Genomic DNA, 230,686 nt, shown 5'->3' with positions numbered 1-230,686 from the left:
AGTTAAAGGTACTGGCCTTAGAGTTTTCCAGAATAGTGAATCCTTCTTATTGGCCTCGTTTTCAAAAGCCACAATTTCTCGCCCGAAATCTGCTTTAGTAAGTCCTGTATTAAATTCATAATCACTATAAACTGCCGTAAAACGCCCATCACCTTTTATACCCAAAAATTGGTATTTAAAATCGATGCTTTGCGAAATCACTGCCCACATATCAATAGCTTCAGAATACGAAAAACTTTGCTTCAGTGAAATAATGTCCACAACAGGAATACGAGCTTGTACACCAGTGATATCCAGTTCTAAAGCATAAATAGTCCATTGATCCTCAACTATATAGATTGTTCCGGAAAAGACTGGGTCGTTTTCACGTTTAGGAATCACATTTATTTTATTGATAAGATTACCACGCTCGTCATAGAACACACCTTCTAGCTTGTAGCGATAATACCCAAAGGCGTTATTGGCAATAGGAGAAACGATTTCATTGCCAAATTCAACTGTATTATTGTAAAAATTATAATTCACATCAATGGCAGTATTGAAACTAAAACCGTTATCATCTCCACTGACTTTAGAGGCTGTGATTTTTTCCTTGAGCTTGTCTGGTCTTAAGAATTGGATTTTGGATATGGTTTCAGAAAGATATATAATGCCGCTACGTGTAGAATCCAGCCCACCACCTAAATCTCCAACTTCCTGGCCTAATATTTTTTCGGGAGCGTCCTTGATTTTTATCAAACCTCTGGAATAGAAATTGGCTTCAAAAGATTGTATTTTTTCAAGATTTTCCTTTCGATTTGCTATAGCTTGACGCATAATGGCATTGGCAGGATTGTCTTCTGCATCTATAACCACTTCACCTAGGGAAACCGATTCCTCTTGTAGTGTGACATCAATGGTATAGGGAAATTTCTCGATGGTCACTTTTTCCCTCACGGTTTTGTAGCCTAAATACGTATATATAATAGTGTAAGTCTTTGGTTCTGTAATGTTGAGTTCGTAATAGCCATCATCATTGCTGGTAGTACCTTTGTAAGTGTTTTCGATAAGAATATTTACAAATGGTAAGGGCTCGCCTTTGGTGTTTGTAATGGTACCGACAACTTGTGCCGAAGCTATAAAACTGATGATAAGAAAGCCAATACTGAGTAATAGTCTGTTCATTGAGTTTGATTGATGGTTATATGAATATAGACGCAATTTTATAATGAAAGGTTGCCTATGTAGTTTCAAACATAGATTAAAAAAACACTGCTGAAAGTTATAACAATCTTAAAGTTATCGAAAACTTTTCTTAATGCGGTCTAAGTTACGCTTGTTATCGCGGTCTTTAATGGTTTCGCGCTTATCGTAGAGTTTCTTTCCTTTTGCTAATGCAATTTCCAATTTTGCCAAACCCTTATCGTTGATAAAAAGTCGTGTTGGTATAATAGCATTACCCTTAATGTTGACTTCTTTTTCTAGCTTTTTGAGCTCACGTTTATTCAAAAGAAGTTTACGCTCAGCCTTTGGTTTATGGTTGTAGTGGTTACCAAAAGCATACTCTTGAATGGTCATATTTATCACAAAGAGTTCACCTCTGCCGTTAAATTCACAAAACCCTTCAGCAATTGAAGCCTTGCCAGCTCTTATTGATTTAATCTCAGTGCCAGTAAGTACAATTCCAGCGGTATATTTATCCAATAGCTCGTACTGGAATTTCGCTTTTTTGTTGAGTATGTTGACCTTTTTTTGCATGGATGGCAAAGGTAGTAAAGTAAGTTTGAAGTTTGAAGTCTGAAGTTGGAAGTTTTCTCGGAGAGGCGCAGAGGAGCAATGTATTGAAGTGTGGAGTGTAAAGTATATAATGTAAAGTTGGATTTGATTTGAACGTTAAACATATTGTAAACTTATCTTTATTTTTGCGACTGAAAGCACTTAATACTTCTATATGAAACGATTTTCATTTTTATTTTTTGTCGTTTTGATTTTTGGCTGTAAGAATGAATCAAAAGTTGAGAACTTATCTGCTGATGATATAATCAATAAGTCTATTGAAGTAGCTGGTGGTGACAGTTTTAAAAAATCGGAAATAAACTTTGACTTTAGAGATAGGCATTACTATGCCAAAAGAAATCATGGAGACTTCTTATTGATGCGTGTTACTATTAATGCAAACAACGACTCAATTTATGACGTTTTGACTAATGCTGGTTATGAACGAAAATTGAATGATATGATTAATGTGGTCGTTCCAGATTCGATGATTACTAAATACTCAGCTTCTGTAAATTCAGTGCACTATTTTTCTGTGTTGCCTTATGGTTTAAATGATAAAGCCGTAAACAAAACCTTAATTGGAGAAGAAGAAATTAAAGCTAAAAACTATTACAAAATCCAAGTCACTTTTAATAAAAATGGTGGAGGAGAGGATTATGAAGATGTTTTTTTGTATTGGATTGATAAAGAAAGTTTTAAAGTCGATTATTTAGCCTATTCGTATAACGAAGCTGACGGAAAAGGAATGCGATTTAGGGCAGCCTATAACGAACGTTACGTCAATAGCTTACGCTTTGTAGATTATAACAATTATAAACCCAAAGATAAATCCATGAAACTTCAAAATTTGGGAAAAGCTTTTGAAAATAATCAGTTGGAACTACTCTCTAAAATTGAACTCGAAAATGTTAGGGTTGATTTAATTAATCTTTAATAGCTCAGAGGTTTTAGCATCTTCTGTCACTGTCACTTTATAGAGACTTGCGTTGTCATCTTCTTGCATCATTTCGTATTTCTTTTTTCCTAAAATAGCATTTGTAAACATTGGAGTAGTATTACTATGACCAACGATTAAAACGGTTTTCCCCTCGGTTTGCGCCATAAATTCCTTGGCATCCATATTACGTGGATCATAAAAGGTAAGCTCTAAGTTTTTTGACTTTGCTGTTGGAGTCGCTGTTTCTTTGGTTCTGTTGTAGTTAGTAGAATATACAGCGTCCAAGGCTATACCTTCAAAATGTTTGGCCCATTTATCAGCACGAGTTTTCCCTGCTTCCGATAAATGTGGATCTTTATCCTCCTTATCTGAGGTATCTTTTTCAGCATGTCTTATTAAATAATAGGTTGTGGTTTTTCCTAAATGTGTTTTCTCTAAAGGTCCTTCCCAAATGACTTGCTCTATCATCCATTTACCGCCTTCCTTGGATAGTAACATATAATCCACACCCCAAAAACCGATAACCTTTGCTGCTGCAATATGGTTGCTAATTTCTAAGACTTCTGCTTTTCTAATCACATCATCACCCTTTTGCTGATTGTTTTTCTTTATACGCTTAGCAAAATCAATAGCCTTGTCATAAGTCATCTGGTCATAATATTCGTATTCTCCAGACTCTTTGTTCTTCCAATAGCCAAACTTATACAATCTAGGCTTTAAGGCTGCTTTTAGTTTAAGCGTGTCCCCTTTGTAAAAGCCATCTAAATAATTGTTTAATGTGGTTTCAATTTGCGCTTTGTCTGATGTGTCTTGAGCAAAAACAGAAAATGAAAATAATAGCAAAAGTGTAGCGAGAAGTGATTTCATAATGAGAGCGATTGATTAATTCTCTCAAATATAAAGTAGAATCGCTATGTTTTTTTTAAATGTTTGTTAAATAAGTTTTATGAAGCCTTGAAAATATTGGCTTCATTTGACATGGCAACACCAGAGGATGTTCCTATTCTGTGCACACCAATTTCAATATACTTTAAAGCCGTTTCAGCATCTCTAATACCACCAGAAGCTTTTATCTTCAATTGGTCTTTAACACTCTTCTTCATGATTTTAACGGCAGTTAAAGTAGCACCACTTGTAGAGAAACCAGTTGAGGTTTTTACAAAGTCAGCTCTGGCATCAATACATATTTCGCAAGCTTTTACGATTTCATTTTTAGACAGTTCGCTGATTTCTAGAATAACTTTTAAGGTATTTAGTCCAATAGCACGTTTTACATCGCTTATATCTTTTAGAACGGCAACATGGTTTTTACTTTTAAGGCGTCCGATGTTTATAACCATATCAATCTCGGAGGCTCCGTCTTCAATAGCTTTTTTGGCTTCAAAAATTTTAGCTTCGGTGGACATGGCTCCTAAAGGAAACCCGACAACCGCACAAATTTTAACATTAGATCTTCCCAGGGCTTGTTTTGCAATAGGGACATAGCAACTATTTACACAAACAGAATAGAAGTTGTGTTTTAATGCTTCATCGCAAAGATTAAGGATATCGGCTTCGGTCGCTGTTGGACTCAACAATGTGTGGTCTATGTATCTATTTAATTCCATTTATTTATAAGTAGGGTTTTGACAAAAAAATAACTATAGTAATTCCCTTTCGGTTTGAGGGAATACCAGACAAGCTTAATCGTGTCTTAAGTAATGTTGGAATTAAATAGCTCGGTAAAATTAACGATTTATCCGTTAAAATGTATGTTAAAACTCATATTTTATTGTGCATTTCATCGAAAAGTTCAATCTGAAACCTTAATTGCCTGAGAGTGAATTATTAAAAATGAGTAAACTTTACTCAACTACTGCTGTCACTGTATAGCCAGCATTTCTAAGTAGATTAATCACACCGTTTTTACCCGCTAAATGCCCTGCGCCTACACCAAAAAAAGTTGGTTGTTCTATAGCATAATCAGTGATTTTTGATATCCAATTCTTGTTTCGCTCATCTAATAGAATATCTTGATGCTCCGAAACGGTAAGATTGTTTTCATCATTCATCAGTTCTAATAGCTCTGTAATGTTTTCTTTTTTATAGATGTCGAGCATTTTGGCAAAACTTGTTTTATCATATTGAAGATTGTCTTCTGCCATTCTAACTAAATCGGCATATTGGTCCTTTAACGGAATTTCGTCAAATACCTTGAGTTGGTCTTCGACGGTTTCCAATCCTTTAATGTCTTCGTTCTGTTCTTTGGCAACTTTCATAAACTCAAGCTCAAAAGATTGCATAGGACAATCTAGCATTTTTGGATATAAACTAGAACTCAAGAAAAAGGGCTTTACGTTTTCCATAAGTTTTAATGGCATGCCTAACTGGTTGGTGAGCAGCGAGTCAATCGCTTTATATTCATTATCAGAAACATAATCTTTTATGCTTTCACCTTCCGAAAGATAAATGCCAGACATTAATTTTGTTTGCATGGTTGGGTCGTCCATGTCTAATTCTAATACAATTTGAGATGTTTCATCGAGAGCTCTTTTAACGTCGTCTTCTAGTGTAGCATCACAGGTCAGATGAATTGTACCAAAAAGATAAGATGGGTTTTCGAGACCGTTGCCTTCAATTTTCCAAAGCGTGGAGTTTTCCAATTCTTGGGCATTTATAGAAAAAATGGATATGAGTGTTGCAACAAATGCAGATAAGATACGTTTCATTTTAAAGGTTTTGAATTGTCTATAGGTAGCTTAAAACTTGGTTTTGTTACAAAAGGAAAGCAACACGTCAAACTACCGATAGCGACTCGGCTTGAAATCAATGTTGCTTTAACCAACCAATCATAATAAAGACTGATTTTAGGCTCAATTGTTACACAATGGTTTAACTTGATGTCTTTTAAATTTCGGAAAGCGGATTGTACTTTGTAATAAGCGGTAAAACGTCTATGATTTACCTGCAGTCTGTTGGCTGCTTTCTTTTTCCAGAATACTTTGTACCCAAGTCATGGCCTCGGTTAGTGTGTCAAAAATCTCGTAAGGCTTGTCGAAAAAATTACGTTCGTATTCAGCATTTTTTCGCATCACATCCGTTTTGGGAATCATAGCAATGGCAACCAGATTAGGTATGGCTTCTGTTTCTGCATAAATTAAAGGGTTAACAGAGTAGGACTTCACCCGATTGGAAACATAAACCATATTTTTCCCACTAAAATGTTCCTTAATAATTTTGTTAAGATCCTCATTATGTTTTGGCTCAACAACAACACCTTCTTTTATTTGATTGATTAAGAAATCATCAAAAATAAAGCATTCTGTATCTTCAGTACTAAGATATTTAATGATTCCCATAAGTGATTTTTTGAGTATCCTCAAGATACAAAAATAAAACCTATAAAAAGAAAAGCAACGCTCATTTTCTAAAGAAAACTCGCGTTGCTTCTATCAACCAATCAATCAAAAAAATCGTTATTCGGTGTCCTCAATGACGAGGTCCCCTTGATTTCTAAATACTAACTTATCGTCAAACTCATCTAGTAGAATAATACTATCCGTTGTTACTCGTTCTGCTAAAATCTCTTTACTCAGTTCATTTAAAACTTCTTTCTGAATCACACGCTTTACAGGTCTCGCTCCATACTCAGGATTGTAACCTTTATCAGCCAAGTACGCTTTAGCTTCTGATGTCGCATCAAACGTAATACCTTGTTTTGCAATCATTTTTGAAACACCTTTTAATTGCAGATCAACAATATCTACAATGTTTTCCTTTGATAGAGGAGTAAACATTATGGTGTCATCAATACGGTTTAAGAACTCTGGTCTTACGGTCTGTTTTAACAATCCAAGTACATCAATTTTTGCAGCTTGCATGGCTGACTCAATATTTTTTGTAGCTTGAAAACGCTCTTGTATAATGTCACTTCCCATGTTGGAGGTCATTATGATAATAGTGTTCTTAAAATCTGCAATACGGCCTTTGTTATCCGTTAAGCGACCTTCATCCAACACCTGTAATAAAATATTGAATGTATCTGGATGCGCTTTTTCAATCTCATCCAATAGCACTACGGAATACGGCTTGCGTCTTACGGCTTCAGTAAGCTGACCACCTTCGTCATAACCTACGTATCCTGGAGGTGCACCAACCAATCTACTGACTGCGTGTCGTTCTTGATATTCACTCATGTCGATACGTGTCATGGCATTTTCATCATCAAATAGATATTCTGCCAATGCCTTTGCCAGTTCTGTTTTACCAACACCAGTTGTACCTAGGAACAAGAAGGTTCCTATTGGTTTTTGTGGGTTTTGTAAACCAGCTCTAGATCTACGTACAGCATCACTAACGGCTTCAATCGCTTCTTCTTGTCCTACTACACGTTTGTGCAATTCATCTTCAAGTTTTAGCAATTTTTCACGTTCGCTCTGTATCATCTTTGTTACAGGAATTCCTGTCCACTTCGCTACAACATCAGCAATGTCTTCATACGTCACTTCCTCTTTAATTAAGGCTGTTTCCTGTTGTTCTGCGAGTTGCTTTTGGTGTGTTTCAAGCTGTTCTGTGGCTTCCTTTATTTTTCCGTAACGGATTTCTGCCACTTTACCATAATTACCTTCACGTTCGGCACGTTCGGCTTCCAGCTTATAGTTTTCTATGTCTTGTTTTATGTTCTGAACGTTTTCAACCAATTCCTTTTCAGATTTCCACTTGGCATTCAATTCGTTACGCTCTTCCTTAAGATTTGCCAGTTCAGCCTTTAAGGACTTTAATTTGGATTCATCTTTTTCGCGTTTAATAGCCTCGTGTTCAATTTCGAGCTGCATAATCTTTCTATCCAAAACATCGAGTTCCTCTGGTTTAGAATTGATTTCCATACGCAGTTTAGAAGCCGCTTCGTCCATTAGGTCAATCGCCTTATCCGGAAGAAAACGATTGGTGATATATCTGTTGGATAGTTCCACAGCACCAATAATCGCTTCATCCTTAATACGCACCTTGTGATGTGTTTCGTATTTTTCCTTGATACCACGCAGGATTGAAATCGCACTTTCGGTATCTGGCTCATTGACCGTTACCTTCTGGAAACGACGTTCTAAGGCTTTATCTTGTTCAAAATACTTTTGATATTCGTCCAATGTTGTAGCACCAATAGCTCTGAGTTCTCCACGCGCTAAGGCAGGTTTTAGAATGTTAGCAGCATCCATGGCACCTTGTCCGCCACCTGCGCCAACAAGGGTGTGAATCTCATCTATAAAGAGTACGATGTCACCTTCACTGGTGGTCACTTCTTTGATGACCGCTTTTAGACGTTCCTCAAATTCACCTTTAAATTTTGCACCAGCAATCAATGCTCCCATATCCAAGGCAAAGATTTGCTTGTCCTTTAGATTTTCAGGTACGTCACCATCGATGATTCTGTGCGCCAAGCCTTCTGCAATGGCGGTTTTACCAGTACCAGGTTCACCGACCAAAATTGGATTGTTCTTGGTACGACGCGATAAAATCTGAAGTATTCTACGAATCTCTTCATCGCGACCAATAACAGGGTCCAATTTTCCATCTTGTGCCAATTGGTTAAGGTTTTTGGCGTATTTGCTCAAGGAATTGTAAGTTTCCTCTTGACTTTGAGACGTTACGCGATCTCCCTTACGCAATTCTTCAATCGCAGCGTTTAAACCTTTTTCCGTTACGCCTTGGTCTTTTAAAATCTGTGCGATTTTGCTTTTGGACTTAAAAATAGCCAAGACCAAATGCTCAATGGATACAAAGTCATCGTTCATCTTTTTAGCGATGATAGATGCTTCGTTAAGGGCTTTACTGGCTTCGCGGGAAAGCATAATCTCGCCACCAGAAACTTTAGCAAAGCTCTCTAGTTCCTTGTCTAAAATCTGTTGTAGTATAGACACATTAACATTCAGCTTCTTGAGCAAAAATGGTAATACGTTTTCATCAACATTAAAGAGCGCCTTAAAAATGTGCTCATTTTCTATCTGTTGATGACCAAAGCCTTGGGCAAGCTGCTGCGCCTGCTGTATGGCTTCTTGTGATTTAATTGTATAATTATTAAAATTCATCTTTTTATTATTGCTTTAATTGTCATTGTGAGCCTGCCTGTTGGCAGACAGGGACGCAGGACGCGGCAATCTCTCGATGAGATTCTTCGCTAGCGCTCTGAATGACAATACCATTGTCTTATTGTTATGTTTTCCTATCTTTATTCAACAATCTTACCAATACTAAAAGGTAAGAAAAAAACGACAAAATGTCTGATTTAATGTGATTTATAATGACGTTTTGTCAATCTGTAAGTTGTAATTAGTCTTGCGACTACTTTATAAAATAGAAACTATGTTTAAAAAAATATTCGGGTCGTCCGAACCCAAGAAAGAAGAAAAAATATTACCATGGATACCACTTACCAGTACTGAACAACTCAGTACCATAGAAGACCAATCCAAAACCAAAACCCAGTTGATATTTAAGCACTCTACACGTTGCGGTATCAGCAGAATGGTAATGAACCAGTTTGTGTCTGGTTATGATCTCGACTTAAATGCCGATTTATATTACCTCGATTTGCTCAGTTATAGAGACGTGTCTAACGAAACAGGTCATAAATTCCAAGTGCTACACGAATCGCCACAACTTTTAGTGATTAAGAATGGAGTGGTAGTGGCACATGCGTCTCATGGTGGGATTAATGAATTAAACCTAGAGCAGTTGGTGTAAAATACGTAGTGTTACGTATTGACTTGTAGTTTTTTTAATTTTAAATTCGCTTAACGTCTCACATAGACAATTTAAAAAGTCAATATTTAAGTATTGTAGAAAATACCAAAACAAATGATCATAGGATTATCAATTGCATTAGTATTAGTTGGAATAGCTTCCTTAATTATTATTTACAAATGCAAAAAATCCAAACAAGTTTTAACATCTGAAATTGAGAAGAAAAAAGACTCAATTAAGAAGAAAATCACCGAAATAAAGGAGCTGAATTCGAGTATTGAAAATCTGAATTCTGAACTAAACGAAAAGAATAAAATACTCGAAACGAAAAACAGCGAAATCACTTCTCTAAATTCAAGTTTAGACAGATATAGCGAAATAGTTTCTGTTGAATCTGAATTAAAAAACAAAAATCTCGATTTAGAAAAGCTCGAGTCCAAATTCAATGAATTGAATTTAAAATATATCGACTCAAAATTGATATACAGAAATTTAGAAAAAGATATTCAACTCTACAAAAATGACCTTGAATTTGTAGAACTTGGGATTTATGAACCAATATTTGATTACGATACTTCAGAAAAATACAAAGAGGAACTATTAAAAATTAGAACAGAGCAAAAACAATTAATTAAAAATGGTAATGCTTGTATCTGTAATACGAATTGGCACGTCGGAAATAGTAGAAAACAAGGGGAAATAATGACTCGTCGTTATATAAACCTAACTTTAAGAGCATTTAATGGAGAATGCGATACTTTAATCTCAAAAGTAAAATGGAATAACGTAAAACGCTTTGAGGAAAGAATAACAAAAGCTTTCAATGCAATTAATAAACTTGGAAAATCAAATGACGTTTATATAACAGATGAATACTTAAAGCTAAAATTAGATGAACTTCATTTGGCATATGAACTTGAGCATAAAAAGAGACAAGAAAAAGAAGAACAAAGAGCAATCAGAGAAGAGCAAAGAGAAGAAGAAAGAGCATTGCGTGAATTTGAAAAAGCTCGAAAGGAAGCTGAAGAAGAAGAAAAACGTTTCCAAAAGGCTTTGGAAAGAGCACAAAAAGAACTTGGGTTAGTGAGCGGTGAAGAACTTGAAAAACTGAATAATCAAATTTCTGAACTTCAGAAAAACCTTCGAGAAGCACACGAAGCTAAAGAAAGAGCAATTTCAAGAGCACAAGAAACAAAATCTGGTCACGTTTATATAATTTCAAATATAGGTTCATTCGGAGAGAATATTTATAAAATTGGAATGACAAGACGACTCGAGCCAATTGACAGAGTTAAAGAATTGGGAGATGCTTCAGTTCCTTTCAGATTTGACTTACACGCTCTCATTTTTACTGAAAATGCACCTGAATTAGAAGGTTTGCTGCAGAAAGAGTTTGATGATAGAAGAATTAACAAAGTGAATTATAGAAAAGAATACTTTAGAGTTACATTGGACGAAATTGAAGAAGTCATTAAAAACAAGTACGATAAAGAGGTAGAATTTATTCGTGTTCCAGAAGCACAAGAATATCGAGAAACAAAATCATTAATAAAGCAATTAGAGCAAGCTCAAAAAGAACAAACTGATTCTGAAATTGATAAATATCCAGATAGTCTATTTTAAATAAGTACTTGCTACAACAAAGTCCTCGCGGACTTTCTATCTTTCTTTATTTCCTAACAATTAAATCAATAAGAACCGATAAAATTATTTAGTTCTAAACCTTAACCAAAGTCACAGATTGCAAACCAAACCTACACCATAAGAAGGTCCAGTAAAAATGTTGCGTCCATCTAATAGGTGAGCATAAGTGATATAGATTCCAAAGTTTTTGAAAATGTTATAATATAGAGTTGCACCCACTTTATGATAACTCACGCCAAGTTCCCTAAAGTTTTGGGGAGCGGGAGTGCCTCTATAATCTATACCTCCTATGGCGTATTGAAAATCGTAATATACATCGTAATACCAGTTTTTTGTTGCTTTCCCAGCCTTAAAAACAAAGGGTATGCTGTTGGATACTTCTTCTAGTTTATAGCTAAAACCACTTTGCACTGTAACAAACCAGTTAGAGTTCCATTTGTAATGCGCCATGGCTCTGGTATCTATTACTGTGGCTTGTTGCCCTATATCATTTAATCCTCCAATTTTATAGTCATTGATCGGAGTAGAAAACCCTAAAGCTGCACTGAGCTGTAATTGTCCATTTTGAGTGGTTTTAGTGTAGAATCTATATTTGGAAAACAATGAAATGTCCTGTAAGCTTTTATTGGTGTCACTTTCTAAATAAGGTAAACTTACCTGAACATCTAAGTTGTCCAATACACCATGCGACGCAAAAACACTGATGTAGGTTAGTGTTCTGCTGAGTGACGAAGGTTCTCTGCCTATGAGATAGCTTTTGCTGTCTTCATAGCCATAGCCTAATACCAATGTGGTATTACCCTGTCCACGATAAAAGCCATCAATTCTACCTTGGCAATAACTGCTAACAGATAATAACATAAAACACAACAGGACAATAACTCTCATAAAACCGGTAAACTTTGATGTACAAGATATACGAAAATTTTGTTGTCTTAGTTTTTGGTTTATAAAACACGCACCAAATCAAAACCATAAAAAAACCTCCCGTTCCCGAGAGGTTTTCTATTTATTAACCATTCAATCTATAAGAACTGATAATGTTCTTTAGTTTTAATTTTAAATCTTCACCAGAGTCATAGACCATTTGGGCATCCGTTGGGAAACGTACTTGTCTTTGGTTTAAAAGGACTCTGTCGTCTCTATTTAAGGCTCTTCTGTCGCCTCTAAATCGTCCAAAAACGTTTTCAAAGGTGAAGCCACTATCTATGGTAAAGGCATCAATCACCTGGTTTTGTTTTAAATCCGTGTAAACTACATCTGCAATCACTTGAGCGGATTTGGTTTGCAGGACTTCAAAAAAACGTGCCCTTACATTAACGATCTTATCGACTTTAATGTCGTTACCTAAACTGTCTTTGGCTACGTTGCCGTTATCATCCAATAAATATTCCCATCCATCTACAATTTGCCTTTCTCTCAACAGTTGTCTTTCATTGATTCGCTCTGGCGAAATATTGATTCGCTTTAACTGTAATTCCATGGCATAATCATAATTGATATTATTATCTGCATTGGCGTGATAACTCGTCCAGAATTGATTAAGGCCATACGTATTAAAATCCAACAGCTCAGCTTCCAATTGTTGAGGTATGATTTGATGTGTTTCGTTTTTAATAGACACATGTACATAATCCATACCTGTAAGGTGCGCTTCTTGCATTAAGGATCTCACATCCTCAAAATTTGGGTTGATACTATTGACATAATCAAACAACCTATAAGCTTCTCTCGCATTTAATTTATCATTGGTGTCTAACAGATCCAATCCTTTATCCATAAGATAATCAGAGGTTTTATATCTGTAGTCAACCAAGGCATTACTGTAATCTTTAAACGTGAAGCTTATGGTTCTGTTACCAATCTTTAAAGGCATGATGCGTTTTATAGCGTTTTGCCTTGCTTCTAAATCGGCATAGCTTTCGTAAATGGTTTTGTATAACTCAGGATTGCCATCTTGCTTTAAGTGTGCAATACGTGCCAAATCCTCTGCCAAGACTTTATCATAAGCATCCTTAAGCATCACCACATAAGCTTGCTTACGCTTTTTGTCTTTGTTGTTTTCTAGTTTTCTCAACGCTTCAGAAATAGCTTGGTCATAATTACCATGACTGATGGCGCTTTCAATTTGTTTTTTGGCACTACAAGATACGAGTACCGAAACAAGTGCTGTTAAAAGTAAAATTCGTTTCATAATCTTGTGTTTTATAGGTTATACGTAGTATAAACCAATCATTGTGCCAGACTTTATTTTGATGCCAGAAGCAGGAAGTATGAAGCACGAAGAAAGCGCGTCATTACTAGAGAAATGTAATAAATGAAAAAGCTTGAAATCGAAAGTGTTTAACTCTCAACTTCAAGCTTTGTGCTCCGAGCGTAAGGCTCTGTTATTTCTTTTTCTTCGGATTAAAAACAGGCAATAATTGTGTTTTTACTTGACCAAATCCAATACGTACATCGTCATTTTCGCAATAGCCTCGCATAACTACAGTATCGTAATCATTAATGAATTTACGCTCTGTACCATCTTTTAGTTTAATGGGTTTAGTGCCTTTCCATGTGAGCTCTAACATAGAACCATAGGAATCTTCAGTTGGTCCAGAAATGGTTCCGCTACCCATCATATCACCAGAATTTACAGGGCAACCGTTAACCGTGTGATGTGCCAGTTGCTGTGCCATACTCCAGTACATATATTTAAAATTGCTTTTGCAAATTATAGTTTCTTTACCACCTTTAGGAATGATACCAGCTTCTAACTTAATGTCGAAGCTATGCTTTCCTTTGGTTTGTAAATAGGGTAGAGGCTTTGGATCTTGTTTTGGGCTCTCCACTCTAAAAGGTTCAAGTGCATCAAGAGTTACAATCCATGGTGAAATTGATGATGCAAAGTTTTTTCCTAAGAAAGGTCCTAAGGGTACATATTCCCATTTTTGAATATCTCTTGCCGACCAGTCGTTAAAAACGACAAGTCCAAAGATGTATTCTTCTGCTTCTTCAATAGGAATTGGCTCACCCAGCTCATTGGCATCAGTGGTGATAAACGCCATTTCCAATTCAAAATCCACTAATTTACTTGGTCCAAAAACAGGTTTGTCCGCTCCCTCTGGTAACGTTTGTCCTTGAGGTCTGTGAATAGGAATATGCGTTGTAATAATTGATGAACTACGACCATGATACCCAACAGGTAAGTGCAACCAGTTTGGCATTAAGGCGTTGTCCTTACCGCGAAACATAGTGCCTACATTTGTGGCGTGCTCTTTACTCGCATAAAAATCGGTATAGTCACCGACTTGCACTGGCATTTGCATTTCGATTTCATCCAGTCGAAAACAAATAATTTCTTTGTGCTTGGTGTTGTTTTTTAATTCGTCATTTTCGGCATCAAAAATTTCAGCAACACGATTACGAACCGCTCGCCAAGTTTTTCTACCATCAGCAATAAAATCGTTTAATGAATCCTGAAGAAAAATATCGTCTGTTAACGGGATTCCGTCAAAATAGCCCAATTGATGAAGCGCACCAAGGTCAATGGCTGTATCTCCGATTCGTGTACCTATGGTAATGATATCTTCTCTTGTGAGGAAAACTCCAAAAGGAATGTTCTGAATTGGGAAATCGGAATATTTATTTACGTATAACCAAGAGGCTCTATTTGGATTATTGGCTGATAATGGCATATATAATTGTTGATTAAATGTTATTAATTTCTATTCAAACCTACATAATTTTTGATATTAAAACTAATTGTATTCCTTATTTTTGTTGCTGATTTAATAAAGACTTTATTTATGCAACGCGACGAACAAATTTTTGAACTCATAGAAGCTGAAAGAGAACGCCAAACCGATGGTATAGAGCTAATTGCCTCAGAAAACTTTGTCAGTGACCAGGTCATGGAAGCTGCAGGTTCTGTATTAACCAACAAATATGCTGAAGGTTATCCTGGTAAGCGCTACTATGGTGGTTGCGAAGTGGTGGATGAAGTTGAGCAAATTGCTATTGATAGAGCTAAAGCTTTATTTGGCGCGGCTTATGCCAATGTGCAGCCACATTCTGGAAGCCAAGCCAATACAGCTGTTTTTGCAGCATGCTTAAAGCCTGGCGATACTATTCTTGGATTTGATTTATCTCATGGTGGTCATTTAACACATGGCTCTCCTGTGAATTTTTCAGGAAAACTTTATAATCCGACATTCTATGGTGTAAAGAAAGATACAGGTTATATTGACTATGATATGTTAGCAGATCAGGCGGAAAAAGTAAAGCCAAAAATGATTATTGCTGGTGCGTCTGCATACTCGCGAGATATTGACTTTGCCAAGTTTAGGGAAGTTGCTGATAATGTTGGCGCCGTGTTATTGGCTGATATATCGCATCCTGCTGGATTGATTGCCAAAGGCATTCTGAATGATCCGATGCCACATTGCCACGTGGTAACAACAACGACACATAAAACCTTAAGAGGGCCAAGAGGTGGAATGATTATGATGGGTGAAAACATTGACAATCCATTTGGAATCACTTTAAAAAGTGGGAAACTTAGAAAAATGTCAGGTCTTTTAGATTCTGCTGTATTCCCTGGAAATCAAGGTGGACCTTTGGAGCATATCATTGCAGCCAAGGCTATTGCTTTTGGTGAAGCGTTAACCGATGATTTCTTACATTATATGCTACAAGTGAAAAGCAATGCTGATGCTATGGCGAAAGCGTTTGTGGCTAAAGACTATAATTTAATTTCTGGTGGAACGGACAACCACATGATGTTGATTGATCTTAGAAATAAAAATATTACTGGTAAAGATGTTGAAAACGCATTGGTAAAAGCAGATATCACCGTGAATAAGAATATGGTACCATTTGATACCGAATCTCCTTTTGTGACTTCAGGTATTAGAGTAGGAACTGCAGCGATTACAACAAGAGGCTTAAAAGAAAACGATATGAGCTATGTAGTGGATTTGATTGATGAGGTCATTACCAATTACGAAAATGAAACGGTATTGGAAGGTGTTGCTAATAAAGTGAATGAATTAATGGGAGGGAGACCTTTGTTTACTGCTTAGAAAATATTTAGAGACAGACCTCACAGGTTTTCAAAACCTGTGAGGTCTAAAGATTGATAAAAAAGCCATTCAATTTAATTTGAAGAGGCTTGTTTAATGTTTTTACAATTTAGCAAATAAATCATCAAGCGATTTAAAATCTCGTCTCTTGTAATCTGTTCCATCTCTTTTATTTAAATAATTTATAAGATCCTTTTTTGAACCAGAAGACCAGAAGTTCCAAGTATCAGTTAAAACGTTATTTTCTTTAACAAGAACCCGTCCAACTAATGAATTATCTTTTAATTTATCGGAAGAGTCATAAACACTAATATTATTGCCTTTTTGAAAAACTAACCGATATAATCTTTCATCTTCATTTACGTTGAGGAATTTAATTTCTTTTGTTATTTTATTTTGAGTATATGATAGATTAACTTCTTTAATTGTTCCATTGTCGATAGGTTCATAGTCATCATCACTTTTAAAAATTGTAATCAATTTATTTTTAAAAGGTTGATTCACACTTATTTTTCCAATTAAAACAGTACTGTCTTTTAAGACAATTTCACCTTCATAAAAAGGTTTATTGATGTCTAGTGTGTTACAGCAATCACAGTCGGAGCTTTGGCTATTTATTAAAAGTAAATTTGCATTAATTAAGTCTAAGTCTTGAGCTTTTAGACTTGGTGAGTATATTACTATAAGAAAAAGTAATAAAAAGGCGGGTAAATTTTTAGAAATCATATTAATTGAGATTTAAGAATTTATTCTTTAAGTTCATCAATAATTATTCCAAAGCCATAATTTAATCTTCAAAAACCACACTCTCATAAGCACCAGCATCAGATGGATTGGCGCGAGCGACATTTAAAATATCAAAAGGTACTTGACTAGTAAATGTTGCATTGCCAATACCATCAGCACCAGAGTCTGCACCAATACGCATTAAGTTTTCAAAAGGATCTTCAAAATCTGGGTCTTGGTTAAAGACATTGCTTTCGTAGAACGTGGTGTTATTAAACTCGTAGTTGCCAGTTCCGCTGAGGTTATCATTATCAAAGCGCAAGAGGCAATTGGTGAACTTAAAGTTGAAAACTGCGCCTTCGTTTTCCAATAAAAATTCAGGATTATCATTACCGTAAATGATACAGTTATTAAAATTGGCTTCCGTTAAATCGTTAATGACTATAGCATCTTCTTCAATTAAAGTGAAATCATTGAGGAGTAGGGCAGGAAACTGTCTAAAACTACTGTTCCAATAATTAGCTATGGTGCAATGTGTAAAATTGTATTTTCCACCAAGCGTCCCAGCAAAAGAAGATTGTCCGGAGTTATTAATCACCACATTTTCTGCTGTAATAGAAGTTGCTCTCCCTAAAATCCCAAACCCACTGGAATTGTATACTTGTGAGTTTGTAATGGTCAATTTATCGTTTGGTGCATCTTGATCTCCTTCCGAAAGAATACCAATAGTTGCATTTTTTATGGTCGCACAATTGATGGTATTGTTTTCACTACCATTAAACAGCCAAATGGTTCCCCATTGACCAGGAACATCTTCAAAAAGAGGCTCTAAACGATTACCAGAAAGAATGACTTCATTTTCCAATACTTCTTGATCTGTGCTTAGTTCTCCATTGATGTTTAAACTTCCTCCATCAGTGACGATGATACCAGAATCAGCATGGAAATGTACGCGTGTACCTGCTTCCATGGTTAGTGTTTGTCCATCATCAACGCCAGCATAACCGTAAATCACATAAGGTTTTTCGTTAGTAAATGTGAGTTCGTCATTTTCTAAGAAGCGACCTTGTAAGGTGGTTTCGTCATCATCTCCATCACCATCAACATCAAAAGTCAAGGTTTCTATAATACCAGTGGTTTCATCCCTTGCAGGATATATAAAAACTGCATCTTTTACCAGAGTGACTAAATCTACATCTTGCTGATTATTACCAGAGTCAAACAAGATTCGATCTGTATATAAAAACTGAATATCGGACGCAGAAAGTGTTTCAATATCTATGGTGGTTTCAATAAAAATAAACAGGCTGTCATTTGCCAAAAGCTCTACATCCTCAAAGAATTTTCCTTCTTGTGCACCTTCAAGTCCTGTTGTGCCATCAACGTTCATTCTGTAAAAGGAATTCACGCCATTTTCCAATTGAATCGTTGGGATGACAATATCATCATCACTTCGGTTATATACTTTTAAATTGTACGTGCTAGAACCAATGTTGGTAAAAACAGTATCTAAATAAACAGTGTCTTTTGCGAACTCGAGACTTCCGGTGCTTGGAGAGAAATCAAAATCCTTACGGCAAGAACTCCAAAATAATAATACAACTAGGCAAATAAAGAATGATAGCAGTCGCTTCATAAACAAAATAATTATGGCTTAAAAATATAACTTTTGAAGTTAGTAATTATTATGAAGAGGGTTAATTAATGCAGATTGTGTCATTCAGAGGGAAGTATGACCGAAGAATCTGTTTATTTGTGTTAATGATTATTGAGATTCTTCACTCGTACCTCGTTCTGAATGACATAGGCTAATCCTTTACATTAGCTGCTTCACCATATTCCTCAATCAAAATGAGAAATAATTGGCTATTTAAAACCAATGCTTCTAAAAGCTCCATTTTCTTTTCATCTTTTAATAACTCAGAACTGATGCCTTTGGCAGAACAGAAATCGTAAAAGAGCTTGGTTTTATTTTCTGGAATATTAAGATTTTCAGTAACAAGCCTTTTATTGAAAAATGAACTCGTGCTGAAAAGTGAGTCCATCTGTTTATAGGTTATTGGTGTGTACTCAGGTAATTTTTCCTTTTTTCTTTTAAAAAGCTTAACGACCTGGCCTATTAGGTAAACAAAATCAACTCCATACGTGGCACCAGCTGGTTGATATAAACCTGGATTGTTCTTTATATCCTCTTTTATTAAATTATGAAGCTCTGTGTTGTAGGTTTCAACTTCAAAAACAGGTTGCTCGGGTTCTGCCTTCACTTCAACCTCGTCTAACGCGTTTGTTATTTTTTTAAGTTCAAAAACATTGGGTTCTTCAAAATGAGTTTGGGTTAAAACCACGGTTTTTTGATGGTAAAAGATGGACTCAAAAGCAATGGTATCGCTAACCTTGGCGACGATACTAAAGTTACCGTCTTTGTCTGTAACCGTAAGCCTGTTCTGGGTTTTGTTTACTACTTTAATGTCCTTAACCGTAGATTTTGAATCGTAAATTTTTCCTTCTAAGGTTTGCCCAAACAATAAAGTATTGAAGAGTAATAGGCTTAAGACTAAAAAGAATTGACGCATAGCGATGGATTGGTGCAATAAAGAAAAGCTTTTAAGGCAAAACACAAGGACGTATTAAAAAAACTTTAACCTAAATTACTGTTAATTGAAAAGCGCTGCGATTTCTGGTGTAATGCGTGTTGGCCTCTTGGTTTTGGCATCCATAAAACACCATTTGGTTTCAGACGTTGTAATTAGCTTACCGTTATTTTGATTAAAAATTTCAACATGACGAATGGAAGTGACACCTTCTGACTTTGATACATAGGTTTTAATATTGAGCTGGTCACCTAAAACGGCCTGACTTTTATACTCAATATGATGGCTCACTAAAACCCAAAAGTAGTTTTCTAGTATATCTTGTGAAGTGTTCTGTAGCCAATGTTTTTCAGCAATGTCTTGCACCCATTGCACGTAGCGCACATTGTTGACATGGTTGAGTTGATCTAAATCGTCTTTGGTAACGGTAATGGTTTTTTTGAAATATCTGCATCAAATAGTTATTGATGCTTAAAGATATTATTTCTTTGAGAAAAGACTTTTAATACCAAAGAAGAATTTGCCAAAAGCTGTACGTTCTTTTTCACCATTTTTAATAGCTTCTCGTTTTGCGATGCGTTCAGCCTTCCATTTGGTTCTTCTGGCCTTATTTCTCTCTTTCCATTTTTGATGATGTTCTCTAATAGCTCTGGATTTTTCTTGTTCAGCTTCAGAAGCCACTAATTCTGGTTCATCATAACTCATATTGCAATGGTTAGTGTATTGTTGAACAGCAGTAATACCACCAACGATAACTTCACCTAATAGCAAATCTTCATCTAGTTCAATTACTATGTTGTAAGTGTTGGAGTTTCCGATGGTAATTTCAGTTGTTTTCATACCTACATAAGAGATAATTAGTACATCACCTGTATTTACCTTTATGGAATACTTGCCATCAAAATCAGTTTGAGCACCTGTGTAAGTCCCTTTAATAATTACCGAAGCACCTGGCAGTGGCAAACCATCGTCTGCTGTTGTAACTATTCCAGAGACTGTTCTTTGATTTATAACTGATGTTGCGATTTTCCCTTTTACTTGGGGTGTATTTAAAGAATCAACTTTTACAGTTCTTGGTTCGCCTTGTGCATGTATGTCTTGATGACCTAAAGCCATAAACGCAAATAGACCAGACGCGGCTATGGACAAATAGTTGTTTTTGTCTTTTCTGGCTAAAAACATTTCCCTATTGAGTTGTTGTGTTTTAAATCTGCCACAAAGATTGTTTTCGTTTTCGAAAGTCTTTATGACTTGTTCATCTGTTTTGGATGTAAAATCGATAACGGTTTTGTTGCAGGCAGCACAGTGACGGCCTTTTTCTTTAGGTGTCATTTTATTCCAATCTTCATGGCAAGGCTCTGGAATACTAATGGAAATAGTTTTTTTCATGGTTGTTTGATTTATACATCAAAGAACCAAAAGCAAAGTATAATATAAAATGTAGAATGAGGGAACTGTCCTTTTTGGTGAGTGAAGTTTACTTTTCCTTTATTTTAACCTCAAAGAGTTTGTCCCAATTTTTACCGGTGACAAAGATCGTTCCGCGTTCAGGATGGTAGGCAATACCGTTAAGTACATCTAATTCGTCATGCTGCGTCACTAGTTTTTTAAGTGGTTCAAAATCAATGACACCTTCTACACCTCCTGTTTTAGGGTTAACGATAACCACACCGTTTCTATGATAGATATTGGCGAAAATTTTTCCGTCAATCCATTCTAACTCGTTAAGTTGAGGTATTTTCCCTTTTTCAGTATAGACCTGAATATGACTTTCTTCGGTCAGGGTTTTAGGGTTTATGTACCATATTTTTTCTGTACCATCGGATTTGTAGAGGGTTTCGCCATCATTACAAATTCCCCAACCTTCCTTGCTTTTTCCGTAGTTAAATGAACTTAGCTTTTCCAAAGTATTTACATCATACACAAAGCCTCTGTTTTCTTTCCATGTGAGCTGATATATTTTATCATCAAGAATAGTAAGTCCTTCACCAAAATAGGAATCGTCTAAATTGACGTTTTTTAAAACCTCACCAGTTTCATAGTTTACTTTTCTAAGCTTTGATTCTTTATACTGGCCAGTACTTTCATAGAGTTCTCCATTATGAAACTCAAGCCCTTGAGTGTAAGATGAAATATCGTGAGGATAGGTATTTACAACTTCATAAGTATATATGGTCGGAATGATATTGTTATAAATCTTAATAGGCATGGATACCGTTGCAGATTTATCATCATAAGTTACCGTTGCAGAAATTATCTTTTCTCCTAAAGTTATGTTGTTGAGTACAGCATCTTTAGTAATAGGTTCACCATCCAATTGATAATCAATGCTAGTGATATTAAGTTGTTTCGGATTATTAATGGATAAATTTAACGTATCTCCAAGTGTAAAAGCTTTGGCTTTAGAGTTTATAGATAAACCTGTTTGTTTAGAAGCATTAGTGTCTCCGCAATTAGTTAGTGCAAGGCTTAAACAAATGAGAACAAAGTATTTATATAACTGCATAGATTCAATGAATATTTTTGGCAAGTTATTAATAAAAATTCAGTTTAAAAATCATTGTTAAGTTCAAGCAGGGTATTAGAACTTCATAACGAGAATTACACCTACAATAAAATAGGGTTTTTTATAATTTTCAGCATGGCATCGCTAAGGTTAAACTTAAAAAAATAGTGTAATGTTCTGTTTTGCAGCAGGTTTAATTTACATTAGATTTTCTAATATTTTGTTTGGGTTATAGTATTAAAAGGTTGTATCTTTGCAGCCGGCAAGTCCTACACAACCAGCTCCTGCTGAATCCCCCAGGACGGGAACGTAGCAAGGGTACGCGGTCGTAGCGGTGTGATGTAGGTAGCTTGCCTTTTTTTGTTTATTCTTGCGAAGGCAGGAATCTCTTCATTTAGTTTACGAATCCATCAGTATTTCATATCATCATTCTAAATTTTTGCTATTGGAATTTTGTATTTTGCAATTTGAATTTTTATAAGTTATTATGTCTAAAGTTGTTTTAATCACAGGTGGTTCTTCGGGAATTGGAAAATCGGTTGGCGAATTTCTTAAAACCAAAGGTTTTGTAGTCTATGGAACAAGTCGTAATCCTGATAAATATCCTGATAGTAAATTTCCTATTATAGCTTTAGACGTTACCAAAACAGAAAGCATAAAAAGTTGTATTGCTGAAGTCCTAAAGCTCGAAAATAAAATAGATGTCTTAATTAATAATGCTGGTGCAGGCATTACTGGTCCTGTAGAGGAAATTCCTGATGAAGAAATTAAGCGCAATTTTGAAACCAACTTTTTTGGGCCTATCAACGTGATTAAGGCTGTTTTACCAAGTATGCGTGTGCAAAATTCTGGATTGATTATAAACATTACATCCATTGCTGGTTACATGGGATTGCCGTTTAGAGGTGTTTATAGTGCGAGCAAAGGTGCTTTGGAATTAATTACCGAAGCTTTTAGGATGGAGCTCAAGGATTTTAATATTGAAATGACCAACGTAGCACCAGGCGATTTTGCTACTAATATTGCGGCAGGTCGCTATCATGCGCCTGTATTGGAAGATTCACCATACAAAGAAAAATACGGACATTCTTTAAAAACAATGGATGCTCATGTTGATGAAGGTGGAGATCCTAATGAAATGGCAAAAGCGATTCATAAAATCATTCAGACGTCTCAACCAAGAATACATTATAAAGTTGGTGCCTTTATGCAAAAGTTTTCTGTGGTTTTAAAACGAATCCTTCCAGATAAAGTTTATGAAAAAATGCTGATGAAGCATTATGAGTTATAGTTGATATTTGGTACGCTATTTGAGGTATGTTCTTCAAATCTAGCTATTATGAAATCTCAGAAACTCTTCCCCATATTGCTTATTACTGTTTTGTTTTTTGGCTGTGACGATTTTTTAGACTGTGTTGCTGGTCGTAACCCAAGTTTGCCAGATAAGACATTTCCCATTGCTTCTACCAGTACTTATTATTATGTAGATATTTCAGCTGAGATAAAAAATGAGCCAAGGGATAATAATTACGATTATTTTTTTGAAATTAATGAAGCCGATTTACCAGAAGGTGTGGGTTACTTTATAAATAACAGAATTATTAGCTTTGAAGGACTGCCTGTGGAAACAGGAACTTTTGAAATTGAGGTTTACTTATATGTAGAAGGCCCAGTTAATGTAGAATACGATGATGATGGAGATGCCTACTATACGGATACTTTATGCAATCACAGTACACAGAAGACGTATACCTTAATTGTTCAATAACTTGTTAATATATTTTGACTATTTCTTTGAAGTCAACCTAACGAATAGTTGTAAATTTGCAGCAACTAAAAACACAACAATTTTCTATGAAATTTTTTATTGATACAGCAAACTTAGACCAAATTAAAGAGGCTCAAGATATGGGCATTTTAGATGGCGTAACAACAAACCCATCTTTAATGGCGAAGGAAGGCATTACTGGTACGGATAACATTATGAAACACTATGTTGATATTTGCAATATTGTAGATGGAGATGTTTCTGCTGAGGTTATATCTACCGATTTTGATGGCATGGTTAGAGAAGGTGAAGCTTTAGCTGAATTACACGATCAAATCGTTATTAAATTACCAATGATAAAGGATGGTGTAAAAGCTTGTAAATATTTTTCTGATAGAGGTATAAAAACTAATGTTACATTGGTGTTTTCTCCAGGACAAGCAATACTAGCCGCAAAAGCTGGTGCAACTTATGTATCTCCATTTATTGGTCGTTTGGATGATATTTCTACAGATGGTTTAAATCTTATTGCAGAAATTCGTCATATCTATGACAACTACGCTTTTGAAACACAAATATTAGCAGCCTCTATTCGTCACACTATGCACGTTATTGATTGTGCTAAATTGGGAGCAGATGTTATGACAGGTCCTTTAAGCTCAATCGTTGGCTTATTAAAGCATCCTTTAACGGATATTGGCTTAGAGAAATTCTTAGCAGATTACAAGAAAGGAAATTAGAAAAGAACTGATTTATACACTTATAAAGCATCTTAACGTTTAGCGATAAGGTGCTTTTTTTGTAGAAGTCCTTCAAGGGTTTCGTTAAACTCAGAGCTAAAGATATTGGCATTAGGATGCAATATCACAGCATTCTCATCAACAATAATAGCTTTATTTAGATAGTTTACGGCCAATGTCTTACGTGCTGCTTTAGAATCCTTGAACTTAAATTCATTAATTGTAGGAAAATCATAATTGTTGATAATGTTTTTCCAGAATTTATCGTCATTATCGTTAACGTTAATGGATATAAAATCTACCTGTGGAAACATCACTTTTAACTCCGCAACTATATAATGACTGTTTCTATACTGGCTTTTAGAGTTTGAAGACCAAAAATAGATGATGGTCGGTTTATTAATAATAGATCTTAGATAGTGCTCTGTATCATTATAGTTGACCACGGCTAAATTAGGTAGAGGATTTCCTTGTCTCAAAAGGCGTAATGAAGACACCAAATCTTTCATAGAGGCCTTATCCTCTTCATTGGTACTCTTTGCTAAATAATAATCAAGTAATTCGTTAGCTTCCGCTTCTGTGTGGTTGTAACTGACGTAATCTTTGGTCTTGTATTTAAGCAAATTGTTTTTTATGGCTTCATCAGAAACAATACTATCAACTAAATCTAATTTAGACTTGTTGTACGCTAGAGAATGTCTATCAAACTTACTGTGATATGGATTGTTTTTATAATAAGTTTTTATGGCCAGATTATCAATATTAGAAAATAAAAAACGATTGTAAGAAAAGAAATGACTCAAATGATTAGCATTATAGTCTATGTTATCCCTATGTGCATAAAAATCTTCTGGTAAATCTTTAATGTGAATAAGTTTGTTGTTCCCAAAGTAGGCAAAAGGATAAATTTCCTTGTCTGCATAACTATTGTAATTGATATTGGCTTCAATTATGGATTTAAAAAACTCGGATTCGTCGTTGTATTCTAAAAACTGATAAAATTCTTCCAATTGTCGCTTTCGTCTTTTTTCAACAAATTCATTGAAAGCCTCAGGTTCCATTTTAGAGTATTTCACTAATTTTTTGGCCTCAGACTCATTAGAAAGGTAAGTTTTAATAAGATAATTGTTCTTTTTTGCTCCTTTTCCAGTAAACACCAATGATTCGTCAAAATCATAAGTGTTAAGTCTAAACATTATACTATCAGAGGGTTCTAATAATACCGTTTGATATTCGCCACCATGCCTAATTAAATATAGGCCAGACTCTAGATTTTCTATTTTATGTATAAATCTGTTATTTGCGTCGAGATTAAGTGTATCAAAGACTTCTCCCTGAGTATTGTGAAGTATTACACTTTTATTTTTGGGATTTATGATTTCACCACCAATATAGGCATAGTCATTATTTTCTCCACTGCTAGATTTACATCCAAGGACAATGGTTAGCAAAAGTAATGATAAAGCTATGTGTCTAGTCAACATGGGGAATTTCATCAATTTAGTGTAACAAAAATATGTGTTGAAACCTTCATGCCTTGTTAATGCCACGTTAAATCTTGTTATAAGGTGCTTTTATTTCGCTTAATCGCTTAAATTTTCTACTTTTGCGCCAAATTTTAAAGCTATAAAATGTTATCAGTTTCTAATCTTTCAGTACAGTTCGGAAAACGCATCCTTTTTGATGATGTCAATACTACATTTAACAATGGAAATTGTTACGGTATCATTGGTGCCAATGGTGCAGGAAAGTCAACGTTTTTAAAGATTTTAGCAGGAAAAATGGATCCAACATCTGGAAACGTTCACCTTGAGCCTGGTAAGCGTATGTCTGTTTTAGAGCAGAATCACAACAAACACGATGAGGATACGGTTTTAGAAACCGTTTTAAAAGGTAACAAACCTTTATACAAATTAAAGACCGAAATCGATGCGCTATACGCTGATTATACAGACGAGAATGCTGAAAAGATAGGTGAGCTACAAGTTGAGTTTGAAGAAATGAACGGCTGGAATGCCGATTCTGATGCTGCGGCATTATTATCCAACTTAGGCATTAAGGAAGATTTTCATTATACCTTAATGGCAGATTTAGATGGTAAGCAAAAGGTACGTGTACTTTTGGCTCAGGCTTTATTCGGAAATCCGGATGTATTGATTATGGATGAGCCAACCAACGACTTAGATTATGAAACCATTTCTTGGTTAGAGAATTTCTTAGCAAACTATGATAACTGCGTTATTGTGGTATCTCACGATAGACACTTTTTAGATGCCGTTTGTACACATATCTCTGATATTGACTTCGGAAAGATTAACCACTATTCGGGTAACTATACGTTTTGGTACGAGTCGTCTCAATTAGCAGCAAAACAACGTGCTCAACAGAATAAAAAAGCTGAAGAGAAGAAGAAAGAATTGGAAGAGTTTATCCGTCGTTTTTCTGCTAACGTTGCAAAATCCAAGCAAGCAACCAGTAGAAAAAAGATGATTGATAAGCTGAATATTTCAGATATTAAACCAAGTAGCAGACGTTATCCTGCCATCATTTTTGAGCGCGAGCGCGAAGCTGGTGACCAAATTTTACATGTTGAAGGCTTATCGGCAAGTTTAGATGGTGAAGTATTGTTCAAGAATATTGATATCAACTTAGCTAAAGGTGATAAGGTTGTTGTGTATTCCAAGGATTCGAGAGCCACTACGGCTTTTTATGAAATCATTAATGGAAAGCAAAAAGCGGATTCTGGTAAATATAATTGGGGAGTAACAACAAATCAGTCTTATTTACCATTAGATAACAGTGAATTCTTCAACAACAAATTAAGTTTGGTGGATTGGTTACGTCAATGGGCAACCACCGAAGAAGAACGTGAAGAGGTATACATCAGAGGATTCCTTGGTAAAATGATTTTCAGTGGAGAGGAAGCCCTTAAAACTTCAGACGTATTATCTGGAGGTGAAAAAGTACGTTGTATGCTAAGTCGTATGATGATGATTAGAGCCAATGTGCTTATGGTTGACGAACCAACCAACCACTTGGACTTGGAAAGTATCACAGCTTTTAACAATGCCCTTAAAAATTTTAAAGGAACAGTAATGTTAACCACGCACGATCACGAGTTTGCACAAACTGTTGGTAATAGAATCATTGAGCTCACACCAAATGGAGTCATTGACCGTTACATGACTTTTGATGAATATATGAGTGATAAAAAGATTAAGGAGCAGCGCGAGAAGATGTATGCTGTGACGGCTTAGTATGTAAACTCAATAACAACTATTCTTTTGTGGAAATAATTGTTGAAGTCTGGTCTGAAATGCAGTATGCCATTAACGAAAATTTCGTTTTGCATTAATCCACCGATTTCTCTTCTTTTATAGTATTCCATCATTAAAGTGTCATGCTCTTTTATTTCATAAATAGCTCTCATATATTTACCTACACCGTTTGAGTAATAAGTTAATAAAGAGTCTTTTTTTTCTTCGACGAATTCTAATTCAATATTATAAACCTCTTTTTTTAAACCACTATTTTCAAATTCCGCACGTGTTTCATCGGATAGAAATCTAAACTTATCCCAATCGGTTTCTTTAGGGTCAATTAAATCTTTTAGATATTGCTCGTAAGCTTTCTGAAGAGATATATTTGGATATACTTTATCTAGATTATTTTCAAAATCAAAGACTAATAAATCTAGAGCTTTAGTTTTTCTTTCGCCCAGAATATTTTCAAACTTTTGAATATATTCATTGGTCTGATTTTTACAACCAAAAAGAAAGACGACAATAAACAAAGGGCGTATAATTCTCATTATTTAAGCTTCCATCTCACCCTTAACCCGTTCCACAATAGCAACCGCCTTTTCCAATTCATCATTATGAACAAAGACTTCCTGAAAGCCTTGGTTCATGGAGCCATAGCCAGCTAAACGTTGCGATTCGCCTTCGTCTTTAATAATTGGAATAATCCCAGTATTCTCTAATTCGCTTTTTAAACGTGTTACAATAACGAAGTTACCGCTGTAAACTTTTGTATATTCTGAAGTACTCATAACTATAGGTATTAAATGATAACATTAAGTTACAACTTTTTGGTAAGATTTCCTACGTCAAGAATCATTTAATATGCATTAATGTAATTCAAATAACCTATATCATAAGTTTTGACTATAAAAACATTAGATAAAAAGATATAGAGACTTTATTAGATGCTCATAATTTCATAAATTTATAGACAACGAAATTAAAACTGATAAAACCAAATACAAATGGATAATAAGAATACTGAAACCTTTGAGCTTAATGAAAGTACAGCTAGTAATTGCCCTTTTTTAAGTGGCAAACAAAATGCAGTTGGTGGAGGAGGAGTAAAAAATAGAGACTGGTGGCCAAATGAACTTAAACTGAATATCTTAAGACAGCATGCAGCAAAGTCAAATCCGCTAGGAGAAGATTTTAATTACGCTGAGGCTTTTAACAGCATAAACTATGACGAATTAAAACAGGACGTTTTAAACCTCATGACCGATTCTCAAGATTGGTGGCCAGCAGATTATGGTCACTATGGTGGTTTTATGATTCGTATGGCTTGGCATAGTGCTGGTACATATAGAGTTGGAGATGGTAGAGGTGGAGCAGGTACTGGTAATCAGAGATTTGCCCCAATTAATAGTTGGCCAGATAATGGCAATCTAGACAAAGCCAGATTGTTATTATGGCCAATAAAAAAGAAATATGGAAACAAAATTTCTTGGGCAGATTTAATGATTTTAGCTGGTAATTGTGCATTAGAATCTATGGGATTTCCAACGTTTGGTTTTGCAGGAGGACGAGAAGATATATGGGAGCCAGAACAAGATGTTTACTGGGGAAGTGAAACAGAATGGGGAGCAAATGAAGCACGTTACGGTAATAGTGATAATTATAAAGAGCGTGATTTAGAAGATCCTCTTGCAGCCGTAATGATGGGTTGGATATATGTAAACCCGGAAGGTCCTGATGGTAATCCAGATCCTATGGGCTCTGCTAAAGATGTAAGGGAAACATTTGGTCGTATGGCAATGAATGATGAAGAAACTGTAGCTTTGGTTGCAGGTGGTCATACGTTTGGTAAAGCGCATGGAGCTGCAGATCCTAACCAATTTGTAGGTGCAGAACCACATGGAGCACCTATTGAGCAAATGAGTATGGGTTGGAAAAATTCATACCAATCTGGTGTTTTAGAGGATGTCATTACTAGTGGAATTGAAGGCGCATGGACACCAAATCCGACTAAATGGGATGCCGACTATTTTGATGTATTATTAAATTACGACTGGGAATTAACTAAGAGTCCGGCAGGTGCTCATCAATGGAGACCAACGGCTGAGTCTAAAGCGAGAATGGCACCTAAAGCTGGTGACCCAAACGGAAGACAGGAATTAATGATGACAACGGCAGATATTGCCTTAAAAACCGATCCTGCGTATTTAGAAATCTCTAAGCGCTTTCATAAGGATCATAAAGCATTCGAAGATGCTTTCGCTAGAGCTTGGTATAAATTAACCCATAGAGATATGGGACCAATTGATCGATACTTAGGACCCGAAGTGCCAAAAGAAGAATTGATTTGGCAAGACCCTATCCCAAAAGTAGATTATACATTAACAGATTCTGATATTGAATCCTTAAAGAAAATGATTCTTGCATCTGGTTTATCGATTTCAGAAATGGTAAAAACAGCTTGGGCTTCGGCTTCAACCTATAGAAATTCAGACAAAAGAGGTGGTGCTAATGGTGCACGATTACGTCTAGAGCCACAACGCAGTTGGAAAGTGAACAACCCTGAAGAATTAAATAAGGTTCTTAATGTTTTAGAAGGAATTCAAAATGAATTCAACGGAACAGTTTCAATGGCTGATCTTATTGTATTGGCAGGTACAGTTGGTGTAGAAGAAGCAGCAAGACATGCAGGACACAATATTTCCGTGCCATTCTCTCAAGGAAGAGGTGATGCCACCCAGGAGCAAACAGATATTGAACAATTTAACTACTTAAAACCATTAGGTGATGGTTTTAGAAATTATCAGAATTCTAATGTAGATGTTGCTGCTGAAGATTTATTAATTGATAAAGCAAATTTAATGTCACTTTCTATTCCAGAAATGACTGTACTTGTCGGAGGTATGCGTGTATTGGGAGCTAATTTCGATGGTTCTAAACATGGAGTGTTTACCGAAAATGTAGGGCATCTTACTAATGATTTCTTTAAGAACTTAGTAGATATGACTTATACCTGGAGTGCAACTTCAGAAGATGAAAAATATTTTGAAGGAAGAGATCGTAGAACAGGAGAAGTAAAGTTTACTGGTACAAGAGCTGATTTAATCTTTGGATCTAATACCGAATTAAGAGCGGTAGCTGAAGTTTATGGTGCAAATGATGCTGAAGAAAAATTTGTAAAGGATTTTGTTGCTGCTTGGACCAAAGTAATGGATGCAGATCGATTCGATTTAAAATAAGACCGATTAACAGTTTATGAATAAAAAAGGAATGTAATTTTTTAAATACATTCCTTTTTTAATGTGTCATTTCTGCCTTTCTACTTACTAAGCTCAAGATAAACTACGGCAGGAATCTTATAACCTTTTAAGAAAATATAAAATTATGAACGAACAAGAATTATTCTTTAACACCATAAAATCTGGAAAAGAGGAGAATGTAAGGTTGCAACTTAAGAGAAATCCAGAGTTGGTTAACATAAAAGATTCAAGAGGATTTACGCCATTGATTTTTGCTGCCTACTTTAATCAAGAAGCTATTGTTAAAACACTTCTGGAGTATAACGCAGATGTCGATGCTAGTGATTCGGCTGGAAATACGGCTTTAATAGGTGTGTCTTTTAAAGGCCATACAGGTTTGGTAAATTTATTGCTTCGGAATAAAGCAGATGTCAATGTTCAAAACAATAATGGAGAGACAGCTCTGATTTTTGCAACCATGTACGACCAGCCACTTGTAGTAAAAATGCTCTTAAATAAAGGAGCGGATAAGTCTTTAAAAGATAATAATAACAAAACAGCACTGGATTATGCTGTTGAAAAGGGATTTAAGAATCTTGAAGAAATTTTGAAATAGAAAAAGATTATCAGAAATAGAATTGAAACTGTAATTCTAAAATAAAAAAGACCTTTCAGGTATAGAAAACTTGAAAGGTCTAAATATATATTGTAAGTTAATTTTTAATTAATTCACATGCTTTTCCAAAAACTCAGCAACACCTTCGTGAGTGGCTTGCATTCCTGTTTTACCTTTGTTCCAGTTGGCTGGGCAAACCTCACCATTTTCTTCAACAAATTGTAAAGCATCTACCATACGTAAAGCTTCATCAACATTTCTTCCTAATGGTAAATCGTTCACTATTTGATGACGAACGATACCTTCCTTATCAATTAAGAACAACCCTCTGTAAGCGATTAATTCGCCTTCAGCTTGTAACATATCATTTTCATCATAGTAATAATCACCAGCCAAGACATCGTAATTCTTAGAAATAGTCTTGTTAGTATCAGCAACTAAAGGATAGGTAATACCTTGGATGCCACCTTTGTTTTTTTCCAATTGTAACCAACCAAAGTGCGATTGCTCTGTATCTGTAGATACGGCAACAACTTCAGTGTTACGAGACTTAAATTCTTCCAGCTTTTCTTGAAATGCGTGTAATTCCGTTGGGCAAACAAATGTAAAATCCTTTGGATAAAAGAATAACACAACGTGCTTTTTTCCTATAAATTGATCTAAAGAGAAATTTTCTTCAAATTCGCGACCGTTAACAACCGCTTGTGCATTAAATTGAGGTGCTTTTTTTCCTACTAATACAGCCATTTTTTTAATTTATTTTTTATGTTAAAATTTAAATTCGGCTGCAAAGTTACGCATCAATATAGGATTGACAATGAAGATGTATTTTAAATATTTATTAAAAGATATAGCTAGTCTATTTGCTTCTTAATTGTTTGATTTTAATTTTGAAAGCTGCGAAAAGTAAAGTCATAAACGGACTAATTATGCTAAAGAAAGCATAAGGGATATATGCCGTGGCACCTGCGTAACCAAATAAAACCTTTGAATGGTAAGCTCCGCAGGTATTCCAAGGAATTAAAACCGAGGTTACAGTACCGGAATCCTCAAGTGTTCTACTTAAATTTTCTGGTGCCAATCCTCTGTCTTCATAAGCTTTTTTAAACATTTTACCAGGAACAACTAATGCTAAATATTGATCAGATGCTGTAAGATTTAATGCAAGGCAACTGGCAACTGTACTGGCAAATAATCCAAATACACTTGTAGCCATTTTTAGTAAAGAGTCCGTAATTCGAGATAAGGCACCTATGGCATCCATAATGCCACCAAATACCATTGCACAAATAATTAACCAAATGGTGCCTAGCATACCTTTCATGCCACCAGAAGTGAAAAGGTCATTAAGTTCTGCGCTCGAGGTTGTAACAGCCGTGTCAACCGTTAAAGCATTCATTACTCCTTTGTATGCTGATTGAAACGTTAGTGTCTCTGCACCAGCGATAGTGGTAATGATTTGAGGTTGCGCAATAATTGCAGTTATTCCGCCTAATAAAGCTCCAATTAACAAAGCAATAAGAGGAGGAGTTTTTTTAATTATCATTAGGATTACTATTACTGGAACAATAAAAAGCCAAGGACTAATATTAAAAGCACCATCTATGGCATTTAATTTATCATTTATTTGGGGTGTCCCAGAAGTGTTAATATTAAGACCGATAATAATAAAAATAATAAGTGTAATAACTATAGTAGGTATGGTAGTAAGAGCCATGTACTTAATGTGAGAAAATAACTCTCCGCCAGCCATTGCTGGTGCTAAGTTGGTGGTGTCACTTAATGGTGACATTTTATCTCCAAAATAGGCGCCAGACAGTACAGCTCCAGCTGTCATTCCTATATCTATTCCAAGTGTTTTTCCAATACCAATCAATGCTATGCCTATTGTTGCCGATGTGGTCCATGAGCTTCCTGTTGCTATTGAAATAATTGCACATATGACCACACTAGCAGCAAGAAAAATTGTAGGATTTAGAATTTGTAATCCATAATATATCATTGTAGGTATTATGCCACTGATTAACCATGTACCAGCAAGTGCTCCAACCATTAAAAGTATGAGTAATGCACCAGTTGTGGATTTTACATTTTCTGCAACCTCTTCGAGCATTCTTGTGTACTTGACCTTGTTAAAAAAGCCAACAATAGCCGCAACTGCGGCACCCATTAAAAGAATAAATTGATTACTTCCACTTAAGGCATCATCACCATAAACATATATATTGTAAGCCAACATACCTACTAATGCAAAAACAGGTATTAATGCTTCCCAGATATTAAGCTCTGTGTTATCAATAATATTTTGGTCTTCAGTGTCAATTTGAGATAAATCGTTGTCTTGCATTATAATTCAGTTTAGTTTTGTAATGTTACGACATTCTCTTTTTTATCACAAATAATATGTGCAATTCAAATGCTTATTCACTAATACATATAATATTTAAAAGATTTTAATATAGGGTAATTGAACTTTAGTTTGTCTTATTAGAACATGGGTTAAGTTATTAGTGTAAACTTTACATAATAAAATGATTTTAAATTATGTATTTGGCTTATCGATATGCAAGAAATGTTTAAAAAGATTATTCCTGTAGTTTATCGAAAAAATGTGACAAAAGAGTATACTATCTGTGTCACATTAATAATTAGACCATAAAACTGATAAGTTATGATCGCTTCTGTATATTTTGTGTTGTTTTTTGTAATAATACTAGCATTTTGTATATACTTAATTGCTATAGGTAGATCTACGGTATTATCCAATGATTATTCTTATCCTCAAAATAATATTCATTTTCTCAGTCGTAAAGTACAATCAGTTAGTTTTTCAAGATTAAAATTACACTTTGAGGGAAACCAGATTAAAGGTACTGAAGTATCAAGTTTTAAAAACGAAACTCATATAGAATTGCAAATAAAAAAGGAAAATCGTCAGCTTAAAAGAAACTTGAAGACCTTAAGTTATATAAATTTTTTAGAAGCAAATTCTGATGTTGTTCACAATTCTAAGCGAGATGAGGAAATAAAAAATTTAAAAACGAGTGTTCAGCGTCAGATTATAAAAAATACAGATTTATTGAATAGATACAGGTTAAACAATTAAAAATCCGATTAATTATTTATTTTCTAAATTGTATTTTTACGGGTCTGTATGGATTCATTAACTCAGATCGTTTTAGGTGCAGCTTGTGGAGAAGCTGTCCTTGGTAAAAAAATAGGAAACAAAGCGCTTTTGTTTGGCGCTATTGGTGGTACAATTCCAGATTTAGACGTCTTTGTTGGATCTTTATTGTACGGCAATGAGATTGACGCCATGTTGTTTCATAGAGAGTTTATGCATTCCGTATTATTTTCGGTTTTAGGAGCATTTTTGTTGGGCTGGTTGGTGCACAAATTGTACAATTCAGGAAAACGATTACATACCACAACACAAAAAGACTGGACCAAACTTTTCTTTTGGTCATTATTCACCCATCCGATTTTAGATTGCTTCACACCTTATGGTACGCAACTATTTGCACCGTTTTCAAATTATCGCGTGGCTTTCAATAATATTGCTGTTGCTGATCCTTTATATACGGCTCCGTTTTTAATTTGTTTGATTATTTTGATGTTTTTCAACAGAAAAAGTAACCAAAGACGTTTATGGCTAAAATTAGGAATCGGTATCAGTTCGTTTTATATGCTATTGACCATCTTCAACAAGATATATGTTGATAATGTTTTTGAAAATTCACTTTCTGATAAAGGCATAAGCTATTCAAGATATAGTACACAACCTGCCATTTTAAACAACGTGCTCTGGTATGGTATCGCAGAAACCGAGGAGGCTTACCAAGTTGGTTTTTATTCTTTGTTTGATGCCTCTAATCGTTTTTCTGATTGGCAAACCATTCCAAAAACAAGAGCGTTGACAAAAGCAGAATATAATGACATTAGAGACTTGGCATGGTTTAGCAATGACTATTTTAATGTAGAGTTAACAGCTGATGATAACTATTTATATAAAGATTTAAGATATCCACTGGTAGAAACTCGCAATGGCTACAAGGCGGTTTTTAATTTAAGATTGTTCAAAGATGGAGACCGATTGAACATGAAACCATTTGCGCCAGAAATGGAGGATTTTGAATATACTATGGATGCCCTTTGGCGAAGATTGAAAGGGAGGTGATTAAGACCCGACAGGTTATAAAAAAAACTGGCAGGTCTGGTCTTTAATTATACCTTTTCGGCTTCAAGAATATTCAACTCAATCATACAGGCTTTCATCATGTCATAGGTACGTTCAATATCAGCATCTAATCCAATAGAAAAACGTATCAGTCCATCACTTAATCCCATAGCTTCTTGTTCATCTTCTGGTATTTCGGAAGATGTAGAGCTTCCTGGAGCACTGAATAAGGTTTTATAAAATCCTAAACTCACAGCTAAATATCCTAAGTTACGTTCTTGCATCAATTCCATTAAGGCATTAGCTTTGTCTAATGTGCCAACATCGATGGTCAGCATTCCTCCAAATCCGTATTTTTCGTTCATCATGGATTTAAACAACTTATGTGATGGGTGAGAGGCTAATCCTGGGTAAACGGTTGTTAGACCATCGTTTTCAAATTTCTCAGCCAAATACGTTGCATTTTGGCTGTGTTGTTGCATTCTAATGTGAAGTGTTCTTAAGTTCTTCAATACTGAAGCAGAGCGCAAACTATCCATTGTAGAACCTAACAACATGGCTGCACCGTCATTTACATTTCTCAATTGGTCAATAAATTCTTGTGTTCCACAAACCACACCACCAACGGTATCAGAAGATCCGTTAATGAATTTTGTTAAACTATGAATAACCACATCTGCACCTAATTTTACAGGAGAAATCGATAATGGGGAAAAGGTATTATCTACCACTAATTGTAGGTTGTGTTTTTTGGCTAATTCAGCTAGACCTTCAATATCTGCAACTTCTAACAAAGGGTTGCTAACAGACTCACAATACAACACTTTGGTTTTTGGTGTAATGGCGGCTTCAACGGTTTCTAACTTTGTGATGTCCACAAATGAGGTGTTTATACCTAATCGAGGTGCGAAGTTCTTTAGGAAAGCGTAAGTTCCACCATAAATGGTTCTACTGCTTATAATGTGTTCGCCAGAAGCACAAAGTTGCAATAACACTGGTGTTATGGCTCCCATTCCAGAAGCTGTTACCGTCGCTGTTTCTGTGCCTTCCATAGCAGCAAGTGCTTCGCCTAAATATAAATTTGAAGGCGAGGAATGACGTGAATATAAGTAACATCCATCTGCATTGCCTTCAAAGGTATCGAACATCGTTTTTGCCGATAGGAATGTATAGGTTGATGAATCGGATATTGATGGGTTAACACCACCGAATTCTCCAAAATATTGTAAATCTTGTATGTTGTTTGCAGGTTTAAAATTCATAATTCTAGTATTATTGGTTTTAACAAAAGTCATTATATATAGACTAATAATCAATAGTTAAACTATTATTTAGAAAATAAAACTATATTTATTAAGTATTATAGTTATATATTCTTATTTTGTAATCATAAGAGCGTTGTAACAGAAAAAATATAATTATGATGTACGATGAAATTGATAAAAAACTATTAAAGCTATTGCAGCGAGATAGTAAGCAAACTAATAAGGCACTTGCGTATGCATTAGGTTTATCGGTTACAGCGGTTTACGAGCGAATTAAAAAGCTTGAAAACAATGGTACTATTAAGAAATATGTGGCATTAGTTGACCAAAAGAGTGTGGATAAAGATTTTGTGGTATTTTGTAGCATTAAATTAGTTCAGCATACTCAAGATTATGTTGTTAAGTTTGAAAGGGAAGTGGCAAAACTTAACGAGGTGTTGGAATGTTATCATATTAGTGGAGATTATGATTATCTTATCAAAGTTTTAGTTGAGGACATGGAGGCGTTTAGGGAGTTTATGGTAAAAAAATTAACCACAATAGATCATATTGGCAGTACTTATAGTATGTTTATGATCAACGAGGTAAAACACACCACAGCAATTTCAATATAGCTTATGCAAAGCATTCGGTATAGACTTATAGAGTTTTTTGTGATTTTTGTATTGGTTCCCACAAGCTTTGCTTTGGAGTTCAATATCTGGATTAAGATGGCCATAGGTTGTCTGGGCTTTGTATATGTGGTCTATATACTTCTTAAGGTGGAAAACAACAAATTCAAGATTAGGCAACACATCAACTGGAAACAATTTTGGATGCGTACCGCAATAAAGCTAATTTCTATCAGTATGTTGACAGCGATTTACATGTATATCTTCGATGTAGAAAACTTATTTGTTGTCATAAAGAATAAACCCATGTTCTGGGCTTTGATATTGTTTATTTATACCATTTTTTCAGTCTATCCTCAAGAACTGATTTATAGAACGTTTTTCTTTCAACGTTACGAATCTTTGTTTAGAAATGACGCCCTTTTTATTTTGGTGAATGCTGCACTATTTTCCTTAGCGCATCTTTTCTTTAAAAACACGCTGGTGATGGTGTTGACTTTTATTGGCGGAATTCTATTTGCACTTACCTTCAAAAAAACAAAATCCACGCTTTTGGTGTCTATTGAACATGCTATTTATGGCTGCTGGCTGTTTACGGTTGGTATGGGTGAAATGCTCGGATTTCCTTCTTAAATCGATTTTAACTCCAAGTTAATTCTTTGCTAATGATATAAATTGATTGGTATATTATCTATATCTTAATATGACTATTTAAATCAGTCTTATGAAACTATCACAATCAATATCGAGAAGAGCCGTTATAAAAAGTTCAATTTTTGGGGCACTTGCTGTCTCAATTCCTAGTATTTCATTCGCCAATCAAATTTTATCTTATCAAAATAATGATGAAAAACTGTTTCATCGTTACCCTTCAATAGATGATGAGATTGTTAGTGAGGTAGTCGGTAAGTCGCATTTTGACCTTGACCGTGTTAAGGAATTGGTCGATAAGCGTACTGAGTTGGCTCGTGCCACATGGGATTGGAGCTTTGGAGATTGGGAATCAGCCATTGAAGCAGCTTCGAATGTAGGTAGAAGGGATATTGTGGATTACTTGATGAGCAAAGGAGCTAGGCCAACCATGTTCACTTATGCGATGCTTGGAGGTTATAATATTGTAAAATCAATGATAGAAATGACACCAGGAATTCAGAAACTTCAAGGTCCACATGGTATAAGTTTATTGCAACATGCTGAGGTTGGATTAAGGATGAAGGACAAAATGACAAGTCAACAGATTTTAAATTCCGAAAAACTTATAGATTATTTGCAAATGTTGGGCGATGCTGGTGGTGAGACGTATGAAAAACTGGATGAAGATCAAATGCCAAAATATTTAGGTGATTATCGTTATGGTGATGGAGAAAATGAAGGGTTTTCGGTAAAAGTGAATATGCGCAAAATGTTATCTCTGGGTAAATTGGGCAAGTTCGGTGGAGGTCTGTATCCTGTAGGTAATAACAAGTTCTTGTATAATGGAATAAGTTCAGTATATATAACATTTCAGGTTGAAGATGGTATCGTTAAGTCTTTAACTATCAATGAGCCAGACCTTACTTTAGTGGCAAAAAAGGTCTAATAGTTTATAGTTATTTCTAGATTTTATTTCCATTGCCTTCCGACAAAACATTTGTACTTTTGCATCTCATTTTGCAATACAATGAGACTACTTTTTATTCTTCTACTTATAGCAGGAATTAATGGCAATGCCCAAGAACATCCAATGGGTATTAAAATGGGTGGAAACATATCCAATTTATCTGGCGATGGCACTGATAATTTATCTTCAATGGTGAATTTTCATGCAGGATTTTTTATGGAGATAGATGCCGCTAAGGATTTCGTTATTCAGCCAGAATTACTTTTTTCAGTATATGGATTTAAGCTCGATAGTGAGGGGAATACATCTAATGTTAGACTCAATTATATAATATTGCCTGTTATGGCCAAATATTTTGTTTCAGAAAAATTCAGTTTTGATGCTGGTCCACAGGTTGGTTTGTTAGTGACGGCTAAAAACGGAACAGGTTCTTTAGCAGATGTGAAATCAGATTTTTACGATAGGGATTTTGGTATCAATGCAGGAGCAAGTCTTGTAATTTCTGAAAAAGTTAGTGCTTCGGTGAGATATTATTTCGGATTAACCGATGTCACTGCAGCTGATTCCAAAAATTTTAATAGAGCATTTCAATTAGCATTTCAATTTAAAATAAATTAAAACATTATGAAATCATACGATGTAGCAATAATAGGTTCGGGTCCAGGTGGATATGTAGCGGCAATCCGTTGCGCGCAATTGGGCATGAAGACAGCTATTATTGAAAAATATTCAACACTTGGGGGAACTTGTTTAAACGTAGGCTGTATTCCTAGTAAGGCCTTATTGAGTTCTTCTCATCATTATGAAGAAGCTACAAAACATTTTGAAGACCATGGTATTGAGATTCCTGGTGAAATCAAAGTAAATCTCGAAAAAATGATAGCTCGTAAGCAAGCCGTAGTTGACCAAACCACAGGTGGTATTGATTTCTTAATGAAAAAGAACAATATCGATGTTTACGAAGGTTTAGGTTCTTTTAAGGATGCAACACACATTAAGATTGATGGCAAGGACGCTGGAGAAATTGAAGCAAAAAACACCATTATCGCTACAGGTTCAAAGCCATCTAATTTGCCTTTTATAAAATTGGATAAAGAGCGAATCATTACTTCGACGGAAGCTTTAAAACTAAAAGAAGTGCCTAAACATTTAATCATTATTGGAGGTGGAGTTATTGGCCTGGAGCTTGGCCAGGTTTATAGACGTTTAGGAGCGGAAGTCACAGTTGTGGAGTATATGGATAGAATACTGCCAACTATGGATGCTGGCTTATCTAAAGAACTGAACAAAGTCTTTAAGAAAGCAAAATGCAAGATGGAAGTGTCTCATAAAGTACAATCTGTTGAACGTAAAGGGGATGAAGTGATTGTAAAAGCCGAAAACAAGAAAGGTGAGGTTGTAGAATTTAAAGGTGATTATTGTTTAGTTTCTGTCGGTCGTCGTCCCTACACAGATGGATTAAACGCTGAAGCTGCCGGAGTAAAAATCAATGATAGAGGGCAGGTTGAAGTAAACGACCATTTACAGACTAGCACTAAAAACATATATGCTATTGGCGATGTGGTAAGAGGAGCTATGTTAGCACACAAAGCTGAGGAAGAAGGAGTATTTGTAGCTGAAACTTTAGCAGGACAAAAACCACATATCGATTATAACTTAATTCCAGGAGTGGTTTATACATGGCCAGAAGTTGCTGCTGTTGGTAAGACCGAAGAAGAACTTAAGGAAGATAAAGTTGAATATAAGGTTGGGCAATTTCCATTTAGAGCTTTAGGGAGAGCCAGAGCAAGTGGCGATATCGATGGATTTGTTAAAATCTTAGCCGATAAGACTACAGATGAAGTATTAGGTGTCCATATGATCGGAGCACGTTGTGCTGATTTAATTGCAGAAGCGGTTACAGCTATGGAATTTAGAGCATCTGCTGAGGATATTTCGAGATATTCGCATGCACACCCAACGTTTGCAGAAGCCATTAAGGAAGCGGCTTTAGCTGCTACTGATGATAGAGCTTTGCATGCTTAGCTTAAGTTAATTTAGGTTATCTAAAAAGCGAACTGGCCACTGAGCGAAGTCGAACTGGTCACTGAGCGAAGTCGAACTGGTCACTGAGCGAAGTCGAAGTGTGGTTCGCTTTTTCTATCTTCAATGCTTTATGATTATAGCTCTTTCATCAAATCCGCAATACGTAACCTTTTAGAATAATCTCCTTCATTAACGTCGCGCACAAAACAATAGGCGCTAATCTCTTCGTTTTTCACCTTTTCTGTAAGTTCTTCAACGGTATTTGGGCCAAACTCTTCGGATTTTGAGATGTAATAGAATTCGTGTTCGTAGATAATGTTGCTTACTTTCTTTTTGTACTTCTGCTTTAGGTAAGATTGAATATCTTCAACGGAATTGAGTTCATCTTCGTAATTCGTCGTATTTATATACATTGCAAATTCTTGCTTGTCCTGATGATTCAAAACTAAGATATCGTCATCCTTAAAATAGGCTTTAACTGTAATGATACCATCTTCTGTTTCTATGGTAAAGATATTTTGGATATCTATATCCCATGACGTTTTTATAGAAGCATCCTTTCGTTCAATTTCCAGGATGTTATCTTTTCTAAAGGTGTAAATAGCTTTCTTCTTAGAAATACCATTCACCAGAACCCACTGCTGATTTATAAAATGGGAATCGTGATGCCGATCAAAATCAAAAGGTTTTAGATTAGGAATGGTATTGTGTAGATAATCGTTCATTATAAGCGGTTAATAAATAATAGTAAGGGCTATTATAACGTTAGATTTGGTCTTTTATTCATTTAAAATTAAAATTTTTATAGAGGTTTCAAAATTTTTCACCTGGAACTTCGATTAATGGTTGTAGCTTTCCGACAAACTGTAACATGCTCATTAGTAAATAATTGAAAATAAAAAATGGTGAATTGTAAGATTAGTTTTGTAATTATTATAGCTAAAGCTTAATTTTATAAAATATTGCTTCCCATATGGTTAACTCATTAAGACCTAAACGAATATAATAAAGTAGGAATTTTATTAAAATTAATGTGACGTCATAATAAATCCCGTGTCTTAACCTTAATAACCAACGTTAACAGACTAACAAATCAATTGACAACTGAAGCTGTTCATAGCCTAACCGATGAAGCGCTTGTAGAAGCTATCGTAAAAACCAACGACACTATGTTGTTTGAGGTGCTGTACGATAGATATGCTACAATGGTTTATAATAAGTGCTATGGATTTGCCAATGGAGTTGACGAAGCCAAAGATCTTACACAAGATGTATTTTTAAGAGTCTTTATAAAGCTGGCAAGTTTCAAAGGGAAGTCAAAATTTTCTACTTGGCTGTATGCTTTTACATACAATCATTGTGTAAATTATGTGACCAGAAACACCGCCAAAAAGATTGAAAAAAAATCTGTAAGTTCAGAAAGTATTGACATTCAAAATATAGGTGAGGATATTGATTCTACACGTGAGTTCGAAAATATGCGACTAGAGCAGTTAAAGCTAGTGATGGAGTTGATTTCGCCTGATGAGAAAATGATATTATTGCTAAAGTATCAAGATAATTTATCCATTAAGGAATTATCTGAAGCTTTAGATATTGGTGAAAGCGCAGTTAAAATGCGCTTAAAAAGAGCAAAAGAAAAACTTGTACGTAAGTACGATAATTATACGAAAGATGGAAAATCCATTTAAGCAAATAAACAAGCCTTTAAAGGAAGTTCCGCCAGAACTTAAGGCAAAAGTCATGCACGATATTGCAATGGCCAAGCTGTTTATGGAATTGGCTGAGTTATTTTCGTATAACATAGGTCATATCATTGATAGTGTAACCAGCAAAAGAAAAAAGTAATACTTAATATACCCTAACATTAAAATTAATAAGTATGGACAAAGTGAGTGAATTTTCAGACGTAGCAATGAAGTCCCTAACCAATATATGGTTAGAGATCACTGAAATTTTTCCAAATATAATAGGTGCACTTATAGTACTTATCATAGGATGGATTGTTACTAAATTGGTTGTTAAACTAATAAAGAAAATTTTAAAAGTTGTCAAGGCCAATAAGCTAGATGACAAATTAAACGAAATCGAAATAATAGAAGGTAAAAAGCTAAATTTCGACACTATAAAAGTAGTTTCTAAGATTGTCAAATATCTGATGTATATCGTCATATTTGTGACTGCTTCAGAGATAATGGGATTAGCTATTATTACAGAACAGATTAGTGATCTGCTATCTTATCTACCACAATTATTGGCTGCTTTAGTCATATTTATTCTTGGTTTGTTGTTTGCAAACTTTGTAAAGAATGGTTTAAAATCATTATTTGAATCTATGGATTTATCTGGTGGTAAAATGATCAGCCAGGTGGTCTTTTTCTTAATACTGACCTTTATTTCAATCACGGCATTAAACCAAGCTGGGATTAATACTGAGATTATCACCAATAACATAAACATGATCATTGCTGCATTTCTATTGGCATTCGCCATTGCTTTTGGATTTGGAGCGAGAGAAGTTGTTGGGAAATTGCTCAGAACTTTTTACGCCAGAAAAACATTTGAGGTAGGTCAAAAAATAATTTTCAATGATCAGACCTACACCATTGATGAAGTGAAAAGTATCTCTGTAGTTCTAAGGAACGAAAATGGAAGACTAATAGTGCCAATAAATGACATTACGGAAAATCAAGTACAAATGCAGGACCAACTATAAGGTTAGGGTTATAGATTTTATTTTATAATAAAATGTGGTCCTGCCGTACTTGACATATAAAAGGCACTTTTCATTGATTTGATAAGTGCTTTTTTATTTTAAATATTTTTCACTAGACACTATTTCCGCTTTTTGTTTCTACGATTATAATTTTTATCACCACGGGTTTTAGGCTTTTTGTATTTCTTGGCTATTTCACGTCTGTAAGAACCACCTAAGTTCTCTTTTTTATTCTTTTCCTTTTTCTCATGGAATGCTGGCCCAACGTCATCATCAGATCTACGTTTTATAGGATTATTGTGCTCACGTATTTGCGGCCGTTCTTCCTCAATGAGTTCAGTAGAAATTTCAACGTCTTCAGGAATGTCAATCGTTTCAATTTTCATGTCCATCAAGGCTTCAATACGCTCTCTGGCTTCTTGTTCTTTTTCTGTTGAAAAAAGCAAAGCATTACCTTCTTTTTCTGCACGCCCAGTTCTACCGATACGGTGCATATAGTTTTCAGGATAATCTGGAGTGTCAAAATTGATAACATGCGATACATCGTCAATATCCAAACCTCTGGCCATAACATCCGTGGCAACTAATAATCGATGTTCTCCCTCACTAAACTGTTCAATACTTCGTAACCTATAGTTCTGGGTTTTGTTGGAATGAATAACACAGCTATCACCAGGAAACAACTCTTCAAGCTGATCAAAAAGACGATCCGCCATCTTTTTATAAGCCACAAAAATCAATACTCTTGAAAATTCATCCTTGTCTTGAAGCAGATGTTCCAGAAGATTGACCTTGGTGTAAAAATTAGGAACATCGTAACGTTGCTGTTTGATATTCTCTAAAGGAGTACCGGAAACAGCAATGGAAATCTTCGTCGGATTGATGAAAAAATCCGTTATCAATTCATCCACATCTTGGGTCATAGTGGCAGAGAACATAATGTTTTGTCTCCGTGGTGGTAGAATATCAAAAATATTCATCAGTTGATGTCTAAAACCTAGATCTAGCATCACATCTACTTCGTCAATCACTAATTTCTGTATCGATTTTAACTGCAATACACGACTAACAGCCAAGTCATACAATCGACCAGGTGTAGCGACAATAATATCCTGACCTTGCGCCACAGCTTGTTTTTGTGTATTGATGTTGGTACCACCATATACACCCAAAACACGATTGTTAATGTACTTCGACATTTTTTCAATCTCTTCCACAACCTGTACCACTAACTCTCGTGTTGGCACCAAAACTAAAACCCTTGGATTGTCTTGTCTCGAATACTTAAGATGTCGTAGAATCGGAAGCATATAGGCAAAGGTTTTACCAGTACCAGTCTGTGCAATACCAACGACATCCTTACCGGAAGCCACAACATTGAAAGCCTCTGCCTGTATTGGAGTTGGGCTTTCAAAGCCTAAGTCTTCAATAGCGTTGTATAAAGGGGTGTTTAAGTTTAAATCTTGAAATGTCACAGTTTATTTTTAAGCGACAAAGATACGTTTTAAGAATTAAAGGCCTCTTAGCATTCAAAATCCAAACTGGTTTTAAAATTTTTTACTCCAAGTTTAATTTTCGGTAAATTGCACTAATTATTTTTCTATTGAGAACAACACTTAAGCATTCACTAAAACATCCTGAAAATTTCAAGCAACAATTGCTGGTTTGGGCACAGCAATTCGATGATGTGGTTTGGATAGATTCTAACAATCATTCAGGCAAATACAGCAATTTTGATGCTGTTTTAGCGGTAGATGCCTTTACATCCATAAAAACAGATTATGTTGATGCTTTTGAGCGACTTAACGAATACCAACAATCAACTAAAGATTGGATTTTCGGTTACCTCACTTATGATCTTAAGAATACTACAGAAGCGTTAGTATCCAATAATTTTGATGGCTTAGCATTTCCGGATTTATATTTCTTTCAACCAAAAAAACTCTTTTTAGTAAAAGGAGATGAAGTCGAAATTCAATATTTAAAAATGGTGGACGATGAGATTGAAAGTGATTTAGTAAAGATCCAAAGATCTAACAATCTAACAGTCCAAAAATCTAATGATCTAATAAAAATCAAACTCAGAATCCATAAAGACGACTACTTCGAAAAAGTCAACAAAATGCTCGCTCACATCCAACGAGGAGACATCTACGAAGCCAACTTTTGTCAAGAGTTCTACGCTGAAGACAGTCAGATTAACCCATTAGAAACGTTTAACAAGCTTAATGCCATATCAAAACCGCCATTTGCTACCTTCCTAAAACTAGAGGATAAATATTTGTTATCAGCTTCACCAGAGCGCTACATCAAAAAAGAGGGTAATAAGGTCATTTCCCAACCTATAAAAGGAACTGCAAAGCGGTCAGAAGACAAGAATGAAGATAATAAGCTTAAGGAAGCTTTGTCTAAAGATGAAAAAGAACGTAGCGAGAATATTATGATTGTGGATCTAGTACGAAACGATCTATCACACACAGCAGAGAAGGGAAGTGTAAAAGTTGAAGAGCTGTGCAAAGTCTATACGTTTTTGCAGGTGCATCAAATGATTTCAACAATTTCTTCAAGAGTTTCAGAAAATATTAAGCCTATTGATATATTGAAAACCACTTTTCCAATGGGAAGCATGACGGGAGCACCAAAGATTTCAGCAATGAAAATTATTGAGGAATTGGAAGAAACTAAGCGTGGTTTATATTCTGGTTCAGTTGGCTATTTTACACCAAATGGTGATTTCGATTTTAATGTGATTATACGTAGTATTCTTTATAACGAGACAAAAAAATATGTGTCTTACTCCGTTGGTAGTGCCATTACAGCTAAAAGTGACCCTTTAAAAGAGTATGAAGAATGCTTGATTAAGGCCAAAGCTATGCGAGAGGTTTTGGAGAATTAGTTTTCGGTCACAGTATAAGGTGTAAAGCAAAAAGCAATCAGTATTATTAAGCTTTGCATATTTGCGCCTTCGCGAGAAACTTCACGATTCTAATGAAATCCCTATTCAATATGTGTTCTAAAACTTTTCTTAACCCTATCAAAAATCAATTTTACTCGAGAGTTGCTGATGTTCTTTATTTTGGCAATGTCTTCAAAATCAAGGTTTCCAAAAATATACAAATCCACTATGTTAGAAATGTTAATAGGCAGCCAATTATAAAATCGCCCAAATACTTCAGGAGATCTTTTGGTGGGTAAGTTAGAAACGTCAAAAGCTCTAAGTATTGAGGTCTCCTTGTCTTCGTATAAATAAAGCTCATTGTCTTTTTCTCGTTGGTACGAAATGTCGTTAAGCTCAGTATTTAATATTAAATCCATATCAGCATCTATGGTATAATCTTCACCGAGTTTTGCGATTTCTCTTTTACGCATTTCACTTGTGCTAATGGTATTTTTATGAAATACTTCTTTTTTAAAGAGCTCATTCATATAATCATCAACCAGCTTAAATAATTCTAGTTTTATAGCATGGCGTTCAGCATCGATATTAAACCCATTATTGTAGAGCTGTATAATGCATTCATCAATAATTCCGTTGGAAGAATACATATTTTTTGGAAGAATACCAGAGGTTTCAGCAATATAAATTCGGTGTTTTACATAAGGGTGCAAATAGCTTACTGCAGAAAGAACTTTTTTATCAAAGGTAATTTTTGCAGATTTTGAAGAGAGTTCTTGTAATGTGCTCATAACCTTTTGTTTTTGTGTTCTTTAAAGTTATCTATAAATAATCATATTTTCAATAATTTTTATCATTTTAACGTATGGAATTGCAGCACTAATTGTATATCGTATCTTTACGAAATGCTTGAGAATTTTAAAAGCCACTTACAACAAAAACTACCTTTTCTTTTGAAAAGTAAAGTAATCATTGCCATTTCTGGCGGAATAGACAGTGTGGTTTTGGCGCATTTGTATAAAAAACTGAATCTTAATTTTTCACTCGCCCATTGCAATTTTAATTTACGTGATGAAGAAAGCGATGCAGATGAAGCCTTTGCATTGGATTTAGCTGAAGATTTGGATGTTGAAGTCTTTGTCCAGAATTTTGATACTGAAGCTTATGCCAAGGATTTTAAACGTTCCATCCAAATGGCAGCTCGAGAACTGCGCTATAATTGGTTTGTTGAATTGGCAGAGCAATTGAAGTTCGATTATATTTTAACAGCACATCACGCAGACGATAATCTCGAAACCTTTCTCATCAACTTCACTCGTGGTACAGGGCTGAATGGCTTAACGGGAATCCCGATGAAGAATGAAAACATAGTTAGGCCAATGTTGCCATTTTCAAGACAGGAAATTGAAGCTTACGCAAAAGAAAACCAAATTAAATGGAGAGAAGATAGCAGTAACTCATCCCGAAAATACTTAAGAAACAAACTGCGACACGAAGTCGTTCCCATTTTAAGGGACATTAATCCTCAGTTGTTGGATAGCTTTCAAAATACATTAAACCATCTCAAAGACACTACAGATATTGTTGCAGAAAGTGTTGATGCCGTTGCAAACAAGGCAATCGTTTCTTTGGATGAAGATGATGTGTTTTTCAAGGTTTCAGAATTCAAAAATTTGAAGAATCCAAAAGCGTATTTATTCGAACTTCTAAATGAATTTGGATTTACCGAGTGGAACGATGTTGTAAATCTCTTGGATGCACAATCTGGAAAGCAAGTGTTTTCCAGCACACATCGTTTGGTAAAACATCGTGACTATTTGATTTTGTCTGAGAGGAATTCGAAAGCTAGCATAACTATCACAATTGGAGTAACCGAAGTGCAAAATGGTAAAGTGAAAACACCTTTAGGGATTATATTTTTTGATGAAGCAGACGCTATAAAAGAAAATACCAATACAACTATATATGTGGATAAGGACAAATTGCATTTTCCTTTGGGACTAAGAATTTGGAAGGAAGGAGATGTGTTTCAACCTTTGGGAATGAAAGGTAAAAAGAAAGTCAGCAAATATTTAAAAGATGAAAAATTGTCTTTAATCGAGAAAGAAAAAACATGGGTATTGACCTCAAATAATGACATAGTTTGGATAGTTGGAAAACGAGCAGATGAACGTTTTAAAGTGACTGATAAAACAGAACAAATTTTAAAAGTAGAATTGGCTAATCCGTGAGAATCTGTGTAACCTGCCTGCCGGCAGGCAGGTCCGTGTCAAAAACAATGAAACTAAAAGGAAACATAATAGTCATCCCAAACCGTAAAATCTTCAAAGGGGAAATCACCATTGAAAACGGTAAGATTAAATCCATCGAAGAAAAGGACTGTAAAGAAAACCATTACATCCTACCAGGTTTTGTAGATGCACACATCCATATAGAAAGTTCCATGCTCGTACCAAGCGAATTCGCTAAAATAGCTGTAAAGCATGGTACAGTCGCAACCGTTTCCGATCCTCACGAGATTGCTAATGTTCTTGGAGTAAAAGGTGTAGAGTTTATGATTGAGAACGGCAAACAAACACCGTTTAAGTTCAATTTTGGCGCTCCAAGTTGTGTGCCTGCTACAAGTTTTGAGTCGGCAGGAGCTGTTATCGATTCCGAAGCTATTAAAACCTTAATGGCAAACCCAGATATTAAGTATTTGGCCGAAATGATGAATTACCCAGGAGTCATTTACGATGACGCCGAAGTACTTAAAAAACTGGAATGGGCAAAACACTACAACAAGCCCATTGATGGTCATGCGCCAGGATTGCGAGGAGATGATTTAACCAAATATATTTCGGCAGGTATTTCTACAGACCACGAATGTTTCACCTATGAAGAAGGCTTAGAAAAACTTCAAAAAGGAATGAAAGTCATTATCCGAGAGGGTAGTGCCGCCAAAAATTTTAATGCACTAATTGGCTTACTCGATCAGCATTTTGAAAATATGATGTTTTGTAGTGACGACAAGCACCCAGATGATTTGCTGTTAGGACATATTAATCAACTTTGTGGAAGAGCAGTAGAAAAAGGCATAGATGTTTATAAAGTTCTTCAAGCCGCTTGTGTGAATCCTGTAAAGCACTATAATCTCAATGTCGGCTTGCTAAAGGTTGGAGATGATGCAGATATGATTGTGGTCGAGGATTTAAAAGACTTTAAAACGCTTCAAACGTATATCAACGGTGATTTGGTTTACGATAATGGAGTCTCAAAAATTAAGCATGTTGAATTTGAAAACTTAAACAATTTTAACACAGATAAAAAAGTGGTTTCAGATTTTAGGTTTGAATCGAATGCGAAACAAATTCGAGTTATAGAATGTTTAGATGGTGAGTTGGTAACCAATGAAATTATCGAAGATTCTAAAATTGAGGATGGCAATCTAGTTTCAAATATTGATAATGATGTCCTAAAAATGACCGTTGTCAATCGCTATCAGAACGATAAGCCAGCAATAGCATTTATTAAAAATTTCGGATTGAAAGAAGGTGCCATTGCAAGTTCTGTTGGTCACGATTCTCATAATATCATAGCGGTTGGAGTGTCTGATGAAGCCATTTGCGAAGCAGTTAATCTTTTAATTGAAAATGAAGGTGGAATTTGTGCCGTTTCAAACTCAGAAGACCTGTCTGCCGAACAGGCAGAAAAAGTGGTTCCACTTCCTGTTGCAGGCATCATGAGCGATCAAAATGCAGAAACTATTGGTAAACAGTATTCAGAATTGGATAAAATGGCAAAAGCATTAGGCAGTAAACTTCATGCTCCATACATGAGTTTGTCCTTTATGGCACTATTGGTTATTCCATCTTTAAAATTGAGTGATAAAGGATTATTCAATGGAGGCGATTTTAAATTTACTTCTGTTGAACTTTAAGCACTAAACTAAAAATCATTCAACATTACGCTCAATTTATTATTGACTTTTCAATAATAAGCTCGTATTAATATATATTTCATATATTTGGATAGAGTGCGGTTAGAAATAGTCAACCCTTTGGCAAATTTTCTACAGCATTCTTATTTTTTGTTCAAATATTAATAAAATTAATCTGATAAGCTGATGATGAATGTAAGCGAAACACTTTCCGAAGTAAAAAATTATATAGATGGTAAATTTGAAAGAAATGGCCAGAACTCTATGGATGTTTTAAGTCCATTAGATGGAAGTAAGATTTCTTCAATTCCTTTATCCACAACTCAAGATGTAGATTCAGCAGTACAAGCCGCGAAAAAAGCATTTCCATCATGGTCTGATATGACCTTTAAAGAACGTGTTCAAATCTTTTTCCGATATCGCACTTTACTTGAAAAAAATATGGAAGAACTAACGGAGTTAGTTCAACTAGAAAATGGTAAAACCTATGGCGAAGCTAAAGCTGAAGTTGAAAAAAGCATGGAGCTTTGTGAGTTTGCAGTTTCCATTCCACAAATAATCACAAACGAAGTACAGGAAGTAAGTAAAGGTGTTGAGTGCAGAATAGAACGCAAACCTCTTGGTGTTGTAGCGTCCATTACACCTTTTAATTTTCCGAATATGGTACCACATTGGACATTACCAAATGCTCTAGTACTTGGAAATACAATGGTGATGAAACCATCGGAATTGGTGCCACTAAGCACAGTTCGTATGGCAGAATTGCTTAAGGAAGCTGGACTTCCAGATGGTGTGTTTAATATTGTTAATGGCGGTAAGGAAGTGGTTGAGGCCATTTGTGATCATGAAGAAATTAAAGCAGTGTCGTTTGTAGGTTCTACTAAAGTAGCGAAAATTGTATATAAACGTGCAACTTCAAACTTAAAACGATGCGTGGCTTTAGGAGGCGCAAAAAATCATTTGTTGGTATTGCCTGATGCCAATCCAGAAATGACAGCTTCAAACGTTGTGGCTTCTATGTCTGGTTGTGCAGGTCAACGCTGTATGGCAGCTTCTGTAATGGTTGGTGTAGATAAAGTACAGCATATTATTGACAGAATGGTAGAGGAAGCCAAAACCATAATTCCAGGTGAAAATTTAGGCTCTGTTATTACAAAAGAAGCTAAAGAACGCATAGAAGGCTATATCGCTGAAGCGGAAAAAAATGGTGCTAAAATTTTGCTCGATGGTCGTAATGTAACTGTAAAAGGAAAAGAAGGCGGCTATTACGTTGGGCCAACCATTATTGATTATGTAACTACTGACATGTCTGTAGCTCGTGAAGAAATTTTCGGACCCGTAATTTCAATATTACGTGCTAAAGATTTAGACGAAGCTATAGAGATAGAAAACGGTTCCAATTATGGTAATGCAGCAGCTGTATTCACACAAAGTGGAGGATTGGCAAAACAAGTTATGGAACGCGCAAGTGCAGGAATGATTGGTGTTAACATTGGAGTCCCTGTGCCTAGAGAACCATTTTCTTTTGGAGGTTGGAACGAATCAAAATTCGGAGTTGGTGACATTACAGGTCGAAGTTCCATAGAGTTTTGGACTCAAAACAAAAAAACAACCATCAAATGGAATCCAGAGGCAAAAACTAATTGGATGAGTTAAGAGGACACAAGATTTTATATTGAATGAAACTGTATTGGTCACTTATTTCAATTATTATATCAAATGTCACCTTGAGCGCAGTCGAAAGGATTTTAATTTACATCAAACCAAACCAATTAAATGGATAACAATCAAATCATAAAAAACAACCTTGACTACACACTCTTTTCCTGGTCAAAACAAGGTGGACTCAATCCAATAAACGCATCACATGCCAAAGGCTCTTATGTCTATGATAGAGATGGTAAGAAATACTTAGACTTTTCTTCTCAATTGATGAATGTTAATATTGGTCATGGAAATCAACGCATTACAGATGCTGTGGTAAAACAAATGCAAGAAGTAAGTTATGTGTATCCAGGAATGGCAACTGATATTCGTGGTCAATTAGGTAAGAAAATTGCTGAAATTACACCAGGAAATCTTTCAAAAACATTCTTCACACTAGGTGGAGCAGAAGCCATAGAAAACGCTATTAAATTAGCGCGAATGTACACAAAACGACATAAAATTATTACACATTACCGAGCATATCATGGTGGCACTTATGGTGCTATGACAGCAGGAGGAGACCCAAGACGATTTCCTTCAGATAGTCAGGCCATGCCAAATGTGGTGCATGTTGAAAATCCTTATGCATATCGTTGTCCTTGGAATTCTAAATCTATTGAAGAATGTGGTGAACGTGCCATTGCACACTTAGAACGCGTTGTTCAGTTTGAAAATCCTGATAGTGTTGCAGCCATATTATTTGAAGGCGAATCTGGTTCATCAGGATGTATAAAATATCCACCGATGTATTTAAAGCGTGTTCGAGAGCTTTGTGATAAATATGGAATTATGATGATTGATGATGAAGTCATGAGTGGTTTTGGTCGTACAGGAAAAATGTTTGGTATCGACCATCACAATGTCACACCAGACATCATGTGTTTGGCAAAAGGATTAACTTCTGGGTATTTACCTCTTGGAGGTGTTGTGGTCACTGATAAAATTGCAGAATATTTCAATGATAATCCTATGGTAATTGGGTTGACCTATTCTGCGCATCCCACTTTATGTGCAGCTGCATTGGAGAATTTAAAAATTATTGAAGAAGACAATTTAGTAGAGCGAGCAGCCGAAATGGGACAATATATCGAAGCTGAAGTCGAAAAACTAAAAGCAAAACATCCATCAATAGGAGACTTTAGAAATACAGGATTGCTTGGTTGTATAGAATTGGTTAAAAACAGAAAAACTAAAGGACCTATAACGCCTTGGAATGCTAAACCAAGTGAGATGGAGGTTACTAATAAAATGGCTGCCAAGATTAGGGAATTGGGCATGTTTACCTTTGTACGCTGGAACTGGATTTTCATTGCGCCTCCTCTAAATGTAACAAAAGAAGAAGTCGATGAGGGTCTTAGTATTATTTCTCAAGCTATAGCTATTGCTGACGAATACTGTAATTAATTAAATGAGTAAAGACATTGTAGAATTACAAGAAGATGTATCTAGCTCTTCACTTTACAGTGAAGATTTAGCACCTGTACCTACCAACCAAAGAACTTGGAGCAAATGGCATTTGGCTGCTATTTGGATTGGTATGGCGGTTTGTATTCCAACATATCTTTTAGCTTCTTATATGATTAAGACAGGCTTAAATTGGTACGAAGCTCTTATCATTATAGGTCTTGCGAATTTAATAATCACTATCCCAATGGTGCTCAACGGCCATGCAGGCGTAAAATATGGTATTCCATTTCCTGTGGTTGGCCGAGCCGCATTCGGTACTAAAGGTGTTCACTTAGCTTCAGTCACTAGAGGAATCATTGCTTGTGGTTGGTTTGGTGTACAAACTTGGATAGGTGGATTGGCGATTTATGCGATTTTTAATGCGATTACAGGTTCGACAGGAGAGTTGGGTTTGTCTATTGGCAAATTCGTGAGCTTCGGTATTTTCTGGTTCATTAATATGTATTTCATCTGGAAGGGCACCGAAAGCATCAAATGGCTCGAAACCTATTCGGCACCCATCTTAATTATCATAGGTATTGTTCTGATTTATTGGAGTTATAATAAAGCTGAAGGGTTTTCAATTGTATTAGACCAAAGTGTTCAGCTTGAAAATACTGCCGCAACTATCACTCATGAAAATGACACTTATTTTCTAAATCTTAATGCATTGCATGATAAAGAAGGAAACCTGAAAGTTTCAGAGTATAATATCGTTTCCAATGAAAATACAACTTGGGAAACTTTTACAAATCAACCTATAGCAATTTCTAATCCTGAAAATGTTAAAGTACAATTTAGAAACACAGAAGGAGAATCACCAGTGTTGTCCAGTGTCGTTACAGCAAATATTGTCGACCCAAATTCTAAGGAAAGTAAATTGTGGCGTTATATTTTATGGCTTACTGCTATGGTTGGTTTCTGGGCTACTATGTCCATAAGTATAGCAGATATTACGCGTTATGCATCCACTCAGAAAGATCAAGTTGTGGGACAGTTTTTAGGGCTTCCGGCAACCATGATGCTCTATTCTTTTGTCGGGATCTTTGTGACTTGCGCAGCAATTATTAACTTTAAGGATATATTGATTGCAGATGATGCGCCTTGGGATCCGGTTTCGTTAATTGCAAAATTCAAAAATCCGGTCGTCGTTATTGTAGCCCAGGTGTTTATGATAATAGCTACGTTGAGTACCAATATAGCGGCCAATGTTATAGCACCATCCAATGCATTTTCAAATCTATGGCCTAAAAAGATTAGTTTTAAAACAGGCGGAACAATTACAGGAATAATTGGCATTTTAATCATGCCTTGGTGGTTATTGAACGAAATTTCAGGATTCTTGATTTTTGTAAGTGGTTTGTTGGGTCCAGTTCTTGGAATTCTGATTGCCGATTATTTTTTAGTCCGAAAGAAGACAATGGAACTGGCTGAACTCTATAAAGAAGAAGGAATCTATTCCTATAACAAAACAGGCTTTAATAGAGCCGGAATGATTTCATTAGGAATTGGTGTGTTTGCCGCACTGATTGGTTATTGGGTACCTGCATTGAGTTTCTTGTATTCACTATCTTGGTTTACAGGATTCATCATTTCGTTTGTCCTGTATTATTTATTAATGAAGAAAAAGTAAAATGTCTATACTGATTAAAAATGGTCGTGTTGTTACGGCTTCCGAAAGTTATATCGCTGATGTCTACACAGAAGGTGAAAAAATTGTTGCCATTGGTAAGGACTTAAATTATGAAGCTGATAATGTAATAGATGCTGCTGATCGCCTCGTATTTCCAGGAGGTATTGACCCTCATGTGCATTTAGATATGCCTTTTATGGGAACCTATTCTAGTGACGATTACGAAACAGGAACGCGTGCTGCTTTGCATGGAGGCACTACAATGGTTATCGACTTCATATTGCAAACACAAGGAGATACGCTTCATAACGCATTAAAAACTTGGCAAGGCAAATCTAAAGGAAAAGCCATTGGAGATTATTCATATCACATGGCAGTTACAGATTTCAATGATGATGTCGCAAAAGAAGTAGTTCAGATGATAGAAGAGGAAGGCATTTCCTCCTTTAAAACGTTTATGGCCTATAAAGGCGCTTTGATGATTGACGATGGACAAATGGTGCAACTCATGAAGGTGGTAAAAAAACATGGTGGTTTGGTGACTGTCCATGCTACAAATGGCGACATGATAGATTCGCTCATTGCAAAAAATAAAGCACAAGGAAATTTATCACCTTTATACCATTATTTATCACAACCAGAAGTTACCGAAGCGGAAGCTTCAGCACGTTTTGCAGATATGTTGCACTATACTGATTGTCCCGGTTATATTGTGCATATGACTTGCGAAGGAGCATTAAATGCGGTTAGAAAAGCCACACAACGTAATCAAAAAGTATTTGTGGAAACCTGTACACAGTATTTAGTTTTAGATGCTTCATTATATGAAAAAGATTTTGATGGTGCTAAATGGGTAATGAGTCCACCATTACGAGAAAAGAAAGACCAAACAGCCTTATGGTCAGGAATCAATCAAGGGTTGGTACAAGTAGTTGGTACAGATCATTGTCCATTTATGTGGGAACAAAAGAAAATGGGAAAAGATGACTTTTCAAAAATTCCAAATGGTCATCCAGCCATAGAGCATCGTATGGAAATTTTATTTTCTGAAGGCGTAAACAAAGGCAAAATATCACTACCAAAATATGTTGAAGTGGCTTCAACCAATGCGGCAAAAATATTCGGCATGTATCCTAGAAAGGGAACCATTGCCATAGGAAGTGATGCTGATTTAGTGGTGTTCGACCCAAAAAAGGAACACACAATTTCAGTGGATACACACCATATGAATGTAGATTATTCAGCCTATGAAGGAATGAAAATAACAGGAAAAACCGAAACCGTAATTTTAAGAGGACAGGTCGCGATTGAAGATGAAGAATGTAAATTGAAAGCAGGACACGGACAATTTATTCCTCGAGGAACAACAAGTAAGACAGTTATCTAAACGATTAAAAATATCAATAAACAAACAGTAATACAATGCCAAGAAAAGTAAAATCAGGATTGATACAAATGAGTCTTCCAATGACGGAAGGAGAAGGGACCATTCAAGAAATAATGGATGCTATGTACGACAAACACATTCCATACATTGAGGAAGCTGGAAAACAAGGTGTTCAGATATTATGTTTACAAGAAATATTCAATACACCATATTTCTGTCCTGGACAGGATAAAAAATGGTATACTTCTGCAGAATCCGTGCCTGGCCCAACCACTGAAAAAATGCAGGTCTTAGCTAAAAAACATAATATGGTGATTATCGTTCCAATTTATGAAAAGGAATCACCAGGGGTATTGTATAATACAGCAGCAGTCATAGATGCAGATGGAACTTACTTAGGAAAGTATAGAAAAAATCATATTCCACATACCACTGGATTCTGGGAGAAGTTCTTCTTTAAACCTGGTAATATGGGATATCCTGTGTTTCAAACTAAATATGCTAAGGTTGGTGTTTACATTTGCTATGACAGACATTTCCCTGATGGCGCAAGAGTTTTAGGTCTTAATGGAGCTGAGATTGTTTATAATCCTTCAGCAACTGTAGCGGGATTAAGCGAATACTTGTGGAAGTTAGAACAACCAGCACATGCAGCTGCTAATGGCTATTTTATGGGTTGCATAAATCGTGTTGGAGAAGAGAAACCATGGAATTTAGGTAAGTTTTACGGACAATCATATTTTGTTGACCCTCGCGGACAAATTTTTGCTGAGGCTTCTCGAGATGATGATGAGCTCTTAGTGGCAGAGTTTGATTTGGATTTAATAGAGGAAGTACGCTCTACTTGGCAATTTTTCAGAGATAGAAGACCGGAAACCTATGGCAGATTAACTGATTTATAAGATATGGCAGAATATAAAAGACCAACCACGAAGGAAGAATTCGATAAGAATTTCAAGCAGAAAAAACCGTTGATGAACGATACTGAAGCCTATTATGAAGCTTCACGATGCTTGTTTTGTTATGATGCACCATGTATTCAAGCGTGTCCTACGCATATTGACATTCCGTTGTTTATTAAACAGATTCATACAGATAATGTAACAGGAGCTTCAAAAACGATTTTCGATGCCAATTGGTTAGGAAATGCTTGTGGTGTTGTTTGCCCAACAGGTGTCTTGTGTGAAGGTGCTTGTGTGTACAATCATCAGGATGTGCCACCAATTCAAATAGGGAGACTTCAAAACTATGCAACAAATACAACCATTAGTGAAGACAAAGTCATTTTTAAAGCAGGGAAATCAAATGGTAAAAAAGTAGCGGTTATAGGTTCGGGTCCAGCAGGAATTGCATTTGCAAGTGAAGCAAGGACTATGGGTTATGAGGTAGATGTTTTTGAAGCAAAATCATTGCCATCAGGATTGAATGTTCATGGTGTTGCACCATATAAAATAACCAATGAAGAAGTTTTACAGGAAATTGAATACCTTCAGAAACATTTAGGATTCAATATTAAATACAATTCGGCAATAGATTCCAAAGAACAAATAAAAGAATTAGAGCATAATTACGATGCCATCTTTTTGGGAGTAGGATTAGGAAACACAAGAACTTTAGGATTAGAAGGAGAAGACAAAGCCAATGTTGTAGGAGCTGTAGAGTTTATTGAAGAGCTTCGTAAAAAACAGCACAAAATGAAAGTCCCTCAAAAGGTTGTTGTGTTAGGAGGTGGAAATACAGCAATGGATGCAGCTTCAGAATCGGCTAGGATGGGAGCCAAAAAGGTAGTTTTAGCGTATCGAAATTCCAAAGAGAAAATGGGAGCCTATGGTTTTGAGTATGATTTAGCTATAAGTGCTGGAGTAGATAGTTTGTTTCATGTTACGCCTTTAGAGATTGTAGGAAACGGAAAAGTTGAAGGTGTGAAATTTGCAAAAACAGAAATTGTTGAAGGCAAATTAAAAACCAATATAAAAAACACTTTTGTAGTGCGATGTGATTTGGTCATTAAAGCCACAGGACAAGCAAAACAAGGACATTTATATGAGCTTATTGACAATCTCAAAGTGGATCATAAAACAAGAATAGAAACCAATGCTGAATTTCAAACTTCCAACCCAAAATATTTTGCAGGAGGAGATGCTATAAACGGAGGTGCTGAAGTTGTAAATGCTGCTTATGATGGAAAAATGGCAGCACGTGGTATGCATAATTGTTTGAATAAAGAATAATACCAGATGTCATCCTGAACTTGATTCAGGATCTCATTGTAGTAGAGCAAGTAAAATAGATTTTGTATCAATTTCGGAATGAAAAAAACAAAAATATGATAGACTTATCCATAAACTTCGCAGGCATTAAATCACCGAATCCGTTTTGGCTCGCATCAGCACCTCCAACAAATTCAGGATATCAAATAATGAAAGCTTTTGATGCTGGTTGGGGAGGAGCCGTTTGGAAAACGCTTGGTGTTCCGGTAGTAAATGTATCGAGTCGTTATGGTTCCGTAAATTACAGAGGTACCAAAATGATGGGATTCAATAATATCGAATTGATTACGGATAGACCATTAGCTGATAACCTTCGTGAAATTGAAGAAGTTAAAAAATATTTTCCCGATCATGCAGTCATTGCGTCTTTAATGGTGGAAAGCAGAGCCGAATGGGAACAAATTATAAAAGATGTAGAAAATGCTGGTGCAGACGGTATTGAACTTAATTTTGGCTGTCCTCATGGAATGTGCGAACGTGGTATGGGTTCAGCTGTGGGTCAAGAACCAGAAGTATTGAAAACTATTGTTGGTTGGGTGAAGGAAGCATCAAATATTCCTGTAATCACAAAATTGTCACCAAATATTTCACACATTACAGACCCAGGATTGGCAGCCGTTCAAGGTGGAACAGATTCCATATCCCTAATCAACACTATTAAAAGTATTGTTGGCATCGATTTAGATTCTTATGCACCTTATCCAATCGTAGATGGAAAGGGAACTAATGGAGGGTATTGTGGTCCTGCTGTAAAACCCATTGCTATGCACATGCTCAAGGATTTAGCACAGCATCCAGAAATTGGTAAAGTACCATTATCTGGTATTGGAGGCATTGAAACATGGCGTGATGTGGTTGAATTTATTTTACTGGGAGCGACCTCAGTTCAGGTTTGTACAGCAGTAATGCATTATGGTTTCGGAATTGTACGTGAAATGGAAGCAGGTTTACGACAGTTTATGGAAGAGAAAAATTACCAAACAATTTATGATTTTGCCGGTAAAGCCTTGCCAAATGTAACGGAGTGGAAGCATTTAAATCTCAAACATAAAGTCGTTGCCGAAATAAATGAGGACAAATGTATCGGTTGTGATTTGTGTTACATCGCTTGTGATGATGGAGCGCACCAAGCCATTGCCTTGTCTGATGATCCAGCAATCAGAATTCCGAGTATTATTGAGGCCAATTGTGTTGGTTGTAATTTATGTTCTTTGGTTTGTCCTGTTGAGGATTGCATTACCATGGTAAAAAGAGATGATGGTAAAGAAAATGTTACATGGCACGAACGTACTGAAAATGATGACATTCCGGTAACTTTCGACGATGATAGAGCAGGAGGTAAAGGACATTATGTGCCAACACCTCAGGATGCTTTAAAACACAGGAAGTAAAATCCACTACACTTAATGTGAGATATAACCTTTTTTAGATGATTCTTTAAAAGGTTTTTTTAATGGCAATACTTATCTTTAGGCTTTTAAAAAATTATACCAAGATCATGATCAAAAAAGTTTTCAGCTTAATTTTAATCGCATTTTTACTTTATAGTTGCAAGGATGACAAGCATCAAGCTATAGATTCACCTGAAATAGCGGAAGGTGAAAACACCTACGCAAAGGACAACTACACCAAAAAAGAGGTGATGATTGCAATGCGCGATGGTATTAAATTGCATACCACTATTTATTCACCTAAGGACACTTCAAAAGAATATCCGATACTAATGATGCGAACGCCATACAGTTGCAGACCTTATGGTGAAGATGAGTTTAAGGCAAAATTAGGTCCTAACAAATACCTCATGGAAGAAGGTAATATTATGGTGTATCAAGATGTGAGAGGTCGCTGGAACAGTGAAGGAGTTTACGATAATATGCGTGCTTACATTCCTAATAAAACAGAAAATCAAACCGACGAAGCCAGTGATACTTATGATACTATTGAGTGGCTGATAAACAATGTTGAAAACAACAACGGAAACGTTGGTACTTATGGTATTTCCTATCCTGGATTTTACGCTACGTATTCTTTGTTAGATGCACACCCAGCGTTAAAAGCAGTGTCACCTCAAGCCTGTATTGGAGATTTCTTTTTTGATGATTTTATTCACAATGGCGCTTATTTACTGAGTTACTGGCGCGCCACTTCGGTGTTTGGCTATATGAAGGATAAACCAACTACTGAGGCTTGGTACGAATTTCCAAATATCGGTACTGAAGATCAATATCAATTTTTTGTGGACAATATACCGTTGAGTAAGCTTGATAAATTCTACAATTCCACCAATGTGTTTATGGAACAACTAAAAGAGCATGTTACTTATGATGAATTCTGGAAAAGCCGAGGCATCATTCAACATTTAAAAGACATTAAACCAGCAACAATGGTCGTTGGAGGGTTTTTTGATGCTGAGGATTTGTATGGTCCATTCAACACATATAAAAGTATTGAGAATAATAGCGACAACTACAATACTATAGTTTTTGGTCCTTGGAGTCATGGTGATTGGGCGAGAAGTAATCCAAGACAAGTGATTGGGAATATCCATTTTGGTGATAGCATTTCGGATTATTTTCAGAAGAATATTGAAACCAAATTCTTTAACCATTTCCTTAAAGGTGAAGCTAATGGTGAAACTGGATTGGCTGAAGCGCATATGTTCAATACTGGTACTAAAGCGTGGCAAACTTTTGAAGCATGGCCACCTAAGAATACCACAAAGGAAAGCTATTGGCTACAGCCAAATGAAAGGTTAACTCAACAACCAAATCGTATGATGGCAACGTCTGATTTTATCAGTGACCCGTTGAAACCAGTACCATATTCCGAAGACATTAAAGTGGTCTTTACACCACGAAAGTTTATGACCGATGACCAACGTTTTGCGGCAAGACGACCAGATGTATTGGTGTTTGAAACTGACATACTTGAAAAAGACATTACGTTAGCCGGAGATATTTTAACAAAGCTAAATGTGTCCACAACAGGGACAGCAGCCGATTGGATTGTAAAAGTCGTTGATGTGTATCCTTCTGATATGGAAACACCAGAAGACAATGAAGATGTACAAGATCATCTAAAACTTAGTAACTACCATCTATTGGTAAGAAGTGAAGTTATGAGAGGACGCTTTAGAAACAGCATGGAAAGGCCAGAACCTTTTGTACCAAATCAAAAAACAGCGGTAAATTTGAAGTTGCAAGATGTGTTCCATACGTTTAAAAAAGGACATAAAATTCAAGTACAGGTGCAGAGTACCTTTTTTCCTTACATAGACGCCAATCCGCAGACCTATGTGGATAATATCTTTGAAGCAAAGGAGTCGGATTTTAAAGCACAAACGCATAGGGTGTTTAATGATTCTTCAATAGAGTTTACAGTTTTGAAGGAATAAATATTTTGGGCTAATGAGTTTCACGCAAAGTCGCGAAGACGCAAAGATGTTATATCTTGATAGATTTTTAAAATCTTATACATCTATTTTAGATGTCAAAATTAATTCTTAAATATTTCCCCTTTGGGGAAATGTCCGTAAGACAAAGGGGATGCCAATAATCCAACCAACATACAAACCACCATTCTGGGCAAAGAAAAGCTTTACATCAACCGTATTTTCAGGTTTAGCAAGACGTGTAAAAGGTGTAGTACAAACACGAGAACGCATCACGTTACCAGATGGTGACTTTCTCGATTTAGATTGGAGTTACGCTGAGCAAAAGTCTAATAAGGTCATTGTTTTGCTTCATGGTTTAGAAGGCAACGCCCAGCGACCCTACATCACAGGAACAGCAAAATTATTCAACGAAAACGGCATTGATGCCTGTGCGGTCAATTTTAGAGGTTGTAGTGGTGAACCCAATCTTTTGTATCGCAGCTACCATTCTGGTGCAACGGAAGATTTGGAAGCCGTCATCAACAGTATATTGGAGAAAAACCAATACGACGAAATTTACATTAAAGGCATCAGCCTTGGCGCTAACATGGCTTTAAAATATGTAGGCGAACGTGATGACGTACCAAAAGAAATAAAAGCAGTTATCGCCATTTCTACACCTTGCGATTTAAAAGGCTCATGTGATGCATTGTTGAGCTTAAAGAATAAGCATTATGCGATTCGGTTTTTAAAACATTTAAAAGATAAATTGAAACCTAAATTATCACAATTTCCTGATAATATTAATATTAAAGATTTTAGTTCAATCAAAACTTTAATTGGATTCGATGAAGTTTATACCTCTAAAGCCCACGGTTTTAAGGATACTTCTGAGTATTATGAGAAAGCGAGTTGTCTGCAATTTTTGCCGAACATAAAAGTGCCAAGTTTAATAATCAATGCACTTAATGATTCGTTTTTATCTGCGGAATGTTATCCAGTTAAAGAAGCCAAGCACAATCCAAACCTTTTTTTAGAGATGCCAAAATACGGCGGACACGTAGGGTTTATTGACAAACGTAACATATATTATAATGAATGGCGTGCGTTGGATTTTATAAATGAACTTTAATTTGTAGATTTAAACAAACAAAAATCTATGCTCAAAAAAGTTTTCGCCAGTGCCGTTTTTGGTGTAGAGGCTTCAGCCGTAACCGTTGAGGTTAATGTAGATAAAGGTGTTGGTTACCATTTGGTCGGACTTCCGGATAACGCGATAAAAGAGAGCAATTACCGTATAGCAGCAGCACTTCAAAACAATGGCTATCGTATTCCAGGGAAAAAGATTACCATCAATATGGCGCCTGCCGACCTGCGAAAGGAGGGTTCAGCATACGATTTAACCTTAGCTGTTGGAATACTGGCTGCATCAGGCCAAATAAAAGCCGAAAACTTAGAAGATTACCTCATTATGGGCGAATTGTCCTTAGATGGAAGTTTGCAGCCTATTAAAGGGGCATTGCCAATAGCTGTGAAGGCTAGGGAAGAAGGTTTTAAAGGTTTTATTCTGCCAAGCCAAAATGCGAAGGAAGCTGCTATTGTCAACGATTTAAAAGTTTATGGAGTCGATAACATCACTCAGGTGATTGAGCATTTTGATAAAAATATTCACATTGAAGAAACCATTATAAATACACGAGAGGAGTTTTATAAAAACCTCGATTTTCCGGAATTTGATTTTGCGGATGTAAAGGGACAGGAAAGTATAAAACGCTGTATGGAAATTGCAGCAGCAGGTGGTCACAACATCATTCTTATTGGTCCGCCAGGTTCGGGTAAAACCATGTTGGCAAAACGCTTACCAAGCATTTTGCCACCAATGACGCTTCATGAAGCTTTGGAAACGACGAAAATTCATTCAGTTGTAGGTCGTGTAAAAGCCCATGCTGGCTTAATGGCGCAGCGACCGTTCCGAAGTCCGCATCATACAATATCGAATGTCGCACTCGTTGGAGGCGGAAGTTATCCACAACCAGGTGAAATTTCATTATCACATAACGGAGTATTATTTCTGGACGAATTACCAGAATTTAAACGCGAAGTTTTGGAAGTGATGCGGCAACCTCTGGAAGATCGAGAAGTAACCATCTCTAGAGCGAAATTTACGGTAACCTATCCATCATCTTTTATGTTGGTTGCGAGTATGAATCCAAGTCCTGGTGGTTATTTTAACGATCCTGATGCGCCTGTGACGTCTAGTCCAGCTGAAATGCAACGCTATCTCAGTAAAATTTCAGGACCTTTGTTAGATCGAATAGATATTCATATTGAAGTGACTCCAGTGCCTTTTGAAAAACTATCGGATGATAGAAAAGGCGAATCTTCAGTGGATATTAGAAAACGTGTGACTAAAGCGAGAGAGGTGCAAACCGAACGCTTTAAAGAATTGGAAAATGTGCATTATAATGCGCAGATGAACACCAAGCAAATTCGTAAATATTGCAAGTTAGACGAGGCGTCATTGAAGCTTTTAAAATCCGCCATGGAACGCTTAAATCTCTCTGCCAGAGCTTATGACAGAATTCTTAAAGTTTCACGAACCATTGCCGATTTGGAAGGTTCTGAAAATGTTTTGGGCGCTCATATAAGCGAAGCTATTCAGTACCGTAGTTTGGATAGAGAGGGTTGGTTAGGGTAACTGTTTTCTATTTGCATGTCACATTGAGCACAGTCGAAATGCTATGGAGCAATTTTGATAAAATTTATAAATAATTATTATGAAAAATATAGTCCTGTTGCTTTGCTTTTTTATTTTTTGTTGTAATACCAAAAAGGAAAAGAACACTGGCAACGTAACTACTAAAATTGAAAACGAAAAAATACCAACCCTCAACCTCGAACAAGCCAACCGTTTAGCAGAATTACCACTTGCTTGCGTTGGCACTGAATATCCTAATAAACTCGGTCAAACCTTAGGAAGCGATGACGATTTAAAATCACCAAAAACATTACATCCAACCTTTTACGGTTGTTTTGACTGGCATTCTGCTGTTCATGGCCATTGGAGCATGGTGAGTTTATTACGTCAGTTTCCAGATTTGGAAAAGAGAACCGAGATGCAGAATTGGTTGTTGCAAAGCATTTCAGAAGAAAATATTAAAAAAGAAGTCGCCTATTTTCACGGTAAGCACAATAAAACTTACGAGCGTACTTATGGTTGGGCATGGTTGCTCAAATTGGCTGAAGAACTGCAGAAATGGAATCACTCTACAGCAAGGGAACTGGAAAATAACCTCCAACCGTTAACAGATTTAATCGCCAATAAATATTTAGAGTTTCTACCAAAACTCAACTATCCTATTAGAGTGGGAGAGCACCCAAATACAGCCTTCGGGTTAAGTTTTGCCTACGATTATGCAGTAACAGTAGGGCATTCAGAGCTGAAAGCTGTCATTGAAAAACGAGCCGAGGATTTTTATATGGATGATCAGGATTGTCCGTTGGAATGGGAGCCAAGCGGATTTGATTTTTTATCTCCTTGTTTGGAAGAAGCGGCTTTAATGAAGCGTGTATTGTCTAAAGATGAGTTTATGGTTTGGGTAAACGATTTTATGCCAGAGCTCAACAACGAAGATTTTGATATCGAAGTCGGTAAAGTCTCAGACAGAACGGACGGAAAGCTCGTGCATTTAGATGGTGTCAATTTTTCAAGAGCATGGAGCCTCAACGAAATTGCCAAAGGCATTCCAGAATTTGAGCATCTTAAAAATATAGCCAATCAGCACATTAATTACTCTTTACCAAGCATTGTAGGAGATAGCTACGAAGGAGGACATTGGCTAGGTAGTTTCGCTATTTATGCCTTGAATTCCATAGATAATGATTAGGAAATTCTTCAAAAATATAGGACCTGGTCCATTGGTAGCGGCAGCATTTATAGGTCCAGGTACTGTAACACTGTGTACCTTGGCTGGTGTCAACTTTGGTTATGCACTACTTTGGGCATTAGTGTTATCGGTTTTGGCAACTATTGTATTACAAGAAATGGCAGCTAGATTGGGTATTGTGTCCCAAAAAGGCTTATCCGAAGTTATTAGAAAAGAAATAAAAAGTCCAGTAGCAAGAGGATTAGCCATTGGTTTAATGTTATCGGCTATTGTGGTTGGTAACGCTGCTTACGAAGCTGGAAACATTAGTGGAGGAGCTTTGGGAGTGCAAACGCTTTTCGGTAATCCTGAAATTGTCATTGGTAGCTCAAATTTCACAGTTATTCCCATGGTTATAGGTGCTGTAGCCTTTATTTTACTCTATATTGGAAATTATAAAGTGCTTGAACAAACCTTAGTAGTTTTGGTAATCCTGATGAGTTTAGCATTTTTAACCACAGCTATTATTACAAAACCCGATATTTTGGAAGTGGTAAAAGGTATGCTCATTCCTAAATTTCCCGATAAGAGTATTCTCACCATTATTGGCCTCATTGGTACAACTGTTGTACCTTATAATTTATTCTTGCATGCATCATTGGCAAAGACCAAATGGCAATCCAAGAGTGATTTAAGCTACGCAAGAAAAGACACTATAATTGCCGTCATTTTAGGAGGTTTGGTGTCGATGTGTATAATTATATCTGCTTCTGCTATTCCACACCAAGATATTTCAAATGCATCAGATCTGGCCAAAGGACTTGAGCCTTTGTTCGGTGTTAATGCCAAATACTTTTTGTCCATCGGTTTGTTTGCTGCTGGTATTACAAGTGCTATAACTGCACCTTTGGCAGCAGCTTTTGTAGCGAGTGGCTGTTTGGGATGGAAAGCAAATCTTAAGTCACCAAGATTTAGAGCGGTTTGGATGTTTATTCTTGTTTTAGGTGTCATATTCTCTTCAATTGGATTTAAATCCATTGAAATCATCAAATTTGCTCAAGTCGCTAATGGTTTGCTCTTGCCCATTATTGCAGGATTTTTACTCTGGGTTATGAACAAACGGATTGTCCTTGGGAACTATACAAACTCAAAACTTCAGAACGTTTTTGGAATTATAATTCTAATAATCACTATCTTTTTAGGTGTAAAAGGAATTTTGAGTGTTTTTAATCTTATCTAAATGTTTTATTGAATAATTATCCCCTTGAGGGGACTTTAGGGGGTGTTTTTATGAGTCTTTTAATAAAAATAGATATCAATGCTGACGTAGGAGAAGGTATGGGCAATGAGCCTGACTTAATGCCACATTTGTCATCGTGCAATATTGCCTGTGGTGGTCATGCGGGCAACACCTTTACAATGACTGAAGTCGTAAGGTTAGCTAAAGCGCACAATGTTAAAATTGGTGCACATCCATCGTTTCCTGATAAAACTAATTTTGGAAGGGAGATTATAGAAATGACAGCCGCAGACTTATATACTAGTTTAAAGCAGCAAATTAGAGTACTTCAAAATGTATTGCGTTCAGAAAATGCTATGTTACATCACATAAAACCACATGGTGCTTTGTATAATTTAGCCGCAAAGGATGAAAAAACAGCAAATGTGATTGTTGAAGTTATAAAAAGTATTGCTTTGCCTTTAAAACTTTATGCGCCTTACTTTTCTGTTATTACTAAAGTAGCGGAAGCAGAAGGTATTGAAGTGACTTATGAAGCTTTTGCAGATAGAAACTATAATACAGATCTTTCTTTGGTGTCTCGAGAAATGGATAATGCAATTTTAACGGAAAAGGATGAAATTCTTAAACATGTCTTAAGGATGATAACGCATCATAAAGTAAGTACAGTTGATGGGATAGAAGTACTTATAAAAGCATCAACTTTTTGTGTTCATGGAGACACTAAAAATGCTTCAGAAATTTTAAAGTTTTTGAATGAAAAACTGCCCGAATATAAAATTCAAATCAGTTAAAAATTTATGTCTTATAATTTGAAATTTTCTCGCTATGGAGAACGTGCTATTTTAATAGAATGGCCAGCGATAATTGATGAAAAAATTCTAAAAGACATCTTGAATTTTAAAAATAACATCAAAAAATATATAATTAAACAAAAAGTTGAGATAATTAACACATATAACTCAATATTAATAAATTATAATTTTACTATTGATAATATCAATGATGAAATTTCGAGTCTAAAAACTATATATAATGAACAAAATGAGGTTGAGTCCACTAATGCTTCTATTTGGGAAATACCTGTTTGTTATAATACCGATTTCGGTCAAGATTTAGAAGATTTTTCGAATCAAAAAAAGCTATCCAAAAGCGAAATAATTGAACTTCATTCTAACGAAATTTACACAGTATATTTCATAGGTTTTTTACCTGGATTTTTATACTTGGGAGGACTCCATCCTAAGCTCTATTTAGATAGAAAGTCAACACCCAATCTCAATATTAAAAAAGGTTCGGTTGCCATAGGGGGGCAGCAAACCGGAATCTATCCGCAAAACAGTCCTGGAGGGTGGCACATCATAGGTAGAACTCCGATAGAATTATTTGTGCCTTCTCAAAATCCACCTTGTTTTGTAAAAGCAGGTGATAAAGTAAAATTCAGGCCTATTGAGGAGAGTGAATACTTAGATATTGAAAACCGTATGTCTAAATCAGCATATCAATTAAAGCCCATAAAACAAAATGCTTAAAGTTTTAAAACCTGGATTTTATTCTACGATTCAAGATTTAGGGCGTTTTGGCTTTAGAAATTATGGAGTGCCAGTTTCTGGTTTTATGGATGCATATTCCGCTCAGTTCGCCAACCTGCTTTTAGGGAATGATATGGATTCAGCCTTAATTGAAATGACCATGATTGGTGGCGAATTTCAGTTTACAAAACCAACTACTATAGTCATTTCAGGAGCAGTAATGAATACAAAGTTGAATAATAGTTTGGTAAAACAAAACGAAGTCATAGGCGTGGAAAAAAATGACATTATAAGTTTTGGAAAGACTAAAACGGGATTTAGAACCTATTTAGCCATAAAAGACGGATTTAAAACCAATGAAGTTTTAGAAAGCCAAAGCCAGTACAGTCCCATTACAGAATCCAACACCATCAGTAAAGGTGATACTTTAGAATATGTGAGCTACGACAGTAGTTACAATGCATCCAAGGCATCAGTAAAATTTGATGATTCTGTAGTGTTAAGTGATATTCTCGAAGTGTATAAAGGACCAGAGTTCAATAAATTATCAACCGAGCTAAAAACGCAGCTTATTAATTCTGAACTTAAAGTTTCAAAATACAATAACCGCATGGCCTATCAATTAGAGCCACTTTTGAAAAATAATCTTGAGTCTATCCTAACCTCACCAGTTTTGCCGGGAACAGTTCAGCTTACACCAAAGGGCAATTTAATAGTTTTGATGCGAGATTGCCAGACCACTGGAGGTTATCCTAGAGTACTTCAATTAACAGAAAAATCCATTAATGTGTTGAGTCAAAAAACTACTGGAAACATCATAAATCTTAGACTAAAAGGCTGAAGTTGTAAGAAAACAATTAATAATAATTTTTTTTGTTAACTAATTTCAATAATTTAGGCTCAACTATTAATTAATTTGAAGACTTATTATGAAAAAATTAGGATTACTTATTCTTGGTGTATTACTGGGTGCCTTGGCGATGTATTATTATTGTTGTGGGTCTATCGAAATGGAGAACGAATCTCCAATCACAGAACCAAAAGGGTTGATTACGCCCAAAGAGGCAAAGACTTTAGATCAAGCGTACAACATTAAACATCGCATTATTAATGATTCTCTTTATAAGAATTCTGCTGACGGAGGTGATAATCGTTCTTCTTGGTGGAAACTTGAGGATATTCAGAACTACATTAATTATGCAGAAAACCAAGCTGGTGAATTAGGTTATACCATGGATGGGATCCGTGTTTATTTAGGAGCACATCCAAATTCTGGCAAAGAAACAGGATTAACAACGATGTTCTTTATACCAACTGGTTATATGAATAAGTCTCAAGGTAGCGTCTTTCCTATGTTTCAAGAGAGTGGAGATATACCAGGTGGTTCAGGGTTAAATCATGGAGGGAATGGAATGCCACCAGGAGCTAATTATCCACAGTAAAAAACTGACTAAGATGGAATGAATTTTAACGTATTCCTTTTCCATATATTAGAGTTAATTGCAGCCGTTGCTGGATCAATCTATTACATTAAAACTAGAGATTATAAAATAAAACCATTTGTATGGTATCTCTGGATAATGGTCATTGTTGAGACAATTGGTATGTACGGTTACATACTTCAGTATAATTTTGATAATGAGATATTTATTTGGATAAAAAATAGTGTTTTTTGCTACAATTCATGGCTTTATAATCTATTTAACCTAGCAACAATTCTTTTGTTTGGGGTGTTTTATAACAAGCTGATAAAGAGTAAAATAGATAAAAGTATTATCAAGCTAATTATAATTTTATATGTAATATTTTCGGTATTGTATTTTGTTTTTTCTGGCGGGTTTTTTATAAAATCAATACCCTATGATTTTCTTTTAAGTACATTTGTCGTTTTCGTTTTTGTGATGCTATATTATAAGCAATTGTTGAATAGCGAAAAGATATTGTTCTTTTATAAATCACCATATTTTTATATAAGTTCAGGGCTTTTATTATGGTTTTTATGTGTTACTCCATTATTTATCTTTGATGCATATTTCTATGAGATCAATCAAAGTTTCATTGAATTTAGAAGTTTGTATCTTCTAATTGCTAACATTTTTTTATACGTATGCTTTACATTTGGATTTCTTTATACAATTCAATACAAAAAACCATCAGCAACGAGGAGATTGCCTTAATTTCTTATGTGATTTTCTTTTTCCTGATTATAATTGTTGTCTTTGTTCTGTTTTTTATCATGTTTCAAAAACGTAAAAATCAATTATTGCTTGATAAAATAAAACAACAAAAAGAGTTTGAAGAAGAATTGGCTAAAACCCAACAAGAGATTCAAGAAGAAACTCTAAAGCACGTAGGCAGAGAATTGCATGATAACGTTGGGCAAATGCTTGTGCTGGCCACTATGCAAATGAAATCTGCAGTAAAAGTGGTTGGAGAAGAGGTTAAATCTAAAGTTGCTAATGCTTCTCAATACTTAAAAGAATCGTTAGACGAAGTAAGAGCTTTATCAAAATCCTTAAATAGTGATGTCATTTTCAATTTAGGGTTTGATGCCACAGTAAAGAATGAAATTGAACGCCTAAATAAGTCAGGTTTAATACAAGCAAATCTCACTATTAATGGAGATAATGTAGAATTTGAAAACCATAAAGACGAAATCATTCTCTTTAGGATTTTACAAGAGTTTACTTCAAACACTTTAAAATATGCTGAAGCAGAACATCTGAATGTTGAAATCGAATATCATAAAGAATTTTTGAACATTAAGGTAGAAGATGATGGTAATGGTTTCGAATTAGCTACTGCAGAGCAAGGGTCTGGAATGACCAATATGAAAAAACGTGCAGAGTTGATAAATGCAGATTTTCAATTAAACACACAACCTGAAAACGGTACGAAACTCAATTTAAAATACCCATACCGAACACTCTAACTTTCACAAGCTTGCCATAAAGTATCCTTTGGCAGAGGTGCGGTTATGATTATATTTTCTTTCTTTACAGGATGAACAAACTCCAGTCGTCTTGCATGAAGACTAATGCTCGCATCTTTATTACTACGATCAAAGCCATATTTTAAATCTCCCTTTATAGGGCAGCCAATTTTAGAAAGCTGACAACGGATTTGATGGTGTCTTCCGGTTTCTAAATCAACTTCCAGCAAATAAAAATTATCTAATGCTTTAATGATTTTATAATGAAGAATAGCTTTTTTACTGCCATCAACCTCTTTGCTATATGCTGTTGATTTATTTTTTTTCGGATTCTTTTTTAGCCAGTGGATTAATTGGTCTTCTGTATTCGGAGGTGGATTTTTTACCAAGGCCCAATACGTTTTATTGGCTTTTTTTTCTGCGAATAATTTATTTAGTCTTGGTAAGGCCTTACTGGTTTTAGAAAACAGCACAATACCTGTGGTAGGCCTATCTAAACGATGCACAACACCTAAATATACATTCCCAGGTTTGTCGTATTTATCTTTTATGTAATCCTTTACAACATCACTTAAAGGTTTGTCGCCAGTTTTATCACCTTGCACAATATCACCAGCACGTTTATTGACAACGATGATATGATTGTCTTCGTAGAGGACTTGAAGATTACTTTTATTTGAAAGGATTTTGTTTGACATTAGAAATTAGACACGAATTTCACGGATTAGCACGGATTTTTTTACACTAATTTACACAAATGGTTTTTTCTCCTCTGGGGAAATTAAAAGGGGCTTTTAGTACTGCTCCTTATCATTAGGAAAATCCTCAGACTTCACATCTTCTACATATTGAGAAATAGCGTTGGTCATGTCATCATAAAGGTTCATATAGCGACGTAAGAAACGAGGATTAAACTCATGCGTCATCCCAATCATATCATGAAGCACCAGTACTTGTCCATCCACGCCATCGCCAGCGCCAATACCTATAATTGGTATAGAAACGCTTTCTGCGACTTGCCTGGCCAAATCTGCTGGGATTTTTTCTAAGACAATGCCAAAACAACCCGCTTTTTCTAACATTATAGCATCTTCCTTAAGTTGTAAAGCTTCTTGTTCTTCTTTTGCTCTAACAGTATAGGTTCCAAATTTATAAATAGATTGTGGTGTGAGTCCTAAATGTCCCATAACCGGAATTCCAGCATTTAAAATACGCTTAATTGAATCCTTTATTTCTTTACCACCTTCAAGCTTTACGGCATGTCCACCAGATTCCTTCATAATACGTATGGCAGAACGTAAGGCTTCCTTTGGGTCACTTTGATAGGTTCCGAAAGGTAAATCAACAACGACTAATGCTCTATCAATAGCACGTACAACAGATGATGCGTGATAAATCATTTGGTCTAATGTAATAGGTAAAGTGGTTTCATGCCCAGCCATAACATTACTTGCAGAATCGCCTACCAAAATTACATCAACACCTGCGCCATCAACAATTTTTGCCATGGTGTAATCGTAAGCGGTAAGCATGGATATTTTTTCGCCTTTGGACTTCATATCCACAAGGGTTTTTACGGTGATTCTTTTGTATTCTTTCTTGGCTACAGACATAATGATTAAATTAGTGATGTAAAAATAAAGAGATTTGTTAAACTTTTGTTTATTCTACGATAGAAATACGGCATCAGTCGTATTTTGATTAAAATTTTATAAGATGAAAAAACTGTTACTGCTTTCAGCGTTCTGCTTCACATTGATTGTAAACGCACAAAAAACTGAAAAGGAAAATGTAAAAGCAACAATCGTTGAATTTTTCGAAGCTTTCCATAAACAAGATACCACAAAGCTTAAGGCTATGGCAAAAGGCGATATAAAAATGCAATCCATTTCGGAGGACAAAGAAGGCAAGACAGTTTTACAAGAAAGTGACTACAGCCAGTTTCTTGAGAATATCGCTAGTATGCCTAAGGACAGGACGTTTGAGGAAAAATTGTTGGATTTCAATATTCAAGTAGATGGAAATATGGCAAATGCTTGGACACCTTACGAATTTTGGTATAATGGCAATTTTAGCCACTGCGGAGTGAATTCCTTTCAGCTTATAAAGGTAAATGATGAGTGGAAAATTATTTATTTGGTCGATACAAGAAGGAGAGAAGGGTGTATTACAAATTCCAAAAACTAAAAAACAAATTCCAATTTACGTTTGAGTAAGAGTTCCTTCCCTCTGGGAAGGCTAGGATGGGCTTTTAACAATCCGACATATGAACACCAACAGCCAAACCACCTTCCGAGGTTTCTTTATACTTGGTATTCATATCTTTTGCAGTTTCCCACATGGTGTTGACGACTTTATCTAATGGAACTTTTACATTTTTCGGATCTGTATCTAATGCCAATTCAGCAGCATTAATAGCTTTAATGGCTCCCATAGAATTACGTTCTATACATGGAATCTGTACCAATCCACCAATTGGGTCGCAGGTTAAACCTAGGTGATGTTCCATCGCAATTTCGGCAGCAACTAAAACCTGTTCTGGTGTTCCACCCATCAATTCGCATAGCGCACCTGCTGCCATGGCTGAGGACACTCCAATTTCTGCTTGGCAACCTCCCATTGCTGCAGATATAGTCGCACCTTTTTTAAAGATACTTCCAATTTCGCTGGCCACTAATAAGAACTTTTTAATGTGCTCAAAGTCTGCTTCATGATTTTCAATAACCATATAATACATCAAAACTGCAGGAATTACTCCAGCACTACCATTTGTAGGTGCAGTAACCACACGACCAAGGGAAGCGTTAACTTCATTTACAGCTAAGGCAAAACAACTCACCCATTTTAATATTTGTCTGAATTTAACTTCAGTTTTTCTAATGGTTTGCAACCATGCTTCAGGGTTTTCATATGTATAATCACCTATTAAATTTTTGTGCATATCGTAAGCACGTCTCCTTACATTAAGTCCGCCTGGTAGGTTACCTTCTGTGTGACAGCCTGTGTACATAGACTCTAGCATTGTCGTCCATATACGTTGTAATTCGAAATCGATGTTGCCTTCATCTCGTATGGATTTTTCATTTTCCAATACAACTCCAGAAATTGGTAAATTTAACTGATGGCAATATTTTAGAAGTTCATCTCCTTTTTCAACAGGATAAGGAAATGTACAGTAGAAAATAATTTTATTGGCCTTAGAAATTTTACGCTCTTCCTGTACTACAAAGCCTCCACCAATGGAATAGTAAGTAGATTTATAATTTCGACCATTTATAAGAGCAGTAAAAGTAAGTCCATTGGCATGAAACGGTAAAAACTTACGATTGAATTTTATCTGTTCCTTTGGGTTAAAAGGAAGTGCTTTTTCACCATTAAAATTTAAGGTATTTGTAGTTTTTATATTAGCCACAGTTTTGTCAATATCCTCAACCGGAACGCGCTCAGGATCGGATCCACTAAGACCCAACATTACAGCATAATCCGTGGCATGTCCTTTTCCTGTTAGGGATAATGAACCATAAAGATCTACAGTTATGTTTTCAACCTTATCAAAGCGGTTTTTATCTTTAAGTTCTTGTATCCAGCGCTCAGCAGCACGCCAAGGCCCTAAGGTATGTGAGCTCGATGGTCCAATACCAATCTTAAGCATGTCAAAAACAGAGATACATTCCATTTGTGTTCTAAATTTCTATTGCAAATATACATTATGTTTATCTGGATTTTTTATAAAAAAAACAGCCTTGATTTTTAATCAAAGCTGCTAGCTAATTTATATGTAGGTTAAGTTAACGTTTTATAAATTCTTCGATTCCGTATGCGCTCATTACAGCATTTAAATCAGATAAATCTACACGGCCAACATTTTCAGCAGGTACCAAAACAACTCTGAATACTTGCGCATCTGTGTAAGAAGGGTCTAATGTCGAAAAGTCTATGGTTCCGTCTAAAAAGAATCGGACATCATTTTGTGTAAAATCAAAATTATAGACTAGAGTTCCATCTTCAAAATATTCCGTTTGAGGTAATGGTCGCCATATGTCCTGACCATTGTCTACTTCCCATGAAATATAAACTAGGGCAACAGCTGTAGGTCCAACCTCAAAACCATAAGGTTCTATAAGTTCATAGTTATCTTCAGGAGTGAAATCTAGAACAATTTCAAAAGCTGGAGGAACACCAACACCATCTTGGCCGTCCTGGCCATCAAATCCATCAAAACCCGGAGGACCTTGAGGGCCTTCGCAAGCGGTTAATAATAAAGCAAATACTGAAATAAAGGTTAAAATACGTTTCATGATATCTAAAGTTTTTCTTTATAGCATCAAAGGTTATTCCAAAGTGATGCTCAATAAGAAATACTTTCTCAAAAAGAAATCTGACATCATGTCACATTTTTTGTCATGGCATAGAACTTGACTTATACTAGTCGAGTTAAAAATTAAAAACACAACAAAATATAGATATTAATTATGAGTAAGATTATTGGAATTGATTTAGGTACAACCAACTCTTGCGTTTCTGTAATGGAAGGTAACGAGCCAGTTGTAATCCCAAACGCTGAAGGTAAGAGAACAACACCTTCGGTTATTGCCTTTGTAGAAGGTGGTGAAATTAAAGTTGGTGATCCAGCAAAAAGACAAGCAGTAACAAACCCAACAAAAACGGTTTATTCTATTAAGCGTTTTATGGGTAACAAATATTCTGAATCTAAAAAAGAAGCAGAACGTGTGCCGTATAAAGTGGTAAAAGGTGACAACGATACTCCACGTGTGGATATTGATGGTCGTTTATACACACCACAAGAATTGTCAGCTATGATTCTTCAAAAGATGAAGAAAACTGCTGAGGATTATTTAGGAGCTGATGTAAGTAAAGCAGTTATTACTGTGCCAGCATACTTTAATGACTCACAGCGTCAAGCAACAAAAGAAGCTGGTGAGATTGCAGGATTAAAAGTAGAGCGTATTATCAATGAGCCTACTGCTGCGGCCTTAGCTTACGGATTGGATAAAAAATCTAAAGACCAAAAAATCGTTGTATTCGATTTTGGTGGTGGTACACACGATGTTTCCATTCTTGAATTAGGAGACGGAGTGTTTGAAGTATTATCAACAGATGGTGACACACATTTAGGTGGTGACGATATTGATGAAAGAATCATCGATTGGTTAGCTGATGAGTTCATGAATGATGAAAATATGGACTTACGTAAAGATCCTATGGCTTTACAACGTCTTAAAGAAGCAGCTGAAAAAGCGAAGATTGAATTATCATCTTCTGCACAGACAGAAATCAACTTACCTTATGTAACCGCTACCGCTAGTGGACCTAAGCACTTGGTACGTACATTGACACGTTCTAAATTTGAGCAGTTAATCGATGATTTAATCAAACGTACTATTGAGCCATGTGAAACGGCATTGAAAGCAGCAGGATTATCTAAGTCTGATATTGACGAAGTAATCTTGGTAGGTGGTTCTACACGTATTCCTGCAGTACAGGAAGCTGTAGAGAAATTCTTCGGAAAAGCACCAAGTAAAGGTGTAAACCCTGACGAAGTTGTAGCATTGGGTGCTGGTATTCAAGGTGGTGTATTAACCGGTGACGTAAAAGACGTTCTTTTATTAGATGTTACTCCATTATCACTAGGTATTGAAACCATGGGTAATGTAATGACCAAGTTGATTGATGCCAATACAACGATTCCTACAAAGAAATCGCAAGTATTCTCAACAGCAGCAGACAATCAGCCATCGGTAGAGATTCACGTATTACAAGGTGAGCGTCCTATGGCAGCAGATAACAAAACGATTGGTCGTTTCCACTTGGATGGAATTCCACCAGCAAGACGAGGAACACCTCAGATTGAAGTAACGTTTGATATTGATGCCAACGGTATCATTAAAGTGTCTGCGGAAGATAAAGCCACTGGTAAGAAGCAAGATATCCGTATTGAAGCGTCATCTGGATTAACAGAAGAGGAAATCGCTAAAATGAAGCAAGAGGCTGAAGCTAATGCAGAAGCAGATGCAAAAGCTAAGGAAACTGCAGATAAGTTGAATCAGGCTGATGCAATGATCTTTCAAACTGAAAAGCAATTAGAAGAATTTGGTGATAAATTATCTGATGATAAGAAGAAGCCAATTGAAGAAGCTTTAGAGGAATTGAAGAAAGCTTATGAAACTAAAGATATCGCGGTAATAGATCCAGCTTTAGAGAAAATCAATGAAGCATGGAAAGTTGCTAGCGAAGAGATGTACAAAGCACAGGCCGAAGCACAAGGTGCACCAGAAGGTGGACCAACGGATGCGGGAGCAGGTGCAAAAGGACAAGCTCAAGATGCTAACGATAGTAGTGATGTAGAAGATGTAGACTTTGAGGAAGTGAAGTAAGTTAGATTTTTCATTGACTAGGTCGAATCTTTGATTTCTGAATTTATTTCAGAATCTAGAATATAAAAACGCAATCATTAATTTGATTGCGTTTTTTTGTTGCTACAAACTTAAAAAATGTTCAATTTATAGTCATAGACTCTCATTTAATCGGATTATTTGTGTTTTATTTAAGAAATAAGCTAGCTTTCGTCATCATTTAACCCAAATCGAATGAATAAGCTAATCATAAACTTCACTCCTACCGGAATGATACCCACTAAGGACATGACACCTCATGTACCTGTTACAGTCAATGAAATTGTAGAAGATGTTCACCGTGCGTACGAGCTAGGCATAACTATGACTCACATACATGCCAGGGATGAAAAGACTGGTGTACCTACTTACAAAAAAGAAGTTTACGCTCAATTGATAGAGGGTATAAGAAAATACGCGCCAGACTTAGTGATTTGTACATCGCTTAGTGGTCGTAATTTTAATACTTTGGATAAGAGAGCAGACGTATTATCTTTAGAGGGTGACTTAAAACCAGATATGGGCAGTTTAACCCTAAGTTCTTTAAATTTTAATAGGGTAGCGAGCATGAACGCTCCAAGTATGATTGAAGACTTGGCAAAAACAATGAAAGCTAAGGGAATTGTACCAGAATTGGAAGTATTTGATGTAGGTATGATTAACTTTGGAAAGTACTTGGTGAAGAAAGATTACATAAGGCCTCCATTATATTATAATCTACTTTTTGGAAATATTGCCTGCGCACAAACCAATTTATTACATACAGGTGTAATGCTTAATGATATTCCTGAAGATGCTTTGGTTAGTGTTGCTGGTATTGGTAATGGACAATTGATGATGAATTCTTTGGCTGTTGCTATTGGCAAAGGAGTAAGAGTTGGTTTAGAGGACAATATTTGGTTTGATGCAGAACGCACACGGTTAGCTACCAATACTTCGCTAATAGAGCGGATACATACAATAGCCAAAGCCAATAACAGAGAAATTATGACTCCGTCAGAGTTTAGAGCTCAAATGGATATGGAGCCTGGCAATGGTCGCTATGGTCGTATTTATAAATAACCATTAATTTATGGAAGGAGACAAAAAAGGCTTATCCTATAGAGTTAAATGGATGTCCAATATCATAAAACATGGATTATTTTGGCATGGTGTGCGTAACAATTTAGCCAAGATTGGATTGGATTTTATGCCATATTATTGGGTTAGGGAAGCTACTAGCCCTGTTACACCTCCAGAAATTAGGGGAGAAGATAAAGATTTTGAAATAACCACTTTTGGAGAAGCTGAAATTAATTACATAAAGAATACCATAATAGGTATTGAGCAGAAAGATTTACTAGCTGACCTTAAAAACGGTGAAATTTGTATCGGACTAAAGAACAGAGAGGAAATTGCGGCTTATATGTTTATAAAGTGTAAACCATTTACTTTTAGAAAACGTTCTTTTGATTTGCGACCTACGGAAAGCTATTTACATAGCATGTACACTTTTGAAGCCTATAGAGGCAAGAACCTCGCACCATATTTACGCTATCATAGTTACAAGCATTTAGAAAAAAAAGGCATAACAAACTTTTATAGTGTTAGTGAATATTTTAATAAATCTACGATTAGGTTTAAGAAAAAATTGAATTCAGAGCCAATGAAACTCTACTTGAGTTTAGTAATCTTTAAGAAGAAGACAATTAATTTTACATTAAAAAGTTATTAGAAATGGTTGCTTATCATTCACTTAAAAAGATTTTTACTGATCAGGTTATACGATATCAAAGGAGATTGGTAGTTTTTAATGCTACTATGAATGCTCGTAAAATGATAAAGGAAGTTATTAGAAATAGTAACATTCCAAAATTAGAACCTCACGAAATTGAGGAAGCTAAATCTTTCTATAAATCTAAAGGTTATAAATTAAAAAACACCTATTGGCATAGGTTTTATAAATTTGCAAGTGGTGAATTTCATAAGGACTATCTTCCTTTAGATATCTTCAGACCAATAATGGAACCTAACCTCAACAGAAGGTTGTATTGGCCGGCATTTGTAGATAAAAATTTAATGTCTAATATATTTAAGGAGTTTAACCAACCTAAAACAGTAGTGAGCAATATTAATGGTTTTTATTACGTAGATGAAACTATAGTAAACGAAACCACTGCCATCGAAGCATGTAATAATATTGACTCTGAATTTATAATTAAACCCACTGTGGATTCTGGCCAAGGAAAAATGGTCAAGAAATTTAAAGTATCAAATTATAAAACTTCAATTGATAATAAAAGTATTATTGATTTGTATAAGCTGTATGATAAAGATTTTATTGTACAGAAAGTAGTTGATCAGAGTGATAAACTTAGTGCGTTAAATGCATCAACACTTAACTCACTTAGGGTAGTCTCTTATTTAGATATTAAGGGGAAAGTGAATGTACTAGCTGCTTACTTACGAATTGGTAAGCCAGGAAGTGACACGGACAATATATCTATTGGCGGTATGGCTTTTGCTGTTGATAAAGAGGGGTGTTTATATGGTAAAGGATTTATTCATAGACAAAAGGGCGGAAAGTCAGATTTAAGTAAAGCACCTTCAGGCGTGCCGTTAGAAGGTTTTCAAATTCCAAATTATGATAAAGTTAAGGAAATGGTCAAAGCTATGCATCCATTGGTGCCCATGTTTAAAATCATTTCTTGGGACATCGGAATCGATAAAGACGACCTACCTATATTAATTGAATATAATACCTTTTATCAGAATATAGATTTGCAGATGTTTACTGGACCGTTTTTTGGTGAATTTACAGATGAGATATTTCGTTTAGGTCTAAAAACTAATTAGATAGTACAAGATTTCATTTTTTTTAACTTAACCCAACAAAGTATTATTAATGGAAAATAATAAAAAAGGTTTTATCAATAGGATAAAGTGGGTATATAAACTTTCCAAACATGGTTTGTTTATGCAAGGTCTGCGTAATAATCTTGCCAAGATTGGTATAGATATAATGCCATATTATTATTTCATTTCAACTAAAGATACTGCCGTTCCACAAAAAATAAGAGGTGAAAAAATAAATTCAAAGGTTACGGTTTTTGATGAGTCAGATTTAAAATTGATAAAAGCTTCAATTAGCGGCTTAGATCAAAAAGATTTTCTTGAAGATCTAAAAAATGGTGATATATGTATGGGCATAAAGCACAATAATGAAATTGTTGCCTATTCTATGATTAAAAACAAACCCTTTTATTTTAGAAAACGCTATTTCCATTTAACCGAGAAAGATATCTATATTCATAGTTTATATACATTTGACAAGTATAGAGGAAAGAATATTTCACCCTATATGAAATACGAGCGTTATGGATTGTTTGAAAAGCAAGGAGTAATTTACCACCATGCTATTACTGAATATTTTAATAAATCTGCTTTAAGAATACAATACAAATTAAAGGCTAAAACCGTAGCCCTATATCTTAGTGTTATATTATTCAAAAGTTGGACATTCAACTATACATTAAAGAAATATTAACTTCATGATATGTACCATTTCTTTAAAAAAATAACGTCAAAGTATTTCAGTAGTTTAAGAAAACGCGTTCTCGATTTCAATCATGAAATGAACTCTCGCAATAAAGTTAAAGCTTTAATGCGCAATATTGAGGTTTCTAACTTGAATGCAAATGAGATTAAAGAAGCAAAATCATTTTTTAAGTCAAGAGGTTTTAAGTTAAGTCATACGGATTGGCATGCGTTCTACAAATCCATGAATGGAGAATTTCATAAAGATTATATTCCATTAGGCTTATTTAAAACTAAAATTTCACCAAAGCTTAATGAAAAGATACAGTGGCCAGCTCTGTTGGATAAGAATATAATATATCGAATATTTAAAGGTTTTGAACTACCAAAACGGGTGGTTCAGAATATTAATGGCTTTTATTATATAAATGATAAACTTGCTAATTTAGTTGAAGCCATAAATGAAATAAGTAAAAACGGAAAGCAGTTTATCATCAAACCAAGTATAGATTCAGGTGGTGGTAAAAAGGTTGTAGCTTTTGAGGTTACAGGACATAAAACCTCACATAAAAATCTAAGTATTGAGGACCTTTTAAAACTATATAAAAAGGATTTTATTGTACAAGAGTTTTTAGAGCAAAGTGAAATAATGCGTAAACTCAACCCTTCAAGTTTAAATACCTTACGGGTAATAACATATCTAAACGGTAATGGAGTAAATATACTTTCTACTACTGCTAGAGTAGGAGGTTTAAATAGTCGCACGGATAATTACTCCTCTGGTGGCATATTGTGTGGTGTAGATGATTATGGAAGAATTAAAACCAAAGGTTATTCTAAAAAGGGCTTAGCTTTAGACAAAACATATTCTGGAGTAAAGCTTATCGGATACACTGTACCTAATTATAATCAAGTCGTGGACATGGTAAAATCCCTGCACGTAAGAATTCCATATTTTAAACTTGTCTCTTGGGATATCGCCATTAATAAAAATGATGAGCCTGTTTTAGTTGAGTATAATACCTATAATCAGGGTTTAGAAGTTCAAATAGTAACAGGACCGCTATTTGGTAAGTTTACGGATGAAATCTTAGCAAAGGCACTAAAATAGATTAATAAAAAGAGCACATTTATGTCTTTATATCAACGTTTTAAAAATTCATATATCAAGCGAATACCTACTATTCAGCAACGATTGACGCAGTTGCAATTAGAGATTAGTGCTAGACGGTATATGAAATCTTTAATGGCAAAAAGAAATTTGCCAAAACTAAGTGCTAAAGAAATAAAAGAAGCCAAATCTTATTACAAAGCAAGAGGTTATAAGTTGAAAAACACCTATTGGCACAGGTATTATAAAGGTATAAATGGTGAGTTTCATAAAAATTATGTCCCTTATGATATTTTTAACCCTAAGATTAATCCAAGGTTGAACCAAAGCAGGCAATGGCCAGCATTATTGGACAAAAACTTAACCTACAACTTATTTAGGGAGTTTAACCAACCTAAGCGTATTGTTCAGAATGTTAATGGCTTCTATTATATAAACGACGAAATTGTGGGTTTGCAAGACGCCATTAACGCTTGTGGATCTATTGAAGGCAAATTAATAATTAAGCCAACTATAGATTCTGGACGTGGAAAAATGGTTAATACATTTAGTGTCCTTAATTCCAAGACCACTTATAAAGATTACAGTATCGAAAAACTGTTCAGATTGTATGGTAAAGATTTTGTGATTCAAGAATGTTTAGAACAAAGTGCCGTGTTGAAATCTCTCAACCCTTCGAGCCTAAACACCCTTAGAATTGTGTCTTACTTAAATAATGAAGGAGTACATATATTATCTTCAGTTTTGCGAGTTGGAAAGTTAGGAAGCTCTACAGATAATTTCTCAACAGGAGGTCTTTTTTGTGGCATATTACATGATGGAACTTTAAAAGGAAAAGGTTATAATCCTAAAGGTGAAGTTGTAACTGAAACTTCAACAGGTATTAGTATAGCAGACTGTAAAATACCCAATTATGCTAAAGTGCAAGAAATGGTAAAGTCCATGCATCATGTGGTTCCATATTTTAGGATTATTGCCTGGGATATAGGAATAAACAAAGACGATTTACCATACCTAATAGAGTACAATACTTACAAACTAGGTATTGATTTACAAATAGCAGATGGACCGTTGCTTGGTGATTTTACAGATGAAATTTTAGCTTTAGCCTTACAAAATTCTTAAGCTTTTTTATAATTGTTGATTACTTTTCTTCTTTTTCCGGAAGATAACGGTGGAATTTCATCAACATACGTAATGACAACATTGGCATCGTGACCAAAGTCAGATTTTATACTGGTAATTAATTCATCTTCAAATTCAAAATTATCGCCTTGTAGATTTAGTTTTACTTCATATTCTTTTTCCCCTTGCTGTATAAACTGATACTGCTTTAGTAAATGGTAGTAGTTGTAAAACTTAGTATAAACCACAAACGAAGACACAATATTGCCTTTAGAATCGTGAATGACATCCATCTTACGACCCTCAATTTGTTCTAATACCTCTACGCCATCTTCATTTAAAGCAAGTTTTGCAATATCACCAGTATCATATCTAATTATTGGCATTGCATAGTTAAACAAATCAGTAACTACAATTCTTCCAAATTCACCTGGTTTAACAGGCTTGTCATTATCGAGATTCAAAATTTCTACATGGTAACTAGCATGATTAATTACAAAGTTGTTGGGTGATTGCAGCGTTTGCTGGGCAATCATACCCACTTCTTCGCTAGAATATCTTGAAAGTACTTGTGTGTCTAAATGCTTACCCAAAGTTTCTTTTGTATAAGGATTTAAATATTCTGAGTTTGCAATAGCAGCTATTATGCCTGTATCTTTTAAAAAGATATTGTTTCTTTCTAAGTATTGGGCGATCATTTCATAAGAAGACGCAAAGCCTAACATGGTTTTCTTAGACTGCCTATCTTTTTTTATAAGACTTAAAAAAGCTTCAATTCTTTCATCGGTCAATCTAGAGATATCAAACTGAACGGCATTCTGCAGCCAAGCTTTTAATTTACCCTTTTCATTGTGTCCTCGCCAAACTTCAAGTTCATATAATCTATTGCCAATTTCAAAACTGGCAGCATTAAAGAAGTAAATGATATCAGCATGATTTCTGTTGCGTTTACCTTTGTTTTGATATAAGAAAAAAGGAACTCCAGTAGAGCCACTCGTAGAGACTTTAAAATTATCTGCATCCTTAAATTTATAGGACTGAAACTGTTCAAAGTTATCCTGAATGGTCGTTTTTCTTATTACGGGAAAATCTGAAATGGTTTTAGCATCATTAAAATTACCATAGTACGGAGTCGTTTCAACCGCATGCTTAATAATGTTGTTGGTATGTTGATTCTTTAAGTCTTTAGCCTTATCAGAATTAGGATGCTTAACGCCAAGTTTAACTTCATTGAGTTGGTTTTTTATAAGCCCTCCTTTAAGGCCATCAAGTGTCCAAAAAAACTTATTTCTTACCGAGTTAAGAAGCATAAGGCACTTTTTTAACCAGAATTTTAGAACTCGCTTTTTTGTCCTTTATCGTATTTATAGGCACACCAAATGCTAACTTATGATCACCTATAGGCTTTAGAACTAATGCTCCTCCTCCTATGGTAGTATAATCACCTATGGTTGTATTTTGTGCAACTGATGCGCTTAGGCATATCGTAGAACAAAACCCTATTTTTACATTGCCGCCTATTGTGGCACCAGATGCTAAGCTCGAAAAATCAGACATTATAGAATCATGTCCTAGAGACGATTTTGTATTTAAAAGACAAAACTTCCCAACTTTAGCATTAGCGTTTACTATAGCTCCAGGCATAACTACGGTACCCTCAGGTATTATAATATCATTTGCAAGTATAGCGCTGGGATGTACTATAGGAATAAACTCGAGGTTAGGCGCAACGTCAATAATGTTCTTATATGCAAGTAACCGTGTATCATTATTGCCAATACCAATAACAATTCCGTCAATATCAAACTTTTTGATGAGGCTTGGCAGTAATTCTAAATTACCTAAAACCTTAAATCCATATACATCATCATTAATAGGCTTATAAGAATCTATAAAGCCCAAGAAATTGTGAGTATTATTCTTCTGTATAATATCCACAATCATCTTAGCGTGGCCAGATGCACCATAAATTAAAATATTTTTCATATAGTAAGTTATTATAGAACCCTCTTAAGTGATTACCATTAAAGTTTGTTCATAGATTTGGTTGCATGTCAAAGATATTAACAATTGTTAATAAATAGCATTTATAAGGCTAACAGTAAGTTTTTATCTATTAAAAGACATTTTATTGATGTATTTAAGGTTAATTTTACCTTCATTTTGTAAAATAGAAGTTTCTCTAATTTAGAATATTCGTGCCTTTCCATATATCATTTAAGGATAATGTTAGACCAAAAAATCTGGCTGTAAAACTGAGCTCTAAAGGTGAACAATCTGTAGTAAAAGGTCATCCTTGGGTCTTTTCAAATAGCATTGTAAAGATTAATGATGATGCAAAGACAGGAGATTTAGCAATCGTATTCAGCAAAAACAAAAATAAGGTTATAGGCTTTGGATTATACGACGATAAATCACCAATCCGTATTAAGATGATTCACAATGCAGAAACCAAGGCGGAAATTAATACAGATTTCTTTCACCAAAAAATAGAACTGGCTTATGACAAAAGGTTAGAGCTACTGCAAACTAATACCAATAGTTATAGACTGTTATTTGGTGAGAATGATGGTTTTCCTGGTTTAATAGCAGATGTTTATGATTCGGTTTTAGTTGTAAAATTATATTCCGAAATATGGCTTCCTTATTTAGAACCTATAGTAAAAAGTTTGCAACAAGTTTCTATGACAAAAACCATAGTGATGCGTTTGAGCAGGAATCTTCAAAACAGTAAAAATCATAATCTTGAAGATGGTAAGGTAATCTATGGTGATTTAGAAAATGAGGTTGTAGAGTTTATAGAACATGGAGTTAAATTTACTGCCAACGTGATAAAGGGCCATAAAACAGGCTACTTTTTAGACCACAGGCATAATAGAAAAAGAGTAGCAGAGTTAAGCTCGCACAAAACAGTTTTGGATGTATTTTCTTATGCAGGTGGATTTTCTGTACATGCATTAGCTAATGGAGCAACTGAAGTCACAAGCTTGGACATAAGCAAGCAAGCACTAGAAATCGCTATAGAAAATGGAAGCTTGAACGACTATTCAGGACTTCATAAAACCATTGCAGGTGATGCTTTTACCGAAATGAAAAAATTGATTAAGAGAGGCAAACGTTATGATGTCGTTGTAATCGACCCACCAAGTTTCGCCAAACAAAAGTCTGACGTGGAACTGGCAAAGAAAAAGTACGCACAGTTGGCATCACTAGGAGAGAAGCTCACAGCAAAGAAAGGATTGCTGGTATTGGCATCTTGTTCTTCAAGAGTTCTGGCTCAATCTTTTTTTGATTTAAATAATAGAGTGTTAAATGAACAATCCAGACTTTTCGAAACCGTTCTAAAAACCCAGCACGATGTTGATCATCCGATTTCATTTCCTGAAGGAGCCTATCTAAAATGTGGGTACTATAGATTTTTAGAGTAAAAAGTACTATGCATGCATAGCAATTATTAGTATATTTGCTCAAATCAATTTCAGGCATGAGTACTCAACTAACCCAACTCCTAAACATAAAATACCCAATCATACAAGCACCAATGTTCTTGGTGTCTAACGTGGCTATGGTTACTGAAGCGATGAAAGCTGGTATTGCAGGTTGTATTCCTGCGTTGAATTACAGAACACTTGAAGAGTTAAGAGATGCCATAAAAGAACTGAAAGCAAATAAGGTTGAAGGAGGTTCTTTTGGTTTCAACTTAATTGTGAATAAATCCAATATTAAATATAAAGGGCAATTAGAAGTCATTTGTGAAGAAGGCTGTGATTTTATTATTACCTCTTTGGGAAGCCCAGAGGAAACCATCAGACAAGCACATGCCGTTGGTATTAAGGTATTCTGCGATGTGACGGATTTAAAGTTCGCCAAAAAAGTGGAAAGCCTTGGAGCTGATGCAGCTATTGCTGTTAATAATGAAGCAGGTGGTCATAGAGGAAATTTATCTCCAGAAGATTTAACGAGTTTATTAAACAAGGAATTATCCATTCCCATAATTTCAGCTGGTGGAGTAGGTTGCAAAGAAGATATTGATAAAATGTTGAGTTACGGAGCAGCAGGCGTTTCTGTTGGAAGTCCATTTATTGCTTCAATTGAAGCTGGTGTCACAGACGAATATAAACAAGCTTGTGTAGATTATGGTGCTGATGATATTATAATGACCGAACGTATTTCTGGTACTCCATGTACGGTTATCAACACGCCTTATGTTCAGAAAATTGGCACTAAAGCCACTTGGATTGAAAATCTACTGAACAAAAATCGAAAACTAAAAAAATGGGTGAAGATGATTCGTTTTTCCATCGGAATGAAAGCCACAGAAAAAGCCGCTAAAAAAGCGACTTATAAAACAGTGTGGGTTGCAGGACCAAGTATTGAGCATACTAAGGAAATCCTTCCTGTAAAAGATATTGTTGCGAAACTTATAGATTAAGCAGCGCTAATTCTTCCTTTAGCTTTTTTTTCTTTTGTTTACCAGTAAAAATATTGAAGGTATAACTGGCAGTAAGACCACCTAACATTGTAGCCACAAACTCGCTGGTATCAAACTTGCCACTAATAATATTACCGTCATAGAATTCTTTAGAAAACCCAGCTAGAGAAGAAAGTCCGAAACTATACCAAAAGGCCTTACTTTTACTTTTTGTTTTAGAATACACTAGGGCATATGTTCCGCTAGATATGGCTGTACCCACTGCAAAATGTAAGCCATCATCTTCTAGAGTGACTTGCGATGAACTTAGATTAAAAAATACAAAAGCAAGTAACGTAATAATAATTTTCATGATTGGTTGGTTGATTGAGCGTAAAGTAATCTTTTATAGATTAATCTTTTAGTATAATCGTTAGAGCTTATATTTATACGATTAAATGGTAAGACTATATTTCCTTTTTCATTCAGAGATGATGACATTTTTATTTCTCTACGATGTAGTGGTAAACTACAAAACCGCTCATCATGAAAACCCTAAAATTTCTTTTCATTTGTTTTTGCATTAATTTATCATTCTGCCAAGTGGGTATTGGTACAACAGATCCAGACCCTTCCTCAATTTTAGAAATAGAAAGTACTACTTCAGGCATATTGATTCCAAGAATGACAGAGTCAGATAGGCTTGCCATAGCATCACCAGCCGAAGGACTTATGATATATCAAACCAATTTATCTTCTGGTTTTTGGTTTTATGATGGTTCTAGTTGGAATCAATTGACCTTCGGGGCTTCTGGTGAGTTTCAAAGTATCGGAGGAATTGTTCAAAATACTACCAATATTGGTAGCGATGATTTCGTATTTGGAAGTAATGTATTATCAGGTTCAGGCTCACGATTCTTTTTTGATAAGAGTAAAGGTGCCTTTAGAGCAGGGCAAGCTTTAGGAAGTGAATGGGATGATATTAATGTAGGAAATAATTCTACAGCTCTAGGTTCAGGAAATACAGCCTCAGGTGATGGAAGCTTTGCCTTTGGGCAGTTTGCGACAGCATCTGGCTCAGGTTCGGTGTCATTTTCTGGCAGCAACGCAGCAGGCAGCCAGAGTCTGGCAGGTATCAACAGTGCGACAACGGGAACTTTTGCAATAGCATTGCAAGGCGGTAATGCTACTGAAGAGTCCAGTATTTCAATAGGACCAAGTTCATTATCAGAAGCTCAAGAGGGCATTGCTATAGGAAGCTCAAGCACGGTATCAGCATCGGCAACCAATGGTTTGGCATTAGGTTCATCCAACTCGGTCACTGCTGCCAACGGAACGGCCATTGGTTACAATAATACAGCCTCAGGTGATGGAAGCTTTGCCTTTGGTCAGTTTGCGACAGCATCTGGCTCAGGTTCGGTGTCATTTTCTGGCAGCAACGCAGCAGGCAGCCAGAGTCTGGCAGGTATCAACAGTGCGACAACGGGAACTTTTGCAATAGCATTGCAAGGCGGTAATGCTACTGAAGAGTCCAGTATTTCAATAGGACCAAGTTCATTATCAGAAGCTCAAGAGGGCATTGCTATAGGGAGCTTAAGTACGGTATCGGCATCGGCAACCAATGGTTTGGCATTAGGTTCATCCAACTCGGTCACTGCTGCCAACGGAACGGCCATTGGTTACAATAATACAGCCTCAGGTGATGGAAGCTTTGCCTTTGGTCAGTTTGCGACAGCATCTGGCTCAGGTTCGGTGTCATTTTCTGGCAGCAACGCAGCAGGCAGCCAGAGTCTGGCAGGTATCAACAGTGCGACAACGGGAACTTTTGCAATAGCATTGCAAGGCGGTAATGCTACTGAAGAGTCCAGTATTTCAATAGGACCAAGTTCATTATCAGAAGCTCAAGAGGGCATTGCTATAGGGAGCTTAAGTACGGTATCGGCATCGGCAACCAATGGTTTGGCATTAGGTTCATCCAACTCGGTCACTGCTGCCAACGGAACGGCCATTGGTTACAATAATACAGCCTCAGGTGATGGAAGCTTCGCCTTTGGTCAGTTTACAACAGCATCTGGCTCAGGTTCGGTGTCATTTTCTGGCAGCAACGCAGCAGGCAGCCAGAGTCTGGCAGGTATCAACAGTGCGACAACGGGAACTTTTGCAATAGCATTGCAAGGCGGTAATGCTACTGAAGAGTCCAGTATTTCAATAGGACCAAGTTCATTATCAGAAGCTCAAGAGGGCATTGTTATAGGGAGCTTAAGTACGGTATCGGCATCGGCAACCAATGGTTTGGCATTAGGTTCATCCAACTCGGTCACTGCTGCCAACGGAACGGCCATTGGTTACAATAATACAGCCTCAGGTGATGGAAGCTTTGCCTTTGGTCAGTTTACAACAGCATCTGGCTCAGGTTCGGTGTCATTTTCTGGCAGCAACGCAGCAGGCAGCCAGAGTCTGGCAGGTATCAACAGTGCGACAACGGGAACTTTTGCAATAGCATTGCAAGGCGGTAATGCTACTGAAGAGTCCAGTATTTCAATAGGACCAAGTTCATCATCAGAATCTCAAGAGGGCATTGCTATAGGAAGCTCAAGTACGGTATCGTCATCAGCAACCAATGGTTTGGCATTAGGTTCATCCAACTCGGTCACTGCTGCCAACGGAACGGCCATTGGTTACAATAATACAGCCTCAGGTGATGGAAGCTTCGCCTTTGGTCAGTTTGCGACAGCATCTGGCTCAGGTTCAATGTCATTTTCTGGCAGCAACGCAGCAGGCAGCCAGAGCCTGGCAGGTATCAATAGTGCGACAACGGGAACTTTTGCAATAGCATTGCAAGGTGGCACAGCTTCTGCATCCTCAAGTGTTGCTATCGGAAATGGTTCTCAATCATCAGGAAATAATAGTGTAGCTATTGGTTTATCAACAATTGCTTCTGGTGATTGTAGTGTTGCCATAGGCAACGATGTAAGAGCCTATTCATTTTCCGAAACGGTTTTTGGATTTAATGAAGAGGTTTATACTCCTGCAAGTATTACAATTAGCGATGAAGATGACAGATTGTTTGTAGTTGCTAATGGAAATGCTACTCCTTCAATTCCAAATAACAATAATGCATTCACAATACTTAAAGATGGAAGAACAGGTATAATGCGTATCCCAACAACCAATATTTTAGAAGTCAACGGAAATGCTTCAAAAACTACAGCAGGTGATTGGTTGGCAAATAGTGATAGACGTTTAAAGAAAAACATCAATACGTTTAGAGAGATGGACGCATTGCAGAAATTATTGCAAATGCGAGGTGTCACTTATGAGTGGGACGATAACCAAACAGGAAATAACAGACCGGAAGGGCAACAATATGGATTTGTAGCTCAGGAATTGAAAGAGGTGTTTCCTGAAAATGTGAGTATGGATAACCAAGGGTTTTATCAAACGGCTTATGGTACTTATGATGCGCTATATGTGCAATCCATAAAAGCTCTAAACTCTAAGATTGAAAATTTAGAACAAGAGAATATGGAACTTAAAGCTAAGCTTGATGAGTTATACGAGATGGTGAAAGCACAGTATGAGCGTGAATAGAAGGGGTAACCCTAATAGTAACATAAATGTCACATTGAGCGAAGTCAAAATATCAAATCACTTATAACACGAGGTTTTTGACTGCGCTCAAACTGACACAGGCGGTTACTTTATCGGAATATAAAACTCAGTTTTTAATTTCTCTTCGGCTACACGTCTGGCATCACTGATATATTTTTCTCTGCAAGGAGCATCTCTTAACTCATAGTCCGTTTGGAGCAACCATTCATTAAACATATAGTCATAGACGTCTGCAAAGTGTTTGTAACTGCCTTGATAAAGAAAAGTGGCAAACTTTCCACCTTTTAGCGTTTTTACACCAACATCTCCATTGGGTTTAGCATCTTTATAAATAATTAAACACGCATCGTAACGGATTTTGTTAGGTTCCGTAATCTTTGGATCATCGTGAGGCAAGCCAATATGGCGAATACCTTTGGTAAACAATTGCTGTGCTTTTACCTCTGCCCAAAGTTTTTCCCATGCCAAACCATAGTCTAGATCTTGATAAGCGCCATACATAGTATAGTACAAACATTGTTGATCTTCTAGCTCTTGAATTTTTGGTTTTTTAATGTTGAGTTCTGTTTTCATGATGTTCTGTTTTTTGATACTTCGACTGCGCTCAGCACAAGTTATTTCTTTTTTGTTACGATGTTGGCTTGGCGTAATGCCAAAATGATTTTTAAACGCTTTAGATAGGGAAGACGGAGTTTCAAAACCTACACTATACGCAATGTCTTCAATGGAATTATCCGAATAGCGAATGAGTTTTGCTGCAGCCTCAACACGAGCTCGTGTAATATAAGCACCCAAAGGCTCACCCAACAAAGCACGAGTGATACGATGAAAATGATATTTTGAAAAATGGGACAACTCTGCCAAATGTGCAATATCAATTTTAGCATCTAAATGGTTATGTATATAATCCAATACACAGTTTAGGTTTTCCAGATAACGCTGTTTTGCTTTTGGTCGCTCTGCCATTGGTCTATCGTTTATGGATAACAAAACTAAAGGTATTGTTTGTGTTTTACTTTTCCAATCTTGCGCAATTGTCTATAAAATAAAAGCACTATAGGTGTGAATCATTAGAATAAACTCATTATCAAAAAGTTAGAGTTAATTATATAGTGTGGTTGTCGATTAATTAACCTACCTTTAAAGGAATCAATCAACTTCCTCATGCTAAAGTTCTTTCAATATCGAAACAGAATTTTGTTCATACAAAATCAGAGGTCTGGTAGACCTTTGATTGAGATGGCCGTTTGCGGACTTACTTAATAGTAAAATAAAAGCTATGATTAAGTTTTTTAGAACTATTAGAAAAGAACTACTTACCAAGAACAAAATAGGGAAGTACTTACTCTATGCCTTAGGTGAAATCATACTTGTAATTGTTGGTATTCTCATTGCCTTAAATCTTAACCAACGTAGCGAACAAAAAAAAGCAGAAGCTAAAATCGATGCCATTTTTGAAGACGTACTTAAAGATTTAGAAACAGATATAAGTAGAAGCACAGCGTATATTGACATCTATCAAAGAAAGGACTCTTTACTAAGCTTAGTGCTAAACACAGACTTAACTTATAAAGACTATGCTAAAGAAGATAGTGATCCTATATGGCGAGCAGCCTTAACAATGGGTTTTTACACCCCATCCGATAATGCTCATAAAGTTTTAATGAGTAACATTGATGCCATTCCAGAAAAATATAGTCAATCCGTTTCTTTTTTGAATGAGTTGCATGGTACCAGAAGGCAATCAGTAGAACGTTTTAATAAACGACTGAACGACCATGTTATTGAATCTAATGATATTCTTGCAGAAAAGCCTTGGTATACCGAACCAGATCATAAAAAAAGTACAGAGGCCATAATGTATAGACTTAATGATTATCGCTATAAAAATAGAGTTAAAAAATATCATGGTATAGTTATTAGAAATCATAGAAGAACAATTTTGTTTTATAGAGCACATGCAGTTAGGTGTTATGAGGAAATAGCATCTGTCTTAAACAAAATGACAGACTCACTTGATTTTATTACTGATGAGGAAGTGCTAAACCATTATGTTGGTAGCTATGTTAGAAGCACAAACCATGAATCTAAAGCAGAGATAACAATCAACAATGATGGCTTTTTAATAGTAAATAGAGAACATCCATTGCAAGAAGATGGATTAATTCATATTAGTTCTGAAAGTAAGTTTTCAAGTGCTAATCCTATTGGTGGTGTGTTTACCTTTAATAAAAGTAATTCAGGAGATAATATCACCATGACTATTCACGAAGGTCATATTCCGGTTACCTATACCAAACTAAATCCTTAGAGTTATGATAAAATTCTTTAGGAAAATCCGTCAAAACTTACTGAACAAAAATAAAATTGGCAAGTATTTACTATATGCTATTGGAGAGGTTTTATTAGTTGTTATTGGCATTTTAATAGCACTCCAATTAAACAACCAAAACGAATTAAGAAAGCAAAGAATTGTTGAAATCGATATTTTAGAAGGTATTAGAAAAGACATTTTAAGGGACACCATCGATTTAAATACCAATATTCGTGGAACTAGAAATGGGATAGAAACAGTTAGTTTTTTAATCGACCATATATTAAACAAAAAAGAATTAAATAAAAATTTTATAGCCGAACTACATTACATCACAGTTAGTAAATCGTTCATTATTTTACATGATTCTCATTTTCAAGAAGCTAAACAAAAAGGCCTATCCATTATCTCTAATGAGACCTTAAGAGATGACATTAATAATCTATATGAGTTTGATTATGAGTTCCTATCCTTATTAGTAAACAATACTGAAAATATTGATTATAGCAACATTTTAAGTCGTGAAATTGGACCCTATTTTGGATATGATGGAACAGATTTGACAATGACTAGCTTATCTTATAAAAAGTTTTTAGAGCATAGTGATAACATACTTTATCATATTAATAGTAGTAGAGGAGGTAAATATCAACTTTTATATATACATAGGAAAACATTAGAAGCTGCTTTAAAAGTTGCTGATAATATTAAAATTGAAATTGATGCACTAAAAACAAATTAATAAACGCACCTAACTAATGCTAAAATTCTTCCGAAAAATCCGTCAAAACTTACTCAACACAAACAAAGTTGGGAAGTACTTGCTCTACGCTGTTGGTGAAATCATTTTGGTTGTGATAGGTATATTAATAGCGCTTTCCATTAACAATAAGAATGAAGAACGTAAAGCTGCAGATTATACAAATCTATTATTTAGAAATACACTTAAGGAACTTAAATTTAATATAGAAAAGGCAAATGCTAAGGTCGCCTATTTTAGATTTCAGAACTATTGCTACTATAGAATAATTAATAAAAAAGCGACTAAAGATAATTACAAACTTGATGGTTATGCATATTTATTATTTAGTGGCAATGCAGTAGAACTTTCTGATGATACATTTCAAAAATTATTGAATTCCGACGAAAAATTAACCCAAGAGCAAGATGACTTGCTCTCTAAATTAAAGCTCGTCTACAGTAATTTTAAAGGAGAGGTAGACTTTTTGGATACTGAGATTTATGAATTCATCTTTGATTTGCATAAAAAATACAAAAACGAACAGCCATGGTACCCTAACTTTATTAGTTACCAGTCAATAAGTGACGATATGGTTGACTATTTCCTCACTGATCCTGAATATATAAATGATGCTACATACTTTTATACAATTGGTTCTGCTCAGCAAAATAATGGTGTAAAAAAATTCAGAGAAAGCGCCATAATAACCTACGCTCAATTAAGTCATCATTTAAACATACCTCCTGATACAGCGATAGTAAAAGATTTGACTGGCTATAGACATTATTTGGGAACATATACTAGTGATAATTCTACGTTGCACATTAAAGAGGAGGGTAATCATTTCATACAAACTGTAATTGACAATAACGATTCTACTAAGATTGAAAAACTTCCACTATATCTTGATTCTAAAACCCTTTTTACGAATAAGCAATACTATGGCAATTTAACCTATGATGATGATAACAAAGTCAAAGGAATGAATTTCTATAGAGGTGGTCGAAAGATAACTTGGAAAAAAAATTAAATAAAGTCTTATGATAAAATTCTTTAGACGAATTAGATACAAGCTCATGGAACAAAACAAAACATCCAAATACTTTAAATACGCCATAGGCGAAATTGTACTTGTAGTGATTGGGATTTTAATAGCACTTTCTATTAATAATTGGAACGAGAAGCAGAAAGAAAAGAATCAAATTAGAAATATATATGCACGTATTGTTAAAGACTTTGAAAATTCTTCTAAAGAAATTGAACGCGACGTTGCAGTCATGGAAGCCAGGTTTTTTTTAATGGATCGGATTATTAGAGAAGAGGTTAATCGAGACTCCCTATTAACAAACACTGATTATTTTCAAAAATATTTTTTTTCAACAACTGGTTTCCCAGACATTAAGATTATTGACACAGGAGTACGTGTGCTCGAATCTAAAATAGAGCTTAATTACGAGCTTAATAATGAGTTATCTGAAGCCTTGTCATTGTTATATAGTCAACTTCTATTTGAAATCGAAATAGATGAGAAATTTCTAACTAATAAGTTTAGTGAATTAACGAGTCATATCCAATATAAAGGAATACGAGTAGATTATAGGATAAACAATAATAGATCCACCTTTGTAGATATGATTTTTGAAGATGACTTATTTAAAAGTCATTTTTTTGCATATTCTAGATCGCACAGAGCCTATAGTAGATTGTTGAATAAATTTAAAACTCGAGGCACCATTTTAATGGATAAAATTAAAACAGAATACCATATAGAATAGCCAATATGCTGGCATAATTAAAGCAATGGATAATGATAAAGTTTTTTCGCCAAATTAGATACAATCTCATGGCACAAAGTAAAACATCAAAGTACTTTAAATACGCTGTAGGAGAAATTGTACTTGTGGTGATTGGTATTTTAATTGCGCTCTCAATTAATAATTGGAACGAGGATAGAAAAGCTGCCGAAAAATCCAAAACCTTATTGCAACAGATTCATAAAGAACTAGCTTTTAATATAGGAAAGGCAAATAATGTCATTGAGCAATATAGAAGTAAAGACAAACTAGTTTTTGATGTAGTTAATAGAAATGTTAATTATGAATACTACACAAATAAAAGCATGTCTGCATTTATTATATTGAGTCAAGAGGCTGTTGAAATAGCAGATGATGCCTTTAAAAATTTAATGGATAAACAAGATGATTTCACCAAAGAGCAAGATTCAATTATTTCTAAACTAAAAGAAATTTACGGTACCAACAAAAAACGAGTTGATCTTACGGATGACATTACAACAAATTTAGTTTTAGAGTATTTTAAGAACTATAAGAACGAAAAAAAATGGTATTACAATATGATTATGAACAATCAATTAAATGATGAAGCCATAAACTATTTACTCACAGATTCTACATATTTAAACCTGGTAGCAAATTTTCAAATTATAAATCTAAATAATTACAAAAGATATACTAATATATTTAGACGAAACGCCTTAGATACTTATGAAGAATTATCAAATTATCTCAAAATAGTAAAGGATACCACTATAATAAAAAACTCGAAAGCTTACGACCATTACTTAGGCACGTATACTAATGGTATTCGTACGCATGAGATTATAAGAGCGAATAACAAATTGCTAAGCATAAGTTATAGTAATAGTAACCCCGAAAATCAATTTGTGTTTAATTTTTATCCAGATTCAAAACACACATTTATGATGAGGACTCATCTTTTTGGTGAATTATCATATAACTCAAAAAACGAAGTTATTGGGTTTATTGTATCTAATGGTAGCCAAAGACGGGAATTTAAAAAAATCAAATAAGAGTTATGATAAAATTCTTCCGAAAAATAAGATACAACCTTATGGCGCAAAACAAAACAGGCAAATACTTAAAATATGCCATTGGTGAAATTGTTTTAGTAATGATTGGGATTCTGCTAGCATTACAAGTAAATACATGGAATGAAAACAAAAAATCGAAAATCAAATTCAATAAGTTATTAATAAATGTTTTTAATGACCTTGAAGTTGATCTTAAAGTAGCTCAGGGAGTTATTGACTTTTATAATAAAAAGGACACTCTTGGTTCTAATATTATAAATGGTAAATATTCGGTGTCAGATTATAAAAATAATGTAATTCCAGATATTTTATTTTTCGGTCATACAGGATTCTACGTCACAGATATGGGATACAACGCATTAATGGAAAACACTGATAATATACCTAGTGAATATGAACAACTTATAGCTGATTTAAATCGACAATATATCATAACTGCGGAGAGGATAGAAGCTAATTTGAAAGTATTTTCAAATATTGTTGAAAGTACAAGAACACGTTACGCACTCAATTTTCCTTGGTATAGTCAAATAGATTCTGTTAGCAATGAAAAAAGACGGCAATATTCAGTAAATAATCCAATTTACAAAAACGAAGTGCGGTTGTACAAAAGGTATGGGATTGAAAACTTTTCACGTTCTGTTAAACACTTTTATCAACAGGGTTTACCCTTATTCCTTACATTAAAAAAGGTAATAAATGACACGAGCCCATTACCTAGTTTTTTTCCGAAAAATGCCGATGGTTTTGATAGTGTTAAATCCGATTATTTAGGCAACTATTTATTTTCTAATGGCAATGAACTTATTGTAAAGGAAATCAATGGCTTTTTGTTTATATATATTAATGATAGCCCTTCAGCTATACTATCTTTCGTTTCAAAAGATATATTAAAAAACCATAATAATGGGCGGGTTTTAACTTTTAAAAGAGATAAATCAAACAAAGTTATAGGTTGGACTAATGGAACTGATAACATAACTAAAGTAATTGCTAATGATTAAATTCTTTAGGAGAATTAGATATAACCTTATGAATCAGGGAAAAACCACCAAGTACTTTAAATATGCTATTGGCGAAATCATTTTAGTGGTTATCGGTATTTTAATTGCCTTACAGATCAATACCCAGAATGAATATAGAAAAGATAGGGTCTATGAAATCCAGGCGCTTACAGAAATATATACTTCATTAAAACGAGATGCTCAAAATAATGACAACATAATGACCAACGTAAAAAGAAGAGATAACGCCATCAACTATATACTCTCTTTTTTAAACAGCGGAAAGATTGAAACGGACTCAGTTTTTATGTATAACTTAAATCAATCCTGTTTGGATAATAAAATAAATTATGACAAAGGAGCCTATGAGACTTTAAAATCAAAAGGTCTAGAATACATTAAGAATGATTCTTTACGAAGTTTAATTGTTAGAACCTATGAGCTTTCTTTCCCAAGAACCGAATTCTTTGGAGATGAAAAGAGAAGTGATTTAGTATTTGAAAAGAAAGGTATGTTATTGGAAAAACTATTGGATTTAGACATTGTAGCCCAAGATAAAACCTTTTTTATATCAGAATCAGTAACCTTAAATACAACTGAAAAGAGAACCGCCCTAAAACGTTTGATGTATCAGCAAATCCAATTATCAAGACGTTATAAAGAACTACTTAACAGACAATTAATTTATATTAATAGACTACTAACACCATTAGGCAAAGAGCTTCAAAAATCAGAAACTTAAAGGATTTCAATAATTTCATAATAGTTCAATATAATTAGAAGTCAATGATATTTAATTAATTATTAAACATTAAGAAAAACCAACCTCTAATGATAAAGTTCTTCCGAAATATTCGACAAAAATTACTGACTGAAAATAAAATCAGCAAGTATCTGCTTTATGCCATTGGTGAAATTGTTCTGGTAGTTATTGGAATATTGATAGCCTTAAGTATTAATAATTGGAATGAAACTGAAAAACAAAATGTCAAGAACAGAAATCTGATTGTTAGGTTGAAAAATCAAATTTCTCAAAATATTGACATTACCAAAGGGGAAGTAGAAAGTTCAAAATTGCAAACTAAAAGAATGGGCGCTCTAATCTCAATGCTTGGAGAAACGCTAGGAGATTCGAATAAAATTAAAGCAGACAGTTTGATTTTTTATTCAACAAAAGATTATTATATAATTCTTGATATGAATACAATTAACGAGGCGCTAGATAATGGAGAAATTTCTTTAATAGAAAATGACTCATTGAAATTGATGATTTATAAATTATTATCTTTTGTCGATTTGATTAAAGAACGTGAATCAATAGCTAATGAAGATAACAACAATTTTTTGGTGCCTTATATTTACAAAAATGTTAATAAAAGAAGCAATAAATCTAATCTTTTAGAAAATTACAGAAAACAAATAGGGCATTCTAAATTAGAAGAAAATAACTATCGCGATATAGCTATGGATTTAGAATTTGAAAATCTAATCGATTCAAGATTATTATATGCGATTGAATTATCATTATTATATCAAGAGTTGAATAGAATTTTAGAGAAAACAAAAGAAATACTAGATAAAGAGAAATAACGAAAGCATTGATAAGTCTTTGCAGCTATAGGAAAACTTAAAAAACTCAAAACATTATTATTATGAAAGTTTTTACAAAATGTCTCATAGGGTTTTTAATCCTCGCTGTTCTTGGATGTGACAAGGAAATAGAAGAAGGCGTAAAACAAAGTGACCTAACTAAAGATGTTGAGATGATAACCGACTTTGGTACAATTATTTTGCGTTTATCTGATGAAACACCAAAGCATCGCAATAACTTTATCAAGTTAGTGAATCAAAAATTTTATGATGGTATTGCTTTTCATCGGGTAATAAATGATTATGTCATTCAGGCTGGGAACCCAACGAGTAAAATGTCACAAACCTATAATCCTAAAGGTGATCCAGAATTATCATATACAATTGAAGCTGAGTTCAACAACAACCTTTTTCATAAGCGTGGTGCTTTGGGCGCGGCGAGAAATCGAGATATTATGAATCCAACTCGTTTATCCAGTGGTTTCCAGTTTTACATCATCCAAACAGGAAAACAAACGGATAGCACTATAGATAATCACACAGAAAAGATTAATTTTTTAACGGCTAAGAACAGTGTTTTTAATCAACCAGAATTTAAGCAAGAATTTTCTAAATATCAAAAACTAATCGCATTACCAGACGAGGAAGCAAGCGAAGATGATATTACCGAACTTCTTGTGCTACAAAAAAAAGTAGATTCTTTAACTACTGTAGAACTTGAGAAAATGCAAAAATACAGCGTACAAGAAGCTCATAGAGACGTTTATAAAACCATTGGAGGTGTACCACGTTTAGATCAAAACTACACCGTTTTTGGTGAAGTTGTCCATGGGATGAATGTTGTTGATAGCATTGCACAGGTTGAAACCAATAAACAGAAGTATCCCATAAATGATATTCGTATAATTTCAGCTAGGATGATTAAAAGAAAATTGTATGACTAAAACACGTTCTTCAGCTTTGTGTTTTGTTTATAGTGTAACTTGTCAACGTAACTAGTTTGTAACAAAACACCAACTTCCACGACACATAAGTAAAACAAGTTCAAAAGTTTAAAAAAAGAGAAATCATGATACAGTTTAAAGGAGCGCTCGTTTTAGGAGCACTAATCGGAGCAGCAGCAGGTGTACTTTTAGCACCAGAAAAAGGAAGTGTTACCAGAGACAAACTCAAAAAAGAAGGTAAGGAGATTAAAGACCAGTTGGTCGACGATTTTACAGAAGTTAAAGACGATCTGTCCAAAGCTGCTAAGTCTGGTAAGGATAAATTTAAGGAAGACCTAAAGGATTTTGCCTCTAAAGCAAGTTATAAAACCGAAGAAGCCATTACCTTTTTAGAAAAGCAATTGGCCATTCTTAAGGAAAAGAATAAAAACCTTCAGCAAACAAGCTAACACTATGTCACTACCTGCTTGTCTGCAGACAGGCGAGCGAGGACAATTGTTTCTACATACATGAATTCTTAAGAACTGTAAATTTTAGATAAACTCATATCAGTTCTAAAATCACGTATTTAGGTTAAAATTATAGTGTTATAAAACCTAACTTTATAACTTGAAAGCTAACACTATAATTTTACGTATCCATTGAAAATTAAACGCATTATCATCGTAACGCTTCTTATCATTGTTACGGTTTTTATATTTCTATTATATTGGTCGGTTGGTAGTACGGACAAGATATACACTAAGGCCATTATCCAAAACATTGAGGATTTAGAAACCACCAACTTTAGGGATTACGACTCCGTGGAATTGGTGCCAAGCGATTTGTATAAAGCCGATGATATTAAAAGATTATTTCAAGGAGAACAATACAGAGCGGCTTGGTCGGCCAAAGTAAAAGTGCCCATTGTGTTTTTAGATACCCTAAAAGGTGGCATGACCATCTTAAAAGAAGGTGGAGGCAAACAGACGCATTCCCTAAAACTAAAAGGTGCTGATAGTGCCACCTACACCTTACGTAGCGTTAATAAGGATGCAGAAAAATTAATCCCAGAATTTTTAAAAACATTAAACTTAGAAAATATTGTTGTAGATGGTATCTCTGCACAACATCCTTTTGCAGCAATCTTAGTAGCAGAGTTGGCTGAAAAAGCCAATGTGTTGCATACAAGTCCGCAAATGGTTTTTGTTCCAAAACAACCCAAATTAAAACAATTTAATGAGGATTATGGCAATCGTCTGTATTTATTGGAATATGAAACCGAAAGTGACATCAATTATACTAAGTACAATGATATTGTTGAGATTGTAGAGACTGATGATTTACAGGAAATGAAATTAGAACTCAAGGACAGCCTCCTTGTAGATATTCCAGCATTGGTAAGAAGCCGATTGTTTGACATGTTAATTGGCGATTGGGACAGACACACCAAACAATGGGGTTGGGCAGTTCAAAAAAAGGATTCCATCTATAAAGCGATACCGATTGCTGGTGATAGGGACAATGCCTTTTTTCATTTAGAAGGTATTATTCCATTGATATTATCACGAAAAGAAGTGGTAACAGAACTGCGTCCTTTTGATGAGGATATCGATTATATGGAAGGGTATGTATATCCGTTTGATCGTTATTTTCTGCTGAATACTCCAAAAGATTTCTTTATACAAGAAGCTAATGCATTACAAGAATTGCTTACTGATGCTGCCTTAGAGGAGTCTCTAAACGTTTGGCCTCAACATATCAGGGATTTGGATGCTGATGACATATTGGAAAAAATAAAGAGTCGCAGAAATGATCTAAAGGCATATGCAATTAAATTTCATAACATTATACAAGACCAAGGCAAGGTAACAGAACCTTTAAATGGATCTGATGATATTAGCTTACCCAAAGATTTATTGAGCTGCTTTGAATGTTACCAATAATTTAGATTAGGAGCTGTAGGTTTTCTTTAATGGTGTTCCATTCTTCTTTTAAAATGCCATAACAGCAAGTACTACGCCTAAAACCATCATTCATCACAGTATCCTTTCTTAAGATGCCTTCAAGTGTTGCACCCAATTTTTCCACAGCTATACGCGACTTTTTGTTGCGCTCATCAATCCTGAATTCCACTTTTTCGAATTCCAAAGTTTCAAAAGCATATTCTAGCATTAAAAGCTTCATATTAATATTAAGTCCTGTACCTTGAAAACGGTGTCCTATCCATGTCCAACCGATATGCAACACTTTGTTCTTCCAGTTGATGAGTCCAAAACGCGTAGAACCAGCATAAGCTTGCTTTTCTTTATCATAAACTAGAAACGGAATTGTGGTTTTATGATAATAGCCATCCACAGCCACTTGTACATAGTCCCTCAGTTTTTCTGGTGAAGAAATATCTGATGGAGAATAGAAAATGAGATCTTTTTCTTGGGCAATGGATTCTAAATGTTTGTAGTTGCTCAGGTCTAAGAGACTAAGTTTTACTCTACTGTTTTCTAGGGTTGGTATGTTCATAAATCAAAACTAAAATATTCTTATTGACTTGAAATTCCGACAACGTCGGAAGCAACGATTTTCAGAAATAATGAGCCCAAAAGACTATTAAAACTATATTCAAGGATTGAAAGGTAAAATATAAATTGAAAATAAACTCATGATATATTGGCGAATGGTGCTTTGCAATTTCCTAACAGATCGTTTTGATTTTTTGATTTTGCTGCGCAATATACTTTCATTTAAAACAGTGTATTAAACTCAGTAGTGTATCAAGACAAAATGAATGAAAGAAAAAGTTCTTAAATACAATACACTTCGACTGTTCTTACGCTAAAGCTTTAGAGAAACGCGTGTGCTCAGTGCGACATTCAAAAGCAACAGAAATTAATCAATACTTTAATTATACTTTTATCGTCATTGAAAGCGCAGCGCGGCAATCTGTTTAATGGTTGGTTTTTATTATGATGAGATTACCACGTCACTGCGTTCCTCGTAATGACAAACCTATTAATGACTTGCAACTCAAACCAAATTATTAATATACTCCACATTAACCACATGTTTCCCTTCAAAAGGAAGAATCGTAACACGATTTCCAAAAAGGTTAATAGCTCTAGCAGATTCTTCTTCAATACGTGCTATATCCAAATACTCATCATTAGTACCATAAATTAATTTTACTGTCATTCCTGCGAAGGCAGGAATCTCATCCAAGTACGCAAAATCTTCCGCTGTTAACTCTTTAGGAATACCACCAGAATGCAACACCAGTTGATGACATTGCAACTGTCGTCTAGCCATATAACGCATAGCAACGCTTACACCTTGAGAATAGCCAAAAACAATAAAGTTGATATCTTCAGGGATTTCCTCAGCTTCAAAAATGGCATCAAAATAATTCATAATGCTTTTGGTTCCGGCTTTGGTGTTGTCTCGCGTTAACCAATTAGCTCCAACATGCATTTTCGGCTGAATATAGTATTTGCTTGGAGCTTGCGGAGCGATGATGTAATTTTCTTCAGTATTTAATTCTTTAAAATATTTGAGAAAATAGCGACTTAAATAACCCATGCCATGACATACAAACCACACGTTTTTAGTATGTTCTGTAAGTTGGTTTAAAGTAGAGTAGGAGTTGCTGGTTTGGTAGGTGATTTCTTTTTCTTCGGAATTCATTATTCTTGGTAGTTTCAGTATTTTTGTAAACGACTTTAAAAATACTGCTTTCTATGCAAATATCTAAAGAAGACTTCTTGGCAAAAGTTAATGCTGCGAGTAAAAACACATTAATGGAAACCCTTGAAATTGAAATAGTGGATTATGGAGATGATTTCCTGGTGGCGAGAATGCCTGTAACACCAAAAGTGCACCAACCCGATGGTGTTTTGCATGGTGGCGCAACAGCAGCATTAGCCGAAAGTGTCGGTAGTTTTGCTTCCCATATTTTTACAGATAGAGAAAAATACTTTATCAGAGGGTTAGAAATTACGGCCAATCATCTTAAAAGCATTAGTGAAGGCTATGTCTTTGCCAGAGCGACTTTTTTACATAAGGGACGTACAACGCAACTTTTGGATATTAGAGTCACCGATGAAGCCGATAACTTAATATCCATTTGTCGTTTGTCAACCATTTCACTGCCAAAAAAGAAATAGTTGATGACGGTAGATTCATTTTTTGAAACTCTAGAAAATCAGTATAAAAATCAGTTACCATTTGCGGTTTATAGCAGACCAATCAATTCAGTTATAAAATGTTGGTTGCAACATGATGATAAGCTGCACAAGACGTCAAATTTTACAGAAAGTGGTTTTGTCTTTGCACCATTTGATTTAAATAATGACAGTATTCTTCTACCTCAGGAACATTGCCAACATTACACGCTAGAAGCTTCTCATCTCGACTTAGAAACAGAAATCAACATCACTTCTATTGATGCTCAAAGTAAAGACAAACACTTAGCATTAGTTTTAAAAGGTATAGAGACTATTAAAAAAGGTGATTTAGAAAAGGTGGTTTTATCTAGAAGAGTAAAAAAAGCCACGCAAACCAATAATCCTTTAGCCATTTTTAAACGACTGTTCAATACCTATAAAAATGCAATGGTCTATTGCTGGTATCATCCTAAAGTTGGTTTATGGCTTGGTGCCACGCCAGAATTATTGTTTAAGGTAGAAGGTAAGCAATTAACAACCATAGCATTGGCTGGTACGCAAGCAACGCAAACTGGAAAAGAAGTTTCTTGGAATGCTAAGGAAATAGAAGAACAGCAAATTGTAGTAGATTATATTAAGAAACAAATAGAACCATACTCTAGTAAAGTTAATGTAACAGAGGCGGAAACGGTTAAAGCAGGAAGTTTACTTCATCTAAAATCAAGAGTTACAAGTCGTATTAATGACACAACAGATTTAAAATCCATCATAGAAGCTTTGCACCCAACACCTGCTGTTTGTGGTTATCCAAAGGAAGCATCAAAAGAATTTATTCTTCATCATGAACATTATAATCGCGAATATTATACAGGATTTTTGGGTGAGCTGAATTTGAAACTTTCCAAAACCAGAAATACCAATAGACGGAATGTTGAGAATAATGCCTATTCGGTAGTTAAAACACAATCTAACTTCTATGTAAATTTACGTTGCATGCAGATAAAGCATGGTGATGCCTTAATTTATGTAGGCGGTGGAATTACCAAGGATTCCGATTCTGAAAATGAATGGGAAGAAACGGTAAACAAGACCAAAACGATCAATAAAGTACTGGAATAAAGCCATTGATATTTCTTACCTTTGCAATTAGATGAAGCATTCTAAAATTCCCTTGTCCCAGACGGTAGTCACCTTATGCAAAACGCATAATATAAAACACATTGTTATATCTCCAGGAAGTAGAAATGCACCTTTAACCATTGGGTTTACTCACGATGATTTTTTTGAATGCTATAGCTTAGTTGATGAGCGATGTGCCGCTTTTTTCGCATTGGGAATTGCTCAACAACTGCAAGAACCTGTTGCTGTGGTTTGCACTTCGGGAAGTGCTTTACTGAATTATTATCCTGCAGTTTCAGAAGCATATTACAGTCGTATACCGTTGGTGGTACTTTCTGCTGATAGACCAAAACACCTCATTGGTATTGGTGATGGGCAAACCATAAAGCAGAAAAATGTTTATGGTGAGCATAGTTTATACAATGCAAACCTAAAATTAGACTTACTAGAAAACAAGCGTAGAAATAAAGATGATGAGTTGCCGATTCTTAAAAGTATAGAAAACAAACTCGAGTACTTTTTAGGTCTACAGAAAGATATACAGACCTATAACGAATCCGAAATCCATGATGCTTTAACTGTAGCGAAATTGGAATCTGCTCCTGTACATATAAACATACCTTTTGACGAACCATTGTATGATACTGTTGAGGAGTTAACAATTAAGCCAAAGCCTTTTAATTTAAAAAGCAGAATAGAGAAGATTGATGATTTTGAAATTGATAGTTTATTGGATCTATGGCACAGTGCTAAACGTAAAATGATTTTGGTAGGTGTGCTTCAACCCAATTCTATTGAAGAACAATGGATTCAGCAGATAGCGGATGATGACAGCATTTTGGTTTTTACAGAAACGACTTCTAATCTAAGTCATCCAGATTTTTTCCCAAGTATAGATAAAATCATTGCACCATTAGAGGCCGAAGAATTTAAAGCATTACAACCAGATATTCTTTTAACTTTTGGAGGTTTGGTCGTTTCAAAAAAGATTAAGGCATTCTTGAGACAGTATAAGCCAGAACATCACTGGCATGTGGATATGTTAAGGGCTAATGATACTTTTTTTAGCTTGAGTAAACATGTTCAGTTGACTCCAAATACTTTTTTAGAAACATTTTTGTCTAAAGTAACACACCATACAAAAAGCACCTATAAATCGTCTTGGTTATCTGTACGAGAGAAGCGACGAAAACGCCATCAATCTTATTTAAAAACCATTTCCTTTTCAGACTTCAAGGCTTTTGATTCGATATTAAAAAGTATTCCTAAAGATAGTCAGTTACAGGTTGGTAATAGTTCAGCCATTCGATATACCCAGTTATTTCAATTACGAAAAGACATTAGTGTTTTCTGTAATAGAGGTACTAGTGGTATTGATGGTAGTACAAGTACAGCCATTGGGTCAGCAGTTGTGAGTAACCAACGTGTCACTTTTATAACGGGCGATTTGAGCTTCTTTTATGATAGTAATGCCTTGTGGAACAATTACACACCTAACAGTTTTAGAATTATAGTTATAAATAACGGAGGTGGTGGCATCTTTAGAATCTTACCAGGTCATAAAAACACGGAAAATTTTGATACTTATTTTGAAACCAAACATCCGTTAACAGCAAAGCAACTTTGTGAAATGTATGGTTTTGAATATCATAATGTGTCAAATGAAGCGGCATTAAATGAAAGCTTAGATTCTTTTTATTCAGTATCTAGTCAACCTAAATTGTTAGAAGTTTTTACTCCTTCAACTGTTAATGATGAAATTCTTCTAGATTACTTTAAATTTATTAAGTAAACTTAAAGTTAAATCTGCCTAAGATGTGACTTGTCTGTTTTTAATGTGTCTAAAAAATACTTACCTTTAGTGAGACAATTTATTTAAACTAAAACAATTATTACAATGAGTAAAAGAGACGAGTTAATTGCAAAATATGCAGCAGATTTAAAGGAAAAATGTGGTGTAAATCCAGATATGGATTTATTGACCAAAGTAACTGTAGGTTTAGGTCCTTCAATTTATAATGCTGATTCATCTACAGTATCAGGTTCTGATGAGAGTGAGTTGGCAACGGTTAAGAATAACTATTTAATTAAAAAATTAGGCTTAAAGGATAGCGCTGATTTAGATAAAGCTATTGCGTCTGTCATGGATACTTACGGTCAATCTAACAGAAACAAATATAGAGCTGTAGTATATTACTTATTATGCAAGCATTTTAATAAAGCGTCTGTTTACTAATAGATAAATTTTTAAATATAAGAGAAGCGTTATAATTTTAATTATAGCGCTTTTTCTTTGTACTAATATCAATACCTTTGCATCATGATACATTTAGGCGAATACAATACATTAGAAATACTTAGGGATACAGAACCGGGTTTGTTTTTGGGTGATGGTGAGGATGGTGAGGTACTCTTGCCTAATCGTTATGTGCCAGAAGAATTTGAAATAGGCGATAAGATTGAGGTATTTGTGTATTTGGATAATGAAGAGCGACCAGTAGCTACAACCGACACGCCTTATATAAAAAAAGGTGATTTTGCTTTATTGCGCTGTAACCAGGTAACTAATTTCGGAGCTTTTTTAGATTGGGGTTTGGTAAAGGAATTGTTCTGCCCATTTAAGGAGCAAGCCTTTAAAATGAAAGCAGGTGGCTGGTATTTGGTACATTGTTATTTAGATGAAGAAACGGAGCGTTTGGTAGCTTCGAGTAAAACCAATCATTTTTTAGACAACAAGGAATTAACGGTCTCCCAATTTGATGAGGTGGATTTAATAGTATCGCATCCTTCAGAAATAGGAATGAATGTCATCGTAAACAAAAAACATCTTGGCCTAGTATTCAACGACGATATTTATAAAGACATTAGTGTTGGTGATCGACTAAAAGGTATAGTGAAGAAAGTACGCCACGATAATAAGCTGGATATTTCCTTAAGCCAAATAGGCTATAGAAATATAGAGCCAAATGCAGAACATATATTAAATGAGTTGCAAGACAACAGTGGCTTTTTGCCATTACACGATAAATCGAGTCCAGAAGACATAAAGGAGCACTTACAAATGAGTAAAAAGAGCTTTAAAAAAGCCATAGGGTCGTTATACAAAGAGCGTCAGATTACTATTGAAGCAGATGGAATACGACTGGTTGATTAAACTAAGCACTTTTTCTTATAACTCTTTTGTGAATGGTGTCTAGACCTTCGTATAAGTTATTAAAGCAAATGTCTTTCCATTCACAAAAACTACTTTCAATTTCAGCATTCATTCTTGTGGCACTATTATAGCTAACGATACCATACGCAGTTAAGTTTGGTAGAGTAGCTCTAGCATCTTTTATATCTAGTAAAGAAATAGAATAAGAGTTGACTCTATTTGCTATAATTCCGAAGGGCTTAGAATACCCAAAATGATTCAGAACATCATCAAGTGTTTGTCTCACTGATTTTAGATCTATGTGCGTCCCTTCATTAAATTCTACAACAGCCAAATGGTCAAAAAAGTGCACAGTACCTACGTCTGATTGTGTTTGTTTAACAATTTGAGATGCAACGTTAGAGTTTGCAATTGTCATAACTATATGTCTTTAATTAACAACTAAATTTTCAGCACTTTAAATAAGCGCCTATTATGTGACACATTAACTTTAAAAAGGTCACTTAAAATATTGAAAATTGTAACACTATAAGAATTGTACTACACAATAATTTTAGTTGTTAAGACAGGATTTCCTCAACCCATGCAATAGCATCATTAATATTCTTGAACGCTTGTCGGTTTGAGGTGAAAAAATGATTTTCAATTTCAAATACTCTTTCAGTTAAAGTATTGTAAGTAACAATAGCATACGCTTTTAAGTTAGGAAAGGCTTTGTTGAAAATTGTAACATCATGTAGGTTTATGGAATAGGAATTATTTCTGTTGGCAATATAGCCAAACGGCTTATCCATAAAGTGATTCCTTATTTCGAGGCCAGCTTCATAGAAGTTAGCATAATTAAGATCTACACCTTCGTTGAAGTTAGTGATAACATAATTATCAAAGAGGTATAAATCACCTATTTCAGATTTGTAAACACGATATTTTTTGCTCTTCAGGTTAAGTTCATTAATCATTATTGATTAAGGTTAGGGTTAATAATAAGGGTATGTAAATATATTATTGCACCTTAAAAAATCAAATAAAAATTACCTTTAATTCATTATTATTAATTCCTTATTTTTGTTGTCAAAATATTGAAAAATATGAGTCATATAGATTGGAAAGTTGCCAAGTCTTATGAAGATATAACATATCATAAAAGTAATGGAGTAGCCAGAATTGCTTTTAATCGCCCAGACGTACGAAATGCCTTTCGCCCAAAGACAACTTCAGAACTTTACGACGCATTTTATGATGCCAATGAAGATGTAAATATTGGAGTCGTTTTGTTAAGTGCAGAAGGACCGTCATCAAAAGACGGCATCTGGAGTTTCTGCTCTGGTGGTGACCAAAAGGCAAGAGGGCACCAAGGTTATGTCGGTGAGGATGGTTACCATCGTTTAAATATATTAGAAGTTCAACGTCTTATCCGTTTTATGCCAAAGGCAGTTATAGCTGTTGTACCAGGTTGGGCCGTTGGTGGAGGTCACAGTTTACATGTGGTATGCGATCTAACCCTTGCCAGTAAAGAACACGCTATTTTTAAACAAACTGATGCAGACGTCACCAGTTTTGATGGTGGCTATGGTTCGGCATACTTAGCCAAAATGGTAGGTCAGAAAAAGGCACGTGAAATATTTTTCCTCGGAAGAAATTATTCAGCCCAAGAAGCTTATGAAATGGGAATGGTCAATGCGGTTATTCCACATGCTGATTTGGAAACGACTGCTTATGAATGGGCACAAGAAATATTAGCTAAATCGCCAACTTCAATTAAGATGTTAAAGTTTGCTATGAACCTTACGGACGACGGCATGGTTGGGCAACAGGTGTTTGCTGGTGAAGCTACAAGGTTAGCCTATATGACAGATGAGGCAAAAGAAGGAAGAGATGCCTTTTTAGAGAAAAGGAAACCCAACTTCGATAAGAAATGGATTCCATAATCTAACACATTTTGAATGAAAGAAATTAAACCATGGCTTTCTGCCATGCGACTAAGAACCTTACCGCTTTCTGTTTCAGGAATTATTGTAGGCACTTGTTTTGCTTGTTACAATGGTCGTTTTAACTGGTGGGTTTTAGTATTGGCTATTTTAACAACCATAAGCCTACAAATACTTTCTAATTTAGCCAATGACTACGGAGATAGTGTTAACGGAGCGGATAATGATGATCGTGTTGGGCCACGTCGCGCTGTACAAAGTGGTAAAATCACTCCAAATGAAATGCTCGATGCCATTAAGTTTAATATTGTAGTGGTCATTATTTTAACGCTGTCCCTAATTTTAGCTGCTTTTGGCCCCACTAATTTTTTGTTTTTATTATTATTTGTGTTTTTGGGTGGTATTTCAGTATATGCCGCATTAAATTACACCATGGGAGATTCACCTTATGGTTACAGGGCATTGGGGGATATTTTTGTATTTGTTTTCTTTGGACTTGTGAGTACTATGGGCAGTTACTTACTTTACATGCAAACCATAGACCATGTGGTTATACTACCTGCAATTGCCTTGGGTCTGTTGAGTGTTGGTGTTTTAAACCTCAATAATATGCGAGATCTTAATGCAGATGCCAATGTTGGTAAAATTACCTTAGCTGTTAAGTTGGGTATTCACCGTGCCAAGCAATACCATTTTCTTCTCATTATAGGTGCTATGGTGATTACGGTAATATTCTCAATTCTATATTACGTAGCGCCATACAATTTTTTGTATCTACTCGCTTTTATACCATTGATCTTTCACATTAAAAAGATAAAAGCCGCTAAGCAACCTAATGACTTTGACAGTCAATTAAAGGTCTTGGCATTATCCACATTTCTCTTTTCACTCTTGTTAGGTATTGGCTATATTTTGTATTAAATTTAAGGACGTATTATCCTTTAAAATTTAAAACAGATGAAAATTACATTTTACGGTCACGCCAGTTTGGGCATACAGATAAAAGATATTCATATTCTTGTTGATCCGTTTATTTCAGGCAACGAGAAAGCTTCAGAGATTGATATAGAAAGTCTTAAAGCAGATTATATTCTGGTGACACATGCGCATCAAGATCATATTTTAGATGTTGAAGCCATTGCCAAACGTACAGGAGCTGTTATTGTTTCTAATTACGAAATCGTAACGCATTATCAAAACCTAGATTTAGAAGGGCATCCTATGAACCATGGTGGCTCTTGGGATTTTGAATTCGGAAATGTAAAATACGTTAATGCCATACATACGTCGTCGTTTCCAGATGGTAGTTATGGCGGACAACCAGGTGGTTTTATTATAGAAGGAGAACATAAAAACATTTATATTGCTGGTGATACAGCTTTAACTATGGATATGAAGCTCATCCCAATGCAGACCAAACTCGATTTAGCCATTTTACCGATTGGAGATAATTTTACCATGGGAGTAGAGGACGCCATCATAGCCAGTGATTTTGTACAATGCGATAAAATTTTAGGCTACCATTTTGATACCTTTGGCTATATTGAAATAGACCACGAAGACGCCAAACGTAAATTCTTTGATAAGGATAAAGATTTAATGTTATTGGATATTGGTGAGAGTGTTGAGCTTTGATTTTTTTACATCTGATAGATATAAGGCACTTTTGCTGAGCACTTCGATAAACTCAGCATGATACTTGTAAGCATTAAGCGACTTCATACCTCTAAAGTTATATGCAAGCTAAAGAGACTGTCACACTTCACTTAAAAATTCGTCTTTACTCTAAATTCAATAAATGAAAAAAATACTTTATTTAATTACGCTTATAACAATTGGCTGTTCTTCACCAAAAGAAAATTCACAATATCAAAAGTTAACTGACTACCAAGGACATTATGAATATGTGGGAGAAACAACCTTAGACCTTGTAGCATCAGAATTTGACACTACGCTTTATGCTATATTGGACAATTCTAAATATCCGTTGAAGCATGTTGAAAAAGACAGTTTTGTTAACATAAGAAATAAACCAGTTGTTTTTGAAAGAGATGAAAAAGGTAAGGTTTTAGGTTATAAATCGGATGGTCAATATTTCAAGCTATTGAATAAGGAATTTAAAAAAGTTGAAATGTTCCCGCGAAGAGCACTATTCAATAATGCTGAGGACTATTCTTATAACAAACCTGAACAAAAAAATGATGGTTTGACCTCAGGAGATTTATTTAGGGAATTTGCGAATCCTGAACCAATAATAAATATGGTAAAGGAAACCATTAAGGGAAATTTTCCTGAAGTACACAGCATTCTAATTTTTAAAAATGACAAATTAGTACTTGAAGAATACTTTTATGGATATGATGCTAATACACCACATCAATTAAGATCCGCTAACAAACCCTTATTAGGTGGAATTCTTGGAATAGCAATTGACAAAGGGTTTATAAAAAGCGAAAAAGAAAAACTCTTACCATTTTTTGACACAAAGTATCAAAACATTCAAAATATTGACGACAGAAAAAAGGAAATCACCATAGAGGATTTCTTGACTTATCGCCACGGAATGGACTGTGAAAATAATAATCCGGATAGTAAAGGAAACGAAATGCGAATGATGCAAAGTGAAGATTGGGTAAAATATACGCTTGATTTACCTATGGTAGCAGAACCAGGAGAATACTCGTCATATTGTACAGGCTGTGCACTTACTCTAGGCAGTTTGGTTGAAATTGTAACAAATGAAAAAATAGAAGACTTCGCCAGAAGACATTTCTATGAGCCAATGGAAATCACCAATTATAAATGGATTTTTGAACCAAATCCAACCAGTAGAAATACATTCTGCCAAATGTATATTACACCGAGGGATTTAGTGCGATTGGCAAAAATGTACAAAGATGGTGGTACGTGGAATGGACATCAAGTAATTTCACAGGAGTGGATAGATAAAACCTTTGATATGGAAGAAGGCGATTATGGCTATTTGTGGGAGCATAAATATTTTATGATTGACGGTAAGCAATATAATTCTTATTTGGCTTCTGGAAATGGTGGACAGAAAATAAATATATGGCCAGAGCTTGATATGATTACAGTATTTACAGGGGGAAATTACAACTCATATGAACTTTATGGAAAAAGCACACCACCGAATGAAATGATTCCTAATTATATATTAAAAGCTGTAAAATAAAACTAGCACGTAAATAATTTTAAGTAGTTGGTTTCCTTCGGACAGGCTTATAGGTTTTGCTAATCAACTATTTAAAACTATTTTTTTTAACTGAGGACTGCACACTGCCAACTGACTTCATCCACTCATTCCGCAAATCATCAGAAACCTTCCCAGTACCATCATGTTTCCAACCTGGTGGCTTAATTAAGTATTGAAATCTGTTTTTTACAGATTTTCTACCTGTAAATGCATCCTTAAACAAATACCACCATTCAATAAATGCAATTCTAATTGGGTTATAGGTTTTTATATTCTTTACCAAGCCGTAGGTTACTTTTTCGTCTTCCAGCTCTGGTTGAAAAGTCCCAAAGAATTTATCCCAAATGATTAGAATACCTGCATGATTTCTATCTAAATAAATTGGGTTACTACCATGATGTACACGATGGTGCGATGGTGTATTAAAAATAGCTTCAAACCATCTCGGCATTTTATTGATGGCTTCGGTGTGGATCCAAAATTGATACAACAAACTAATGGACATTTGCAACAATATCATTGCAGGATGAAAGCCCAACAATGGCAACCATAACCAAAAAATAAAGGTATAAAAACCACCAGACCACGTTTGTCGTAATGCTGTACTTAGATTGTAGTGCTGCGAGGAATGATGCACAACATGCGATGCCCAAAACAAGCGACACTCATGCGAAATACGATGAAACCAATAATACGAGAAATCATCAGCAAAAAACAATAAGGCAAAAGACCACCAAGCTACAGGGATATCAAACAGTCTAAAATTGTCATAAATAAAAAAGAAAACCAATAAGACCAGAGCTTTACTGGCAAAACCAAGCATCACATTACCCAATCCCATAGCAATGGATGAAAACGCATCCTTAGTCTCGTAAGATTTAATATGCTGCTTAGCAGTAACATACAATTCTAGCAGCATGGCCAAAATAAAAAACGGAATGGCGTACAGGATTATGTTCGGAAAATCTGGCATTGATTTTTCTTTAAAAATAGAAAATTTTTAAAACAATCGCTCGTCTAAAAAAAGGGAGTTGCGTATTTTTAACCTTTGATTTTTTGAAATTATTATTTATGAAATTTAAACTATTAATTTTAGTATTCTTTTTAGCCTTAAACAGTACCTTTTCACAAGTTGACGAATCGCAAACCGGAGCATGGTACATGTACTTTTTCAGTCATCAGTTTAAAGATAGTCAATGGGGATTTCAAGGGGATTTTCAATATAGAGATTGGCAAGGTCTCGGTGATATGGAGCAGTTGCTGTTACGTTCTGGGATTACCTTTTCTCCTAAAGATGCTGGAGTAAAATTCACGTTGGGTTATGGTAACGTCACCACAGGTCAATTCGGAGAAAGCGATGAAACCTCTGGAGAGAGCAGAATCTACCAAGAAGCATTGATTCCTCAAAAGTTGGGCAATAGATTTTACTTAACGCATCGTTTTAGATACGAACAGCGATTTGTTGAAAATCAGGATTTTAGAACACGTTATCGTTATAACTTGTTTTTGAATGTGCCTTTAAATTCCAAGGAATTGAGTCCGAAAGCCGTTTATTTGGCATTATATAACGAACTGTTTATCAATGGTCAAATGGATATTGGAGACGGAAGGGAAGTGCAGCTATTTGATAGAAACAGAACCTATTTAGGTGTTGGCTATGTATTGAATCCAAAAATTCGTTTTCAGTTCGGTTGGATGAACCAAAAGACCAATGCTTGGGGAAAAGGGCAATTGCAATTTAGCATGCACCACAATATTTAAAATGATTAAAGCCACCTATCATAAATATATTCTAAACTTTAAAAGGCCAAGTGGCACCTCAAGAGGTGTTATGACTACAAAGGAAACTTGGTTTATTATTCTGGAGGAAAACGGAAAAAGAGGTATAGGTGAGTGCGGTATTTTAAGAGGCTTAAGTATTGACGACAGACCAGACTACCAAGAGCGACTAAAATGGGTTTGTGAAAACATCAATTTAGGTAAAGAAAACTTGGTCAGTGAGCTTGTTGAATTTCCAAGTATTCAATTTGGTTTAGAAACCGCTTTTAAATCTTTGGAAAGCGCAGATGAATTCACCTTATTTCCATCAGCTTTTACGAAAGAGTTTGATAGTATTCCCATTAATGGTTTAGTATGGATGGGCGACGAGAGTTTTATGCGCCAACAAATCAAGGACAAAATTGCATCTGGTTTTGATTGCATTAAACTGAAGATTGGTGCTATTGATTTTCAAACGGAATTAGATATCCTTAAATCCATTAGAAAAGAATTTTCGGTTTCTGATATCGAATTGCGAGTTGATGCCAATGGTGCTTTTTCAAAAGATGAGGCTTTAGAGAAACTGAAGCGTCTTTCTGAATATGTAATTCATTCAATAGAGCAACCCATAAAACCCAAGCAATTTGAAGCCATGGCAAAACTTTGTGAAGTCACGCCTTTACCTATCGCTTTGGACGAAGAGTTGATTGGTGTGTTCGCTAAAGAAGACAAAAATGATTTGCTTCAAACCATAAAACCGCAATATATCATCTTAAAACCGAGTTTGATTGGTGGTTTTGTCGGAAGCCAGCAATGGATTGACTTAGCTGAACAACTAAATATTAAATGGTGGATAACAAGCGCTCTTGAAAGTAATGTAGGGTTGAATGCCATTTCCCAATGGACCTATACGCTTAAAAATAGTTTGCCACAAGGTTTAGGCACTGGAAGTTTATTTACCAACAACTTTGATTCGCCATTAACCGTAAAAAATGGTACTTTGCAATACGATAATCAACAACCTTGGAATTTTAATTTATAGCTATGAATTATATACAACAAGCCTACAAAGGCCAGCTTTATTTATGGATGTTCTTTCTAACAACGGTTATTGTTGGAGGTGTTTTCTTTGTTAACTTCATCATCTACTTAACATATGATCAGGCAGATCTAGAGGCGGCTTACGATCTTTTTGCGAACATCCCTTCAAGCTTAAATTTGGCCATAAACTTAGCACCATTTGCTATATTATTAGGGCTATTGTTTCTATTAGTGAAATTTGTGCATCAACGTAGTATATTATCACTAACCACAGCAAGAAATAAAGTAGATTTCGGCAGGGTTTTCTTTTCGTTTATGATGATAGCTGTATTTACTTTAGTAAGTTTTTTCGTAGCCTATTCAATAGATTCCTCAGAAATTGTTTTTCAGTTTGATGCCAGCAAGTTTGCCATACTATTTTTGGTAAGTATTATTTTATTCCCTTTTCAAATCGGTTTAGAAGAGTACTTGTTTAGAGGCTACCTAATGCAACATCTTGGTGTGTTGGCTAGGAACAAATGGTTTCCATTGATATTTACCTCAATACTATTTGGTATTGCACATAGTGCCAACCCAGAAGTTGGAGCTATAGGATTCTGGAAAATGATGATTTTCTACATTGGTACAGGATTGTTACTGGGTATAATGACCTTGATGGATGATGGATTGGAACTCGCATTAGGATTTCATTTAGGTAACAATTTATTGGCATCGCTATTGGTAACTGCAGACTGGACAGCATTACAAACGGATGCCATTTTTAGAAGCACCGCAGAACCATCAATGAGTATTATTGGTGAAATATTAGTTCCTGTTTTGGTAGTATATCCAATAATGTTGTTGATTCTATCTAAACGCTACGGATGGAACAATTGGAAAGAGCGTTTATTCGGAAAAGTAGTTCCTCCACAAAAAGAAGATTATAAAATTATTAAATAATGACACCTACTTTCAATAAAGTTCATAACCGATTTAAGTTTAATGGAATTCATTTTAATCATGGAGATTTAAATGAAGTTGCCTATAGCGTTATAAAAGAAGGAGACCCTTACGAAAAAGAAATAGGTAATTTTTTAATCGATTGGTTAAACAATGATGATTACTTGGTCGTTAAGACTTCGGGTTCCACCGGCCAACCTAAAAAGATAAAACTACAGAAACAGGCTATGGTAAACTCTGCCATTGCTACTGGTGATTTTTTTGGATTGCAACCTGGCGATAAAGCATTGCATTGTTTGCCTAGCCATTATATAGCTGGTAAAATGATGTTAGTGAGAGCTATGGTATTGGGATTGGAAATAGACTTTGTAGAGCCAAGTTCAAAACCGATATTTAATTACGAAAAGCACTATGACTTTAGTGCTATGGTGCCGCTTCAGTTAAAGCATACTATAGATTATGTCAACAATATAAAAACCATAATTGTAGGTGGTTCTATGGTAACCAAGCCATTGCTGAAAAAAGTTAAAGAAGCACCTTCAAAGTTTTTCGAAACTTATGGTATGACTGAAACCGTGACGCATGTGGCTGTTAGACAACTGCAATCAAAAGCAGGTGACGGAGAACCATATTTTAAGGCGTTGCCTAATGTTGAATTTACCACAGATGATAGAAGCTGTTTGATTGTTCATGCACCTAACCTGGTTAAAGAGCCACTGGTGACCAATGATATTGTGGACTTACAATCTAAAACCAGTTTTAAATTACTGGGACGTTACGATAATGTTATTAATTCGGGCGGAGTAAAACTGTTTCCTGAGCAAATAGAGGAAAAATTGCAACCTATAATCAATGAGCGTTATATTATCGCTGGAGAAGATGACACTGATCTAGGTGAAAAGTTGGTTCTCATTGTTGAAAATTCAAAAGAATCCACAGACCATATTCTTAAGAATATTAAGGAATTAAAAACATTGGATAAGTTTGAAATCCCAAAGAAAATCTATGTCATTGATAAATTTTCTGAAACCACAACAGGAAAAATACAGCGTAAAAAAACCATAAAAGCGGTTTTGAGTAGTTAACTCATTCATACGCATACTTCACTCATTTCCAGTTTTATTTTCTAGGTAAGGTGCATAGTTTTATATCAACTATAAACACCTAACCAATAAAACGACTATTCACATTATTACTTGCTTTGATGATGACATCGGCAAGTTTTGCACAGGAAAAAAACATTGAAACAGAATCAGTTACACTTGATAATCTGATTACATTTATTGTAGAACATTATAGTGTTCAAACCGACTCGACCGAAACAAAGAACATCACATTCCTTATTGAGACTTACGCTGATGATTTTAATACAGAAGATAAGGTAATTCTAAAACAAGCTTTTAAATTGTTGACTAAGCGAGTTACTGAGGACGATCTCATTAGTATTGTTACGTATTCAAGTTTTAGTGGCATTGCACTTACTCAAGTTGAAGCTACTGACATAAAAAAACTACTATATGTTATTGAACATCCAAAGTCTAGCGTGAAAACTTTTGAAGAAGATGGCATTGAGCTCGCTTATGAGTTTGCGAAAGAAAACTTTATTGAAGATTCTGAAAATTCAGTAGTAATGATTCGTATTCCTAATAGAAAAGATGAAGTTGCAAAAACGGATTCTAAGGATTCAAATAAAACAACCAAAAAGAAAAGTAATGCTGTGGTCTTAACAGCTATTGCCTTATTACCAGAACTTATAGCTGTTATTAAAGATTAAAATAAACTAAAAAACCCAATGCCATCGCATTGAGTTTTCAATTGTATATCTAAAAGAAATTAGTTTTGTGCAGAAAGGTTTTTCATTTCTTCCTCAACCATTTCATAGAACTGATCGATTTTTGGCATCACAACGATTCTTGTACGTCTGTTTTTTGCTCTGTTTTCGGCAGTATCATTTTCAACTAAAGGTACGTGGTAACTACGACCAGCAGCAACCAATTGTTGTGGGTTCACTTCTAAATCCTCTAATACTCTTACCACAGAAGTAGCACGTTTTACACTCAGGTCCCAGTTATCCATTAAAGGTGGCTTGCTATAAGGTACGTTGTCAGTGTGTGCTTCAACCATAGCCTCAAAATTAGGTTTGCTGTTTACTACTTTGGCAACTTTTCCTAAAATTTCCTTAGCACGGTTGGTTACTGTATAGCTTCCACTTTGAAATAATAATTTATCTGCGATAGAAATAAACACAACACCCTTTTCAACATTAACTTCAATATCTGGATCGTTGATGCCTACTTCTTTCTTAAGACTTGTTACAATAGCAAGTGTCACGCTGTCCTTACGCGATAATGCATCTTGTAGACGTGTAATTTTAAGGTTACTCTCTCTTAGACTTTCTAATGACTTTTCAAGGTTTTCTGCACCTTTACTGGTAAGCTCAGTTAAATCTTGTGAGCTTTTTATCAAGGCTTCATTGCTCTTTCTCATGTCAGCCAACTGATCTTTCATCGTTTCGACTCTAGCATTAGCTGCAGCAGCATCAGATAGACATTTATTTAATTTAACAGTCGCAGAATTCAATAAATCTTGAGTTTCTTGATGTTTTGCTTCAAGCGCCGCGTACTCTTTCTTCGACACACAAGATGCTAACAACACCATTGAGCAAACACTTAATAACATTAATTTCTTCATAATTTGAATTATAGTTTTAGTTGTTAATTATAACATATCAAAATTATAGAAAAGAGTAGTTGTCTAAACAATGATTAACAAAAATTTTAACAGTTTTATAAACAATTAAAATTTTCGCTTTTTTTTGACAAAATAGGACCAAACAATAGAGTTGGTATTATAGTAGTTGGGTCGTTTTGGAAGTTGTTTGCGTTGCGCAAGGATTCGTCCCAATCCTTTGTAAAATGACGCATGAGCTCTCATTATAGCCCAAAAATACTTCGGTTTAAATTGGAATAAAAACCGAAATGCGGCAATACCATCGAGCTTTAATCTAACGACAGATCTGGTAAAAAGATTAGAATCTGTGTTTTTTACCAATGTAAATAGACTGTTTCTAAAGTTTAAGTAGGTTTTTCTGGGATTGGTATTGCTCAATGTGGCACCACCAACATGATAAACGGTTGAGGTTCCTACATACCTTGCTTTGTGGTTGGTGTTAAAAGCTCTCCAACATAAATCAATTTCTTCCATGTGGGCAAAATAGGATTGGTCAAATCCGTTTAGTTCCTTAAACACGGAATTTTTAATAAAAAGGCACGCTCCAGATGCCCAAAAGATGTCTATAGTATCATTGTATTGGCCGTTATCTTTTTCAATGGTATCAAAAATGCGACCTCTGCAAAAGGGATATCCGTATTTATCTATAAAGCCTCCAGCTGCACCAGCATATTCAAAATAGTCTTTGTTTTTATAGTCTAGGATTTTTGGCTGAATAATTGCAGTTTGAGTGTTCGCGTTAAACTCATCAACAATGGGCTTTAACCAATTTTCAGTGACTTGAATATCGCTGTTTAAAAGGCAGAGTAGAGGTTCTTCAATATATCTCAGGGAATCGTTATAACCTTTGGCATAACCACCGTTTTCTGCATTCTGAATGGTGGTCACTGTTGGGAAATGTTCAGAAACAAAAGAAACGGAACCATCCGTTGAAGCATTATCGGCTACATAGATTTTAGCATCATGAGAATAATTGACAACCGAAGGTAGAAACTGCTTGAGTAATGCTTTACCATTCCAGTTTAAAATTACTACTGCGATGTCTTTTGTTGTGTACATTTATACTGTGGTGTAATCTGGAATATCTTTTAAAAACACATAACGTTCTGCTTGCATATCCATTTCACAATAATAGTGATTAATTCCGTTGGTTACCATGAGATAAGTTGCATCTAGCTGTAAATTATAACGTGCTATTTGGTCAAAAGTGCTTTGGTCTATGGTTATATTGTATGATTTACATTCAACCATAAGGTGAATACTTCCATCAGGATTAAACACCACAATATCGTACCGTTTTTTCAATCCGTTGATGGTTAATTCCTTTTCAACGTTGATTAAAGATTTAGGAAATTTCTTCTCATTGATTAGAAAATGGACACAGTGCTGTCTTACCCATTCTTCGGGTTGAAGGATGATGAATTTTTTCCGAATGACATCAAAAATAGAAACTTTATTTTCTGTACTTTTGAGTCGGTATTCAAACTTAGGAAAGTTGAGGTCTTGCAATGCTTAAGTTGTAATATTTCAATCAAATTTAAGGACATAAAGGCAATATTCAATAGACAAACTCCAAATTCCAATAGTGTATGCTCATTTTTAGGAATTTAGAGTTTTTAATTTTGGAATTTTAGAAAACTTTGGACGAAGTAAAACAACTAGTTGGCGCGATTAAAAAAGGGGACATCAAGCCCATTTATTTTCTCATGGGAGAGGAAGCCTATTATATAGACAAGATTTCGGATTTTATTGAAGATAATGTGCTAGATGAAGCTGAAAAAGGTTTTAACCAAATGGTGCTTTATGGCCGTGATGTTTCTATTGATGATATTGTAAGTAACGCCAAGCGTTATCCAATGATGGCGGAAAAACAGGTGGTTATTGTCAAGGAGGCTCAAGACTTAAGTAGAACCATTGAACAATTGGCAAAATATGCCGAAAATCCCCAGCCAACCACGGTTTTAGTTATTAACTACAAGTACAAAAAAATAGATAAACGTAAAGCGTTATATAAGGCATTAAATAAACATGGAAGTGTTGTTTTTGAAAGTAAGAAACTATACGACAATCAAGTACCAGATTGGATAAGGCGTGTTCTTAAAGGCCAAGGTTACGATATTTCTCCAAAGGCTGCCCAAATGCTTGTTGAGTTTCTGGGAACTGATTTAAGTAAAGTGAATAATGAGCTCGATAAGTTAAAAATCGTTCTCCCAAAAGGCACTCAAATTACTCCAGAGCATATTGAAGAAAACATTGGGATAAGTAAAGATTTCAACAATTTTGAACTTCGAAAAGCGGTTGGAGAGCGTAATGTGGTAAAAGCACACCAAATAGCAAAATATTTTGCAGATAATCCTAAGGATAATCCTATGGTGGTTACAGTTTCATTATTGTTTAGTTTCTTTTCTCAGTTATTGCACCTTCATGGCATGCACGATAAGTCACCGCGAAGCGTAGCTTCAGCCTTAAGAGTCAATCCATATTTTGTAAATGAATATTTAACAGCTGCTCGTAATTATCCGATGAAAAAGGTGAGTGCTGTTATTTCGTTGCTTCGTGAGTTTGATGTAAAAGGTAAAGGTGTAGGTGCCAATGCGGTACCTCAAGGTGATTTGCTTAAAGAGTTATTGGTTAGGATTTTGGGTTGATGCTTGACGAATCGTAACCCTGTTTAGTTTGAAAGGTCAAAGCCTATTCAACAATCAATCGTTTTGTTACGCTATTACCACTAGAAGTTTCTTCGATTTTAATTAAATAGACACCAGAGTTCAAATCAGAAATGTCAATTTGTTTCTTGTTGGAAGTTTTTACCAATTGCCCAGTTATAGAATAAATCCTTGTTTCAAGATTATTTTGACTTAAAGTAATTAGCCTCTTAGCAGGATTTGGATAAAAAGAAATAGATTCAGTTTCTATATCAGAAGTACTTAAAGTTGAAGTATTAAAACTGTACAAACCAGCATTTAGTGAAGAATTTTCCTCAGCTGAAACATAGTACTCATCCGCATTCAGTTGAATGATACCTTCAATCTGTGGCGAATAATTTGCTGGCACGCTTACGGAAGTTTTCGTAACGGTCCCATTAGAAAACAATCCAGAATGAAAACCCTCTAGTTCAATTAAAAATGCTCCGTTTGCATCATAACCAATCAACATTACAGCATTACTAAGAATATTAAATGTTGCACCGGAAATTAGACCTTCTGCGGCTATTGTGTCCACCATAGAAACACTATGCGTGCCTGGTGTTTTGGGCAACTCATAGATATTTGTGTTGCCATCCATCCAATTTTTTGAAAACACGTACAGTGAATTGTTATAATGAATTAAGCCTTCAGCATCAAAGTTTGTTGCTAAAGGGCTAGGTGTAAAATCAGTTTGGTTACTGTAGCTGAAATTAATCTCGTCTGCTGTTACTGACGTACTAGCAAAATAATCTACAATCGCTATACGATAGACTTTTAAATTTGTTCGGTTACCTTGGTAGTTTCCAAAATCACCAATGTAAATATATGTGTCATCATGTGTGAGATCTTCCCAGTCTGTGTTTGTGGCATTTGTTATAGTTACGGTTCTAGTCACCATACCAGTTGAGGTGTCCACATCAAACAGTTGGTTGGTTGTTGCAGAATCGTTGTGGGTTATAAGCGTGTTGTTTAAATACAGTAATCCTGAAGTTTCACTAACTGAGGCACTTAAAGCGGTTTCTAGAGTGAATTGCTGTGCGCTCACACATAAAATGGAACAAAATAGAATGATATTAAAACATGCTTGCTTTACCATAGAACATTTTGAATAATGTCTAAATGTAGCAATTCTAAAGATTTGGGCATTAAAAACTACATAAGCCACAAGAATTTGGGGTAAAGTGTAAAAGTTAATGGACTTTAAAAATCTAAAACCCTATGATAGTGCAATAACTCATCATCACTGTTGGGCAAGTTTCCTAAACCTATTAAACTAAAGCCTAAACGTTCCAACAGTTTTCGTGAAGCAGCGTTCTCTTCTAGGGTATAACCGCTTAGTTCGGTTAAGCCATAATTTTGTTGCGCCACATGCATTAATTTATTGGCAGCCTCATAGGCGTAGCCTTTACCTTCATATTGAGGTAGAAAAGCAAAACCTATATCTGGATCTTCCCTGTCTTCTCTATGGTTTATGCCACAAGTGCCAAGTTTTACGTTATCATCTTTTCTTAAAATAACATTGTTGCTATAACTATGTTTATTAAACTGTACAAGTGCTTTTTCTATAATGTGGTTTTCTGCCTCTTTAATGGTTCTTGCTTTTCTGTCGTCAATAAACTGAATCCATTTTGGTGTATTCATTAACTCTAAAATAAAGGGAGCATCTTCTGTTGTTACTGGTCTAATATGGAGTCTTTGTGTATGAAATGAATTTTCTGAAGTCATTAAACATCGAGAAGTTTTTATTCGGTTGGCTGGGAATATGTTATTTTTACATAACAATTTAGCATTCAATATACAGAATTATTACATGAAAATATTATCAAAAGAGCAAATTTACGAAGGTGATAAACTCACTACCGAACGCCAAAACATCTCATCTACAGACTTAATGGAACGTGCAGGAACCCAAATATTTAATTGGATTCATATGCGAATGCAAGGCGCACAAGTGCCTATTCATGTGTTTTGTGGTATTGGTAATAATGGAGGTGATGGTTTGGTTTTGGCTCGTCATTTAATTACACATGGTTATAATGTGGTGACTTATATTGTTAATTGTAGCGATAAACGGTCTAAAGATTTTCTCATCAATTATGACCGTATAAAGGATGTCACCAAGGAATGGCCAATTATGTTGAGTTGTGGCGCAGATTTTTCGGAAATTGTTATCAAAGAAAGAGATATAATCGTTGATGCTGTTTTTGGTATTGGGTTGAATAGACCACCTAACGAATGGGTTCAGAAGTTATTTCAATGGTGGAGATCTTCTAAGGCGTATACATTAGCAATAGATATTCCTTCAGGATTATATACAGACAAAGCTGTTGAGGATGAAAATGCCGTAGTTCACGCTGGTTATACCTTAAGTTTTCAATCTCCAAAATTGGTATTCTTTTTACCAGAGACAGCTAAATATACAGTACAATGGGAAGTTTTGGATATTGGCATTGATAGAGATTATCTCATGCAAACTGAAACGGAAGCAGAGCTTATCGCAAAGTTAGAAGTTTTACCGCTTTATAAACCTAGGGATAAATTTTCGCACAAAGGTGATTTTGGTCATGTTATGATTCTCGGTGGAAGCTATGGAAAAATTGGAGCTGTAAATTTGGCCTGTAAAGCTGCACTCAGCTCTGGTGCAGGATTGGTAACGGCTTATGTACCAGAATGTGGTTACCAGAGTTTGCAGACATCGTTGCCAGAAGTTATGGTGATTACAGATGAAAAACCCAATTTTATTAGTAATATTAATTTCAATATTGATCCAACAGTGGTCGGAGTAGGTGTTGGACTCGGAACAGAGGATGAAACAATAAGTGCTTTAGAAATTTTTTTGAAAACAAATAAAGCCCCTTTGGTTATTGATGCTGATGGATTGAATATTCTTTCAAAGAAAAAAGCGCTATTGAAATTATTACCTGAGCAATCCATTTTAACACCACATCCTAAAGAGCTGGAACGTTTGATAGGGAAGTGGTCAGACGATTTTGAAAAACTTAAAAAGGTAAAAGCATTCTCTAAAAAATACAAGGTTATTGTACTGATTAAAGGTGCTCATAGTATCACCGTATTTGGTGATAAACTGTATGTAAATACTACAGGGAATCCAGGCATGGCAACTGGAGGAAGTGGAGATGTGCTAACCGGAATAATTTCTGGTTTGGTTGCTCAAGGTTATGAGCAGTTGGCTGCAACTATTTTTGGTGTTTATCTTCATGGGAAGTCAGCAGATATTGCTTTGGAGGATCATGGCTACCAAAGTTTAATTGCAAGTCACATTACAGATTATATGGGTAAAGCTTATATCGATTTATTTAAACAACCCGAAGAACCACAGGAAGAGGCACAAGAAGAACAGCAACAAAAAGCGAAAAAACAAAGAGGGAGACCTAAAAAACGATAGATACACTTGCTTATAGAACATAAAAAAAAGCCTTCATTTAGAAGGCTTTTTTTACTTATTCCACTAATTATATTTTTAATTCATTAAACATCTTCACCAATTTAGGATTGGATGGTCTTGGTGCATCCGCACTAACAATATTACCATCAGGATCAATTAAGATAAACCTTGGGATGCCTTCAATGGCATAGTCTTTTACAAATTGTGAGTTCCAGTCGTTATCAGCCATTAATTGCACACCTCCAAGTTCTTTTTCCTTCACCATTTCTACCCAAGTATTATGAGCGGAGGCTTTATCAATAGAAGTACTAACAAATGCAATGTTTTTACCATGAAATTGTTTTTCTACTTCTTTTAGTGAAGGTATTTCCCTAATACAAGGTCCACACCAAGTTGCCCAAACATCTACATAGACATACTTTCCTTTTAGGTCTTCTAAAGATGTTGTACCGCCCTTATGATTTTCGTACTCTACAAATTCTGGAGAAGGCATTCCTTTTGCCAGCTTCTTTACTTTGTCATACTTAGCTGTTAATCCTTCTTTGAATTTTTCATCAGAAGACATGGCCATTAAGCCATTGTAATAGGCTTCATTATGCTCGTTATTTGGCGAAATATCATAACGTAATCTATTGGAAAGATCAGCCTTTAGAGCTGAAAACGTGTTGTTATTGATATCTTCAAAAACTTCAGATGGATTTTTGCTGTCACTTATTTTAGAAGCGTAATGACCTTGTACCAGTCTTTTGTAACTGTCAAGCTTGGCATAATCTTCTTCGTTATTATAATCAACGGATTGCAATAACTTCATAAAATCCTCAGATGGTTTAAATTCTTCTTTTTTTGCATAGTAAGCATGGTAAGATTTATAGCTTTGAAGGTCTGCAAAATGTTCATAATCAATATTTTTATTTTCTAAAGCTTTGAGGTCATCACTTATGTTTTCTGCACTTTTAAGCAATTCAAGCTTAGTGCTTTTTACTTCATCCATAGTAGCAAGAAATTCTGCTTCTTCCATAGCAAACACCTTTGCAAAATCTAAGTTAGATTTTTCATCAGCTAAAACTTTTTTGGCTAAATAGTTATTATTTTCAGATCCTATACCAGTAAACTTTATGCTTTCATCAAACTCTTTTGTATCTACAGTAATATGAATATCGTCACCTTGTTCTAAGTATAGATAAGCTATTTCCCTTCCGTGATCGAAAGTGTAAGTGCCATTTTCAATTTTTAGAGTATCAGCAAAGGTTCCATCGTCATTTAGAGCTATTTCTTTTACTTTTTCTCTGCCGTTTAGAATAGTAACAACCTTATTAGCAGGATTTTCAATCTTACCTGAAAGTAATGCATAATCGATTTTTGGTTCTTCTTTGCATGCAAAGAGGGAAACTGCAATACAAATGACAAATAATCTTTTCATAATTAATGTTTTGTGAGTATCAAAAATATAAATTATAAGGAGATATTCAAGAGAATATGATTTATTAACAAATTGTTGTGAAACCAAAAAATATTCTCAATTTTGAAGGATATAACTTAGAATCTATGGATAACTATCATATCATTTCTTCTGAAACAATTGATATTGTTACGATATACAATATTTTTAAAGAAAACAAAAAATTAAAACTCTCTCAGAAGTCAATTGATAAAATAACAGCTTGTAAAGCTTATTTAAATGAAAAGCTAGCCAATAATAAAAAGCCAATTTATGGAATAAATACAGGCTTTGGCTCGCTTTATAATGTAAAGATTTCTAATGAAGACTTAACTAAATTACAAGAGAATTTGGTGATGTCTCACGCATGCGGCACTGGTGATCGTGTTCCAGAATCCATTGTTAAAGTGATGCTGCTTTTAAAGATTCAATCATTAAGTTATGGACATAGTGGTGTGCAGTTAAAAACCATTGAGCGGCTTATAGACTTTTTTAATAATGATATATTTCCTTTTGTATTTACACAAGGGTCATTGGGAGCATCAGGTGATTTGGCGCCCTTAGCACATTTAGCTTTACCGCTTTTAGGAAAGGGAAGTGTTGTGCATAAAGGTGAAAATTTTGAAGCTTCAGAACTTTTAACAAGATTTGGTTGGGAGCCCATTAAACTTGAAGCTAAAGAAGGTTTGGCGCTTTTAAATGGCACACAGTTTATGAGTGCTTATGGTGTTTATTTGTTATTGATGTCTCACAAAACATCATATATGGCAGATATCATAGCCTCTATTTCTTTAGATGCTTTTGATGGGAGATTAGATCCTTTTCACGATTTGGTCCATGATGTAAGACCACATCCAGGTCAGAGAAAAGTTGCAAGGAGATTTAGTGAACTTTTGGAAGGAAGTGAACTCATCAATAGAGAAAAAGAACATGTGCAAGATCCATACTCGTTCCGATGCATTCCTCAGGTACATGGAGCTACAAAGGATACTCTGGACTTTGTAGAGAAAGTGATTTTAACAGAAATCAATGCTGTTACGGATAACCCAAATATCTTTCCTGATGAGGATATGATAATTTCTGGTGGTAATTTTCATGGGCAGCCCTTAGCTTTGGCTTTAGACTATTTAAAAATTGCCATGGCTGAAATCGGTAATATTTCTGAACGCCGAATATTTCAATTAGTTTCAGGGTTACGAGGTTTGCCAGCGTTTCTCGTAGATAATCCTGGATTGAATTCTGGTTTCATGATACCACAATATACAGCAGCTAGTATTGTTAGTGCTAATAAACAATTGGCTTCACCTGCTAGTGTGGACAGTATCGTTTCTAGTAATGGACAAGAAGACCATGTAAGTATGGGAGCCAATGCTGCAACTCAAGCCCACACCTTAATTAAAAATGTAGAGCGCATCATTGCTATTGAGTTGATGAATGCTTCACAGGCCTTAGAATTTAGAAGACCATTAAAAACGTCTCCTTTACTTGAGTCTTTCTTGGAACACTATAGAAAAGAGGTTCCATTTATAAAAGAAGACCAGGTGTTACATAATGATATTGAAGCTTCAATACGGTTTATTAAAGAGGTTGATATAGAAGTAGAGGAGTTGTTTTTAAATAATTATGGTGTGGAAAAACATTGATGTTCACACTCTAGCTATTCTTTTCTATAAGTTCATTGGCCCAGCTAAAAGCGTCTTCTAATTCGGTAAATATTTCAAAAGGTTTGGTAAAAAACATTTGCTCAATTTGAGCATTAACTTTGGCTTTATAATTACTGGAGACCACGGCAAACCCTATTAGATTGTCAATTTTTGCAGTTTCATAGTAGATTTTTGGATCTACAGAATACGAATTGACTCTATGTGTTATGTAAACGAAAGGTTTGTCCGCATAGTAAGCGTCAGTTACCTCCACCAAAATGTTGTTATAATCTGGTGTAATATTTACTCCTTCTTTCATAACAACAACGACATAATGATCATAAATCGTCATATCACAAAAGTCGAAGGTTAGGGATTCTTTCATGATTTAAATAATTCAACGGTTCCCTTAATATATAAAAAAACTCCTCAATATTTGAGGAGTTTTTAGTGTTTATTTTCTAAGTGTTTAGGACTCAGTAGTCTTGCTTGAAGATTTAATTTTAATCTTCAATTTATCATTTTTAGAATCCAAATCCATGGTAATGGTATCACCTTCATGGATTTTAGAATTGATAATCTCCTCAGCAAGAGCATCTTCTACATATTTTTGTATAGCTCTGTTTAGTGGTCTTGCACCATATTGCTTATCAAATCCTTTTTCAGCAATATAGTCTTTCGCTTTAGCTGTTAATTTAAGTTCATAACCTAAATCTTTAATTCTGCTTATAAGCTTCACTAATTCAATATCAATAATCTTATTGATATCTTCTTTTTCTAGAGCGTTAAATACAATGACATCATCAATTCTGTTTAAGAATTCTGGCGCAAAGGCTTTTTTAAGTGCGTTTTCAATGACTGCTTTGGCATAATCACTTTCTTGGGCTTCTTTAGCAGAAGTACCAAAGCCTACACCAGTTCCGAAGTCTTTTAATTTGCGCGCACCAATATTAGAAGTCATAATAATTATGGTGTTTCTAAAATCAATTTTACGACCAAGGCTATCTGTTAAGTATCCATCATCAAGAACCTGTAATAACATGTTGAAGACATCTGGATGTGCTTTTTCAATTTCATCTAAAAGTACTACAGCGTATGGCTTACGTCTAATTTTTTCAGTAAGCTGACCACCTTCTTCATAACCAACGTATCCTGGAGGTGCTCCAATTAAACGAGATATCGCAAACTTCTCCATGTATTCACTCATGTCAATGCGTACTAAGGCGTCATCGCTATCAAATAACTCGCGAGCCAATACTTTTGCCAATTGAGTTTTACCAACTCCTGTTTGGCCTAAGAATATAAACGAACCTATTGGTTTATTAGGGTCTTTTAATCCAGCTCTGTTTCTCTGAATTGCTTTAACAACTTTTGCAACAGCAGTATCCTGACCGATTACTTTTCCTTTAATAAGGTCTGGTAATTGAGACAATTTATTAATTTCAGTCTGTGCAATTTTGTTTACAGGAATACCTGTCATCATAGATACGACATCAGCTACATTATCTTCGGTAACCACTTCTCGGTGCTGTTTGGTTTCTTCTTCCCATTTTTCTTGGGCTGAAGCAAGCTCCTTTTCTAGTCGTTTTTCATCATCCCTTAGCTTTGCAGCTTCCTCATACTTCTGTTTCTTTACAACACTGTTTTTGGTTTCCTTAACCTCTTCTAGCTTCTTCTCTAACTCTAGAATCTGCTTAGGCACGTCAATATTTGTTATATGAACTCGAGAACCTGCTTCGTCTAAGGCATCAATGGCCTTGTCTGGAAGGAATCGCTCAGTCATATAGCGATTAGTTAATTTTACACAAGCTTCAATTGCGTCATCTGTATAATCAACATTATGGTGTTCCTCGTATTTACCTTTAATATTATTTAGGATTTCAATTGTCTCTTCAACAGTTGTTGGTTCAACAATGACTTTCTGAAAACGACGTTCTAAGGCACCATCTTTTTCAATATACTGTCTGTATTCATCTAAAGTTGTGGCTCCGATACATTGAATCTCTCCTCTAGCAAGAGCAGGTTTAAACATGTTAGAAGCATCTAAACTACCAGTTGCTCCACCAGCACCAACGATTGTATGAATTTCATCAATGAAGAGAATAATGTCATCATTCTTTTCTAGCTCATTCATTACCGCTTTCATTCGCTCTTCGAACTGACCTCTATATTTTGTTCCAGCAACTAGACTAGCCAAGTCCAAAGTTACTACACGCTTATTAAATAAAGTACGCGATACTTTTCGCTTTACAATTCTAAGTGCCAATCCTTCGGCTATAGCAGACTTACCAACACCAGGTTCTCCTATTAAGAGAGGGTTATTTTTCTTACGTCTGCTCAATATCTGAGATACACGCTGTATTTCTTTTTCTCGACCCACAACAGGATCTAGTTTGCCTTCTTCAGCAAGAACGGTTAAGTCTCTTCCAAAGTTATCTAAAACAGGTGTTTTAGACTTCTTATTTGTTTTGCTAGATTGGCTTCCACCAAACGGGTTTTGTTTTGCATCCTCTTCTTCTTCATTTGCATCATCATCTGAGAATGATTCTGACTTTGGCTCATCTAGGTAATCATCTTCGCTTGTAATCATAGATTTAAATTCTTCTTTAACGTTGTCATAGTCAACTTTAAGTTTGTTCAACAATTTAGTAGTTGGATCATTTTCATTTCTTAAAATACACAATAATAAATGTGCAGTATTTATAGAGGTACTCTGAAACAGTTTTGCTTCTAAAAAAGTTGTTTTTAAAGCACGCTCAGCTTGCCTTGTTAAGTGCAAGTTTTTCTTTTCGTTAGATGTTGTTGTTATATTAGGATTAGCAGGGCTTAAAATTTCAACTTTTCGTCTCAAATGATTAAGGTCTACATCCAATGAACTTAATATATCTATTGCCTTTCCGTTTCCGTCACGAAGTAATCCCAACATTAAATGTTCGGTACCAATAAAATCGTGACCTAAACGCAGAGCTTCCTCTTTGCTATAAGCTATAACATCTTTAACTCTTGGGGAAAAATTATCATCCATAGTAAATTCCTTTCTGCTTTAAAAATAGTAAAAACATATTATCTAAAGAACAAAAACCATACCTTAAATATTATGTGTAAACGAATAGACTAAAAAAGCATTTTAAATCAAAGCAAATATCAAGATACTTATTAACGAAAAAGATATTAAAAATTGTTAATAAAAACTCCTAAAAACAAGCCTTAAATTCTCTTTAAACACTACCAAATTGGTTATATTAGCACGTTTTGAAAACCTACAAAAAATCTAATTAATTTTATATATGGCAGAAGGAGAAAAACTCATTCCAATTAACATTGAAGATGAAATGAAATCGGCTTACATTGACTACTCAATGTCAGTCATTGTGTCACGCGCGTTACCAGATGTAAGAGATGGTTTAAAGCCAGTACATAGACGTGTACTTTATGGTATGCACGAACTTGGTGTTAGATCAAATACAGCACATAAAAAATCGGCAAGAATTGTTGGTGAAGTTTTAGGTAAATATCACCCACATGGTGATACTTCAGTTTATGATACTATGGTACGTATGGCCCAAGAGTGGAGTTTGCGTTATATGTTAATTGATGGTCAAGGTAACTTTGGTTCGGTTGATGGCGATAGTCCAGCAGCAATGCGTTATACTGAGGCTAGAATGCGCAAGATTTCTGAAGACATGTTGGCAGATATTGACAAGGAAACAGTAGATCATAAATTAAATTTTGATGATACGCTTGAAGAACCAACGGTTTTGCCAACGCGTATTCCTGGTCTTTTGGTTAATGGAGCATCTGGTATTGCAGTTGGTATGGCTACAAACATGCCTCCGCATAACCTTACGGAAGTTGTTAATGGTACTATAGCTTATATAGACAATAACGACATTGAGATTGATGAGTTGATGCAACATATTAAGGCACCAGATTTTCCTACTGGAGGAACAATTTATGGATACGATGGTGTAAAGGAAGCTTTTCATACAGGTCGTGGCCGAATCGTTATGCGTGGTAAAGCCAATATTGAAGAAGTTAATGGACGTGAATGCATTATCGTAAACGAAATTCCTTACCAAGTCAATAAAGCAGATATGATTAAGAAAACTGCAGACTTGGTAAATGATAAAAAGCTTGAAGGTATTTCTACCATAAGAGATGAATCTGATAGAAACGGAATGCGAATCGTTTATGTTTTAAAGCGTGATGCGATTCCTAATATTGTACTTAATAAATTATACAAGTACACCGCATTACAATCGTCTTTTAGTGTTAATAATATTGCTTTAGTAAATGGACGACCGCAATTATTAAATTTAAAAGAACTAATTCACTACTTTGTTGAACATAGACATGAGGTTGTTGTTAGACGTACTACTTATGAATTACGTAAAGCTGAAGAACGTGCTCATATTTTAGAAGGCTTAATTATAGCTTCAGACAATATTGATGAGGTTATTAAAATTATTCGTGCATCTTCAAATGCAGATGAAGCTCGAAACAATTTAATTGAACGATTCAAACTTTCCGAAATACAAGCCAAGGCCATTGTTGAGATGCGTTTGCGTCAGTTAACTGGTTTGGAGCAAGACAAATTACGTTCTGAGTACGAAGAAATAATGAAAACCATAATAGATCTTAAAGATATCTTAGACAAGAAAGAGCGTCGAATGGATATCATAAAGGAGGAGCTTGAAGTGGTAAGAGATAAATATGGTGATGACCGTCGTTCGGTTATAGAATATGCAGGTGGTGATTTGAGTATTGAAGATATGATTCCAGACGAAAAAGTTGTCATTACTATTTCGCATGCAGGTTATATTAAGCGTACTTCACTTACGGAATATAAAACCCAAAATAGAGGTGGAGTAGGTCAAAAAGCATCGACTACTCGTAATGAGGATTTCTTAGAACACCTATTTGTAGGTACTAACCATCAATATATGCTGTTCTTCACACAAAAAGGAAAATGTTTCTGGATGCGTGTTTACGAAATTCCTGAAGGAGCTAAAACATCTAAAGGAAGGGCTATTCAGAATCTTATAAATATTGAGCAAGATGATAAAGTGATGGCTTTCATTTGTACACAAGACTTAAAAGACCAAGACTATATCAATAGTCATTATGTCATTATGGCGACAAAGAAAGGTCAGGTTAAGAAAACATCTTTAGAGCAATACTCTAGACCTCGTACTAATGGCATCAATGCGATTACCATTAGAGAAGATGATACGTTATTGGAAGCAAAGCTTACAACAGGTGAGAGTCAGGTAATGTTAGCACTTAAATCTGGTAAAGCCATTCGTTTTGAAGAAGCCAAGACCAGACCAATGGGAAGAAATGCTTCTGGTGTTAGGGGAATTAGATTACAAGATGAAAAAACAGACGAAGTAATAGGTATGATTGCAGTAGATGATATGGACAGCAATATCCTAGTTGTTTCTGAAAATGGTTATGGAAAACGTTCTAGTTTAGATGATTACAGAATTACCAATAGAGGCGGAAAAGGTGTAAAAACTATTTCTATTACAGAAAAAACAGGTAACTTAGTATCTATAAAGAATGTGACAGATGACGATGATTTAATGATTATCAATAAATCTGGTATTGCTATTCGTATGGAAGTCGCTGATTTAAGGGTAATGGGAAGAGCAACACAAGGTGTAAAACTCATTAACTTAAAAGGCAATGACTCTATTGCTGCAGTAGCAAAAGTCATGAAAGATGACGATGAAGATGTTGAAGAGTTAGATTCTGAGCTGTCTGACAATCAGGCACCTAATGAGGATGGCACGGCTATTGATAATAATGAAACTGAAAACTAAAAATTAACAACAAAATTATTTATTACAAGATGAAAAAATTTATGACATTAATGTTGCTTTTGGCTATTACATCTATGTCTTTTGCACAAAAGAGTGAAGTAAAAGCTATTGAAAAAGCAGTAAAAAATTCAAATTTTGCTGATGCTAAATCTGCTGTAGCAGCTGCAGAAGTATTAATTGGAAATATGGATGATAAGACCAAGGCAAAATTTTATTTCCTTAAAGCTCAAGCACTATACGCTAATGGTGCCGGTACCGATGCAAATGTTGACGAAGCAATTGCTACTTTAGACCAACTTAAGGAGTTAGAGTCTGGAATGGGCAAACTCAGGTATACTGAAGAGGCTAACGAAATGAAATCCCAGATGTTCAATTCTTTTATAACTAAAGCTAATAATGCTTTTAATAATAAGGATTACAAAACGGCCGCAAAGAGGTTTGAGAAGATTTACAGAGTTTCACCTCAGGACACCATGTACTTATTCAATGCTGCATATTCTGCGGTAGAAGATCAAGATTATGACACAGCCTTAGATTATTTTATTCAGTTAAAAGATTTAGGCTATACTGGTGTTAAAATGAACTACTATGCTACTAATAAAGAGACTGGTGAAGAAGAAATATTTGCTGATAAAGCAGGTAGAGATTTGTCTGTAAAGACACTAAAAACCCATGTTAAGCCTAGAGATGCCCAGTCAGAATCTAGGAGAGCGGACATAGTAAAAAATATAGCCATCATTTATGTTACTAAAGGTGAAAATGAAAAAGCCTTAAGTGCTATCCAAGATGCAAAAGAAGATAATCCTAATGATTATAATTTAATTCTTTCAGAGGGTAATGTTTATCTTCAATTGGGTAATACAGATAAAGCTGCTGAGTTATATAAGGAAGCTTTAAATATGGACCCAGAAAATCCTGAATTAAATTATAATGTAGGTGTATTGGCAATGGAAGCTGAGCAATACGATTATGCAATTGAAGCTTTTAATAAAACCTTAAAGTATAAGCCAAGTTATGCCGATGCAGCTTTAAATTTGTCTGCTATAGAAATCAATAGAGGTAATGCACTGAATGACGAAATGAATTCATTAGGTACATCATCAGCTGATAACAAACGCTATGAGGAATTGAGATCTCAAAAGAATGAGCACTTTCAAAAAGCTGCAGAACATCTAGAAAATTATGTAGAGAAAAACCCTAATACCAAAAATCTTGATATTCTTGGTCAATTGAAGAATATATACAGCGCATTAGGTGAAACTGAAAAGTTTAAGGAGATGAGAGCAAAAGTTGAAGAAATTGAAGCTGGTTCTGGTGGAAATTAATCTTTGAAACTATAAAATTAAAAAGCGACTATTACCAAAATAGTCGCTTTTTTTATACAATCTTTTTAATGACTCTTAGCCTATGTGTATGTGAGTTTTTGTCAACATTATAGATACCACTATGGTCTAAACGATCTATTCGCACTTTACCGTGTGCATGGATAATGTAATTGTTTTCCATAATAATACCTACGTGGATGATATCACCTTCGGCATTATCAAAAAACGCTAGATCGCCAGGCTCACTCTCTTCAATAAAACTTAAAGCCATACCTTGAGCTGCTTGTTGAGAAGCATCTCTCAATAATTTATACCCATTTAGCTTATAAACCATTTGTGTAAAACCAGAACAATCAATTCCGAAGGGTGTTTTTCCTCCCCATAAATACGGAGCATTCAAATACAAAAAAGATGTTTGGATTATGTTGGTCTTTTCATTTTTTGATGTCAACCTATTACCATCAAATTTGTGCTTAAGAAGCTCTAAGCTATTTAAATCTGACCCAAGTGGAATTGGGTAGAGATTATTTGATGCATCGGAAACAAATTCTACTAAATCTTTCGATAAATTTATATCTGCTTCTAATAATAATTTGTACTGAGATTCTTCAATCTCTAGATACTGTTTATTATCTATCCACCCTTCGTATTTGTCATAGGCAAAACGAATACGGCTCCATTTCTTTCGTTGCTCAAGCACTTTAAACTGATCACCATACAGAGCTTGCGTTACCATTTCACTAGTATCGCTAGGTTCTAATCGTATGGGTACAATTCCTAAATTGCAAATGCCGTATTGCATAGAAAAGTTTTAAGCGCGCTCTAAGACCATTGCAGATGCACCACCACCACCATTACAGATAGCAGCTGCACCAATTTTGGCATTATTTTGATGCAATACATTAATTAGGGTAACAAGGATTCTTGCACCAGAACATCCTAAAGGATGACCCAATGAAACTGCACCACCATTAACGTTTACGTTTTCGTCGGATAATCCTAAAATTTTCATGTTTGCTAAACCAACAACTGAGAAAGCTTCATTAAATTCAAAATAATCAACATCTTTTAACTCAATATTTGCTTTAGCTAACGCCTTTGGTAATGCCTTTGCAGGCGCAGTAGTAAACCATTTAGGTTCTTGTGCTGCATCCGCATAACTTTTTATAGTTGCAATTGGTTTTAATCCTAATTCATTAGCCTTTTCCCTGCTCATCAGTACCATTGCTGCCGCACCATCATTAATAGTGGATGCATTTGCAGCGGTAACCGTACCTTCTTTGGTAAAGGCAGGACGTAAAGTAGGAATCTTTTCCATCTTTACGTTGGTGTATTCTTCGTCTCGATTAACTATTATAGGCTCACCGCGACGCTGTGGCACTTCAACAGGAACGACTTCATCATCAAACTTACCAGCATCCCAAGCTGCTTTAGAGCGCTCATAAGATTGGATTGCGTATGCATCTTGATCTTCTCTACTAAACTTATATTCTGTGGCACAAGCATCCGCACAAACTCCCATGGCATGTTTTTCATAGGCATCTACCAATCCGTCTTTTTGCATACCATCTTCAAGTGTTGCAGGTCCAAATTTAGTAGCACTTCTTGCATGGTAGTAGTGTGGTATTGCACTCATGTTTTCCATTCCACCGGCTACAACAATTTCCGCATCTCCAAGTTGAATAGCTTGGGCAGCTTGAGTAATGGCTTTCATACCAGAAGCGCAAACTTTATTAATAGTAGTACAAGGCACTGTATCTGGAATACCTGCGTAAATGGCGGCTTGTCTTGCAGGTGCTTGTCCTGTACCTGCTTGTACAACATTTCCCATCAATACTTCATCAACCAATTCAGGTTTTAAACTAATTTTATCTAAAGCTCCTTTAATTGCAGTAGCGCCTAATCTTGGTGCCGGAACACTAGATAAGCTTCCTAAAAAACTTCCTATAGGTGTTCTTACAGCAGATACAATAACTACATCCTTGTTCATTATATTTATGTTTAATTTAGTTGCTGCGAAATTAATCAATTTTTGAGAGATTTTAGAATGTAATTAGGATTATAGCAGCCTAAAATTTTATTATTTCTTACTTTTGATTGTGTATGAAGGAACTTCTCAACAAATGGTACAAAAATCATGCATTAGTATATAAAATACTATTGTTTCTGTCCACTACATTATTCATAGTCTATCTGTTTCCTAAGACAGGGAAGTTTAGATTTTCTTTTGAAAAAGGAAAGCCTTGGCAGTCCGAAAACTTATATGCCCCTTTTAATTTTGCGATAAAAAAAGCACAGGAGGAGATTGAGAGCGAAAGATTGGAGGTAGAAAACAACGCTTCAGTATATTTTGATTTAAATACTGAGGTTAAGGATTTAGTGCTGTCAGAATATTTAAAAAAATTCAATCAAACATTTAAAGACACATTAGATTTAAACACCAATGAATCTAGTCTATATAAGAAAGGAAGATCTTTTGTTGATTTGCTGTATTCTAACGGCATTTTAGATACGGACTATAATTACCCCAACACTAAGCCAGTGGTTTTAGTATCTTCAAACACAATTGAAAAGCAACTACAGTATGAAGATTTAATTGAAATCGGACAATTGCGACAACGTCTTGATGATCATTTTTCAGAATCACCATCTGCAGATCGTAATAAAATTATCTCTCTCTTTTTTGATATTGTAAAACCGAATATTACACTAAACGAGAGTTTAACCCAAAACGCCTTAGAGGAAGAACTTTCTCAAATTTCCCAAACCCGAGGTAGTATAGATAAAGATCAGCTCATTATTTCAAAAGGTCAAGTCGTTGAGGATGAAGAGTATATAATATTAAATTCCTTAAAATCTGAGTATGAATCCCAAGTTTGGAATACCGCAAATTATAACTGGGTGCTTGTCGCATACACCTTATTGGTTGCATTAGCGCTTTTGATGTTATTATTATTCTTAAGAAAGTACCGTATGGAGGTGTTTTTGAACAACACAAAAGTCACCTTTATATTTTTCAATGTAGTTATAATGATTCTGTTAACTACGTTGGTAATTAGCTATAATTCTCAGTATATCTATGTTGTACCACTTTGTATTTTACCATTGGTGTTAAAGGCATTTTTTGATGCTAGGTTAGGGCTTTTTGCACATGTGCTTACCGTATTGCTTTTAGGATTTATAGTACCTAATAGTTATGAGTATATGTTCTTACAGATAATCGCGGGAATTGTAACTATACTTACCGTTTCAGAATTATATAAGCGCGCTAATTTATTTATTTCAGTAGGTCAAATAACACTTATTTATATAATAGCATATTTTGCATTTTTTGTAATTCAAGAAGGGCAGGTAACAAGCTTAAAATGGGAAACTTTCGGCCTGTTTATATTATGTGGTTTGGCAACATTATTTGTACAACCCTTAATATACATTTATGAAAAGGTATTTGGACTGGTTTCTGACGTATCCCTACTTGAACTTTCAGACACAAACACAAAATTATTAAAGGAGCTTTCTAATAAAGCACCTGGAACTTTTCATCATTCTTTAAACGTGGCCAATTTAGCTGAAGCTTCTGCAAATGAGATTGGAGCAAATGCTATGCTTGTAAGGGTAGGCGCTTTGTATCATGATATTGGTAAGATGAAAAATCCAACTTATTTTACTGAAAATCAGAGTACAGGCATAAATCCGCATGATGAATTATCGAATCGCGAAAGTGCCAGAGTTATAGTAAATCATGTTATAAAAGGTATAGAGATTGCAAAAAAGCACAATTTACCAGATCGTGTGATTGATTTTATAAGAACACACCATGGTACAAGTATGGTGTATTATTTTTATATGAAGGAAAAAGCAGAAAATGAAGATTTAAAATTAGAGGATTATTCTTACCCTGGACCAAAGCCTTTTAGTAAAGAAACGGCTATTTTAATGATGTGCGACAGTGTTGAAGCTGCTTCAAAAAGCCTCAAAGAACCTACAACTACAAAAATTAATGACTTTGTAGAGAGTATTATAGACAAGCAAATGGAAAATGGTCAGTTTCTAAATGCCAACATTACATTTAAGGAAATTCAGTCCATTAAAAAAGTACTAAAGCATAAGTTGGCAAACATATACCACCTTAGAATTGAATACCCTGAGTAATAAAACAAAAAAGCCTCACTATTTCTAGTAAGGCTTAATGTGATCGCGACAGGATTCGAACCTGTGACCGTCTGCTTAGAAGGCAGATGCTCTATCCAGCTGAGCTACGCGACCCTTCTTCAAGGATTAACTACGTTGATCCTGAAAATAGGTTATTGTAAAAAGCGTTGCTTTTTACAAAAGCTTCAAACAAATTTTTATGAAAATAAATTTTCAACAAAATCTTATTTAAGCTTTTTGTCGGGGTGGCAGGATTCGAACCTGCGACCTCCGCGTCCCAAACGCGGCGCGATAACCGGGCTACGCTACACCCCGAAAAATTGGTTATCAATTCAATATTGCGGAGAGACCGGGATTCGAACCCGGGCAACACTTACGCGTTGACAGATTAGCAATCTGCTCCATTACCACTCTGGCACCTCTCCAAAATTAAAAGAACATTTCTTAAAATTCCACAAACAACAAATAAAATTTCTTTTACCTGTTAAGCGGGTGCAAATGTAACTTTTCATATTAAAGAACGCAACAAATTTTTTGAATTTTTTGTCAAATTTCTAATGACTTTGATAACGACAATTATATACTTAAATTTATCTCATTATGTCTAAATATAAAAATGACAGGGCCTTCACTGACTATGTGCACAAGCATATGGCTACTAACATAATTTATAAACCATTGCAATGGACTGAAGTTCAGCTTAGAAAAGATTATGCCAAATATATAGATATGATGGACGGTATCGACTATGTGTTTAGATGCGGAAATGAAATTAAAACAATTCAAGAACGCTTTAGGGATAAAAAATATAAAGGGTTTTCTGATTTTACAATCCGATATAGAAGGGATGAAAATAAAATTGAAGACCGTCATGAGTCTGAGTACTATAAGATAAAAGCACATTATTTCACCTACGGCATCATAGATAGCACTAAAGCAGAAATTAATAAGTCAACAACTTTTCTTAAATATGCAATTATCGATTTAAAGAAGGTCTATGATAAATTGGATTCTAAAGATATTTTTATTTCAGATAATGGTAAAAATAAATGTAGAATAGTTGATGGTAACCGTATTGAATGCCCTGTAAAATATAACACAGATGGCTCGTCATCATTTTTTCCAATTGATATTTCTTATTTGGTTAAACTTTGGGGCGATGACATTATTATTTCTCAAAAGGGGTTTTTATAACAGTTAAAATTTAACTCTATTTTGTCAATAGAATATGTCATTTTTCAATAGCTTCGTATTGCTATGCCAAAAGAAAATCCACTCATTAAATTTACGAAAAAAGGCATCTATTGTCCGCAAGGAAAATTCTATTTAGATCCATGGTTTCCTGTTGATTATGCTATAATTTCCCATGGTCACGCAGACCATGCACGTTGGGGAATGAAACGCTATTTATGCCAACATGACTCTAAAGCTATTCTTCAACACCGCATTGGAGCAGATATAAAAATTGAAAGTTTAGGTTATGAAGACCCAATAACTATTAATGGCGTAAAAGTGAGTTTTCATCCTGCTGGTCATGTGATAGGATCGGCACAAATCCGATTAGAATATAAAGGCTACGTGGTCGTGTTTACTGGTGATTATAAAACGCAGCCAGACTTCATTTCAGCACCATACGAACCTGTAAAATGCCACACATTTATTACCGAAAGCACCTTCGGTTTACCGATATACAATTGGAAGTCAGAAAAAGAATTACAAGACGACCTACAAAACTGGGTCAAAACCAATCAATCTAACAATAGAACCTCAGTGTTTCTAGGATATTCATTAGGGAAAGCGCAGCGCTTAATGTCTTTGTTGGATGGTTGCGACGAAATTTACGTGCATCGCGCCATTAAAAACTTGAATAATGCCATCGAAGGTTCAGGAATAGATTTGCCAAAAACAAAACTCTGGTCAGCCGATTTAGATAAGAAAACACTTCAAAATAAAATTATTATTGCACCACCAGCGTTGTTGGGCTCTCGAATGTTGAAACGTGTGCCTAATGCAGCAACGGCCATATGTTCAGGTTGGATGCAAATTCGTGGCAACCGTCGTTGGCAAGCTGTGGATGCAGGATTTGCAGTTAGTGACCATGCAGATTGGAATGGTTTGATTTCAGCAGTTAAAGCCACAGAAGCCGAACAGGTTTATGTCACTCACGGTTCTCAAGCGATATTTTCAAAATATCTAAATGAAATAGGAATAAAAGCTGATGAGCTAAAAACCGAATACGGAGACGAACAAATGGCACAAGCTGAAAAGGAAACTGAAAAGGCTGAAACCGAATGAAGCAGTTTTCCAATCTCATATCAGCCATAGAAATCACCAATAAAACCAATGCAAAAATAGATGCATTGGTCAATTATTTTGAGACCGCACCAGACAAAGATAAATTGTGGCTAATCGCACTATTCACAGGAAAACGTCCTTCACGTCCTGTAAAAACAGCATTGATGAGACAATGGTGCATGGAAATCACAGAACTGCCAGAATGGTTATTTCTGGAAAGCTACAGCACGGTTGGTGATTTGGGCGAGACCATTGCGCTTTTATTGCCGCAACCAACACATCAGCTTGATTTGACGTTGAGCGAATGGATGAAAGAACTCAAAGCTTTAAAGCCAAAAAGTGACGAAGAAAAAAAGCGCTTCGTATTAGAAGCTTGGTCAGGATTACAGCAACAGGAACGTCTTATTTTCAACAAATTGATTGGTGGCAGTTTCAGAATAGGTGTTTCTAAAAAAACATTGGTAAATGCATTGGCAAAACTTACAGGTATTGATGCTAATCAACTGATGCACAGTATTATTGGAAATTGGGATATTGATTCCATTTCATTCGAAGAATTAATAAAAGGCACCCACATCAACTACGATAATTCTAAACCTTATCCATTCTGTTTAGCTTATGCTTTAGAAAAGGAATTACCAGAATTAGGTGAACCTAACGATTGGATTGTTGAACAAAAGTGGGACGGAATTAGAGGACAAATCGTAAAGCGAAATAACGAAATTTTCATTTGGTCTCGTGGTGAGGAATTGGTGACCCAGCAATTTCCTGAATTGGTCGAAGTGATTTCAAATTTTAGTGATGATTTTGTAATCGATGGGGAAATATTGGCCATGAAAGATAATGCAGTGCTGTTATTCAACGATTTGCAAAAACGCTTGAATCGTAAAAATGTCACAAAAAAATTGCTGGAAGAAGTTCCTATTGGTTTTTATGCTTACGACATTATGGAATTCAATGGCGATGATATTAGGGAAACGCCTTTTGCCGAAAGACGAAAAATTTTAGAAACAATTTTTAATTCGATAGCATTGCCTGCACAACTCAAATTATCATTTATTGTTGATTTCAAAGAGTGGGATGACTTACATGCGATAAGAGAAAACTCAAGAGCCATTAATAGTGAAGGATTAATGCTGAAACAAAAAGCTTCACCATACCATACAGGACGTAAAAAAGGAGATTGGTGGAAATGGAAGGTTGACCCATTGACGATTGATGCCGTAATGATTTATGCGCAAAAGGGTAGTGGTCGACGTAGTTCAAAATATACAGATTATACATTTGCAGTTAAGAAAGATGATGCTTTAGTAACGGTAGCAAAAGCGTATTCAGGATTAACGGATAAGGAAATCACGGAAATTTCACGTTGGGTCAATAAAAATGCAATTGAAAAATTTGGACCAGTGCGTACTGTAAAACCAGAATTGGTGTTTGAAATTGCATTTGAAGGTATTGCGCTCAGCAATCGTCATAAATCTGGTGTAGCTTTGAGATTTCCAAGAATTTCACGTTGGCGAAAAGATAAACCCGTGGAAGAAATTGACACTATTGAAAATGTGAAACAACTCATTACTGCACCTTGAGCAAATTCAACGAGAGCATAGGATTACAGATTATCCACAATTGGATGGCGGAGAAAGCCCAAGCGCCTTTTCCATTTCAAACGCAAACTTGGCAGCGTTATGCCAATGGCTACAGCGGAATGGTAGTGGCACCAACGGGTTTTGGGAAAACATATTCTGTGTTTTTGGCTGTCGTTATTGATTACCTTAACAATCCAGATAAATATCCAAAAGGTCTGAAACTACTTTGGATAAGTCCGCTAAGAAGTTTAGCAAAAGATTTAGCAAAAGCGATGACGGAAGCCGTTGATGAGATTGGTCTGGATTGGTCCGTACAAGTTAGAAATGGCGATACGCCAACCAATGTTAGAAGAAAACAGGAACGTTTAATGCCAGATATATTACTTACCACACCAGAAACTATGCATTTGCTGTTTTCACAAAAGAAGAATTCACGTTGGTTTAAAAATGTAAAATGTGTCGCTATTGATGAGTGGCACGAACTTTTAGGAAACAAAAGAGGTGTGTTGACAGAGTTGGCACTCTCGCAATTGCGAAGCTATTCACCGAAACTTCAAATTTGGGGAATAACAGCGACTATCGGTAATCTTGAGGAAGCAAAGCATGTTCTATTGCCATATCCCAATTTAAAAGTCACTCAAATAAAAGCAAAACAAAAAAAGAAAATTGATATTGTTTCGGTCTTGCCAGATGAAATAGAAGTTTTGCCGTGGGCTGGACATTTAGGTGCCAAAATGGTGGATAAAATTCTTCCTATTATAGAAAATAATACTACGACTTTAATATTTACAAATACACGTGGGCAATCAGAATTATGGTATCAATTGCTGCTTAATGCCAATCCAGAATTGGCAGGATTATTGGCAATTCATCATGGTTCTATCGATAAAAAATTGCGGAATTGGATTGAGGATAGCATTTCCAACGGTTACTTGAAAGCTGTTGTTTGCACCTCGTCGCTGGATTTAGGTGTGGATTTTAAACCTGTAGATTGTGTCATTCAAATTGGTTCAGCTAAAGGCATTGCACGTTTTATGCAGCGCGCTGGTCGCAGTGGTCATTCGCCTTATGAGCGTTCCAAGATTTATTTTATACCGACCCATTCGTTGGAATTGGTGGAAGTTTCGGCATTAAAGGAAGCTGTGAAACAAAATAAAATCGAAACACGCGATCCAATGGTAATGACGTTTGACGTGTTGATACAGTTTATTGTAACCAACGCTGTGGGTATGGGATTTGATTCTAAAAAGCTATTTATTCAAATAAAAGAAACGCATGCCTTTAGTTTTATTACCGAAGATGAGTGGCAATGGTGCTTACAGTTTATCACTAAGGGCGGAAAAACGTTGAGTTCTTATGAGGAATTTCATAAAGTAATTAAAGATGAAGATGGTCTTTACAGAGTAAAAAGCCGACGCATTAGCATGCTACATCGAATGAATATTGGTGCTATTGTGAGTGAAGTGATGTTAATGGTCAAATTCTTTTCTGGTGGCTATATTGGTATGATTGAAGAGTTCTTTATTTCGAAACTAAAGCCTGGTGACAATTTTATTTTGGCTGGACGTGTTTTAGAGTTGGCACAAATTAAAGATATGACCGTTTTGGTTCGTCGAAGCAAAGCGAAAAAAGCCGTGACGCCAAGTTGGTTGGGTGGTCGTTTGCCTTTGACGTCTCACCTGAGTCATTTTATGCGGTTAAAATTATCTGATGCGCTTGAACCTGGACGATTAGAAAAAGAATTACGTTTTTTAAATCCTTTGATTTCTAGACAGGATGCTCATTCCCATATTCCAAAAGATGATGAGTTTCTAGTTGAAATGATTGAGACCAGAGATGGTCATCATTTGTTTATGTATCCATTTGAAGGCAGATTGGTACACGAGGTGTTTTCGGCATTGATGGCATACAGAATCAGTAAATTAAAGCCATTAACCTTTACAATTGCGATGAATGATTATGGTTTTGAATTATTGAGTGACCAACCGATTCCTGTTACTGAAGATAATATTTCAAAATTATTAAGCAAGGAAAATCTGATGGACGACGTGATAGCGAGTATTAACGCGTCAGAAATGGCATCTCGAAAATTTAGGGATATAGCAGTAATAGCTGGTTTGGTAGTGCAATCGCAACCAGGTGCTCGAAAGAACAATAAAAGTTTACAATCTTCGTCTGGACTTATTTTTCGGGTTTTAGAAGATTATGAACCTGATAATTTGTTATTAAAACAAGCCTATACGGAAGTGTTCAACCAACAATTAGAAGAGGTACGTTTACAAGCTGCTTTTGAGCGTATTTCAAAAAGTAAAATTGTTTTGAAACATGCTAAATCTTTTACACCTTTGAGCTTTCCGCTTAAAGTTGATAGTCTTCGAGGAACTATGAGCAACGAGAGTTTGGATAAACGAATTCAGCGTATTAAGGCACAAGCATTTAAGATTGATTAATTGAATATCATTACCGAAAATATTTCCGTAAAAAACGAAACGTTGACACTCACCAATCAACGCGCCATCTATTGGAAACGTGAAAACGCGCTCATTCTATCCGATGTACATATCGGCAAAACCGCACACTTCAGAAAACATGGTATACCCATGCCTGATGGTGTGCTTCAGAACGATTTAGAACGTTTGAAACAATTGATTCTTTATTTCAAGGCTCAAAAACTATTGATTGTTGGTGATTTATTTCATGCGGAAGCTAACGTAGATATGGACACTTTTCAATTATGGCTAAATCAGTTTGAAGATTTACAAATCGTTCTGATTAAAGGAAACCACGATAGACTTTCAAAAAACATAGTTTCAAAGTTTGATTTTGAGATTGAAAAAGAATTGGAAATTTCACCTTTCACCTTTGTGCATGAGCATTTAAAAAAACATTCAGAACAATTTGCAATTTCAGGTCATACCCATCCTGGTGTAAGGATAAAAGGTAAGGGCAAGCAATTTTTAAAACTTCCTTGCTTCCAAGTGAGTGAACATCAAATTATATTGCCTGCATTCAGCTTATTTACTGGGTTGAACACGCGCTCTCAGCCAAAGGACTCGGTTTGCTATGCCTTTACAGATACCTCGATTTTTAAATTTTAGAGCAGATTAGAATTATTTTTTCGTCGTCTAAATTGGTTGTAAAGAACAAATATATAGTTCCACCATCCTTTACTTTAAATTTTTTACGAATGTCCGCCACAGATAGCGGAAAATTCCGAGTCGTGATATTTGCTTTTTGAATTTTTAATTTAGAAAAAGCCTTTTTATTAAAAGGAATAACATTTTCAATAGTGAAACGTCTTCCGGGAAAATCAATTAATGTTTTAGAAGTATATAAATGTGAATGTTTATGAAGTTTTTTAACTACCAAAACAGAACTAACCGAGTTAAAGGCTCCAGCTTTTAAAATGGCTGAATTAGGTTCATACAGCAAATTTAGAGTATTGGAATAATCAACTTTTGCAGTAGATTCTTCATCATAATAGAAGTCAAAAGTTTGTTGGTTTTCTTTTTGAATATTGATAGTTTTAATTAAAACAGATCCAGAATAGTTGCGTTCTAAAATCCACAATAATTCTTTCACTTCGTTATTAACTGCAACGACGTGAATTTCCTTGACGTTACTTATTTCTAAAAGTGTGGCAGAAATATCCAATAAAGGCGATGTTTTTATCATCACGTTTTCTGCATATTTTAAAAATAACCCCTGATACGTTTTAACGTTTGGCGTACAATCCGTTATTAAAAACACCTTGTTTTTTGAATCGTCCCTTCGAGAAGGATCGATGTAAATCCAATCGAACTGCTGGTCCAATTTTTTTAAGATTTCATTTCCATTTTCATTTCTACATTCAACATTTGAGACTTTTAATTGCTCAAAATTATGTGCTGCTATATCAGATAAATGTGTATTGATTTCACAATGGATCACATTTTCAACTTGTTTTGAAAAATAAAACGCATCAACACCAAAGCCGCCTGTGAGGTCTATTAAATTTTTTCCAGAAACCAAATCAGCTTTGTATTGTGCTGTGATTTCAGAGGATGTTTGCTCAATGTTCAGTTTGTTGGGATAATAAATGTTTTCAGTTTTAAACCAGGTTGGTAACTTTTTTTCTGAACGTTTTCTCGCTTCAATCTGTTCAATAACCAGTTTGGCATCAATACCTTCAAAAGGTAAACCTTTCAACAATAAACTGGAAACATCTGAATTGATATGCGAATTAATGAATTCCTGTACTTTAATATTTAAAATAGCCTTGTTCAAACTATAGCTATAATCCTTTGGTAAGTTTATTCACTACTTTGTATTCTGATAAAAATTCTTTTAAAATAACCTTAATGGCTGTATATGCAGGTATTGCCACAATCATACCAACGACACCGAATAAAATTCCGGCAATAATAATTATAAGGAAAATTTCTAACGGATGCGATTTTACACTTTTAGAGAATATAAACGGTTGGCTGAAAAAATTATCAATCAGCTGTGCCGCGATAAAGCCTATCATTACATAAGTGGTTTTAGGTAAAATCACCAAGCTAAAGCTTTCGCCTAAGTTACTAGACATACTTAGCAAAAGCATTAAAAAACCACTGACTAACGGACCTACATAAGGCACAAGGTTTATTAAAGCACATAAAAATGCTATAACAACTGCATTATCAATACCAAAAATCAATAACACAATGGTATAGATTACAAATAGAATAAAAATCTGAAGAATAAGACCCACAAAATAACGTGACAATAGGTCTTTAATTTTTGTGAATGAGCGCTTAGATCGCATTTCGTTGCCCTTAGGAACGAAGGTCATAATACCGTCTTCAAATAACCTACTGTCTTTTAAAAAGAAGAAGGAAATGAACAGAACAGAAAACAGGCCAATACTAAAGCTTCCCAATCCGCTAATTAGACCATTGAAGAAATTTGGAATCAATGAAAAATCTAGCTTAGACAGTAAGTTAGAGTCCTTAATAGATTGTTCTACGTCAATATTATTGAACTCAAAATAGGTTACGATTTGCTGATAGAGGTTTTCAACATTGCTCTCTAGTTGTTGAAGGTTTAGTAACGATAATTTTTGTCCTTGATCCGCAATTAGAGGAATAAACATACCAATGAGCCCAATCAATAACCCAATAAAAAAGACCATGGTAACTACAACGGCAATGGTATTGTTAAACTTCAATTTCCGTCTTAAAAACAAGACAATAGGTCTTCCGATGAGCGAAATCACAGCTGCAATCGCTATATAAACTATAACAACTTGAATTTTATAAAGAAAGAATAAAATCAGGGCAATGGCCAGCAATATGCCTAAAGCTCTTAAAATACCATTTGCGATGATTTTTGAATTCATTAGTTTTAATTTACTCAAAGATGCTGAAATAAATTCAGCAAGACAAATTTAAAGATTGAGTTGCTTTGTTAATTCGTAAAGCGCAATGCTTGTGGCTTGTACTACATTCATACTACTATTGTTCCCGTACATATTGATATGTAAAATAGCGTCACACAGCTTTATTACATGTTCTGAAATTCCAAAATTTTCATCGCCTAATACTAATACAATAGATTGGTCGGTTTCTAACGTAAACTGACTGAGTTCAGTACTACTTTCAGTGATTTCTAAAGCGATCAGATAATGGTTTGTTGCTTTTAAATTTTTAATAACCTCGTTAATATTCGCTTCAACTTTATGATTCACATATTTTTCCGTTGAGCGTGATGTTTTGGTCATGCGCTTTCCTAATGGAATATTATCTCCACAGAATATAATTTGCTCAATACCAAAAGCATCAGCTGTACGGAACAAACTCCCAATATTTGGTGCGTTGGTAATGTTGTCACATACCAAAGTAATGGGATGTTTTTTGTTTTTTAAAGTTGGAAGTGTAATGGGTGAGTTGCATTTTAAGTAGTCAGTGTTGAAGTCTAGCTTCTAGTTTTCCTCTCTAAAGTATCAATTCAGTTTTCAAAAGCATACTTCACAATATTCGCGCCCATTTTAAGCGCTTTTTCGCGTACGTTATCAGGGTCGTTATGGACTTCTTGGTCTTCCCAACCATCACCCAAATCGCTTTCAAAAGTAAATAAGAGCACAAGTCTCCCTTCATGAAAAATCCCGAAAGCCTTTGGTGATTTGCCGTCGTGCTCATGGATTTTTGGTAAACCATTTGGGAAATCAAAGGCAGTACTAAAAATAGCATGATCCTTTGGTATTTCTCTCAGTTCATTATTAGGAAAAACTTTTTTGAGCTCTTTTGTGATGTAAGGTTCCATACCGTAGTTGTCATCGATATGAAGAAAACCACCTGAAATGAGATAATTTCTTAGGTTTTCGGCATCATCATCGTCAAAAAACACATTGCCATGACCTGTCATATGCAACAGCGGAAATTGATAAATATCAGTACTACCAACTTCTACCGTTTGTATGTTTTCATTGATATTGGTGTCAATGTTGTCATTACAATATTTTACCAAATTTGGTAGTGCTGTTGGGTTACTATACCAATCACCACCACCTTTGTATTTTAGTACTGCAACGTCTTGGGAAAAAAGTTGGGAAGTAAAAAGTATTACGAATAAAGCGATTAAGTTTTTCATAAATTATCCATTTACAAAAGCTACGGAATGGCAAGCTGTAATTGCGGCCGTTTCAGTCCGTAAGCGCGTATCACCCAAAGTTACTGGAATATAATTAGCTGCCAAAGCCATTTCAATTTCCTTAACACTAAAATCTCCTTCTGGCCCAATTAAAAGGATACAGTCCTCATTTGTTATCAACTCTGATTTCAAAGATTTTTTATCAGTTTCCTCGCAATGTGCAATAAACTTTTGACCTGAAAATTCTTGATTTACAAAATCCTGAAATGACATTGGAGCATTAAGCTTTGGCAAATAACATTGAAGAGATTGCTTCATAGCGGATTGAATGATTCTTTCAAAGCGTTCTAGTTTTACAACCTTGCGCTCACTATTATCGCAAATAATCGGTGTGATTTCTTCAATACCAATTTCAGTAGCTTTTTCTAAAAACCATTCGTAACGGTCGTTCATTTTTGTTGGTGCTACGGCCAGGTGCAAGTGAAAATTCCGTTTGGGTTGTAAATTTTTTGAAGTAATATTCACAGAACAATGCTTTGCGTCTGCTGAAATTAACTCTGCCTCAAACAGCCAGCCTTTTCCATTAGTAATGTGCAATTGGTCTCCAACTTTTTTACGAAGCACTTTTACAATATGTCGGCTTTCGTCTTTATCGAAACTAAATACACTATCGTTTTCCGATATATTTGGGTTGTAGAATAATTGCATTAATCGGTAGCTTCGGTATATTTTAAAACGGTAATCTCTTCTATAGGTTTGGCATCGTAAGTTTTAAGCACAATATAATACCATTTACCTTCTTCAATGTCTAAGGTAAAAATATCATTAGTATTATGATTTTTTATGGCTTCTTCAAATTCTGGGTGCATTTTCCCTTCAGGAAACCAGCCTAAATCACCACCACGATTGGCACTTATGTCCATGGAGTGTAGTTTTGCCAAAGCGTCAAATCTATAGCCTTGTTTGTATTGTGCCATAATTTTTGCTCTCTTTTTATTGATATCCTCCAGGCTCATTTTATTACCATCAAAATAGATATAGCTGGCTCTGTAGTGTAGCACGTTTTCTTTGTCAATAATTTTATAATAGGTGGTTTTATCTTCGCTTTTTACAACTTTTTTGGCACCTTTTGAGAGTTTAAAAAGGTCGTCTGCCAATCGTGTTTTGTGCTTTTCTTTATTGAAGGTATAGAGCTTACTCTTATTGGCTTTTTTATGGGTTTTGGCAAATGTTTTTGCTTCTTCCTTAGTGCTTATGGAATCTAATTCTTGTTCTAATGAATCTTGTGAAAAACTTAAGACTGGAATAAAAAACAGTAATGCTAAAAGTTGCTTCATGTTATATAGAGATTGATTGTACCACAAAACAAATAAATTTTAAAGTGAAATTGAGCTATAGTGATTTAGCTTATCAACAGATGTTTTAACAATTTAACCTAATCTGTTTTTTGAAAGTACTTCACCAAACTAATAACAATATTTAAAATTAATATTAGCTGAGAAACAGATACTGTTACTATAATAGTAACTAATACCTTAGTATTTTTTATTGGATTGTCAAAAAGTGGAAATCGAGAATTTGCACCTGATGGACTGACAAAATCATAAAAACTTAAAAATATTGTAAATAATAAAACGCCAGCTATTGTTATCGTAGTGTGAATTTTAGAAAGACCATCTATCAACTTTATATTTCCTTTAAAAAGAGACCAATAAATTAAGGCTAATATTAAAACTGATAAAAACATAAATACAAAAATATCCGAATATAGAATGACAGAATATGTACCAACGATATTAAAAACAAAAGTCAATTTTAGAAGCTTAGATATTAAGTAGGCTAAAGCCATTAGCAATGCTAAAAAGAAATAATATTTATGAGTTTTTAGTTTTAGCATTATATCTTCAACCGAGCCGTAGCCATTACATCAAAATCAGCAAAATTCTTTTCCAGATACTTTAAGTAGCCGACAATAGCAATCATAGCAGCATTGTCTGTGGTATATTCAAATTTTGGAATGTATGTAGTCCAACCATGTTTTTTTTCGGCGTCTTTTAAGGCTTTTCTTATTCCTGAATTTGCCGAAACACCACCACCTATGGCAATGTGCTTTATGCCAGTTTGCTTTACGGCAAGCTTTAATTTATCCATTAAAATACCAATGATGGTGTATTGTATGGATGCGCAAATATCATTCAGGTTTTCTTCAACAAAATTAGGATTGGCTTTCGTTTCGCGCTGTACAAAATAGAGGATGGCAGTTTTTAATCCTGAGAAGCTAAAATTTAAGCCATCAACTTTTGGTTTGGTAAACTTATAGGCTTTTGGGTCTCCGAGTTGTGCTCTTCTGTCAATTTCTGGACCAGCAGGATAACCTAAGCCTAAAACTTTTCCGCTTTTATCGTAGGCTTCTCCAACCGCATCATCAATAGTTTCTCCCAAGACTTCCATTTCAAAATGGCTGGTCACTTTCACTATTTGTGTGTGGCCACCAGAAATGGTCATGGCCAAAAAAGGAAAAGGTGGTTTATTGTGGTTATCCTCAGCTATAAAATGTGCTAAAATATGCGCTTGCATGTGGTTAACGTCAATCAATGGAATATCCAAACCATAAGCCAAGGATTTTGCAAAGGAAGTACCCACAAGAAGCGAACCCATTAAACCAGGTCCACGAGTAAAGGCAATAGCACTTAATTGGTCCTTGGGAATTCCTGCCTTTTCAAGCGCTTGATGCACAACTGGGACAATGTTCTGTTGATGTGCTCTCGATGCTAATTCTGGCACCACACCACCATATTCTGCATGTATTTTTTGGTCTGCAACAACATTGCTTAAAATTCTGTCGTTACATAGTACAGCAGCCGATGTATCATCGCAAGAAGATTCAATACCAAGGATATAAATATTTTCTTTTTCCATAGTCGATATTAGGCACAATAATTGTTAATTTTACCAGATAAGGTAAAACATTGTACAATACGGCATTTTGTGGTGTACAAATGTAGTGAAGATTTCATCAATTCATAAGCGTAAATTCTATCAAAAGAGTACTCAAAATAATAGGAAAAATAGTGGGCATATTTTTGTTGCTGTTTCTTATTATTTTTCTAATTCTGGGAATTCCTGCCGTACAGACTAAACTGGGTCAATATGTAACGGATAGGCTCAACGAGGATTATAAAACAGATATCAATGTTGGTCGCGTTGGACTTCAACTTAATGGAGATGTAGAATTAAAGGAAATTCTTATAAGAGATTATAAAAGGGATACGCTCTTTAGCATTGGTGAGCTCAACACATCGATTATCAGTTTCAGGAACCTTTATAACAGCAAATTGAATTTTGGAGACATAGACATTCAAAATTTGATATTTAATCTAAGAACTTACGAAGGTGCAACGGATACAAACCTGGATGTTTTCGTGGCAAAGTTTGATGATGACAATCCACGAAAGGAAAAAAGTGAATTTTTGTTTTCATCGAGTGATGTTTCTATAGAAAATGGTGTATTTCGGCTTATTGATGATAATAGAGAAATTCCTAAAATATTAGAGTTTACAGAACTCAATGCCAATACAACTAATTTTTTGATTGATGGGCCAAATGTTAGCTCACGTATCAATACCTTCAATTTCAACCATAGCCAAGGCGTTAGGGTAGAAAATCTTACAGCAGATTTTGAATATACTCTAAGCCATATGAACTTTGGTAATCTCGATATTAAAACGAAAGGATCACAATTAAAAGGGGATTTAAGGTTTGGTTATAAACGAGAGGATTTAAAGGATTTTACAAATAAGGTAAATGTTGATGCGAGTTTTAGGGATTCAAAAATCAATTTAACAGAATTAAATGCATTTTTTGATGAGTTTGGGGTTAATCAAAGTGCAAGTTTCAATGCTGATTTAACAGGCACTTTAAACAATCTAACAGCCAATAATCTTAATACCAGCACCACACGTAATACAAGAATTATAGGTGACGTCACTTTTAAAAACCTTTTTAGTAATAATGAAGAAGGTTTTACTATTGAGGGCGAGTTTCAAAATTTAGCCTCTAACTACAATGATTTAGTTGCTTTGCTTCCAAATATATTGGGGAGATCCATGCCTACTTTTCTTTCAAAGGTTGGAAATTTTAAAATCGTGGGAAAATCTTATGTTACTGCAAAGCAAATTGATGCAGATATTACCATAGATACCGATTTGGGTTTTATCGATTCCAATCTTAAACTTACAGAGATTAATGATATTGATAATGCTGTATATGTAGGTAATGTTATATTTGATGAATTTGATATAGGTGCATTAATTGATGATCCGTCATTGAAAAAGGCTTCGTTAGATTTAGATGTAGACGGTAAAGGCTTTACAGTAGACAACCTAAGAACTGATGTAAAAGGCGATATTTTTAGTTTAGAATATAATGATTATGTATATCAAAATATAGTTGTGTCTGGTGATTTAGGTAATAAAGTGTTTAATGGAGAGTTAAAAGCGGATGATGCCAATTTGCAACTAGAGTTTAATGGTTTGGCGGATTTCTCCCAAGAGCAAAAAAAATTCGACTTTAACGCTAATGTAGGCTACGCCAATTTAAAAACGCTGAATTTTGTAACTAGAGACAGTATATCAGAATTCAAAGGACTTGTAAATATGACCGCAACAGGCTCTACATTTGACAATGCCAGTGGAGCCATTAACATAACAAACACAACGTATAAAAATCAGGACAACACATATAACTTTCAGGATTTTGACATTGTATCTACTTTTAATGGTAATGAACGTACCATTGCAATTAACTCTCCAGACATTATTAATGGAAATATAAAGGGGCAGTTTAAAACCAATGATATTTTGGATTTGGTTGAAAACTCCATAGGTAGTATATATACCAATTACATTCCCAATGAAGTAGAAGGTGGTCAGTATATAGACTTTAAATTTAATATATATTCTAAAATTGCCGCAGTCTTTTTTAAGGATCTAATATTAGGTAAAAACACGTTTATAGAGGGTAGGGTAGAAACGGACGAAAGAGGCTTTGAACTAATGTTTAATTCTCCCGAGATTAAATTTAGAGATTATTTTGCCAATAATATTAATGTATCAGTAGATAATAGCAACCCACTTTACAATACTTTTATTGAAGTAGATAGTCTTGGAGCTGGAGTGTATAATGCATCAGATTTTACACTTATAAATGTTACTAAAAGAGACACCTTACTCGTTAAGACCGAATTTAAGGGTGGTAAGAACAATCAAGATGAATTTAATCTCAATCTATTTTATACCATTGATGAAGCCAACAAATCTATAGTTGGTTTCAGAAAATCTGATGTAAAATTTAAAGGTTATGATTGGTTTGTTAATTCAGAAAAAAATAGCTTTAATAAAATACGTTTTGATAGGCAGTTTAAATCCTTTGATATTTTTCCAATCACCATAAATCAGGGTAATGAGGAGATAGAGCTTTCGGGTATTATTAATGATAGAGCCAATAAAAATATAAGAGTAGATTTTAAGGATGTGCAATTGGTTAAGATTACGCCTCGTATAGATAGTCTTTCATTGAGAGGTATCGTAAATGGTAAACTAGATATTGTTCAGAATAATGGAGTGTATCTTCCTAAGTCAGATGTAGAGATAAGCAGCCTTTTTGTAAATGATTACGACCTAGGAAATTTAACAGCAAGTATAGTGGGCAATAACTCAATTACAGATTATAATGTAGATGTGTCTCTTGTCAATGATAACTTAACATCGCTATTGGCAAAAGGAACAATCGATGTCGCAGAACGCAACCCGAGAATAAACTTAGATGTCACTTTTGAAGAGTTTTTACTAGACCCACTGAATCCGCTCGGAGAAGGTGTTATAAGTAATATAAGAGGTCTTGTTTCTGGAAATGCAAAAGTCACAGGTAGCTTAAGACAACCAAGTATAGATGGAGAATTATTGCTTGATAGAGCTGGTCTTTCCATTCCGTATCTTAATGTAGATTACGGATTTGATTTCGATTCTAAAGTCTCACTTCGTAATCAGCAGTTTATTTTTAATAATGTTGCCATGACCGATTCTGAGTACTTTTCTAAAGGTACGCTCAACGGCTATATTGAACACAATAATTTTTCTGATTGGAAATTAGGTTTAAGGCTAGAAACAGATAGACTTCTGGTGTTAAACACAGAAGAGTCTGAAGATGAGCTCTATTACGGAACAGCTTTTGTTTCTGGGAATGCAGCCATAAAAGGGCCAACAGATCAATTGGTTATTGATGTTGACGGAAGCACAGCACCTGGAACGGTGTTTAATATTCCCTTAAATGATTCTGAAAGTTTTGGTGATAACTCATTTATTCATTTTTTAAGTCCAGATGAAAAGAAAGCTAGAATTAACGGCGAAGTTACCGAAGCTATAGAGGTTAAAGGACTAGAGCTTAATTTTGATTTAAATGTAAATCAGAATGCAACAATAGAAATAGTAATTGATAAGGAGTCTGGTAGCACTATAAGGGGTAAAGGCGAAGGTAACCTAGTGTTCTTAATCAACACTAACGGTACCTTCAATATGTGGGGAGATTTCTCAGTATTTGAAGGGGTTTATAATTTTAGATATCGTGGTTTAGTAGAAAAAAGATTTGATGTAGAACAAGGCGGAAACATTGTTTGGGAAGGTGACCCAATGAAGGCGCAAATAGATATTAAAGCTGTTTACCAAGGCTCGGCAAACCCATCGGTATTATTAGACAATCCAATAAATCAAAGCATTCCTGTTGAGGTTGAAATTCATCTTACGGGTCAATTGGAACAACCAGACCCACAATTCGATTTTAGGTTTCCAACAGTAACCTCTACGGTAAAATCTGAGTTAGATTACAGGTTAGCTTCTAAGGATGAGCGCGATAACCAAGCATTAATATTCTTGGCAACAGGAAGTTTTGCAAGCGGTGTAAATGATGTCAATTTTTCTGGTACTATAGCAGAACGTCTCAGTGGTATTGTCAATAATTTATTGGGAGGTGATAATGAGGATTTACGTGTTGGTGTAGACTTAGAGCTTGGTCAAGATACGCCAGAACTGCAAACCAATAGTAGAGTGGGTTTAACATTGCAAACTAAAATATCAGACAGAATTTTGGTAAATGGAAAAGTTGGTGTTCCTTTTGGTAGCGCAGCACAGACAACCATAACAGGAGACGTACAGATTGATTGGTTACTTAATGATGAGGGTACACTACGAGCAAAAGTATTTAATAGAGAGAACACTATTAGAAACTTTGGTGAAGAAATAGGCTATACCCAAGGTGTCGGATTATCATATAATGTAGAATTCGATACTTTTAAAGAGTTGATAGATATTATATTTTCCGGAAAAAACAAAAAGGATAAAAAGCTAAAAAAAGAAGAAGAAAAAAAGAACAAGGAAGAGGATTCTATGATGCCAGAATATATGTCCATGAAGAAAAAAGAAGACAAAAACTAAGTCCTAAACTACACTTTTCTGCTTTTTATTAAAATACTTATTAACGAAAACGTTTGAATTAGTTTTCGCTCTGTTTTTTTATCATAATAGCCGCTTTTTTGTTTGCATTGTTTCTTAATTTTACTTTCAAAAGAAATACGTTAATGTCAAATTCAATTAAAAAAATAGGAGTAATGACATCTGGAGGTGATTCTCCAGGAATGAATGCAGCCATTAGATCTGTGGTAAGGGCATGTGCTTATCATAAAATTGAATGCTATGGAATCTATAGAGGTTATGAAGGAATGATTGATGGAGATTTTGTGCAAATGGATGCGCGTAGCGTTAAAGGGATTATTAATAAAGGAGGCACTATCTTAAAGTCTGCAAGATCACAAACATTCAGAACAAAAGAAGGAAGAGCCAAAGCACACGAGGAATTAATTAAAGCAGGTATTGATTCCTTTGTGGTTATTGGTGGAGATGGAAGTTTTACAGGTGCCATGATATTTAATCAAGAATTTGGTTTTCCGGTAATGGGTATTCCTGGTACTATAGATAATGACATTTTCGGTACAACACATACTTTGGGGTATGACACTGCGCTGAACACAGTTGTAGATGCCATAGATAAGATACGAGATACAGCAAGTTCACATAATCGATTATTTTTTGTTGAAGTTATGGGTAGAGATGTTGGTCATATTGCTCTAAATGTAGGTATTGCAGGCGGTGCTGAAGAGATTTTAATTCCAGAAGAAGACTTAGGTTTAGATAGATTAGTTGAATCTTTACGAAGAAGTAAAAAATCCGGAAAATCATCAAGTATAGTTGTTGTAGCTGAAGGTGATAAAATAGGAAAAAGTGTATTTGAGCTAAAGGATTACGTGGATCAGAATATGGAAGGTTACGATGTAAGGGTATCAGTTCTTGGTCACATGCAACGAGGTGGAGCTCCATCGTGTTTCGATAGGGTTTTAGCAAGTAGAATGGGAGTAAGGGCTGTTGAAAGTTTAATAGCAGGAAAAAGCAACTTTATGGTTGGTCTTAAAAATGATATTATTGATTTAACGCCATTTGACCAAGCCGTAAAAGGAAAATCTAAAATAAATATGGAGCTTCTTAGAGTTTCAGATATAATGTCAATTTAATATAAACGAAAAATTAATTAATAGTAAGATATATGTCAAATTTAAAATTAGGAATCAACGGTTTTGGTAGAATAGGTAGAATTGTATTTAGAGCTACTGTAAACCGTGATGATGTAGATGTTGTTGCAATAAATGACTTATTGGACGTGGAGCATTTAGCATATTTATTAAAGTATGATTCCGTACATGGAAGATTCGATGGAGAAGTTGAAGTAGAAGACGGAAATTTAGTAGTTGATGGTAAATCAATTCGTGTCACTGCAGAGCGCGATCCTAAAAATTTAAAATGGGATGAAGCTGGTGCTGATATCGTAGCTGAGTGTACAGGTATTTTTACAACTTTAGAAACTGCTCAATACCATATAGATGGTGGTGCAAAAAAAGTTGTTATTTCTGCACCTAGTAAGGATGCACCAATGTTTGTTATGGGTGTGAATGACAATGAACTTAACGCAAGTCATACCATTGTATCAAATGCATCTTGTACTACAAACTGTCTAGCGCCTTTAGCTAAAGTTATAGAAGATAATTTTGGTATAGAAGAAGCATTAATGACCACAATACATGCTACTACATCTACTCAATATACTGTAGATTCACCTTCTAAAAAGAATTATAGGTTAGGACGTAGCGCTCTTAATAATATTATCCCAACTTCTACAGGTGCTGCAAAAGCAGTGGGCAAAGTAATTCCTGAGTTAGATGGTAAATTAACAGGTATGGCGTTTAGAGTGCCTACAGCAGACGTTTCTGTTGTGGATTTAACTGTTAAGACCAAAAATGAAACATCATTAAAGGAGATTAAAGCTGCTGTCAAAAAAGCGGCTGAGGGTTCTATGAATGGTGTTGTAGGTTATACTGAGGATGCCGTTGTTTCTCAAGATTTTGTAAGTGAGGTAAGAACAAGTGTTTTTGATGCTGACTCTGCGATAGAACTCAACTCTACGTTCTTTAAACTTGTAGCTTGGTACGATAATGAGTTTGGTTATTCAAATAAGTTAGTCGATTTAGCTCAGAAAATCAATAGTTTATAAAATGAATTTGAAATTCTGTAGAAGTTTGAACATCTCTCTTTCTACGGAATTTTGATATAAGAAAGCATATGATTTTAATTACTGACGGTGGATCTACTAAGTGCGATTGGATTGCTATAGATAAGAATGGAAAACAAGCAGCCGATAAAATAAGGACTAAGGGATTAAACCCTGCCATTATTGAAGAAAAAAAGCTCAGAAAAACCATTAGGAAGAATAAAGAGCTCATGGCTCTAGTTTCTGAAGTAACGCACATCTTTTTTTATGGTGCAGGTTGCGGAACCGAAAAACCTCGTCTATTACTAAAGTCTGTTTTAGAAGATTATTTTCCTCAATCTCTAGTTGAGGTCAGAGAAGATACATACGCTGCCGTTAGAGCTTGTATTAATACTAAGGACGAAGCCGCAGTGGTGTGTATTATGGGTACTGGTTCTAATTGTAGTTACTTTGATGGAAAACAATTGCATCAACGTGTAGATAGTTTGGGTTATACTCTTATGGATGACGCCAGCGGTAATTATTTTGGCAAACAACTCATAAGAGATTACTATTTTAACAAAATGCCGGAAGTAATTAAGTTGGCTTTTGAACACAAGCATAACTTAGATGCAGACTTTATTAAGTACAACCTGTATAAGCAAGCCAACCCAAGTGCTTATTTGGCGGACCATGCAGAGTTTATGTTTTTGAACAAAGATTCTGATTATGTTGTCAATCTAATAAAAAAGGGAGTTCGTCTTTTTACCGAAAATATGATACTTCAATTTAAAGAAGAATTAAAGAAGGGAGTTCCTGTTCATTTTGCGGGTTCTATAGCTTTTTTCTCTAAAAATGAAATTGAAGAAGTTGCAAAAGAGTACGGTTTTAAAGTTGGGAATTTTGTTAGAAGACCTATTGAAGGACTTGTAGATTATCATGTTAAGAATTTATAGTATTTAATAAGCTGTTAATAAATCTTAGTAGTGCTATTGTAAAACTTATTATTTGGTTATATCTTTGTGCAGCAATAAAAAAATGAAACGCAATTATGTTCGAATTTGATCAGTATTTAGGATTTTTAGCATTTTTAACCATATTAACTATTGGGTTTTGGTTAATGATTTTCCTTTTAACTTTTGTTATCCCTTACTGGGTATTTGGTTCGGCTATAGAGCGTTTTAAGGAAATTAGAGAAGAGAAGAAAGCAAAGCGTGAAAGTCTTTCACACTAAACATAACTACAAATAAATATAAGAGCGCAATTAGCGCTCTTTTTTTATGCTCAAAAATTAGGTAATTTAGTGAGCTAAATATCAACTTATGAAATTCCTATTCGTCTTCATTTTACTTTTTTCAATAAATCTCGATGCCCAGCAAATATTACCAGAGCGTCAACGCGCTGAAGTAGTAGATGATATTTTGAAGGATCGATTTGATAATCTACTACCAAAATTGATGGATGACACGGGTTTTGATATGTGGATTTTAATTTCAAGGGAATACAATGAGGATCCAGTTCTTAAGACCATGTTACCTGCAACATGGCTTAATGCAAGACGAAGAACAATTTTAGTGTTTTACAGAGATAAAGAGAACAATACTATTGAGAAATTAGCTGTGGCGCGTTATAATTTTGGTGAGAATATTATTTCTGCTTGGGACAAAGAAAAGGAACCGAACCAATGGAAACGATTGATTGAAATCATTGAAAAACGGAATCCTAAATCAATTGGATTAAACTATTCTGACCACTTTAACATTGCTGATGGCTTGGTAAAAACAGATTATGAAGCGTTTATGGCTCATTTGCCAAAACAATTTAAATCCAAAGTAAAATCAGCAGAGCAACTCGCTATCGGATGGATTGAAACCCGAACCGAAACCGAAATGGTGATTTACAACCAGTTGGTAGATATTACCCATAATATTATTGCAGAAGCATTTTCAGAAAAAGTCATTACACCCGGAATTACGACCACAACAGATGTGGAGTGGTGGATACGCGATAAGGTAACTGCTTTGGGCTTAGAAACATGGTTTCACCCAACAGTAGATGTACAGCGCACAGCAGAAGAATTAGGGAACCATCTCTATGCATTTTCAAACCGACCAGAAGATATGGTTATTTTGCCAGGAGACTTGTTGCACTGTGATTTTGGAATCACCTATTTAAGGTTGAATACTGACTGCCAAGAATTGGCTTATGTCTTAAAACCCAATGAAACTGAACCACCAAAATTTTTGATTGATGCGTTGAAAGACGGAAACCGAGTTCAAGATATATTTACCTCAAATTTTGAAACAGGAAAAACAGGTAACGCAGTTTTAAAAGAATCCTTAGATGAAGCAAAAGCTGAAGGTTTGCGACCTGCAATTTACACACATCCTTTAGGAACCTACGGTCATTCATCTGGTACCACTTTAGGTATGTGGGATTCGCAAGGAGGTGTCCCTGTTAATGGAGATTATCCGTTGCATGAAAATACAGTATATGCCATAGAACTAAATACAACAGTTACAATACCAGAATGGAAACGAGATATCAGAATTATGCTAGAAGAAGCAGGATTCTGGGGAAAAGATGGTTTTAGATATGTTAATGGTAGACAGACTAAATTATTAACTGTTCCTAGAGTTAAAGAACACTTAGGTGATTAAAATTAATCTGGATGAATAAAGCGACCAGCTGGCAATCCTTTTCTTAAATTCTCTTTACATTGTCTATGTTGGGCTTCAAATGTCTTTAGACTAGTTCCTTTACAAATGCCGTAGGAATAATGGTATCTTAAAATCTCTAAATCTATGGCTGTTAAATGTTTACTGTCAGAATAACAATTTGCTACATAATTATCACAATCTAAATCGTCTTGTAGATAGAACCAACCTAGAGTTCCAAAAAATAATTCTCTAATCTTTTGAATTGTTAATTTTTCTGAAAACATACGACTTTTTACAATTCTTAAATAACCACGTTCAATTTGATTTTTTCCATTCCATGAGATCCAATAATCAGATTTTTTTTTATTCTTTATCTCATTAAGATATTCGTAATCGGTATCATAGTAAATGACATAGTTAGAATCTTCTATTTTTTTAACTTTACTGATTTTAAGGCTATCTACTTCTTCATCTATTTTTTGAGCAAACTCCATAACATCACGTATAACCGATTTAGACATATTTTCTGAGAAATAGATTCTAATATCATCTTTCCAATATTTCATTGGTTTTGTATTGGAAGAATCTTTATGTATGGGCTGAAATGCAATCTTCTTATACAATTCTAAAAAAGTAGAATCTTTATATTCATAAGGTACAGCAACACCTTTTGGAGATATAAAACGATCAACTCTTATCAATGTATCTCCATTTTTAATTATAAACCCTAAAGAGTCACTTGGCTTATATTTTTCCTTAAAATGATCTTTCGGTACTAAATAACGCTTTTGGATATCTTTTTCTTGACTATAAATAAATAGTGTTATTATAAAGTAGGTTAACGATAGGTATATTTTTTTACTGTTCATTTTTACAGATGGATTTAGCTTTATTATTAAATTCTATTAAATCGGGTCTGGTAAATGGTCTGGGGTATATTTTAAAATAGTGTGATCTCAATAAATTGATGTCAAATTCTGATAATTTATTGGAATTGACGTATTTAGAATGTAATAAACTTTCAGTGGGTAATGATTTTCTTGATACAAATGGACCTAAGCTCATGAAAAACATTTGTTTTAATTTTTTGAGCGATAACTCCTCATTGTTTAAAACACTCTCATCTATTAATAGAGTTCCGCTATAAAACTTGTTATTATTATCTGAGATAAGATTATAAGTCGCCTTGCTATATGGACTTAACTCATCAAAATCCTTACTGTCAGTTTTAAAATTTGGAATAAGCGTGTCTGAAACTTTTATTACATAATTAGAATCATCTAAGGATTTTGAAAATGATAACTCAAAATTATTTACACTGTCAATTTGTTTAAAGAAGGTGATAAAGTTTTTCTTTAATTTTCTGGGAATATTCTTATCAATGAATACAATTATTTTACTATTCCATTGTTTAGTTTCAGCTAGTTTTCTATTCTTAGGTAATTCAAATTGTATAGCGTTGATGAGGTCTCTTATAGACTCGTTTTTTTTGAAATATTTACAAAATTTCTCAACATCTTTAATTTCAACTTTACCACTTAAGTTTACTAATGTATCCTTATCTAAGATTATATAATCTCTAATTTTATCCTTTAATTCTTTATCTAACGATTTAATTGAAACATAATCCTTCTTTTCGTCAAAGTCTAATACAAGATTTGATTGTGAAAAAGATAGTTGGTATACTAATGTTGTTATAATTAAAACGAGAATTTTTTGCATTCCTAAATATATAAAAAAGTAAGAATTATAACACTTTTTTTGAATGCCTATAAAACAAATAAGAAGCCAATAATCCTACAAGGGTAAATATGCCCATAATACCAAAAGCATGTTGTAAACCAACAGCACCAGGATTAGCATCCAAGAAAAAGCCCATCAACAAACCAGCGAAGATATCTGGTGTATAGCCCACAACAGAAATAAAACCAACTGCAGTTCCTGTGACGGCTAAAGGGATTTTTGCTTCTTCGAGCGTAGCAAAATATAATACTCTTGCAGAATACACACCAATTGCCATGGTACCGATTGATAATACAAACAGTAGAGTGGTGCTATCATTTATAATTCCTAAATAAAATATAAGGCTTGTTATAGTCATTAATAGAAACCCTATGATTATCCATAACGAAGCTCTTGTTCTGTCAGCAAGTAAACCGATAACGACACCAATTACTGGTCGCATATATAAAAGAGACGTTCCAACTTTTGCAGCTTCAATTTTATTGTAATTCATAACTTGTTCAGCATACTTACTAAATAGATCAGTCATTTTGTATCCGTAATAGGCGCAAAGAATTATAATCATTAGTAGCCAAACCGCACGGTACTTCATTACAATTTTAAAATTCTCCATCGTCAGCAGTTTGGCATTATGCTCTAATTTAATATCCTCTTCTTCGTTAAACCTTAGTAAAAAGAAAACTATAAAACCTATCAGCATTACTGCGATTGAGGTATATCTAATGACTTCTTTAAACGCTACACGACGTTCTTCAATTGAGGTCAGCTCAATGTCCTTTGTGATAAACAGAGAGAATATCACTACTCCAGCCGAGCCAAAAAGTGCGGCAACCAATCCGCGTCCACCATCTAAAAATCCAAATGCTATGCCTTGTTTGTTTGAGCCTCCCCAAATTCTGGTCGCTTTTATCATTGCTGCCCAAAACAAGAAAATAGTAGTGAAACCCCAAAATCCATAGAGGATATGAAGATTGACAAGGGTTGGGTAAGTTGACAAATAAAAGCCTCCTAAAGCAGTTAAAATTAATGCTACTGACATTAAAACATTCGGTTTGAATCTATCTGCCAACGGTCCGCCAAAAAGATATGATACCAAGGCAACGGTTCCGTATGCTGCAAAACAACTACCTATTTGCGTATCATTAATTGAGAAGGATTCTAAAAAGGTAGTCCTAAAAATACGCTGTAGTACAAACGGCAAAATAAAAACAGCCTCTGCTGCTAATATCAATAATAGTATTACATACAGAGGCTGTTTTTTATTGGTGTCTTGCTGCATTTAAACCTGTAAAACTCCTAAATTGAAAGGTTTCTCGATAGGAGCGTGGTTTGCAGCTTCTATACCCATACTAATCCAGGTTCTTGTGTCCAAAGGATCAATTACGCCGTCCGTCCACAATCTTGCTGCAGCATAATACGGTGAGACTTGGTTATCGTATCTCGATTTTATTTTGTTGAATAGTTCTTCCTCTTTTTCTTTAGTAATGGTTTCACCTCTCTTTTTAAGTGAAGCCGTCTCAATTTGCAACAATACTTTTGCAGCGGAATTTCCACTCATTACTGCTAGTTCTGCACTTGGCCAAGCCACTATTAATCTTGGGTCATACGCTTTTCCACACATGGCATAATTTCCCGCTCCATAACTATTGCCAATCACGATGGTGAATTTTGGAACCACAGAATTACTAACGGCATTAACCATCTTGGCTCCGTCTTTAATAATGCCTCCGTGTTCGGATTTACTTCCTACCATAAAACCTGTAACATCTTGCAAGAAAACAAGTGGGATTTTTTTCTGATTGCAATTCGCTATAAAACGTGTAGCTTTATCTGCTGAATCATTATAAATCACTCCACCAAACTGCATTTCACTTGGTTTAGTTTTGGCACCAGTGGTTTTTACAATATGACGTTGATTGGCAACAATTCCAACCGCCCAACCATCAATTCTAGCGTAAGCTGTAATGATAGTTTTACCATAACCTTCTTTGTATTCCTCAAATTCAGAGTTATCAACCAAACGCTTTATAATGTCTTTCATATCGTATTGGTCTGCTCTGCTCTTTGGAAGAATTCCATAAATGTCTTCAGGATTTTCTTTAGGCTTAGCAGGTTTTGTACGGTTGTAGCCAGCCTTATCATAATCGCCTATTTTATCCACTATGTTTTTAATAGTATCTAAAGCATCCTTATCATCCTTTGCTTTATAATCAGTAACTCCCGAAATTTCGCAATGTGTAGTTGCTCCGCCCAAAGTTTCGTTATCGATAGTTTCACCAATCGCAGCTTTTACTAAATAGCTCCCAGCAAGAAAGATGCTTCCGGTTTTATCAACAATAAGCGCTTCATCGCTCATTATAGGTAAATAAGCACCACCAGCAACACAACTTCCCATTACGGCAGCAATTTGAGTGATGCCCATACTGCTCATCACAGCATTATTTCTAAAAATACGACCGAAATGTTCTTTGTCTGGGAAAATTTCATCTTGCATCGGTAGAAACACTCCAGCACTATCAACGAGATATATAATAGGTAATCGATTTTCAATAGCGATTTCCTGAGCTCTTAAGTTCTTTTTTCCTGTAATAGGAAACCATGCTCCCGCTTTTACGGTGGCATCGTTGGCAACTACAATACATTGTTTACCTTTTACATATCCGATCTTTACAACAACTCCACCAGATGGGCAACCTCCATAATTTTCATACATATCCTCACCAGCAAAGGCACCGATTTCAATGGACTTGGATTTAGGATCCAAAAGATAATCAATCCGCTCGCGAGCTGTCATTTTTCCTTTGCCATGATGTTTGGTGATACTTTTTTCCCCACCGCCAAGTTTTACTTTGGCCAAACGTTTTTTAAGATCAGAAAGTAGAAGTTTATTGTGGTCCTCGTTCTTGTTGAATTTAATATCCATAGGCATTGCCCACACAAGTGGGTATCTATTTGTTGTAATTTTATTTTGCACGAATTTACAAAACCAATTGTTGTATAAAAAGTGAATGTTTTGTTAAATAATATTACATGGAAATATATTCCTTGGAATATAAATTTAATTTTCTTAAATTTGATAAACTAAAAAAACAACAGATGAAAAATATATTAGCCTTTGCAGGCAGCAACAGTTCAGATTCAATAAACAAGCAATTATCTATATATGCAGCATCCTTGGTTGAGGGTGCTAAGGCAACTATATTAGATCTTAATGACTTTGATTTACCTATTTACAGCAAGGATTTAGAAGCGGAAAAAGGCATACCAGAGAATGCTACAAAATTTTTGGATTACATAAAACAAAGTGACGGAATTGTATTGTCTCTTGCAGAAAATAATGGAGCATATTCAGCGGTATTTAAAAACTTATTCGACTGGCTTTCTAGAGCTGAGCAGAAAAATTGGTTGGGTAAACCGATGTTGTTAATGGCAACATCACCAGGAGCAAGAGGTGGGCAATCGGTTTTGCAGATGGCTGAGGATCGCTTTCCTCGTCACAATGCCAATATCGTTGGTAAATTCTCATTGCCGTCATTCAACGATAATTTTTCGGATGGAAAAATCATTAATGACGATCTAAATAACAAATTAAAAGAAGAGGTTAAACAATTTGAAAAAAGCCTATAATTATGAAAATTCAACAACAGGATAACGACAAAAAAGGAGAATTTTTTTATGAAGTTGATGGCCAAAAACTAGGTTTGATGACCTACAGCCATGCTGGAAATGATAAAATAATAATTGACCATACTGAGGTTGATGAATCGCTTCAAGGTCAAGGAGTAGGTTACAAGCTAGTTGAAGCGTCAGTAGATTATGCCAGGGAAAACAACCTTAAAATTATGCCACTTTGTCCATTTGCTAATGCCGTTTTTAAGAAGCGTAGTGAGTATAATGATGTAAGATTTTAGTTATGGGAAATTTTGCCAAAGAAATAAACTCAACATTCCCAAACAATAGAGTAAAGGCTTTGCTCAATATTGTGTATACGGCAAACTGGATTACGAGTTATCAAAACGAATTCTTTAAAAGTTATGGAATTTCACCACAACAGTACAATATATTGAGGATTTTGCGTGGTGCTGATGAACCTTTAAAAGTGCAAACTATAAAAGATAGAATGTTAGAGCGTTCACCAAATGCAACACGATTAATGGACAAACTTTGCGCTAAAAACCTAATTGAACGTTTGCCATCTGAACATGATAGACGAGTGGTAAAAATAGCGATAACGGAACAGGGGTTGAATTTATTAAAGTCTATACCAAACGATTTAAATAGAGATTTAATCAAAAATTTAAGTGAAGAAGAAGCAGAGCAGTTAAGCAATCTTCTTGATAAAATGCGATAGAAAATTACAGAAATCAAAGAAAGGAAAATTATAATGAAAACAATAGTGCATAAAGCAGATAGTAGAGGGTTTGCCAATCATGGATGGCTACAGGCCAATCACTCATTTAGTTTTGCGAGTTGGTACCAGCCAGATAAAGTTCATTTTGGTGCTTTAAGAGTGTTGAATGATGACATTATTGCCCCTAAAATGGGTTTTGGTACGCATCCACACGACAATATGGAAATTATTACCATTCCATTAAAAGGTGAATTAAAACATCGTGACAATATGAAAGACGATTGGCAAAAAGTACTTCCTGGTGAAGTGCAGGTTATGTCTGCAGGAACCGGAGTACAACATTCAGAAATTAATGGATCGGTTGATGAATACCTGAGCTTATTTCAAATTTGGATTATCCCTGAAAAACGAAGTGTTGAGCCACGCTATGATCAAAAGAAGTTTAATGCAGAGGATAGAAAAGGAAAACTTCAAACACTGGTAACTTCATTTAAAGATAATGATGAGGAAAGCTTGAAAATTCATCAAGATGCAAAACTTTCGAGAATTGATTTATCTGAAGGAGAAACTTTTACTTATAATTTAATGAGTAAAGACCATGGTGTTTATGTTATGAATATTTCTGGCGAAAGTGAAATAAATGAAGAAAATCTAGATTCTAGAGATGCCGTTGGAATTTCAGAAACGGATTCATTTACTGTAAAATCTATTAGTAATACTGAGCTATTATTCATTGAAGTTCCAATGATCGAATTATAAATATCGAAAGGTTTTAAGTTAGAAGCATCACAAATAGTGATGCTTTTTTTATTTAAAATGCGATATTTGTATTTCAACTAACTAACATAACTAAAACAGAACAAGAATATGGCGATGAATAAAAACACAGTATTGGCATGGGCAACCGTGCTAATGATAATAATGGGAGTGGTGCTTATCCTTATGGGCGCGTATAGATATGATGATGTCGCTGGATGGGGATTTGCAACAGTCGGCTTTGGCTTTTTTGCAATAGCATGGGTGTTTAATGCATTAAAAGGGAGAGTATAATGAGTGACGACAAAAAAATAATTTTCTCAATGTCTGGTGTAACCAAGACATTTCAATCTGCAAATACACCAGTTTTAAAGAATATTTATCTCAGTTTCTTTTATGGAGCAAAAATTGGGATTTTAGGTCTTAACGGTTCTGGTAAATCTACATTATTAAAGATTATAGCTGGAGTTGACAAAAATTATCAAGGAGATGTGGTGTTCTCTCAAGACTATTCTGTTGGTTATTTAGAACAAGAGCCTCAGCTAGATGATGATAAAACGGTAATGGAGGTTGTACGGGAAGGTGCTGCAGAAACCGTAGCAATTCTTGACGAATATAACAGTATCAATGACCAATTTGGCTTAGAGGAGGTCTATAGTGATCCAGATAAAATGGAAAAGCTTATGAACCGACAAGCTGAGCTTCAAGATCAAATTGATGCTGCAAACGCATGGGAATTAGATACTAAATTAGAAATCGCCATGGATGCTCTACGCACACCTGAAGGCGATAAAAAAATTGGTGTATTATCTGGTGGTGAGCGTCGTCGTGTAGCCTTATGTCGTTTATTGTTGCAAGAACCAGATGTATTGCTTTTAGATGAGCCTACCAACCATTTAGATGCAGAATCAGTTCATTGGTTAGAACATCATTTAGCACAATACAAAGGAACGGTAATAGCTGTAACTCACGATAGATATTTCTTAGATAACGTTGCAGGCTGGATTTTAGAGCTCGATAGAGGAGAAGGTATTCCTTGGAAAGGAAACTACTCATCTTGGTTAGACCAAAAGTCAAAACGATTAGCACAAGAAAGTAAGACAGCATCAAAAAGACAGAAAACCCTTGAGCGTGAGTTGGAGTGGGTGAGACAAGGTGCCAAAGGTCGTCAGACTAAGCAAAAAGCACGTTTGAAGAATTACGATAAGCTGATGAGTCAAGACCAAAAGCAGCTTGACGAAAAATTGGAAATCTATATACCAAATGGACCACGTTTAGGAACCAACGTTATAGAAGCTAATGGTGTAGCCAAAGCTTACGGTGATAAATTACTTTATGAGGATTTAAACTTCAACTTACCACAAGCAGGAATTGTAGGTGTTATTGGACCAAATGGTGCTGGTAAAACTACCATTTTTAGAATGATAATGGGAGAGGAAACTCCAGATAAGGGTGAGTTTAAAGTAGGGGAGACAGCAAAAATTGCTTATGTAGATCAAAAACACTCCAACATTGATCCAGAAAAAACAATTTGGCAAAATTTTAGTGATGAGCAAGAACTCATCATGATGGGAGGTCGCCAAGTAAATTCAAGAGCATACTTAAGTCGATTTAATTTTTCCGGTAGTGAACAGAATAAAAAGGTGAGTCTACTCTCAGGAGGGGAAAGGAACCGTTTACATTTGGCTATGACACTAAAAGAAGAAGGTAATGTATTACTTTTAGATGAACCTACTAATGATTTAGATGTCAATACGTTGCGCGCCTTAGAAGAAGGTTTAGAAAACTTTGCAGGTTGTGCGGTTGTTATTAGTCACGATAGGTGGTTTCTGGATAGAATTTGTACACACATCTTGGCTTTTGAAGGTAATAGTCAGGTGTACTTCTTTGCAGGTAGTTTCAGTGATTATGAGGAGAATAAAAAGAAACGACTTGGCGGTGATTTAATGCCAAAACGAATTAAGTACAAGAAATTAGTGCGATAAGCTTAATGCATACCAACAAAAAATGCCCGCAACATGTGGGCATTTTTTGTTATTTCATTTTGTATCGGTAAAAGTCTTTATTAATTATCACCATAAAGATGACCACTGGTAAAATCTTTATAAGTCTCATCGACATCTTTAAACGCATTGGTCTCCATCAATTTCTTATTCTCAGCTTTCAACTTATACATCTTTATGATGGCTATAATTATGAATACAAGAAATATAGATGCTACGGCTATTAAAATCATAGTAAGTTGCGTGGTCGTCACTACTAAAGCCTTAGAAAGCAGTTTGTTAAGCATGATTAATAATATTAGATTTGGGTTCTATGGTGCTAATATAGAAAAAAAACATAAGGTAAATGCTTAGTTTTAAATAATTTACACTAATGTTTTTAACATTTTCATCGTTAAAGCGATTGAAATATTCGATAAACCGCAGTGTTTTCGGCTAAAAGAACGATTTGAATGACTTGTTAACAATTCAAAAATTTAACATATATGTTTTATTAATACCACTCTAAAAGGAGCACTTCAATTGAATTATCACCATCATTCACTATTTTTTTAAATTCACTAACATCGCTCATGCCTTCAGAACCCCTGTAGTGATAAGGATATACTGTTTTAGGTTTAAAATCTAACACTGCATCAGCAGCACTTTCAACTGGCATTGTATAAGGTAGATTCATACAGACAAAGGCTTTGTCAATGTTTTTAAGATTTCGCATTTCAGGGATGTCCTCAGTGTCGCCAGAGATGTATATACGTTCGTCATTAATGTTCAATACATAACCATTGCCTCTTCCTTTTTCATGGAATTTTAATGCTTCCTCACGTAAGTTATACATTGGGATAGCTTCAACTTCAATACCTTTAGCGTTTAATTTCTCACCATTGTTTAGCACTTTAACATCCAAATTTAATGAACTTGGTATTTTATCAGCTACTGCTTTGGGTGCTATTACTGATGCATTTTCTAAATCTAAAGCTTCTAGTGTTTTTACGTTTAAATGGTCACCATGGATATCGGTAATTAATACCAATGTTGGTTTGTTTTTGTTTTCAAAAGCTTCTGCACCTCCTGTTGGGTCTATATAAATAACATTATCTTCAGATTCTAAAATAAATGTAGCATGCTCAATGGGTATAATGTTTAGGCTACTTTCCGTTTTGGTATTTTCAGCCATTTTCTCATTTGACTCTACTGTTTCAGTAGTTGACTTTTCGTTTTTGCAGCAAAACGTAGTTAGAAGAATAAGTAATAAAAGGTTGATTTTTATAAATTTCATAATTGCATGTTTTTCATAAAGATACCCAACAATAGCGATAACTTAAAATTTGTAACAATTTTATAACAATCACTACTTATAATTTAGTAGGCAAAATTTTTATACTCTCATAAAATTACCGAAATTGCTTATCCATTAAATTGTTCAACTAAAATATATAATACAATATGTCTGATGATTTTGATTTATTAGAGACCAACTCACAAGAAAAAGCTGAAAAAGTAGATGTAAACTGGGGAAAAGCCATAGACCAAATGAAGTCTAAGTTGGCTCAAGAGGATGATCCAGAAAGTCGTCAGAAAATATTAAATGCCACATTGGACAATGTGGTTGATATGGCAGAGAAAGATAGAACGACACTTCTAGATGCCATTAAGGATTTAACAGACTATCAAGATGAAGTTGGTATTATGTTCGAAGGCTTTTCAGCATTAAATGCTGCCGAGCAAAAAATCATTGATGATGCTGTAAAAAGACTAGAGCGTGCTAAGGTTGAGCTAGAGGATGCCAAGGCTAAACCAGACACATGGTGGAACAATCTTTGGGGACGAAAAAGCAAAATCAGAAGTGCTGAAGAAGAACTAAGAGAAGCACAAAAACAGCGTGATGGTGCCGATAACAGAGCAAAAGCTATGTTTCAACAACGTATAGAAACCGCTGATGTACAAACACTTCTTAATGAATTGTCATTTAAAAGTCAGGCTGCCATTAAGCGTTTAAAGGATAGAGAGCTCGAAATAAAAGAAGTTGAAGAAAGTCTTAAAACTGCAATTGTAGAGGCAAGTAACAACCATACCAAAGCGCTTCAAAAGAAAAAAGAAGTAGAGGCAAAGCTCGAAGAGCAATATGCATTATTAAAGCAAGCTAGACAGGCTTTAGAAGAAGTGGCTGACAAGCAATCCACGGAATATTCCGAAGCATTGGAAAAAGTTACAGGGTTAGAGCAAAAGGTTGAGGAATTAGAAGGCCTTAAAAATGCTTACACAACTTTAGCTGCTTCTAAGGATAGTTTTGTACACAAGCATAACTTAACCATTAAGGTGTTGACGTCTTTGAGAAGTAATCTTCAAACGCATCGAGCAAAATTAAAATCGGACACTGACGAGCGACTCAAATATTATGATGGTTACGTTGTTGCGCTGAAAGCACGTACAGATCAAGAGTTTGCCGCAATCCTAGAGCATTTAGGTGTTAAGACCGATGAGCATATTGGAGAAACATTAGCAGCTATGCATACTGCAAGTGCTAAGGCACGTCAAGAAATGATGGATAATATTCCAGTTCACGAAAAAGTAATGCAAGGTGTTTACGGAAGTTATGCTGAAGCCTTAAAGGATATTAGAGCAAAAGATGCAGAAATCCAGCAGAACTTCGCTGATCGTTATGGTATTGACATGAAAGAAATTTTTGATGAATACTATAAAGCAGATCCAAACGCACCAGCGGATGGAGGTGAGCCAGCAGGTAAGCCAAAGCCAGAACCTAATGAAGATGACCTCTTAGGATAATTCAGTAATAAGTATAAAGTAACAAGTCATTACATTTAAGTTTCTAATAGAACTTGTTTACTTTACACTTTGTACTTAATACTTGTTACTAAAAAATGATCGTAACTCCATTAGATTCCGCAGTATTAGATTCCAAAGAGCAATATGTGTTCTATCACAAGATGTTAGATTTTACGCTCAAGGAACTCATAACTGCTGTTCAGGCAAAACAAATACTTAATCAACAAGAAATACTGTTGTTTAAGCAGTACACCGACTTGTTATTGTATTCTGTTGAAGCCATGCGTGTTAAGTATATGTATGATGATGAAGAAAACATGAAGGTGGATCTTACGGATTCTGGTTTCCCTAATTATTTAGAGTTCCGTTATTTGTTTAATGATTTAGAACTTAGGGAAGAATTTCTTAGCAAGCTTACTAATATCGATGTCCTTAAGGATGAGTTTTTAGACACCTTAATGCGTAAAAAAGAGCCTATTTCTAGGCGAAAGTTATTTCAAGCCGCATCAATAGTGTATTATACTTCTGCGAAGAAAGAATATATTTTCAATCGATTTGTTCAGGGAAAGATATTGGACGCACCTCAAGGTTCGCCTGGAGAATATATGGTAAGCTGGAGTTTTTATGAAGTATCGCACAACAGACCTTTTATTTGCTACATGTATTTTAATTATGATGGTAGAGACCCACTCAAGGATAGAGAAGATATCTATTACGTTTTAAAGACGGTTGCAGATAGAGAATTGAATATAGACACAATGGCGTATGCCATCGATAAAAGATTGCCTAAGGTAATGCCAAAGCTTATAAAACGTGTGGATTTAGGACCGATTCACAATGTGTTTGCAAAGGACGAGAACGAAGTCACTCATGCTATTTTAGATGGTATTGCCAAAAAAAATATTCCGCTGGAATCTTATGCTATTTCATTCAAAATTGATGAAGTGAGTTCCAAAAGTGAATTTAAGGAAGGTAGTTTCTTTAGCAAGCAGACCTTTCAAAGATGGACAGGTTTATATAGAAGACGTTATGTCTTTGCACCACACAGAATCATACAATTATTGTATAACAAAACACCAGAGATTATGAATAAGCTAGAAATTCCGCCTATTCAGGTTTCTGATTTGAAAATTGAAAAAAAGTAACGTCATAACGAGGAACGAAGTTATCTCTTCAATTGAAACAGATTACTTCACTTTGTTCGCAATGACGAAATAAATAATAAATGGAACACAATTCAACATTCCCAATAAAACTTAACGAACTCGATATGCTTCGTGATGAAGCTACGTCTTATCTAAAATCCATACAATGGGAGCAGAGCCAACGTGCCAAAAACAAGAATAATGACGGTAAAGACGAGTCTATTTTATTGTATCTATCAAGAGCCAACAACGGAAGCAATGTTAACGTCACATCTGTTTCAAAAACTATTCTGGGATTGAAGAAACGTTTATTGCCAGAGTCCGTAGCGATTCCTATTTATTTGAATCAATCATTGTACGCTATTCAAGAAGGTATTACTTTAGGAATTTGGGTTAAGGATAGTTATTACGATGCTTCTGGTTTGTCAACACTTAGCGAAAACAAATCGGCATTGGACAGTTCGGGAAAGCGCGAGTACGAAAGTAAAATGCACACGGCTACGGCTTTTATGCTGTTTGCTACGGCTTATAAAATTCTTCACGATTTAAAACCACACGCTTCAGACGATTTATCGGTGATGAAGCAGAAGTTTGCAGGAATTCCTGAAGTGTCGTTTTTATCACCTTTAAAAGGAATTTCATGTCAACTGTTTTATTACGATAAGTATTTAGGGCATCCAGATATCATAAAAACGGATAAAGATGTCATCGATTTTACAGTGGTTTATTTTGAGGCTTTAATTGATGAAATTCAATTACGAAAAAGCACTTTGGAATATACCGATACCATTGAAGACAGAACCTATAAACTAGAAAAATCAGACTTTGCGGTTGACGGTTGGAAGAATGTATTTGCCGGAACAGCCGTAAGTGTCGAGTTCAATAAGGTTCAGTTTGAACAAATTGTAGGTAATAAGGATGCGAAGCACTTTGCCAGACGATTGACAGAACGTCTATTGAGTTATGATTTTGAAGCTAAGAAAAATCCATTTCAAGAATTGGGCGGATTTATGCCAGTGTTTATGGGTTACGGAATTCCAGGAACAGGAAAAAGTATGCTCATTGCTGCCATTGCCACACGATTGAAGGCACACAGTGAAAATTTGGATATTCCATTTTTGTTCCACCCAATGCCAGATACTTTGATTTCAACATTTCAAGGTGGTTCTGCCGAAAAAATGGTAGAATGGATGAAACCATTGCAAGATCCAACACGTTTGATTTTTGCACCAATCGATGATGCGGAAAACAATCTACAAGAGCGTACAGCACAAGGTGTTTCTGCTGGTGTTAAGGAAGTGATTGGTGTGTTTTTAAGATATACCGAAGGTGCATACGCTGTAAATTACGGAAACAGTTCCATTGGCTTATTTACCAATTTACCCGAAATGTTGGATAAGGCCGTGATTTCTCGAGTGCAAGGTCGTTTTAAGATTGATGGAGCACGAAATGAAAAAGATTTTGTGGATCAGGATTACCTGTGGTGGAGAAAGCTGGAAGAGACCATGCCCAATTTCATAAATATGGACAATCCAGATAATTATAAATATCTCGATGCACAGAAAGTAGCGAAGAACTTAGGTGAAATTTTAGAAAAAATAGAGAGGCCAACTGAAGAACGTGTACTGAATACTTTTGATAAAGTTTCAAACAAGTATAAGGATGATGAGCATATGTTCTATGCGCATTTATACACGGAGATTCAGAAGATATTTCCGTTCTTTTCGTCTCGTGATGTGAGGAATATTCAAAAAGCAGTATCGTTGAGATTAACGGATTTTGATTTGGAACCAGATTGGTTTGAAAATCCCGAAATTTATTTCAAAAAGGATTATGATACCAAATTTAATATGCTGCAAGAATTGATGCGAGCCAATATGAAAGGCCTCGACTTCAGTGACATTAGACGACAAGAAGTAGTAAGGTATTTAGATAATGTGGCAACCATTGCAGATACAGACTTTAAGCGCAAAGTGGATGCAAGAATCAACCAATTGAATATTGAAACTGAAGCGAGAGAACAATTTGGGAAAAGAAATTGAGTATGAGTAACCGTATTAAAAACATAAATCGAAAAATTCTGTCCGATAATTACTTTACCTTATCCGAAGTTAAATTCGATTATCAATTAAAAAGCGGTGATTGGGTTAAAAATACTTGGGAAGTTTTAGAACGAGGCAATGCAGTAGCTGCCTTACTCTATAGCACCGAAAAGCAAACAGTAATCTTGGTAAAGCAGTTTCGCCTACCAGCATACATGAATGGCGTAGAAACAGGGTTTATGTTAGAAGTGCCAGCAGGCATATTGGAAAATAACGATGGCTCAGCAGAAGACGCGATGAAACGCGAAATACTGGAAGAAACAGGCTATAAAATCCCAAAGTTGACCAAAATCTATGATGCTTTCGCCACACCAGGAGGCAGTACGGAGCGATTTTCGTGCTTTGTGGGAGAATATTCAGATGAAATGAAAGTTGAGAATGGTGGAGGGCTTGATGATGAAAATGAAGATATTGAGATTGTTGAAATGCCTTTTAAAGTTGCTATTGAGAAAATAAATTCAGGAGGAATTATTGATGCAAAAACGATAATGTTGTTGCAGTATGCTCACATTAATAAATTGATAATTTAAACCTAGATGTCCCACTGAGCGCAGTCGAAGTGCTTAGGTAGGATTATAAGATTTCCACCTTCGTGGAAAATGAATATGAACAAACTTAAACAAGCAAATCTATATAGAAGTGAGCTCATTCCCGTGAGCGGAAAATTGGTGGAGCGCTATAACAAGTGTCTCAAAACCTTAGGTTTTAAGGAAACCAAGCTAAAATCCTTTTCCATTGATGGAGTGGGTTGGAGCCCAGAAGTTGCAGAAGAGCGAAAGGATGTGCATTATCTTAACCATGGAGATGCCAATCCACACGGTATTATTATTTCGCCTTTGCAAAGAGGAAAACCTGTCTATTTGCCGTTTCACTCATTCGATAGAGAGATGATGCAACATGTGTTTAGAACCCATGGCAGAAAGATTAATGATATTACAAGAGATTCGGCTATATGTATTGATTTTGACCAAGATATCGATGTATTTTACGAACCTTTGGATGTTTTAAAGTATGACGATGTCAGTATCACATTCCGGCTTATTGATAATCTCGAAGACAAACAAAAACAGCAATTGGCATTGGTCGATAAATTCCGTACCGGAAATAACTTTATTGACGAAAGCATTCACCAAGAATTACTGGATTCTGCCAAGACTTACGGAGATTTACGTGATAGGGATTTAAACCTACATCCATTACATTTTTCAACTGGGTCGTTTTTTACTAGAGCCTTTGGAGGCATCTATTTGCTTAGGGATTTTATAAAACCAATTGTTGTGTTTGAGAGCAAAGACGCTTATAAAGAAGCGATAAAAGATACCGTTCATGATGTATTGATTTATCATATTGCACAACCAGAATTAATCGACAAGCTAAAAGATCATATTATTATTGAATGTGATTTGGAGTACATGGTCAAAACACCGAATTACGATCGCATTAAGAAGTTTGAATTATTTAGCGCCCTTAAAGATTGTGAACACCCAATAAAAGATATCTTAACCAATAAGCCACTTTTTAAAAGCTATTTGAACAAAATAGATATCAAAGCGCGTAAACAGGTAATGGGAGTAGAGTTATATCTAGAAAAACTAGAGCGCAGTAATGCCTACAAGTTGGAGGATATGGTTGATCAAGCTATGTATTTTGCATTGCACCAACCGCATTCATCTTTATCAGCAGAACATCGCGATTTAATACATAAACTGCTCATAAATATTGCACCAAAAGATGTTTTGTTTTTGTATTGGTACGATAAGGAACAGTTTTACAAAAGCTACGACACTTGGGATGACTCTTTTAAGGATTGGGTAATAGAAACGATTAGTAACAACATATAGATGAAGCGTGAAGCATGAAGCACGGAGTTGGGAGCTGAAATAGTAACAAAACTCAAAACTTTAAGACTTATATAATGAAGTTTAAATTTGAAGATTTATTGATTTGGCAAAGAGCAATGGACTTGGGTGATGATATGGATAGACTAGCGGATTTGTTTCCTAAGAAAGAAATGTATAATTTATCTTCACAAATAAGAAGAGCTTCGGATTCCATAGCGTTGAATATATCTGAGGGCTCAATTTTGCAATCTGGACCAGAATACCGAAAGTTTTTGGGTTATTCCATTCGCTCAATTGCAGAAGTAGTAACTTGTTTGCATAAAGCCAAAAGAAGAAATTATATTGAAATGGATATTTTTGAGAAATATTATAAGGATTGCTTCGATTTAATCAACATGACCATAGCATTTAGAAATAAAATAAAATATTAATAAAGTTGGGTATGAACTTCAAACTTCATGCTTCCAACTTCCAACTTTTTTATCATGGGAATAGAACTCGTCATTTTTATAGCAGCTATATTATTCGGAATTTTTCTTTACTGGAGAGAATCTAATGGTAATGGAGCCTATCGCTTTCTAAATAAGGTTATGAACAGCAAGGAACTACAAATGAGTGCTGATAATCCCAAAGGGTTTGTCTATAAACAGGCCTTTTTACCACGATTGATTTTTGTAGTTGCTTTGGTACTAGTAGCAGCTTTGGTAGTTGAGTTTTTAACACCTCTTGCTGTGTTTTCGAGTTATGATGGTATTTCTGCATTTTCCTCATTTGCTGTGGGTACATTGATAGGTACATATGTAGCAAGTTTTGTCATAAAATCTTCTGAAGTCATTGAAACCCAAAGTGAATCACTGGAAGATAAGTTTGATGACGTCGTTGAAAAAGGAAAGGATTTCATTGAAGATCTAAAAAACAAGGACAACAAGGCCGTTGAAGAAGCTAAAGAAGAAATAAAGAACGAACCCGAAACCAAAATGAACGAGAAGAGTGCGAGAGATAGGTTGAAGGATAAGGGGTTGATGTGATGATGCGTCATTACGAGGAATAGAATGACGAAGTAATCTTTTAAATTGAAACTGAACTAATAATAAAAAGATTGCCACATCCCGAAACTTCGGGATTCGCAATGACAAAAATATACCATGATAAAATCATACTGGAATAAAGGAGCAAAACAAAAGCGAATCACAATTTTTGTCGGTTTACTAATCCTTATTTTATTGTTCTTTTTTAGGGACGATTACCAACCTGTACTATTATTTTTCAGAAAATACATTTTCATTATTTTAATCAGTGTTTTGATACTTGTATTGGGATTGAGAAAGTTCAGGAAAATTGCAAATACAGGTGGTCGTTTGAGTATTTTAGGATTGCTGATTGTGTTTTTCGGACTGTTGTATTATTTGGGTTGGAATCAAGGTTTATATGATTATATGAAAACCTATAACGTCTTCAATAATCTAAATAAGGTTGAAATAGATGAATTACCATTAACCCAAAACGAGCGTATTCAACCGTTACGAAACGTTCATTCCATGGCAAAAGAACGGGTTGCTGAAACTAAGGATGTATCATTGCCACATTTGGTGAGAATTGGCACTGAGAACAAATGGACTATGGCCATTCAGCCGAGTGAAAAGTACATCATGCAGCGTATTAATGATAATACAGAGGAAGTCTTTTCTGTGAGTAGTACAACGCCTTTTCCGAGGTTTTCCAACGAAAATCGTATTCCTGTGACCTTTTCAATAGGCGAGTCGTTGAAATTCAGCCGAAACACCTACAATGCCGTGGTGCAACGTTTTAACCCTTGGATGTTGTTTAACTACGAGCCAAGCGATACGTTTTACATGAAAAACGATTCAGGCAATTGGGTGCAAGTGGTCAGTTTAATCAAATGGAAGGGCTTCTTTTTTCCCTATCCAACTTTTGGTGGTGTTATGATTATTGACAATGGTGAGCACGATTTTAATGATTATCTAGAGCGCATTACCATTGGAAAAGGAACATTTGTAAGTCCGGATGATATAAAGAATTACCCATTCCTAAATAAGCAGAATACACTTGCTGAAGAAGTATCGCAACTTCAGGCAGAGTCACTAAAATTTCTCGGTGGATTCAGCGATCCATTACCTTGGAACATGGAAACAGCGGTTAAGATTCCATTGATGCCTAAAGACCAGAATCAACAACCTTATGTAACGGATTTTGATTTTGCAGGAAGTAATTCTGATGCCTACAGCGGACTCTACCATTGGTTTGGATTAGAACCCGTTGGAGATGACCGTACGAGTTTAAGTTACAGTGTTTTTATTCCAGCAGACGGTACGGATAAAATGTATTATTACGACCATGCATCTAAAAAAGAAGGCTTTGCAGGCGTTTCCGCAATGCCGTTAAAGGTGAAAGAATCACGAAAAGAATATGATTGGAAAGCCAGTACACCAGTAGAATTCAGACCATATATAAAAGACATTGCAGGTAGAAAGCGTATGTTTTTCCTTGGTACGGTATCTTCAATAAGTGATACCAATGCACAACAGTTTGACGGTTCTGCAACACCAGACTTGGTGTTGATAGACAGTGAGTATAGTGATGTGATTTGGATTGATGTAAAACATCCAAGCACTTGGGACGAAACCGTTTACAACCAACTCAATGAAGCTTGGAGAGCAAGTGAAGGCATTGGCTATTATTACCAAGAACAGCCAAAGGATGAAGATATTATGGAGCGCCAAATGGATTCGCTAAAAGCGATACCAAAAGTCAACGATAATTCTAAACAAATTGAGGCTTTACAGCGTCAACTCGATTCTTTAAAGGCTATTGAAAATTAGTTTAAAATTCTAACAGCATCTTAATATCAGAGCGTTGATAAGGACTGTTGGGCTCAAGTTCCAATTCCTTAAAACCATATTTTCTATATAGATATATAGCGTTTTCTAGCTTTGTTGCAGAATAGAGTAGAAGTGCCTTAAGGTTTTTAGACTTGGCAAAATCAATACAATGTTGTAATAATTGTTGACCGATTTTTTGTCCACGCTCTTCTGGCAGTACAGCCATTTTGGTAAGTTCTAGAATTCCGGTTTCTTCAGTAGGCATTAGAGCCACTGTGCCAACAACCTTATTTCCTTTCATGGCAAAGAAAATATAGCCTCCCTTGTTAATAATGTATTTATCGGGTTTGCTTAGAACTTCCTCGTCGTATGGTTCTACATAAAAGTAAGTTTTTAACCATTCAATGTTTAAATCGTAAAAGTTTTTGGCATATTTATTATCGTAATCTATAATCTCAATTCCCATGTGATCTTATAAAATCTGTTATTAAATAGCTGATGAGTTTTCCAACTGTAGTTTCAGTTTTCTTAGTTGGTGCAGCTTCGCAAATATGCAGATAACTTGCATTAGGGTGTTTGGCAACGTTATGAACAAATTGCCTAGCTTGCTTTACGCTAAAGCCACTTGGTGTTGTCGCACTACTGGGTATATTGGCAATGGCATCACAATCTATCTCAATTCCAAAACTATTGCTAGAGACATGGTCTAAGGCCTTTTCCAATTCAGAATTGTAATCTAAATCGCATCTAACCTCTAGCGCTTCATAAGTATTGTACTTAATATCCTTAATCTTCTTTATGGTTTTAAATAACTTATCTGAAGTATAGTTTTCATGTAATCCAAAGATGAAATAATTTTTTAAAAACCCTTCGGCATAGGCATAACTAAAACCATTACCGCTATGCCTCCCTTCTTCTGGCCTAAAGTCGGTATGCGCATCAAAGTTTATAACATTGACTTTGTCATTTTTTGCCAATGCCAGACCTTTTATATTTCCATAAGCATTATTATGTCCTCCGCCTATAATTATTGGTGTCTTTCCTGCTTTAATAATTGACGATACTATATGAGAGACATCATTATCAATGTCTTCAACAAAATGTCTAGCCTTTTTTATGTTTTTCTTCTTAGAGACATCTAAATTAGTTAGCTCTTTTCTTTGAGTGTCATAATCTAAATGACCCAATATTAGAACACGACTGGCTTTTGTAAAGTCATTATTTTGTGTATTTAACAAAAATTTAATCACAGTGCTCCAAGCTTTGTAAGTGCCTGTATGACCGAGGTTTGCAAAGACTCCGATGTCCTCAGAAATCCCAAAAATAACATAGTCAACGTCTAAATTAACAATGTCATCGTATATGTTAGTGAGGTTAGGTAATAACTGAATATGTTCTCCAAATTTTGATTCTCCTTTACGAGCTTTTAAAAGTGTATCGCGATCTTTTGAAGTGAATAAAACGAGATTTTGCATTTTGGATTAATATTTACAAAAATAAATGTACAGCTTTTACTTTAAACTCAAACTAAATAAAAAAACAAGAATTACAATAACTTAAAAACTAAAATTTATGGAAAATTCGCAAAAAACAAGTACAGGTTTAAAAGTCGGATTAGGAATTTTATTGGTATTATTTTTAGGAACAGCTTTTTATGCTTCTAAGCTTTATACAGATAATAAAGAAACCGAAAAAACACTCATTACAGAAAAGGAACAAGTAATGAACGACCTCAACATAATGGCCGCACAATATGATGAAGCCATTGCTGAGAGCGAAATTAAAAATCAAGATTTAATTGCTGCAAGAGAAAGGATTACAGGTTTAATGGATTCTTTAAAAGTGTCTCAAACAAGTGTAAATAGCTTATGGAGATACAAAAAGAAGTTTATGGCATTACAGGAAGAAATGGATGTCTTAATGGCTGAAAATGATAAACTGAAAGTTGAGAACGAATATTTAGCAACATCCTTAGATAGTACTCAAGTACAATTAGCTGAGCGTACAGTATTTACAGATTCTTTATTAGTTCAAAATACAGAATTAGCTACTGTAGTAGAAGATGCTGCTGCTTTACAAACTGTTGGTTTAATTGGTATGGGTGTGATAGAAAGAAGTAGTGGAAAGCAAATACCAACTGAGCGTGCTAAGCGTAGTGACAAAATTAAAGTTTGTTTTACGGTAGCTAAAAACAAATTGACTGAAGCTGGCGATAAAGAATTGTATGTACAGGTAATCGACCCTAAGAACAACGTATTAGGTGCTAATGAACAGATTCAGTTTGAAGACCAGGTTTTAAACTACAGTTTAATTAGTCGTTTTAACTACGAAAACAGAAACTTAAACATTTGCGAATATATTAACGTACTTGAAGACTCTAAGTTTGAAGAAGGTCGTTATAAGATAAATGTATTTAATGATAAAGAGTTGATTTCTTCTTCAGAATTCGTAATGAAGTAAGAGTTGATTATTTGATTGATTGATAGTTAAAAATCCGGAAGTATATGCTTCCGGGTTTTTTTTGTGCATTATTTTTAAATTTTCATAGGGTAAAAGAATTACAAAGTGTCTTAAGGGTGAATTATTAATCCAAATTATTACACTATGAAAATGATTACCAAAAGAGGTTCAAAAATTGCTTTAGCCTCTATAATAGTATTAGTTGCCCTCGGAGTTTCTTACTTCTCTATTAAAAACCAAAACATAAAATCAGAATTAGAGCAAGAGAAAATCGCATTGATCGAAGAACTAGAAAATATGTCTAATTCTTACGATGAACTTTTGGAAGAACGGAATTGGAAAAATGACGAACTACTTGATGCTAAGTTAAAAATTGACAGGCTCGTAGATTCTTTAGAAACCACTACAATAACCTTAAAATCTTTATTGGCACTTAAAGACAGGCAATTAGAATTACATTCTACACTAAAAGGATTGATTAGAGAAAATAATGAGTTGAAGCAAGACAATGGGCTTTTAGTACAATCTCTAAATATTAGGAAAAATGAATTGTCTAAGGCTCATAATCAACTAGTGTCTTATCAAGACCAAAACTCGCAACTTCAGGAAGAGAAAGAACAACTAAATGAGAAAGTTGAAAGTATGGCTTTTCTTAATATGGTTCACCTTAATGCTAGAGCATATAAAGAACGCTCTTCGGGTAAACAAATTGAAACCGATAGAGCTAGAAAAACCGACAAGTTTGAAGTTTGTTATACCATTGCCAAAAACCCTTTGGTAAAAGAAGGCACAAAAGAACTTTATGTTCAGGTTATTGGTCCTAGACAGCTCGTTGTATCACCAAAATATAAACGCTTTAAGGAAGAACGATTTGAATTGAACTATTCCTTCATTACAGCATTTGACTATAAGAATGAGAATATAAATAAATGCGACTATTTAGATATAGAAGATTCTGAAGAACTCTCAAAAGGTATTTATACAGTAAATATTTTTGATAGACAGAGTCTAATTACGAGTTATAGATTAGAGTTGAAATAACAGTTAATTGAGTTAATGCTAAATCCGGAAGTTCTCTTCCGGATTATTTATATCCTTTAATTGACCGTTGATAATAACTTGCTCAACAGGATTGTGAGCAAAGGCATAAGGAATTTCGCTATAATGATTTAGAGGTTTTGTGATAATGAGATTAGCCTTTTTGCCTCTTGTAATGCTTCCATACAGATTGCTTATTCCCATAGCGTAAGCACCATTTATAGTCGCTGCATTTATTGCTTCTTCTGGTGTCATTTTTAACTTTACGCAAGCGGCACTTACAATAAAATTCATATTACCACTGGGAGCGGAACCTGGATTATAGTCAGTTGCAATTGCTATTGGAAGTCCTGCATCAATAAGTTGCCTTGCTGGTGTATAAGGAATACTTAAAAAATATGAGCAACCAGGTAAAGCCACTGGTATAGTGTCGCTATTTTTTAATGCTTTAATATCATCTTCATTCAGTTCTTCCAAGTGATCAACCGATAATGCATTGTGTTTTACTCCTAATGCAACTCCACCAAGAATATTAAATTGGTTCACATGAATTTTTGGTATCAGCTTATGTTTTAGGCCAGCCTTTAAAATGGCTTCTGTATCATTAATATCAAAATAGCCTTCTTCACAAAAGACATCTATATAATATGCAATATTTAGCTTTGCTGCTTTTGGGATTAACTGTTCTGTAATTAATTTAATGTATTTATCTTTTTTAGCACGATAAGATTCGGGTATTGCATGAGCGGCTAAAAGAGTAGGTGCTATTTTGGCTAGGCTTTCCTGCTTTATACGTTTTATAACACGTAGCATTTTCAATTCGGCATCAACCGTAAGACCATAACCGGTTTTAATTTCAAAAGCTCCTGTTCCCATTTTTATGAGTTCTTCCATTCGGTTTATGGATTGCTCATATAAATCCTCTTCAGAAGTGTCTTGAAGTAATTTGGCAGAGTTTAAAATTCCACCACCACGATTGGCGATTTCGGCATAACTCAAGCCATTGATTCTATCAACAAATTCTGATGTTCTATCACCTGCATAAACCATATGTGTATGAGAGTCGCACCAAGAAGGTAAAACAATTTTGCCAGTGGCATCAATAACGGTTTCTGCTTCAAGACCATCACAGTATTTCATTTCGCCGTATTCTATAATGGTATCGTGCTCAACATATAGATAAGCATTTTCTAACACTGGTAGTGTTTTCATGTCATTGCCCTTTACAAGTGTAACATTAGAGTCGTGGACTTGTAAAAGTTGCTTAATATTGGTGATGAGTATAGACATGGGTTTGCTTTTTTGTAAAGTTCTTTCTTTTTTTTGAATAAAAAAAACGCTAGCTGATAGAACTAGCGCTTAAGATTTAAAATATTTATGTCTCTATTCTTTTATGAATTTTGAAGCAAATTTCCCATTGATACTAATGTTATAAATACCATCTGCTAATTCTGAAACATCTAAAGTCTCATTAGAATTATGAGATTTGGTCATAATATTTTTGCCTAATATATCTGTGATAGTAATATCAATTACGCTGTTGTTAAATCCTTCAAAATTTAATAAGTCTTTGGCAGGGTTAGGGAAAATGCTAACAGTTCTTAAATCAAATTCGGCAACATTTAAAGTTTCAAATAAATTTTCAAAGTAATTTAAATCATCTTCATTGTATGCACAACTGACAATATCCATATCACCATCATCATCAAAATCATTAACAGCATAAACAAAGGTTTGACTTTGAGTATTATCAATAACGGTTTCACTACCAAAACTTCCAGCTCCATTATTCTTAAACCATACCAAATCATTACCCGAACCAGAAGACCCGCTACTTAATACAATATCCTCAACACCATCGGCATCCACATCTTTAAATTGAGCTACGGAAGGATTTACTATGGTAGTTGTAAATACAGTTTCAGTATAACCAGCTCCATTATCCTCATACCAATATAGATTTCCTGTTGGACCTCCACCAAAAGACACTTCTGTAGCAAGTATGTCAAGGTTTGAGTCACCATCTAAATCTTCGAATGAAGCATTAAAAATACCAACTTTACCAGTAGCAACAGAGGTCGCATCTTTGGCAAATGCAACTGTACCACCAGGAATAAGGTCATTTCTAAAAATTTCTATAACATCACCTGCATAAGCTGCAGTTGCAACCAGAGCATCTAAATCTCCGTCACCATCTATATCACTAAGATTTACAACTCCAGGAGAACTTAAAGTATCATCAATTTTGACAGATTCTAAAGTAAAGCTTCCTGTACCATCATTAGAAAACCATACCACTTCATTACCATCATAGGCAGTTATAGCCAAATCAACAAAGGTATCACCATTAATATCACCAAGTGAAACTCCAGAAGCTCCACTTATGGTACTTGAAATAATAGTTTCCATTCCGAAGTTGCCCGAACCATCGTTAGAGAACCATACTACCGAATCATTGTTATAGCCAGTAGCCAATATGTCTAAAAACGTGTCTCCATTAAGATCCACTAGTTTAAGGGCACCAATGCCATTTAATGTATTGGTGATTAGGGTTTGAAATGTAAAAGTTCCATCGCCATTGTTTTTGTACCATTCTATAGTGTTCCCAAAGTACGTCCCAATGACAACATCAGAAAGTGCATCTCCATCAATAATTCCAGAAGCTATTGTGTATGGTGCATCACCAGTAGATGCATTTATCGTAGATTTTGCGGCCCAAACAGTTTGGGCATTTACTGATAAGGCAATGCAAAATATTGATATTAAAGTAAGTAAAATTCTTTTCATAATTTTTTTAGATTTGTTTTTACTAATGTAAGAATTTATTTTATAATCTTATTATTCTGCTTGACATTCAATAACTTACATTTACTTTAAGCTACCAACCATATCTTCTGGTTTTACCCATTCATCATACTCTTCAGCGGTAACATAACCAAGGTTAATGGCTTCCTCTTTTAATGTGGTTCCGTTTTTATGGGCTGTATTTGCTATTTCGGCTGCTTTATAATAACCAATTTTAGTATTTAAGGCCGTTACCAGCATTAAGGAGTTATTCAGTAACTCTTTAATCACGGAGTGGTTGGGCTCTATACCTTGAGCACAATTTTCATCAAAACTTACACAGGCATCACCTATTAATTGTGCAGATTGTAAAATATTAGCTGCCATCATTGGTTTAAACACATTAAGCTCGTAGTGACCTTGCGTGCCACCAACAGTAATGGCAACATCGTTACCCATCACTTGCGCACAGACCATGGTTAAGGCTTCACTCTGCGTTGGATTTACTTTTCCTGGCATAATAGAACTACCAGGCTCGTTTGCAGGAATAATAATTTCTCCAATACCAGAGCGTGGGCCAGAAGCCATCATTCTTATATCGTTAGCTATTTTATTTAAAGACACCGCCAAAAGTTTCAAAGCTCCATGAGTTTCAACAATAGCATCGTGTGCTGCAAGTGCTTCAAATTTATTTTCTGCCGTAACAAATGGTAACCCTGTAAAATCAGCAATATATTTGGCAACCAAGACATCATAACCTTCTGGTGTGTTTAAGCCAGTACCTACTGCAGTACCTCCAAGTGCTAATTCACTTAGATGTGACAAAGTACTCTCTAACGCTTTTAAGCCATGGTCTAATTGTGAGACATAACCAGAAAATTCCTGACCCAATGTTAACGGAGTCGCATCCATAAGATGTGTTCTACCAATCTTCACACAATCTTTAAACTCTTGGGATTTATTATGAAGCGTATTTCTTAACTGAATCACTCCAGGAATGGTTGTTTCTACCACTTTTTTATAAGCCGCAATATGCATCCCAGTAGGGAAGGTGTCATTTGAGGATTGTGATTTATTAACATCATCATTGGGCTGAATGGTTTTGTCGCCCTCACCAATAACCTTACCAGCCAATTGGTGTGCTCTGTTGGCAATAACCTCGTTAACGTTCATGTTACTTTGCGTACCAGAACCCGTTTGCCAAATCACCAGCGGAAACTGATCATCGTGCTTACCATCTAAAATTTCATCACATACCTGCGCAATTAAATCGCGTTTGTCTTTGTCTAAAACACCCAATTCACAATTGGTATAAGCAGCCGCTTTTTTAAGATAAGCAAAGCCATACACTACCTCTAAAGGCATGGATGCAGGTGCACCAATTTTAAAATTATTACGAGAACGCTCGGTTTGCGCTCCCCAAAGTTTATCTGCTGGGACTTTAACCTCGCCCATGGTGTCTTTTTCAATTCTATACGTCATTGGTCTTATTTTTTATGGATACTACAAAATTACGGATTTAAGCCATTTTTGGAAACGGAAACTGGGCTTTTATTTTAATGTTGAAAGCTTAAAAATACGTAATACTACGTATGGACATATGGAGATTAAAATGGTAACTTGCTTACCTATGTTGAGCCTGTTTCTTTAACAGGCGAAAAAATCAACCTATGGTTGCAATATTAAAGCAGAATCGAGATACTCAAACTTAACCAAAAAGTTGTTTCAAAATGAATAAAACATTTTTTATTATCGGATTGATTGTAATAGTTGCGATTTTGATTTTTCAATTTGGATTAAAACCATCTTCACCTGACTTAAGTAGTAAAAATAGACCGAGCGATACACAAAAACCATCCAAGCTGATTGAGAATGATAAATTAATTTTAGTAAAAAATATAAAACTGGATTATTTAAAACAGGCTATTGAACAATTTTGTAATATTTATAACCAAGAGACATATATTGCTCAACCTAGATTATTTCTTCTTAACAATGAATTCGTGATTACATTCCCTTATGACATTGATTTTGAGCGATACTGTTATTTTATTAATTATTTGGTAAATGCTCATGACTTGAGTTTAAAATCTGATTATAAACCTGATGTTAAAGGATGGTATTCGACAGAGACTGGAGATGCTTGGATGAGGGAAGACTTAGTAAATAAAAAAGTTATGATTTTTATTCCTGATTGGGACGAGGAACATGATAATGTATATTTAACAACTAAGGACAATATTGGTTATAAAATGGGATTCGCAATTGGACACACAAGTCAAAAACTGGATAGACCAGTAAAAAGATTTGAGGAAAATCCTATTGAACTAACTAAATTAACAGATAGGGAAACGATTAATTTTGAATAAATTACTGCAATTAACGAAATTAACGGCGATTACGGAGGTTCTGACTATATCGGTATCCACTCGGAATCGCTAAAGTCTAAAATAACCTAAAAATTACCATATATGAATCTTTTACTGTCGGTTATACAATAGATATATAAGCCTGACACAAACCTATCCCACAATTATCCCATCCACCATAGTCAATTGCCTGTCTGCCATTTCTGCAAGTTCTTGGTTATGGGTAACAATGACAAAGGTTTGCTTAAACTCGTCCCGTAGCTTAAAAAAGAGGTTATGCAATTGCTCAGCGGATTCACTATCTAAATTCCCAGAAGGTTCGTCGGCAAAGATAATTTTAGGCTCGTTAATTAAAGCTCTGGCTACAGCCACACGTTGCTGTTCTCCACCAGACATACTGTTGGGCTTATGGTGTAAACGTTCTGACAACCCTAAATAATCGAGCAGTTCCTTAGCGCGTTGCTCAGCTTTTGCTTTTGGTGTATTATTTATAAAAGCAGGAATGCACACATTCTCTAAAGCTGTAAATTCTGGCAGTAATTGGTGAAACTGAAAGATAAAACCGATATGGTTATTTCTAAATTTCGCTAAGGCTTTATCGTTTAATGATGTTATGGATTGTCCGTTGATAGTGAGGTCGGTATCCGTCTTATAATCGGGTTTGTCTAAAGTGCCCAAGATTTGCAATAGTGTAGTTTTACCAGCACCAGATGCACCCACTATGGATATAATTTCACTTTCAGAAATGGTTAAATCTACACCTTTCAATACATGAAGGTCGCTATAGGATTTATGAATATTTGTTGCCTTAATCATAGTGTTAGCGAAAATACTATTTTAATACGATTATTGCATCATGTTTTATGGTAGTGTATTAAACCGATTAAATGGTCTATTGTTAAATCTACTCGCTTGCCCTGTTTGAGCAGGTGTTTTCTTTTTAAAGACGGATTTAATACCATTAAAATCTATAAAGTACTGCACTCTAACTGAAAGTGTATGCTGCATCGGTTGATCAAACAATGTATTTAAACTTTCCGAATAACTGTCTTCCGACATGGTATCAAAATTAAACAACTGATTTCTATACAAAGCTGTTAAAAAACTTCCTGGAGCAAATTGCCATGAGTAGCTTAGATCTATATTCCACGTACTAAAGTTAATGTTTGGACTGTTACCTATATTATCTACAGTGTAACCAGATTCTGTAGTTAAGCGACCATTGTCTAATAGGGTAAATAATTCATCGTCATAGTTTACAGTATCCCAATAATGTCTAAACGTTAATGCCAATGAGTTAAAAGGATTAAAGGTGTAATTTGCCGAAATACTATTGGTTAATCTTTTGCGGTTTCGCTCGCCAAAAATAGGCTGGTTATCTACTCTTGTGGCATAACCTCTGGATCCGTTGGACATATTAAGATTCATGCTATATACCACCTGAAATTTGTCGTTAAACCTGAATCTAGGACTTAAATTTAGGTTGTACCCAAATAAATCCCTTCCATCTTCAAATATCTTAAATATGTTAGCATTAATATCATAAGCAAATTTTTTGTTATAGTTTGAAGAGTAGTATCCACCACCAGATACAATATCCTCGTATATAAAAAATCGGCCATCCCTAGACTCAAAATAATCGTATTGTTTGCCTGGTTCTATATTCATATTAAACCCATAATTATTCAAAGCTTTGGTCTGTGCATTGTAGTTTGCTCCAAAATTTATACCTGTAAAGGTTCCTGGATTAGCTAGGTTTTTGTAATTGATATATGCACTTATACGGTAGTTATTAAGATTGCCTTGGGGCTCAAAGATTCTATAGGATACATCTGCTCCAAAGTTATTGTAGTTATTTCTAAAGATAAGTCCAAGATCATTAATGTCAAACTTTGTGTCTGCAAAGCTGTGGTCAAAACTATACCTGAAATTACCATGTGCTTTTCCTATAAAAAAGAACGTACTATAGCCTGTTTCATTATCATCAAATTGACGGTTAACGTTGCTCATTTTAGCTTCGCCAATTATTCTATACGTGTTACGTTTATTCTGTATGCTGGTAACTAATGCGGTTGCATTAGCATCTCTAAAACTACCTTCTCTCAGTACATTGGTATTGATTAAACTAATAGAGGAGTTGCCATTAAATTGTTGGTCTACAACAAGAATATTGTAATTGGCAAAAGGCTCTACAACTTCATTACGTTTTTCATTGGTGGTTGTATTTGTAATTGTTGCCGCTGTTTTTTCGGTAATGGCATTAAAAATTCCAATACCCAATCCTTCTTTTGTTCGTCCGGAAATTTTTATCGCATTTAAAACCTTTACCTCACTTGGTACATTTGCTACTTCGTCATCAGATAGATTTAGTCTGCCACTTGGTCTGTTACCTACGCGTCTTGAAAAGAACAAATTACCTTTAGAGAATAATTCTACACCTTCGGTGAAAAACTGCCGTTGCTCAGAAAAGGTTTGTTCAAATGGCCCAAGGTTTAGTGTTACGTTATCAAAACCAGCTTGGCTAAAGTCTGGTACAAGAGTAGCATCTAATGTAAAATTGTCTGTAATACCATATTTTACATCCATACCAAAGGTTAAATCGGTATCGGTTTCTCCATCAAAATCATTTATAATTCCTGTTGAAAAAGGGTAGAGGTTAAGCCTCACAGGTGGTTTAATGTTTTTTAACCCTGTTAATTCTCCATGGTAGATGCCAATATTTCCTTTTGTTGGATCAATTGGGTTCCATGTGTATTGCGACCGTTCTCTTCTAAATTGTCTATGGAATTGTAATCCCCAAGTTGGTTCTTCTTGATCTGTAAATCGTAAAGCACGATATGGGATTTTTACTTCTACGATCCAGCCATCGTCCACGATTTTCACAGAGCTTTCCCAAACGGCATTCCACCCAAAATCTTCACCAATTGTAGGGTTTGCAATAGCATCAGCTTGCTGACCCGAGCTAAAGATGAAGAACTGTGTATCGTTTTGAGCATCATTGTTTGGATTGATTACGATACCAAAAAAATCATTTTGACCAAAATTATCTCTACTCGTCAACTGTTTCATGATTTTTGTAGGATCATCGTAAAGATAGGCTCCAATATAAATGGCCTGGTTATCGTAGGTCATTTTCACCTCGGTTCGTTCCTCAACTGGACGTTTATCTCCAATTTCTGGTCTAAATGAAATAAAATTAGTGGCTATCTCAGCATTTTGCCATGCTACATCATCTAAAACGCCATCTATTTCAGGAGCTTGTTCTGCTCGATTGATGTTTAATGATTTTTTTTCTTCAGGAAGGATGACCTCGTCTTGGGATATGGCAATGCTTGAAAAACAAATAAATAGCAATAGTAGAATTGAACGTAAGTTCATAATGGATTGATGATTGATGATAGTTTAGTATATTGTTAAAGACATAATTATTTTGCGGCTGTTACACTTTAACTTTGCAAAACTAACTTGTCAGGTCACGCAACGGTCTTAACTAAAAGTTAAAAAGCCTTAAGTTATGTTAATGGAATTTTTCTGACGAAGCGACAGGTGCCATATTTTGGAACACTTCTTGCTCTGTAATTGATAAATTAAATATGAAAAAATACCAAATACTATTTCTAGGTCTATTGTTTGACGCATTGGGCTTTGTATCTTTCATTATCCCTGGTGTCGGAGAATTCTCTGACATTATCTGGGCGCCAGTTTCAGGTTGGTTAATGACCAAATTATATAAAGGGAAAGAAGGAAGAATTGCTGGTGTCATCACTTTTGTTGAAGAGGCTTTGCCTGGTTTTGATATCATACCATCATTTACTTTAATGTGGATTTACACCTATGTTATAAAAAAAGATAAGCCTATAGACAACGCATAAAAAAAGCACTCATTTGAGTGCTTTTTTTTTATCATCTATAAAGGTTTGATTAGTTGACATCAAAAGAGAAAGATGCTTCGATATCTGTTTCTCCTCCTGCACCATTAGCCGTACCATCATTAGGTTTTGTAGGCTCATGTTTTAAAGTTACCGTTAAAGTATTTCCAGTGGATGCACTACCTGAGTTTAAAGTAATGTTAACTCCAAGTGGGTTTCCATTTCCATCCATATCATCGTAAGTTACAGAGCTACCAGAAGTACCTAAAAAGTTATAAAAAACTTGATGTTCATCCGCTTCTTCCTCAACTTCTTCAGTAATGTCTTCTGCTGGGTTTTCAAGTTCATTTAAAAATTCTACACTTCCTGTATAAGCCGTAGAAGCCGCGAGCGCGCTACTTACAGTAATTACCGGAGCATCTGGTCCGTCACCATCCGCATCACGAGATTGAAATACTACGTCTGTCCCACCACCTTGAGGTGATAATGTAAGCGTAAGTGTTGTTATTACTTCTTCTTGGTTAACTAGTGCTGGATTGTCGTCATCAGAACATGATGTCACAAGCCCTAAAGTAATACATACGATTAGAATTTTTTTCATTGATAATATTGTGTTTATTGTTTTCATTTTTTTGAATTTTAATAATTAAATTGTAATTGTAACATTATATTTCTTCCCAAGTCATCAGCAAAATAACGAAGGCGATTAAGGTAAGCTCTATAGTTTGTATCCAATACATTATTAACACTTAGAGCTATGTTTAAATTGGTTTTATCTGAAGTGTCTACTGTAATTTCAGAATATAAGTGCAATAAATGATAGGCTTTTGGTGGTGTACTAATATCTAATAATACATCCTCGTTTCTGGTAGGATCGAATATTTCGAAATTGAAATCTGGGTATTCATTTTGGTCAAACACCCATTCAGATTTTAGGTTAAACTTAAAATTAGACCAATTGTCATTAGTATAAGTTAAACCATTTAAAGTACTAAATGGTGGCATATCAATTAATGGAATGTCATCTGTTTTGTCATACCCTTTTATAAATGATGTCTTATTATTTAAACTAAAATTGTCTGAAATGTTATACACTGCCGAAATGTCAACTCCAAAAATCTGAGCTTTGGATTGTACAAATTCCCAAGCCACAAACTCACCTCTGTTAGTAATTTCGGATTCTCCTGAAGGTCTCAGATAAATAAAATTATTGATAGTATTGAAATAAGCGTCAATTAAGAAACTTACATCAGTGCCATTATAACTATATGTCGATGAGATTCGATTAGATATTTCCTTACTTATACGTAGATCTCCAAACTCAAATCTTGCTGCAGCATGATGTAAGCCATCACTAAATAATTCTGACGGGTTAGGCGGTCGGCTAGATAAACTATAATTACCTAATACATAACTTTTGGTATTTATAACATGCTTAAGTCCAGCGGATGCAGAAAAATTATGATAATTAAAAACAGGATTTGTTAATAATTGCGTACCCACATCATCGATAACAATGTTTGCAAAATCTTCGTCATAGCCTCGTTCTTCCCAGCGTGATGTGATATAGAACTTTTTAGCATCTATACGGTTAAAATCATAGCGTGCACCAAAATCAAAGATCAAATCATCCGTTAAATTCCATTCTGAAGTCACATATACACCAAAATCGTATTTATCATAGTCAGGAATAAGACGTCTTACACCAGTATCAGGATTTGCAAAATTGTCTTGATACCTTCCCATTAGTCCAAAGTTTACCTTTCTATTTAGATTTGTATCCAATTTTAAATCAGCAAGTACTGTATGGGTTTGTAATCTTAGATCTACAGCCGGTATACTGCTGCGTTCGCCTCTTCTGATATCAAACTCAAAACGACGATTATTTTGGTAATCGTACTGTACATCTATTTTTCCAAAATTCTTGAAGCGTTTAAAATATTCTGCTTTAAAGAGATGATGAGTTACTTCTTGTCTTGGTGGATTAATATCATAACTAAAATCATTAATAATTAAAGGTTCTGGGGCATTAATAGCATTTGCCAAATCACCACCATTTCCGGTGTGTGCCGCCCTTAAAATTCCAATATTATTGTTTAGGTAGCTATAATAAATCTCAAAACCAGATTCGAAGGTTTTTTTACCACCTCTTAAGGTAATTCCTTTAGATTTTAAACCCGTATTTGTAAGGATATAATCAGGGGACTCAAAATCTCCATAACGTTTTAACGAGCCTTGAACACTGGCAAACCAACCTGATTTCATAAACTTGCTTAATGATGAGGATAATGAAAATCCTCTTCCATTAGACTGACCACTCAGAACGGTTTTTCCGAAAAGGGTATCCTTTAGAAAAGTTCGCTCTGGGTTTATAACTATAACACCACCAATAGCATCACCACCATAGGCCAAAGCACCAGATCCTTTGATAACCGAAATTTGAGAAGCACTATTTATATCTACGTTTGGAGCATGCTCAATTCCCCATTCCTGATCTTGTAGACGCACATCATTAGTGAGAATTAAAAGCCTACTACTATGCATACCATTAATCATTGGTTTTACGATGGTGTTTCCGGTATTTATAGAGGACACACCTGCAACTTCTTTAAGAGCATCTCCAAGGTTTAAAGAAGAATACTTTTTTAGTGTATTAGCCTTAATTACTGTTTCTTGAGCTGTTTTTGTCTCTGTTCTTGTCACATTGCCAGAGACGGAAATTTCATCGAGTTCCTCTACATGGTGCTCAATCAAGATTTTTTCAAAGGTATCACCATTAATGTCATAACTCACAATTTTGGTTTCACAACCCACATGAGAAATGGTTAATGTTAATGTGCCAGAGCATAGATTTTCAATTTTGAATTTACCGTCAAAATCAGATACCATGTATTTATCTTTTTCTTTAATATATATGGTAGCCGATACTATAGGTGATCCATCATGAAAATCGTCTAATTCTCCTAAAAAAGTATAGTTGCAATCTTGGCTATAACTAAAGCATGATAATGCCATAATTAAGCCTGTAATTAATCGTGTCATTTAAACAATTTCGTTAATATAAATAGTGCGGAGCTCTAAATTAACTGTGGTGGACCTCTGAGGTACCTTGATGAATGCTGATAATTATTAAAAGAAATATAATACGATAATGATTCTGATGCATCTGAAATCTTCAGTGTTTCATCATAATCATAAACTAAAAAGTATTGGTTTTGTGTAAGCTTAAACTTATAGAAATCACAATCTAAATCAAACTCATGAAAATGCGTACTTGTATCTGCATCGTCATTCTCGCAAACTTCGTGCTCATGATGATTGAAAACATGCGACAACTTTACTGCTGTTGGCAACAACACTGAGAGTGCTAACGTAAATGCTAGAACTTTAAAAAGGGATGCTATGATAGTCTTAATTCTCAATCTACAAAACGCTTTAAACCAAATCGTCTCAACATTTTCTTTTCAAACTCCCAAAAGAATTTAAATTGACCAAAAAGCCAACCAAAGAAAACCAAAAGGATTTGGTAAAAAATTAGTCCAATGATAATGAATAAAATCCAATAGAGCAGAGGATTTAAGTTTTCTTTAGTAATACCTATTAACTTCATTATTGGTCTACCTATAAGCATAGAAGATGAACCGGTTATGGCAAAGACTATAAACACTCGAATCATTTCCCATTTATAATCGAGTATCCACTTGTTTTCCAGTTTTTTGAAAATGAATAAGGTTAGCTTCAATAGGCTATAAAAAACAGGAACTGTAGCTACAATTGAGAATGCAATAGGGTAGTCCTTTAAAAAAGCATTAGAGAGTTTAAAGGCAGAATAGCCTAAAGCAAGTAAACCAAAAAAGGGAAACAACAACTGCCAATTGTGTTGTATTTCCCATTGTTTTTTGAATTTTTCCATAACACTTTTTAAGTGCTGCAAATTTAAGCTAAATTCTAGGAACGAAAGATGTTAACCTTTGGTTATATTTTAACTGAAAATATAAAAAATAGTTATAGAGTTTATAGTTAACATCATAACCATAATCTGTGCGTGTATCGTAATCTATCCGTAGCTGGTATAAATTTGGGTCATAGATCATAGGTTGTAGATTCCTTTGGTTCCACGATTGTACCAATAAGGCATTACGAGACTCTAACCATTGTTGAGAGTGAAACCCTCTTGGTCTGGCTCTAGATTGCAGCCAAGCATTAAAACCCGGTTCAATGATTATAATTTCGTAGTCACTTTCGTCACTACTAATGGAAACCGTATCGTTTTTCACTAAACCACTATCATTACTGTTGTTGATAGTTTGGTCATTGTCGTAAGATTTGCAACTTGCAATAAGGGCTATAAGTACGATAAATGGGATAATCTTTTTCATATTACTAAAGATATTAAAAATTAATGAGTGTTGTTTATATTTTAAATTCGATTTAACACTACAAAGCAAGGTAAAATCACATCTATTTTATAGCCCCATTTTGTAAACAGGTCGTTTCAATGAGTAAACAATCCTTTTTTTAGTCTATTGAAGAATAGCAATAAAAAAAGCAGCTCCAATAGGAACTGCTTTTATATATCATAGTATTTAAATACTATTTTCCGAATAGACCGCCTAAAAGACCACCGAGTCCGCCTCTTTTCTTTTTTCCAGCACCTAGTAACATACCAGCAACATCATCGATGACACTACCATCACCATCGGCATCTAATATTTTCTCAAGAAAACTTTGCTCATTGCTAGTCTTACTTCCTCCTAATAAACCTCCTAGTAAGCCACCTAAATCACTTTGTGAACTTACATTGTTCTGACGAGCTTGTTTACCCAAAACTCCCATTAATATTGGTGCAGCAACTTTAAGGATATCACCAACAGAACTTGTATCTAATCCTGCTTTCTGACCTAAGACTTGTTCAACACCATGACGCCTTTGACCCAAAACATGGCCAAGAATTTTATCTCCATCAGTTTTTACGTCTTCATCGACTCCACCTCCAAAAAGACCACCTAAGTTGTCTAAGATACTTCCGTCGTGTTTGCTATTTAATGCACCCATTAAACCTTGAGCTCCTTCTGGCGTAGAAGCATTGCGCTCCATCGCTTTCATAAGAACAGGCAATGCCATGGTTAAAACACTACTTGTTTTATTTTGGTCTGTTCCTGTAGATCCAGAAACACCACTTATGATGTTTTTTCCTAAGTCACTGTTTAATAAATCTAAAATTCCTTCCATTTTGTTTTGTGATTACGGTTAATAAATTTAGTATTTGAAGGTACAAAAAAAAGTCCCACAGTTGTAGGACTCATATTTTTTGCTTTGGTCACATTTTTAATGACTTAACTTAAAATACTTATGATTTGCTCAGCTAACTCCACGCCAATTCTATCTTGTGCTTCATTTGTTGCAGCACCTGTGTGAGGAGTTAATGAAAGAGAAGGATTCATTAACAACTGAATTTCTGGAGCTGGTTCTTTTTCAAAAACATCTAAAGCCGCTCTAGCCACTTTTCCGCTTTCGAGAGCTTTGACAAGCGCCACTTCGTTTACAACTCCACCACGTGCAGCATTGGCGATGATTACACCATCTTTCATTTGGTTAAACTCTTTTTCATCTATAACATACTCTTTTTGAGCAGGTACATGTAGCGTTAAGAAATCTGATTGCTTTAAGACGTCTTCTTTAGAAATGGTTTCAATTTCAAATTTTAAGTTTTGTCCGTCAAAAAACTCTAGTTCCAAATCTGCTTTTTCAATAAAAGGATCAAAGGCAACAACTTTCATTCCTGCTCCGATAGCTACTTTTGCTGTAGCTTGTCCAATTCTTCCAAAACCAATAACTCCAAGTGTTTTTCCTTTCAGCTCAGTTCCTTTTGCATAAGATTTTTTTAAACTTTTAAAATTAGTATCACCTTCTAGCGGCATATCACGATTAGAGTTATGAAGAAAACGAGCTAAGCCATAGAAGTGTCCAAATACCAATTCGGCAACAGAATGCGAAGATGCTGCTGGTGTATTGATAACATGTAAACCTTTACTACGTGCATATTCTACATCAATATTGTCCATACCAACACCACCACGGCCAATAACCTTAAGGTTAGGACAGTTGTCGATAATATCCTTTCTAACTTTTGTGGCACTTCTTACCAAAAGGACATCAATGTTATTTTCGTTAATGTAATTTTGTAATTGCTCTTGCGCAACTGTAGTTGTTATGACTTCATATCCAGCAGCTTCCAAGGCATCAATACCGCTTTGTGAAACTCCGTCGTTTGCTAATACTTTCATTATTCAGTTTTTTGTCATTGCGAGGAAGAATGATGTGGCAATCTCATTAAAGAGATTCCTTTACTTCGTTCGGAATGACGATTATTAATTTTATGTTTAAGTAAGCATTATAAACTACAATTGCTTACTGAAGGCTTTCTTAAGCCTTACTCTCAAGTTCGCTCATAACTTCCACCAGTACCTTTACGCTATCTAGCGATAAGGCATTGTACATTGAAGCTCTATAGCCACCAACACTTCTGTGGCCATTTAATCCGTTAATGCCAGCTTCTTTCCACATGGCATCAAAAGTTTCTTTAAGATTTTCGTTTTCTAGAGTGAAAGTGGCATTCATATTAGAACGATCTTCTTTAACGGCATAACCTTTGAATAAAGGGTTCAAATCAATCTCAGAATAAATCAATCGCGCTTTTTTGTCATTTTCCTCTTCAATAGATTTTATGCCACCTAAATCCTTTAACCACTGCAAGGTCAGCATACTTGTATATACTGCAAATACAGGTGGTGTGTTAAACATACTGCCTTTGCTAATGTGAACCTTGTAATCCATCATTGATGGAATCTTACGAGACACTTTACCTAAAATATCTTCCTTCACAACAACTAAAGTAGTACCTGCAGGACCCATATTTTTCTGTGCGCCAGCATAGATCAAATCGAATTTAGTAAAATCCAATTGACGTGAAAAGATATCACTACTCATATCACATACCATTGGGATTGGTGATATAGGAAAATGTTTCATTTGCGTTCCGAAAATGGTATTGTTAGAGGTGCAATGAAAATAATCGTAATCTTCAGGGATGTCGTAACCTTTTGGGATATAATTAAAATTAGCACTTTTGGAGGATGCTACTTCATATATATCGTCATAGATTTTAGCTTCCTTAATAGCCTTATCCGACCAAGTACCAGTATTTAAGTAACCTGCACGTTTTTCTAATAGATTTAAAGCGACCATCAAAAATTGAGTACTCGCACCACCTTGTAGAAACAACGCCTTATAGCCTTTGCCCTCTAATCCTAGAAGTTCCAACGCCAATGACCTGGCATTTTCCATCACATCTACAAAAGGCTTACTACGGTGAGAAATTTCTATAAGGGATAGTCCATCATCAAAGTTTATCAGGGCTTCTGATGCTTTTTCAATTACTGATTTTGGCAATACACAAGGACCTGCGCTAAAATTATGCTTTTTCATTTTATCATGAATTTATTTCAGAATCTCCTAAATATCCTGAAGAGTCATTTTTTAAACAGCTACAAAGGTGCTAATTTATCAGGGATTAAGTATTAATAAATTGATAATTTTTAGGTCAAATTTTTAACAAGAATTCAACAGTATCCACATTATCTGCATAATCCCAAAGCTGTGGTTTTTGGGTCTCACCAAAATCCACCTCGTTTTTTATAAAGCCATCAGCCACGACACATTGAATTTTATCTGAATCTGATTTGAGTTTTTTCTTTAAATCGTCTTCCGAATCGTAGGTTTCATAAAATACAGTAGCAATAGGCGATGCATAGCTTGGATCTTCCTTAACCATAAGGAAACCGTTTTCTAACATATCAAACTCGCTCATTAAATAAACAGCCTTGTTGTAATCATAGTTGTTGGCATATTTTGCTTCGTGGATAACATGGTGCCATTTATAAACCGCCTTAAAAAACGCCTCGAAATTATAATCTTTTGGGACAAATAGTTTTGAGACATTTCTACAGCCTAAACCGTAGTATCTAAACATATCATCGGATAGAGCTTCTAATTGCTCATGAGTTTCATTGCCTGTAAGTACTGCAACCGAATTTCGATTCTTTCTTATAATAGAAGGCTTGTCCTTGAAGTAATATTCAAAATAGCGTGCCGTGTTATCACTACCTGTGGCGATCACAGCATCAAAATTCTCTAGTTTGCCTTCAGTGAATGTGATTTTATTTTTAAAGCCAGGTTCAACAACTTCTAGATACTTTGCCAAAAACGGCAGAAGATGCTTATCGTTAGAGGACTGTTTTACTAAAACCTTATGCCCAGAAATTAGCACGGAAAGGAAATCATGAAACCCAACTAATGGAATATTACCAGCCATAATTATGCCGATGGTTTTTGGTTCCGATAGGTTGAAGTTATACTTTGATATCCATTGCTTAATGGTATTCTTTGTCAATGCCTTACACCAAGACTCCAAACTAAAAAAAATGTTCGCTTCGGTAAACCAGCCATTGTGTTCTTTTGCTAATTTAATTTGATTTTTAAAACCCTCAAAAAACAAATCGTTAGATGTAACAGTGTCATCTTTTGTGATACCATCGGTTTTAAATTGACATAAAAACCGTCCTAATTTTGCGAAAGCGTTAATTCTTTGTTGTAAATCCATGTAGTGTTTGGTAAACCGCCATTTTGGCTCTATTTTTGCACTTCGTATTTTGTAGCGTGCTACAAGAGACTGCAAAATTAAGCAATAAAAAGAAGAATTAAATTATGGCAATAATAATCACAGACGAATGTATTAATTGTGGAGCTTGTGAGCCAGAATGCCCAAATACTGCTATTTATGAAGGTGCCGACGATTGGCGCTATTCTGACGGTACAAGCCTAACAGGAAAAGTAGTTTTACCCAATGGAAAAGAGGTAGATGCAGAAGAAACACAAGAACCTATAAGTGATGAAATTTATTACATTGCACCAGATAAATGTACGGAATGTATGGGCTTCCATGAAGAGCCTCAGTGTGCTGCGGTTTGCCCAGTGGATTGCTGTGTGCCAGATGAAGATTTGGTAGAGTCGGAGGCAGAACTGTTAGCTAAGCAGAGCTTTATGCATCCTGATGAGTAAAGAAAAACTATTACAATGAAAAAACCCGAAGTGCATCGCTTCGGGTTTTTTATTTTATAACTTATTTATTTAATCAATTAACTCTGCTTCATCATCTAAATCAGCCAGTTCAAAAACCATGTATTGCATTAAACGATCTACAGTAGTAGCATCATCTGAGTTGTTTTCTGTGTGAAAAGATGAATAGAATACTCCGCCTTGGCCATGTAAAAAGGTGTAGGCTAAATATTTATCTACCATATTGCCATCATATTCAACAGAGCTATAAAGCCATGGTAGAACGGTTTCTGCATCATAAGTATCTACGAGTTGCCAATCTGGAGCAAATTCATCTATAGTTACCGTTTCATTGTTAACATCAATATTATAATTTAATTCTATCCAATCTAATAGGTCCTGATTTAAAATTTGAGCTTCGGCAGTTAATGAAGTCCCGCTTTTATATGGTGTAGCAAAATCTATATATTCAGAACCATTTGCCGTTATATCATTTAAATAAGTATATGCATAGTCTGTAGCGTAAACCAAACCTCCGTTGTTAATATAGTCTGTGAGATTGTGACTAAATTCTGTACCTGATTCATTTAAACCACAGTTTAAGAATATAATATCATAATCATCTAGCAAATCCGGATTTTGAATAAATTCGCCAAAATTAAAATCTACATTAGGACTGAGCATTGGATTCATTCTATTTTGTGTATCATCGCCATGAGCATGACCATATTGTGATTGTCTATCAAAACCAATGTAACCATTTATAATATCAAATAAAGGCTCTTGCGTCAATGGGTCTACCAAACCTATATTATACAGTACCGCTTCTATACGATCCCAATGACCAGTAACTACTGCTATAGAAGGGATTTCTTCGATTAATATGCTGTCTAAATCTAGCATATTGAATTCGCTAAAATCCTCTAAGTTTACTGTTGTTGAGGTTTTAAATTTTCCTCTTTCAATATTTAGCTCATAATTACCCTTAGTAAGTTCGCTAAGCGTAAAATTACCTTCACTGTCCGTTAAGGCTTCCTTAACAAGTGTACCATCTTTATAGAGTTTTACGCTTGCCTTAGATACGGCATCTGATCCATTTGGTGTTACAAATTTTCCTGTGATACTATAATTTCCAGCCTCTAAATTATATGGCTGGTCCTTAGAGCAGGCTGTGAGTAAATTAAGAATTGTAAAAAGTGCAAGTAATTTTTTCATAATTGGTTGGTTTTATTGTTGTCTATATAATTTAGATGGTTAAATCCATAAAAGGTTGCGTGACTTTTCAAAAATTAATTTATAAAAATGCTAAAAACTTCATGATGCTTGCATTTTAGGACATTAAATTGCAAAATCGTATTCTCCACCAAAATCTATAGTTGTTAGTTCAATTAAGAATTTTCTATTTAATTTTTTATAGCTAACAATCATAAAAAACGATTATTTTTGCACTCGCAAAAATAACTTTACATGAAAGCCGGAATAGTAGGATTACCAAACGTAGGAAAATCAACCTTATTCAATTGTTTATCAAATGCCAAAGCGCAAAGTGCCAACTTTCCGTTTTGTACCATTGAGCCTAATATTGGCGTGGTCAACGTGCCTGATCCAAGATTGGCAAAATTAGAAGAATTGGTAAACCCTGAGAAGGTAGTGCCAGCAACAGTAGAAATCGTAGATATTGCTGGTTTGGTAAAAGGAGCTAGTAAAGGAGAAGGTTTAGGTAATCAGTTCTTGGCCAACATTAGAGAAACGGATGCGATACTTCATGTGTTGCGTTGCTTTGATAATGATAATATTGTACATGTAGATGGTTCCATAGATCCTATACGCGATAAGGAAACCATTGATATGGAGCTGCAGCTTAAGGATTTGGAAACTGGAGAGAAAAAGCTGGACAAAGTAAAGCGTGCCGCTAAAACTGGGAACAAGGAAGCGCAAGCTGAAGAAGCTGTTCTGCTTAAAATAAAAGCAGGCTTAGAAGCTGGGACTTCAGTTAGAGCTTTAGAGTTTTCAGACGAAGATTATGTAGAGTATGTAAAGCCGTTGCAGTTTATTACTGATAAACCCGTAATGTACGTTTGCAACGTAGATGAAGGTGCTGCAACAACTGGCAACGCTTATGTTGAGCAAGTTCGTGAAGCCGTTAAAGACGAAAATGCAGAAGTTTTGGTTTTAGCGGTTGGTACAGAAGCAGATATAAATGAGCTCGACGATTACGAAGAGCGCCAAATGTTCTTGGAGGACATTGGACTCGATGAACCTGGCTCTGCCAAATTAATAAGATCTGCTTATAAATTATTGAATCAACAAACCTATTTTACGGCTGGCGTAAAAGAAGTAAGAGCTTGGACGGTTGCAATTGGTGCTACTGCACCACAGGCAGCAGGAGTCATTCACACTGATTTTGAAAAAGGCTTTATTAGAGCAGAGGTGATTGCTTACAATGACTATGTGTCTTATGGAAGTGAAGCCAAAGTAAAGGAAGCTGGTAAAATGCGTGTGGAAGGAAAAAACTACATCGTTAAGGATGGAGATGTAATGCATTTCCTTTTCAATGTGTAGATTGATGTTCAGTTGTTTCAATTAGTTAGATTGCTAGGTTCAGGAGAATAAACCTTAATACTTTTTTATGCCAACAATTGAAATCAAAACGTTAATTAAAGCAGACTTAAAAACCTGTTTTGATTTATCTCGCAATATTGATTTCCATCAACAATCTTTAGAGCATTGAAAAGAAAAAGCAATTGCAGGTAAAACATCTGGTTTAATTGAACTTGGCGAATCAGTAACTTGGGAAGCTACTCATTTTGGAATTAAGCAACGTTTAACTTCAAAGATCACTGATTTTCAGAGCCCTAATTATTTTGTGGACGAAATGGTTTCAGGATCTTTCAAATCATTTAGGCATGAACACATATTCACTAATTTAGGAAATAATAAAACTGAAATGATAGACAAGTTTCATTTTAAATCGCCATTTGGTATTTTGGGTAAGATTGCAGAAGCCCTATTTTTGAGTCGATATATGACTAATTTGTTAATCACTAGAAACACACTTTTAAAACAAAAAGCTGAAGAATTGTCTAGCAATGAATAAAAAGTCAATGTTCTCAACAATATTGGGCTTTTATTGTTAATTACTTTACACCAACCATATTTCATTTTTTAAGCTATAGTCTTATATTAGCGTTCTATCAAAAATTTCGTCCTAATTCTATGGCAGAACAGACTAACTATACTGAAGATAACATACGCTCACTCGATTGGAAGGAACACATCCGAATGCGTCCTGGTATGTATATCGGAAAATTAGGTGATGGTTCTTCACCAGATGATGGTATCTACATTCTTCTTAAGGAAGTTCTCGATAACTCTATCGATGAGTTTGTTATGGGAGCTGGTAAAACCATTGAAATCTCAATACAAGGAGAACGTGTCATTGTGCGCGATTATGGTCGTGGTATTCCACTAGGTAAAGTTGTAGATGTTGTGTCTAAGATGAATACTGGTGGTAAATACGATTCTAAGGCTTTTAAGAAATCCGTCGGATTGAATGGTGTCGGTACCAAAGCGGTTAATGCGTTATCTACTTATTTTAGGGTAGAATCTACACGAGATGGCAAATCTGCTTCAGCAGAGTTTGAATTGGGTGAGCTAAGGGACGAAGAGTTTTTAGATGATACGTCTCGTAGAAAAGGGACTAAGGTAACATTTGTTCCGGATGATAGCATTTTTAAAAATTACAAATACCGAAATGAGTACGTTATAAAAATGCTGAAGAACTATGTGTATCTCAATCCTGGGTTAACCATAGTTTTTAATGGAGAGAAGTACTATAGTGAGAATGGACTAAAAGACCTCTTGTCTGAAAATATAAATGAATCTGATTTGCTCTACCCAATAATTCACCTTAGAGGTGATGATATTGAAGTGGCTTTAACTCATAGTAAAACGCAGTACAGCGAAGAATATCATTCGTTTGTTAACGGACAAAACACAACTCAAGGTGGTACACATTTAGCAGCTTTTCGCGAAGCGCTTGTTAAAACCATTAGAGAGTTTTTCGGTAAGAACTATGACGCTTCCGATGTTAGGAAATCTGTCGTTACGGCTATTGCCATAAAAGTAATGGAGCCTGTTTTTGAAAGTCAGACAAAAACAAAACTAGGCTCTACAGATATGGGTGGAGACTTACCTACGGTAAGAACTTATATCAATGACTTTGTTAAAACCAATCTCGATAATTTTTTACATAAGAATCCTGATACGGCTGAAAAGATTCAGCGTAAGATTCTTCAGGCAGAACGCGAAAGAAAGGAATTATCTGGTATCAGAAAGTTGGCAAAAGAACGTGCTAAAAAAGCAAGTCTTCACAATAAAAAATTGCGCGATTGCCGTGTTCACTTTGGTGATACTAAAAATGAAAGAAATCTAGAAACCACTTTGTTTATTACAGAGGGAGATTCTGCTTCTGGCAGTATTACTAAATCAAGGGATGTAAATACCCAAGCGGTTTTTAGCCTTAAAGGAAAGCCCTTAAATTGTTATGGCTTAAGTAAAAAGATTGTTTATGAGAATGAAGAATTTAATCTCTTACAAGCGGCTTTAAATATTGAAGAATCATTAGAGGACTTAAGGTACAATAATGTAGTAATAGCTACTGATGCCGACGTTGATGGTATGCATATTCGTTTGTTGCTTATTACCTTCTTTTTACAATTTTTTCCTGAGGTGATTAAAGAAGGTCATTTGTACATTTTGCAAACACCATTGTTTAGAGTTAGAAACAAGAAAGAAACAATATATTGCTATTCTGAAGAAGAGCGTGTTGAAGCCATAGAGAAACTGAAACCGAAACCAGAAATAACGAGATTTAAAGGTTTGGGTGAAATTTCCCCTGATGAGTTCAAACACTTTATTGGTGACGATATAAGGTTAGATCCTGTAATGTTAGATAAAGAAATGTCTATCGAAGAGTTATTGTCCTTTTATATGGGAAAAAACACACCATCTAGACAAGAATTCATAATCGAAAACCTCAAGGTAGAACTTGATGTGGTTGAGGATACGGTATGAGAACTGACAATAGAAAAGTAAAAAATACAGTTGTTTCAATATATTTTATATTGATAGTTTTTGCAATATTGTTTCTAACGGTGTTTAAATCCCTTGATTTTTTAAAGGATGAAATATTCTTTGTGCTCATAGGGTTATTTATAGTTTTGATAGTTTTTCATTCCATTGCAGGTTATTTTGAATACGATAGCGATGGGAGTAAAATAATTGTACTCAATAAAGGATTACTTTTGACGGAATACATCAATTATAGGGAGCGAAAGCTAGAATTTGACCGTTCTGAACTAGCGGGTTATAAAATAAAAAACTTCATTATTTATAAATCTCTGGTATTACTTGTGAATAAATCTAATGGTAAATCCATTAAAGAACGGTTTAATGTAACCCTTGTAAAAAAAAGAAAATTAAAGTATGTGAAGCAGTCACTTAGAAAAAACTTAAAAGAAAACCTAAAGCGAAAACAAGGATAGATGGCAGAAGAACATGACGAATTGTTAAATGAAGATAATAGTAACCAGGAGACGATTACCAAGGTTACCGGAATGTACAAAGATTGGTTTTTGGATTACGCCTCTTATGTAATTTTAGAGCGTGCTGTACCAGCCATAGAAGATGGCTTTAAGCCTGTGCAACGACGTATAATGCACTCCATGAAAGATTTGGACGACGGTCGTTATAATAAAGTGGCTAATATTGTTGGTCATACCATGCAGTACCATCCACATGGTGATGCCAGTATAGCAGATGCCATGGTGCAGATAGGCCAAAAAGATTTATTGATAGATACCCAAGGAAACTGGGGAAATATTCTCACAGGTGATAGGGCTGCAGCTTCGCGTTATATCGAAGCAAGGCTGTCTAAGTTTGCCCTTGATGTGGTTTATAATCCAAAAATTACAGAATGGCAAGCCTCTTATGATGGAAGACGTAAGGAGCCTATCAACCTACCAGTGATGTTTCCTTTGCTCTTGGCGCAAGGAGGAGAAGGTATTGCTGTGGGCTTATCAACCAAGATATTGCCGCATAATTTTATAGAGCTCATTGATGCGTCTATTAAACATTTAAAAGGAAAACGCTTTACTATATTACCAGACTTTCCAACTGCAGGTATTGCAGACATTACTAATTATAATGATGGTTTGCGTGGCGGAAAAGTAAGGGTGAGAGCAAAAATTGCCCAGCACGATAAAAATACTTTAGCAATTACAGAGATTCCGTTTGGCACAACCACATCATCGTTGATAGACTCTATCTTAAAAGCTAATGATAAGGGTAAGATTAAAATAAAAAAGATAGAGGATAATACTGCTGCAGAAGTAGAAATATTAGTTCACTTGCCTTCAGGATTGTCGCCAGATAAAACTATTGACGCCTTATACGCCTTTACAAATTGCGAAACCTCAATTTCGCCACTAGGCTGTGTTATTGAAGATAACAAGCCTTATTTTGTTGGTGTAACGGAAATGCTACGTCGTTCTACTGATAATACGGTTCAGCTTTTAAAGCAAGAGCTAGAAATTAAGTTAGGTGAATTTGAAGAACAATGGCACTTCGCCTCACTAGAGCGTATTTTTATTGAAAACAGAATTTACCGTGATATTGAGGAGGAAGAGACTTGGGAAGGGGTTATCAGTGCTATAGATAAAGGGCTTCAGCCATATATTAAACACTTAAAGCGCAAGGTTACTGAGGAAGATATCGTAAGGTTAACCGAAATTAGAATTAAGCGTATATCCAAGTTTGATATTGACAAAGCGCAACAAAAAATTGATGCTTTAGAAGATCAGATTGCTGAAATGAAGCATCATTTGGCAAATCTTATCGATTATTCTATAGCCTATTTTGAAAGATTAAAGAAAGATTACGGTGAAGGCAAGGAGCGTAAAACCGAATTGCGTGTCTTTGATGATGTAGATGCTACTAAGGTTGTAATTAGAAACACAAAGCTCTATGTCAATAGAGAAGAAGGTTTTGTTGGTACCTCATTACGTAGAGATGAATATGTTTGTGATTGTAGCGATATTGATGATATTATTGTCTTTACCCAAGAGGGAAAGATGATGGTGACCAAAGTAGATTCTAAAACCTTCATTGGTAAAAATATTATCCATGTTGCTGTATTTAAGAAAAAAGACAAGCGTACCATTTACAATATGATTTATCGTGATGGCAAAAAAGGGCCTTCGTATGTCAAACGCTTTGCGGTTACTAGTATGACAAGGGATAGAGAATACGACCTTACCAACGGTAATAAAGGTTCTCTGGTATGGTACTTCTCTGCAAATCCCAATGGAGAGGCCGAAGTCGTTACCGTTTTATTGCGCCAGGTCGGAAGCATTAAAAAACTAAAATGGGACTTAGACTTTGCTGATATCCTTATAAAAGGACGTTCGTCTAAAGGTAATTTGGTAACCAAACATTCAGTAAAGCGTGTAGAGCTAAAGGAGAAAGGTGTTTCTACCCTCAAGCCTCGTAAAATTTGGTTTGATGATGCTGTACAGCGCCTCAATGTAGATGAAAGAGGTGAGCTTATTGGCGAGTTTAGAGGCGAAGACCGTATATTGGTCATTACACAATCTGGAATTGCAAAAACGATTATACCAGAATTGACGACTCACTTTGATAGTGATATGATAGTGCTAGAAAAATGGGTGCCTAAAAAACCGATTTCGGCTATCTATTACGATGGTGAAAAAGAACGTTACTACGTAAAACGCTTTTTAATAGAGCAAGAAGGTAAAGAGGAATCCTTTATTTCTGATCATCAGGATTCACGTTTAGAATTGGTTTTTACGGATTGGAGACCAATGGCAGAGGTTGAGTTTACAAAAGAACGTGGCAAAGACCGAAAGCCTAATATGGAAGTCAACCTTGAAGAATTTATTGCTATAAAAGGCATTACTGCACTTGGAAATCAATTAACTAAAGACAAGGTGAATCAAATAAATAGATTGGCTCCGTTGCCTTACGAAGCACCAGAGGAAGTACATGCAGATGAACTCGAAGTCGTTGACGAGGAAACAGTTTCAGTAGATTTAGATGTTAGCAATACTTCTGAAAACAAGGAAAAACCTAAGGAAAGTCCTTCTTCAAAAGATGATGAAGGTAAGAGTCCTGATATTGACGATAAAGGCCAAGCGACATTGTTTTAAACTCAAGCTTTCTTTTTAACCGTTTTAAAGTTTAGGAATTCTACAAAAAGTGAGAAGGCAATTGCAAAATAAAGGTAGCCTTTTGGTATGGCGCCTACTGAGTTGCCAAAGAATTCTGTGTGCGATAAGTGTGCCGCTTCGGTAATTAACATAAAGCCGATGAGAATTAGAAATGCCAAACCAAGAACCTGCATACTTGGATTGCGATCAATAAACTTACGTATTGGGTTGGCAAAACCAATCATCACTGCAATAGAAATCATCACAGCAATTATCATTAATACAAGGGTATAGTTATGGTTTGGGTGTAAACCATTGGTCATACCTACGGCCGTAAGAATAGAGTCGACTGAGAAAATAAAGTCAATAATTAGTATTTGAGTAATGGCTTGGTTTAAAGACTTAATGACCTTAGACTTTACAGCTTTTTCATCATGTGCTGGCGTCTCAACTTTTTCACGTATTTCTTTTGTGCTCTTATAGATAAGAAATAACCCACCAGCAAATAGTATAATGGCTTGCCAGCTTATTGATATGGACAGCCAGCTAGACTCATGTATATAGAAAGGTTCACTGAGACCAATAAGGAACGATACAAAGAAAAGCAATATTATACGCTGAGCCATTGCTAGAACAAGACCTATATTGGTTGCCTTGCTTCTTTGTTCTTCTGGTAGTTTGTTTGCGGCAATAGATATAAAAACAATATTGTCTATACCTAAAATAATTTCTAGGAAAGTTAGTGTTAACAAAGCTATTATGGCATCAGAGGTCAATAAAAAGTCTAGCATGTTCCTTAATTAATTTTTGTGGCAACTCCTTTCTCTACATACATTGGTTTATTAGGCTTTTTTACGGCCAGCTTATATTCAAAAGTGTATGAATTATTGGTAGTTGACAATATTTTCATGTGAATCTCATCTTTCTCTGAATTGGTTTTTGGATGTAATTTTTTGAGTACAAACTCGCAATCGTTAATCCAACGGACAGAAGATGTGTCTACTTTTCCTTCGTAATAATCTATATTGAGTGTTTCGGTTCTAATAAATCTACCTGTTTTTTCAATACCATCAATGGTATAGTTAAATTCAAACTCACCAGTTTTAAACTCATCACAGTTACGTTCTACAGAATAACATCCTGTTAGCAAAAGTGGAAGAAATACGCGCAGAAGCTTCATTGTAAAGTTTTGTACAAAGGTAAAGAATAACGAAGTTAATTTTATGGCTTATAACTTTTAAAAGTGCCGTCTTTGTAAAAAATCACAATTTTTTCAATATCTGAATTGCTAACTGGTTTTTCTTGCGAATCTTCACTTTGAATTTGAAGATTGGAATTTGGAGTTTCAGAGATTGTATTAGTTTTTGGGAAACTGCCTTTTCCATTCAGCAACCAATACAATTCTACATCCGGATAGGAGTGAAGCACTTTCATTACAAAATCTAAACTCGGCTTATTTCTACCAGAGAGAATATGGGAAATACTAGAGCGCTGCACACCAATTTTTTCGGCGAAACTTGAAGCAGTTTCATCGTAAAAATCCATGACTTTTTGAAGCCTAACAGTGAATTCACTAGAGTTTATCATTGTAAACAGTAATTGTTATTAAATAACGGTACAAATGTAAACATTAGTATTTCAATAATCAATATCTAATAAAATAAATGATTAAAAAACTTAAACTTTAACTTTGATTTTTTATAGTAAATTACTGAAAATAAATAAAATATGATTTAAAAATAATAATCATTAAATTATTCTCAATCTATGTGGCTGGTCTTAGTCAATCATTATGTTTATTTGTATAACATTGTAACATTTTCAAATAAATTTCTTGTTTACAATTGTAAAAACACAAATGATTACATTTGTATCCCAGAAGTTTCTCTAATGAAATTAAATCATCTTAATAGTCTTTATTCTCTAGTTAAAAATCCAGAATTATTTGGACGCTACATCACAAATTCTCATATAGAAAAGTGTTTAAAAAAGCTTCCTAAATCTTTTACTTCAGTTGTAGGATATTCAGTTTTAAACAAATCCATTTACAGTTTAACTTTTGGTACGGGATCAAAAAAAGTGTTATTGTGGTCTCAAATGCACGGCAACGAATCAACAACCACCAAAGCGCTGTTCGATACTTTTAACCTCTTTTTAACCAATAATGAGATTTCAAATACAATTTTAGACTCATGCACTTTAATGGTTGTTCCTATTTTAAATCCCGATGGTGCCGAGCGATATACGCGATTAAATGCCAATGATGTTGATTTGAATAGAGATGCTCAAAGCTTATCACAGCCAGAAAGTAAAGTGCTGAGAATGGTTTTTAATGAATTTAAACCCGATTATTGCTTCAACCTTCATGGCCAAAGGACCATATATAATGTAGGCAATACCAGTAACTCCTCAATATTATCATTCTTATCGCCATCTCAGGATGCTCAACGTACCTTAACCGAAAATAGAAAGGTTGCAATGGGCATCATCTCCGAGATTAATCAGTTGCTGCAAGAGGAAATCCCTAATGGTGTTGCACGCTATGATGATGGCTTTAATTTAGACTGTGTTGGTGATACGTTTCAAAACTTTGGTGTGCCAACAATTTTATATGAGGCTGGTCATTTTCCTAATGATTACAGTAGGGAAGAGGTAAGACGTTTGGTTTTTATAGCCATACTGAAAGGATTAGACGTCATTGCATCTAGTGCTAAAGACCTGAACAGTGAGGATTATTTCAATATACCCGAAAATGGCAAACAGTTTTATGACGTCATTATCAGAAATGCTTGCCTAACAAATGATTCTTCTAATTTAAAAGATATAGCCATACAGTATAATGAGAAATTGATTGACGAAAAAGTTGAATTTATACCAACTATAGAGAAAATTTCTAAGTTAGATGATTTTTTTGGGCATAAGGAAATTGATGCCGAAGGATCTATAATAAAAAATGTAAATGATTTAGAAATAAAAGTAGGTTACGAAAACGATTTCGTTTTGATAAATAATGAAAAAATCTCATTAAAACCTTAAAAAAACTGTTTTTAGATACGTATTTGTTAATGAAAATCCTTTATTTTTGCATAAAGTTTAAAGATTTACAATTATGGCGAAGTTTAAATTAGACGAAGTTGACCACCAAATTCTCGATATGCTTATCGATAATACACGTATCCCATTTACTGATATTGCTAAAAAATTATTGATATCTGCAGGTACTGTTCATGTCCGTGTAAAGAAAATGGAAGAAGCAGGAATTATAAGAGGGTCTTCATTAACTTTGGATTATAAAAAATTAGGATATTCATTTATCGCCTATGTTGGTGTTTTTCTGCAAAACACCTCTCAGACCAAGTTTGTTCTAGAACGTGTGGAAACCATACCTTATGTTACAGTTGCACACATAACTACAGGAAAGTTTAATATCTTTTGCAAGATAAGAGCTAAGGATACTATGCATGCTAAGGAAATTATCTTCATGATAGATGATATAGATGGTGTTTACAGGACTGAGACTATGATTTCTTTAGAGGAAAGTATTAACGATAAAAAACGATTAATGCACACCATATTTAACGAATTATAATAAGCCTATTAATTTTATAGAGAAGCCCTTAGTATATTTGCTAAGGGCTTTTTGTTTAAAAACTTTTGATGATGATTTCAGAAACTATAAATATAGAAGAATACAATCCATATTACAAGGCTTATATTGATAAGGCTTCTGATGTTGATATATTAAAAGGCTTAAAATCAAGTTTTGATAACGCTATAGATTTTTATTCGAAGCTGCCTTATGAAAAACATGATTATGCTTATGCGGAAGATAAATGGACAATAAAAGATATTTTGCTTCACGTTATTGATACCGAAAGGGTCTTTTCATATAGGGCTCTACGTATTGCAAGGGGAGATAAGACACCTTTAGCTGGCTTTGAACAAGATGGCTATGTAGCAAGCGGTAATTCTAAAAAGCGTTCTTTAGAAAGCCTCATAGAAGAATATAAAAGCGTAAGACTTGCTACCATATCTCTTTTTCAAAGCTTTGATCGTGAAACACTTTTAAAAATGGGTGAGGCCAGTGGCTTTGCAATTTCAGTAAGAGCACTGGGTTACATAATTGTGGGTCATGAAAATCACCATATACAGGTGATAAAGCAAAGATATCTTTAGTAATTATAATCTTTAAAAGCTTCGAGAATAAGGTCGTTATTTGCTTCGCAATCAATTTTTGGTTTTCCGATAGATTCTAAGAGCACAAAATTTACCTTTCCATGACTGTTCTTTTTGTCATGCTTCAAGAAGTCAATAATAACGTCCTGATCTCTTTTTTCAATATTGACTTTTGAGAATGTTTTTAAAATGCCTTCCTTTATTTTTTTAAATTCATCAGTCGATAAACCACAGACCTTTGTTGATAGGTATGACTCTAGCACCATTCCTATAGCGATTGCTTCACCGTGTAATAATGGTGTTTTGTCTGCGTTGCCTAAAAAATAACTTTCAATGGCGTGTCCCATGGTGTGTCCAAAGTTTAATGTTTTTCTTAGGCCTTGTTCTTTTATGTCTTGAGAAACTATGGTGTTTTTAATAATTACAGAATCATATATCAATTTGTCTAACTCTGAAATGTCCATATTTTCAAAATTCACCAAATTTTCCCAATAGCCTTTATCAAAAATTAAACCATGCTTTAGCATTTCTGCATAGCCGGATACCATGTGGTTAGGAGGTAAGGTCTCTAAGTAAGACGTGTCAATTAAAACCATGCTACCTTCACTAATAATGCCTATTTGGTTTTTTAACACACCAAGATCAACACCTGTTTTTCCTCCCACAGAAGCATCAACCATGGCCAGCAAAGATGTGGGAACATTTATATAGTCTATACCTCTCATATATGTACTTGCCACAAAACCTCCAAGGTCAGTAACAACTCCACCACCTAGATTAATTAGTAGACTCTTACGATCAGCTTCGTATTCTGACAGAGCTTCCCAAACACCTGTGCAGATATCTATTGTTTTATGATCTTCTCCTTCTGGCATTTCCATAACCTCTACAACAATATCTTCGGATTCTAATTGAGATAAAAACTTTGGCAAACAATATTCATGGGTATTAGTATCAACAAGAATGAATATTTTAGAAGGCTTAGAAGATTTTATATATGAGCTTAATTCTGAGTAAACCTTTGAATTAAAGTGTACTATAGCATTTTTTGTAGTGATGGATTTCATACCAAAAAAGTTCCTAAATTATCGCTGTGAAAATACTCCCTTTTTTTAGAAAAAAATAAGCTTTGGTTTAAATATATTTGCATTAATATTCTATAGCCTATGATAGATCGGTCACTATTTGAAGACACAGCTACGGCCTTTGCGTTAAAATCTGATTCTGAATTAGAACGCGCTTACTTTTTATTTAAAATGATTTCCTCGCAACCTTTGGTGCGTATAGGTACTGCTGCAACTAATTTTGCTCTTAAAGCCAATTTACCCGTTGAGGGCTTAATTCGTTCTACGGTTTTTGATCATTTTTGTGGAGGTGTAAATGAGGAAGATTGTTTGCCAGTTATAGATAAGCTCTACACTAAAAGTGTGAGTTCTGTTTTGGATTATTCAGTAGAGGGAAAGGAGACTGAAGTACAATTTGATAACGCTGTAGAAAAGATATTGAAAATCATTAATTTCTGCGACGAAAGAGAGGCCATGCCAATAGTCGTTTTTAAGCCTACTGGTTTTGGAAGGTTTTATCTTTATCAGAAGAAAACCGAAGGAAAAGATTTGACAACAGAAGAGCAAGCCGAATGGGATAGAATAGTTGCTAGGTTTGATGCGGTTTGTAAACTCGCCAAGGAAAAAGATGTTGAAGTATTGATTGATGGTGAAGAAAGCTGGATGCAAGATGCAGCAGATGATTTGGTTGAGGATATGATGCGTATTTACAATACTGAAAACACCATTGTTTATAATACTTTGCAGTGTTACCGTTGGGATAGACTGGATTATCTTAAGGGTTTGCATCAACGTGCTAAAGAAAATGGATTTAAAGTAGGCATGAAAATTGTCCGTGGTGCCTACATGGAGAAAGAACGTGCTAGAGCAGAAGAAAAGGGTTATGAATCTCCGATCTGTGAAAACAAAAAAGCCACAGACGACAACTTCAATACTACCCTTGTTTATATTTTAGAAAACTTAAAAGACATCTCGGTATTTATTGGTACTCATAACGAAGAAAGTTGTTACCTCTCTATGGAACTTATGGAAAAGTACAATATCAATAAAGAAGATAACAACGTTTGGTTTGGTCAATTATATGGCATGAGTGACCATATTAGTTACAACTTGGCGGCTAAAGGCTATAATGTTGCAAAATACATCCCTTTTGGACCAGTTAAGGACGTTATGCCTTATTTAATAAGAAGGGCAGAGGAGAACACTTCTGTGGCTGGGCAAACTAACAGAGAATTATCATTATTAAAAACAGAAAAGAAAAGGCGTAAACTATAAATGCCTCATCATAAGACGAGGCATTTTGTATTTGAAAAGTTATTTGCGCTTAAAAATCTTCCGGTACCATTTCTTTTTGTTATCAGGATTATCTCCATAACCATAGCCATAACCGTACCCTTTAGCTCCTGGTTTAACTCCGTTTAACAGCATCGTCATATTTGGTAAACGTTTTTCTTCATATAATGTTTTTGCAACATGTACTAGATGTCTTTTGTCAACACCATCAGCACTTACAACATAGATAAACATATCTGCAAAATTTGAGATTAATAAAGTGTCGCTTACCAACCCAACAGCAGAAGTATCTGCTATTATATAATCATATTTTTTCTCAAAGTGCTTAAAAAGTTCTTCAACTCTGTCACTCATCAATAACTCTGATGGATTTGGTGGGATTGTGCCAGAAGGAATTATATCTAAGTACGGATTATCTTTATGTTTTAAAACTATGTCTTGTGCTTTTACAGAAGAGTCAGCCAAATAATCTGTTAATCCTTTTTTAGGTTTTTCTTTTATATAGAGATAATCTAAGATTTTTGGTACCCTAATGTCCATTTCAACTAATAAAACAGATTTTTGTGAAAAAGAAATAGAAGTCGCTAAATTGGTACTGGTGTGTGACTTACCTTCTTGAGCTTTAGTTGACGTAACAAAAATCTTTTTAGCCCTACCATTGATACCTTTAAGCATGAAATCTACATTAGATCTAACAATTCTGAACGCTTCTGCTTTTGGTGAATAATCAGCTTTTTTAACAAGTCTAACATTTTTAGAGGACTGAGGTATGTCGCCTAAATATGGAATGTCTAAAATACTTACTAAGTCATTTTTTTGATAGAGTTTAGTATCTAACATATCAGATACATATATCAATCCGAGCGGAATCATAAGACCAAATATTAAGGCTGCTAAATACGTAAGAGTTGGATTTGGCGCTACAGGTCTGTATGATGAATAAGCATCATCAACAATTTTAGCATTAGGTTGGTACATGCCTAATCTAATTGCAGATTCTTCACGCTTTTCTAATAAATACAAATAAAGAGACTCCTTTATATCTTGTTGCCTCTGTACACCTCTCAAAGTTCTGGCTTTTGATGGCGCTACATAGAGTTGGCCACTAATTCTATTGCTTTCAGAATTCAAATTATTAAGTGTAAGCTCAGACGTTTTTTTCATACTGTTCAATGAACTTTCAAGATTGTTTTTTAATTGATCAATCTGATTGTTCAACTGAACCACAACAGGGTTTTTCTCTGTGGAATTTTTTAAAACCCTATCTCTTTGGGCAACTAATTCATTATGACTTTTAATGATTTGAGATGTATTAGAATCTCCAATACCTACATTTGCGGGCAACATGTCACTAAACTTACTTTCATCATTCAATTCTTCTTGTAAATAAGAGATCATCTGAATATTTGTAGCAGTTGTAGAAATCTGTTGATCTAATTGTTTTTTTGCTTGTAGATTCAGATTGGTTTGCGAGCCCAGGTCAGTAAGGTTGTTCTTTTGTTGTACCTGTTCTGCAGTAGATTCTACCTGGCCTAATTCCTCCTGTACTTGTTCTAGACGTTTATTGATAAACTCTGAAGTTACTCTAACAACTTCTTCTTTATCGTGTAATACATCGTTGTTATATTCTTTAATAAGTTGATTTAGAAAGTCAACTGCTTTTTGGGCTACTGTTTCTTTTAATTCTAACGTAATAACACTAGAGCCTTTTTCCGTATATGCACTGACACTTTTTTGAAAGTAACTAACAAGCCTAGATACAGGTGTGATGGTTATTTTTAAATTTCTTCCTATTATAAATGAGTCTGATTCTAAGTTGGGAACTAGAACGATGCCTCCATAATTGGTGTCAATTTTATCACCAAATGCATATAGTTTTCCTTCAGATTCATTTCTATCTATAAAAGACTTTCCATCATCTTTAAAAAGTATAAATTCCGAATCTGATTTTACTTTGATAAATATATTAGCTCTTACATTATTAATGATAGAATCGCTTTCAAAGAAACTAAGACTTATAGGAGGGTCTTCGTATAGTTCTTTTTCTTTTATTTTACCTTGATTAAAAATGCGAATATTGAGGTTAAGCGTTTTAATGATGTTCTCCATCAAAGTACGCGATTTTATAATCTGAATTTCGTCCTTTATTTTATCTGTACCACCTGAGAACAAGCCCTCGCTACTAATCTCTTCGATGCTCGGCAACTTGGTTGCTTGTTTTTCATCTCGTATTTTAATTGTTGCAGAGGCTTGGTACTCATAAGTTGTGTAACGCAAATAGGTATAGCCTATAGCAATGGCTATAATAACAGAAAGAGCAATCCATTTCCAATAAGAAAGGAAGAGCTCTACTTTTTGTTTTATATCTGCTGTTACTGAATTTGTTTTAGATTCCATAAAGAATTTAAAGGTAATATGTTATTTTACTAAGAATACTGCTACAATGGTAGTAAGTGTACCGATAGCAGAAATTAATACTGAATTATTTTGGTTATATGTAGATGAACGAATTTTTGCATTGTTCGGTTCTACATAAATAACATCGTTTTGCTGAAGGTAATACACAGGTGAGTTAACTACATTAACTGTAGTGAGATCTATTTTAGCATATTTCTTTTTTCCATCAACTTCTCTTACTAAAAGCACATTTTTACGCTTACCAAAAATTGTTAAATCATCAGCCAAACCTAGAGCTTCAAGTATTGTAATTCTTTCGTCTTGTATGGTAAACGTGCCTGGATTCCTAACTTCACCTAGAATGGTAACGGTAAAATTAGCCAATCTTACATTTACGATGGGGTCAGTTACATACTCGCTTATTCTTTCGGTTAACATGTCCGTTAACTCTGTTCTTGTTAAGCCTGCTATTTTTAAAGTTCCCAATACAGGAAACTCAATATTGCCATCATAATCAACAAGATAGGTTTGTTGTTGTAGCCCACCTCTAGCATTAACAACATCAGAGGTTCCTCCAGAAACTAATGAAAGATTAAAAGGCCTTACAGTGTCTGGATCTAAAGCAGCGACGTTAATAGTTAAAATATCGTCTGGCTTATAGATTAATTGCTTTGGTTCGGACATTGTTACATCTCCCTCTAAGGGCTCGTCTTGAAAGTAAATAATGTTTTTACGTGAACCACAAGAGGACAAGATTAAAAAAGCTAATATTGGAATAATAAGATTACGAGTTTTCATTTTTTGTTTTTTAGGTATAGTTTATAATTTGGCTTATTTCTTTGTGTCCAATACTTCATAAGTTGAATTGTTGGATATATATTCTGGTATTAAATGTTTTATCAATGATACTATTTCCAACGGTTGTGTTAGAGTCTTAATAGTTGTGAGCTTATTGATTTGTTTTTCAACCTCATCAATATCTACACGTCTAGACTTAGCAATCATTATTTTTTCATGATAAGTTTTCTTTGTGTTTTCACCATCGGCTAAAAGCTCCTCATAGATTTTTTCGCCAGGTCTAAGTCCTGTGATTTTTATATCTATATCTTCAGGATAACGTAATCCTGATAGGATAATCATATTTGTGGCCAAGCTAAATATCTTTATTGGCTCACCCATATCAAAGACAAATATCTCACCACCATTACCCATTGCGGCTGCTTCTAATACCAATTGACAAGCTTCTGGTATGGTCATAAAGTAACGTGTTATATCTTTATGTGTAACAGTTAATGGACCGCCTTTTTCAATTTGTTTTTTAAATAGAGGGATAACAGAGCCATTTGAACCTAATACATTACCAAATCTTGTAGTTATAAACTTAGTGTGTCCTTTACCTTTAAGACATGTTACATAAAGCTCAGCAATTCGCTTTGTTGCACCCATAACGTTAGTAGGGTTTACAGCTTTATCTGTAGAAATTAAAACAAACTTATCTACACTATGTTTAACTGCTATATCAGCTACGTTTTTTGTACCTCCAATATTAACGCTTACAGCTTCATATGGATTGTTCTCCATAAGAGGAACATGCTTGTAGGCAGCTGCGTGAAACACCATTTTTGGTTTGTACTGGTTAAATATTTGGTCTATTCTAGATTTATTTCTTACGTCTGCAACTATAGCATCAATATTTGTAAGACCTTGTTGTCTAAACTCTTGTTGAATATCATATAGTGCAGATTCTGCATTGTCAACAAGTATTAATTTTTTATAATTATACAGGCTTATTTTTCTGCATATTTCACTACCTATTGATCCTGCAGCACCAGTAATCAATATAACTTTATTGTCGTACTGCTCTTCTAAATCTGGATTTTTAATATTGATAGGGTCTCTACCTAGCAAGTCTTCAATTTTAACCTCTTTTATCTGACCAACACTTAAGTCACCATCTATCCAGCTCTGTACTGGTGGAACAATCTTTACTTTAAGCCCTAAAGCAAATAAGTTTCCGGTTATTTGTAAAAGCCTTGTAGGATCAATATTTTGAATAGAGATAATTACATCTTCAACTTTATGTTTTTTTATAAACTTCTCGTCAATCTCATTGATGTTGTGAACCTTAAGAAGGTTTATTTTCTTTCCTATTTTACGCTCATCGTCATCAATAAAACCAACAACTTCCAAACCGCTTTTGGTATCATTCTGAATGGCGTCATAGGTAAGCATCCCTGAATTACCAGCACCAAAAATCAATACGTTTGATATAGTCTTAAAATCTTGAGTTATTTGATTATAAAGAGATTTTATAAATAATTTGGCTCCAATTAAAAACAGGATATTTAACAATAAATGAATATAAATAACTGAACCAGAAATATTAAATAGAGTGTCATCCCCTAAAAATTTTCTACTTAAAAAAGTAAAGCAAATAAGTATAGTTGCCAATATATTGGCGCCTATAATAACATTGACAATATCTTTAAAGCCAGTAAACCTTACTACTCCTTTATGGGATCCCACAGCTATTAAACTAATGGCAGCAACAACAGCAACATAAGGTATCTGTTGTAAAATCAATAGTATATCAAAATCAAACTGAAAGTTATACCGTATTACATATGCCAAGAAAAACATTGCCACAACAATAGACACATCAAATAATAGCACTAGCCATTTTGAGGCATATCGCTGTGAGATTTTATGTAAGAAATCAACTAACATACTGCAAAATACGTATTTATGGTAGAAATTACTCTATCCAATTCTTCATTAGTAAGATTTGAGCCACTTGGTAAACATAGCCCTCTATCAAATAATTCATCAGCAACACCATTTATATAGCTAGGTGAATCTTCAAAAACAGGTTGTTGGTGCATAGGTTTCCATAATGGTCTAGACTCAATATTTTCTTTTTCAAGCGCAAGCCTTAAGTCCTCTCTAGTTTCTTTAGAATCTAATAAGACAGCTGTTAACCAACGGTTAGAAAAATGACCTTCTGGCTCTTGTAAAAATGTTATGTTATTATTGTTTTTAAACGAATTAAGATATAACTCGTGATTAGAGCGTCGTTTTGCCACGTGGCTATCTAAGATTGTCATTTGACCTCTGCCTATACCAGCTACAATATTTGACATTCTGTAATTATAACCTATATGAGAGTGTTGGTAATGCGGTGCATTATCTCTGGCCTGAGTCGCTAGGAAAACTGCTTTTTGTTTTTGCTCTTTTGTTTTTGTTACCAAAGCACCACCACCAGAAGTAGTAATAATTTTATTTCCGTTAAAAGATAAAATTGATAAATCACCAAAAGTCCCACAATTTTGACCTTTATATTGACTGCCTAGGGATTCTGCACTGTCTTCAACTACTGGAATATTATATTCTTTAGCTATTTTGTGTATTTCTTCAACTTTATAAGGCATACCATACAAATGCACAGGGATTATGGCTTTAGGCTTTTTTCCTTTTGTCATTCTGTCTTTAATGGCAATTTCTAATTGTTCAGGGCACATGTTCCATGTATCCCTTTCGCTGTCAATAAAGACTGGTGTTGCCCCTTGATAAGCTATAGGATTAGCTGAAGCCGAAAACGTTTTGCTTTGGCAGATTACTTCATCTCCTGAAGAAATTCCTAATAAAATGAGACTTAAATGTAAAGCAGATGTGCCTGATGCTAATGCTGCAACATGGCAATCTTCATTAAGATAAGATTGTAAGTCATTTTCAAAGCCATTTACATTTGGACCCAAAGGCGCTACCCAATTAGTGTCAAAGGCTTCTTTTATGTAAGTCTGTTCGGCACCACTCATGTGAGGTGACGACAACCATATTTTAGGTTTCATAAGCAAGAATTGTTAAGTAATTTGCATTACTATCTCAATTTCATGTCTTAGAGGGATTTGGGACACGATTTAAAATCGGTTTAAATATGCGTTAATAATGTGTCACACCCCAAATAAAGACGATAAAAAGCAAATATTTACGTTGTTACATAAAGCTACTATTCTTCACTTAATTATTTTGAAATAAATGACTTAAATTATGGTTAAAACATTTATTTTGTGCTTTTGTATGTTATAGTTTTTGTTAAAAATCGGACCAATTGTAAGTATAAACTTTACCGAATTTTTAAGTTATTCATAGCTGCTATTCTCAATAAATCCTAAATGAAAGTATATTTGAATTGTATTATTTTTTGCCATAAATCGATAGAATGAATATCTTAATTACTTCAGTTGGTAGGCGAGTATCTTTAGTGAGGGCATTTCAAAAAGAACTTAAAGGTTTTTTTTCTGAAGCTAAAGTTTTTGCGTCAGATGTTAGTCCTGTACTATCAGCCGGCTGTCAGGTGGCTGATGAATATTTTGAAGTGCCAGCTTTAGACGAATCTTCCTATATTGAGTTCTTATTGAATTTATGTGACGAGAATGGCATTAAGCTAATCATTCCTACAATAGATACAGAATTACTTCTTCTTGCTAGTAAAAATGACCTGTTTGAAGCCATAGGTGTAAAGGTGCTCATTTCTTCACCAGAGTTTGTAAAAAAATGTAGGGATAAAAGAATTATTCATGAATTTTTTAAATCTAATGGTATCACTATCGCTAGAGAATATGAAAAGGATAATTACGAATTGCCACTTTTTATAAAACCAATTGATGGCAGTAGAAGTGTAAATACATTTATTATTAGTACCGAAGAGGATTTAACAGCGGAGCATTTTTCTAACGAAAAACTCATGTTTTTAGAATATCTGGATCATGATATTTATGACGAGTTTACTTGCGACTTATATTATGATGGGCACAGTAATTTAAAGTGTGTTGTGCCTAGAAAGAGGTTGGAAGTAAGAGAGGGTGAAGTTTACAAGGCTGTTGCCAAGAATAATGCTCTTGTGGGTTACATAAAAGAAAGATTGAATTATATTAAAGGAGCGGTGGGCTGTATTACTGCTCAGTTTTTTCTCCATAAAGAGGATGATGATAAAATCTATGGGATAGAAATCAACCCAAGATTTGGAGGTGGTTATCCTCTGTCTTACTTAGCTGGTGCTAATTTTCCAAAATGGATTATTGAAGAGTATTTGTTAGGTAAAACCATTGAAGACAAGTTTGACAGTTGGGAGAATGATTTATTAATGATTAGATATGATGATGAAGTTTTAGTCCATGGATATAAAGGTTGATAAGCATACAGTTATAGTTTTTGATTTAGATGATACGCTATATAACGAAATAGAATATTTAAAATCCGCGTATAAGTTTATTGCCAATGACTTAGATCCTGCAAACAGAAAATCCCTGTATAGAAACATGTTTGCTAAGTATAGAAAAGGTGATAATGTTTTTCAGTACCTGGCTAATAATTATAAAGTTGAAGTAAAGGATCTAATAGAAGCTTACCGTAATCATAATCCTAAGATTTCCTTATTCGACGACGCATACCAAACCCTTACGGACATAAAGCGTAAAGGAGGGAGCCTCGCAATCATTACAGATGGTAGAGTAAATACCCAAATGGCAAAAATTGAAGCTTTAGGGATTAAGGACTTGTTTAGTGAAATTATTATATCTGAAGCCTTGGGAACAGAAAAACCAAATGAGCAAAACTTTAAGGTTGTAGAAGAAGCCATACCTGCTAGAATATACTACTACATTGGAGATAATATTAGTAAGGATTTTGTCTCACCTAATACAATGGGATGGAAAACAATTGGTTTAATAGATAATGGTTTAAACATTCATTTTCAGGTAGATGAAAATTTAAAAGAAGAGTTTTTTCCACAATTCCTTATCGCTTCTTATAAAGAACTCAATATAGTTTGAAAAAAAAATTATGCTTGAGAAGGTTCACTTTTGGTTCCAGTAAACCTAGGCATATCTACCTCATCAGAATTGTTTATATCCTTACGATTAATTACTTTGTCTATAGTCTTGAACAGAATCTTCAAGTCAAGTAAAAATGACTGGTTTTCAACATAATAGACATCAAAATCAAACTTTTGTTCCCAACTTATAGCATTTCTACCATTGACTTGTGCCCATCCGGTTATGCCTGGTAAAACATCTTGCCTCTTTGCTTGCTCTTCATTATATAGATCTAAATATAAAATCAATAACGGTCTAGGGCCAATAAGACTCATATCGCCTTTAATAACATTAATCAACTGAGGGATCTCATCTAATGAATATTTTCTGCAGAAATTACCAATTTTTGTTACTCTCTCTACGGCTGGCAAAAGATTTCCCTCACTGTCTACAGCATCAGTCATGGTTTTCAATTTTATAATTGTAAAAGGTTTGCCATTTATACCAGCTCTAGGCTGATAAAAGAAAGGTTTTCCATTATTAACAATAGCGAGGATTATAACTAGAGTTATTAATAACGGTGATATTAATATAAGGCCGATGAGGCAAGCGATAAAATCTGCAATTCGCTTAATAAAAAGTCTATATATTTTTTTCATCTTAGTAGGATTTTTGTTGTTATGTAAGTTCAATTAATATGGGGTGCAATTCAGTTTAATTTAAACTCTCGTTTATAATAGCTATTAAATCGTTATTGATAATATTTACGTCAAACCGTTCTTCAGCATATTTTCTACTGTTAATACCCATTTCCTTTATTTTGTGGGGATTTGTAATAAAATATTCCATTGGCTTTATAAGTGCATCTAGATTTTGTGGTTCAATTAAAAATCCATTTACACCTTCTTTTACAGATTCTCTACAGCCTACAGAGTCAGTAGTAATTATGGGGTTTCCACATGCACAAGCCTCTAGCGAAGTCCTAGGTAGTCCTTCTCTGTAATAACTTGGTAATACAAAAATATCTTTTTCATGTAAGTGCTCTTCAATATTTCTTTGCTTGCCATGAAAAATAATTATGCCTTCTTTATGCAATTGTTTAAGTTCTTCTTCACTAATTGCAGATGGTGATATTTCTGGAGCGCCAATTAAGTGAAACTCTGTTTTAGGATATTTAGCCTTTAAAGCTTTTGCGGCTTCCATATACAACGCAACTCCTTTTTCTTTTATAAGTCTTGCTATAAAAAGAAAGCTGACTTTATCTGAAGGACTTTTTTCCTTAAATCTAAATTTGTCCAGGTTAATACCAGACCCACTAACAAAACCTGCTTTTTGCTTTTTTTGAAATTACATTTCTATCTAATAAAAGTTGATGATCATCAGTATTCTGAAAAACGATGCATTTATTTTTTCTAATTGATAATTTATACAATGTTTCA

Annotated in this window: 213 protein-coding genes, 3 tRNA genes and 1 other RNA gene (2 of these 217 running past the window's edge); 124 read left to right on the top strand and 93 right to left on the bottom strand. The window is 35.0% G+C overall.

The genetic code is table 11. From position 1 onward, the window contains the following. Together SIB89_RS03175 and smpB are read right to left on the bottom strand one after the other, a co-directional pair. On the bottom strand, positions 1–1,164 hold the 5' end (the start) of the coding sequence (locus SIB89_RS03175) for a DUF5686 and carboxypeptidase regulatory-like domain-containing protein (protein ID WP_412561137.1). The gene continues 1,299 nt to the left of window position 1, outside the view; only the first 1,164 of its 2,463 coding nucleotides appear in the window; it begins with the start codon at positions 1,162–1,164; its stop codon lies beyond the left edge, outside the window. 114 nt (positions 1,165–1,278) lie between these two features. Then, positions 1,279–1,737: an SsrA-binding protein SmpB gene (gene smpB, locus SIB89_RS03170; protein WP_412561136.1), complete on the bottom strand. Its 459-nt coding sequence runs from the start codon at positions 1,735–1,737 to the stop codon at positions 1,279–1,281. A gap of 193 nt (positions 1,738–1,930) precedes the next feature. On the opposite strand from smpB, the gene SIB89_RS03165 reads away from it, so the two are divergent. Further along, positions 1,931–2,692, top strand: coding sequence for a DUF6503 family protein (locus SIB89_RS03165; RefSeq protein ID WP_412561135.1), 762 nt, complete (start codon positions 1,931–1,933; stop codon positions 2,690–2,692). Here SIB89_RS03165 and SIB89_RS03160 read toward each other — a convergent pair. The 5 genes from SIB89_RS03160 to clpB form a co-directional block, all read right to left on the bottom strand. Continuing rightward, positions 2,678–3,562, bottom strand: a complete 885-nt coding sequence (locus tag SIB89_RS03160) for a histidine phosphatase family protein (RefSeq protein WP_412561134.1) — start codon at positions 3,560–3,562, stop codon at positions 2,678–2,680. The genes SIB89_RS03165 and SIB89_RS03160 overlap by 15 nt on opposite strands. Before the next feature lie 77 nt (positions 3,563–3,639). Continuing rightward, positions 3,640–4,302 (bottom strand): deoxyribose-phosphate aldolase, encoded by a 663-nt coding sequence (gene deoC / locus SIB89_RS03155; RefSeq protein ID WP_155087218.1) that lies wholly within the window; start codon positions 4,300–4,302, stop codon positions 3,640–3,642. Between the two features lie 237 nt (positions 4,303–4,539). After that, positions 4,540–5,403 (bottom strand): TraB/GumN family protein, encoded by an 864-nt coding sequence (locus SIB89_RS03150; protein ID WP_412561133.1) that lies wholly within the window; start codon positions 5,401–5,403, stop codon positions 4,540–4,542. A gap of 225 nt (positions 5,404–5,628) precedes the next feature. Beyond that, a complete protein-coding gene (locus tag SIB89_RS03145) occupies positions 5,629–6,033 on the bottom strand; it encodes a hypothetical protein (RefSeq protein ID WP_412561132.1) in 405 nt (134 codons plus the stop codon). A gap of 117 nt (positions 6,034–6,150) precedes the next feature. Beyond that, positions 6,151–8,760, bottom strand: coding sequence for an ATP-dependent chaperone ClpB (clpB, locus tag SIB89_RS03140; protein WP_412561131.1), 2,610 nt, complete (start codon positions 8,758–8,760; stop codon positions 6,151–6,153). 274 nt (positions 8,761–9,034) lie between these two features. Between clpB and ytxJ the strand changes: the two genes are divergently transcribed. Both ytxJ and SIB89_RS03130 read left to right on the top strand, forming a co-directional pair. Beyond that, positions 9,035–9,415 (top strand): bacillithiol system redox-active protein YtxJ, encoded by a 381-nt coding sequence (gene ytxJ, locus SIB89_RS03135; protein ID WP_412561130.1) that lies wholly within the window; start codon positions 9,035–9,037, stop codon positions 9,413–9,415. Positions 9,416–9,529: 114 nt separating this feature from the next. Continuing rightward, positions 9,530–11,038 (top strand): DUF4041 domain-containing protein, encoded by a 1,509-nt coding sequence (locus SIB89_RS03130; RefSeq protein ID WP_412561129.1) that lies wholly within the window; start codon positions 9,530–9,532, stop codon positions 11,036–11,038. 111 nt (positions 11,039–11,149) lie between these two features. Here the strand turns inward: SIB89_RS03130 and SIB89_RS03125 are convergent, their stop codons facing one another. The 3 genes from SIB89_RS03125 to fahA form a co-directional block, all read right to left on the bottom strand. Continuing rightward, positions 11,150–11,947, bottom strand: a complete 798-nt coding sequence (locus tag SIB89_RS03125) for a transporter (protein WP_412561128.1) — start codon at positions 11,945–11,947, stop codon at positions 11,150–11,152. 124 nt (positions 11,948–12,071) lie between these two features. Then, positions 12,072–13,253 (bottom strand): hypothetical protein, encoded by a 1,182-nt coding sequence (locus SIB89_RS03120; RefSeq protein WP_412561127.1) that lies wholly within the window; start codon positions 13,251–13,253, stop codon positions 12,072–12,074. A 193-nt stretch (positions 13,254–13,446) separates the two neighbouring features. Continuing rightward, on the bottom strand, positions 13,447–14,739 hold the full coding sequence (gene fahA / locus SIB89_RS03115) for a fumarylacetoacetase (protein WP_155087226.1): 1,293 nt from the start codon (positions 14,737–14,739) through the stop codon (positions 13,447–13,449). Positions 14,740–14,850: 111 nt separating this feature from the next. Between fahA and glyA the strand changes: the two genes are divergently transcribed. Then, positions 14,851–16,125: a serine hydroxymethyltransferase gene (glyA, locus tag SIB89_RS03110; protein WP_412561126.1), complete on the top strand. Its 1,275-nt coding sequence runs from the start codon at positions 14,851–14,853 to the stop codon at positions 16,123–16,125. Between the two features lie 102 nt (positions 16,126–16,227). Here glyA and SIB89_RS03105 read toward each other — a convergent pair whose 3' ends face one another. The 6 genes from SIB89_RS03105 to SIB89_RS03080 form a co-directional block, all read right to left on the bottom strand. Further along, entirely contained in the window at positions 16,228–16,851 is a 624-nt protein-coding gene (locus SIB89_RS03105; protein ID WP_412561125.1) for a hypothetical protein, read from the bottom strand. A gap of 61 nt (positions 16,852–16,912) precedes the next feature. Beyond that, complete coding sequence (locus SIB89_RS03100) at positions 16,913–18,487, bottom strand: right-handed parallel beta-helix repeat-containing protein (protein ID WP_412561124.1); 1,575 nt, start codon at positions 18,485–18,487, stop codon at positions 16,913–16,915. 172 nt (positions 18,488–18,659) lie between these two features. Continuing rightward, the gene (locus SIB89_RS03095; RefSeq protein ID WP_412561123.1) at positions 18,660–19,424 is read right to left on the bottom strand and encodes a carboxypeptidase-like regulatory domain-containing protein; all 765 of its coding nucleotides are present in this window, start codon (positions 19,422–19,424) and stop codon (positions 18,660–18,662) included. Between the two features lie 81 nt (positions 19,425–19,505). Beyond that, complete coding sequence (locus SIB89_RS03090; protein ID WP_412561877.1) at positions 19,506–19,874, bottom strand: acyl-CoA thioesterase; 369 nt, start codon at positions 19,872–19,874, stop codon at positions 19,506–19,508. Between the two features lie 48 nt (positions 19,875–19,922). Beyond that, on the bottom strand, positions 19,923–20,831 hold the full coding sequence (locus SIB89_RS03085) for a carboxypeptidase-like regulatory domain-containing protein (protein WP_412561122.1): 909 nt from the start codon (positions 20,829–20,831) through the stop codon (positions 19,923–19,925). 88 nt (positions 20,832–20,919) lie between these two features. Next, positions 20,920–21,948: a glutaminyl-peptide cyclotransferase gene (locus tag SIB89_RS03080; RefSeq protein WP_412561121.1), complete on the bottom strand. Its 1,029-nt coding sequence runs from the start codon at positions 21,946–21,948 to the stop codon at positions 20,920–20,922. 260 nt (positions 21,949–22,208) lie between these two features. On the opposite strand from SIB89_RS03080, the gene ffs reads away from it, so the two are divergent. From ffs to fsa, 4 genes are all read left to right on the top strand, one after another. After that, an RNA gene (gene ffs, locus SIB89_RS03075) (signal recognition particle sRNA small type) lies at positions 22,209–22,307 on the top strand. A gap of 128 nt (positions 22,308–22,435) precedes the next feature. Then, positions 22,436–23,239: an SDR family oxidoreductase gene (locus tag SIB89_RS03070; RefSeq protein WP_412561120.1), complete on the top strand. Its 804-nt coding sequence runs from the start codon at positions 22,436–22,438 to the stop codon at positions 23,237–23,239. 48 nt (positions 23,240–23,287) lie between these two features. Further along, a complete protein-coding gene (locus SIB89_RS03065) occupies positions 23,288–23,716 on the top strand; it encodes a hypothetical protein (RefSeq protein WP_412561119.1) in 429 nt (142 codons plus the stop codon). A gap of 86 nt (positions 23,717–23,802) precedes the next feature. Further along, entirely contained in the window at positions 23,803–24,456 is a 654-nt protein-coding gene (gene fsa / locus SIB89_RS03060; RefSeq protein WP_155087234.1) for a fructose-6-phosphate aldolase, read from the top strand. Between the two features lie 32 nt (positions 24,457–24,488). On the opposite strand, the gene SIB89_RS03055 is transcribed toward fsa, so the two are convergent. Next, positions 24,489–25,952 carry a TlpA family protein disulfide reductase gene (locus tag SIB89_RS03055; RefSeq protein WP_155087235.1) on the bottom strand — a complete coding sequence of 488 codons (1,464 nt, stop codon included), beginning with the start codon at positions 25,950–25,952 and terminating at the stop codon, positions 24,489–24,491. 135 nt (positions 25,953–26,087) lie between these two features. On the opposite strand from SIB89_RS03055, the gene SIB89_RS03050 reads away from it, so the two are divergent. After that, positions 26,088–27,713, top strand: a complete 1,626-nt coding sequence (locus SIB89_RS03050) for an ABC-F family ATP-binding cassette domain-containing protein (RefSeq protein WP_412561118.1) — start codon at positions 26,088–26,090, stop codon at positions 27,711–27,713. Here the strand turns inward: SIB89_RS03050 and SIB89_RS03045 are convergent. After that, positions 27,710–28,267, bottom strand: a complete 558-nt coding sequence (locus tag SIB89_RS03045) for a hypothetical protein (protein WP_412561117.1) — start codon at positions 28,265–28,267, stop codon at positions 27,710–27,712. The two genes, SIB89_RS03050 and SIB89_RS03045, sit on opposite strands and share 4 nt — an antisense overlap. A 3-nt stretch (positions 28,268–28,270) precedes the next feature. Continuing rightward, on the bottom strand, positions 28,271–28,507 hold the full coding sequence (locus SIB89_RS03040) for a putative signal transducing protein (RefSeq protein WP_412561116.1): 237 nt from the start codon (positions 28,505–28,507) through the stop codon (positions 28,271–28,273). Positions 28,508–28,723: 216 nt separating this feature from the next. Between SIB89_RS03040 and katG the strand changes: the two genes are divergently transcribed. Both katG and SIB89_RS03030 read left to right on the top strand, forming a co-directional pair. Beyond that, complete coding sequence (gene katG / locus SIB89_RS03035) at positions 28,724–30,955, top strand: catalase/peroxidase HPI (RefSeq protein ID WP_412561115.1); 2,232 nt, start codon at positions 28,724–28,726, stop codon at positions 30,953–30,955. 145 nt (positions 30,956–31,100) lie between these two features. After that, positions 31,101–31,571, top strand: a complete 471-nt coding sequence (locus SIB89_RS03030; RefSeq protein ID WP_412561114.1) for an ankyrin repeat domain-containing protein — start codon at positions 31,101–31,103, stop codon at positions 31,569–31,571. 108 nt (positions 31,572–31,679) lie between these two features. On the opposite strand, the gene SIB89_RS03025 is transcribed toward SIB89_RS03030, so the two are convergent. Together SIB89_RS03025 and nhaC are read right to left on the bottom strand one after the other, a co-directional pair. Next, positions 31,680–32,318: a peroxiredoxin gene (locus tag SIB89_RS03025; RefSeq protein WP_155087241.1), complete on the bottom strand. Its 639-nt coding sequence runs from the start codon at positions 32,316–32,318 to the stop codon at positions 31,680–31,682. A gap of 112 nt (positions 32,319–32,430) precedes the next feature. Continuing rightward, entirely contained in the window at positions 32,431–33,918 is a 1,488-nt protein-coding gene (nhaC, locus tag SIB89_RS03020) for a Na+/H+ antiporter NhaC (protein ID WP_412561113.1), read from the bottom strand. 324 nt (positions 33,919–34,242) lie between these two features. On the opposite strand from nhaC, the gene SIB89_RS03015 reads away from it, so the two are divergent. Further along, on the top strand, positions 34,243–34,677 hold the full coding sequence (locus SIB89_RS03015) for a hypothetical protein (RefSeq protein ID WP_412561112.1): 435 nt from the start codon (positions 34,243–34,245) through the stop codon (positions 34,675–34,677). A 48-nt stretch (positions 34,678–34,725) separates the two neighbouring features. Next, complete coding sequence (locus tag SIB89_RS03010) at positions 34,726–35,748, top strand: metal-dependent hydrolase (RefSeq protein ID WP_412561111.1); 1,023 nt, start codon at positions 34,726–34,728, stop codon at positions 35,746–35,748. Between the two features lie 47 nt (positions 35,749–35,795). Here SIB89_RS03010 and SIB89_RS03005 read toward each other — a convergent pair whose 3' ends face one another. Beyond that, on the bottom strand, positions 35,796–37,010 hold the full coding sequence (locus SIB89_RS03005; RefSeq protein ID WP_412561110.1) for an aminotransferase class I/II-fold pyridoxal phosphate-dependent enzyme: 1,215 nt from the start codon (positions 37,008–37,010) through the stop codon (positions 35,796–35,798). Positions 37,011–37,168: 158 nt separating this feature from the next. Here SIB89_RS03005 and SIB89_RS03000 point away from each other — a divergent pair, with 158 nt between their 5' ends. The 5 genes from SIB89_RS03000 (at position 37,169) to lpdA (ending at position 41,249) form a co-directional block, all read left to right on the top strand. Beyond that, a complete protein-coding gene (locus SIB89_RS03000) occupies positions 37,169–37,627 on the top strand; it encodes an Lrp/AsnC family transcriptional regulator (RefSeq protein ID WP_412561109.1) in 459 nt (152 codons plus the stop codon). 3 nt (positions 37,628–37,630) lie between these two features. Further along, on the top strand, positions 37,631–38,257 hold the full coding sequence (locus SIB89_RS02995) for a CPBP family intramembrane glutamic endopeptidase (protein WP_412561108.1): 627 nt from the start codon (positions 37,631–37,633) through the stop codon (positions 38,255–38,257). 91 nt (positions 38,258–38,348) lie between these two features. Then, the gene (locus SIB89_RS02990) at positions 38,349–39,203 is read left to right on the top strand and encodes a hypothetical protein (RefSeq protein WP_412561107.1); all 855 of its coding nucleotides are present in this window, start codon (positions 38,349–38,351) and stop codon (positions 39,201–39,203) included. An 81-nt stretch (positions 39,204–39,284) separates the two neighbouring features. Further along, positions 39,285–39,842 carry a porin family protein gene (locus tag SIB89_RS02985; protein WP_412561106.1) on the top strand — a complete coding sequence of 186 codons (558 nt, stop codon included), beginning with the start codon at positions 39,285–39,287 and terminating at the stop codon, positions 39,840–39,842. A 6-nt stretch (positions 39,843–39,848) separates the two neighbouring features. Next, the gene (lpdA, locus tag SIB89_RS02980) at positions 39,849–41,249 is read left to right on the top strand and encodes a dihydrolipoyl dehydrogenase (protein ID WP_412561105.1); all 1,401 of its coding nucleotides are present in this window, start codon (positions 39,849–39,851) and stop codon (positions 41,247–41,249) included. A gap of 134 nt (positions 41,250–41,383) precedes the next feature. On the opposite strand, the gene SIB89_RS02975 is transcribed toward lpdA, so the two are convergent. Beyond that, positions 41,384–41,974: a hypothetical protein gene (locus SIB89_RS02975; RefSeq protein ID WP_273290250.1), complete on the bottom strand. Its 591-nt coding sequence runs from the start codon at positions 41,972–41,974 to the stop codon at positions 41,384–41,386. A 372-nt stretch (positions 41,975–42,346) separates the two neighbouring features. Between SIB89_RS02975 and SIB89_RS02970 the strand changes: the two genes are divergently transcribed. The 3 genes from SIB89_RS02970 to SIB89_RS02960 are packed head-to-tail and all read left to right on the top strand — an operon-like array spanning position 42,347 to position 43,965. Then, complete coding sequence (locus SIB89_RS02970) at positions 42,347–42,940, top strand: RNA polymerase sigma factor (RefSeq protein WP_273290252.1); 594 nt, start codon at positions 42,347–42,349, stop codon at positions 42,938–42,940. Further along, complete coding sequence (locus SIB89_RS02965; protein ID WP_202913865.1) at positions 42,924–43,097, top strand: hypothetical protein; 174 nt, start codon at positions 42,924–42,926, stop codon at positions 43,095–43,097. The genes SIB89_RS02970 and SIB89_RS02965 overlap by 17 nt, the downstream gene beginning before the upstream one ends. 34 nt (positions 43,098–43,131) lie before the next feature. Beyond that, positions 43,132–43,965, top strand: a complete 834-nt coding sequence (locus tag SIB89_RS02960; protein WP_412561104.1) for a mechanosensitive ion channel family protein — start codon at positions 43,132–43,134, stop codon at positions 43,963–43,965. Positions 43,966–44,084: 119 nt separating this feature from the next. Here the strand turns inward: SIB89_RS02960 and SIB89_RS02955 are convergent, their stop codons facing one another. Then, entirely contained in the window at positions 44,085–45,440 is a 1,356-nt protein-coding gene (locus SIB89_RS02955) for a DEAD/DEAH box helicase (protein ID WP_412561103.1), read from the bottom strand. Positions 45,441–45,568: 128 nt separating this feature from the next. On the opposite strand from SIB89_RS02955, the gene pabB reads away from it, so the two are divergent. Then, positions 45,569–46,861 carry an aminodeoxychorismate synthase component I gene (gene pabB / locus SIB89_RS02950; protein WP_412561102.1) on the top strand — a complete coding sequence of 431 codons (1,293 nt, stop codon included), beginning with the start codon at positions 45,569–45,571 and terminating at the stop codon, positions 46,859–46,861. A 101-nt stretch (positions 46,862–46,962) separates the two neighbouring features. Here the strand turns inward: pabB and SIB89_RS02945 are convergent, their stop codons facing one another. After that, complete coding sequence (locus SIB89_RS02945) at positions 46,963–47,652, bottom strand: hypothetical protein (protein ID WP_412561101.1); 690 nt, start codon at positions 47,650–47,652, stop codon at positions 46,963–46,965. Between the two features lie 162 nt (positions 47,653–47,814). Between SIB89_RS02945 and tilS the strand changes: the two genes are divergently transcribed. The 19 genes from tilS to SIB89_RS02850 all read left to right on the top strand — a co-directional run bounded on the left by tilS (position 47,815) and on the right by SIB89_RS02850 (position 72,166). Then, positions 47,815–49,092, top strand: coding sequence for a tRNA lysidine(34) synthetase TilS (gene tilS / locus SIB89_RS02940; protein ID WP_412561100.1), 1,278 nt, complete (start codon positions 47,815–47,817; stop codon positions 49,090–49,092). A gap of 47 nt (positions 49,093–49,139) precedes the next feature. Beyond that, a complete protein-coding gene (gene ade / locus SIB89_RS02935) occupies positions 49,140–50,780 on the top strand; it encodes an adenine deaminase (protein ID WP_412561099.1) in 1,641 nt (546 codons plus the stop codon). Positions 50,781–50,966: 186 nt separating this feature from the next. Beyond that, the gene (locus tag SIB89_RS02930) at positions 50,967–52,436 is read left to right on the top strand and encodes a CoA-acylating methylmalonate-semialdehyde dehydrogenase (RefSeq protein ID WP_412561098.1); all 1,470 of its coding nucleotides are present in this window, start codon (positions 50,967–50,969) and stop codon (positions 52,434–52,436) included. A gap of 120 nt (positions 52,437–52,556) precedes the next feature. After that, on the top strand, positions 52,557–53,891 hold the full coding sequence (locus SIB89_RS02925; RefSeq protein WP_412561097.1) for an aminotransferase class III-fold pyridoxal phosphate-dependent enzyme: 1,335 nt from the start codon (positions 52,557–52,559) through the stop codon (positions 53,889–53,891). A 4-nt stretch (positions 53,892–53,895) separates the two neighbouring features. Next, positions 53,896–55,566 (top strand): NCS1 family nucleobase:cation symporter-1, encoded by a 1,671-nt coding sequence (locus SIB89_RS02920; protein ID WP_412561096.1) that lies wholly within the window; start codon positions 53,896–53,898, stop codon positions 55,564–55,566. Position 55,567: 1 nt separating this feature from the next. Beyond that, the gene (gene hydA, locus SIB89_RS02915) at positions 55,568–56,953 is read left to right on the top strand and encodes a dihydropyrimidinase (protein ID WP_412561095.1); all 1,386 of its coding nucleotides are present in this window, start codon (positions 55,568–55,570) and stop codon (positions 56,951–56,953) included. Positions 56,954–56,988: 35 nt separating this feature from the next. Beyond that, complete coding sequence (locus SIB89_RS02910) at positions 56,989–57,855, top strand: nitrilase-related carbon-nitrogen hydrolase (protein ID WP_412561094.1); 867 nt, start codon at positions 56,989–56,991, stop codon at positions 57,853–57,855. A gap of 3 nt (positions 57,856–57,858) precedes the next feature. Continuing rightward, complete coding sequence (locus tag SIB89_RS02905) at positions 57,859–59,184, top strand: FAD-dependent oxidoreductase (protein ID WP_412561093.1); 1,326 nt, start codon at positions 57,859–57,861, stop codon at positions 59,182–59,184. Between the two features lie 95 nt (positions 59,185–59,279). Then, positions 59,280–60,614: an NAD-dependent dihydropyrimidine dehydrogenase subunit PreA gene (preA, locus tag SIB89_RS02900; RefSeq protein ID WP_412561092.1), complete on the top strand. Its 1,335-nt coding sequence runs from the start codon at positions 59,280–59,282 to the stop codon at positions 60,612–60,614. 107 nt (positions 60,615–60,721) lie between these two features. Beyond that, entirely contained in the window at positions 60,722–62,617 is a 1,896-nt protein-coding gene (locus SIB89_RS02895; protein WP_412561091.1) for a CocE/NonD family hydrolase, read from the top strand. Positions 62,618–62,768: 151 nt separating this feature from the next. After that, positions 62,769–63,728 (top strand): YheT family hydrolase, encoded by a 960-nt coding sequence (locus SIB89_RS02890; protein WP_412561090.1) that lies wholly within the window; start codon positions 62,769–62,771, stop codon positions 63,726–63,728. Positions 63,729–63,755: 27 nt separating this feature from the next. Continuing rightward, positions 63,756–65,294 (top strand): YifB family Mg chelatase-like AAA ATPase, encoded by a 1,539-nt coding sequence (locus SIB89_RS02885; protein WP_412561089.1) that lies wholly within the window; start codon positions 63,756–63,758, stop codon positions 65,292–65,294. A 79-nt stretch (positions 65,295–65,373) separates the two neighbouring features. Further along, entirely contained in the window at positions 65,374–66,483 is a 1,110-nt protein-coding gene (locus SIB89_RS02880; RefSeq protein ID WP_412561088.1) for a DUF2891 domain-containing protein, read from the top strand. Beyond that, on the top strand, positions 66,476–67,702 hold the full coding sequence (locus SIB89_RS02875) for an Nramp family divalent metal transporter (protein ID WP_412561087.1): 1,227 nt from the start codon (positions 66,476–66,478) through the stop codon (positions 67,700–67,702). Before SIB89_RS02880 ends, SIB89_RS02875 begins: the two co-directional genes overlap by 8 nt. 50 nt (positions 67,703–67,752) lie before the next feature. Next, the gene (gene pxpA, locus SIB89_RS02870; protein WP_412561086.1) at positions 67,753–68,496 is read left to right on the top strand and encodes a 5-oxoprolinase subunit PxpA; all 744 of its coding nucleotides are present in this window, start codon (positions 67,753–67,755) and stop codon (positions 68,494–68,496) included. Positions 68,497–68,502: 6 nt separating this feature from the next. Further along, the gene (gene pxpB / locus SIB89_RS02865) at positions 68,503–69,234 is read left to right on the top strand and encodes a 5-oxoprolinase subunit PxpB (protein WP_412561085.1); all 732 of its coding nucleotides are present in this window, start codon (positions 68,503–68,505) and stop codon (positions 69,232–69,234) included. Next, the gene (locus SIB89_RS02860) at positions 69,227–70,075 is read left to right on the top strand and encodes a biotin-dependent carboxyltransferase family protein (RefSeq protein WP_412561084.1); all 849 of its coding nucleotides are present in this window, start codon (positions 69,227–69,229) and stop codon (positions 70,073–70,075) included. The genes pxpB and SIB89_RS02860 overlap by 8 nt, the downstream gene beginning before the upstream one ends. Before the next feature lie 88 nt (positions 70,076–70,163). Beyond that, a complete protein-coding gene (locus tag SIB89_RS02855; protein WP_412561083.1) occupies positions 70,164–70,676 on the top strand; it encodes a hypothetical protein in 513 nt (170 codons plus the stop codon). Between the two features lie 665 nt (positions 70,677–71,341). After that, entirely contained in the window at positions 71,342–72,166 is an 825-nt protein-coding gene (locus SIB89_RS02850) for a sensor histidine kinase (RefSeq protein ID WP_412561082.1), read from the top strand. Here SIB89_RS02850 and SIB89_RS02845 read toward each other — a convergent pair. Both SIB89_RS02845 and panB read right to left on the bottom strand, forming a co-directional pair. Continuing rightward, complete coding sequence (locus SIB89_RS02845) at positions 72,163–72,864, bottom strand: RluA family pseudouridine synthase (RefSeq protein WP_412561081.1); 702 nt, start codon at positions 72,862–72,864, stop codon at positions 72,163–72,165. The two genes, SIB89_RS02850 and SIB89_RS02845, sit on opposite strands and share 4 nt — an antisense overlap. A 96-nt stretch (positions 72,865–72,960) precedes the next feature. Then, positions 72,961–73,779, bottom strand: coding sequence for a 3-methyl-2-oxobutanoate hydroxymethyltransferase (panB, locus tag SIB89_RS02840; protein ID WP_155087276.1), 819 nt, complete (start codon positions 73,777–73,779; stop codon positions 72,961–72,963). Positions 73,780–73,882: 103 nt separating this feature from the next. Here panB and SIB89_RS02835 point away from each other — a divergent pair, with 103 nt between their 5' ends. After that, positions 73,883–74,353 carry a nuclear transport factor 2 family protein gene (locus SIB89_RS02835; RefSeq protein ID WP_412561080.1) on the top strand — a complete coding sequence of 157 codons (471 nt, stop codon included), beginning with the start codon at positions 73,883–73,885 and terminating at the stop codon, positions 74,351–74,353. A gap of 64 nt (positions 74,354–74,417) precedes the next feature. Here the strand turns inward: SIB89_RS02835 and SIB89_RS02830 are convergent, their stop codons facing one another. Then, the gene (locus tag SIB89_RS02830) at positions 74,418–75,842 is read right to left on the bottom strand and encodes an L-serine ammonia-lyase (RefSeq protein WP_412561079.1); all 1,425 of its coding nucleotides are present in this window, start codon (positions 75,840–75,842) and stop codon (positions 74,418–74,420) included. Between the two features lie 112 nt (positions 75,843–75,954). Then, a complete protein-coding gene (locus SIB89_RS02825; protein ID WP_412561078.1) occupies positions 75,955–76,464 on the bottom strand; it encodes a collagen-like protein in 510 nt (169 codons plus the stop codon). Positions 76,465–76,638: 174 nt separating this feature from the next. Between SIB89_RS02825 and dnaK the strand changes: the two genes are divergently transcribed. From dnaK to SIB89_RS02790, 7 genes are all read left to right on the top strand, one after another. Beyond that, positions 76,639–78,561: a molecular chaperone DnaK gene (gene dnaK, locus SIB89_RS02820; RefSeq protein WP_412561077.1), complete on the top strand. Its 1,923-nt coding sequence runs from the start codon at positions 76,639–76,641 to the stop codon at positions 78,559–78,561. Positions 78,562–78,774: 213 nt separating this feature from the next. After that, complete coding sequence (locus SIB89_RS02815; RefSeq protein WP_412561076.1) at positions 78,775–79,641, top strand: 3-keto-5-aminohexanoate cleavage protein; 867 nt, start codon at positions 78,775–78,777, stop codon at positions 79,639–79,641. A 10-nt stretch (positions 79,642–79,651) separates the two neighbouring features. Beyond that, entirely contained in the window at positions 79,652–80,293 is a 642-nt protein-coding gene (locus SIB89_RS02810; RefSeq protein WP_412561075.1) for a hypothetical protein, read from the top strand. Positions 80,294–80,394: 101 nt separating this feature from the next. Beyond that, on the top strand, positions 80,395–81,414 hold the full coding sequence (locus SIB89_RS02805) for a sugar-transfer associated ATP-grasp domain-containing protein (protein WP_412561074.1): 1,020 nt from the start codon (positions 80,395–80,397) through the stop codon (positions 81,412–81,414). A gap of 49 nt (positions 81,415–81,463) precedes the next feature. Beyond that, positions 81,464–82,105, top strand: coding sequence for a hypothetical protein (locus tag SIB89_RS02800; RefSeq protein ID WP_412561073.1), 642 nt, complete (start codon positions 81,464–81,466; stop codon positions 82,103–82,105). Positions 82,106–82,114: 9 nt separating this feature from the next. Next, complete coding sequence (locus SIB89_RS02795) at positions 82,115–83,206, top strand: sugar-transfer associated ATP-grasp domain-containing protein (RefSeq protein WP_412561072.1); 1,092 nt, start codon at positions 82,115–82,117, stop codon at positions 83,204–83,206. Between the two features lie 21 nt (positions 83,207–83,227). After that, a complete protein-coding gene (locus SIB89_RS02790; protein ID WP_412561071.1) occupies positions 83,228–84,331 on the top strand; it encodes a sugar-transfer associated ATP-grasp domain-containing protein in 1,104 nt (367 codons plus the stop codon). Here SIB89_RS02790 and SIB89_RS02785 read toward each other — a convergent pair. Further along, complete coding sequence (locus tag SIB89_RS02785) at positions 84,328–85,641, bottom strand: CoF synthetase (RefSeq protein WP_412561070.1); 1,314 nt, start codon at positions 85,639–85,641, stop codon at positions 84,328–84,330. The genes SIB89_RS02790 and SIB89_RS02785 overlap by 4 nt on opposite strands. Further along, positions 85,631–86,317, bottom strand: coding sequence for a NeuD/PglB/VioB family sugar acetyltransferase (locus SIB89_RS02780; RefSeq protein WP_273292077.1), 687 nt, complete (start codon positions 86,315–86,317; stop codon positions 85,631–85,633). The genes SIB89_RS02785 and SIB89_RS02780 overlap by 11 nt, the downstream gene beginning before the upstream one ends. A gap of 212 nt (positions 86,318–86,529) precedes the next feature. Here SIB89_RS02780 and SIB89_RS02775 point away from each other — a divergent pair, with 212 nt between their 5' ends. Continuing rightward, positions 86,530–87,759, top strand: a complete 1,230-nt coding sequence (locus tag SIB89_RS02775) for a class I SAM-dependent rRNA methyltransferase (RefSeq protein WP_273292079.1) — start codon at positions 86,530–86,532, stop codon at positions 87,757–87,759. 56 nt (positions 87,760–87,815) lie between these two features. Then, positions 87,816–88,763, top strand: a complete 948-nt coding sequence (locus tag SIB89_RS02770; protein WP_273292081.1) for an NAD(P)H-dependent flavin oxidoreductase — start codon at positions 87,816–87,818, stop codon at positions 88,761–88,763. Here the strand turns inward: SIB89_RS02770 and SIB89_RS02765 are convergent. Continuing rightward, the gene (locus SIB89_RS02765; protein WP_412561069.1) at positions 88,753–89,115 is read right to left on the bottom strand and encodes a hypothetical protein; all 363 of its coding nucleotides are present in this window, start codon (positions 89,113–89,115) and stop codon (positions 88,753–88,755) included. The genes SIB89_RS02770 and SIB89_RS02765 overlap by 11 nt on opposite strands. A gap of 173 nt (positions 89,116–89,288) precedes the next feature. Between SIB89_RS02765 and SIB89_RS02760 the strand changes: the two genes are divergently transcribed. Further along, positions 89,289–92,333: a tail fiber domain-containing protein gene (locus tag SIB89_RS02760; protein ID WP_412561068.1), complete on the top strand. Its 3,045-nt coding sequence runs from the start codon at positions 89,289–89,291 to the stop codon at positions 92,331–92,333. 105 nt (positions 92,334–92,438) lie between these two features. Here SIB89_RS02760 and SIB89_RS02755 read toward each other — a convergent pair whose 3' ends face one another. Continuing rightward, entirely contained in the window at positions 92,439–93,344 is a 906-nt protein-coding gene (locus SIB89_RS02755; protein ID WP_412561067.1) for an AraC family transcriptional regulator, read from the bottom strand. 289 nt (positions 93,345–93,633) lie between these two features. On the opposite strand from SIB89_RS02755, the gene SIB89_RS02750 reads away from it, so the two are divergent. The 11 genes from SIB89_RS02750 to SIB89_RS02700 all read left to right on the top strand — a co-directional run bounded on the left by SIB89_RS02750 (position 93,634) and on the right by SIB89_RS02700 (position 103,724). Beyond that, positions 93,634–94,665: a hypothetical protein gene (locus SIB89_RS02750; RefSeq protein WP_412561066.1), complete on the top strand. Its 1,032-nt coding sequence runs from the start codon at positions 93,634–93,636 to the stop codon at positions 94,663–94,665. 4 nt (positions 94,666–94,669) lie between these two features. Then, positions 94,670–95,410 carry a DUF6090 family protein gene (locus SIB89_RS02745; RefSeq protein WP_412561065.1) on the top strand — a complete coding sequence of 247 codons (741 nt, stop codon included), beginning with the start codon at positions 94,670–94,672 and terminating at the stop codon, positions 95,408–95,410. 16 nt (positions 95,411–95,426) lie between these two features. Beyond that, positions 95,427–96,440, top strand: a complete 1,014-nt coding sequence (locus SIB89_RS02740) for a DUF6090 family protein (protein ID WP_412561064.1) — start codon at positions 95,427–95,429, stop codon at positions 96,438–96,440. A 10-nt stretch (positions 96,441–96,450) separates the two neighbouring features. Then, on the top strand, positions 96,451–97,185 hold the full coding sequence (locus SIB89_RS02735; RefSeq protein WP_412561063.1) for a DUF6090 family protein: 735 nt from the start codon (positions 96,451–96,453) through the stop codon (positions 97,183–97,185). Positions 97,186–97,217: 32 nt separating this feature from the next. After that, on the top strand, positions 97,218–98,240 hold the full coding sequence (locus SIB89_RS02730; protein WP_412561062.1) for a DUF6090 family protein: 1,023 nt from the start codon (positions 97,218–97,220) through the stop codon (positions 98,238–98,240). Positions 98,241–98,245: 5 nt separating this feature from the next. Then, entirely contained in the window at positions 98,246–99,265 is a 1,020-nt protein-coding gene (locus SIB89_RS02725) for a DUF6090 family protein (protein ID WP_412561061.1), read from the top strand. Then, positions 99,258–100,007 carry a DUF6090 family protein gene (locus tag SIB89_RS02720; RefSeq protein WP_412561060.1) on the top strand — a complete coding sequence of 250 codons (750 nt, stop codon included), beginning with the start codon at positions 99,258–99,260 and terminating at the stop codon, positions 100,005–100,007. Before SIB89_RS02725 ends, SIB89_RS02720 begins: the two co-directional genes overlap by 8 nt. 89 nt (positions 100,008–100,096) lie before the next feature. Then, positions 100,097–100,855, top strand: a complete 759-nt coding sequence (locus tag SIB89_RS02715; RefSeq protein WP_412561059.1) for a DUF6090 family protein — start codon at positions 100,097–100,099, stop codon at positions 100,853–100,855. A 62-nt stretch (positions 100,856–100,917) separates the two neighbouring features. Continuing rightward, positions 100,918–101,799: a peptidylprolyl isomerase gene (locus SIB89_RS02710; protein ID WP_412561058.1), complete on the top strand. Its 882-nt coding sequence runs from the start codon at positions 100,918–100,920 to the stop codon at positions 101,797–101,799. Between the two features lie 125 nt (positions 101,800–101,924). Next, positions 101,925–102,248 carry a YtxH domain-containing protein gene (locus tag SIB89_RS02705; RefSeq protein ID WP_273292105.1) on the top strand — a complete coding sequence of 108 codons (324 nt, stop codon included), beginning with the start codon at positions 101,925–101,927 and terminating at the stop codon, positions 102,246–102,248. A gap of 192 nt (positions 102,249–102,440) precedes the next feature. Beyond that, entirely contained in the window at positions 102,441–103,724 is a 1,284-nt protein-coding gene (locus SIB89_RS02700) for a hypothetical protein (protein WP_412561057.1), read from the top strand. A 1-nt stretch (position 103,725) separates the two neighbouring features. Here SIB89_RS02700 and SIB89_RS02695 read toward each other — a convergent pair whose 3' ends face one another. Beyond that, positions 103,726–104,298 carry a GNAT family N-acetyltransferase gene (locus SIB89_RS02695; RefSeq protein WP_412561056.1) on the bottom strand — a complete coding sequence of 191 codons (573 nt, stop codon included), beginning with the start codon at positions 104,296–104,298 and terminating at the stop codon, positions 103,726–103,728. Positions 104,299–104,802: 504 nt separating this feature from the next. Further along, positions 104,803–105,456: an alpha/beta hydrolase gene (locus SIB89_RS02690; RefSeq protein WP_412561055.1), complete on the bottom strand. Its 654-nt coding sequence runs from the start codon at positions 105,454–105,456 to the stop codon at positions 104,803–104,805. A gap of 53 nt (positions 105,457–105,509) precedes the next feature. On the opposite strand from SIB89_RS02690, the gene SIB89_RS02685 reads away from it, so the two are divergent. From SIB89_RS02685 to SIB89_RS02665, 5 genes are all read left to right on the top strand, one after another. Then, complete coding sequence (locus SIB89_RS02685; RefSeq protein WP_412561054.1) at positions 105,510–105,935, top strand: PaaI family thioesterase; 426 nt, start codon at positions 105,510–105,512, stop codon at positions 105,933–105,935. Positions 105,936–105,938: 3 nt separating this feature from the next. Next, entirely contained in the window at positions 105,939–107,054 is a 1,116-nt protein-coding gene (locus SIB89_RS02680; RefSeq protein WP_412561053.1) for a chorismate-binding protein, read from the top strand. Positions 107,055–107,085: 31 nt separating this feature from the next. Continuing rightward, the gene (gene menD, locus SIB89_RS02675) at positions 107,086–108,846 is read left to right on the top strand and encodes a 2-succinyl-5-enolpyruvyl-6-hydroxy-3-cyclohexene-1-carboxylate synthase (RefSeq protein WP_273292118.1); all 1,761 of its coding nucleotides are present in this window, start codon (positions 107,086–107,088) and stop codon (positions 108,844–108,846) included. Positions 108,847–108,951: 105 nt separating this feature from the next. Continuing rightward, a complete protein-coding gene (locus tag SIB89_RS02670) occupies positions 108,952–109,290 on the top strand; it encodes a DUF2853 family protein (RefSeq protein ID WP_155087313.1) in 339 nt (112 codons plus the stop codon). 84 nt (positions 109,291–109,374) lie between these two features. Then, entirely contained in the window at positions 109,375–110,208 is an 834-nt protein-coding gene (locus SIB89_RS02665; protein WP_412561052.1) for a S1 RNA-binding domain-containing protein, read from the top strand. A gap of 1 nt (position 110,209) precedes the next feature. Here SIB89_RS02665 and SIB89_RS02660 read toward each other — a convergent pair whose 3' ends face one another. Beyond that, positions 110,210–110,626, bottom strand: coding sequence for a hypothetical protein (locus tag SIB89_RS02660; protein ID WP_273292121.1), 417 nt, complete (start codon positions 110,624–110,626; stop codon positions 110,210–110,212). Positions 110,627–110,768: 142 nt separating this feature from the next. Beyond that, the gene (locus tag SIB89_RS02655; protein WP_412561051.1) at positions 110,769–111,167 is read right to left on the bottom strand and encodes a hypothetical protein; all 399 of its coding nucleotides are present in this window, start codon (positions 111,165–111,167) and stop codon (positions 110,769–110,771) included. Positions 111,168–111,296: 129 nt separating this feature from the next. Between SIB89_RS02655 and SIB89_RS02650 the strand changes: the two genes are divergently transcribed. The 4 genes from SIB89_RS02650 (at position 111,297) to SIB89_RS02635 (ending at position 115,329) form a co-directional block, all read left to right on the top strand. Beyond that, positions 111,297–112,136, top strand: a complete 840-nt coding sequence (locus SIB89_RS02650) for a 1,4-dihydroxy-2-naphthoyl-CoA synthase (RefSeq protein ID WP_155087317.1) — start codon at positions 111,297–111,299, stop codon at positions 112,134–112,136. Positions 112,137–112,151: 15 nt separating this feature from the next. After that, positions 112,152–113,057, top strand: coding sequence for a 1,4-dihydroxy-2-naphthoate octaprenyltransferase (gene menA / locus SIB89_RS02645; RefSeq protein ID WP_412561050.1), 906 nt, complete (start codon positions 112,152–112,154; stop codon positions 113,055–113,057). 36 nt (positions 113,058–113,093) lie between these two features. Continuing rightward, entirely contained in the window at positions 113,094–113,771 is a 678-nt protein-coding gene (locus tag SIB89_RS02640; RefSeq protein ID WP_412561049.1) for a metal-dependent hydrolase, read from the top strand. A 163-nt stretch (positions 113,772–113,934) separates the two neighbouring features. After that, positions 113,935–115,329 carry a serine hydrolase domain-containing protein gene (locus tag SIB89_RS02635; protein WP_412561048.1) on the top strand — a complete coding sequence of 465 codons (1,395 nt, stop codon included), beginning with the start codon at positions 113,935–113,937 and terminating at the stop codon, positions 115,327–115,329. A gap of 67 nt (positions 115,330–115,396) precedes the next feature. Here SIB89_RS02635 and SIB89_RS02630 read toward each other — a convergent pair whose 3' ends face one another. After that, complete coding sequence (locus tag SIB89_RS02630; RefSeq protein WP_412561047.1) at positions 115,397–116,323, bottom strand: sterol desaturase family protein; 927 nt, start codon at positions 116,321–116,323, stop codon at positions 115,397–115,399. 98 nt (positions 116,324–116,421) lie between these two features. On the opposite strand from SIB89_RS02630, the gene SIB89_RS02625 reads away from it, so the two are divergent. The 5 genes from SIB89_RS02625 (at position 116,422) to SIB89_RS02605 (ending at position 120,862) form a co-directional block, all read left to right on the top strand. Beyond that, positions 116,422–117,111: a DUF2490 domain-containing protein gene (locus SIB89_RS02625; RefSeq protein WP_155087322.1), complete on the top strand. Its 690-nt coding sequence runs from the start codon at positions 116,422–116,424 to the stop codon at positions 117,109–117,111. Positions 117,112–117,115: 4 nt separating this feature from the next. Continuing rightward, a complete protein-coding gene (locus SIB89_RS02620) occupies positions 117,116–118,150 on the top strand; it encodes an o-succinylbenzoate synthase (protein ID WP_412561876.1) in 1,035 nt (344 codons plus the stop codon). A gap of 2 nt (positions 118,151–118,152) precedes the next feature. Beyond that, complete coding sequence (locus tag SIB89_RS02615) at positions 118,153–119,088, top strand: CPBP family intramembrane glutamic endopeptidase (protein ID WP_412561046.1); 936 nt, start codon at positions 118,153–118,155, stop codon at positions 119,086–119,088. Continuing rightward, positions 119,088–120,173, top strand: a complete 1,086-nt coding sequence (locus tag SIB89_RS02610; protein ID WP_412561045.1) for an AMP-binding protein — start codon at positions 119,088–119,090, stop codon at positions 120,171–120,173. Before SIB89_RS02615 ends, SIB89_RS02610 begins: the two co-directional genes overlap by 1 nt. Before the next feature lie 119 nt (positions 120,174–120,292). Continuing rightward, entirely contained in the window at positions 120,293–120,862 is a 570-nt protein-coding gene (locus tag SIB89_RS02605; RefSeq protein WP_412561044.1) for a hypothetical protein, read from the top strand. Positions 120,863–120,921: 59 nt separating this feature from the next. On the opposite strand, the gene SIB89_RS02600 is transcribed toward SIB89_RS02605, so the two are convergent. The 3 genes from SIB89_RS02600 to SIB89_RS02590 form a co-directional block, all read right to left on the bottom strand. After that, complete coding sequence (locus SIB89_RS02600; protein WP_412561043.1) at positions 120,922–121,779, bottom strand: flagellar motor protein MotB; 858 nt, start codon at positions 121,777–121,779, stop codon at positions 120,922–120,924. A 105-nt stretch (positions 121,780–121,884) separates the two neighbouring features. Continuing rightward, positions 121,885–122,877: a glycosyltransferase family 2 protein gene (locus tag SIB89_RS02595; RefSeq protein ID WP_155087328.1), complete on the bottom strand. Its 993-nt coding sequence runs from the start codon at positions 122,875–122,877 to the stop codon at positions 121,885–121,887. Then, positions 122,878–123,327, bottom strand: coding sequence for a type I restriction enzyme HsdR N-terminal domain-containing protein (locus SIB89_RS02590; protein WP_412561042.1), 450 nt, complete (start codon positions 123,325–123,327; stop codon positions 122,878–122,880). A 131-nt stretch (positions 123,328–123,458) separates the two neighbouring features. Here SIB89_RS02590 and holA point away from each other — a divergent pair, with 131 nt between their 5' ends. Next, on the top strand, positions 123,459–124,466 hold the full coding sequence (holA, locus tag SIB89_RS02585) for a DNA polymerase III subunit delta (RefSeq protein WP_273292913.1): 1,008 nt from the start codon (positions 123,459–123,461) through the stop codon (positions 124,464–124,466). Between the two features lie 43 nt (positions 124,467–124,509). On the opposite strand, the gene SIB89_RS02580 is transcribed toward holA, so the two are convergent. Further along, positions 124,510–125,670: a T9SS type A sorting domain-containing protein gene (locus tag SIB89_RS02580; protein ID WP_412561041.1), complete on the bottom strand. Its 1,161-nt coding sequence runs from the start codon at positions 125,668–125,670 to the stop codon at positions 124,510–124,512. Between the two features lie 35 nt (positions 125,671–125,705). After that, a complete protein-coding gene (locus SIB89_RS02575) occupies positions 125,706–126,230 on the bottom strand; it encodes a GNAT family N-acetyltransferase (RefSeq protein ID WP_412561040.1) in 525 nt (174 codons plus the stop codon). Positions 126,231–126,315: 85 nt separating this feature from the next. Between SIB89_RS02575 and SIB89_RS02570 the strand changes: the two genes are divergently transcribed. Beyond that, positions 126,316–127,911, top strand: coding sequence for an NAD(P)H-hydrate dehydratase (locus tag SIB89_RS02570; RefSeq protein WP_412561039.1), 1,596 nt, complete (start codon positions 126,316–126,318; stop codon positions 127,909–127,911). A 67-nt stretch (positions 127,912–127,978) separates the two neighbouring features. Here the strand turns inward: SIB89_RS02570 and SIB89_RS02565 are convergent, their stop codons facing one another. Next, positions 127,979–129,331, bottom strand: coding sequence for a TlpA family protein disulfide reductase (locus SIB89_RS02565; RefSeq protein WP_412561038.1), 1,353 nt, complete (start codon positions 129,329–129,331; stop codon positions 127,979–127,981). 125 nt (positions 129,332–129,456) lie between these two features. On the opposite strand from SIB89_RS02565, the gene hutH reads away from it, so the two are divergent. Then, positions 129,457–130,992, top strand: coding sequence for a histidine ammonia-lyase (hutH, locus tag SIB89_RS02560; RefSeq protein ID WP_412561875.1), 1,536 nt, complete (start codon positions 129,457–129,459; stop codon positions 130,990–130,992). Between the two features lie 10 nt (positions 130,993–131,002). Here hutH and SIB89_RS02555 read toward each other — a convergent pair whose 3' ends face one another. Beyond that, positions 131,003–131,377, bottom strand: coding sequence for a hypothetical protein (locus SIB89_RS02555; protein ID WP_412561037.1), 375 nt, complete (start codon positions 131,375–131,377; stop codon positions 131,003–131,005). Between the two features lie 84 nt (positions 131,378–131,461). Further along, positions 131,462–134,017 carry an ATP-dependent Clp protease ATP-binding subunit gene (locus SIB89_RS02550; protein WP_412561036.1) on the bottom strand — a complete coding sequence of 852 codons (2,556 nt, stop codon included), beginning with the start codon at positions 134,015–134,017 and terminating at the stop codon, positions 131,462–131,464. Positions 134,018–134,279: 262 nt separating this feature from the next. Between SIB89_RS02550 and gyrA the strand changes: the two genes are divergently transcribed. Together gyrA and SIB89_RS02540 are read left to right on the top strand one after the other, a co-directional pair. Next, entirely contained in the window at positions 134,280–136,817 is a 2,538-nt protein-coding gene (gyrA, locus tag SIB89_RS02545) for a DNA gyrase subunit A (RefSeq protein WP_155087337.1), read from the top strand. A gap of 29 nt (positions 136,818–136,846) precedes the next feature. Beyond that, positions 136,847–138,142 carry a tetratricopeptide repeat protein gene (locus SIB89_RS02540; protein WP_412561035.1) on the top strand — a complete coding sequence of 432 codons (1,296 nt, stop codon included), beginning with the start codon at positions 136,847–136,849 and terminating at the stop codon, positions 138,140–138,142. Between the two features lie 52 nt (positions 138,143–138,194). Here the strand turns inward: SIB89_RS02540 and SIB89_RS02535 are convergent, their stop codons facing one another. Beyond that, positions 138,195–138,944, bottom strand: coding sequence for a C40 family peptidase (locus SIB89_RS02535; protein WP_155087339.1), 750 nt, complete (start codon positions 138,942–138,944; stop codon positions 138,195–138,197). Between the two features lie 9 nt (positions 138,945–138,953). Next, positions 138,954–140,132: an acetyl-CoA C-acyltransferase gene (locus SIB89_RS02530; protein ID WP_412561034.1), complete on the bottom strand. Its 1,179-nt coding sequence runs from the start codon at positions 140,130–140,132 to the stop codon at positions 138,954–138,956. Positions 140,133–140,245: 113 nt separating this feature from the next. Here SIB89_RS02530 and SIB89_RS02525 point away from each other — a divergent pair, with 113 nt between their 5' ends. Further along, positions 140,246–142,294, top strand: coding sequence for an HD family phosphohydrolase (locus SIB89_RS02525; RefSeq protein WP_412561033.1), 2,049 nt, complete (start codon positions 140,246–140,248; stop codon positions 142,292–142,294). Between the two features lie 40 nt (positions 142,295–142,334). Here SIB89_RS02525 and SIB89_RS02520 read toward each other — a convergent pair. The 3 genes from SIB89_RS02520 to SIB89_RS02510 all read right to left on the bottom strand — a co-directional run bounded on the left by SIB89_RS02520 (position 142,335) and on the right by SIB89_RS02510 (position 142,719). Continuing rightward, positions 142,335–142,408: transfer RNA gene (locus SIB89_RS02520), tRNA-Arg, on the bottom strand. A gap of 126 nt (positions 142,409–142,534) precedes the next feature. Continuing rightward, a tRNA-Pro gene (locus SIB89_RS02515) sits at positions 142,535–142,609 on the bottom strand. 26 nt (positions 142,610–142,635) lie between these two features. Continuing rightward, positions 142,636–142,719 (bottom strand) — tRNA-Ser (locus tag SIB89_RS02510). 175 nt (positions 142,720–142,894) lie between these two features. On the opposite strand from SIB89_RS02510, the gene SIB89_RS02505 reads away from it, so the two are divergent. The 5 genes from SIB89_RS02505 to pdeM all read left to right on the top strand — a co-directional run bounded on the left by SIB89_RS02505 (position 142,895) and on the right by pdeM (position 149,273). Then, positions 142,895–143,488 (top strand): hypothetical protein, encoded by a 594-nt coding sequence (locus SIB89_RS02505; protein ID WP_412561032.1) that lies wholly within the window; start codon positions 142,895–142,897, stop codon positions 143,486–143,488. A gap of 63 nt (positions 143,489–143,551) precedes the next feature. Continuing rightward, entirely contained in the window at positions 143,552–144,589 is a 1,038-nt protein-coding gene (locus SIB89_RS02500) for a ligase-associated DNA damage response exonuclease (RefSeq protein WP_412561031.1), read from the top strand. Continuing rightward, complete coding sequence (locus SIB89_RS02495; protein WP_412561030.1) at positions 144,586–146,175, top strand: ATP-dependent DNA ligase; 1,590 nt, start codon at positions 144,586–144,588, stop codon at positions 146,173–146,175. The genes SIB89_RS02500 and SIB89_RS02495 overlap by 4 nt, the downstream gene beginning before the upstream one ends. Before the next feature lie 44 nt (positions 146,176–146,219). Next, the gene (locus tag SIB89_RS02490) at positions 146,220–148,625 is read left to right on the top strand and encodes a ligase-associated DNA damage response DEXH box helicase (protein ID WP_412561874.1); all 2,406 of its coding nucleotides are present in this window, start codon (positions 146,220–146,222) and stop codon (positions 148,623–148,625) included. Next, positions 148,626–149,273, top strand: a complete 648-nt coding sequence (pdeM, locus tag SIB89_RS02485) for a ligase-associated DNA damage response endonuclease PdeM (protein WP_412561029.1) — start codon at positions 148,626–148,628, stop codon at positions 149,271–149,273. It begins immediately after the preceding gene. Here the strand turns inward: pdeM and SIB89_RS02480 are convergent. The 8 genes from SIB89_RS02480 to tsaD form a co-directional block, all read right to left on the bottom strand. Next, on the bottom strand, positions 149,263–150,441 hold the full coding sequence (locus SIB89_RS02480) for a THUMP-like domain-containing protein (RefSeq protein WP_412561028.1): 1,179 nt from the start codon (positions 150,439–150,441) through the stop codon (positions 149,263–149,265). The two genes, pdeM and SIB89_RS02480, sit on opposite strands and share 11 nt — an antisense overlap. Positions 150,442–150,448: 7 nt before the next feature. Beyond that, entirely contained in the window at positions 150,449–151,537 is a 1,089-nt protein-coding gene (locus tag SIB89_RS02475; RefSeq protein WP_412561027.1) for an AI-2E family transporter, read from the bottom strand. A 48-nt stretch (positions 151,538–151,585) separates the two neighbouring features. Then, the gene (locus tag SIB89_RS02470) at positions 151,586–152,035 is read right to left on the bottom strand and encodes a TrmH family RNA methyltransferase (protein ID WP_412561026.1); all 450 of its coding nucleotides are present in this window, start codon (positions 152,033–152,035) and stop codon (positions 151,586–151,588) included. A 110-nt stretch (positions 152,036–152,145) separates the two neighbouring features. Further along, positions 152,146–152,787 carry a DUF4159 domain-containing protein gene (locus tag SIB89_RS02465; protein ID WP_412561025.1) on the bottom strand — a complete coding sequence of 214 codons (642 nt, stop codon included), beginning with the start codon at positions 152,785–152,787 and terminating at the stop codon, positions 152,146–152,148. A 3-nt stretch (positions 152,788–152,790) separates the two neighbouring features. After that, on the bottom strand, positions 152,791–153,495 hold the full coding sequence (locus SIB89_RS02460; RefSeq protein WP_412561024.1) for a 16S rRNA (uracil(1498)-N(3))-methyltransferase: 705 nt from the start codon (positions 153,493–153,495) through the stop codon (positions 152,791–152,793). Then, the gene (locus SIB89_RS02455) at positions 153,495–154,124 is read right to left on the bottom strand and encodes a peptidylprolyl isomerase (protein ID WP_412561023.1); all 630 of its coding nucleotides are present in this window, start codon (positions 154,122–154,124) and stop codon (positions 153,495–153,497) included. The genes SIB89_RS02460 and SIB89_RS02455 overlap by 1 nt, the downstream gene beginning before the upstream one ends. A gap of 98 nt (positions 154,125–154,222) precedes the next feature. Continuing rightward, a complete protein-coding gene (locus tag SIB89_RS02450) occupies positions 154,223–154,684 on the bottom strand; it encodes a hypothetical protein (protein WP_155087355.1) in 462 nt (153 codons plus the stop codon). Continuing rightward, entirely contained in the window at positions 154,684–155,706 is a 1,023-nt protein-coding gene (tsaD, locus tag SIB89_RS02445) for a tRNA (adenosine(37)-N6)-threonylcarbamoyltransferase complex transferase subunit TsaD (RefSeq protein WP_412561022.1), read from the bottom strand. Before tsaD ends, SIB89_RS02450 begins: the two co-directional genes overlap by 1 nt. A gap of 152 nt (positions 155,707–155,858) precedes the next feature. Between tsaD and SIB89_RS02440 the strand changes: the two genes are divergently transcribed. The 6 genes from SIB89_RS02440 (at position 155,859) to SIB89_RS02415 (ending at position 165,074) form a co-directional block, all read left to right on the top strand. After that, the gene (locus SIB89_RS02440; RefSeq protein WP_412561021.1) at positions 155,859–160,274 is read left to right on the top strand and encodes a translocation/assembly module TamB domain-containing protein; all 4,416 of its coding nucleotides are present in this window, start codon (positions 155,859–155,861) and stop codon (positions 160,272–160,274) included. Positions 160,275–160,417: 143 nt separating this feature from the next. Next, positions 160,418–161,404, top strand: coding sequence for a 6-phosphofructokinase (gene pfkA, locus SIB89_RS02435; RefSeq protein ID WP_412561020.1), 987 nt, complete (start codon positions 160,418–160,420; stop codon positions 161,402–161,404). Between the two features lie 32 nt (positions 161,405–161,436). Next, the gene (gap, locus tag SIB89_RS02430) at positions 161,437–162,438 is read left to right on the top strand and encodes a type I glyceraldehyde-3-phosphate dehydrogenase (RefSeq protein WP_412561019.1); all 1,002 of its coding nucleotides are present in this window, start codon (positions 161,437–161,439) and stop codon (positions 162,436–162,438) included. A gap of 68 nt (positions 162,439–162,506) precedes the next feature. Then, a complete protein-coding gene (locus SIB89_RS02425) occupies positions 162,507–163,370 on the top strand; it encodes an N-acetylglucosamine kinase (protein WP_412561018.1) in 864 nt (287 codons plus the stop codon). Between the two features lie 95 nt (positions 163,371–163,465). Next, positions 163,466–163,648, top strand: a complete 183-nt coding sequence (locus SIB89_RS02420) for a hypothetical protein (RefSeq protein ID WP_155087360.1) — start codon at positions 163,466–163,468, stop codon at positions 163,646–163,648. Positions 163,649–163,736: 88 nt separating this feature from the next. Next, a complete protein-coding gene (locus tag SIB89_RS02415) occupies positions 163,737–165,074 on the top strand; it encodes a M24 family metallopeptidase (protein ID WP_412561017.1) in 1,338 nt (445 codons plus the stop codon). A gap of 2 nt (positions 165,075–165,076) precedes the next feature. Here the strand turns inward: SIB89_RS02415 and SIB89_RS02410 are convergent, their stop codons facing one another. The 4 genes from SIB89_RS02410 to SIB89_RS02395 are packed head-to-tail and all read right to left on the bottom strand — an operon-like array spanning position 165,077 to position 169,740. Then, positions 165,077–165,943: a hypothetical protein gene (locus SIB89_RS02410; RefSeq protein ID WP_412561016.1), complete on the bottom strand. Its 867-nt coding sequence runs from the start codon at positions 165,941–165,943 to the stop codon at positions 165,077–165,079. Further along, entirely contained in the window at positions 165,933–166,796 is an 864-nt protein-coding gene (locus SIB89_RS02405; RefSeq protein ID WP_412561015.1) for a hypothetical protein, read from the bottom strand. Before SIB89_RS02405 ends, SIB89_RS02410 begins: the two co-directional genes overlap by 11 nt. Positions 166,797–166,821: 25 nt before the next feature. Then, positions 166,822–168,096 (bottom strand): MFS transporter, encoded by a 1,275-nt coding sequence (locus SIB89_RS02400; RefSeq protein ID WP_412561014.1) that lies wholly within the window; start codon positions 168,094–168,096, stop codon positions 166,822–166,824. Continuing rightward, the gene (locus SIB89_RS02395) at positions 168,097–169,740 is read right to left on the bottom strand and encodes an acyl-CoA carboxylase subunit beta (protein WP_412561873.1); all 1,644 of its coding nucleotides are present in this window, start codon (positions 169,738–169,740) and stop codon (positions 168,097–168,099) included. It abuts the gene before it with no gap. Between the two features lie 173 nt (positions 169,741–169,913). On the opposite strand from SIB89_RS02395, the gene SIB89_RS02390 reads away from it, so the two are divergent. From SIB89_RS02390 to ettA, 6 genes are all read left to right on the top strand, one after another. Further along, a complete protein-coding gene (locus tag SIB89_RS02390) occupies positions 169,914–170,444 on the top strand; it encodes an NADPH-dependent FMN reductase (protein ID WP_412561013.1) in 531 nt (176 codons plus the stop codon). A gap of 2 nt (positions 170,445–170,446) precedes the next feature. Beyond that, complete coding sequence (locus SIB89_RS02385) at positions 170,447–170,728, top strand: GNAT family N-acetyltransferase (protein ID WP_155087366.1); 282 nt, start codon at positions 170,447–170,449, stop codon at positions 170,726–170,728. Between the two features lie 2 nt (positions 170,729–170,730). Beyond that, positions 170,731–171,168, top strand: a complete 438-nt coding sequence (locus SIB89_RS02380; protein WP_412561012.1) for a MarR family winged helix-turn-helix transcriptional regulator — start codon at positions 170,731–170,733, stop codon at positions 171,166–171,168. A 33-nt stretch (positions 171,169–171,201) separates the two neighbouring features. Continuing rightward, positions 171,202–171,927 (top strand): pirin family protein, encoded by a 726-nt coding sequence (locus SIB89_RS02375; protein ID WP_412561011.1) that lies wholly within the window; start codon positions 171,202–171,204, stop codon positions 171,925–171,927. A gap of 108 nt (positions 171,928–172,035) precedes the next feature. Beyond that, positions 172,036–172,218, top strand: a complete 183-nt coding sequence (locus SIB89_RS02370; RefSeq protein WP_273290890.1) for a CAL67264 family membrane protein — start codon at positions 172,036–172,038, stop codon at positions 172,216–172,218. Continuing rightward, complete coding sequence (ettA, locus tag SIB89_RS02365) at positions 172,218–173,909, top strand: energy-dependent translational throttle protein EttA (protein WP_412561010.1); 1,692 nt, start codon at positions 172,218–172,220, stop codon at positions 173,907–173,909. The genes SIB89_RS02370 and ettA overlap by 1 nt, the downstream gene beginning before the upstream one ends. Positions 173,910–173,989: 80 nt before the next feature. Here ettA and SIB89_RS02360 read toward each other — a convergent pair whose 3' ends face one another. Together SIB89_RS02360 and SIB89_RS02355 are read right to left on the bottom strand one after the other, a co-directional pair. Continuing rightward, a complete protein-coding gene (locus SIB89_RS02360) occupies positions 173,990–174,214 on the bottom strand; it encodes a hypothetical protein (RefSeq protein WP_155087371.1) in 225 nt (74 codons plus the stop codon). Between the two features lie 206 nt (positions 174,215–174,420). Beyond that, on the bottom strand, positions 174,421–175,203 hold the full coding sequence (locus SIB89_RS02355) for an MBL fold metallo-hydrolase (RefSeq protein ID WP_412561009.1): 783 nt from the start codon (positions 175,201–175,203) through the stop codon (positions 174,421–174,423). Between the two features lie 167 nt (positions 175,204–175,370). Here SIB89_RS02355 and SIB89_RS02350 point away from each other — a divergent pair, with 167 nt between their 5' ends. From SIB89_RS02350 to SIB89_RS02315, 8 genes are all read left to right on the top strand, one after another. Next, entirely contained in the window at positions 175,371–176,711 is a 1,341-nt protein-coding gene (locus SIB89_RS02350; RefSeq protein ID WP_412561008.1) for a microtubule-binding protein, read from the top strand. A 95-nt stretch (positions 176,712–176,806) separates the two neighbouring features. Continuing rightward, the gene (locus SIB89_RS02345; RefSeq protein ID WP_412561007.1) at positions 176,807–177,856 is read left to right on the top strand and encodes a hypothetical protein; all 1,050 of its coding nucleotides are present in this window, start codon (positions 176,807–176,809) and stop codon (positions 177,854–177,856) included. A gap of 80 nt (positions 177,857–177,936) precedes the next feature. Continuing rightward, the gene (locus SIB89_RS02340) at positions 177,937–179,898 is read left to right on the top strand and encodes an AAA family ATPase (RefSeq protein ID WP_412561006.1); all 1,962 of its coding nucleotides are present in this window, start codon (positions 177,937–177,939) and stop codon (positions 179,896–179,898) included. Between the two features lie 2 nt (positions 179,899–179,900). Next, a complete protein-coding gene (locus SIB89_RS02335; RefSeq protein ID WP_412561005.1) occupies positions 179,901–180,488 on the top strand; it encodes an NUDIX domain-containing protein in 588 nt (195 codons plus the stop codon). 75 nt (positions 180,489–180,563) lie between these two features. Continuing rightward, a complete protein-coding gene (locus SIB89_RS02330; RefSeq protein ID WP_412561004.1) occupies positions 180,564–181,799 on the top strand; it encodes a DUF6638 family protein in 1,236 nt (411 codons plus the stop codon). A 74-nt stretch (positions 181,800–181,873) separates the two neighbouring features. Then, on the top strand, positions 181,874–182,230 hold the full coding sequence (locus SIB89_RS02325; RefSeq protein WP_412561003.1) for a four helix bundle protein: 357 nt from the start codon (positions 181,874–181,876) through the stop codon (positions 182,228–182,230). A 54-nt stretch (positions 182,231–182,284) separates the two neighbouring features. Further along, on the top strand, positions 182,285–182,827 hold the full coding sequence (locus tag SIB89_RS02320) for a hypothetical protein (RefSeq protein WP_412561002.1): 543 nt from the start codon (positions 182,285–182,287) through the stop codon (positions 182,825–182,827). A gap of 117 nt (positions 182,828–182,944) precedes the next feature. Beyond that, positions 182,945–184,639 carry a hypothetical protein gene (locus SIB89_RS02315; RefSeq protein ID WP_412561001.1) on the top strand — a complete coding sequence of 565 codons (1,695 nt, stop codon included), beginning with the start codon at positions 182,945–182,947 and terminating at the stop codon, positions 184,637–184,639. Position 184,640: 1 nt separating this feature from the next. Here SIB89_RS02315 and SIB89_RS02310 read toward each other — a convergent pair whose 3' ends face one another. Both SIB89_RS02310 and SIB89_RS02305 read right to left on the bottom strand, forming a co-directional pair. Then, a complete protein-coding gene (locus SIB89_RS02310) occupies positions 184,641–185,105 on the bottom strand; it encodes a GNAT family N-acetyltransferase (RefSeq protein WP_412561000.1) in 465 nt (154 codons plus the stop codon). Continuing rightward, positions 185,095–186,114: a formimidoylglutamase gene (locus tag SIB89_RS02305; protein WP_412560999.1), complete on the bottom strand. Its 1,020-nt coding sequence runs from the start codon at positions 186,112–186,114 to the stop codon at positions 185,095–185,097. Before SIB89_RS02305 ends, SIB89_RS02310 begins: the two co-directional genes overlap by 11 nt. A 97-nt stretch (positions 186,115–186,211) precedes the next feature. On the opposite strand from SIB89_RS02305, the gene SIB89_RS02300 reads away from it, so the two are divergent. Beyond that, positions 186,212–187,099 (top strand): chromosome partitioning protein ParA, encoded by an 888-nt coding sequence (locus tag SIB89_RS02300; protein ID WP_155087385.1) that lies wholly within the window; start codon positions 186,212–186,214, stop codon positions 187,097–187,099. Positions 187,100–187,243: 144 nt separating this feature from the next. Beyond that, a complete protein-coding gene (locus tag SIB89_RS02295) occupies positions 187,244–188,140 on the top strand; it encodes a hypothetical protein (protein ID WP_412560998.1) in 897 nt (298 codons plus the stop codon). Positions 188,141–188,158: 18 nt separating this feature from the next. On the opposite strand, the gene hutI is transcribed toward SIB89_RS02295, so the two are convergent. The 3 genes from hutI to fumC all read right to left on the bottom strand — a co-directional run bounded on the left by hutI (position 188,159) and on the right by fumC (position 192,403). Beyond that, positions 188,159–189,427 carry an imidazolonepropionase gene (gene hutI / locus SIB89_RS02290; RefSeq protein WP_412560997.1) on the bottom strand — a complete coding sequence of 423 codons (1,269 nt, stop codon included), beginning with the start codon at positions 189,425–189,427 and terminating at the stop codon, positions 188,159–188,161. 93 nt (positions 189,428–189,520) lie between these two features. Then, positions 189,521–190,924 carry a T9SS type A sorting domain-containing protein gene (locus SIB89_RS02285; protein ID WP_412560996.1) on the bottom strand — a complete coding sequence of 468 codons (1,404 nt, stop codon included), beginning with the start codon at positions 190,922–190,924 and terminating at the stop codon, positions 189,521–189,523. An 81-nt stretch (positions 190,925–191,005) separates the two neighbouring features. After that, positions 191,006–192,403 carry a class II fumarate hydratase gene (gene fumC, locus SIB89_RS02280; protein WP_412560995.1) on the bottom strand — a complete coding sequence of 466 codons (1,398 nt, stop codon included), beginning with the start codon at positions 192,401–192,403 and terminating at the stop codon, positions 191,006–191,008. A 248-nt stretch (positions 192,404–192,651) separates the two neighbouring features. On the opposite strand from fumC, the gene SIB89_RS02275 reads away from it, so the two are divergent. Beyond that, positions 192,652–193,290, top strand: a complete 639-nt coding sequence (locus SIB89_RS02275) for a hypothetical protein (protein ID WP_412560994.1) — start codon at positions 192,652–192,654, stop codon at positions 193,288–193,290. Positions 193,291–193,443: 153 nt separating this feature from the next. Here the strand turns inward: SIB89_RS02275 and SIB89_RS02270 are convergent, their stop codons facing one another. Then, the gene (locus SIB89_RS02270; protein ID WP_412560993.1) at positions 193,444–194,106 is read right to left on the bottom strand and encodes an ABC transporter ATP-binding protein; all 663 of its coding nucleotides are present in this window, start codon (positions 194,104–194,106) and stop codon (positions 193,444–193,446) included. Positions 194,107–194,151: 45 nt separating this feature from the next. Next, positions 194,152–196,668 (bottom strand): DUF5916 domain-containing protein, encoded by a 2,517-nt coding sequence (locus SIB89_RS02265; RefSeq protein WP_412560992.1) that lies wholly within the window; start codon positions 196,666–196,668, stop codon positions 194,152–194,154. A gap of 215 nt (positions 196,669–196,883) precedes the next feature. Here SIB89_RS02265 and SIB89_RS02260 point away from each other — a divergent pair, with 215 nt between their 5' ends. Next, positions 196,884–197,162, top strand: coding sequence for a hypothetical protein (locus SIB89_RS02260; RefSeq protein WP_412560991.1), 279 nt, complete (start codon positions 196,884–196,886; stop codon positions 197,160–197,162). A gap of 49 nt (positions 197,163–197,211) precedes the next feature. Here SIB89_RS02260 and SIB89_RS02255 read toward each other — a convergent pair whose 3' ends face one another. The 9 genes from SIB89_RS02255 to SIB89_RS02215 form a co-directional block, all read right to left on the bottom strand. After that, positions 197,212–197,760, bottom strand: coding sequence for a type 1 periplasmic binding fold superfamily protein (locus SIB89_RS02255; RefSeq protein ID WP_412560990.1), 549 nt, complete (start codon positions 197,758–197,760; stop codon positions 197,212–197,214). A gap of 38 nt (positions 197,761–197,798) precedes the next feature. Beyond that, positions 197,799–200,201, bottom strand: a complete 2,403-nt coding sequence (locus SIB89_RS02250) for a TonB-dependent receptor (RefSeq protein WP_412560989.1) — start codon at positions 200,199–200,201, stop codon at positions 197,799–197,801. Positions 200,202–200,236: 35 nt separating this feature from the next. Next, on the bottom strand, positions 200,237–200,581 hold the full coding sequence (locus SIB89_RS02245) for a hypothetical protein (protein WP_412560988.1): 345 nt from the start codon (positions 200,579–200,581) through the stop codon (positions 200,237–200,239). Beyond that, positions 200,578–201,072, bottom strand: a complete 495-nt coding sequence (locus SIB89_RS02240; RefSeq protein WP_412560987.1) for a DUF6787 family protein — start codon at positions 201,070–201,072, stop codon at positions 200,578–200,580. Before SIB89_RS02240 ends, SIB89_RS02245 begins: the two co-directional genes overlap by 4 nt. 28 nt (positions 201,073–201,100) lie before the next feature. Beyond that, positions 201,101–201,538 (bottom strand): DUF6146 family protein, encoded by a 438-nt coding sequence (locus SIB89_RS02235; RefSeq protein ID WP_412560986.1) that lies wholly within the window; start codon positions 201,536–201,538, stop codon positions 201,101–201,103. Positions 201,539–201,752: 214 nt separating this feature from the next. Beyond that, positions 201,753–202,391, bottom strand: coding sequence for a DUF937 domain-containing protein (locus tag SIB89_RS02230; RefSeq protein WP_412560985.1), 639 nt, complete (start codon positions 202,389–202,391; stop codon positions 201,753–201,755). Between the two features lie 104 nt (positions 202,392–202,495). Beyond that, positions 202,496–203,446 carry a D-2-hydroxyacid dehydrogenase gene (locus tag SIB89_RS02225; RefSeq protein ID WP_412560984.1) on the bottom strand — a complete coding sequence of 317 codons (951 nt, stop codon included), beginning with the start codon at positions 203,444–203,446 and terminating at the stop codon, positions 202,496–202,498. Between the two features lie 139 nt (positions 203,447–203,585). Then, positions 203,586–204,647, bottom strand: a complete 1,062-nt coding sequence (serC, locus tag SIB89_RS02220; protein ID WP_412560983.1) for a 3-phosphoserine/phosphohydroxythreonine transaminase — start codon at positions 204,645–204,647, stop codon at positions 203,586–203,588. A gap of 115 nt (positions 204,648–204,762) precedes the next feature. After that, positions 204,763–205,821, bottom strand: a complete 1,059-nt coding sequence (locus SIB89_RS02215; RefSeq protein WP_412560982.1) for an acyl-CoA reductase — start codon at positions 205,819–205,821, stop codon at positions 204,763–204,765. Between the two features lie 104 nt (positions 205,822–205,925). Between SIB89_RS02215 and SIB89_RS02210 the strand changes: the two genes are divergently transcribed. Then, a complete protein-coding gene (locus SIB89_RS02210; RefSeq protein WP_412560981.1) occupies positions 205,926–206,279 on the top strand; it encodes a 4Fe-4S dicluster domain-containing protein in 354 nt (117 codons plus the stop codon). Positions 206,280–206,348: 69 nt separating this feature from the next. Here SIB89_RS02210 and SIB89_RS02205 read toward each other — a convergent pair whose 3' ends face one another. Continuing rightward, positions 206,349–207,491, bottom strand: coding sequence for a carboxypeptidase-like regulatory domain-containing protein (locus SIB89_RS02205; RefSeq protein ID WP_412560980.1), 1,143 nt, complete (start codon positions 207,489–207,491; stop codon positions 206,349–206,351). 252 nt (positions 207,492–207,743) lie between these two features. On the opposite strand from SIB89_RS02205, the gene ychF reads away from it, so the two are divergent. The 5 genes from ychF (at position 207,744) to SIB89_RS02180 (ending at position 214,504) form a co-directional block, all read left to right on the top strand. Next, positions 207,744–208,838 (top strand): redox-regulated ATPase YchF, encoded by a 1,095-nt coding sequence (ychF, locus tag SIB89_RS02200; protein ID WP_412560979.1) that lies wholly within the window; start codon positions 207,744–207,746, stop codon positions 208,836–208,838. Positions 208,839–209,223: 385 nt separating this feature from the next. Then, on the top strand, positions 209,224–209,373 hold the full coding sequence (locus SIB89_RS02195) for a hypothetical protein (protein WP_412560978.1): 150 nt from the start codon (positions 209,224–209,226) through the stop codon (positions 209,371–209,373). A gap of 119 nt (positions 209,374–209,492) precedes the next feature. Next, the gene (locus SIB89_RS02190) at positions 209,493–211,352 is read left to right on the top strand and encodes a DNA topoisomerase IV subunit B (protein ID WP_155087407.1); all 1,860 of its coding nucleotides are present in this window, start codon (positions 209,493–209,495) and stop codon (positions 211,350–211,352) included. An 80-nt stretch (positions 211,353–211,432) separates the two neighbouring features. Continuing rightward, the gene (locus SIB89_RS02185) at positions 211,433–211,822 is read left to right on the top strand and encodes a hypothetical protein (RefSeq protein WP_412560977.1); all 390 of its coding nucleotides are present in this window, start codon (positions 211,433–211,435) and stop codon (positions 211,820–211,822) included. Further along, complete coding sequence (locus tag SIB89_RS02180; protein ID WP_412560976.1) at positions 211,823–214,504, top strand: DNA gyrase/topoisomerase IV subunit A; 2,682 nt, start codon at positions 211,823–211,825, stop codon at positions 214,502–214,504. 2 nt (positions 214,505–214,506) lie between these two features. Here SIB89_RS02180 and SIB89_RS02175 read toward each other — a convergent pair whose 3' ends face one another. Genes SIB89_RS02175 through SIB89_RS02165 form a run of 3 tightly spaced genes read right to left on the bottom strand, consistent with a single transcriptional unit; the run spans position 214,507 to position 216,091 of the window. Next, a complete protein-coding gene (locus SIB89_RS02175) occupies positions 214,507–215,295 on the bottom strand; it encodes a TerC family protein (RefSeq protein ID WP_412560975.1) in 789 nt (262 codons plus the stop codon). A gap of 5 nt (positions 215,296–215,300) precedes the next feature. Further along, a complete protein-coding gene (locus SIB89_RS02170; protein ID WP_412560974.1) occupies positions 215,301–215,684 on the bottom strand; it encodes a hypothetical protein in 384 nt (127 codons plus the stop codon). A 41-nt stretch (positions 215,685–215,725) separates the two neighbouring features. Next, the gene (locus SIB89_RS02165) at positions 215,726–216,091 is read right to left on the bottom strand and encodes a helix-turn-helix domain-containing protein (protein ID WP_412560973.1); all 366 of its coding nucleotides are present in this window, start codon (positions 216,089–216,091) and stop codon (positions 215,726–215,728) included. Between the two features lie 303 nt (positions 216,092–216,394). Here SIB89_RS02165 and SIB89_RS02160 point away from each other — a divergent pair, with 303 nt between their 5' ends. The 3 genes from SIB89_RS02160 (at position 216,395) to SIB89_RS02150 (ending at position 218,680) form a co-directional block, all read left to right on the top strand. After that, on the top strand, positions 216,395–217,540 hold the full coding sequence (locus SIB89_RS02160) for a M14 family zinc carboxypeptidase (RefSeq protein WP_412560972.1): 1,146 nt from the start codon (positions 216,395–216,397) through the stop codon (positions 217,538–217,540). A 73-nt stretch (positions 217,541–217,613) separates the two neighbouring features. Next, complete coding sequence (locus tag SIB89_RS02155) at positions 217,614–218,093, top strand: Lrp/AsnC family transcriptional regulator (RefSeq protein WP_155087414.1); 480 nt, start codon at positions 217,614–217,616, stop codon at positions 218,091–218,093. A gap of 68 nt (positions 218,094–218,161) precedes the next feature. Further along, positions 218,162–218,680 carry a DinB family protein gene (locus tag SIB89_RS02150; RefSeq protein ID WP_412560971.1) on the top strand — a complete coding sequence of 173 codons (519 nt, stop codon included), beginning with the start codon at positions 218,162–218,164 and terminating at the stop codon, positions 218,678–218,680. Here SIB89_RS02150 and aroB read toward each other — a convergent pair. Then, the gene (gene aroB, locus SIB89_RS02145) at positions 218,677–219,747 is read right to left on the bottom strand and encodes a 3-dehydroquinate synthase (protein WP_412560970.1); all 1,071 of its coding nucleotides are present in this window, start codon (positions 219,745–219,747) and stop codon (positions 218,677–218,679) included. The genes SIB89_RS02150 and aroB overlap by 4 nt on opposite strands. A gap of 99 nt (positions 219,748–219,846) precedes the next feature. Here aroB and SIB89_RS02140 point away from each other — a divergent pair, with 99 nt between their 5' ends. Further along, positions 219,847–221,019: a proline dehydrogenase family protein gene (locus SIB89_RS02140; RefSeq protein WP_412560969.1), complete on the top strand. Its 1,173-nt coding sequence runs from the start codon at positions 219,847–219,849 to the stop codon at positions 221,017–221,019. 39 nt (positions 221,020–221,058) lie between these two features. On the opposite strand, the gene SIB89_RS02135 is transcribed toward SIB89_RS02140, so the two are convergent. From SIB89_RS02135 to SIB89_RS02120, 4 genes are read right to left on the bottom strand one after another with little or no spacing between them, the layout of a single operon-like run. After that, on the bottom strand, positions 221,059–223,434 hold the full coding sequence (locus tag SIB89_RS02135) for a GumC family protein (protein WP_412560968.1): 2,376 nt from the start codon (positions 223,432–223,434) through the stop codon (positions 221,059–221,061). Positions 223,435–223,455: 21 nt separating this feature from the next. Beyond that, complete coding sequence (locus tag SIB89_RS02130) at positions 223,456–224,232, bottom strand: polysaccharide biosynthesis/export family protein (protein WP_412560967.1); 777 nt, start codon at positions 224,230–224,232, stop codon at positions 223,456–223,458. 33 nt (positions 224,233–224,265) lie between these two features. Beyond that, a complete protein-coding gene (locus tag SIB89_RS02125) occupies positions 224,266–226,161 on the bottom strand; it encodes a polysaccharide biosynthesis protein (protein ID WP_155087419.1) in 1,896 nt (631 codons plus the stop codon). Continuing rightward, positions 226,155–227,282, bottom strand: coding sequence for a DegT/DnrJ/EryC1/StrS family aminotransferase (locus SIB89_RS02120; protein WP_412560966.1), 1,128 nt, complete (start codon positions 227,280–227,282; stop codon positions 226,155–226,157). Before SIB89_RS02120 ends, SIB89_RS02125 begins: the two co-directional genes overlap by 7 nt. A gap of 371 nt (positions 227,283–227,653) precedes the next feature. Here SIB89_RS02120 and SIB89_RS02115 point away from each other — a divergent pair, with 371 nt between their 5' ends. Next, entirely contained in the window at positions 227,654–228,625 is a 972-nt protein-coding gene (locus SIB89_RS02115) for an ATP-grasp domain-containing protein (protein WP_412560965.1), read from the top strand. Further along, on the top strand, positions 228,609–229,265 hold the full coding sequence (locus tag SIB89_RS02110) for an HAD family hydrolase (RefSeq protein WP_412560964.1): 657 nt from the start codon (positions 228,609–228,611) through the stop codon (positions 229,263–229,265). Before SIB89_RS02115 ends, SIB89_RS02110 begins: the two co-directional genes overlap by 17 nt. Positions 229,266–229,273: 8 nt before the next feature. Here the strand turns inward: SIB89_RS02110 and SIB89_RS02105 are convergent, their stop codons facing one another. From SIB89_RS02105 to SIB89_RS02095, 3 genes are all read right to left on the bottom strand, one after another. Further along, positions 229,274–229,897 (bottom strand): sugar transferase, encoded by a 624-nt coding sequence (locus tag SIB89_RS02105; RefSeq protein WP_412561872.1) that lies wholly within the window; start codon positions 229,895–229,897, stop codon positions 229,274–229,276. 64 nt (positions 229,898–229,961) lie between these two features. Next, on the bottom strand, positions 229,962–230,546 hold the full coding sequence (locus SIB89_RS02100) for a glycosyltransferase (RefSeq protein ID WP_412561871.1): 585 nt from the start codon (positions 230,544–230,546) through the stop codon (positions 229,962–229,964). A 16-nt stretch (positions 230,547–230,562) separates the two neighbouring features. Further along, a protein-coding gene (locus SIB89_RS02095) for a glycosyltransferase (protein ID WP_412560963.1) crosses the window boundary here: on the bottom strand, positions 230,563–230,686 show its 3' portion. Its footprint extends 410 nt past the window's final position; only the last 124 of its 534 coding nucleotides appear in the window; the start codon falls outside the window, past its right edge; the stop codon is at positions 230,563–230,565.

It is taken from the genome of Winogradskyella sp. MIT101101 (assembly GCF_047126865.1).
GTDB classification, from domain to species: Bacteria; Bacteroidota; Bacteroidia; order Flavobacteriales; family Flavobacteriaceae; genus Winogradskyella; species Winogradskyella ouciana.
This window is presented reverse-complemented; position numbering and strand designations above follow the sequence as displayed.

Excerpts from the sequence above, each read along its gene's own strand:
- smpB (WP_412561136.1), bottom strand. The coding sequence starts at position 1,737 with ATGCAAAAAAAGGTCAACATACTCAACAAAAAAGCGAAATTCCAGTAC.
- SIB89_RS03165 (WP_412561135.1), top strand. The coding sequence starts at position 1,931 with ATGAAACGATTTTCATTTTTATTTTTTGTCGTTTTGATTTTTGGCTGT.
- SIB89_RS03160 (WP_412561134.1), bottom strand. The coding sequence starts at position 3,562 with ATGAAATCACTTCTCGCTACACTTTTGCTATTATTTTCATTTTCTGTT.
- deoC (WP_155087218.1), bottom strand. The coding sequence starts at position 4,302 with ATGGAATTAAATAGATACATAGACCACACATTGTTGAGTCCAACAGCG.
- SIB89_RS03150 (WP_412561133.1), bottom strand. The coding sequence starts at position 5,403 with ATGAAACGTATCTTATCTGCATTTGTTGCAACACTCATATCCATTTTT.
- SIB89_RS03145 (WP_412561132.1), bottom strand. The coding sequence starts at position 6,033 with ATGGGAATCATTAAATATCTTAGTACTGAAGATACAGAATGCTTTATT.
- clpB (WP_412561131.1), bottom strand. The coding sequence starts at position 8,760 with ATGAATTTTAATAATTATACAATTAAATCACAAGAAGCCATACAGCAG.
- ytxJ (WP_412561130.1), top strand. The coding sequence starts at position 9,035 with ATGTTTAAAAAAATATTCGGGTCGTCCGAACCCAAGAAAGAAGAAAAA.
- SIB89_RS03130 (WP_412561129.1), top strand. The coding sequence starts at position 9,530 with ATGATCATAGGATTATCAATTGCATTAGTATTAGTTGGAATAGCTTCC.
- SIB89_RS03125 (WP_412561128.1), bottom strand. The coding sequence starts at position 11,947 with ATGAGAGTTATTGTCCTGTTGTGTTTTATGTTATTATCTGTTAGCAGT.
- SIB89_RS03120 (WP_412561127.1), bottom strand. The coding sequence starts at position 13,253 with ATGAAACGAATTTTACTTTTAACAGCACTTGTTTCGGTACTCGTATCT.
- fahA (WP_155087226.1), bottom strand. The coding sequence starts at position 14,739 with ATGCCATTATCAGCCAATAATCCAAATAGAGCCTCTTGGTTATACGTA.
- glyA (WP_412561126.1), top strand. The coding sequence starts at position 14,851 with ATGCAACGCGACGAACAAATTTTTGAACTCATAGAAGCTGAAAGAGAA.
- SIB89_RS03105 (WP_412561125.1), bottom strand. The coding sequence starts at position 16,851 with ATGATTTCTAAAAATTTACCCGCCTTTTTATTACTTTTTCTTATAGTA.
- SIB89_RS03100 (WP_412561124.1), bottom strand. The coding sequence starts at position 18,487 with ATGAAGCGACTGCTATCATTCTTTATTTGCCTAGTTGTATTATTATTT.
- SIB89_RS03095 (WP_412561123.1), bottom strand. The coding sequence starts at position 19,424 with ATGCGTCAATTCTTTTTAGTCTTAAGCCTATTACTCTTCAATACTTTA.
- SIB89_RS03085 (WP_412561122.1), bottom strand. The coding sequence starts at position 20,831 with ATGAAAAAAACTATTTCCATTAGTATTCCAGAGCCTTGCCATGAAGAT.
- SIB89_RS03080 (WP_412561121.1), bottom strand. The coding sequence starts at position 21,948 with ATGCAGTTATATAAATACTTTGTTCTCATTTGTTTAAGCCTTGCACTA.
- SIB89_RS03070 (WP_412561120.1), top strand. The coding sequence starts at position 22,436 with ATGTCTAAAGTTGTTTTAATCACAGGTGGTTCTTCGGGAATTGGAAAA.
- SIB89_RS03065 (WP_412561119.1), top strand. The coding sequence starts at position 23,288 with ATGAAATCTCAGAAACTCTTCCCCATATTGCTTATTACTGTTTTGTTT.
- fsa (WP_155087234.1), top strand. The coding sequence starts at position 23,803 with ATGAAATTTTTTATTGATACAGCAAACTTAGACCAAATTAAAGAGGCT.
- SIB89_RS03055 (WP_155087235.1), bottom strand. The coding sequence starts at position 25,952 with ATGAAATTCCCCATGTTGACTAGACACATAGCTTTATCATTACTTTTG.
- SIB89_RS03050 (WP_412561118.1), top strand. The coding sequence starts at position 26,088 with ATGTTATCAGTTTCTAATCTTTCAGTACAGTTCGGAAAACGCATCCTT.
- SIB89_RS03045 (WP_412561117.1), bottom strand. The coding sequence starts at position 28,267 with ATGAGAATTATACGCCCTTTGTTTATTGTCGTCTTTCTTTTTGGTTGT.
- SIB89_RS03040 (WP_412561116.1), bottom strand. The coding sequence starts at position 28,507 with ATGAGTACTTCAGAATATACAAAAGTTTACAGCGGTAACTTCGTTATT.
- katG (WP_412561115.1), top strand. The coding sequence starts at position 28,724 with ATGGATAATAAGAATACTGAAACCTTTGAGCTTAATGAAAGTACAGCT.
- SIB89_RS03030 (WP_412561114.1), top strand. The coding sequence starts at position 31,101 with ATGAACGAACAAGAATTATTCTTTAACACCATAAAATCTGGAAAAGAG.
- SIB89_RS03025 (WP_155087241.1), bottom strand. The coding sequence starts at position 32,318 with ATGGCTGTATTAGTAGGAAAAAAAGCACCTCAATTTAATGCACAAGCG.
- nhaC (WP_412561113.1), bottom strand. The coding sequence starts at position 33,918 with ATGCAAGACAACGATTTATCTCAAATTGACACTGAAGACCAAAATATT.
- SIB89_RS03015 (WP_412561112.1), top strand. The coding sequence starts at position 34,243 with ATGATCGCTTCTGTATATTTTGTGTTGTTTTTTGTAATAATACTAGCA.
- SIB89_RS03010 (WP_412561111.1), top strand. The coding sequence starts at position 34,726 with ATGGATTCATTAACTCAGATCGTTTTAGGTGCAGCTTGTGGAGAAGCT.
- SIB89_RS03005 (WP_412561110.1), bottom strand. The coding sequence starts at position 37,010 with ATGAATTTTAAACCTGCAAACAACATACAAGATTTACAATATTTTGGA.
- SIB89_RS03000 (WP_412561109.1), top strand. The coding sequence starts at position 37,169 with ATGATGTACGATGAAATTGATAAAAAACTATTAAAGCTATTGCAGCGA.
- SIB89_RS02995 (WP_412561108.1), top strand. The coding sequence starts at position 37,631 with ATGCAAAGCATTCGGTATAGACTTATAGAGTTTTTTGTGATTTTTGTA.
- SIB89_RS02990 (WP_412561107.1), top strand. The coding sequence starts at position 38,349 with ATGAAACTATCACAATCAATATCGAGAAGAGCCGTTATAAAAAGTTCA.
- SIB89_RS02985 (WP_412561106.1), top strand. The coding sequence starts at position 39,285 with ATGAGACTACTTTTTATTCTTCTACTTATAGCAGGAATTAATGGCAAT.
- lpdA (WP_412561105.1), top strand. The coding sequence starts at position 39,849 with ATGAAATCATACGATGTAGCAATAATAGGTTCGGGTCCAGGTGGATAT.
- SIB89_RS02975 (WP_273290250.1), bottom strand. The coding sequence starts at position 41,974 with ATGAACGATTATCTACACAATACCATTCCTAATCTAAAACCTTTTGAT.
- SIB89_RS02965 (WP_202913865.1), top strand. The coding sequence starts at position 42,924 with ATGGAAAATCCATTTAAGCAAATAAACAAGCCTTTAAAGGAAGTTCCG.
- SIB89_RS02960 (WP_412561104.1), top strand. The coding sequence starts at position 43,132 with ATGGACAAAGTGAGTGAATTTTCAGACGTAGCAATGAAGTCCCTAACC.
- SIB89_RS02945 (WP_412561101.1), bottom strand. The coding sequence starts at position 47,652 with ATGAGCACATTACAAGAACTCTCTTCAAAATCTGCAAAAATTACCTTT.
- ade (WP_412561099.1), top strand. The coding sequence starts at position 49,140 with ATGAAACTAAAAGGAAACATAATAGTCATCCCAAACCGTAAAATCTTC.
- SIB89_RS02930 (WP_412561098.1), top strand. The coding sequence starts at position 50,967 with ATGATGAATGTAAGCGAAACACTTTCCGAAGTAAAAAATTATATAGAT.
- SIB89_RS02925 (WP_412561097.1), top strand. The coding sequence starts at position 52,557 with ATGGATAACAATCAAATCATAAAAAACAACCTTGACTACACACTCTTT.
- SIB89_RS02920 (WP_412561096.1), top strand. The coding sequence starts at position 53,896 with ATGAGTAAAGACATTGTAGAATTACAAGAAGATGTATCTAGCTCTTCA.
- hydA (WP_412561095.1), top strand. The coding sequence starts at position 55,568 with ATGTCTATACTGATTAAAAATGGTCGTGTTGTTACGGCTTCCGAAAGT.
- SIB89_RS02910 (WP_412561094.1), top strand. The coding sequence starts at position 56,989 with ATGCCAAGAAAAGTAAAATCAGGATTGATACAAATGAGTCTTCCAATG.
- SIB89_RS02905 (WP_412561093.1), top strand. The coding sequence starts at position 57,859 with ATGGCAGAATATAAAAGACCAACCACGAAGGAAGAATTCGATAAGAAT.
- preA (WP_412561092.1), top strand. The coding sequence starts at position 59,280 with ATGATAGACTTATCCATAAACTTCGCAGGCATTAAATCACCGAATCCG.
- SIB89_RS02895 (WP_412561091.1), top strand. The coding sequence starts at position 60,722 with ATGATCAAAAAAGTTTTCAGCTTAATTTTAATCGCATTTTTACTTTAT.
- SIB89_RS02890 (WP_412561090.1), top strand. The coding sequence starts at position 62,769 with ATGCCAATAATCCAACCAACATACAAACCACCATTCTGGGCAAAGAAA.
- SIB89_RS02885 (WP_412561089.1), top strand. The coding sequence starts at position 63,756 with ATGCTCAAAAAAGTTTTCGCCAGTGCCGTTTTTGGTGTAGAGGCTTCA.
- SIB89_RS02880 (WP_412561088.1), top strand. The coding sequence starts at position 65,374 with ATGAAAAATATAGTCCTGTTGCTTTGCTTTTTTATTTTTTGTTGTAAT.
- SIB89_RS02875 (WP_412561087.1), top strand. The coding sequence starts at position 66,476 with ATGATTAGGAAATTCTTCAAAAATATAGGACCTGGTCCATTGGTAGCG.
- pxpA (WP_412561086.1), top strand. The coding sequence starts at position 67,753 with ATGAGTCTTTTAATAAAAATAGATATCAATGCTGACGTAGGAGAAGGT.
- pxpB (WP_412561085.1), top strand. The coding sequence starts at position 68,503 with ATGTCTTATAATTTGAAATTTTCTCGCTATGGAGAACGTGCTATTTTA.
- SIB89_RS02860 (WP_412561084.1), top strand. The coding sequence starts at position 69,227 with ATGCTTAAAGTTTTAAAACCTGGATTTTATTCTACGATTCAAGATTTA.
- SIB89_RS02855 (WP_412561083.1), top strand. The coding sequence starts at position 70,164 with ATGAAAAAATTAGGATTACTTATTCTTGGTGTATTACTGGGTGCCTTG.
- SIB89_RS02850 (WP_412561082.1), top strand. The coding sequence starts at position 71,342 with ATGCTTTACATTTGGATTTCTTTATACAATTCAATACAAAAAACCATC.
- SIB89_RS02845 (WP_412561081.1), bottom strand. The coding sequence starts at position 72,864 with ATGTCAAACAAAATCCTTTCAAATAAAAGTAATCTTCAAGTCCTCTAC.
- panB (WP_155087276.1), bottom strand. The coding sequence starts at position 73,779 with ATGTCTGTAGCCAAGAAAGAATACAAAAGAATCACCGTAAAAACCCTT.
- SIB89_RS02835 (WP_412561080.1), top strand. The coding sequence starts at position 73,883 with ATGAAAAAACTGTTACTGCTTTCAGCGTTCTGCTTCACATTGATTGTA.
- SIB89_RS02830 (WP_412561079.1), bottom strand. The coding sequence starts at position 75,842 with ATGGAATGTATCTCTGTTTTTGACATGCTTAAGATTGGTATTGGACCA.
- SIB89_RS02825 (WP_412561078.1), bottom strand. The coding sequence starts at position 76,464 with ATGAAACGTATTTTAACCTTTATTTCAGTATTTGCTTTATTATTAACC.
- dnaK (WP_412561077.1), top strand. The coding sequence starts at position 76,639 with ATGAGTAAGATTATTGGAATTGATTTAGGTACAACCAACTCTTGCGTT.
- SIB89_RS02815 (WP_412561076.1), top strand. The coding sequence starts at position 78,775 with ATGAATAAGCTAATCATAAACTTCACTCCTACCGGAATGATACCCACT.
- SIB89_RS02810 (WP_412561075.1), top strand. The coding sequence starts at position 79,652 with ATGGAAGGAGACAAAAAAGGCTTATCCTATAGAGTTAAATGGATGTCC.
- SIB89_RS02805 (WP_412561074.1), top strand. The coding sequence starts at position 80,395 with ATGATAAAGGAAGTTATTAGAAATAGTAACATTCCAAAATTAGAACCT.
- SIB89_RS02800 (WP_412561073.1), top strand. The coding sequence starts at position 81,464 with ATGGAAAATAATAAAAAAGGTTTTATCAATAGGATAAAGTGGGTATAT.
- SIB89_RS02795 (WP_412561072.1), top strand. The coding sequence starts at position 82,115 with ATGTACCATTTCTTTAAAAAAATAACGTCAAAGTATTTCAGTAGTTTA.
- SIB89_RS02790 (WP_412561071.1), top strand. The coding sequence starts at position 83,228 with ATGTCTTTATATCAACGTTTTAAAAATTCATATATCAAGCGAATACCT.
- SIB89_RS02785 (WP_412561070.1), bottom strand. The coding sequence starts at position 85,641 with ATGCTTCTTAACTCGGTAAGAAATAAGTTTTTTTGGACACTTGATGGC.
- SIB89_RS02780 (WP_273292077.1), bottom strand. The coding sequence starts at position 86,317 with ATGAAAAATATTTTAATTTATGGTGCATCTGGCCACGCTAAGATGATT.
- SIB89_RS02770 (WP_273292081.1), top strand. The coding sequence starts at position 87,816 with ATGAGTACTCAACTAACCCAACTCCTAAACATAAAATACCCAATCATA.
- SIB89_RS02765 (WP_412561069.1), bottom strand. The coding sequence starts at position 89,115 with ATGAAAATTATTATTACGTTACTTGCTTTTGTATTTTTTAATCTAAGT.
- SIB89_RS02760 (WP_412561068.1), top strand. The coding sequence starts at position 89,289 with ATGAAAACCCTAAAATTTCTTTTCATTTGTTTTTGCATTAATTTATCA.
- SIB89_RS02750 (WP_412561066.1), top strand. The coding sequence starts at position 93,634 with ATGATTAAGTTTTTTAGAACTATTAGAAAAGAACTACTTACCAAGAAC.
- SIB89_RS02745 (WP_412561065.1), top strand. The coding sequence starts at position 94,670 with ATGATAAAATTCTTTAGGAAAATCCGTCAAAACTTACTGAACAAAAAT.
- SIB89_RS02740 (WP_412561064.1), top strand. The coding sequence starts at position 95,427 with ATGCTAAAATTCTTCCGAAAAATCCGTCAAAACTTACTCAACACAAAC.
- SIB89_RS02735 (WP_412561063.1), top strand. The coding sequence starts at position 96,451 with ATGATAAAATTCTTTAGACGAATTAGATACAAGCTCATGGAACAAAAC.
- SIB89_RS02730 (WP_412561062.1), top strand. The coding sequence starts at position 97,218 with ATGATAAAGTTTTTTCGCCAAATTAGATACAATCTCATGGCACAAAGT.
- SIB89_RS02725 (WP_412561061.1), top strand. The coding sequence starts at position 98,246 with ATGATAAAATTCTTCCGAAAAATAAGATACAACCTTATGGCGCAAAAC.
- SIB89_RS02720 (WP_412561060.1), top strand. The coding sequence starts at position 99,258 with ATGATTAAATTCTTTAGGAGAATTAGATATAACCTTATGAATCAGGGA.
- SIB89_RS02715 (WP_412561059.1), top strand. The coding sequence starts at position 100,097 with ATGATAAAGTTCTTCCGAAATATTCGACAAAAATTACTGACTGAAAAT.
- SIB89_RS02710 (WP_412561058.1), top strand. The coding sequence starts at position 100,918 with ATGAAAGTTTTTACAAAATGTCTCATAGGGTTTTTAATCCTCGCTGTT.
- SIB89_RS02705 (WP_273292105.1), top strand. The coding sequence starts at position 101,925 with ATGATACAGTTTAAAGGAGCGCTCGTTTTAGGAGCACTAATCGGAGCA.
- SIB89_RS02695 (WP_412561056.1), bottom strand. The coding sequence starts at position 104,298 with ATGAACATACCAACCCTAGAAAACAGTAGAGTAAAACTTAGTCTCTTA.
- SIB89_RS02690 (WP_412561055.1), bottom strand. The coding sequence starts at position 105,456 with ATGAATTCCGAAGAAAAAGAAATCACCTACCAAACCAGCAACTCCTAC.
- SIB89_RS02685 (WP_412561054.1), top strand. The coding sequence starts at position 105,510 with ATGCAAATATCTAAAGAAGACTTCTTGGCAAAAGTTAATGCTGCGAGT.
- SIB89_RS02680 (WP_412561053.1), top strand. The coding sequence starts at position 105,939 with ATGACGGTAGATTCATTTTTTGAAACTCTAGAAAATCAGTATAAAAAT.
- menD (WP_273292118.1), top strand. The coding sequence starts at position 107,086 with ATGAAGCATTCTAAAATTCCCTTGTCCCAGACGGTAGTCACCTTATGC.
- SIB89_RS02670 (WP_155087313.1), top strand. The coding sequence starts at position 108,952 with ATGAGTAAAAGAGACGAGTTAATTGCAAAATATGCAGCAGATTTAAAG.
- SIB89_RS02665 (WP_412561052.1), top strand. The coding sequence starts at position 109,375 with ATGATACATTTAGGCGAATACAATACATTAGAAATACTTAGGGATACA.
- SIB89_RS02660 (WP_273292121.1), bottom strand. The coding sequence starts at position 110,626 with ATGACAATTGCAAACTCTAACGTTGCATCTCAAATTGTTAAACAAACA.
- SIB89_RS02655 (WP_412561051.1), bottom strand. The coding sequence starts at position 111,167 with ATGATTAATGAACTTAACCTGAAGAGCAAAAAATATCGTGTTTACAAA.
- SIB89_RS02650 (WP_155087317.1), top strand. The coding sequence starts at position 111,297 with ATGAGTCATATAGATTGGAAAGTTGCCAAGTCTTATGAAGATATAACA.
- menA (WP_412561050.1), top strand. The coding sequence starts at position 112,152 with ATGAAAGAAATTAAACCATGGCTTTCTGCCATGCGACTAAGAACCTTA.
- SIB89_RS02640 (WP_412561049.1), top strand. The coding sequence starts at position 113,094 with ATGAAAATTACATTTTACGGTCACGCCAGTTTGGGCATACAGATAAAA.
- SIB89_RS02635 (WP_412561048.1), top strand. The coding sequence starts at position 113,935 with ATGAAAAAAATACTTTATTTAATTACGCTTATAACAATTGGCTGTTCT.
- SIB89_RS02630 (WP_412561047.1), bottom strand. The coding sequence starts at position 116,323 with ATGCCAGATTTTCCGAACATAATCCTGTACGCCATTCCGTTTTTTATT.
- SIB89_RS02625 (WP_155087322.1), top strand. The coding sequence starts at position 116,422 with ATGAAATTTAAACTATTAATTTTAGTATTCTTTTTAGCCTTAAACAGT.
- SIB89_RS02615 (WP_412561046.1), top strand. The coding sequence starts at position 118,153 with ATGAATTATATACAACAAGCCTACAAAGGCCAGCTTTATTTATGGATG.
- SIB89_RS02610 (WP_412561045.1), top strand. The coding sequence starts at position 119,088 with ATGACACCTACTTTCAATAAAGTTCATAACCGATTTAAGTTTAATGGA.
- SIB89_RS02605 (WP_412561044.1), top strand. The coding sequence starts at position 120,293 with ATGATGACATCGGCAAGTTTTGCACAGGAAAAAAACATTGAAACAGAA.
- SIB89_RS02600 (WP_412561043.1), bottom strand. The coding sequence starts at position 121,779 with ATGAAGAAATTAATGTTATTAAGTGTTTGCTCAATGGTGTTGTTAGCA.
- SIB89_RS02595 (WP_155087328.1), bottom strand. The coding sequence starts at position 122,877 with ATGTACACAACAAAAGACATCGCAGTAGTAATTTTAAACTGGAATGGT.
- SIB89_RS02575 (WP_412561040.1), bottom strand. The coding sequence starts at position 126,230 with ATGACTTCAGAAAATTCATTTCATACACAAAGACTCCATATTAGACCA.
- SIB89_RS02570 (WP_412561039.1), top strand. The coding sequence starts at position 126,316 with ATGAAAATATTATCAAAAGAGCAAATTTACGAAGGTGATAAACTCACT.
- SIB89_RS02565 (WP_412561038.1), bottom strand. The coding sequence starts at position 129,331 with ATGAAAAGATTATTTGTCATTTGTATTGCAGTTTCCCTCTTTGCATGC.
- hutH (WP_412561875.1), top strand. The coding sequence starts at position 129,457 with ATGGATAACTATCATATCATTTCTTCTGAAACAATTGATATTGTTACG.
- SIB89_RS02555 (WP_412561037.1), bottom strand. The coding sequence starts at position 131,377 with ATGAAAGAATCCCTAACCTTCGACTTTTGTGATATGACGATTTATGAT.
- SIB89_RS02550 (WP_412561036.1), bottom strand. The coding sequence starts at position 134,017 with ATGGATGATAATTTTTCCCCAAGAGTTAAAGATGTTATAGCTTATAGC.
- gyrA (WP_155087337.1), top strand. The coding sequence starts at position 134,280 with ATGGCAGAAGGAGAAAAACTCATTCCAATTAACATTGAAGATGAAATG.
- SIB89_RS02540 (WP_412561035.1), top strand. The coding sequence starts at position 136,847 with ATGAAAAAATTTATGACATTAATGTTGCTTTTGGCTATTACATCTATG.
- SIB89_RS02535 (WP_155087339.1), bottom strand. The coding sequence starts at position 138,944 with ATGCAATACGGCATTTGCAATTTAGGAATTGTACCCATACGATTAGAA.
- SIB89_RS02530 (WP_412561034.1), bottom strand. The coding sequence starts at position 140,132 with ATGAACAAGGATGTAGTTATTGTATCTGCTGTAAGAACACCTATAGGA.
- SIB89_RS02525 (WP_412561033.1), top strand. The coding sequence starts at position 140,246 with ATGAAGGAACTTCTCAACAAATGGTACAAAAATCATGCATTAGTATAT.
- SIB89_RS02505 (WP_412561032.1), top strand. The coding sequence starts at position 142,895 with ATGTCTAAATATAAAAATGACAGGGCCTTCACTGACTATGTGCACAAG.
- SIB89_RS02500 (WP_412561031.1), top strand. The coding sequence starts at position 143,552 with ATGCCAAAAGAAAATCCACTCATTAAATTTACGAAAAAAGGCATCTAT.
- SIB89_RS02495 (WP_412561030.1), top strand. The coding sequence starts at position 144,586 with ATGAAGCAGTTTTCCAATCTCATATCAGCCATAGAAATCACCAATAAA.
- SIB89_RS02490 (WP_412561874.1), top strand. The coding sequence starts at position 146,220 with ATGGCGGAGAAAGCCCAAGCGCCTTTTCCATTTCAAACGCAAACTTGG.
- SIB89_RS02475 (WP_412561027.1), bottom strand. The coding sequence starts at position 151,537 with ATGAATTCAAAAATCATCGCAAATGGTATTTTAAGAGCTTTAGGCATA.
- SIB89_RS02465 (WP_412561025.1), bottom strand. The coding sequence starts at position 152,787 with ATGAAAAACTTAATCGCTTTATTCGTAATACTTTTTACTTCCCAACTT.
- SIB89_RS02460 (WP_412561024.1), bottom strand. The coding sequence starts at position 153,495 with ATGCAATTATTCTACAACCCAAATATATCGGAAAACGATAGTGTATTT.
- SIB89_RS02455 (WP_412561023.1), bottom strand. The coding sequence starts at position 154,124 with ATGAAGCAACTTTTAGCATTACTGTTTTTTATTCCAGTCTTAAGTTTT.
- SIB89_RS02450 (WP_155087355.1), bottom strand. The coding sequence starts at position 154,684 with ATGCTAAAACTAAAAACTCATAAATATTATTTCTTTTTAGCATTGCTA.
- tsaD (WP_412561022.1), bottom strand. The coding sequence starts at position 155,706 with ATGGAAAAAGAAAATATTTATATCCTTGGTATTGAATCTTCTTGCGAT.
- pfkA (WP_412561020.1), top strand. The coding sequence starts at position 160,418 with ATGTCAAATTCAATTAAAAAAATAGGAGTAATGACATCTGGAGGTGAT.
- gap (WP_412561019.1), top strand. The coding sequence starts at position 161,437 with ATGTCAAATTTAAAATTAGGAATCAACGGTTTTGGTAGAATAGGTAGA.
- SIB89_RS02425 (WP_412561018.1), top strand. The coding sequence starts at position 162,507 with ATGATTTTAATTACTGACGGTGGATCTACTAAGTGCGATTGGATTGCT.
- SIB89_RS02420 (WP_155087360.1), top strand. The coding sequence starts at position 163,466 with ATGTTCGAATTTGATCAGTATTTAGGATTTTTAGCATTTTTAACCATA.
- SIB89_RS02415 (WP_412561017.1), top strand. The coding sequence starts at position 163,737 with ATGAAATTCCTATTCGTCTTCATTTTACTTTTTTCAATAAATCTCGAT.
- SIB89_RS02410 (WP_412561016.1), bottom strand. The coding sequence starts at position 165,943 with ATGAACAGTAAAAAAATATACCTATCGTTAACCTACTTTATAATAACA.
- SIB89_RS02405 (WP_412561015.1), bottom strand. The coding sequence starts at position 166,796 with ATGCAAAAAATTCTCGTTTTAATTATAACAACATTAGTATACCAACTA.
- SIB89_RS02400 (WP_412561014.1), bottom strand. The coding sequence starts at position 168,096 with ATGCAGCAAGACACCAATAAAAAACAGCCTCTGTATGTAATACTATTA.
- SIB89_RS02395 (WP_412561873.1), bottom strand. The coding sequence starts at position 169,740 with ATGGATATTAAATTCAACAAGAACGAGGACCACAATAAACTTCTACTT.
- SIB89_RS02390 (WP_412561013.1), top strand. The coding sequence starts at position 169,914 with ATGAAAAATATATTAGCCTTTGCAGGCAGCAACAGTTCAGATTCAATA.
- SIB89_RS02385 (WP_155087366.1), top strand. The coding sequence starts at position 170,447 with ATGAAAATTCAACAACAGGATAACGACAAAAAAGGAGAATTTTTTTAT.
- SIB89_RS02380 (WP_412561012.1), top strand. The coding sequence starts at position 170,731 with ATGGGAAATTTTGCCAAAGAAATAAACTCAACATTCCCAAACAATAGA.
- SIB89_RS02375 (WP_412561011.1), top strand. The coding sequence starts at position 171,202 with ATGAAAACAATAGTGCATAAAGCAGATAGTAGAGGGTTTGCCAATCAT.
- SIB89_RS02370 (WP_273290890.1), top strand. The coding sequence starts at position 172,036 with ATGGCGATGAATAAAAACACAGTATTGGCATGGGCAACCGTGCTAATG.
- ettA (WP_412561010.1), top strand. The coding sequence starts at position 172,218 with ATGAGTGACGACAAAAAAATAATTTTCTCAATGTCTGGTGTAACCAAG.
- SIB89_RS02360 (WP_155087371.1), bottom strand. The coding sequence starts at position 174,214 with ATGCTTAACAAACTGCTTTCTAAGGCTTTAGTAGTGACGACCACGCAA.
- SIB89_RS02355 (WP_412561009.1), bottom strand. The coding sequence starts at position 175,203 with ATGAAATTTATAAAAATCAACCTTTTATTACTTATTCTTCTAACTACG.
- SIB89_RS02350 (WP_412561008.1), top strand. The coding sequence starts at position 175,371 with ATGTCTGATGATTTTGATTTATTAGAGACCAACTCACAAGAAAAAGCT.
- SIB89_RS02345 (WP_412561007.1), top strand. The coding sequence starts at position 176,807 with ATGATCGTAACTCCATTAGATTCCGCAGTATTAGATTCCAAAGAGCAA.
- SIB89_RS02340 (WP_412561006.1), top strand. The coding sequence starts at position 177,937 with ATGGAACACAATTCAACATTCCCAATAAAACTTAACGAACTCGATATG.
- SIB89_RS02335 (WP_412561005.1), top strand. The coding sequence starts at position 179,901 with ATGAGTAACCGTATTAAAAACATAAATCGAAAAATTCTGTCCGATAAT.
- SIB89_RS02330 (WP_412561004.1), top strand. The coding sequence starts at position 180,564 with ATGAACAAACTTAAACAAGCAAATCTATATAGAAGTGAGCTCATTCCC.
- SIB89_RS02325 (WP_412561003.1), top strand. The coding sequence starts at position 181,874 with ATGAAGTTTAAATTTGAAGATTTATTGATTTGGCAAAGAGCAATGGAC.
- SIB89_RS02320 (WP_412561002.1), top strand. The coding sequence starts at position 182,285 with ATGGGAATAGAACTCGTCATTTTTATAGCAGCTATATTATTCGGAATT.
- SIB89_RS02315 (WP_412561001.1), top strand. The coding sequence starts at position 182,945 with ATGATAAAATCATACTGGAATAAAGGAGCAAAACAAAAGCGAATCACA.
- SIB89_RS02310 (WP_412561000.1), bottom strand. The coding sequence starts at position 185,105 with ATGGGAATTGAGATTATAGATTACGATAATAAATATGCCAAAAACTTT.
- SIB89_RS02305 (WP_412560999.1), bottom strand. The coding sequence starts at position 186,114 with ATGCAAAATCTCGTTTTATTCACTTCAAAAGATCGCGATACACTTTTA.
- SIB89_RS02300 (WP_155087385.1), top strand. The coding sequence starts at position 186,212 with ATGGAAAATTCGCAAAAAACAAGTACAGGTTTAAAAGTCGGATTAGGA.
- SIB89_RS02295 (WP_412560998.1), top strand. The coding sequence starts at position 187,244 with ATGAAAATGATTACCAAAAGAGGTTCAAAAATTGCTTTAGCCTCTATA.
- hutI (WP_412560997.1), bottom strand. The coding sequence starts at position 189,427 with ATGTCTATACTCATCACCAATATTAAGCAACTTTTACAAGTCCACGAC.
- SIB89_RS02285 (WP_412560996.1), bottom strand. The coding sequence starts at position 190,924 with ATGAAAAGAATTTTACTTACTTTAATATCAATATTTTGCATTGCCTTA.
- fumC (WP_412560995.1), bottom strand. The coding sequence starts at position 192,403 with ATGACGTATAGAATTGAAAAAGACACCATGGGCGAGGTTAAAGTCCCA.
- SIB89_RS02275 (WP_412560994.1), top strand. The coding sequence starts at position 192,652 with ATGAATAAAACATTTTTTATTATCGGATTGATTGTAATAGTTGCGATT.
- SIB89_RS02270 (WP_412560993.1), bottom strand. The coding sequence starts at position 194,106 with ATGATTAAGGCAACAAATATTCATAAATCCTATAGCGACCTTCATGTA.
- SIB89_RS02265 (WP_412560992.1), bottom strand. The coding sequence starts at position 196,668 with ATGAACTTACGTTCAATTCTACTATTGCTATTTATTTGTTTTTCAAGC.
- SIB89_RS02260 (WP_412560991.1), top strand. The coding sequence starts at position 196,884 with ATGAAAAAATACCAAATACTATTTCTAGGTCTATTGTTTGACGCATTG.
- SIB89_RS02255 (WP_412560990.1), bottom strand. The coding sequence starts at position 197,760 with ATGAAAAAAATTCTAATCGTATGTATTACTTTAGGGCTTGTGACATCA.
- SIB89_RS02250 (WP_412560989.1), bottom strand. The coding sequence starts at position 200,201 with ATGACACGATTAATTACAGGCTTAATTATGGCATTATCATGCTTTAGT.
- SIB89_RS02240 (WP_412560987.1), bottom strand. The coding sequence starts at position 201,072 with ATGGAAAAATTCAAAAAACAATGGGAAATACAACACAATTGGCAGTTG.
- SIB89_RS02235 (WP_412560986.1), bottom strand. The coding sequence starts at position 201,538 with ATGAAAAAGATTATCCCATTTATCGTACTTATAGCCCTTATTGCAAGT.
- SIB89_RS02230 (WP_412560985.1), bottom strand. The coding sequence starts at position 202,391 with ATGGAAGGAATTTTAGATTTATTAAACAGTGACTTAGGAAAAAACATC.
- SIB89_RS02225 (WP_412560984.1), bottom strand. The coding sequence starts at position 203,446 with ATGAAAGTATTAGCAAACGACGGAGTTTCACAAAGCGGTATTGATGCC.
- serC (WP_412560983.1), bottom strand. The coding sequence starts at position 204,647 with ATGAAAAAGCATAATTTTAGCGCAGGTCCTTGTGTATTGCCAAAATCA.
- SIB89_RS02215 (WP_412560982.1), bottom strand. The coding sequence starts at position 205,821 with ATGGATTTACAACAAAGAATTAACGCTTTCGCAAAATTAGGACGGTTT.
- SIB89_RS02210 (WP_412560981.1), top strand. The coding sequence starts at position 205,926 with ATGGCAATAATAATCACAGACGAATGTATTAATTGTGGAGCTTGTGAG.
- SIB89_RS02205 (WP_412560980.1), bottom strand. The coding sequence starts at position 207,491 with ATGAAAAAATTACTTGCACTTTTTACAATTCTTAATTTACTCACAGCC.
- ychF (WP_412560979.1), top strand. The coding sequence starts at position 207,744 with ATGAAAGCCGGAATAGTAGGATTACCAAACGTAGGAAAATCAACCTTA.
- SIB89_RS02195 (WP_412560978.1), top strand. The coding sequence starts at position 209,224 with ATGATAGACAAGTTTCATTTTAAATCGCCATTTGGTATTTTGGGTAAG.
- SIB89_RS02190 (WP_155087407.1), top strand. The coding sequence starts at position 209,493 with ATGGCAGAACAGACTAACTATACTGAAGATAACATACGCTCACTCGAT.
- SIB89_RS02180 (WP_412560976.1), top strand. The coding sequence starts at position 211,823 with ATGGCAGAAGAACATGACGAATTGTTAAATGAAGATAATAGTAACCAG.
- SIB89_RS02175 (WP_412560975.1), bottom strand. The coding sequence starts at position 215,295 with ATGCTAGACTTTTTATTGACCTCTGATGCCATAATAGCTTTGTTAACA.
- SIB89_RS02170 (WP_412560974.1), bottom strand. The coding sequence starts at position 215,684 with ATGAAGCTTCTGCGCGTATTTCTTCCACTTTTGCTAACAGGATGTTAT.
- SIB89_RS02165 (WP_412560973.1), bottom strand. The coding sequence starts at position 216,091 with ATGATAAACTCTAGTGAATTCACTGTTAGGCTTCAAAAAGTCATGGAT.
- SIB89_RS02160 (WP_412560972.1), top strand. The coding sequence starts at position 216,395 with ATGAAATTAAATCATCTTAATAGTCTTTATTCTCTAGTTAAAAATCCA.
- SIB89_RS02155 (WP_155087414.1), top strand. The coding sequence starts at position 217,614 with ATGGCGAAGTTTAAATTAGACGAAGTTGACCACCAAATTCTCGATATG.
- SIB89_RS02150 (WP_412560971.1), top strand. The coding sequence starts at position 218,162 with ATGATGATTTCAGAAACTATAAATATAGAAGAATACAATCCATATTAC.
- aroB (WP_412560970.1), bottom strand. The coding sequence starts at position 219,747 with ATGAAATCCATCACTACAAAAAATGCTATAGTACACTTTAATTCAAAG.
- SIB89_RS02140 (WP_412560969.1), top strand. The coding sequence starts at position 219,847 with ATGATAGATCGGTCACTATTTGAAGACACAGCTACGGCCTTTGCGTTA.
- SIB89_RS02135 (WP_412560968.1), bottom strand. The coding sequence starts at position 223,434 with ATGGAATCTAAAACAAATTCAGTAACAGCAGATATAAAACAAAAAGTA.
- SIB89_RS02130 (WP_412560967.1), bottom strand. The coding sequence starts at position 224,232 with ATGAAAACTCGTAATCTTATTATTCCAATATTAGCTTTTTTAATCTTG.
- SIB89_RS02125 (WP_155087419.1), bottom strand. The coding sequence starts at position 226,161 with ATGTTAGTTGATTTCTTACATAAAATCTCACAGCGATATGCCTCAAAA.
- SIB89_RS02120 (WP_412560966.1), bottom strand. The coding sequence starts at position 227,282 with ATGAAACCTAAAATATGGTTGTCGTCACCTCACATGAGTGGTGCCGAA.
- SIB89_RS02115 (WP_412560965.1), top strand. The coding sequence starts at position 227,654 with ATGAATATCTTAATTACTTCAGTTGGTAGGCGAGTATCTTTAGTGAGG.
- SIB89_RS02110 (WP_412560964.1), top strand. The coding sequence starts at position 228,609 with ATGGATATAAAGGTTGATAAGCATACAGTTATAGTTTTTGATTTAGAT.